Source organism: Burkholderia sp. E168m22, assembly GCF_001319805.1.
GTDB classification, from domain to species: Bacteria; Pseudomonadota; Gammaproteobacteria; order Burkholderiales; family Burkholderiaceae; genus Burkholderia; species Burkholderia orbicola.
The window spans coordinates 1-173,134 of the sequence record NZ_BBSK01000084.1 but is presented as its reverse complement, the minus strand read 5'-3'; the positions used below and the strand labels follow the sequence as shown (position 1 = coordinate 173,134).

Annotated in this window: 161 protein-coding genes; 73 read left to right on the top strand and 88 right to left on the bottom strand. The window is 67.1% G+C overall.

Annotated elements, in window-relative coordinates; translation table 11 throughout:
- From AP428_RS19270 to AP428_RS19255, 4 genes are all read left to right on the top strand, one after another.
- A partial coding sequence (locus tag AP428_RS19270; protein WP_054928347.1) for an ABC transporter ATP-binding protein occupies positions 1-711 on the top strand: 711 nt, incomplete at its 5' end.
- Positions 708-1,484, top strand: coding sequence for an ABC transporter ATP-binding protein (locus AP428_RS19265; RefSeq protein ID WP_011547523.1), 777 nt, complete (start codon positions 708-710; stop codon positions 1,482-1,484). The genes AP428_RS19270 and AP428_RS19265, both read left to right, overlap by 4 nt.
- 126 nt (positions 1,485-1,610) lie before the next feature.
- The gene (locus tag AP428_RS19260; protein WP_006478831.1) at positions 1,611-1,865 is read left to right on the top strand and encodes a GlsB/YeaQ/YmgE family stress response membrane protein; all 255 of its coding nucleotides are present in this window, start codon (positions 1,611-1,613) and stop codon (positions 1,863-1,865) included.
- 330 nt (positions 1,866-2,195) lie between these two features.
- Positions 2,196-2,525, top strand: a complete 330-nt coding sequence (locus tag AP428_RS19255; RefSeq protein WP_011547522.1) for a hypothetical protein — start codon at positions 2,196-2,198, stop codon at positions 2,523-2,525.
- Between the two features lie 21 nt (positions 2,526-2,546).
- On the opposite strand, the gene AP428_RS19250 is transcribed toward AP428_RS19255, so the two are convergent.
- The 3 genes from AP428_RS19250 to AP428_RS19240 form a co-directional block, all read right to left on the bottom strand.
- Positions 2,547-3,419 carry a LysR substrate-binding domain-containing protein gene (locus AP428_RS19250; protein ID WP_027813759.1) on the bottom strand — a complete coding sequence of 291 codons (873 nt, stop codon included), beginning with the start codon at positions 3,417-3,419 and terminating at the stop codon, positions 2,547-2,549.
- Positions 3,420-3,525: 106 nt separating this feature from the next.
- Positions 3,526-4,425 carry a class A beta-lactamase gene (gene bla, locus AP428_RS19245; protein WP_041489382.1) on the bottom strand — a complete coding sequence of 300 codons (900 nt, stop codon included), beginning with the start codon at positions 4,423-4,425 and terminating at the stop codon, positions 3,526-3,528.
- Between the two features lie 209 nt (positions 4,426-4,634).
- Positions 4,635-5,504 (bottom strand): peptidoglycan DD-metalloendopeptidase family protein, encoded by an 870-nt coding sequence (locus tag AP428_RS19240; protein ID WP_006478827.1) that lies wholly within the window; start codon positions 5,502-5,504, stop codon positions 4,635-4,637.
- 499 nt (positions 5,505-6,003) lie between these two features.
- On the opposite strand from AP428_RS19240, the gene AP428_RS19235 reads away from it, so the two are divergent.
- From AP428_RS19235 to AP428_RS19225, 3 genes are all read left to right on the top strand, one after another.
- Positions 6,004-6,900, top strand: a complete 897-nt coding sequence (locus AP428_RS19235) for a LysR family transcriptional regulator (RefSeq protein WP_011547520.1) — start codon at positions 6,004-6,006, stop codon at positions 6,898-6,900.
- 46 nt (positions 6,901-6,946) lie between these two features.
- Complete coding sequence (locus tag AP428_RS19230; RefSeq protein ID WP_011547519.1) at positions 6,947-7,333, top strand: ester cyclase; 387 nt, start codon at positions 6,947-6,949, stop codon at positions 7,331-7,333.
- Between the two features lie 506 nt (positions 7,334-7,839).
- Positions 7,840-10,011 carry a hypothetical protein gene (locus AP428_RS19225; RefSeq protein ID WP_011547518.1) on the top strand — a complete coding sequence of 724 codons (2,172 nt, stop codon included), beginning with the start codon at positions 7,840-7,842 and terminating at the stop codon, positions 10,009-10,011.
- Positions 10,012-10,094: 83 nt separating this feature from the next.
- Here the strand turns inward: AP428_RS19225 and AP428_RS19220 are convergent, their stop codons facing one another.
- Positions 10,095-10,835, bottom strand: coding sequence for a sulfite exporter TauE/SafE family protein (locus tag AP428_RS19220; protein ID WP_041489381.1), 741 nt, complete (start codon positions 10,833-10,835; stop codon positions 10,095-10,097).
- Positions 10,836-10,967: 132 nt separating this feature from the next.
- On the bottom strand, positions 10,968-11,969 hold the full coding sequence (locus tag AP428_RS19215) for an aldo/keto reductase (protein WP_011547516.1): 1,002 nt from the start codon (positions 11,967-11,969) through the stop codon (positions 10,968-10,970).
- A gap of 140 nt (positions 11,970-12,109) precedes the next feature.
- Here AP428_RS19215 and AP428_RS19210 point away from each other — a divergent pair, with 140 nt between their 5' ends.
- On the top strand, positions 12,110-13,021 hold the full coding sequence (locus AP428_RS19210; protein WP_011694772.1) for a LysR family transcriptional regulator: 912 nt from the start codon (positions 12,110-12,112) through the stop codon (positions 13,019-13,021).
- A gap of 43 nt (positions 13,022-13,064) precedes the next feature.
- Here AP428_RS19210 and AP428_RS19205 read toward each other — a convergent pair whose 3' ends face one another.
- Entirely contained in the window at positions 13,065-14,219 is a 1,155-nt protein-coding gene (locus AP428_RS19205; RefSeq protein ID WP_011547514.1) for a porin, read from the bottom strand.
- Between the two features lie 381 nt (positions 14,220-14,600).
- Between AP428_RS19205 and AP428_RS19200 the strand changes: the two genes are divergently transcribed.
- Both AP428_RS19200 and AP428_RS19195 read left to right on the top strand, forming a co-directional pair.
- Positions 14,601-15,698 carry an OpgC domain-containing protein gene (locus AP428_RS19200; protein ID WP_011547513.1) on the top strand — a complete coding sequence of 366 codons (1,098 nt, stop codon included), beginning with the start codon at positions 14,601-14,603 and terminating at the stop codon, positions 15,696-15,698.
- 61 nt (positions 15,699-15,759) lie between these two features.
- Positions 15,760-16,713, top strand: coding sequence for an esterase family protein (locus AP428_RS19195; protein ID WP_011547512.1), 954 nt, complete (start codon positions 15,760-15,762; stop codon positions 16,711-16,713).
- 65 nt (positions 16,714-16,778) lie between these two features.
- Here the strand turns inward: AP428_RS19195 and AP428_RS19190 are convergent, their stop codons facing one another.
- From AP428_RS19190 to AP428_RS19180, 3 genes are read right to left on the bottom strand one after another with little or no spacing between them, the layout of a single operon-like run.
- On the bottom strand, positions 16,779-18,380 hold the full coding sequence (locus tag AP428_RS19190) for a GMC family oxidoreductase (protein WP_011547511.1): 1,602 nt from the start codon (positions 18,378-18,380) through the stop codon (positions 16,779-16,781).
- Between the two features lie 26 nt (positions 18,381-18,406).
- Positions 18,407-18,940 carry a sugar dehydrogenase complex small subunit gene (locus AP428_RS19185; protein ID WP_011547510.1) on the bottom strand — a complete coding sequence of 178 codons (534 nt, stop codon included), beginning with the start codon at positions 18,938-18,940 and terminating at the stop codon, positions 18,407-18,409.
- A gap of 15 nt (positions 18,941-18,955) precedes the next feature.
- Positions 18,956-20,242, bottom strand: coding sequence for a cytochrome c (locus AP428_RS19180; RefSeq protein ID WP_011547509.1), 1,287 nt, complete (start codon positions 20,240-20,242; stop codon positions 18,956-18,958).
- Between the two features lie 312 nt (positions 20,243-20,554).
- Here AP428_RS19180 and AP428_RS19175 point away from each other — a divergent pair, with 312 nt between their 5' ends.
- Complete coding sequence (locus AP428_RS19175; RefSeq protein WP_011547508.1) at positions 20,555-21,313, top strand: SDR family oxidoreductase; 759 nt, start codon at positions 20,555-20,557, stop codon at positions 21,311-21,313.
- A gap of 110 nt (positions 21,314-21,423) precedes the next feature.
- On the opposite strand, the gene AP428_RS19170 is transcribed toward AP428_RS19175, so the two are convergent.
- Positions 21,424-21,798, bottom strand: a complete 375-nt coding sequence (locus AP428_RS19170) for a hypothetical protein (protein WP_011547507.1) — start codon at positions 21,796-21,798, stop codon at positions 21,424-21,426.
- Positions 21,799-22,112: 314 nt separating this feature from the next.
- Between AP428_RS19170 and AP428_RS19165 the strand changes: the two genes are divergently transcribed.
- The 5 genes from AP428_RS19165 (at position 22,113) to AP428_RS19145 (ending at position 29,795) form a co-directional block, all read left to right on the top strand.
- Positions 22,113-23,036, top strand: coding sequence for a LysR family transcriptional regulator (locus tag AP428_RS19165; protein ID WP_011547506.1), 924 nt, complete (start codon positions 22,113-22,115; stop codon positions 23,034-23,036).
- A 21-nt stretch (positions 23,037-23,057) separates the two neighbouring features.
- Positions 23,058-23,732 (top strand): response regulator transcription factor, encoded by a 675-nt coding sequence (locus AP428_RS19160; RefSeq protein ID WP_011547505.1) that lies wholly within the window; start codon positions 23,058-23,060, stop codon positions 23,730-23,732.
- 154 nt (positions 23,733-23,886) lie between these two features.
- On the top strand, positions 23,887-27,141 hold the full coding sequence (locus AP428_RS19155) for an efflux RND transporter permease subunit (protein ID WP_011547504.1): 3,255 nt from the start codon (positions 23,887-23,889) through the stop codon (positions 27,139-27,141).
- The gene (locus AP428_RS19150) at positions 27,131-28,336 is read left to right on the top strand and encodes an efflux RND transporter periplasmic adaptor subunit (RefSeq protein WP_011547503.1); all 1,206 of its coding nucleotides are present in this window, start codon (positions 27,131-27,133) and stop codon (positions 28,334-28,336) included. The genes AP428_RS19155 and AP428_RS19150 overlap by 11 nt, the downstream gene beginning before the upstream one ends.
- Positions 28,329-29,795: an efflux transporter outer membrane subunit gene (locus AP428_RS19145; protein ID WP_011547502.1), complete on the top strand. Its 1,467-nt coding sequence runs from the start codon at positions 28,329-28,331 to the stop codon at positions 29,793-29,795. The genes AP428_RS19150 and AP428_RS19145 overlap by 8 nt, the downstream gene beginning before the upstream one ends.
- Positions 29,796-29,879: 84 nt before the next feature.
- On the opposite strand, the gene AP428_RS19140 is transcribed toward AP428_RS19145, so the two are convergent.
- Positions 29,880-31,055 (bottom strand): porin, encoded by a 1,176-nt coding sequence (locus AP428_RS19140; RefSeq protein WP_054928346.1) that lies wholly within the window; start codon positions 31,053-31,055, stop codon positions 29,880-29,882.
- A gap of 330 nt (positions 31,056-31,385) precedes the next feature.
- Here AP428_RS19140 and AP428_RS19135 point away from each other — a divergent pair, with 330 nt between their 5' ends.
- A complete protein-coding gene (locus AP428_RS19135; RefSeq protein ID WP_011547500.1) occupies positions 31,386-31,658 on the top strand; it encodes a DUF4148 domain-containing protein in 273 nt (90 codons plus the stop codon).
- 81 nt (positions 31,659-31,739) lie between these two features.
- A complete protein-coding gene (locus AP428_RS37205) occupies positions 31,740-31,895 on the top strand; it encodes a hypothetical protein (RefSeq protein WP_166488165.1) in 156 nt (51 codons plus the stop codon).
- Between the two features lie 67 nt (positions 31,896-31,962).
- On the opposite strand, the gene AP428_RS19130 is transcribed toward AP428_RS37205, so the two are convergent.
- The 4 genes from AP428_RS19130 to AP428_RS19115 form a co-directional block, all read right to left on the bottom strand.
- A complete protein-coding gene (locus AP428_RS19130; RefSeq protein WP_011547498.1) occupies positions 31,963-32,646 on the bottom strand; it encodes a response regulator transcription factor in 684 nt (227 codons plus the stop codon).
- 57 nt (positions 32,647-32,703) lie between these two features.
- The gene (locus AP428_RS19125; protein WP_041489379.1) at positions 32,704-34,035 is read right to left on the bottom strand and encodes a HAMP domain-containing sensor histidine kinase; all 1,332 of its coding nucleotides are present in this window, start codon (positions 34,033-34,035) and stop codon (positions 32,704-32,706) included.
- 79 nt (positions 34,036-34,114) lie between these two features.
- Positions 34,115-34,861: a response regulator transcription factor gene (locus AP428_RS19120; protein ID WP_011547496.1), complete on the bottom strand. Its 747-nt coding sequence runs from the start codon at positions 34,859-34,861 to the stop codon at positions 34,115-34,117.
- 292 nt (positions 34,862-35,153) lie between these two features.
- A complete protein-coding gene (locus tag AP428_RS19115; protein ID WP_011547495.1) occupies positions 35,154-35,363 on the bottom strand; it encodes a hypothetical protein in 210 nt (69 codons plus the stop codon).
- Positions 35,364-35,640: 277 nt separating this feature from the next.
- Here AP428_RS19115 and AP428_RS19110 point away from each other — a divergent pair, with 277 nt between their 5' ends.
- On the top strand, positions 35,641-35,946 hold the full coding sequence (locus AP428_RS19110) for a DUF4148 domain-containing protein (RefSeq protein WP_006478802.1): 306 nt from the start codon (positions 35,641-35,643) through the stop codon (positions 35,944-35,946).
- 378 nt (positions 35,947-36,324) lie between these two features.
- Positions 36,325-37,494, top strand: coding sequence for a porin (locus AP428_RS19105; protein ID WP_011547494.1), 1,170 nt, complete (start codon positions 36,325-36,327; stop codon positions 37,492-37,494).
- Between the two features lie 121 nt (positions 37,495-37,615).
- On the opposite strand, the gene AP428_RS19100 is transcribed toward AP428_RS19105, so the two are convergent.
- From AP428_RS19100 to urtA, 8 genes are all read right to left on the bottom strand, one after another.
- On the bottom strand, positions 37,616-38,641 hold the full coding sequence (locus AP428_RS19100; RefSeq protein WP_011547493.1) for an aliphatic amidase: 1,026 nt from the start codon (positions 38,639-38,641) through the stop codon (positions 37,616-37,618).
- 84 nt (positions 38,642-38,725) lie between these two features.
- The gene (locus AP428_RS19095; RefSeq protein ID WP_011547492.1) at positions 38,726-39,061 is read right to left on the bottom strand and encodes an FmdB family zinc ribbon protein; all 336 of its coding nucleotides are present in this window, start codon (positions 39,059-39,061) and stop codon (positions 38,726-38,728) included.
- A gap of 37 nt (positions 39,062-39,098) precedes the next feature.
- On the bottom strand, positions 39,099-40,337 hold the full coding sequence (gene fmdA, locus AP428_RS19090) for a formamidase (RefSeq protein WP_006478798.1): 1,239 nt from the start codon (positions 40,335-40,337) through the stop codon (positions 39,099-39,101).
- A 62-nt stretch (positions 40,338-40,399) separates the two neighbouring features.
- The gene (gene urtE, locus AP428_RS19085; protein WP_006478797.1) at positions 40,400-41,089 is read right to left on the bottom strand and encodes an urea ABC transporter ATP-binding subunit UrtE; all 690 of its coding nucleotides are present in this window, start codon (positions 41,087-41,089) and stop codon (positions 40,400-40,402) included.
- 34 nt (positions 41,090-41,123) lie between these two features.
- Positions 41,124-41,867 carry an urea ABC transporter ATP-binding protein UrtD gene (gene urtD, locus AP428_RS19080; RefSeq protein ID WP_006478796.1) on the bottom strand — a complete coding sequence of 248 codons (744 nt, stop codon included), beginning with the start codon at positions 41,865-41,867 and terminating at the stop codon, positions 41,124-41,126.
- 3 nt (positions 41,868-41,870) lie between these two features.
- The gene (urtC, locus tag AP428_RS19075) at positions 41,871-43,040 is read right to left on the bottom strand and encodes an urea ABC transporter permease subunit UrtC (protein ID WP_011694773.1); all 1,170 of its coding nucleotides are present in this window, start codon (positions 43,038-43,040) and stop codon (positions 41,871-41,873) included.
- A 55-nt stretch (positions 43,041-43,095) separates the two neighbouring features.
- On the bottom strand, positions 43,096-44,013 hold the full coding sequence (gene urtB / locus AP428_RS19070) for an urea ABC transporter permease subunit UrtB (protein ID WP_011547490.1): 918 nt from the start codon (positions 44,011-44,013) through the stop codon (positions 43,096-43,098).
- 55 nt (positions 44,014-44,068) lie between these two features.
- Positions 44,069-45,343 (bottom strand): urea ABC transporter substrate-binding protein, encoded by a 1,275-nt coding sequence (gene urtA / locus AP428_RS19065; protein ID WP_011547489.1) that lies wholly within the window; start codon positions 45,341-45,343, stop codon positions 44,069-44,071.
- A gap of 224 nt (positions 45,344-45,567) precedes the next feature.
- Here urtA and AP428_RS19060 point away from each other — a divergent pair, with 224 nt between their 5' ends.
- The 5 genes from AP428_RS19060 to AP428_RS19040 all read left to right on the top strand — a co-directional run bounded on the left by AP428_RS19060 (position 45,568) and on the right by AP428_RS19040 (position 54,412).
- Positions 45,568-48,990, top strand: a complete 3,423-nt coding sequence (locus AP428_RS19060) for an ATP-binding protein (protein ID WP_011547488.1) — start codon at positions 45,568-45,570, stop codon at positions 48,988-48,990.
- A 67-nt stretch (positions 48,991-49,057) separates the two neighbouring features.
- A complete protein-coding gene (locus AP428_RS19055) occupies positions 49,058-49,996 on the top strand; it encodes a response regulator transcription factor (protein ID WP_011547487.1) in 939 nt (312 codons plus the stop codon).
- Between the two features lie 656 nt (positions 49,997-50,652).
- Entirely contained in the window at positions 50,653-52,068 is a 1,416-nt protein-coding gene (locus tag AP428_RS19050; protein ID WP_011547486.1) for a sugar porter family MFS transporter, read from the top strand.
- Positions 52,069-52,123: 55 nt separating this feature from the next.
- Positions 52,124-52,852 carry an HAD family phosphatase gene (locus AP428_RS19045; protein WP_011547485.1) on the top strand — a complete coding sequence of 243 codons (729 nt, stop codon included), beginning with the start codon at positions 52,124-52,126 and terminating at the stop codon, positions 52,850-52,852.
- A gap of 30 nt (positions 52,853-52,882) precedes the next feature.
- Positions 52,883-54,412, top strand: a complete 1,530-nt coding sequence (locus AP428_RS19040) for a mannitol dehydrogenase family protein (RefSeq protein WP_011547484.1) — start codon at positions 52,883-52,885, stop codon at positions 54,410-54,412.
- Here AP428_RS19040 and AP428_RS19035 read toward each other — a convergent pair.
- Both AP428_RS19035 and AP428_RS19030 read right to left on the bottom strand, forming a co-directional pair.
- A complete protein-coding gene (locus AP428_RS19035) occupies positions 54,401-56,353 on the bottom strand; it encodes an FUSC family protein (protein WP_227746117.1) in 1,953 nt (650 codons plus the stop codon). The two genes, AP428_RS19040 and AP428_RS19035, sit on opposite strands and share 12 nt — an antisense overlap.
- 101 nt (positions 56,354-56,454) lie before the next feature.
- On the bottom strand, positions 56,455-57,552 hold the full coding sequence (locus AP428_RS19030) for a branched-chain amino acid aminotransferase (protein WP_011547482.1): 1,098 nt from the start codon (positions 57,550-57,552) through the stop codon (positions 56,455-56,457).
- Between the two features lie 182 nt (positions 57,553-57,734).
- Between AP428_RS19030 and AP428_RS19025 the strand changes: the two genes are divergently transcribed.
- Positions 57,735-58,193 carry an Lrp/AsnC family transcriptional regulator gene (locus tag AP428_RS19025; protein WP_041489475.1) on the top strand — a complete coding sequence of 153 codons (459 nt, stop codon included), beginning with the start codon at positions 57,735-57,737 and terminating at the stop codon, positions 58,191-58,193.
- Between the two features lie 129 nt (positions 58,194-58,322).
- On the opposite strand, the gene AP428_RS19020 is transcribed toward AP428_RS19025, so the two are convergent.
- On the bottom strand, positions 58,323-59,312 hold the full coding sequence (locus AP428_RS19020; RefSeq protein ID WP_011547480.1) for a quinone oxidoreductase: 990 nt from the start codon (positions 59,310-59,312) through the stop codon (positions 58,323-58,325).
- 120 nt (positions 59,313-59,432) lie between these two features.
- On the bottom strand, positions 59,433-60,392 hold the full coding sequence (locus AP428_RS19015; RefSeq protein WP_011547479.1) for an aldo/keto reductase: 960 nt from the start codon (positions 60,390-60,392) through the stop codon (positions 59,433-59,435).
- A 170-nt stretch (positions 60,393-60,562) separates the two neighbouring features.
- Here AP428_RS19015 and AP428_RS19010 point away from each other — a divergent pair, with 170 nt between their 5' ends.
- The 5 genes from AP428_RS19010 (at position 60,563) to AP428_RS18990 (ending at position 66,017) form a co-directional block, all read left to right on the top strand.
- Complete coding sequence (locus AP428_RS19010) at positions 60,563-61,462, top strand: AraC family transcriptional regulator (RefSeq protein WP_011547478.1); 900 nt, start codon at positions 60,563-60,565, stop codon at positions 61,460-61,462.
- Positions 61,463-61,632: 170 nt separating this feature from the next.
- Complete coding sequence (locus tag AP428_RS19005; protein ID WP_011547477.1) at positions 61,633-62,550, top strand: LysR family transcriptional regulator; 918 nt, start codon at positions 61,633-61,635, stop codon at positions 62,548-62,550.
- Between the two features lie 220 nt (positions 62,551-62,770).
- On the top strand, positions 62,771-63,820 hold the full coding sequence (locus tag AP428_RS19000) for an Ldh family oxidoreductase (protein WP_011547476.1): 1,050 nt from the start codon (positions 62,771-62,773) through the stop codon (positions 63,818-63,820).
- A 140-nt stretch (positions 63,821-63,960) separates the two neighbouring features.
- Positions 63,961-65,241, top strand: a complete 1,281-nt coding sequence (locus AP428_RS18995) for an MFS transporter (protein WP_011547475.1) — start codon at positions 63,961-63,963, stop codon at positions 65,239-65,241.
- A gap of 44 nt (positions 65,242-65,285) precedes the next feature.
- Complete coding sequence (locus tag AP428_RS18990) at positions 65,286-66,017, top strand: ABC transporter substrate-binding protein (RefSeq protein ID WP_011547474.1); 732 nt, start codon at positions 65,286-65,288, stop codon at positions 66,015-66,017.
- A 42-nt stretch (positions 66,018-66,059) separates the two neighbouring features.
- Here AP428_RS18990 and AP428_RS18985 read toward each other — a convergent pair whose 3' ends face one another.
- From AP428_RS18985 to AP428_RS18965, 5 genes are all read right to left on the bottom strand, one after another.
- Positions 66,060-67,262: an MFS transporter gene (locus tag AP428_RS18985; protein WP_011547473.1), complete on the bottom strand. Its 1,203-nt coding sequence runs from the start codon at positions 67,260-67,262 to the stop codon at positions 66,060-66,062.
- 59 nt (positions 67,263-67,321) lie between these two features.
- The gene (locus tag AP428_RS18980; RefSeq protein ID WP_012339808.1) at positions 67,322-68,512 is read right to left on the bottom strand and encodes a M20 aminoacylase family protein; all 1,191 of its coding nucleotides are present in this window, start codon (positions 68,510-68,512) and stop codon (positions 67,322-67,324) included.
- 83 nt (positions 68,513-68,595) lie between these two features.
- Positions 68,596-69,930, bottom strand: a complete 1,335-nt coding sequence (locus tag AP428_RS18975; protein WP_011547471.1) for a DUF3100 domain-containing protein — start codon at positions 69,928-69,930, stop codon at positions 68,596-68,598.
- A 48-nt stretch (positions 69,931-69,978) separates the two neighbouring features.
- Positions 69,979-71,496, bottom strand: coding sequence for an aldehyde dehydrogenase (locus AP428_RS18970; RefSeq protein WP_011547470.1), 1,518 nt, complete (start codon positions 71,494-71,496; stop codon positions 69,979-69,981).
- Positions 71,497-71,550: 54 nt separating this feature from the next.
- Complete coding sequence (locus tag AP428_RS18965) at positions 71,551-72,438, bottom strand: NAD(P)-dependent oxidoreductase (RefSeq protein ID WP_226292069.1); 888 nt, start codon at positions 72,436-72,438, stop codon at positions 71,551-71,553.
- A gap of 128 nt (positions 72,439-72,566) precedes the next feature.
- On the opposite strand from AP428_RS18965, the gene AP428_RS18960 reads away from it, so the two are divergent.
- Entirely contained in the window at positions 72,567-73,475 is a 909-nt protein-coding gene (locus AP428_RS18960) for a LysR family transcriptional regulator (RefSeq protein WP_011547469.1), read from the top strand.
- Between the two features lie 192 nt (positions 73,476-73,667).
- On the opposite strand, the gene AP428_RS18955 is transcribed toward AP428_RS18960, so the two are convergent.
- The 5 genes from AP428_RS18955 to AP428_RS18935 all read right to left on the bottom strand — a co-directional run bounded on the left by AP428_RS18955 (position 73,668) and on the right by AP428_RS18935 (position 77,100).
- On the bottom strand, positions 73,668-74,762 hold the full coding sequence (locus AP428_RS18955) for a TrkA family potassium uptake protein (protein ID WP_011547468.1): 1,095 nt from the start codon (positions 74,760-74,762) through the stop codon (positions 73,668-73,670).
- Between the two features lie 60 nt (positions 74,763-74,822).
- Positions 74,823-76,157, bottom strand: a complete 1,335-nt coding sequence (locus tag AP428_RS18950; RefSeq protein ID WP_011547467.1) for an FAD-binding oxidoreductase — start codon at positions 76,155-76,157, stop codon at positions 74,823-74,825.
- Entirely contained in the window at positions 76,154-76,435 is a 282-nt protein-coding gene (locus AP428_RS18945; RefSeq protein WP_011547466.1) for a hypothetical protein, read from the bottom strand. The genes AP428_RS18950 and AP428_RS18945 overlap by 4 nt, the downstream gene beginning before the upstream one ends.
- Positions 76,436-76,441: 6 nt before the next feature.
- Complete coding sequence (locus tag AP428_RS18940; RefSeq protein WP_006478768.1) at positions 76,442-76,717, bottom strand: hypothetical protein; 276 nt, start codon at positions 76,715-76,717, stop codon at positions 76,442-76,444.
- Between the two features lie 173 nt (positions 76,718-76,890).
- Complete coding sequence (locus AP428_RS18935; protein WP_011547465.1) at positions 76,891-77,100, bottom strand: hypothetical protein; 210 nt, start codon at positions 77,098-77,100, stop codon at positions 76,891-76,893.
- A 475-nt stretch (positions 77,101-77,575) separates the two neighbouring features.
- On the opposite strand from AP428_RS18935, the gene AP428_RS18930 reads away from it, so the two are divergent.
- Both AP428_RS18930 and AP428_RS18925 read left to right on the top strand, forming a co-directional pair.
- Positions 77,576-78,430: a helix-turn-helix domain-containing protein gene (locus AP428_RS18930; RefSeq protein WP_011547464.1), complete on the top strand. Its 855-nt coding sequence runs from the start codon at positions 77,576-77,578 to the stop codon at positions 78,428-78,430.
- Positions 78,431-78,557: 127 nt separating this feature from the next.
- Positions 78,558-80,231, top strand: coding sequence for an ATP-dependent helicase (locus tag AP428_RS18925; RefSeq protein WP_054928345.1), 1,674 nt, complete (start codon positions 78,558-78,560; stop codon positions 80,229-80,231).
- A 51-nt stretch (positions 80,232-80,282) separates the two neighbouring features.
- Here AP428_RS18925 and AP428_RS18920 read toward each other — a convergent pair whose 3' ends face one another.
- Positions 80,283-81,842, bottom strand: coding sequence for a methyl-accepting chemotaxis protein (locus AP428_RS18920; protein ID WP_054928344.1), 1,560 nt, complete (start codon positions 81,840-81,842; stop codon positions 80,283-80,285).
- 230 nt (positions 81,843-82,072) lie between these two features.
- Between AP428_RS18920 and AP428_RS18915 the strand changes: the two genes are divergently transcribed.
- Positions 82,073-83,587 (top strand): MDR family MFS transporter, encoded by a 1,515-nt coding sequence (locus AP428_RS18915; protein WP_054928343.1) that lies wholly within the window; start codon positions 82,073-82,075, stop codon positions 83,585-83,587.
- A gap of 66 nt (positions 83,588-83,653) precedes the next feature.
- On the opposite strand, the gene AP428_RS18910 is transcribed toward AP428_RS18915, so the two are convergent.
- Positions 83,654-84,652, bottom strand: a complete 999-nt coding sequence (locus AP428_RS18910) for a quinone oxidoreductase (RefSeq protein ID WP_012339796.1) — start codon at positions 84,650-84,652, stop codon at positions 83,654-83,656.
- 140 nt (positions 84,653-84,792) lie between these two features.
- On the opposite strand from AP428_RS18910, the gene AP428_RS18905 reads away from it, so the two are divergent.
- The 4 genes from AP428_RS18905 to AP428_RS18890 all read left to right on the top strand — a co-directional run bounded on the left by AP428_RS18905 (position 84,793) and on the right by AP428_RS18890 (position 88,276).
- Entirely contained in the window at positions 84,793-85,665 is an 873-nt protein-coding gene (locus tag AP428_RS18905; RefSeq protein ID WP_043887355.1) for a LysR family transcriptional regulator, read from the top strand.
- An 88-nt stretch (positions 85,666-85,753) separates the two neighbouring features.
- Positions 85,754-86,314 carry a GNAT family N-acetyltransferase gene (locus AP428_RS18900; protein ID WP_012339794.1) on the top strand — a complete coding sequence of 187 codons (561 nt, stop codon included), beginning with the start codon at positions 85,754-85,756 and terminating at the stop codon, positions 86,312-86,314.
- A 9-nt stretch (positions 86,315-86,323) separates the two neighbouring features.
- Positions 86,324-87,172, top strand: coding sequence for a MerR family transcriptional regulator (locus AP428_RS18895; protein WP_006478759.1), 849 nt, complete (start codon positions 86,324-86,326; stop codon positions 87,170-87,172).
- 123 nt (positions 87,173-87,295) lie between these two features.
- The gene (locus AP428_RS18890; protein WP_011547457.1) at positions 87,296-88,276 is read left to right on the top strand and encodes a sulfonate ABC transporter substrate-binding protein; all 981 of its coding nucleotides are present in this window, start codon (positions 87,296-87,298) and stop codon (positions 88,274-88,276) included.
- 79 nt (positions 88,277-88,355) lie between these two features.
- On the opposite strand, the gene speB is transcribed toward AP428_RS18890, so the two are convergent.
- Positions 88,356-89,324 carry an agmatinase gene (speB, locus tag AP428_RS18885; protein WP_011547456.1) on the bottom strand — a complete coding sequence of 323 codons (969 nt, stop codon included), beginning with the start codon at positions 89,322-89,324 and terminating at the stop codon, positions 88,356-88,358.
- A 351-nt stretch (positions 89,325-89,675) separates the two neighbouring features.
- Between speB and AP428_RS18880 the strand changes: the two genes are divergently transcribed.
- From AP428_RS18880 to AP428_RS18860, 5 genes are all read left to right on the top strand, one after another.
- A complete protein-coding gene (locus AP428_RS18880) occupies positions 89,676-90,347 on the top strand; it encodes a lysoplasmalogenase (protein ID WP_041489474.1) in 672 nt (223 codons plus the stop codon).
- A gap of 246 nt (positions 90,348-90,593) precedes the next feature.
- Positions 90,594-92,174 carry an NAD(P)/FAD-dependent oxidoreductase gene (locus tag AP428_RS18875; RefSeq protein WP_011547454.1) on the top strand — a complete coding sequence of 527 codons (1,581 nt, stop codon included), beginning with the start codon at positions 90,594-90,596 and terminating at the stop codon, positions 92,172-92,174.
- Positions 92,175-92,194: 20 nt separating this feature from the next.
- Complete coding sequence (locus AP428_RS18870) at positions 92,195-93,124, top strand: SDR family oxidoreductase (RefSeq protein WP_011694774.1); 930 nt, start codon at positions 92,195-92,197, stop codon at positions 93,122-93,124.
- Positions 93,121-94,026 carry a metal-dependent hydrolase gene (locus AP428_RS18865; RefSeq protein WP_011547452.1) on the top strand — a complete coding sequence of 302 codons (906 nt, stop codon included), beginning with the start codon at positions 93,121-93,123 and terminating at the stop codon, positions 94,024-94,026. Before AP428_RS18870 ends, AP428_RS18865 begins: the two co-directional genes overlap by 4 nt.
- Before the next feature lie 4 nt (positions 94,027-94,030).
- Entirely contained in the window at positions 94,031-94,969 is a 939-nt protein-coding gene (locus AP428_RS18860; RefSeq protein ID WP_011547451.1) for an alpha/beta fold hydrolase, read from the top strand.
- Here the strand turns inward: AP428_RS18860 and AP428_RS18855 are convergent.
- Entirely contained in the window at positions 94,930-95,484 is a 555-nt protein-coding gene (locus tag AP428_RS18855) for a putative glycolipid-binding domain-containing protein (RefSeq protein ID WP_011547450.1), read from the bottom strand. The two genes, AP428_RS18860 and AP428_RS18855, sit on opposite strands and share 40 nt — an antisense overlap.
- A gap of 362 nt (positions 95,485-95,846) precedes the next feature.
- Here AP428_RS18855 and AP428_RS18850 point away from each other — a divergent pair, with 362 nt between their 5' ends.
- The 5 genes from AP428_RS18850 to AP428_RS18830 all read left to right on the top strand — a co-directional run bounded on the left by AP428_RS18850 (position 95,847) and on the right by AP428_RS18830 (position 103,398).
- Positions 95,847-96,737, top strand: a complete 891-nt coding sequence (locus tag AP428_RS18850) for an urea transporter (protein ID WP_011547449.1) — start codon at positions 95,847-95,849, stop codon at positions 96,735-96,737.
- Positions 96,715-97,488, top strand: coding sequence for a class II aldolase/adducin family protein (locus AP428_RS18845; protein ID WP_011547448.1), 774 nt, complete (start codon positions 96,715-96,717; stop codon positions 97,486-97,488). Before AP428_RS18850 ends, AP428_RS18845 begins: the two co-directional genes overlap by 23 nt.
- Before the next feature lie 70 nt (positions 97,489-97,558).
- On the top strand, positions 97,559-97,747 hold the full coding sequence (locus AP428_RS18840) for a 4-oxalocrotonate tautomerase (RefSeq protein WP_011547447.1): 189 nt from the start codon (positions 97,559-97,561) through the stop codon (positions 97,745-97,747).
- 447 nt (positions 97,748-98,194) lie between these two features.
- Complete coding sequence (locus tag AP428_RS18835) at positions 98,195-98,416, top strand: hypothetical protein (RefSeq protein ID WP_012339784.1); 222 nt, start codon at positions 98,195-98,197, stop codon at positions 98,414-98,416.
- Positions 98,417-98,556: 140 nt separating this feature from the next.
- Complete coding sequence (locus AP428_RS18830; protein ID WP_011547446.1) at positions 98,557-103,398, top strand: NAD-glutamate dehydrogenase; 4,842 nt, start codon at positions 98,557-98,559, stop codon at positions 103,396-103,398.
- Between the two features lie 22 nt (positions 103,399-103,420).
- On the opposite strand, the gene AP428_RS18825 is transcribed toward AP428_RS18830, so the two are convergent.
- The 6 genes from AP428_RS18825 to AP428_RS18800 all read right to left on the bottom strand — a co-directional run bounded on the left by AP428_RS18825 (position 103,421) and on the right by AP428_RS18800 (position 108,440).
- Entirely contained in the window at positions 103,421-104,284 is an 864-nt protein-coding gene (locus AP428_RS18825; protein ID WP_011547445.1) for a class I SAM-dependent methyltransferase, read from the bottom strand.
- A gap of 7 nt (positions 104,285-104,291) precedes the next feature.
- Positions 104,292-104,642 (bottom strand): glyoxalase/bleomycin resistance/extradiol dioxygenase family protein, encoded by a 351-nt coding sequence (locus tag AP428_RS18820; RefSeq protein ID WP_011547444.1) that lies wholly within the window; start codon positions 104,640-104,642, stop codon positions 104,292-104,294.
- A 2-nt stretch (positions 104,643-104,644) separates the two neighbouring features.
- Complete coding sequence (locus AP428_RS18815; protein ID WP_006478745.1) at positions 104,645-104,821, bottom strand: ribbon-helix-helix domain-containing protein; 177 nt, start codon at positions 104,819-104,821, stop codon at positions 104,645-104,647.
- 91 nt (positions 104,822-104,912) lie between these two features.
- Positions 104,913-105,743, bottom strand: coding sequence for an arylamine N-acetyltransferase (locus tag AP428_RS18810; protein WP_011547443.1), 831 nt, complete (start codon positions 105,741-105,743; stop codon positions 104,913-104,915).
- Between the two features lie 149 nt (positions 105,744-105,892).
- Positions 105,893-106,579 (bottom strand): hypothetical protein, encoded by a 687-nt coding sequence (locus AP428_RS18805; protein WP_011547442.1) that lies wholly within the window; start codon positions 106,577-106,579, stop codon positions 105,893-105,895.
- Positions 106,580-106,955: 376 nt separating this feature from the next.
- A complete protein-coding gene (locus tag AP428_RS18800; protein ID WP_011547441.1) occupies positions 106,956-108,440 on the bottom strand; it encodes an amidase in 1,485 nt (494 codons plus the stop codon).
- A gap of 364 nt (positions 108,441-108,804) precedes the next feature.
- Here AP428_RS18800 and AP428_RS18795 point away from each other — a divergent pair, with 364 nt between their 5' ends.
- The 3 genes from AP428_RS18795 to AP428_RS18785 all read left to right on the top strand — a co-directional run bounded on the left by AP428_RS18795 (position 108,805) and on the right by AP428_RS18785 (position 110,576).
- Complete coding sequence (locus AP428_RS18795; protein ID WP_011694775.1) at positions 108,805-109,239, top strand: universal stress protein; 435 nt, start codon at positions 108,805-108,807, stop codon at positions 109,237-109,239.
- A gap of 475 nt (positions 109,240-109,714) precedes the next feature.
- On the top strand, positions 109,715-109,963 hold the full coding sequence (locus AP428_RS18790) for a hypothetical protein (protein WP_006478739.1): 249 nt from the start codon (positions 109,715-109,717) through the stop codon (positions 109,961-109,963).
- A gap of 139 nt (positions 109,964-110,102) precedes the next feature.
- The gene (locus AP428_RS18785; RefSeq protein WP_011547438.1) at positions 110,103-110,576 is read left to right on the top strand and encodes a nuclear transport factor 2 family protein; all 474 of its coding nucleotides are present in this window, start codon (positions 110,103-110,105) and stop codon (positions 110,574-110,576) included.
- A 22-nt stretch (positions 110,577-110,598) separates the two neighbouring features.
- Here AP428_RS18785 and AP428_RS18780 read toward each other — a convergent pair whose 3' ends face one another.
- Entirely contained in the window at positions 110,599-111,558 is a 960-nt protein-coding gene (locus tag AP428_RS18780) for a BPL-N domain-containing protein (protein WP_227746102.1), read from the bottom strand.
- 211 nt (positions 111,559-111,769) lie between these two features.
- Between AP428_RS18780 and acnB the strand changes: the two genes are divergently transcribed.
- Positions 111,770-114,355 (top strand): bifunctional aconitate hydratase 2/2-methylisocitrate dehydratase, encoded by a 2,586-nt coding sequence (acnB, locus tag AP428_RS18775; RefSeq protein WP_011547436.1) that lies wholly within the window; start codon positions 111,770-111,772, stop codon positions 114,353-114,355.
- Between the two features lie 146 nt (positions 114,356-114,501).
- Here acnB and AP428_RS18770 read toward each other — a convergent pair whose 3' ends face one another.
- The 16 genes from AP428_RS18770 to AP428_RS18695 form a co-directional block, all read right to left on the bottom strand.
- Positions 114,502-114,903, bottom strand: coding sequence for a PPC domain-containing DNA-binding protein (locus tag AP428_RS18770; protein ID WP_011547435.1), 402 nt, complete (start codon positions 114,901-114,903; stop codon positions 114,502-114,504).
- Between the two features lie 75 nt (positions 114,904-114,978).
- The gene (locus AP428_RS18765) at positions 114,979-115,530 is read right to left on the bottom strand and encodes a GNAT family N-acetyltransferase (protein ID WP_011547434.1); all 552 of its coding nucleotides are present in this window, start codon (positions 115,528-115,530) and stop codon (positions 114,979-114,981) included.
- A gap of 171 nt (positions 115,531-115,701) precedes the next feature.
- Entirely contained in the window at positions 115,702-117,102 is a 1,401-nt protein-coding gene (locus tag AP428_RS18760) for an MFS transporter (protein WP_011547433.1), read from the bottom strand.
- A 38-nt stretch (positions 117,103-117,140) separates the two neighbouring features.
- Positions 117,141-118,385, bottom strand: coding sequence for an NAD(P)/FAD-dependent oxidoreductase (locus tag AP428_RS18755; RefSeq protein WP_011694776.1), 1,245 nt, complete (start codon positions 118,383-118,385; stop codon positions 117,141-117,143).
- Positions 118,382-119,344, bottom strand: a complete 963-nt coding sequence (locus AP428_RS18750; RefSeq protein ID WP_011547431.1) for a VOC family protein — start codon at positions 119,342-119,344, stop codon at positions 118,382-118,384. Before AP428_RS18750 ends, AP428_RS18755 begins: the two co-directional genes overlap by 4 nt.
- Before the next feature lie 18 nt (positions 119,345-119,362).
- Positions 119,363-120,853, bottom strand: a complete 1,491-nt coding sequence (locus AP428_RS18745) for an aldehyde dehydrogenase (protein ID WP_011547430.1) — start codon at positions 120,851-120,853, stop codon at positions 119,363-119,365.
- A gap of 72 nt (positions 120,854-120,925) precedes the next feature.
- Positions 120,926-121,753 carry an aspartate dehydrogenase gene (locus AP428_RS18740; protein WP_011547429.1) on the bottom strand — a complete coding sequence of 276 codons (828 nt, stop codon included), beginning with the start codon at positions 121,751-121,753 and terminating at the stop codon, positions 120,926-120,928.
- Complete coding sequence (locus AP428_RS18735; protein ID WP_011547428.1) at positions 121,746-123,413, bottom strand: thiamine pyrophosphate-binding protein; 1,668 nt, start codon at positions 123,411-123,413, stop codon at positions 121,746-121,748. The genes AP428_RS18740 and AP428_RS18735 overlap by 8 nt, the downstream gene beginning before the upstream one ends.
- Positions 123,406-124,203, bottom strand: coding sequence for an SDR family oxidoreductase (locus AP428_RS18730; RefSeq protein ID WP_011547427.1), 798 nt, complete (start codon positions 124,201-124,203; stop codon positions 123,406-123,408). Before AP428_RS18730 ends, AP428_RS18735 begins: the two co-directional genes overlap by 8 nt.
- Positions 124,200-125,057 (bottom strand): IclR family transcriptional regulator, encoded by an 858-nt coding sequence (locus tag AP428_RS18725; protein ID WP_011547426.1) that lies wholly within the window; start codon positions 125,055-125,057, stop codon positions 124,200-124,202. The genes AP428_RS18730 and AP428_RS18725 overlap by 4 nt, the downstream gene beginning before the upstream one ends.
- Positions 125,054-125,971, bottom strand: coding sequence for an alpha/beta fold hydrolase (locus AP428_RS18720; protein ID WP_011547425.1), 918 nt, complete (start codon positions 125,969-125,971; stop codon positions 125,054-125,056). Before AP428_RS18720 ends, AP428_RS18725 begins: the two co-directional genes overlap by 4 nt.
- A gap of 18 nt (positions 125,972-125,989) precedes the next feature.
- Positions 125,990-126,517: a cupin domain-containing protein gene (locus AP428_RS18715; RefSeq protein ID WP_011547424.1), complete on the bottom strand. Its 528-nt coding sequence runs from the start codon at positions 126,515-126,517 to the stop codon at positions 125,990-125,992.
- A gap of 34 nt (positions 126,518-126,551) precedes the next feature.
- A complete protein-coding gene (locus tag AP428_RS18710; RefSeq protein WP_011547423.1) occupies positions 126,552-127,322 on the bottom strand; it encodes an SDR family oxidoreductase in 771 nt (256 codons plus the stop codon).
- The gene (locus tag AP428_RS18705; RefSeq protein ID WP_011547422.1) at positions 127,315-128,385 is read right to left on the bottom strand and encodes an aromatic ring-hydroxylating dioxygenase subunit alpha; all 1,071 of its coding nucleotides are present in this window, start codon (positions 128,383-128,385) and stop codon (positions 127,315-127,317) included. Before AP428_RS18705 ends, AP428_RS18710 begins: the two co-directional genes overlap by 8 nt.
- Before the next feature lie 60 nt (positions 128,386-128,445).
- Positions 128,446-128,757 carry a recombinase-like helix-turn-helix domain-containing protein gene (locus AP428_RS18700; protein ID WP_011547421.1) on the bottom strand — a complete coding sequence of 104 codons (312 nt, stop codon included), beginning with the start codon at positions 128,755-128,757 and terminating at the stop codon, positions 128,446-128,448.
- 1 nt (position 128,758) lies between these two features.
- Complete coding sequence (locus AP428_RS18695; RefSeq protein WP_006478721.1) at positions 128,759-129,076, bottom strand: non-heme iron oxygenase ferredoxin subunit; 318 nt, start codon at positions 129,074-129,076, stop codon at positions 128,759-128,761.
- A 434-nt stretch (positions 129,077-129,510) separates the two neighbouring features.
- On the opposite strand from AP428_RS18695, the gene AP428_RS18690 reads away from it, so the two are divergent.
- Complete coding sequence (locus tag AP428_RS18690; RefSeq protein WP_011547420.1) at positions 129,511-130,590, top strand: porin; 1,080 nt, start codon at positions 129,511-129,513, stop codon at positions 130,588-130,590.
- 108 nt (positions 130,591-130,698) lie between these two features.
- On the opposite strand, the gene AP428_RS18685 is transcribed toward AP428_RS18690, so the two are convergent.
- The 5 genes from AP428_RS18685 to AP428_RS18665 all read right to left on the bottom strand — a co-directional run bounded on the left by AP428_RS18685 (position 130,699) and on the right by AP428_RS18665 (position 135,116).
- Entirely contained in the window at positions 130,699-131,595 is an 897-nt protein-coding gene (locus tag AP428_RS18685) for an IclR family transcriptional regulator (RefSeq protein WP_011547419.1), read from the bottom strand.
- A 289-nt stretch (positions 131,596-131,884) separates the two neighbouring features.
- Positions 131,885-132,364 carry a type 6 secretion system effector deamidase TecA gene (tecA, locus tag AP428_RS18680; protein ID WP_011547418.1) on the bottom strand — a complete coding sequence of 160 codons (480 nt, stop codon included), beginning with the start codon at positions 132,362-132,364 and terminating at the stop codon, positions 131,885-131,887.
- A gap of 323 nt (positions 132,365-132,687) precedes the next feature.
- Complete coding sequence (locus AP428_RS18675) at positions 132,688-132,894, bottom strand: hypothetical protein (protein ID WP_006478718.1); 207 nt, start codon at positions 132,892-132,894, stop codon at positions 132,688-132,690.
- 305 nt (positions 132,895-133,199) lie between these two features.
- Complete coding sequence (locus AP428_RS18670) at positions 133,200-133,799, bottom strand: alpha-ketoglutarate-dependent dioxygenase AlkB (protein ID WP_172593233.1); 600 nt, start codon at positions 133,797-133,799, stop codon at positions 133,200-133,202.
- 171 nt (positions 133,800-133,970) lie between these two features.
- A complete protein-coding gene (locus AP428_RS18665; RefSeq protein WP_011547415.1) occupies positions 133,971-135,116 on the bottom strand; it encodes a metallophosphoesterase in 1,146 nt (381 codons plus the stop codon).
- Between the two features lie 188 nt (positions 135,117-135,304).
- On the opposite strand from AP428_RS18665, the gene AP428_RS18660 reads away from it, so the two are divergent.
- The 6 genes from AP428_RS18660 (at position 135,305) to AP428_RS18635 (ending at position 142,510) form a co-directional block, all read left to right on the top strand.
- Entirely contained in the window at positions 135,305-136,207 is a 903-nt protein-coding gene (locus tag AP428_RS18660; protein ID WP_011547414.1) for a LysR substrate-binding domain-containing protein, read from the top strand.
- A 372-nt stretch (positions 136,208-136,579) separates the two neighbouring features.
- A complete protein-coding gene (locus AP428_RS18655; protein WP_011547413.1) occupies positions 136,580-136,873 on the top strand; it encodes a hypothetical protein in 294 nt (97 codons plus the stop codon).
- Positions 136,870-137,919 carry a multidrug transporter subunit MdtN gene (gene mdtN, locus AP428_RS18650; protein ID WP_011547412.1) on the top strand — a complete coding sequence of 350 codons (1,050 nt, stop codon included), beginning with the start codon at positions 136,870-136,872 and terminating at the stop codon, positions 137,917-137,919. The genes AP428_RS18655 and mdtN overlap by 4 nt, the downstream gene beginning before the upstream one ends.
- Positions 137,900-139,966, top strand: coding sequence for an FUSC family protein (locus tag AP428_RS18645; protein ID WP_011547411.1), 2,067 nt, complete (start codon positions 137,900-137,902; stop codon positions 139,964-139,966). Before mdtN ends, AP428_RS18645 begins: the two co-directional genes overlap by 20 nt.
- Positions 139,953-141,497, top strand: a complete 1,545-nt coding sequence (locus AP428_RS18640; RefSeq protein WP_011694777.1) for a TolC family protein — start codon at positions 139,953-139,955, stop codon at positions 141,495-141,497. The genes AP428_RS18645 and AP428_RS18640 overlap by 14 nt, the downstream gene beginning before the upstream one ends.
- 305 nt (positions 141,498-141,802) lie before the next feature.
- On the top strand, positions 141,803-142,510 hold the full coding sequence (locus tag AP428_RS18635; protein WP_006483946.1) for an MgtC/SapB family protein: 708 nt from the start codon (positions 141,803-141,805) through the stop codon (positions 142,508-142,510).
- 48 nt (positions 142,511-142,558) lie between these two features.
- Here AP428_RS18635 and AP428_RS18630 read toward each other — a convergent pair whose 3' ends face one another.
- The gene (locus tag AP428_RS18630; protein ID WP_011547409.1) at positions 142,559-143,278 is read right to left on the bottom strand and encodes an autoinducer binding domain-containing protein; all 720 of its coding nucleotides are present in this window, start codon (positions 143,276-143,278) and stop codon (positions 142,559-142,561) included.
- A 73-nt stretch (positions 143,279-143,351) separates the two neighbouring features.
- Between AP428_RS18630 and AP428_RS18625 the strand changes: the two genes are divergently transcribed.
- The 3 genes from AP428_RS18625 to AP428_RS18615 all read left to right on the top strand — a co-directional run bounded on the left by AP428_RS18625 (position 143,352) and on the right by AP428_RS18615 (position 145,429).
- The gene (locus AP428_RS18625; RefSeq protein ID WP_011547408.1) at positions 143,352-143,795 is read left to right on the top strand and encodes a DUF4902 domain-containing protein; all 444 of its coding nucleotides are present in this window, start codon (positions 143,352-143,354) and stop codon (positions 143,793-143,795) included.
- A gap of 210 nt (positions 143,796-144,005) precedes the next feature.
- Positions 144,006-144,614 carry an acyl-homoserine-lactone synthase gene (locus AP428_RS18620; RefSeq protein WP_011547407.1) on the top strand — a complete coding sequence of 203 codons (609 nt, stop codon included), beginning with the start codon at positions 144,006-144,008 and terminating at the stop codon, positions 144,612-144,614.
- A gap of 50 nt (positions 144,615-144,664) precedes the next feature.
- Complete coding sequence (locus AP428_RS18615; RefSeq protein ID WP_041489376.1) at positions 144,665-145,429, top strand: hypothetical protein; 765 nt, start codon at positions 144,665-144,667, stop codon at positions 145,427-145,429.
- 205 nt (positions 145,430-145,634) lie between these two features.
- On the opposite strand, the gene AP428_RS18610 is transcribed toward AP428_RS18615, so the two are convergent.
- Positions 145,635-145,925, bottom strand: a complete 291-nt coding sequence (locus tag AP428_RS18610; protein ID WP_011547405.1) for a hypothetical protein — start codon at positions 145,923-145,925, stop codon at positions 145,635-145,637.
- A gap of 299 nt (positions 145,926-146,224) precedes the next feature.
- On the opposite strand from AP428_RS18610, the gene AP428_RS18605 reads away from it, so the two are divergent.
- The gene (locus tag AP428_RS18605) at positions 146,225-146,611 is read left to right on the top strand and encodes a VOC family protein (RefSeq protein WP_041489375.1); all 387 of its coding nucleotides are present in this window, start codon (positions 146,225-146,227) and stop codon (positions 146,609-146,611) included.
- 21 nt (positions 146,612-146,632) lie between these two features.
- On the opposite strand, the gene AP428_RS18600 is transcribed toward AP428_RS18605, so the two are convergent.
- A complete protein-coding gene (locus AP428_RS18600) occupies positions 146,633-147,202 on the bottom strand; it encodes a GNAT family N-acetyltransferase (RefSeq protein ID WP_011547403.1) in 570 nt (189 codons plus the stop codon).
- A gap of 124 nt (positions 147,203-147,326) precedes the next feature.
- Entirely contained in the window at positions 147,327-147,977 is a 651-nt protein-coding gene (gene ribA / locus AP428_RS18595) for a GTP cyclohydrolase II (RefSeq protein WP_006480964.1), read from the bottom strand.
- Between the two features lie 176 nt (positions 147,978-148,153).
- Here ribA and AP428_RS18590 point away from each other — a divergent pair, with 176 nt between their 5' ends.
- Complete coding sequence (locus AP428_RS18590; protein ID WP_006480963.1) at positions 148,154-148,615, top strand: CBS domain-containing protein; 462 nt, start codon at positions 148,154-148,156, stop codon at positions 148,613-148,615.
- Between the two features lie 156 nt (positions 148,616-148,771).
- Here AP428_RS18590 and AP428_RS18585 read toward each other — a convergent pair whose 3' ends face one another.
- Complete coding sequence (locus tag AP428_RS18585) at positions 148,772-149,101, bottom strand: DUF4148 domain-containing protein (RefSeq protein WP_006480962.1); 330 nt, start codon at positions 149,099-149,101, stop codon at positions 148,772-148,774.
- A gap of 512 nt (positions 149,102-149,613) precedes the next feature.
- Here AP428_RS18585 and AP428_RS18580 point away from each other — a divergent pair.
- Positions 149,614-150,012 (top strand): GreA/GreB family elongation factor, encoded by a 399-nt coding sequence (locus AP428_RS18580; RefSeq protein WP_006486027.1) that lies wholly within the window; start codon positions 149,614-149,616, stop codon positions 150,010-150,012.
- Between the two features lie 177 nt (positions 150,013-150,189).
- Here the strand turns inward: AP428_RS18580 and AP428_RS18575 are convergent, their stop codons facing one another.
- On the bottom strand, positions 150,190-151,278 hold the full coding sequence (locus tag AP428_RS18575; RefSeq protein ID WP_006480960.1) for a porin: 1,089 nt from the start codon (positions 151,276-151,278) through the stop codon (positions 150,190-150,192).
- 586 nt (positions 151,279-151,864) lie between these two features.
- On the opposite strand from AP428_RS18575, the gene AP428_RS18570 reads away from it, so the two are divergent.
- Positions 151,865-152,236, top strand: coding sequence for a YXWGXW repeat-containing protein (locus tag AP428_RS18570; protein ID WP_011547402.1), 372 nt, complete (start codon positions 151,865-151,867; stop codon positions 152,234-152,236).
- 250 nt (positions 152,237-152,486) lie between these two features.
- On the opposite strand, the gene AP428_RS18565 is transcribed toward AP428_RS18570, so the two are convergent.
- Positions 152,487-152,873: a helix-turn-helix domain-containing protein gene (locus AP428_RS18565; protein ID WP_011547401.1), complete on the bottom strand. Its 387-nt coding sequence runs from the start codon at positions 152,871-152,873 to the stop codon at positions 152,487-152,489.
- A gap of 330 nt (positions 152,874-153,203) precedes the next feature.
- Here AP428_RS18565 and AP428_RS18560 point away from each other — a divergent pair, with 330 nt between their 5' ends.
- A complete protein-coding gene (locus AP428_RS18560) occupies positions 153,204-153,680 on the top strand; it encodes a nuclear transport factor 2 family protein (RefSeq protein ID WP_011547399.1) in 477 nt (158 codons plus the stop codon).
- Positions 153,681-153,741: 61 nt separating this feature from the next.
- On the opposite strand, the gene AP428_RS18555 is transcribed toward AP428_RS18560, so the two are convergent.
- The 7 genes from AP428_RS18555 to AP428_RS18525 form a co-directional block, all read right to left on the bottom strand.
- Positions 153,742-154,353, bottom strand: coding sequence for a cysteine hydrolase family protein (locus AP428_RS18555; protein ID WP_041489374.1), 612 nt, complete (start codon positions 154,351-154,353; stop codon positions 153,742-153,744).
- A 177-nt stretch (positions 154,354-154,530) separates the two neighbouring features.
- Positions 154,531-155,781 carry an MFS transporter gene (locus AP428_RS18550; RefSeq protein WP_041489373.1) on the bottom strand — a complete coding sequence of 417 codons (1,251 nt, stop codon included), beginning with the start codon at positions 155,779-155,781 and terminating at the stop codon, positions 154,531-154,533.
- Positions 155,782-156,075: 294 nt separating this feature from the next.
- Positions 156,076-156,723, bottom strand: coding sequence for a glutathione S-transferase family protein (locus tag AP428_RS18545; RefSeq protein WP_011547396.1), 648 nt, complete (start codon positions 156,721-156,723; stop codon positions 156,076-156,078).
- A 250-nt stretch (positions 156,724-156,973) separates the two neighbouring features.
- Positions 156,974-157,429 (bottom strand): MarR family winged helix-turn-helix transcriptional regulator, encoded by a 456-nt coding sequence (locus tag AP428_RS18540; protein ID WP_011547395.1) that lies wholly within the window; start codon positions 157,427-157,429, stop codon positions 156,974-156,976.
- A 132-nt stretch (positions 157,430-157,561) separates the two neighbouring features.
- Positions 157,562-159,073, bottom strand: a complete 1,512-nt coding sequence (locus AP428_RS18535; RefSeq protein WP_011547394.1) for an efflux transporter outer membrane subunit — start codon at positions 159,071-159,073, stop codon at positions 157,562-157,564.
- On the bottom strand, positions 159,070-162,243 hold the full coding sequence (locus AP428_RS18530) for an efflux RND transporter permease subunit (RefSeq protein WP_011694779.1): 3,174 nt from the start codon (positions 162,241-162,243) through the stop codon (positions 159,070-159,072). Before AP428_RS18530 ends, AP428_RS18535 begins: the two co-directional genes overlap by 4 nt.
- A gap of 13 nt (positions 162,244-162,256) precedes the next feature.
- Positions 162,257-163,459: an efflux RND transporter periplasmic adaptor subunit gene (locus AP428_RS18525; RefSeq protein WP_054928342.1), complete on the bottom strand. Its 1,203-nt coding sequence runs from the start codon at positions 163,457-163,459 to the stop codon at positions 162,257-162,259.
- A 79-nt stretch (positions 163,460-163,538) separates the two neighbouring features.
- Between AP428_RS18525 and soxR the strand changes: the two genes are divergently transcribed.
- On the top strand, positions 163,539-164,018 hold the full coding sequence (gene soxR / locus AP428_RS18520) for a redox-sensitive transcriptional activator SoxR (RefSeq protein ID WP_011547392.1): 480 nt from the start codon (positions 163,539-163,541) through the stop codon (positions 164,016-164,018).
- Between the two features lie 24 nt (positions 164,019-164,042).
- Here soxR and AP428_RS18515 read toward each other — a convergent pair whose 3' ends face one another.
- Positions 164,043-164,804, bottom strand: a complete 762-nt coding sequence (locus tag AP428_RS18515) for an SDR family NAD(P)-dependent oxidoreductase (RefSeq protein ID WP_011547391.1) — start codon at positions 164,802-164,804, stop codon at positions 164,043-164,045.
- Between the two features lie 108 nt (positions 164,805-164,912).
- On the opposite strand from AP428_RS18515, the gene AP428_RS18510 reads away from it, so the two are divergent.
- Positions 164,913-165,824 carry a LysR family transcriptional regulator gene (locus AP428_RS18510; protein ID WP_011547390.1) on the top strand — a complete coding sequence of 304 codons (912 nt, stop codon included), beginning with the start codon at positions 164,913-164,915 and terminating at the stop codon, positions 165,822-165,824.
- A 24-nt stretch (positions 165,825-165,848) separates the two neighbouring features.
- Here the strand turns inward: AP428_RS18510 and AP428_RS18505 are convergent, their stop codons facing one another.
- The gene (locus tag AP428_RS18505; RefSeq protein ID WP_011547389.1) at positions 165,849-166,508 is read right to left on the bottom strand and encodes a TetR/AcrR family transcriptional regulator; all 660 of its coding nucleotides are present in this window, start codon (positions 166,506-166,508) and stop codon (positions 165,849-165,851) included.
- Positions 166,509-166,654: 146 nt separating this feature from the next.
- Between AP428_RS18505 and AP428_RS18500 the strand changes: the two genes are divergently transcribed.
- Positions 166,655-167,947 carry an NAD(P)/FAD-dependent oxidoreductase gene (locus AP428_RS18500; protein ID WP_011547388.1) on the top strand — a complete coding sequence of 431 codons (1,293 nt, stop codon included), beginning with the start codon at positions 166,655-166,657 and terminating at the stop codon, positions 167,945-167,947.
- Between the two features lie 44 nt (positions 167,948-167,991).
- Positions 167,992-168,381 (top strand): DUF3331 domain-containing protein, encoded by a 390-nt coding sequence (locus tag AP428_RS18495; RefSeq protein WP_011547387.1) that lies wholly within the window; start codon positions 167,992-167,994, stop codon positions 168,379-168,381.
- Between the two features lie 3 nt (positions 168,382-168,384).
- Here AP428_RS18495 and AP428_RS18490 read toward each other — a convergent pair whose 3' ends face one another.
- Both AP428_RS18490 and ggt read right to left on the bottom strand, forming a co-directional pair.
- A complete protein-coding gene (locus tag AP428_RS18490) occupies positions 168,385-169,713 on the bottom strand; it encodes a dicarboxylate/amino acid:cation symporter (RefSeq protein ID WP_011547386.1) in 1,329 nt (442 codons plus the stop codon).
- 154 nt (positions 169,714-169,867) lie between these two features.
- On the bottom strand, positions 169,868-171,619 hold the full coding sequence (gene ggt, locus AP428_RS18485) for a gamma-glutamyltransferase (protein WP_011547385.1): 1,752 nt from the start codon (positions 171,617-171,619) through the stop codon (positions 169,868-169,870).
- 372 nt (positions 171,620-171,991) lie between these two features.
- On the opposite strand from ggt, the gene AP428_RS18480 reads away from it, so the two are divergent.
- Positions 171,992-172,870 carry a MurR/RpiR family transcriptional regulator gene (locus AP428_RS18480; protein WP_011547384.1) on the top strand — a complete coding sequence of 293 codons (879 nt, stop codon included), beginning with the start codon at positions 171,992-171,994 and terminating at the stop codon, positions 172,868-172,870.
- 27 nt (positions 172,871-172,897) lie between these two features.
- Here AP428_RS18480 and AP428_RS18475 read toward each other — a convergent pair.
- A partial coding sequence (locus tag AP428_RS18475; RefSeq protein WP_054928341.1) for an AAA-associated domain-containing protein occupies positions 172,898-173,134 on the bottom strand: 237 nt, incomplete at its 5' end.

Sequence of the window (173,134 nt, the reverse complement as noted above, 5' to 3'; positions counted from 1 at the left end):
GACGCCGCGCGCTGGTCGGCGCGTACGATGCGCTTCGCGGGCCAGGATCTGCTCGCGATGTCCGCGAGCGAACGCCGGCGCCTGTGCGGCAGCCAGATGGGGATGATCCTGCAGGACCCGAAGTATTCGCTGAACCCGGTGATGACCGTCGCGAAGCAGATGGGCGAAGCGTTCCGGCGGCACGAGCCGGGTTTGCGCGGCCGCGCGCTGCGCGAGCGGATCGTCGAGGCGCTCGCGGCCGTGCAGATCCGCGACCCGGCGCGCGTCGCCGATGCGTATCCGCACGAGCTGTCGGGCGGCATGGGCCAGCGCGTGATGATCGCGATGATGGTGTCGACCGGCCCGCGCCTCCTGATCGCCGACGAGCCGACCTCCGCGCTCGACGTCGCGGTGTCGATGCAGGTGCTCGCGGTGCTCGACGCGATGATCGCGCGGCACGACACGGGCCTGATGTTCATCAGCCACGACCTGCCGCTCGTGATGTCGTTCTGCGATCGCGTCGCGGTGATGTATGCGGGCCGCGTGGTCGAGACCTGCGCCGCGCGCGACTTGCGCGATGCGACGCATCCCTATACGCGCGGGCTGCTCGCGGCGAACCCGCCGCTCGCGAACCCGCCCGACGAACTGCCGGTGCTGCGGCGCGATCCGGCGTGGCTCGACGCCGCCGTGCCCACGCCGAGCTCACACGACCCGCAGGAGGCCGCACGATGATCGACGTCGATCACGTATCGATCCGTTTCCCGACCCGCACGGGTCACGTCGACGCCGTGCGCGACGCGAGCTTCGCGGTGCGCGACGGCGAAGTGTTCGGGCTGGTCGGCGAATCGGGCTCCGGCAAGTCGACGCTGCTGCGTGCGCTGACGGGCCTCGTGCCGCTCGCGTCCGGCAGCCTGTCGATCGATGGCCGTCCGGTCGGCGGCACGCCCGATCGCGCGTTCCGCCGTCACGTGCAGATGGTGTTCCAGGACCCGTACGCGTCGCTGCATCCGCGCTTCACGGTCGACCAGACGCTGCGCGAGCCGCTGTCGATCCATGCGATCGGCGACGCCGATGCGCGGATCGCCCGCGCGCTCGCCGAGGTCGGCCTCGGCCCCGCGTTCCGCTTCCGCTACCCGCACCAGTTGTCGGGCGGCCAGCGGCAGCGCGTGGCGATCGCGCGCGCGCTGATCGTCGAGCCGCGCGTGCTGCTGCTCGACGAGCCGACGTCCGCGCTCGACGTATCGGTGCAGGCCGAGATCCTGAACCTGCTGCGCCGCCTGCATCGCGAACGCAACCTGACGATGATCCTCGTCAGCCACAACCTCGCGGTGATCGGCTTCCTGTGCCAGCGCGTCGCGGTGATGCAGCACGGCGAGATCGTCGAGCAGTTGCGGATCGAGGACGTGCGGGCCGGGCAGGTCGCACGCGACTACACGCGTACGCTGCTGAACGCGACCGAAGGCTATCGCCGCCTCGACCCGGTTGCCGACGCGCCTGCCAAGTGACATCCGCCGGACGCGAACGCATGCGATACTGCGCACGCCACGCGCCGGCTTGCCGCCGCATGGAACCCTCGTGCATCGCACGGGTCAACTTCCTTTCGTCAACAGCACAGCTATAGGGAGGCATTCATGCTGCAATTCATCGAAACCCTGGTGGTCGGGCTCATCGTCGGCCTCCTCGCCCGCGCACTCAAGCCGGGCGACGACAAGATGGGCATCCTGATGACCGTCGTGCTCGGCGTCGTCGGCTCGCTGGTGGCCGGCTATGTCGGCCGCGCCGCCGGCTGGTATGCGCCGGGCCAGGGCGCCGGCTGGATCGCGTCGATCATCGGTGCGATCGTGCTGCTCGTCGTCGTGGGTGCGATCCGCAAGCGCGCGGGCTGAACCCCGCACGCCCCGCTTCACGGCAAAACGGCCGCTCACTCACGAGCGGCCGTTTTGTTTTCCGGACGATGCAAACCGTTGCCGGCACAACGATTACGGCGATCGTTCGTCATGCGATCTTATGCCACCCGGCGTTTCCCCGACTTGCGGATGCGCAGATCCGGCCTACATTGGTTGAAGCACCACGCGGTCATTTGCTTATTACCGATATTTTCGTTTTTTGATTCAAGAGGTCCGATGGTTTTGCCGTTTACGCAGATAGCATCGTAGCGTTGACGGACTGCCACCCGAGCGGCCCCGCTGCGACGCGCTTCCTCTCTGGAGCCTGTCATGAAGCATCGTGTGTTCGCCTCGTTCGCCCTGGCTGCCTCGCTTCTGGCCTCGTCCTCGTCGTTTGCCGCCGGCGCGTCCGGCATCATTTACTTCTCCGGCATGATCGTCGAGCCACCCTGCTCGTTCGCGCTCGACGCCAATGCGGCGCAGGCACACGTGCGCCCCGACTGCCCGCGCCCGGCCGCCGGCCAGATCGCGTTCGTCGACGCGGCGACGCAGCGTTCGCTGAAGACGGCGCTCTTCACGCAGGCCTCGCGCGCAATCGTTTTACCTGACCGTCCGGGCAACGACCATGCACCGATGATCGCCGTCGTGACCTACCAGTAAAGCCCGCCGCGGCGCCGCGCGTCAGTCGCGATGGCGCGCGATCCAGTCGCTGAACGCGCGGATCTTCTGCTGGCTGCCGAGGTTCTCGGGGTAGACGAAGAAGTAGCGTGCGCCGGTTTCGAGCACGATGTCGAACGGCCGTTCGAGTCGGCGCGCGCTGACGTCGTCGTCGACGAGCGTCACGTCGCCGATCGCGACGCCGAAGCCCTGCATCGCCGCGTTCGTCGCGAGATCGAGCGTGTCGAACGTCGGTCCGCGCGCGGGATCGACGCCGCGCTCGCCCGCATGGTCGAGCCATGCACGCCAGTCGCGGTGGTCGCGCGTCGGATGCAGCAACGTATGGCGCGCGAGATCGCCGACCGCGCCGAGCGGCAACGCCTGCCGCAACTCGGGTGCGCACACGGGTGTCAGCCGTTCGTCGAACAGCGGCAGCGCGACGACGCCGGGGCCCGGCGACGTCCCGTAGACGATCGCCGCATCGAACGGTTCGCTCGAGAAATCGACGACGTGCTGCCACGCGGTCGTGATCTGCACGTGGAGATCGGGATGTTCGCCCTGGAAGCGCATGATGCGCGGCAGCATCCAGCGCATCACGCAGGTCGGCACCTTCAGCGCGAGATCGGTGCGCTGCCGCGTGAGCTTCATCGAGATGTCCTCGATCCGCGCGAAGCTCTCGTCGACCACCGGCAACAGTTGCTCGCCTTCCGCCGTCAGCGTGAGGCCCTTCGCATGCCGCTTGAACAGCGGAAACCCGTAATGCGCCTCGAGCGTCTGGATCTGCCGGCTCACCGCGCCCTGCGTGAGGCACAGCTGCTCGGCCGCGCGCGTGAAGCTGCGGTGGCGAGCCACCGTCGAGAAGATCTGCAGCGCGTGCAGGGGCGGAAGTCGGCGCATGGCGAACGGGAAACGGAAAACGGCGCGGAAGGACCGCGCGCCGGCGTCGGCGCGCGCTGACCGACACGATAAGCCAAACGCCGGCTTTGCGCGAGACGCCGAAAATTCAGGTCGTCGCGGTGAGCGCGCCCGCCGCGATGCGCGCCGCCGACGCGACGACGTCCGCGCGCGCCGCGGCATCGGCCTGCGGCTGCGTGAACGACACGGCCATCACGATCGGCGCGCGCGACGGCGGCCACAGCACCGCGATGTCGGTCGTCGTGCCGTAGCCGCCGGTGCCGGCCTTGTCGGCGACGCGCCAGCCGGGCGGCACGCCCGCCGCGATGCCGGTCGCCGCGCGTGCGCCGCCCGCCATCCATTCCGTCAGTTGCGCGCGCTGCGGTTCGCGCAGCGTGTCGCCGAGCAGCAGCCGCTGCAGCGTGTCGACCATCGCGACCGGCGTCGACGTGTCGCGCTCGTCGCCGGGCGCGGCCTTGTTCAGCTCGGGTTCCCAGTGATCGAGGCGGAAGGTGGTGTCGCCGCTTTCGCGCGCGAACGCCGTGACGGCCTGCGGACCGCCGAGCACGCCCATCAGCAGGTTGCCCGCGCCCTTGTCGCCCGACTGCAGCATCGCCGCGCACAGCTGCGCGATCGTCATGCCGGTGTCGACGTGGCTTTCCGTAATCGGCGAGCCCGACACGATTTCATAGCGGCGGTACAGGATACGGCGCGGCAGCAGCGACGCGTCGAGCGAGCCGCGCGCGAGCATCGCGGCGGCGGCCATGACCGCATACGTGCCGCACAGCGGGAAGCGTTCGCGCGCATGGTGCGCGATGCGCACGCCGTTCGACGTATCGAGCGCGGCGACGCCGAGCCGCCCGTTCGAGGCTTTTTCGAGTGCGGCGAGTTCGGCCTGGGCAGTATGGGCGCGCCCCTGGTCGGCGACCGGCGCGGACGTGCACGCGGCAACGAACGGCGCAGCCACGGCGGCAAGCAACAGCGAGCGGCGAGTCGGAGAATGTTCCATGGATGAGATCTGTTCTGTCGGAAACGGTGGCGCGAAGCAACGCGGCCGCGCATCGGCGACGCGCGACCGTTCACGCCGACGGCCGGCCCGCGACGGCATTCGCCGCGCTTCCCCGAAAGACGCCCGTCGGCCCCGCGATAGCGGGATTCGCATGAACAAACCTTAGCGTAGCAGTGACCGCCGTCGCGTTCCAGCGAAACGGCCGCGCTTCACCCTTGCGACGAAGGCAGGTACGGCATCGGATTCACCGGCTTGCCGTCGCGTCGCACCTCGAACAGCAGCGCGACGCGCGAGTTGTCGAGGTCGCCCATCTCGGCGATCGCATCGCCCTGATGCACGATGTCGCCCGTCTTCACGAGCAGCTTGCGGTTGTGCGCATAGGCGGTCAGGAAGTCCGCGTTGTGCTGGACGATGATCAGGCTGCCGTAATCGTTCAGGCCGGTGCCTGCGTACATCACGCGGCCGTCGGCCGCGGCGCGCACCGGGTCGCCCGGCCGGCCGGCGATCTGGATGCCGCGGTTCTGTCCGGGCTTGAACCCGTCGACGATCTTGCCGGTTGCCGGCCACTTGAGCGCGACGCCGCCCGCATGGCGCTTCGTTTCCTTGACGACCTGGCGATCGCTCGCGGTCGATGCGCCGGCCTGCGAAGTGGCCTGCGCGGTGGTCTGCGAGTTGCCCTGACTACTCGCCGCGCCATTACTCGCGACAATCTGCGTGCCGGCCGCGCCCGCGGGCGGCAGCGGCTGCTGCTTGACGATGCGCAGTACCTGCCCCATGCGCAGCCTGCCGTTCGCGGCCAGCTTGTTCCAGGTGCGCAAGTCGGCCACGCTGCAATCGTTCGCGGAGGCGATGCCAGTCAGCGTGTCACCGCGTTTCACGACGTACTTTTGCGCGACGAGAATCGGTGCGGCCGGCATCGGCGCGGCCAACTGCGCGGCAGGCGGGCTCGTATCAGCGGGTTTTCCCGCCAGCGTGTCGCTCGGCGGAACGGACTGCGTACTTGCACAACCGGCCATGACGAGCACGGCGGCCAGGCCCGACAGCCACGCCGCCTTAGGGTGAATCTCGCGCGTTTTCATGGACGATCCGACTCCGGTTTGACAATCTTTCAAGCATCTCAAAAACGGAACGGCCGACGTGTAACCGGATGCAAACAATGATGACAAACGATCACGGACCGGATGCCGGCCGGCATTCGCTACCGGTAATACGGTCCGACCCGGAAAAACTTGATGGTCTTTTCGCTGAAGAACGGAAGAATTTTCGTCGTCAAAAACTATGGCCCGCTGATTTCAATAGGCGCGATCCGCGACATTCACCGCAACCATGCGACGATTTCGGCTGCGGCCCACGCGATGCCAATGCACAGGAACAGCAGATGCAACGCGATCTTGAACGACACGCCCCATGACGAATCGATCCGCATGACAGGCTCCCCGGTTGATGTGCGCCCATCATCGGCCGCCGATCGCACCCCGAAAATGCGGAAGCGACGAACCAGGCCTCAAGCTGCCCCTGAGACCGGCGCGGCGGTTCCTGCTAACTTATCGGCCATCCCCACCCATCGCTCCGCCCATCATGCGCTTCGACCTGACCGACCTGCGGCTCTTCCTGAACATCTGCGAAGCCGGCACGATCACGGGCGGCGCCGAACGCACGCACATCACGCTGCAGGCCGCGAGCGAACGCATTCGCGGGATGGAGGACGAACTCGGCGTGCCGCTGCTGCACCGGACCAAGTCTGGCGCGCAGGCCACCGATGCGGGCCGCGCGCTCGAACACCACGCGCGCACCGTGCTGCAGCAGATCGATCACATGCGTGGCGAACTGCAGCAATACGGCCAGGGGCTGCGCGGCCATATCCGGCTGCTGTGCAACACCGCGTCGCTCAGCGAATACCTGCCCGACGCCCTGGCCGATTACCTGCCGAGCCATCCGAAGCTGTCGATCAGCGTCGAGGAACGCTCGAGCCAGGAGATCGTGCATGCGATCCGCAACAAGACGGCCGAGGTCGGCATCGTCGCCGATTCGGTCGGGCTCGGCGGGCTCGAACAGCAGCCGTTCCGCGAAGACTGGCTGATCGTCGTCGTGCCGGCTGCGCATCCGCTCGCGTCGCACGACAAGGTCGCGTTCGACGACATCGCCGACGAAGACTTCATCGGCCTCACCGACGGCAGCGCGCTGCAGGTGCATCTCGCCGATCAGGCGCGTGCGATCGGCAAGCGGATTCGTTATCGCGTGCAGTTGAAGAGCTTCGACGCGATCTGCCGCGTGATCGCGAGCGGCGTGGGCATCGGCATCGTGTCGCGGCATGCGGCCGAGCGCGCGATGCTCACGATGGACGTGCGGCTCGTCGAGCTGTCCGATCCGTGGAGCCATCGGAAACTGACGCTCTGCGCGCGGTCGTTCGACGCGCTGCCGAAGTACACGCGCGAGTTCGTCGCGTTCCTGTCCGGCGGCGCACCGCCGCGCTGACGCGCGCCGCATTCGCGTCGCCCCATCGACATACGGAGGCATGACCATGACCGATACCGATCTCGCCACCCGCTATCGCGCGTATATCGACTGCCTGAACCGGCAGGACTGGACGGCGCTCGGCGAGTACGTGTCCGACGACGTGATCCACAACGACCGGCCGCTCGGCCTCGCCGGTTACCGCGCGATGCTGGAACAGGACTTCCGCGACATTCCCGATCTGCGCTTCGACATCCGGCTGCTCGTGTGCGAGCCGCCGCGTGTCGCGTGTCGCCTTCGCTTCGCGTGTTCGCCGAAGGGGACGTTCATGGGGCTCGCCGTCGACGGCCGCAAGGTCACGTTCGCCGAGAACGTGTTCTACGAATTTCACGAAGGCAAGATCCGCCAGGTGTGGTCGGTGATCGACAAGGCGGCGATCGAGAAGCAGCTTTGAACGTCGTCGAAACGGCGCGGCGTCGCGCGCGGCGGCCGGTGGTCAGGAATGCCTGAATGCACTTCGATTCTTATGGATAACGTTTTCTCTCATTACGTATCGAGAATCGGTTTCCAGGTCACGCTCCGGCCGCCGCTTCAAAGCGCGATTTCTCTCACCCGATGACCATTCGATCAGCAACGAAAATCCTGGCGATTTTCGCATAAGACCGATTTCCCCTCCCGCACTATCCGCTGCCCGCCATTCGGGTTTCTACCGGCGCATCCGATGTGAAAGTTCATTGACATCACGCGGATGGATGCCTAAATTTGGAAAACGTTTTCCAATGCTCGAGCGCGACGCCGGTCATGGCCCGCGCAGGGGGAACGCTTGCCTGCTCGATTTGCGATTCAGGCCGTCCGCCTTCAGGGATCAGGGTTTGCAAGGGCGGCAGCCGGGTACGGGCATCGAGCACGGCATCGGCCACACATGCCCGTGCTTCACCACTATTCAAAACTGGAGACACCATGCATCCGCGCAGCAGATTCGCGCTCGGCGCCGCGCTCAGCGCCCTTTCCGTCGTGTTCGTCAGCGCGTGCGGCGGCAACGACGTGACCGACACGCCGCCATCGCCCCCCTCGTCGACCACGCCCACCACGCCCACGCTCGCGTCGAACTCGTTGCAGGCGCTCGTCTATGGCGCGCCCGACACCAGCGTGCCGGCCGGCACGAACATCCCGGTCACGATGATGGGCCAGATGCGCGCGCTGTTCGACCTGATCCGGAAATCGCCCGATTTCACGCAGGTCGTGATGGATCTCGGCGACGGCACGCCCGTCCACGTGCTCGACACGAACACCGGCGACAAATTCCTGCCCGGCAAGCTCGCGCTCGGCCTGTCGTACATCCTGATCGACATGAAGTCGAAGAACGACCCGCAATACGCGAGCTACCTCGCGACGTACCAGACGATCACGACCGCGATGATGGCGCAGTCGGGCAGCAACTACACGTATGCGAACACGTCGTGGGGCGAGTACTACTACCTCGTCGCGCTGAACAACCTGAAGGCGCACGGGATGCTCAACGAAGTCTTCAGCGACGCGATGCTCGCGACGCTGCAGCAGCGGCTCACCTTCTGCGACATGTTCGGCCCGGATGCGAGCGGCAAGACCAGTACATGCCCGGCGGCCGGCACGCCGATCGACATCGCGTCGCTCAACACCGCTCAGAACTACTACGCGGTGTCCTACGGCATTGCCGGGCTGCGCCAGAAGCTCGGCTGGAGCAGCCCGTCGTTCGCATCGAAGACCGATCCGGCGGTCGCCGCGATGAGCGCGCGCGACGCGCTGCTGTACACGCTGACGAACCACATCCGCAACGACTCGTCGGGCGGGTTCTCCGACGAAGCATCGAACACGCACACGACCTATTACGACCAGGCGCGCTTCGACCGCTACAGCACGCTGCTGATCGGCGAAGTGGTCGAGCGCACGTTCGAGATGGGCAACGAAGCAAACCTCACGCCGGAGCTGAAGGGCTATCTGCGCAAGTCGGTCGACCTGATCCTGCCGCAGCTGAACGCCAACGGCCAGGGCTTCAACTACGGCCGCTCGATCGGCCCGTACGGCGATTCCGCGTTCATGGAGGTGCTGACGGCCGCGGCCAATGCCGGCGTGCTGACCGATCGCGAGAAACAGGTTGCGTATGCATTCATCTACCAGGCCGCGCGGCGCTTCGACACGTACTGGTACGACCCGTCGCTGCCGACGCCGTCGGTGAACATGTGGGTCAAGGGCCGCGGCACCGACACCTATCGCGGCAAGCCGCGCGTGATGGGCGAGAACTTCAGCCTGCTGCACCAGTACCTGTACGTGAACGCATGGTGGAACAAGCTCGGCTTCGGCGGCCAGGCGCCGATGGCCGATGCGGACTACCGCGCGTGGCTCGACGCGCTGCCGCGCTACACGCTCACCTGGTACAACCAGCCGGGCGACGCCGCGCATCCGTACAGCGCCGCGCTGCTCACCGTGCGCGACGGCCGGCGCGTGATCAACCTGAACCTCAGCCAGGCGCCCGACTACGACTCGTACACGCCGTATTACCCGGTGCCGTTCTCCGACAAGCTGATCTACGGCACGACCGACCTCGGCTATGCGCTGCTGGTGCCGCAGGTGACGTACAACGCGAAAACCTACATTCCGGTCACGTACTACAAGAACCTGAACGTGCAGCAGAGCAACGGCCAGGTGATCGTGTCGTTCGATACGACGAAGTTCCGCCTCGCGTCGAAGAACGCCGCGTACACGACGGATCTCGACCTGCAGGTGCACACGGTGCTGACCTTCGCGCACGGCACGGTGTCGCGCAGCGATACGCTGAGTTCGGGCACGCTCGCCGGCAACCTCGCGATCGAGACGGACTTCACGTCGTTCGCGGATTTCGCGTCGACGCAGGCCAACGGCGACGGCGTATCGGTGACGTACGCGAACAGCGCCGCGACCGGCTATGCGACGTCCGGGTTCGACAACTGCGCGCTGTCCGCCTTCGACACGGCGAACGGCGCGACGAATCCGCTGTCGACGACGCCGATCGGACAGTTGCATTCGAACTTCGCGTGCACGACGAAACCGTTCGCACTCGGCGCGGGCGCGACCCGCACGGTCGGGTGGACGCTGAAGTACGCCGATCCGGCGTGAACGGCGCGAACGTCATGCCGTGACCGTTCCCGAAGCCGGTTGCCGAAACCGGCTTCGGGATCATTCAGCGGCCGGAGGCACGTTCACCGCCACCCCGACCCCGCCATATACGCGCCGAGCGCGATCAGCCCGATGAAGAAGCAACGCTTGAACAGCTTCTCGCTCATCACGCGCCGCGCATATTGGCCGCCGGCCATCCCCGCCAGCGCGGGCACGAGCGCGAGCGCCGACACGCCGAGATCGACGGTCTGCAATACGCCCGTCACACGCAACTGAAGGCCGAGCACGATCGTCGACGCGGTAAACGACAGCCCGAGCGCCTGGATCAGATCGTCCTTCGACAGACGCAGCGCCTGCAGGTACGGCACCGCCGGTACGACGAACACGCCGGTCGCGGCCGTCACGACGCCCGTCAGGTAGCCGACCCCGGCCGACAACCATTTTTCATGGCGCCCCGGCGCGGGCAGCCGCGCCGCCGCCAGCCCCCACAGCCCGTAAAGCACCAGCACGACGCCGAGCGCCGCGTGCGTCCACGTGCTGCCGGCCGCGAGCGCCGGCAATCCGCCCGTCAACGTGCCGACCGTCAGGCCGGCGAGCAGCGGCCACAGCCGGCGCAGCAACGCGCCGAACGACGGACCGAGCCACAACTGCCACACGTTGGTGACGAGCGACGGCACGAGCAGCAGGCTCGCCGCGGCCGACGGCGGCATCGCGAGCGTCAGCAGCCCCATCGCGATCGTCGGCAGCCCGAGCCCGATCATCCCCTTCACCGCGCCGGCCAACAGGAAAACCAGCACGACGATCGTCAGCGTATGAATCTGCATGGCAGGCATTCCGTCGTTGAGTACGGCGCCGATGATGCCTGCCCGCCCTGCCGCCCGCCATCTGGCTTTGCCTGAGGCTGGCTCGGGCCGGTTGGCCGGGGCTGTCAGGCCCCGGCGATCCGGCCCCGTGGATCACCCCCGGCCCTGCTCGCTGTCGAGGTGCGCCATCTGCGCGGCCGGATAACGCTCGCCGGCCGCCGCCCCGGCGGGAACCGCCGCTTCGATGCGTTCGAGGTCATCGACCGTTAGTTGCAATTTAGTTGCCAGCAAACCGTCCTGCAGTTGGGTGCGCTTGCGCGCGCCGACCAGCGGCACGATGTCGGCGCCGCGCGACAGCACCCACGCGATCGCGACCTGCGCCGGATTGCTGCGCTTCTCGTCCGCGATCGCGCGCAGCGCATCGACCAGCGCGAGGTTGTGCGCGAGGTTCTCGCCCTGGAAACGCGGGCTGGCCGCGCGGAAATCGCGCTCGCCCTGCCGCGCCGCGCTCCAGCCGCCGCCGAGCAACCCGCGCGACAGCACGCCGTACGCCGTCACACCGATCCCGAGTTCGCGGCACGCGGGCAGGATGTCCGCCTCGATCCCGCGCGACAGCAGCGAGTATTCGATCTGCAGATCGACGATCGGCGCGACGGCGGCCGCGCGGCGGATCGTGTCCGCACCGACTTCCGACAGCCCGATATGACGCACGTACCCGGCCTTCACGAGATCGGCGATCGCGCCGACCGTTTCCTCGATCGGCACGGCCGGATCGACGCGTGCCGGCCGGTAGATGTCGAGGTAGTCGGTGCCGAGCCGCTTCAGCGAATACGCGACGAAGTTCCGGATCGCCGCGGGCCGCGCGTCGTAGCCGGCGAACCCGCCGGCCGGATCGCGCAGCGCGCCGAACTTCACGCTGATCAGCACCTGGTCGCGCGTGCGGCCGCGCAGCGCGTCGCGGATCAGCATCTCGTTGTCGCCCATCCCGTAGAAGTCGCCCGTATCGAGCAGCGTGATGCCGTGGTCGAGCGCCGCGTGCAGCGTCGCGATGCTTTCGTCGCGATCCGCCGGCCCGTAAAAGTCCGACATCCCCATGCAGCCGAGCCCGATCGCCGAAACCTGCGGGCCCGTGCGGCCCAGTCGATGCTTGTCCATATCCGTGTCCTTGCGGTGTTGACTGAATCAACCGGATTCTGAACGCATCGCGGCGCACGATAAACGCGAAACCCCCAACCAATTCATTCGACGATGATTAACAATGGAGCCTGTTCCAATCGCCACGCTCCCGCCCCCGCATGGACCATCTGCAAGCAATGCGCACCTTCGCGCGCGTCGCCCATCTGGGCAGCTTCACGAAAGCGGCCGAGCAACTCCAGTTGCCGCGCCCGACGGTCAGCAACGCCGTCCAGTATCTGGAAAAGCACCTGAAGATCCGCCTGCTGCAACGCACGACGCGGCGCGTCGCGCTGACCGCCGAGGGCGCGACCTACTACGAGCGCTGCGTGCGGTTGCTGGCCGATCTCGACGATGTGGAAACGCTGTTCGAGGATGCCGGCGCGTCGCCGCGCGGCGTGATCCGCGTCGACCTGCCCGAGCGTTTCGCGCTGAACCAGGTGATTCCGGCGCTGCCGGATTTCCACGCGCGCTACCCCGACCTGCGCGTCGTGATCAGCACGACCGACCGCTTCGTCGACCTCGTGGCCGACGGCATCGATTGCGCGGTGCGGGTCGGCGTGCTGTCCGACACGTCGCTCGTCGCGCGGCGCGTCGGCGAGATGGCCCAGATCAACTGCGCGTCGCCCGCCTATCTCGCGCGCCACGGCACGCCGCGCTCGCCGGACGAGCTGCCGGACCACGTCGCGGTCGGTTATTTCTCGAGCCGAACGGGCCGCGAGCTGGACTGGGAATATGCGGACATGGATTCGGGCGAGCTGCACGCGGTGAAGATGCACAGCGTCGTGTCGGTCAACAGCTCGCAGGCGTATCTCGCGTGCTGCCTCGCGGGCCTCGGGCTGATCCAGGCGCCGCGCGACGGGCTCGCGCCGCTGCTCGCCGACGGCTCGCTGGTCGAGGTGCTGCCGGAATGGAATGCGGCGCCGCTGCCCGTGTCGGTGGTGTTCCCGACCGGCCGGCATCTCGCGCCGCGCGTGCGGATCTTCGTCGACTGGCTCGCGGAAACGCTCGGCGGCATGCACCGGGCGGACTGACGGCGGCCGTGCCGGGGCGCTCGGCCCCGGCCCCGGCGCCCGGTCAGAACTTGTGGCGAATCGCGGCGCGCACCGAGAACTGGTTCGACGACGCCGACGGGCCGTCCGTCCCGACGACATAGCCGCCGTCGGCCGCCGTGCCCGTCTTGTCGCCGCCCACCTTCTGCCACGCGCCCTGCAGGTACACGTCGGTGCGCTTCGACAGGCTGTAGTCGGCCATCAGGCCGACCGTGTGGTACTTCGGCTTGAACGAACCGGCCGCCGCATCGTACTTGCCGTCCGTGTATACGTATTGCGCACCGAGATAGAAATCGGGCGTGAGCTGGTACTTGCCGTTGATTTCGAAGTTCTGGAACTTCGTCGCGGTCAGCCCGAGACCGGCGAACGTCGACGCCGGCAGGTAGACCGTCGATACCGGGTTCTTCACGTCGGTCTTCGTGTAGACGACGCCGACCGTCGCCGGGCCGAACGTGTAATTGACGCCGCCGCCGAAGATGCGCAGCCGGTCGGCGACGAAGTTCGCGTCGTCGGCCGCGATCGCGCCCGCGCTGCCGATGCCCGGGTTGTTCGCCTGCAGGTACGCGGCCGCGACCTGCAGCCCGGCCAGCGAATACTGCGCGCCGATGCTGTACTGGCGGTTGTTCGAGAAGCCCGTGCTGTTGCTGAAGCTGTACGTGCCGCCGAACGTCAGGCCGTTCCAGTCGGCGCTCGCGTACTTGACCGTGTTGTTGACGCGGAACGAGTTGTCCGTGTTGTCGTTGTCGAACGGGTGCGAGAACAGCGTGCCGCCCCAGTTGCCGTTCGCGGTCAGCGGCGCGAGATAGTCGACGACCGCATCGTACTGGCGGCCGAAGGTCAGCGTGCCGAAGCGCGACTCGGACAGCCCGACGAACGCCTGACGGCCGAACATGCGGCCGCCCTGGCCGAGCCGGCCGTTATTCACGTCGAAACCGTTTTCCAGCGTGAAGACCGCCTTCAGCCCGCCGCCGAGATCCTCGGTGCCCTTCAGGCCCCAGCGGCTGCCCTGCGCATAGCCGCTCGCGAGCTGGTAATTGGTCTTTCCGACCCCATTGACGTTGACGTTGTTCGTGTAATTGAAGCCTTCGTCGATCACGCCGTACAGCGTCACGCTGGTCTCGGCAAAGGCCGGCGCGGCGAAGGCAGCGAGCGCGGCGGCAAAAATGACGGGGTGCTTCATGACGGATCTCCGGAGCCGAGGGCCGGGCAGGCCGAACGCCCGGCGAATGTTTGAGCTGTTGTATGTGTGGCCCGCAGGGCGGACGACGCGGTGTGCGGCCGCGTGAGGACAAAATGGTGTCACGTCGTAAACCGTCCGTCCATCGGGTCCGGGGCGTCGCGTGCAAAGCGTTGCGCTCGTCCAACTGCCCGGTTGTGCCGACCGCCTGACCGGGCTTGTCGGCAGCGGCAGGCCGGCCCGCCATCCGCGTAAACCCGATGAGCATCGCATCGGTGGCACAATGCGCATCCGTTCGCCATTTCTTCACGAAGTCATGCTTCACCCCGACACCCGCGCGGCGCGTGCCGGCCGTGCCCGCGGCCCGCGCCGGAAGGCGTTCCGATGACCGCGCCGGCCCGGGCCGGCCGCTACGCCGAGCTCGATTTCTTCCGCGGCCTCGTGCTGCTCGTCATCGTCGTCGACCACATCGGCGGCAGCATCCTGTCGCGCGTCACGCTGCACGCGTACGCGCTGTGCGACGCGGCCGAGGTGTTCGTGTTCCTCGGCGGCTTCGCGACCGCCATCGCGTACAACTCGCTCGCCGAGCGGCACGACGAGGCCGCCGCGCGCCAGCGCTTCATCCGGCGGGCGTTCGAGATCTACCGGGCGTTCCTCGTGACGGCCGGCCTGATGCTGCTGATCACCGCCGCGCTGAACGCGTTCGCGATCGACGGCCCGAACATGCCGACCAACGACCTCGACGGGCTGCTGCACAAGCCGCTCGCCGCGCTGCGCGACATCCTGCTGTTCCGCCGCCAGCCGTACCTCGCGTCGGTGCTGCCGATGTACGCGTTCTTCGCGCTGCTCGTCCCGCTCGCGCTGCCGCTCGCCCGCACGCAGCCGTGGCTGATGCTCGCGTTCAGCGGATCGCTGTGGTACGCGGCGCCGCACGTCGCGCGCTTCTTGCCGACCGTCGAAGGCGCGCCGTGGGATTTCAACCCGTTCGCGTGGCAGTTCCTGTTCGTGCTCGGCGTGATCGCGCGCTGCCAGCCCGTCTACCAGACGCTCGCGCCCCGGCCGCAGGGCTGGCTGCTGACGGCCACGTCGCTCGCGATCGTCGCGGCCGGCGCGTACTATCGGCTGCGCATCGAACCGTTCCCGACCGATCCGTCGATCAAGCAGAACCTCGGCGCGCTGCGGCTCGTGAACTTCCTCGCGATCGCGTGGCTCGCCGCCAAGCTCGTGCACCTCGGCTGGATGAAGAAGGTCGCGCACGCGATGCCGTGGATCGGCACGATCGGCCGGCAGGGGCTGCTGTGCTTCGTCGCGGGCACCGGCATTTCGCTCGCGGTCGATTCGCTGCTCTACCAGGCGACCGAAGGCTATCTCGACGTGCCGCTCGGCCTGACCGCCGACGCCGTCGCGATCGGGCTGCTGTATCTCGTCGCCAAACTCTACGGGCCGCTCGTCGCGCGGCTGCCGTTCCGTTCGCGGCCATGACGCGCCGCGCCGTCACGCGCCGCTGCTACGATAGCCGGCGCCTCTCCTGAAACGATTCGCCATGCGCCGACTCGCCCTTCCGCTCACCCTCGCCCTCGCCCTGATCGCCGGCGCCATCGCCACCGCCCATGCCACGCCGCCGGCACAGGCGCCGGCTGCCGCGCCGGCGGCATCGCCCGCGCCGCCGGCCGTCCAGACGGCGACGACGCCGTCCGCCGCGCAGGAGCCGTCCGTCAATCCGGGCAGCAGCGTCGTGCTGCGCACGTTCCGCTCGGCGTCGCTGAAGCGCGACTGGTCGTACACGGTCTATCTGCCGCCCGGCTACAACCCCGAAGGCGCGCGCTACCCGGTGATGTACCTGCTGCACGGCAACGCGGGCAACGCGAACGACTGGGTCACGCAGGGCCGGCTGCAGGCCACCGCCGACACGCTGATCGAGCGCCACGACATCCCGCCCGTCGTGATCGTGATGCCGCAGGGCGGCACCGACTGGTACGTCGATCGCAAGGAGAAGATGCAGAGCGCGTTTCTCAACGACCTGCTGCCGGAAGTCGAAGCGCACTTCGCGGTGTCGAACCAGCGCGCGGGCCGCGCGATCGGCGGCGTGTCGATGGGCGGCTTCGGCGCGCTGCGCTTCTCGCTGCTCGAACCGGGGCTGTTCTGCGGCGCGATGCTGCTGAGCCCCGCGATCTATGCGAACGAACCGCCGCTCAATTCCGCCGCGCGCTACGTCGGCGTGTTCGGCGACCGGCAGTTCGATTCACGCGTGTGGCACGAACTCAATTACCCGGCGCTGCTGCGCGGCTATTTCGCGCGCAGCTGGCGCGTGCCGATGTTCATCGCGGCCGGCGACGACGACCTGACGATCCAGGCGGAATCGAGCGTGCTGTACACGCACCTGCGCCGCGCGCAGAACCCGGCCGAGCTGCGGATCGTCGACGGCGGGCATACGTGGGACGTGTGGCGCGGGTTGCTCGGGCAGGGGTTGAAGTATGCGCTGGAGTGTGTGAAGTGAAACGCGCCTGAGCGCGCCCGGCAAGGCGGCCGGCACGTATGCGCTGCCGGGCCGCCCCGCTTGCGTCAGACTTCCGCTCCAATCGTCTTCGCCATCCTGAGCGCCAGCGCATACCCGGTCAGCGTCGGATTGACCACCGACGAACTCGGGTGCACGGCCGTACTCGCGATGAACAGGTTCGGGTGATCGTGCGTTCGGCAATCGCGATCGACGACCGAATCGGCCGGATCGTTGCCCATGATCGTCGTGCCCATGATGTGAGAACTCGGCACCCACGCATGGATGTCGTTCACGATCTCGGTCGCACCGAACACCTGCTGGAAGTCGCGGTAATCGTCGAGCACTTGCGACGCCGCTCGCAACGAATAGTCGTACACGTCATAGTCGGTACGCGGCGTCGGCAGCCCGAGTGCATCCTTGCGATCGCTGAGCGTCACACGGTTACGCGGGTCGGGCAGGATCTCGACGTAGCTCGCGATCTTCAGGTAGCGCGCCGCGTCGTGGCGGATCCGCGCATCGAGCGCGTCGCCGACGACACCTTGCGCGATCAGCCGCCGCGTGACGATCTCGTTCGGCACGGTGTTGTCGAGGAAATGCCGGATCGCGCCGTGTTCGCGACGAAACGCGCCGTCGCGCCGCGTGTTGATGCTGCCCTGCTGGGTCGGGCCTCGCCCGGCCCACACCGGTTCGCGCGCGAGCATCGCGATCGCGCGGCCGGTGTGCCCCATCATGTTGCGGCCGACCTGGCCCGACGTGTTCGCAACGTCCGACATCAGCAGCAGCTTCGGAATCTCGACACCGTGCGCCGCGAGCACGAAGGTCCGCGCGGTCAGGCGCGTGCTTTTGCCATCCGGCGTCATGTAGTGGATCGCGGCGATCTTGCGCCCCTCGCCGCGCTCGATCTTGTAGACGACCGCATTCGTCAGCAGCCGCGCACCCTGCGCGACGGCGCGCAGCACCGGGCGATCGCCGGAGAATTGCGCGCCGATCGGGCAGATCGGCGCGCAGTTGTTGTTGCCGGCGCAGGTCGGCCGGCCCTCGTAGGGTCGCGTCGCGCGCGCGTTGGGTTCGTCGACGAAACGATGGCCGATCGTCGCGACCTTTTCCGCGACCCGCTGCGTCAGGTACGACCACGGCTGCTGCCGCATCGGGTACGGCTTCGAGCGCGGCGGGAACGGCGCCCCGCCTTGCCCGCTCTGGTCGTCGGTGTCCGAGCCCGACACGCCGATCTGCTCCTCCGCGAGCTGGTACCACGGCTCGAGCTCGTCATAACCGATCGGCCAGTCGCGCCCCTGCCCATACAGGCTGTGCAGCCGGAAATCGTTCGGCAGCATGCGCCACGTCGCGCCGCCCCAGTGCCAGGTCGTGCCGCCGACGAGCCGCAGGAACGACGGCTTCTGCAGCACCGGGCCGACGCTGTCGATGTAGCGATCGGAATAGCGGCCGGTGGACGACTTCGGCGCCCACGGCAGATCCGGGTACGGGCCGTTGTAATCCGACTTGTTGCCGTAATTGCGGAACGCGCGGACGAGCTCGGCCCGCTTCACCTCCGGCCCCGCCTCGATCACGATGACGGACTTGCGCTGCTGCGTCAGCGACTGCGCGACGGCGCCGCCCAGGATGCCCGCGCCGATGACGATGACGTCCGCGTCATAGGAACTGCTCATGATTTCGATCCTTGTTCGAAGGCTGCTCAACCGGCTTCGGCGGCCGGGCGCGCGGTCCAGTACTCGGGGCGCGCGCGGATGTAGGTCGGAATAACCGTGACGTCGCGGGTCGGCTCGAACATCAGCGCGGTTTCGTAGCCGACCATGCGCGCCTGCCCGCCGTGACCGACACTCCCGGTGTAGAAGGCCTCGATGATGGCCAGCGCCGCCGCGCGCAATTGCGGGGCGGCGACACCGAGCGTGCGCACGAACGTATCGAGCGGCTGCGTGCCCGAGTCGATCGCGACGGCAAGCGCGCGCAACCGCGCGGGGAATTCGCGATCCTGCTCGACGAGACCGTCGTAGACCGACTCCACATAGCGCGACGGAAGCGCCGAGCGACGCGTCAAGTACGCGGCCACACCGGCAAAGTCCCGCAGCGGCGCGGCCTGCGGTGCGGTCGCGGCGCGCGCGATCAGCATGCCGGCCGGCAACGCGACGGCAAGCGCCGCACCGGCCGACAGCTTCACGAGACGGCGACGCCGCGCATCCGGTTCGCCGGTCACATCGAAATCGTTCATCGCGTGCATCTCCTGTCAGTGGGCGGGCGCCGTGCGGATCTTCGCGACCTCCGCCGCGCTCACGCGAGCCCGGCCGTTGCCGAATCGTTCGCTCAGGTAGTTCACCAGCGTCACCACTTCGTCATCGTCGAGTTCGGTCTGGAACGCCGGCATGAAGTAGTGCGTGGTGCCGTTGTTCACGCTCGCGCCGTGCATGACGACCTGCAGCAGGTTCGACACGGTGGCGGTGCCGACCGCGCTGTTGGCGAACAGCGACGGGAAGAAACCGTCCGTCGTGCCGGCGCCCGTCATCCCGTGGCAGCTCGCGCAATGATCGAGGTAGAGCGACGCGCCGGCCGGCGTCCGGCCACCCGCCGCAGCCGCGGCGCGTATCGCGACGTAGTCGTCGGTCGGGCGCCCCTGGGTCGAACGCGGCGCGGTATCGGCGCCCGTCGCGGCGGCCACGGTCGACAGATACACGGCGATCGCGTTCAGGTCGCGTTCGCTCATCCGGCTGAAACTGTGCTCGACCGCCTCCGCCATCGGGCCGGCAGCCTGTGCCTTGCCCGGTACGTTGCCGGTGCGCAGGTACTGGACGATCTGCGCGGTCGTCCACGTGCCGATGCCCGCGTCGCGATCGTGCGTGATGTTGAACGCCTGCCAGCCGGCGAGCGGCGCGCCGGCGAGATAGCCGACGCCGGTTTCGTCGTAGGCCAGCTCCTGCATCCCGATGCCGCGCGGCGTATGGCAGGTACCGCAATGCGCGGCGCCCTGCACCAGGTAGGCGCCGCGATTCCATTCGGCGTCCCGCCCGGGTTTCGGCACGTACGCGCCTTCGCGCAGATACAGCGCATTCCAGATCTTCAGCGGCCAGCGCATGGTCAGCGGCCACGGGAAATCCGGCGCGCGATTCGGCTGACGCACCGGCGCGACGCCCTGCATGAAATACGCGTACAGGTTCGCAATGTCGTCGTCGCTGAACTTCGTGTACGACGGGTACGGCATCGCCGGGTACAGGTTGCCGCCGTCGCGCCGCAGCCCCTTGCGCAGCACGTTCGCGAAGTCCTGCTCCGAATAGTTGCCGATCCCCGTTTGCCGGTCCGGCGTGATGTTGGTCGAGTAGATGTCGCCCATCGGCAGCGGCATCGCGAGGCCGCCCGCGAACGGCTGGCCGCCCTGCACCGTATGGCACGCGACACAGTCCGCCGCGACGGCCAGCGCCTTGCCCGCGGCGATGCGATCGGCCGCCTGCCCGGCCGCCGACGCGGGGTCCGTCGCGATGAGGAAAAACACGACAAGCACGGAAAGGCCGGGCAAACGCATGGACATCGTTCCTGGAAGAATCCGGTGAGAAAAGCGGTTCTGCGCGCGCTTGCGATGCGGCCCTCTATTTGTACAGAGCAACCGGCTGCGTCGCGTGGCCGCACTATATCATCTTCTGTATCGATACACTAAATCGATACAGTTTCGCCGTTCGAGCAATAATCGATGAAGATCCGACGAGCGACGCGCGGTCCGTCATGCGATGCAATGCCGCAGGAACAGGCACGTCGCGCATTTCGACTACATTGCCGAAGTGGCGACGCCATCGGTCGTCGCCTGCCTCCCTACACCCAACCCGCAGGAAATCCAGCCATGTCTGTCTCGAAGAAATTCGCCGCCGTCACGGGCGCCGGCTCCGGCATCGGTCGCGCCGCGGCCATCGCGCTCGCCCGGGCCGGCTTCACCGTCGCGCTGCTCGGACGCACGGAGGCGTCGTTGAGCGAAACGCAGAACGCGATCCGCGCCGCCGGCGGCGACGCGCAGGTGTTTCCCGTCGACGTCACCGACGAAGCGTCGGTCGACCACGCGTTCGCGCAGATCGCGCAACGGTTCGGTCGGCTCGACGTCCTGTTCAACAACGCCGGTCGCAACGCCCCGGTCGTTGCCCTCGACGAATACGAACTCGACGTGTGGAACAGCGTCGTCGCGACGAACCTGACCGGCGTCTTTCTGTGCGCGCGGGCCGCATGGCGGCTGATGAAAACGCAGACGCCGCAGGGCGGCCGAATCATCAACAACGGCTCGATCTCGGCGCACGCGCCGCGCCCCGATACGATCGCGTACACGGCGACCAAGCATGCGGTGACCGGAATCACGAAGTCGCTGGCGCTCGACGGCCGCCGGTACAACATCGCGTGCGGCCAGATCGACATCGGCAACGCGGCCACCGCGCTCACGGAACGGATGACGCAAGGCGTCCCGCAAGCGGACGGCAGCCTGGCGCCCGAAGCGCGGATGGACGTCGCGCATGTCGCGAACGCAATCGTCCAGATGGCGAATCTGCCGCTCGACACCAACATCCTCACCATGACGATCATGGCGACCGCGATGCCGTTCGTCGGGCGCGGATAGCGCGCGCCGCGGCCCGGGGCCGGCCCACGCCCGACGGCAGCGTTCACGCCCGGGCCGCTATCGAACCGCCCCGTTGCGACGACGCTGAATGCCGGCGCGTGCAGGCAGCTTCAGTGAGGCAGGCTGATCGCCTGCCGTTCATCATCGAGCAGTTGCGTCAGCGAACCGTGCAACCGCTCAAGGCTGCGCGGCGGGAGGGCGAAGCTTGCCCAGCCGAGCCCGCTATGGCGCATCAACAGCACCACGCCGCCCTCCAGCGGATGGCGCTCGGCATACCAGCAAGGATCCATTTCCGTCACGAACTGCTGCGCATGCGGCGGACGTTCCGGCACCGCAGGCCGCATCGACGCGCGCAGCAAACTCAAGTACTGGATGACGGCATCCACATCTTCCGGATCGAGCACTGCCGCGCCCCGTTCGATCGACATCAGCACGACGAGCTTGCCGCGCTCCTCGATCATCTTGATGCTCAACGGTTGTGCCATTTCTGTCGTCCTTGCCGCGGTTACGTGATCCCATTATCGATCTCGGTACTCGTCTGCCGCCTGAAGATTTGTGATCCGCGCATGAATCTTTTTTTAGAAAATTTTCAGAAAACGCGCCGCGCCATCGCCTGTCGGGCTCCACTGCTTTCTAAACGAAATTTCATCCGGCCAGCGCTGTTTTTTTAGCGCCCCCCACCCGCGTGCCTTCCATAATGAATTCGCTGCCCGCCCCGGCAGGCGCGGCGCGATGCGTCGACGTAGCCGCTGAAGACGGACGCGCCCCCCATTTCCGGCAACTCCATTCCTCGCCGATCATGAACCAACTGCAAGCGATGCGTGTCTTCACGCGCGTGGTCGAGTTATCGAGCTTCAGCCTCGCCGCACGTCAGCTCGGCATGTCGGCCGCCGCGGTCACGCGCAGCGTCGGCATGCTCGAGGCCCATCTGAACATGCGCCTGTTGAACCGGACCACGCGCAGCCTGTCGCTCACCGAGACAGGCCGCGAATATCTCGACGGCTGCCGCACGATCATCGAGAAGCTCGACGAGATCGAATCGAATCTCGCGCAGGTCAATCGCGACCCGCACGGTACGCTGCGCATCGCCGCGTCGGCAACCTCGGTTGCGGCCGGGCTTGGCGCGCTGCTGTCCACGTATCGCATCGAGCATCCGCGCGTGCGCTTCGACGTGACGACCTTCGATATCCAGGTCGACATGGTGGAAGGCGGCTACGACGTGTGCTTCTGTGACGATCACCGCCTGGTCAACTCGACCTTCGTGTCGCGCACCTTGACGAGCGTGCGCGACGTGATCGTCGCCTCTCCCGGCTACCTCGCGCGCCACGGCACGCCGGTCGAGCCGGTCGAACTGAATACGCACTGCCTGCTGACGGTGTCGAACGGCGCCGCGCGCAACTGGGAGTTCTCGGATGTCGACGGTTCGTCGCGCATCTATACCGGCAATGCGCTGGCGTCGACCAGCAACACGATGGTGCGGATCGCGGCACTCAATCACATGGGCATCGCGCAATTGCCGCATCCGCTCGTGGCCGACGATCTCGCGAGCGGCACCCTGGTGCCGATTCTCGAACGCTACGACGTGAACGGCGGCCCGCGCCGCGTATCGATCCTCTACCCGAGCCGCAATTATCTGTCCACGAAAGTGCGCAGTTTCATCGACTACGTGGTCGATCACTATCGCACGCCCGAGCGCACCGCCATGCAGCTTGCCGCGGCCTGATTCCGCCGGATCGCGTACGCCATGGCCCACATCCTGACGATCGAAGACGATCCGCTGATCGCCGATCACATCGCGCACACGCTGCGTGCCGCGGGCCACCAGATCGACATCGCGCGCACCGGCCGCGACGGCATGGCCCGGGCGATGAGCGCGAACTACGACGTCGTCACGCTCGATCGCATGCTGCCCGACCTCGACGGGCTGACGATCCTCGCCACGATGCGCGGCGTCGGCCTCGATACGCCGGTCCTCGTGATGAGTGCGATGTCCGGGGTCGACCAGCGTATCGAGGGGCTGCGCGCCGGCGGCGACGACTACCTCGTCAAGCCGTTCTCGCTCGAAGAGATGTGCGCACGCATCGACGTGCTGATTCGCCGGCGGCCGCGCGGCGCGCGCGTCGAGACGGTGCTGCGCGCCGGCGAACTGGCGCTCGACCTCGTGCGGCGACGCGCCACGCTGGGCGCGCGCGAACTCACGCTGCTGCCGACCGAGTCCCGCGTGCTCGAATTCATGATGCGCAACGCCGGCCGCGTGCTCACGCGCACGATGATCTTCGAGGCCGTGTGGGGCTGCCGCTTCGATCCCGGCACGAACCTGATCGACGTGCACATCGGCCGCCTGCGCAAGAAGGTGAACCGGCCCGGCGCGGCGCCGCTGATCCGCACGATCCGCGGCTCGGGCTACATGCTCGGTTGAGTGCGCCCGCACCTTAAAACTTGTTTCATCTTTTTTGCGACCCGTTGTTAGGGGCTGCTCCGCAGAATGCGGTCAGCGGTTGCGCATCGGTGTTTTCCCGAAGATGCGCACATCCGGCTCTTCTTCACGACGCTTTTGAACGGAGCAGCACCTCATGCTGAAAATTGTCCGGCTCGCGCTCACGCGGCCCTATACGTTCGTCGTACTGGCGCTGCTGATCCTGATCGCGGGCCCGCTTGCTGCGGTCCGAACGCCCATCGACATCTTCCCGGACATCCGCATTCCGGTGATCAGCGTCGTGTGGAACTACGCCGGCCTGCAGCCGGACGACATGTCCGGACGCGTGATCACCTACTACGAGCGCACGCTCGGCACGACGGTCAACGACGTCCAGCACATCGAGTCGCAATCGTTCCGCGGCTACGGCATCGTGAAGATCTTCTTCCAGCCGACCGTCGATATCCGCACGGCGACCGCGCAGGTCACGTCGATCTCGCAGACCGTGCTCAAGCAGATGCCGCCCGGCACCACGCCGCCGCAGATCCTCAACTACAACGCGTCGACCGTGCCCGTGCTGCAGATCGCGCTGACCAGCAACACGCTCGACGAACAGAAGCTCGGGGATTACGCGGTCAACTTCATTCGGCCGCAGTTGCTGTCGGTGCCCGGCGTCGCGATTCCGACGCCGTACGGCGGCAAGACACGTGAGGTGCAGATCGACCTCGACCCGCAGGCGCTGCAGTCGAAAGGGCTGTCGGCGCAGGACGTCGCGCACGCGCTCGCGCAGCAGAACCAGATCATCCCGGCCGGCACGCAGAAGATCGGCCGCTTCGAATACAACATCAAGCTCAACAACAGCCCGCTCTCGCTCGACGCGTTGAACGACCTGCCGATCAAGTCGGTCGGCGGCACGACGATTTATATCCGTGACGTCGCCCATGTGCGCGACGGCTACCCGCCGCAGGGCAACATCGTGCGCGTGGACGGCCACCGCGCGGTGCTGATGAGTATCCTGAAGAACGGCTCGGCATCGACGCTCGACATCATCGCCGGCGTGAAGGCGAAGCTGCCGCTGGTCGAACAGACGCTGCCGCCGGGCCTGAAGCTCGTCACGATGGGCGACCAGTCGACCTTCGTGAACGGCGCCGTCAGCGGCGTGGCGCGCGAAGGCATCATCGCCGCCGCGCTGACCTCGCTGATGATCCTGCTGTTCCTCGGCTCGTGGCGCTCGACGCTGATCATCGCCGCGTCGATCCCGCTGGCCGTGCTCTCGGCGATCGCGCTGCTCGCGGCCACCGGCGAAACGCTCAACGTGATGACGCTCGGCGGCCTCGCGCTCGCGGTCGGGATTCTGGTCGACGATGCGACGGTGACGATCGAGAACGTGAACTGGCACCTCGAACAGGGCAAGGACACGCGCACCGCGATCGTCGACGGCGCGAAGCAGATCGTGATGCCGGCGCTGGTCTCGCTGCTGTGCATCTGCATCGTGTTCGTGCCGATGCTGATGCTCGACGGCATCTCGCGCTTCCTGTTCGTGCCGATGGCCAAGGCGGTGATCTTCTCGATGGTGTCGTCGTTCGTGCTGTCGCGCACCTTCGTGCCGATGCTCGCGCAATACCTGCTCAAGCCGCACGCATCGGCCGGTCACGCATCGGGCGAACTGGCCGCGGTAATGGACCCGCACGCGGGCCATGCCGGCGCACACGACGTCCCGCCGTCGCGCAATCCGCTGGTGCGCTTCCAGCGTGCATTCGAGCGCCGCTTCGAGTCCGTGCGCGCGTCGTACCGAATCCTGCTGGGCCTCGCGCTCACGCGCCGCAAGCCGTTCGTCGTCGCCTTCCTCTGCATCGTGGCCGCGTCCTTCCTGCTCGCACCGTCGCTCGGTCGCAACTTCTTCCCGACCATCGATTCCGGCGAGATCGCGCTGCACGTGCGTGCGCCGGTCGGCACACGGGTCGAGGAAACCGCCGCCGAGCTCGACCGCATCGAAAACACGATTCGCGGCGTGATTCCGCCCGCGCAGTTGCGCGAAGTGATCGACAACATCGGTTTGCCGAACAGCGGGATCAACCTGACCTACAACAACAGCGGCACGCTCGGACCGCAGGACGGCGACATCCTGATCTCGCTGTCGCGAGATCACGCGCCGACCGCCGACTACGTGCACACGCTGCGCGAACGCCTGCCGCGCGCCTATCCGGGCACCACGTTCTCATTCCTGCCCGCGGACATCGTCAGCCAGATCCTCAACTTCGGCGCACCGGCCCCGGTCGACCTGCAGGTGGCCGGCCCCAACCAGCAGGCCAACCTCGCTTATGCGCACGAGCTGTACCGCAAGCTGCGCCTGATCGCGGGCGTCGCCGACCCGCGCATCCAGCAGGCCAGCACCTATCCGCAGTTCACGGTGACGGTCGACCGCACGCGCGCCGACCAGCTCGGCATCACCGAGCAGGACGTGACGAACTCGGTGGTCGCGACGCTGGCCGGCACCAGCCAGGTCGACCCGACCTACTGGCTCAACCCGCGCAACGGCGTGTCCTATCCGATCGTCGCGCAAACGCCGCAGTACCGGATGACCACGCTGTCGGCGCTGCAGAACCTGCCGGTCACCGGCGCGAACGGTCAGTCCCAGTTGCTGGGCGGCCTGGCCACGATCACGCGCGGGGTCGGCAACGCGGTGGTGTCGCACTACAACATCGAGCCGCTGTTCGACATCTACGCGACCACCCAGGGGCGCGACCTCGGCGCGGTCGCGACCGACATCGACGATGTCGTCAAGGCCACCGCGAAGGATCTGCCCAAGGGCTCGACGGTCACGCTGCGCGGCCAGGTGCAGACCATGAACGGCGCGTTCGCCGGCCTGCTGCTCGGCCTGGTCGGCGCAATCGTGCTGATCTACCTGCTGATCGTCGTGAACTTCCACTCGTGGGCCGACGCATTCGTGATCGTCTCGGCACTGCCGGCGGCGCTGGCCGGTATCGTCTGGATGCTGTTCACCACGCATACGCCGCTGTCGGTGCCGGCGCTGACCGGCGCGATCCTGTGCATGGGCGTGGCCACCGCCAACTCGATCCTCGTCGTCAGTTTCGCGCGCGAGCGTTTGGCCGAAACCGGCAACGCGCTGGCCTCCGCGCTCGAAGCCGGTTTCACGCGGTTCCGCCCGGTGCTGATGACCGCGCTCGCGATGATCATCGGCATGGCGCCGATGGCGCTCGGCCTCGGCGACGGCGGCGAGCAGAACGCGCCGCTCGGCCGCGCCGTGATCGGCGGCCTCGCATGCGCGACGATCGCGACGCTGTTCTTCGTTCCTGTCGTATTCAGCCTCGTGCACCGGCGCGATGCGCTCAAGCACGACGCGTCCCGCGCTTCCTCCCCTTCCGCGTCCGGAGCTTCCCATGTCCACTGAGATCGATATTAAGTCGCCGAAACGGCTGCCCAACCTCAAGCTCGTCGCCACGATCACCGCGCTGATCGCGGTCGGCATCGTGGCGACCGGCATCGTCGGCCGCGCGCACGCGAAACAGGAAATGGCGACCTGGTCCGCCGAACAAGCGGTGCCGACCGTGGTCGCGTACACGCCGTCGACCGGCGGCGACGGCGCGACGCTCGTGCTGCCCGGCCACCTGTCCGCATTCGAGAGCGCGCCGATCCACGCGCAGGTGTCGGGCTACCTGCATGCGTGGTACACCGACATCGGCGCGCACGTGAAGTCGGGGCAACTGCTCGGGCTGATCGATACGCCCGAGCTCGACCAGCAACTGCAGCAGGCGCGCGCCGACCTGCAGAGCTCGCTCGCCAACGAGAAGCTCGCCGCGTCCACGGCCGCGCGCTGGACCCGGATGCTCGCGCAGGATTCGGTGTCGCAGCAGGAAACCGACGAGAAGACCAGCGACCTCGCGGCCAAGCAGGCGATCGTCGCGGCCAACGAGGCCAACGTGCGACGCCTCGACGCGCTCGAGGCGTTCAAGCGCATCGTCGCGCCGTTCGACGGCGTCGTCACCGCGCGCAAGACCGACATCGGCCAGTTGATCTCGGCCGGCGGCGGCGCCGGCCCGGAATTGTTTGCGGTGTCCGACGTCCACCGGATGCGCGTCTACGTGAGCGTGCCGCAGAACGAGGCCGCCGCGATCCGGCCCGGCATGACGGCCACGCTGACCGTGCCGGAGCATCCGGGCGAGACCTTCCGTGCGACGCTCGCCGACACCGACGACTCGATCGCCGACTCGACCGGCACGCTGCTCGTGCAGTTGATGGTCGACAACTCCGCAGGCAAGCTGATTCCCGGCGAATACACCGAGGTGCATTTCGCGCTGCCGGCCGGCAGCACCCACGCGCTGACGATTCCGGCCAGCTCGTTGATCTTCCGGCAGGCCGGCCTGCAGGTCGCCGTGGTCGGCAAGGACGATCGCGCGATCTTCAAGCCTGTGACGATCGCGACCGATCTCGGCACGCACGTACAGATCGCGACCGGCCTCGCGCCGGACGACCGCGTGATCGACAATCCGCCCGATTCGCTCGCCGATGGCGACCCGGTCAGGCTCGCGGCGCCGGCCCGCACCGTCGCATCGGTCGCGCGCGATACGGAGCGTGCGCATGGCTAACCGGCTTCGGCTCTGCGCGATGCTCGCCGGCGTCGCGTTCCTGTCCGCGTGCTCGTTCGCGCCCGCCTATCACGCGCCGCAAACGGCGCTGCCCGCCAGCTTCAAGGAAGCCGGCGGCTGGCAGGCCGCGAAGCCGGCCGACCACATCGCGCGCGACGGCTGGTGGAAAGCGTTCCGCGATCCCGTACTCGACCGGCTCGAAGCACGGGTGGCCGCGGCCAACCCCGACGTGGCCGCGGCCGTGGCCCGCCACGACGAAGCGGCCGCGCTGTTCGATCAGGCACGCTCGGGCCTCTTCCCGACCATCGGTCTCGGCGCGCAGATCTCGAGCAACCGCCAATCGGCCACGCGGCCGCTGCGCGGCTCGAACCAGCCGAACGTCTATGGCGACAACACGCTCGACGCTGGCTTCGACTACGACCTCGACCTGTGGGGAAAAGTCCGCAACGAAGTCGCGGCCGGGCGCGCCGATGCGCAGGCCAGCGCCGACGATCTCGCGTCGGTGCGGCTGAGCCTGCAGGCCAGCCTAGCCAGCGCGTACTTCAGCCTGCGCGGGCTCGACCAGCAGCAACAGTTGCTGGCCGACACGATCGACACGTATCAGCGCGCGCTGCGCCTGACGATGAGCCGGCACGCGGGCGGCATCGCGTCCGATCTCGACGTGTCGCGCGCGCGGACGCAGCTCGATTCGGCCCGCGCGTCGGCCGAGGACGTACGGGCGCGACGCGCGCTCTACGAGCATTCGATCGCGACGCTCACGGGCGTACCAGCGTCGTCGTTCGCGCTGACGCCGGACCTGAACGCGGCGTATCTACCGACGATCCCGGCCGGCATTCCCGCGACGCTGCTGCAGCGGCGCCCCGACGTCGCGGCGGCCGAGCGGCGCATGGCCGCCGCCAACGCGAAGATCGGCGTGGTGCGCGCGGCGTTCTTCCCCGACGTCACGCTCGGGCTGGTCGGCGGCTACCAGAGCTCGGGCCTCGGCCACTGGCTCCGCGCGCCGAACGAGATCTGGTCGATCGGGCCCAGCCTCGCGCTGACGCTGTTCGACGGCGGCCGGCGCCAGGCGCTTACCGACCAGGCGCGCGCGCAACTGGCCGAGAACGGCGCGAAATACCGCGCGGTGGTGCTCGACGCGTGCCAGCAGGTGGAAGACAACCTCGCGCTCACGCATCACCTCGGCGACGAAGCCGATCGCGAACAGGAAGCGCTCGACGCGGCCGAACGCACGTTGCAGTTGTCGATGTCGCGCTATCGGGACGGCGTCGTCAGCTATCTCGACGTCGTGACGGCGCAGACCACCGAGCTCAATACGAAGATCGCGATGCTGGAGCTGGACACGCGTCGACAACTCGCGGCGGTGGGCTTGATCGCCGCGCTGGGCGGCGGATGGTCGACCGATGAAGCCCCACCCGGTACGCAGGCACCGGCCGCGACGATGGCTAGTTCAGCGAACTGAATCCCTTGCGACATGACGAGGCGTGTCGCATTTCAAGGCACCCGTCGCGATGACGGGTGCCGTTTTTTACATCAGCCCGGCCGCTCAGAACTTGTGACGGATACCGGCCGCGACGACGGCCTGACGATCGTTGCCTGACGCGGCCAGGTTGAAGATCCCCGCGTGGCCGAGCACCGCAACGCCGTCCGCACCCGTCACGCGCTGATACACGCCTTCCAGATAGAGGTCGGTGCGACGCGACAGCGCATAGTCGGCCTGCAGCATGAACTGGTTCCACTTCGGCGCGATGCCGCGGCCCGCATCGTCGAAGCGCCCCTGCGTGAACGTATAGGCGCCGCCCAGCGAGAGGGCCGGCGTGAGGAAGTAGCGCCCGTTCAGTTCGTAGTTGCTGAAGGTCAGCAACTGGCCGTTCACGCGGCCGTACGCGCCGCCCTGCGACAGCTCGCGCGGGTCGTTCAGGATCGTTCTGGTGTAGACGAAGCCGATCGCGGCATGGTCGAACGCATAGTGCGCGCCGGCGCCGAACGTGCGCCAGCGGCCGCCGGTCAGCATCGCATCGCCATCGGCGCTGCTCAGCGACCCGCCGGTGTTCTGCGGCGCGTCGACGCCGCCCGGCTGGTTCGACTGCAGGTACGCGACGGCGAGGTCGACCGGGCCGTTCACGTACTGCGCACCGACGCTGTACGCGTTGTCGTTGCTGAATCCGCCGCCTTGATTGCTGAAGCCGTACGCACCGCCGAACGTGAAGCCGCCGTAGTTCGCACTGCGGAACTTCACCGCGTTGTTCATCCGCGTGTCGTTGGCGAGGTTGTCGTTGTCGTACGGATGATCGGCGAGGTTGCCGCCGAATCCCGACCCCGTCGCCGACAGCGGCGCGACGAAGTCGACCAGGAAATCGTACTGGCGGCCGAGCGTCACCGTACCCCACTGGCGGCTCGCGAGGCCCACCCACGCCTGGCGGCCGAATTCGTCGCCACCGTTGCCAAGCTTGCCGTTCGCGACGTTGAAGCCGTTCTCGAGGGTGAACACGGCGGCCAGCCCGCCGCCGAGATCCTCGTTGCCGCGCAGCCCCCAGCGCGACGTGCTGACGTTGCCGCTCTGGACACCGTAGACGGGCCCCGCGCCCGCGGCCGATTTCTGGTTGCTGATGTAGTCCAGGCCCGCGTCGATCGTGCCGTACAGCGTCACGCTGCTCTGCGCATGCGCCGCGCTCGCCAGCAGGCAGGCGACCGCCGCCGGAATTGCCAGATATTTCTTCATGATGGTTTCGTTGGAGTGGATCGGTCTGCTCGCATCGCCGGCCCGGGGCAACATGGCCGCTCGTGCGCGATGCGATGGCGCCCAATTTAGGCAGCGGGCGTGACAGCGCCGTTATCGAAACGGCCCGAAACATGAAACCCGCTTCATCCTAGCGACATACCGGTTTCACGTCCGCCGCGAATGCGCGCCGGTGCATGAATTTCTTTTCACGTTGCGTATGCCGATCCGCTAACGCCCCTCCTCTATGCTTGTCCTCAACCCGTGCACGACGCCGCTATCGACACGCCGCACCGGGGAGATGCCCATCCAATCATCATGAGGACTCCAGACATGAAAACCGCCAACATCGTCGCCGCCGCCATGCTTGCCGCAATCGGCACGCTGTCCGTTCCCGCGTTTGCGCTGACCGGCAGCCAGCCGATGCGGATGTCGCCCGCCGCCACCAAGGACGGCGCGCCCGGCACCCAGGCCGCCGGCCAGTGGGTGCCGCCCTACGGCCAGCCGATCCACGAAAAGACGCGCGCCGAGGTCCACGCCGAACTCGTGCAAGCCGAACAGGACGGGCAGCTCAAATACCTGAACTCCACGCTCTATTCGCATTGATGGGGGCGACCGTGCGGCCGGGCGCGATGCCCGGCTCGCGCCGCCAGCGGCGGCGCCTGTCCCCCGAATGGCTCGCCGTCCATGAAGCTGCTTCCGTTGCTCGCTCGTTCCGCCCGTCTCGCGCTCGTCGCGATTGCCGCCGGCGTCATGTTGTCCGCCTGTGCCGCCGCGCAGCCGGACGGCCCCGGCGACTGTGTCGGCCCGCCCGACTTCTGCATACCGTTCTTCGGCTCGTAAACGCATGACGGGCGCGCTGCCATCGGCAGTGCGCCCGTCAGTTCATTGCGCGGCCGAAACCGCGCGTTCATGCGTCCGGCAGCGTCACCTGGTAGCCATAGCGGCTCACCGTATCGATCCGGACGTCGGGCAGATGCCGCGCGAGCTTGCGGCGTAGCCGCGACACCACGAGATTGACGCTCGACGGATCGACATCCTCCTTGTCCTGCCAGACGTACCGGATCAATTGGTCGCGCGGCACTGGCGCGTTCGGATGGCGCATCAGGCATTCGAGCAACAGGAATTCCCGGCGCGTCACGGCGAGACGCAGTTTGCCGTCCGCGAGTTCGCGCGCCAGTGTCTCGACCGCGGACACCCCTGCGATCGAACGGCCCGCCTCGCGCGGCCCGGCCAGCCGCTGCAACGCCTGCAGGCGTTCGTGCAGCTCGATGAACGAATACGGTGCGCAGAAACACGCATCGGCGCCCGCGCGCAGCATATGGATGCGTTCGCGCGCCGACGCGTCGCCGATCAGCACCACGAGCGCGGCGCCGCCGCCGTCGGCCACGAAACGCGGCAGCATCGCCCTCAGCGCGACATCACCGCCGGGCTCGAACGCGGTCGCGACGATCGCGTCGAAAGCCTCCTGCGACGCAAGGAACAAGCCGTCGCGCAGATCGTCGGCGCGCGGCACGCTGTGCCCGCTTTCCTGCAGCGCCTTGTGCAGCCACGACGCTTCCGGATGCGGCGAAGTCACGAGCAGGATGCGCATCTCAATCGGCCTCGCGGCCGACATACGCCGACACGCGCAGCGTCGTCCGGCCGACCATCATCCCAGCGACCTCGGCCAGCATTCGATCGTCACGCGCGTGCCGGGCTCGGCATGGCCGATCCGCAGCGTGAAATCGTGCACGTTGACGACCGTCGACACGATGCTCAGGCCGAGGCCGGCACCCGCGAGATGCCCGGTACGGCGGCTGCGGTACCGGGACCGCAGCACCGCCTCGCGCTCGTCGGCTGCGATGCCCGGGCCATTGTCGATCACGTCGATGCGCGGGCCGGACGGCGTGTCATGCAGTTCCAGGCGCACCGTATCGCCCGACGTCGTGTACTTGAGCGCATTGTCGAGCAGGTTGCTCAGCGCCTCGAACAAGAGTGCGCGATCGCCGTGAATCCGCGCCACCGGCTCGACGGACTGCACGAAGTGGATCGCGCGGCTGTCCGCGAGCGGTTCGAACAACTGCCCGACGTCGATGACCAGATCCTCCAGCGACAGTTCCGCGAATCCGCCGCGCCGCTGCAAGGAACCGATTTCGGCGATACGCAGCATCGCCCGGAAACGATCGAGCAATACGTCGGTCTCGTGGCGTGCCCGCGAGACGAGACGCTCCAGCACGGCATCGTCGAGACGCTCCGCCCGCTGTGCCGCCTGCGCGAGCAGCGTGTGCACATGGGCGAGCGGTGTCCGCAAGTCATGCGCGATGCCGTCGCAGACCCCCTTTACCTCGTTCATCAGCCGCTCGATCTCCTCGAGCATATGGTTGACGAGATGGGACAACAGATCGATCTCGTCGTGTCCGCCGACCGGCAGCCGCTGGCCGAGGTCGCCCTGCGCAATACACTGCGTGATGCGCCGGACCTCCTTCAGACGCCGCATTTGCCGCACGCTGAGCATCAAACCGCCCACGACGCCGGTGCCAAGACAGAGCAGCCCGCCGCCCACCAGCGCCTGGATGATCGCCGCGCGGATGCGCAGGATGTGCGTGAGGTCGCGCCCGAGCACCAGCACGTCGCCGTTCGCACGCCGCTCCGCCATCGTGCGGACGACCGGCGGCACCTGGTCTCCCGCGATCGGCATCGTGTGATCGAGCGTCACGCCGCTGCGGTTCGGCCGCAGGCCGGCCGGCAACGCCAGCACATCGCCGGCGATATGCGTGCCGTTCGCGGTAAAGAGCCCGTAGTAGTTGGTATGCATCCGCTCGCGCTCGATCCGGTGCAGGATCGCGGCGGCAAGCTGGTCGTCCTGGATCGAATCGAAGTAGATCATCTGCCAATCGATCACCGTGTCGGTTTCCCGCTCCATGTCGTGCGTGATCACCGATGCGATGAAACCGAGCAGCAGCATCACCGACACGGAGAACGTCACGGTATAGACCGACACCAGCCGAAACGTACTCGAGTACCAGCGTCGCGCGGGTGCCGGCGGGACGTGATGCGCGGCCGACGCCGCGGTAGCCGGCTCAGCCAAGGCGATACCCCGCGCCGCGTACGGTCTGGATCATCTGCTTCGCATCGGATGGATCGATCTTCCTGCGCAACCGACCCATGTGCACTTCGATCAGGTTCGTGCCGGGATCGAAGTGATAGCCCCATACGGCCTCGAACAACATCGTCCGCGTAATGGTTTGCCCGGCATTGCGCATCATGTACTCGAGCACGCGGTACTCGGTCGGCAACAACACGATTTCCTCGCCGTCGCGAAACGCCTTGCGCGAGATCAGGTCGAGCTTGAGGGGGCCGACGACCAGCGTCGTGTCGAACGTGGCCGGCGCGGCCTGGCTCCGGCGCAGCAGCACCTCCAGGCGCGCGGCCATTTCCTCGGGATCGAACGGCTTGGTCAGGTAGTCGTCGCCCCCCGCACGCAGCCCGCGGACCCGTTCGTCGACATCGCCGAGCGCGCTCAGCATCAGCACGGGGGTGCGCACGCCGACGCTGCGCATCGTGGTCAGGATCGCGAGGCCGTCGACCACCGGCAGCATCCGGTCGAGCGTGATCACGTCGAACTCGTTGCCGAGCGCGCGGGCCATGCCATCGCGCCCGTTCGCCACCCATTCGACCGTAAAGCCGCGCCCCTCCAGCTCCGTGACTATTTCGTTCGCGGTGATTTCGTCGTCTTCGATCGTGAGGACGTGCGCGACGGCCGTGCCGTCCACGGCCGGCTTGTCAGGCGGGGCGGGCTCGTTGACCGGGGAAGCGGATGATGCCATGTACGATTCTCGTCTTCATCGAAGGGACGTATGCGCTTCGATACCCGACGGCCGAACGCGCTCGTGCAGAGCTTATGCGTGCACGCGTAAAAGATGCGCGCCGGCTTCGTGAAGAAAGTTTCATATCCGACAACATCACGTCCGTGTCGGCTTCGATCCTGGCTTATTTGACATTGCAACGGAGGCTGAAAACGACCCGGCATGCTCGCCTTTGCGACACGATTTCGTACCACGGCTCGCGACGCACGCGAGCCGCCGCGACCGGCTGCGAACGGTGCGCGGCAACGCGCGATCAGCGTGGGTGCGATCGTGTGCCGGTCGCGTCCGCACGATGCGACGCGAGATCACGTGCGGCATCGATCGCACGATCCCGCTGTTCGGCTTTCGCGTTCGCGAGCGTCACATCGGCGATCGCGAGCCCGGTTCCCTGCACCTTCGCGAACGCCGGCAGCGACGCACCCATCAACGCGACCAGCCCAGCCATGATGACCTTTGATTTCATTGCCTTACCCCCGTGTCCACCGCGCGGCGCGCGGCATCGATCGATCCATCGCTCGACGATACGCCGCCGCGCCTAACCATCCGGAAGCACGCGCATGAACGATTCTTTAACCTTCAATGCCTGCGGCAACCGGTGCATGGCCCGAGCCGGGCTTGCCTAAAACATGTTTCATCATCGCGCTGTCGTTTAGCTAGTCCGCCGTGCCTAATCTTCGCCTCGCGACCGACGCAGACACCCTGCCGTACGGCCTCTACTCAACGCTATCCAGGAGCCGAAGATGAATCATCCCGTCCGTTATCTCGTGTGCGCCGCCATGCTCGCATTGAGCGTCTCCGCGCATGCCGGGACGAAGCTCACGTCCGCGCAATGTCATGACTATCCGTTCGTGCATGCGAACGGCCCGGTCTCCCACCGGCAGCTCGTCAACGAACTGAACGAACTGGAGTCCGTCGGCTACAACCCGTCGTCCGGAGACGAGAGCAGCTATCCCGACGATATCGATTCGGCACAGGCGCGCCTGATGCAGAAGTACCAGCACGATTGTGCCGGGGCGGCCAATACCGTCGCGTCGAGCGGCAACTGAATCGTCCGCTGCACCCGTTCTCCGAGTTTGCGCGCGAGCCCTCGTGGCCGCGCGCGTTTTTTCGGGTAGCCTCGACATTCCGTGCCGATATGTCGACGCTTCACGCGAATAAATCTTCATGTCAATCGTCGAAAGATAGAAAACAACACATCGCAAGGCGTTCGATCGTCATGCGACTCCAAGGCATCCCACCTTTCCGCGTGAGATCCCTCGGCGCATGACACTTTCGAATACTGAAAAATAGTCTTTCCATGCACGTTGCGGCGACCGCTTTTCCTCTGCCTACACTGCCTCGTCCGCCGAGATCGCATTCCGGGACGACATCGAAGTCAGCGCCATCCAGCGCCGACTGCCCCACCCCACCGTCAGAGGAACTAAATGAAACGTCGATCGAAGAAACTGCCCTGGTACGTATTCGCGCCGGCACTCCTGCTCGCAGGCACGGCGCACGCCCAGCAGAGCATCACGCTATACGGGCTGATAGACGAAGGCCTCAACTTCACGAGCAATGCAGGCGGTCATCGCGCCTGGCAGATGTCGAGCGGAGACACATTCGGCAGCCGATGGGGCTTGAAAGGCAGTGAAGACCTTGGCGGCGGCGACAAGGCCATCTTCCAGCTCGAAAACGGCTTCAACGTGAACAGCGGCAAGCTCGGTCAGGATTCGAGCATGTTCGGCCGTCAAGCGTTCGTGGGCCTGTCGTCGTCACGGTATGGCACGCTCACGCTCGGACGCCAGTACGATACCAGCGTCGACGCGCTCGGCTTCGGCGGCATCACGGCGGCCGGCAACTGGGCCGGCGACATCGCGACCCACCCGTTCGACAACGACAATACGGACTGGGATTTCCGCGTCAACAATGCCGTCAAGTACGTGACCCCGACATACCGCGGACTCACCGCGGAAGCAATGTACGGCTTCAGCAACCAGCCCGGCGGATTCTCGAACAATCGCGTCTGGGGCGCCACGCTGAACTACCAGAGCGGCAACCTGACTGCGGCGGCGTCCTACCTGAAGCTCAACAATCCCGGGCTCGCGGCGGGTGGCGCGGTCAACAGTGGCGATCTCTTCAACGGCTCGTCGCAGCAGGACATCGGCGTAGCGGCTTCCTACCAGTTTACCCACGTACTCGTCGGCGCCGCGTGGTCCCATGTCGATGTCTACAACCCCGCCGGCAATGCGTGGATCGACAATACCGCCCTGCAAAACGGCGCGACGTGGAACGCTTGGAAATTCGACAACTTCGAACTCAATGCTCAGTATTACTTTACTCATGCCCTCTGGCTGGGAGCGTCCTACACGTTTACCATCGCGCATCTGTACACGTCCGACACGAAATATGTCCCCAAGTGGCACCAGATCGGCATGATGCTCGACTATGACCTGAGCAAGCGCACTTCGCTGTATCTGCAAGGCGCGTGGCAGCATGTCGTCAGCGCCCGTACCGGGACCAGCTTTGACGATGCCCAGATCGTGGACGCGTCGGCTGGCGCGTCGTCAGGGCCAAACCAGATGGTCTATCGCATGGGCATGGTGCATCGCTTCTAACCCGTCAGAGTCCCGCACCGGAACCCGCTCGGCGCGGCTTCGGTGCGGGCGCCGGTGAGTCGATCGAAACCGCTGCGAATTCCCTTCAGGAATTCGCCCGATTACACCCGGGCGCATGCACTCAGCCTTCGTGTGGAATACCTTCGATCGGGCACTCCGGCGTACCAGGCGTTGTGCGCGTGAGCGCTTCGACACGGCGACGCGTGGCGTCCGGATCCGTAATCCAGTCGCGATAGAACCCGAACGGGCACTCCGCGACGCCGTTCACGCCGTCGCCGGAGTTGATCGTGCCGGTGTACCCGCGATGCAGCAGCTTGTATAGATGATTCTGCGACTGCATGTTGCGCCGCGCGTCGCGAATCATGCCGAGCGACAGCTCCGCATACTGCACGCCCATTTCCTCCTCGCCGCATTCGCCGAGCGTGCGCCCGTCGAACCCGACGATCGCCGAATGGCCGAAGTACGAATACACGCCGTCCCAGCCGGTGGCGTTGGCCACTGCGACGTAGGTGTTGTTCATCCACGCCATCGCCTTCGCGACCATCACCTGCTGCTCTTTCGCCGGGTACATATAGCCCTGGCAGCGCACGATCAGCTCGGCGCCATTCATCGCGCAGTCGCGCCAGATCTCCGGATAATTGCCGTCATCGCAGATGATCAGGCTGATCTTGAGGCCCTTCGGGCCGTCCGTCACATAGGTGCGGTCGCCCGGATACCAGCCTTCGATCGGTGTCCACGGCATGATCTTGCGATACTTCTGCACGATCTCGCCGCGATTGTCGATCAGCACGAGCGTGTTGTACGGTACCTTGTGCGGATGCGCTTCGTGGCGCTCGCCCGTGATCGAAAACACCCCCCACACGTTGGCCTTGCGGCATGCCGCCGCGAAGATATCCGTCTCTTCGCCGGGGATCGTCGACGCCGTATCGAACATCTCCTGACGGTCGTACATGATGCCGTGGGTCGAATACTCGGGGAACACCACGAGATCCATGCCCGGCAAACCCTGCTTCATGCCGACCACCATGTCGGCGATACGGCGCGCGTTGTCGAGCACCTCCGCCTTCGTGTGCAGACGCGGCATCTTGTAGTTGACCACCGCGACACCCACACAATCGCGGCTACTCGAAATATCACCATGTCGCATGACGCTTTCCTCCTCGAACACGTACACGTTGACGCCGCGCGCGACGGCCGCTGCTTCCAGGCATCGACTCGCGCGCGGCACACCTTAGTGGCTGATCATCCACGGCCGTCCCGCCGGCCGCTTGAGGCCGTCCGACGCCGTGCCTGCAAGCTTCGCCGCGCCGCCCGAACAGCAACTGCAACCGGCCCGATGGCGCAGTGGCGGCCCGTCGCCGGACTGACGCGGCGCGTGCGCGGCACGCTCGTTGGTCGCGTGTGCGGCACGGCGTGCCCCGCCCATCAGCGCGAGCGAGGGCGCGCTGACGACACGGTCGCCTTGCGCGCCGCAGTCGGGGCAGCAGCTTGGTTGTTCGCGATCCGCGATGCGGCGCATGACGGAGAACGGCCCGCAGCTTGCGCATTCGAAGTCGTAGATTGGCATGACGGCCTCCTGTTCTTGCGTGATTTCAGTGTGTCGCTCACGCCTTCGCGAGATCCGGCGAACACGGCAGATCCACCCCGCCCTGGATGTACCGGATCGGGCCGTCGGCATTCGGGCGAATGTCGAAGTCGAAGATCTGCGTGGGCAGCCACAAGGTCGCGCATGCGTTCGGAATGTCCACCACGCCGCTGATATGCCCCTGCACCGGCGCGCAGCCCAGCAGTGAATACGCCTGCGCGCCCGAATAACCGAATTTCTTCAGATACTCGATGGCGTTCAGACACGCCTGGCGATACGCGGTGGTGACGTCGAGATAATGCTGGCCGCCCTGCTCGTCGACGGAAATGCCCTCGAAAATCAGGTAGTCGTTATAGGTCGGCGTGATCGGGCTGGGCTGAAAGACGGGGTTGCGGATACCGTATTTCGCCATGCCGCCCTTGATGAGATTCACGCGCATATGCACCCAGCCGGCCATTTCGATCGCGCCGCAGAACGTGATCTCGCCGTCGCCCTGGCTGAAGTGCAGGTCGCCGACCGACAGGCCCGCGCCATCCACGTACACCGGGAAAAACACCTTCGAGCCGCGCGACAGATCCTTGATGTCGCAATTGCCGCCATGCTCGCGCGGCGGCACCGTGCGCGCGCCTTGCGCGGCGGCCTGGTCGCGCGCGTCGCCCGCGAGCTTGCCCATGTGCGCGGTGGCCGCGAACGGCGGATTCGCGAGCGGCGGCACGCGCTCCGGCGCAGTGGCGATCAGGCCGGTTTCGCGCGCGTTCCAGGTTTCCAGCAGAGTCGGATCGGGCAGGCAGCCGATCAAGCCGGGGTGAATCAGGCCCGCGAAATTCACGCCCGGAATATGGCGCGAGCTCGTGTAGACACCATGAAAATCCCAGATCGATTTCTGCGCGCTGGGGAAATGATCGGTGAGAAAGCCGCCGCCGTTCGTCTTCGAAAAGAAGCCGTTGAAGCCCCATTGGCTATCGGCCTTCGCGCCGATGTCGAGCAGGTCGACCACCAGCAGGTCGCCGGGCTCCGCGCCGTGCACGCCCACCGGGCCGGACAGAAAGTGCACGATCGACAGGTCGATGTCGCGCACGTCGTCGGCGCTGTCGTCGTTCTTGATGAAGCCGCCGGTCCAGTCGTAGGTTTCGAGGATGAAATCGTCGCCGGGCTTGACCCAGCAGGCCATCGGAATGTCGGGGTGCCAGCGATTGTGCACCTGTTCGTTTTCGTAGGCCGACTGGTTCAGATCGACCTTGATGAGAGTCTCGGGCATGACGTTCGCTCCTTGGGTTCGCGGATTGACATACGGCGCGGCGCGCGAACGCCGCGCCGCGCTCAGACGGACAGGTACTCGCGGATGCGGTCGGTGTCGCCCGCATCGCGCGTACTTTGGTGCACGAAGCGCCCACCCTCGATCACGAACAGGCGGTCGGCCACGTCGAGCGCGAAGCTCAGCACCTGCTCCGACACGACGATGGCGATATTGCGGCTCGTGCGAATCTGGTTGAGCGCCTTGGCGATGTCCTTGATGACGGACGGCTGGATGCCTTCGGTCGGCTCATCGAGCAGCAGCACTTTCGGGTCGGTCGCGAGCGCACGCGCGATCGCGAGTTGCTGTTGCTGGCCGCCCGACAGATTGCCGCCCTTGCGCTTTCTCATGTCGAACAGCACCGGAAACAACGCGTAGAGCTCGTCGGGCACGCGTTGGCTCGGTGCGTTTTCGAGGCCCGTCTGGATGTTTTCCTCGACGGTCAGCGACGCGAAAATCTGCCGTCCTTGCGGCACGTAGCCGATGCCCTTCGACACGCGGCGGTAGCTCTCGTCCTTCGAGACGTCGGCGCCGGCCACGCGCACCGTGCCGCGATTGGCGGGCAGCATGCCGATCAGCGCCTTGAACAGCGTCGTCTTGCCCATGCCGTTGCGGCCCATCACGGCCACGCTTTCGCCTTGCGCGACGGCAAAGTCGATGCCGTGCAGCACCTCGCTCTGGCCGTAGCTGACGACGAGATCGTCGACTTCCAGCATGATGTGTTCTCCGTGTTGTCGTCCGGTGGCGGACTCAGTGGCCCAGGTAGACGTCGATCACGCGCGGGTCGGCCTGCACCTGCGCCATCGGGCCTTCCGCGAGAATCTTCCCCTGATGCATGACCGTGACCTTGTGCGCGATGCGCTCCACGAAAGCCATGTCGTGCTCGATCACGATCATCGAGCGATTGCGGCAGATGCGGTCGAGCAGTTCGGCCGTCAGTTCGCGCTCGCGCACGCTCATGCCCGCGATCGGTTCGTCGAGCATCAGCAGTTCGGGGTCCTGCATGAGCAGCATGCCGATTTCGAGCCACTGTTTCTGGCCGTGCGAAAGCAGCCCGGCTTCCATATCGAGTGTGGCGGAGAGGCCGATTTCATCGGCCACGTCGCGCACGCGATCGGCCACTTCGGTATCCTCGCGATAGGCGAGCGCGCCGAACACGCTGCGGCCGCGCGGAAACGACACTTCGAGGTTCTGCGCGACGCTCAGGTTTTCGTAGATCGACGGCGTCTGGAACTTGCGGCCGATCCCTTGACGCACGCGGCGGAATTCCGCAAGACGCGTGATTTCCTCGTTGCGGAACTTGATGCTGCCCGCCGTTTCCTTCGTCTTGCCGCAGATGAGATCGAGCAGCGTGGTCTTGCCCGCGCCGTTCGGGCCGATCACCACCCGCAGCTCGCCGCGTTCGAGATAGAGATTGAGCGAATCGATCGCCTTGAAGCCGTCGAACGACACGGTCAGGTCTTCGATCGCGAGCAGAAAGTCGGTATTGCTCATGCTTCACGCCTCCTTGTTCGCCACGCCGAGCAGCCGCCGCACGCGCGGGCGCACATGCTCGTCGTAGAGGCCCGCCAGCCCGTTCGGAAACACCATCACCACGCCGATGAACATCGCCGCCATCAGATAGAGCCAGAGGTTCGGAAAGCTCTCCGAGAACCAGCTCTTGCCGAGATTGACGAGGATCGCGCCGTACACCGCGCCGACCAGCGACATGCGCCCGCCGATGGCCGCGTAGATCACCATTTCGATCGACGGCACGATGCCGACGAACGACGGCGACATGAAACCCACCTGCAGCGTGAACATCGCGCCGCCGATGGCCGCGAGCATCGCCGCGAGACAGAACGCGAACACCTTGAACATCGCGACGTCGTAGCCCGAGAAGCGCACGCGGTCTTCCTTGTCGCGCATCGCGAGCAGCAGCGTGCCGAGCTTGCTGCGCTGAACCCAGCGGCCGACGAGCAGCGCACCGATCAACAGCGTGGCGTTCACGAAATACAGCACGAGCTTCGCGTGATCGGTGCGGATGTCCCAGCCGAGCAGCGTGCGCAGATCGGTGATGCCGTTCACGCCGCCCGTATAGCCTTGCTGGCCGATGATCAGCACCGAGAGGATCAGCGCGACCGCCTGCGTGATGATCGCGAAGTACACGCCGCCCACGCGCCGCTTGAACATCGCGTAGCCGATCACGAACGCGAGCGCCGTCGGCACGACGAGCACCGCGAGGATCGAGAACGGCAACGAGTGAAACGGCTTCCACCACGTGGGCAGCGCGGTGAGCTGGTTCCAGTCCATGAAGTCGGGAATGCCGGGCGTAGTCTGCGTGTGCGTGGCGGCCGGATCGGACGCCTCGAGCTTGAGAAACATCGCCATCGCGTAACCGCCGAGGCCGAAGAACACGCCCTGGCCTAGACTGAGCACCCCGCCGTAGCCCCACGCGATCACGAGGCCGATCGCCACGAACGCATAGGTCAGGTACTTGCCCATCAGGTTCAGGCGGAACGTGTCGAGCGCGAGCGGAAACACGACCACGATCAGCAGCGCGAGCAGCACGATGCCCGCGTAGCCCGACGCGTCGAGCCGCGCGACGCGAGCGCGCCAGCCGGCCGGCGGCGCGCCCGGGCGGGATCGCGGGGATACGGTGCCCGCCGCGGGTTGGATGGGTTCCATGTCCATCTCTCCAGTCGAATGAAGCTGTGAATGACGCGCGTTCATCGACGCACGCTTAAACGCGCCGCACCTTCGACGCGAACAGGCCCTGCGGGCGCAGCATGAGAATCACCACGACGGTGAGCAGCGTGAGCACGCGCGCTATCGATCCCGACAGGAAGAACTCGCTGATCGACTGCATCTGCGCGATGCCGAACGCCGACGCCACGGTACCGAGCAAGCTGGCCGCGCCGCCGAACGTCACGACGAGAAACGAATCGACGATATAGAGCGAGCCGCTCGTCGGTCCCGTCGAGCCGATGGCCGTGAAGGCCGCGCCCGCCACGCCCGCGATGCCGCAGCCGATCGCGAACGTCATGCGATCGGTGCGCCGCGTGTTGATGCCCGCCGCGTTCGCCATCGGCCGGTTCGCGACCGTGGCGCGCACGCGCAAGCCCCACCGCGAGCGATAGAGCGCGAGCAGCAGGCCGCCCGTCATCAGCAGCGCGAGGCCCATCACGAACATGCCGCTCACCGGAATGTCGAGGCCGGGCGTAGGTTCCCACGAACCCATCAGCCAGTCGGGCAGCGCCGGACTCACCTCCTTCGGCCCGAAGGTCGAGCGGAACACCTGCTGCATGCCGAGGCTCAGGCCCCAGGTGGCGAGCAGCGTGTCGAGCGGGCGCTTGTAGAGATGGCGGATCAGCGCCCATTCGGCGAGCCAGCCCGCCGCGAAGGCCAGCGCGAACGCCGCGACAATCGCGAAGAAGAAATACACGGGCGTGAGCGCGTGCCAGACGTTCTGCGAAAACCACGAAAACAGGTAGACCGTATAGGCGCCGATCGTCATGAATTCGCCGTGCGCCATGTTGATCACGCCCATCTGGCCGAAGATCACGGCGAGCCCGAGCCCCATCAGGAGCAGGACGCTGAAGAGGCTCAGACCGGCGAAGCCCTGCATCAGCGTGATGTTGAAAATATCGGTAGCGGACATCGAACGCTCCTCGCGCGGCGGCGTCATCGGCCGCCGCGCCGCTGCGGTTGACGGATTACATGTAGCCCTTGGGGAACGGATTCGGCTGGATCGGCTGCTCCGACTGCGCGACGACCTTGAACTGGCCGTCCGCCTGGCCCTGGCCGATCAGCGAGCGGCTCCACAGATGGTGGTTCGCATCGACCTTCGCGTAGCCTTGCGGCGCGTTCGCCACTTCGATGCCGGCCGAATGCGCGACCACCTTGTCCACGTCGAAGCTGCCCGCGCGCTCGCACGCAGCCTTCCAGATCCACGGGCCGAGATAGGCGGCCTGGGTCACGTCGCCGATCACCGACTTCTGGCCGTAGCGCGCCTTGAACGCCACGACGAACTTCTTGTTGTTGTCGTTATCGAGCGACTGGAAGTACTTCATCGACGAATAGAAGCCCGCGAAGTTGTCGCCGCCGATGCCGAGCACTTCGTCCTCGGTCACCGACAGCGTCAGCAGGAACTGCTTCTGCGGCGTGATGCCCGCGGCCTTGAGCTGCTTGTAGAACGCCACGTTCGAGCCGCCCACCACGGTCGCGAAGATGCAGTCCGGGCGCGCCAGCTTGATCTTGTTCATCAGCGACGCGAATTCGGTCGTGCCGAGCGGGTAATACTCCTCGCCCACCACCTTCGCGTGCAGATGCTGTTCGATATGACGGCGCGCGATCTTGTTGGACGTGCGCGGCCAGATGTAGTCGGAGCCGATCAGGAAGAAGGTCTTGGCCTTCTTCGTGTTCGAGGCCCAGTCGAGCGCCCAGACAATCTGCTGGGTCGCTTCCTGGCCCGTGTAGAACACGTTCTTCGACTGTTCGAGGCCTTCGTAGAAGGTCGGGTAATACAGCAGGCCGTTGTCCTTCTCGAACACCGGCAGCACCGCCTTGCGCGAGGCCGAGGTCCAGCAGCCGAACACGGCCGCGACGTGGTCGTTCTCCAGCAGCTTCTTCGACTTTTCGGCGAAGGTCGGCCAGTCGGACGCGCCGTCTTCCTGGATGATCTGGATCTTGCGGCCCAGCACGCCGCCCATCGCGTTGATCTGTTCGATGGCGAGGCGCTCGGCCTGGATCGAGCCGGTTTCGGAAATCGCCATCGTGCCCGTGGCCGAGTGCAGTTGGCCGACCGTCACCGTGGTGTCCGTGACCGCGAGGCGCGTGGTGTTGACCTTCGCCGTGGGCGGCGTCTGCGCATACGCGCCGCGCGGCAGGCCCAGCGCCATCAGCGGCGCGGCGGCGAGACCGCCGAGCATTTTCCGGCGCAGCGGCGAAGGCATCCGGGCATCGTCATCGAATCGATCGTCTGCTGACATCACGTTCTCCTTATCGGGTGCCCGGCGCGGGTCGCTGCGGGCTGGGTCGAGGTTGGACGCAATGTAGGAAGCCAATTTGAGGATCGGAATACGTCAATCGACGTATTCCCGGTGCGCGGGCTGGAATGTAATTTGCATTGCAGGGCGCTCCTGAGCGGCGTGGTCCGCCGTTGTGCCGTCCGCGCCCCGCTCGTGCCGCTTTCGCACCATTTCGGATCATCGTCATGTCCCAGAGTCACCCGTCAGTGGGCGCGCCCGGTACGCAACGCATCGTCAAGGTGCGCCGCGACTACAACGCCTGGGTCGGCGACGAAACCCTCGAGGACTATGCGCTGCGCTTCACGCCGCGCTCGTTCCGGCGCTGGTCGGAGCTGCGCGTGGCCAATACGGCGATCGGCGCGGTGTCGTTTCTGGTGCTGGAAGCGATCGGCGGCAGTCTCGTCGTCAATTACGGCTTCACGAACGCGGTCTGGGCCATTGCGGCCGTCTCCGTGCTGATCTGGCTCACCAGCTTGCCCATCAGCTATTACGCGGCGCGCTACGGCGTGGACATGGACCTGCTCACGCGCGGCGCGGGCTTCGGCTATATCGGCTCGACGGTCACGTCACTGCTGTATGCGGTGTTCACGTTCATTTTCTTCGCGCTCGAAGCGGCCATCATGTCGCTCGCGCTTCAGCTGTATTTCCATATTTCGCTGGCGATCGCCTACGTCGTGAGTTCGCTCGTGGTGATTCCGATCGTCATGTTCGGGATCACGCTGATCAACCGCCTGCAAAGCTGGACGCAGCCGCTGTGGCTCGTCCTGTTCGTGCTGCCCTACGCAGCCGTGCTGTGGCGCCATTCCGACCTGATCGCGCAATGGACCACCTTCGCGGGCTTCGCGCCGCAAGGCCGCGCTTTCAGCCTGATCGCGTTCGGTCAAGCGTCGACGGTCGTGTTCGCGCTGATCGTGCAGGTGGGTGAACAGGTGGACTATCTGCGCTTCCTGCCGCCGCTCACCGCGAAGAACCGCACGCGCTGGTGGTTCGCGTTGCTCTCGACGGGGCCGGGCTGGATCGTGCCCGGCGCGCTCAAGATGCTGGGCGGCGCATTGCTCGCCTTCATCGCGCTGCAGTACGAAGTCGATTCTGCCCACGCCACCCAGCCGACGCAGATGTACCTCGTCGCCTATCATCTGCTGCTCGATCCGTTGGGGCTCGCGAGCTGGGCGCTGCCCGCGATGACGCTGTTCGTGATCGTCTCGCAGTTGAAGATCAACGTGACCAATGCCTATGCGGGCTCGCTCGCGTGGTCCAATTTTTTCGCGCGGCTCACGCACAGCCATCCGGGCCGCGTGGTATGGCTCGTGTTCAACGTCATGATCGCGTTGCTGCTCGTCGAAATGGGCGTGTTCGATGCGATCGCCAAGGTGCTGTCGCTCTACGCGAACATCGCGATCGCGTGGATCGGCGCGTTGTTCGCCGATCTCGTCATCAACAAGCCGCTCGGCTATAGCCCGCGACATATCGAGTTCAAGCGCGCGCATCTCTACGACGTGAACCCCGTGGGCGTCGGTGCGATGCTGATCGCGGCCGCCGTCGCGATGCTCGCGCACAGCGGCCTGTTCGGCGTGCTCGCCCAGGCGATGTCGTCGTTCATCGCGTTCGGTGCGGCGTTCGCCTGCGCGCCGCTGCTCGCGGTACTCACCCGCGGCCGCTATTACATTGCCCGCGCCGCGCAACCGACCGGCGACGCCACTTCGCTGCGCTGCGCGATTTGCGAAAACACCTTCGAACCCGACGATACGGCGCATTGCCCGGCCTATGGCGGCACGATCTGCTCGCTGTGCTGCTCGCTCGATTCGCGCTGCCACGATCGCTGCAAGCCGCACGCACGCTTCGCGTCGCAGGCCGACCGCGCGCTGCATCGCGTGCTGCCGGGCGCGCGGCTCGGCCCCGCCGCGCTGCGCCTCGTTCACTATGCGAGCCTCGTGCTGGCCATGCTCGCGGTGCTGGGCAGCGTGCTCTATCTGATCTGGGCGCAGAGCGCGACTTCGATGCGCGCCGCCGGGCCATCGATCGCTCATGCGCTTTCGGGCAGCTTTCTGAATATCTTTCTCGCGCTCTCGCTGGTGGGCTGCATCGCGGCCTGGTGGTTCGTGCTGGAGCGCGAAAACCGCCGCGTCACGCAGGAAGAGTCGCAGCGGCAAAACGAATTGCTGATGCTCGAAATCGACGCGCATCAGAAAACCGACGCGGCGCTCAAGCGCGCGACCGCCGCCGCGGAATCGGCCAACCAGGCCAAGAGCCGTTACGTGTCCGGCTTGAGCCACGAGCTGCGCACGCCGCTGAACAGCATTCTCGGCTACGCACAGTTACTGCTGCAGGCGAAGGAAGAACTCACGCCCATGCGCTACAACGCCGTGCGCACGATCCATCGCAGCGGCGAGCATCTGCTCGCGCTCGTCGACGGCCTGCTCGACATCGCGCGCATCGAGGCGGGCAAGCTTCAGTTGAACGTCGCCAAGGTATCCCTCGCCGATTTCGTCGCGCACCTGACGTCGATGCTGCGTCCGCAGGCGCTCGAAAAGGCGCTCGCCTTCGACGTGCAGACAGTCGGTCGGCTGCCCGCCACCGTGCGCACCGACCAGAAGTGCATGAGCCAGATCCTCACCAACCTGATCGGCAATGCGATCCGCTTCACGTCGAGCGGCACGATCACGCTGCGCGTCAGCCACGTGCTCGATACGCTCAAATTCGAGGTGATCGATACCGGCCCCGGCATCCCGCCCGCCGAACTGGAGCGCCTGTTCCTGCCGTTCGAACGCGGCGAAGCGGCCCATGCGTACGATCACGGCGCCGGTCTCGGGCTCACGATCTGCCGCCTGCTCACGCAAGCGCTCGGCGGCAGCCTGGAAGTGGACAGCGAAGTCGGGCACGGCACGCGCTTCGTGGTGCGCCTGTTCGCCCCGGCCGTCGACGCGGCGGCCGAAACCCACGCCGAACTCGCGTCGATTCGCGGCTATACGGGCGCGCGCCGCACCATTCTCGTGGTGGACGACCTCGACGATCAGCGCGACATCGTCGTGCAATTGCTCACGCCGCTCGGCTTCGACGTCGCTGAAGCCGCCAGCGGCACCGATGCGCTGCGCTGGCTGGCGATGCACACGGCCGACGCGATCATCATGGATATTTCGATGCCGCTGATGGACGGTTACGAAACCAGCCGCCTGATCTCCGAGAATCAGTTGTCGAACGCGCCCATCGTGCTGCTCTCCGCGAACGCATTCGCCGACGACCGCGATCGGGCGAGCGCGACCGGATGCAAGGGCTATCTGGTGAAACCGCTGCAGGTGAATCTGCTGCTCGACAAGCTCGCGCAACTGCTGGCGCTCGACTGGATCGCATCGGACGCCGGCGCCAGCGCGCGACCGGCGGCGACACAGCCGCCCACGCCCGCCGTGTGGCCACGCGAGCTCATCGAACATCTGCATGCGCATCTCGAAGTCGGCTACGTACAGGGCGTGATCGAAGCGCTCGACGCTGCCCGCGAGGCCCGGCCCGGATTGCGGGATCAAATCGACGCGTTGCGCTCGTTGGCGGAACGTTTTCAGCTAAGGGAACTCGAGCATGAACTTGACCGACTCGCGCGCGGCGCGAACGCGTGACCCGCACACCACGATCGCGGCCTCCCCGATCGCCGGCGACCCGGCCGCGTGGCTGCGCGAAGGGCCCATGATCCTGATCGTCGACGACACGCCGGAGAACCTCGCCTTTCTTTCCGACACGCTGCAGGCGCACGGCTACGTGGTGATCGTCGCGCTGTCCGGCGAGGATGCGCTCAAACGCCTCGCGCGCGTGACACCCGACGTGGTGTTGCTCGACGCGATGATGCCCGACATGGACGGCTTCGAAACATGCGTGCGGATCAAGCAGGATGGACGCCACGAGCATCTGCCCGTCATCTTCATGACTGCGTTGACGGAGAGCGAACATGTCGTACGCGGCTTTCGTGTAGGCGGCATCGATTACGTGACCAAGCCGGTGCAGCCCGAGGAATTGTGCGCACGCATCGGCGCCCATGTACGGCGTTCACGTGCGCAGTTGTACGCGGAGGCGGCACTGTCGCTCGACACGCGCGCGGCGCTGATCGTCGGCGCGGACGGCACGATTCGGTGGCAGAGCCCGCAGGCTGCGCGTCATATCGCTGCATACACGACCGCGCATGACGCCCCCGCCGATGCCCGGCAACCCACGACCGCACGCGATACCGACGCGCCGACGCAGCTGCCCGCGCTACTGCGCACGTGGTTCGTCGACTGGCTCGCGCGCGGCGCCCCGGGCGACGCCGTGCACGAATTCAGCTCGGGCCCGATACGCCGCTCGGCCAGCGCGACGCGCGGCCCGGAACCGGGCGAATGGATCGTGATCCTCAAGGAAAGAGACGACACCGTGCATTGCAATGCACTCGCCGAACGCTTCGGCTTGACCATGCGGGAGGCCGAAGTGCTGCTCTGGGTGTCGCACGGCAAGACGAACCGCGATATCGGCGACATTCTGGGCATCGCCGCGCGCACGGTGAACAAGCATCTCGAACACCTGTTCCGCAAGCTCCATGTCGAGACCCGTGCGGGCGCGGCCGCCGCGGCGATCAAGATGCTCGAGCGCACGTGACAGGGCGGCATCGCCGGATCGTCAACTTGCCGCACCCTTATCGGGCCGCCCGCCGGGGCATAATTTCGTAAACTTGATCTTTTGCTCTGATTCTGGATAATTGTTCATGCCCCGGGCGACATGCGTCCTGTAGCGCGCGCCACGAGGCCATAGCCCGCCAGCCCCTCTCGGCTGGCCTCCCCTGTTTCGGCGCCTGACCTGTTGGTCCGCCGAAATACCGTCACGATTCCACCGGGCAACGGCGGAATCGTTCGCCTGCCACGCAGGCCGTGAAGCGCCAGAGGAGACACTGGCGCCTTGCTCCAAAGTGCGGCTCCAGATCGTGCTCAACCAGAGGAATCGTCGCGCCTTCGACCCAAACCGGTTTGGATGGGCCGTGAGCGATTTCCCTACTCGGTGACCGACATGACGAAGCAATCACCCCCCGTACAAACCGGAAGTCCCTCCTGTCGGCGCGTTCCATCTGCCCGACGCGGCGGCACGCCGCCCGGCCACATCCACGCGCTCGCCTGAGCGCCCGTTCGCGACTTCCCGCTCCGCGACTTCAGCGACGCATTGCCGCACGTGCGGCAACGCCTGTTACCGGAGTGGGCACATGCCGTCACGTTACGCGTTCGTTCGCCCGTGCGACGAGCCGCACCACAAGGAAAACCGTCATGGCTTCTGATTCCGCCCTTCCCGACACACCCGCGGCCCGCCCCCGGCCCACCCCGTCCGCCTACATGCGCACCGTCGCATCGATCGCGGCGATCGCCGGCGGGCTCTACGGATACGACACCGGCATCATTTCTGGCGCCCTGCCCCTCATCGCGCGAGACTTCGGCCTCGACTACCGCGCACAGGAGCTCGTCGCCGCGGCGATCCTGCTCGGCGCGGTGATCGGTGCGCTGGCCGGCACCCGCATGTCGGCCGCATTCGGACGCCGCAAGACCATTACGATCGTCTCGGCGATCTATGCGGCCGGCGTGCTGGCTGCCGCCCTCTCGCCCGACGCGTGGTCCCTTGCCGCTTCCCGGCTCGTGCTCGGATTCGCGGTCGGCGGCTCGACGCAGATCGTGCCGACCTACATCGCGGAACTCGCGGAGCCGGACAAGCGCGGCCGCCTGGTGACCTACTTCAACGTCTCGATCGGCATCGGCATCCTGCTCGCGGCCCTGATCGGCGTCGCGGGTAACGACCTGTTTTCCTGGCGCGCGATGATCGGTATCGCGGTCATCCCGTCGGTCATCCTGATGGTTGGCATGACCCGACTGCCGCGCAGCCCGCGCTGGCTCGTCGAGCAGGATCGCATCGCCGACGCGCATGGCGAGTTGTCGAAGGTGCGGGAATCCCAAGCGGCCGTCCGACACGAGATTGCCGATATTCGGGACGTGGTCGAGCGGCAGCAGGACGGCGCGACATCGGGGTGGCGCACGATGCGCGAGCCCTGGGTACGCCCCGCTCTCGTTGCCGGCCTCGGCGTCGCCGCGTTCACCCAGCTCAGCGGCATCGAGATGATGATCTATTACACGCCGACGTTCCTTCGCGACGCGGGGTTCGGCGCGTCGGCATCGCTCTGGGCCGCACTCGGCGTCGCCGTCACCTATCTCGTGATGACCTTCATCGGCAAGCTGACCGTCGACCATGTCGGCCGCCGCACGCTCAGCCTCGCGACGCTGCCCGTCGCGGCAGCCAGCCTCGTGCTGCTTGGCTGCCTGCTGCGGGGCGACTTCGTTTTGCCCATGCAGCAACTGTGGATCGTCATCTGCCTGATCGCGTTCATGGTGTTCAACGCCGGCGGTATCCAGGTCATCGGCTGGCTGACGGGCGCGGAAATCTACCCCGTCGCGATTCGCAACCAGGCCACCGGCGCGCACGCCGCAATGCTATGGGGCTCGAACCTCTTGCTGACCGGCACTGCACTGACCGTGACCAAATGGCTCGGTGTCGGCGGTGCGATGTGGGCGTACGCGTGTCTCAACGCACTCGCATGGGTATTTATCTATTCGATGGTGCCGGAAACGCGCGGTCGCAGCCTCGAGGACATCGAACGCGCATTGAAGCGCGGAACGTTCGGGCCGCGCCATTCATGATCGGACACGGTCAAGCCAGTCACGTCCATCCTGCTTTCTCATCACGGAAACCGACATGAACGAACTTACTGCCACACGTCGACTTTCGGATCATGCGCTGATCAGCGATTGCGACGGCGTGCTCGTCGATAGCGAAGCCGTCGCCGAACGCATCGTCGTGACTCGCCTCGAGCACCTCTGGGGGCTCGCCGGCCTTCGCGACGTCATACGTCCCCTGCTCGGCATGCGAGCCGAGCAATTGCTGCGCACGGTCGCGACCATCGTCGACCGGCCGCTCGACGACGACACGGTCGAGGCGATTCGCGCGGACATCCACGCAAACGCGGTGAATGCGCCGGCCATCGACGGCGTGCGCGACGCGTTCGCCGCCATCCCGCTCGTCAAGGCGTGCGCCAGCAACAGCGATCTTGCCTATGTGCGCAGCGTGGTCGACCGGATCGGTCTGGCCGACCTGTTCGGCGAACGCTTGTTCACGGCCGACCAGGTGCCCTCGCCGAAGCCCGCGCCCGACGTCTATCTGGCCGCCGCCCGTCGCATGCATGTGGCGCCCGAACGGTGCATCGTCGTCGAAGACAGCGCGACGGGTACGGCCGCCGCGATGGCCGCCGGCATGACCGTACTCGGCTTCGTGGGCGCCGCGCACGCGGCACGAACGCAGACGGACAAGCTGCACGCCGCAGGCGCGTCCGTCGTCTTCGACGACATGGCCGCGCTGCCGTCGCTCGTCGAGCGCTGGCTGCGACACATGCAGGACACGACGCCCGCTTGGCGCGTACGCGCCTGACCTTCCCCGAACGAGAAACACCTCGCGATCATGAACGACAACGCATCCCCTCCGGCGCGCGAAGACGACACGCGCCATCCGCTCGCCAATGCAACCCTCGGACGCGCGGCGCCGCACGTCGCCGTTCCTGCCTACGACCGCCATCGCCTGACGGCAGGCATCGCGCATATCGGCGTCGGCAACTTCCATCGCGCCCATCAGGCGCGCTACATCGATCATGTGCTGCATCTGCCCGGTCACGAAAAATGGGCAATATGCGGAATCGGACTGGGTAGCGGCCCGGCCTCGGTCGCCAAGGCCGACGCGCTTCGCGCGCAGGATTGCCTCTATACGCTGACGGAGTTCTCGAGCGACGGCACGACGGTCGTGCGCGTCATCGGTGCAATGATCGAGTATCTGCACGCACCGGCCGACCCGGAAGCCGTACTGACCCGGCTTGCCGATCCGGCGATCCGGATCGTATCGCTGACCATCACGGAAGGCGGTTACAACCTCGACGAGACGACCGGCGCATTCCGGTTCGATACGCCCGACGTCGCACACGATCTGCTGGGCGGACCGCCCCGTACCGCGTTCGGGTTCATCGTCGAAGCGCTCAGACGGCGTCGAGCCGCCAACGTACTGCCCTTCACCGTGATGTCCTGCGACAATCTGCGCGGTAACGGGGATACCGCGCGGCGCGCGGTGCTCGATTTCGCACGGGCGACCGACGTCGATCTCGCCGCCTGGATCGAGCGTTACGTCGCGTTCCCGAACAGCATGGTCGACCGGATCGCGCCGCAGGTGACGGACGCGATCCGCCTGCGCGCCAACCGGTTGTCAGGCTTCGACGACACGGCGCCCGTCGTTGCCGAAACGTTCTCGCAATGGGTGGTCGAGGACAGCTTCAGCGCCGGCCGCCCGGCATTCGACGCAGCGGGCGTCGAATTGCGTGACGACGTCCATGCGTACGAGTCCATGAAGGGGCGCATGCTGAACGCTTCCCACATGTTGCTCGCTTACCCGGCGATTCTGCTCGGACATCGCTTCGTCCATGACGCCATGGCCGATCGCGATCTCGCGGCGCTGCTCGACATCTTCCTTACCCGGGACGTCGGCTCGATCCTCACGCTACCGCATGGCGTGTCCGCACGCGCCTATGCCCGCGATACGCTCGCGCGCTTCCGCAACGCCGCACTGGGCGATCAGTTGCTGCGCGTCGCGCACGACGGCGCGTCGAAGATCCCGGTGTTTCATGAAAAGACCATCGGGGCATTGATCGCGCGTCACGGCGACATGCGCCGTGAAGCCCTGCTGCTGGCCTGCTTCCAGCATTACCTGAAGGGTGTCGACGATCTCGGCAACGCGTTCGCAGTCAGTGAGCCGCAATTCGAGGCAGCGGATCTCGAGCGCGTGCGAAGCGGCGCGCCACTCGCGATCCTCGATTCAAAGCCGTTCGCCCCGCTCGGGCTCGCTTCCAACCCGGGGTTCGTCGAGCTATTCCGCACGATGCAGGCAGCCGTGGCGACACGCAGGACGCGCGACGCCATCCGGCTGGCGCTCGATGCTTCAGATACCTGAACAACGTATCGCTTCCCGAACATCGGGGGCGAGAGCGCTGCCATCGGCGCGATGCGAGCGTTCCTCGCCCGTATTTTTTCCGAACAGCGCGTCCTCGAATGCGCGGTTGAGTTCGGTCAACTTCGCGTCGAGCCGCGCCAGATCCCGATGGGCCGGTAACGAAGGGTCGCCGGCTACCGCAAGCGTTCCGTGCCCGACGCTCGCAGCCGCATCGAGTCGCATCGACCGGCCGTGATCCAGATCGCTGATCAACGCATCGATTCGCGTGACGACAGCCGCGCGCGCCGGCCGCTCGAATGCGACATCCGGGCCACCGGCTTCGACCGGCAGGCGTGTCGCCACGATTCGGCCATACAGCCAGCAGGACAGCAACGTGTCCGACAACCGTCGGGCGTCGCCGGACGCACGGAGCATGCGCCACGCGGCCAACGGCCGGATCGCCATGCGCACGTCGTGAAAGCGGCGATCGGCCGCGCGCATCTGCGCCGCGCCCGGCCGCGTGCCGTCGTCGCGCTCGTGCACGAGTTCGCGCAGCGCCACCAACAGCCCGTGCGAGCGCGTCGCAATGTGGCGCGACGCCGCCAGCGGCATCACCAGCAGCGCCGCCGCGAGCGACACCGCGCAGCCGATCAACACCTCGCCGATACGCAGTTCCGCAAGCGCGCCGATCTCGAACCCCAGTTGCGCATAGACGAGGCCGATCAGCACCGTGAGAAAGAACACGCCGCGCCCATAGGCGTGCAGGATGTGGTACGCCCAGCCAAACACGCACACGCCCATGACGATGACCACGAGTGCATTCGCATGATGAGCCGCGCCGACGACGAGTACGCTCGCGAGCGCGCCGGCGAGCGTCCCGGCGACGCGTTGCGCGCCGCGATAGATCGTGTCCGCGCACGAGTACGTGCCGAAGAACACGACGAACGTGCTGAGCACCGCCCACATCCACCGCTCCGACGACAGCGTCTCGCCGATCAACATCGCGGCGCACGCAGCCGCCGCGGCGCGGATCGCCGGCAACCATGCAAGCGTGCGCCAGCCGGCGGTCCACGGCACCGCGCGCGCGGGCCGCGGCGTCGCGGGCGGCGGTGCGGCGGTCATGCGCGCCGCCAGGCCGTCGACGACGCTCTCGAAGCGGGCAATCGCGGCACGTAGCACCGCGGCGGCGGCATCGGTTCGATCGCGGCTCAGCACGCGTCGAGCCGACGCGATCTCCAATGCGACGAGCGCGATGTGCAACGCGCGCGTGTCGCCTTCATCGCGTGTCGACGCGTGATGCTCGAGCGCGATGGCGGCTTCGTTCAGCGCCAGTAAATGGGCCATCGCATCCAGCGCGCCGGCATCCGACACGTCGCTTCGTGCGATACACGCCGCGTGCAGCGATACCGAGCGCGCGATGAGCCGTGGCGTGGGCGCCGCGTGCACCGGCAACAGCACGCGGCAGACGAGCACGACGCTTGCCGGGCCGGCGATCGACATCGCCAGCATGTGGCCGGCCTGTAGCGCGGCCGGATGCAGATAAAGACCGAGGTAGTACATGGCGATCGCCAGGAACGCACAGCCGATCGTGCGCGGCCCGCGGGTCTGGCACAGCATCGAACAGAACAGGACGATCACGAACCCCGCCTTGCCGACGGCCGGCCACGCACTCACGCAGGCGGCCGCGGCAAAGCTTGCGCATGCGGTGCCGTACTGCCACGCAAGCGACTCATACCAGTCCAGCCGGTGAGCATCGCGCAGGAAGAGTGGCGCGATCATCGAGAACAGGATGCCCACCGCGCCGGTAGTGATCGCAAAACCGAGATGGAGCGCCGACGCAATGCCGAGCGCACCGGCCAGCAAGCTCGCCAGCGCGGCGCGCGCACCGCCCAGCAGACGATGAAGACCAGGGTCGACAATGAACAGGCGGTCAATCGCCCGTGACAACGAAACAGCTGACATGATCGAGGAATTCCAGGAGACAGCGCGGCGGCTTCCGGCCGGCATGCCGGCCACGGCTTTCATGACGGCCGTCGCGCGTCGCGAGGGCCGCCGTGCCGAACTCAGAACACGCGGTCTACCCAGCCGTGGCGATCGGCTTCGCGCCCGTTCTGGATATCGAGCAGCGCCGCCTTCAGGCGCTGCGTGACCGGCCCCGCGCCACCTTCGCCGATCGTGAAGTCGTACGCCCGGCCCTTCACCCGGCCGATCGCCGTCACGACCGCCGCCGTGCCGCATGCGAACGCCTCGACCAGTCGACCGCTGCGCGCATCCGCCTGCCATTGCTCGATCGTGTAGCCCTCCTCCCGCACCGTGTAATTCAGCTCCCGGGCCAGCGTGATCAACGACGCACGCGTGATGCCCGGCAGAATCGTCCCGTTCAGCGGCGGCGTCTGGATCGACCCGTCGTCGAATACGAAGAACACGTTCATCCCGCCCAGTTCCTCGATCCAGCGGCGTTCGACCGCATCGAGAAACACCACCTGCTCGCAGCCTTCGCGAATCGCCTCCGCCTGCGCCGCCAGGCTCGCCGCGTAGTTGCCGCCGCATTTCGCGTCGCCCGTGCCGCCCGGCGCCGCCCGCGTGTAGTGCTCCGACACCCACAACGTGACCCCGGCCGCGCCGCTCTTGAAGTACGCGCCGACCGGCGTCGCGATCACGCAGTACAGGTACTCCGGCGACGGCTTCACGCCGAGCACCGCCTGCGTCGCGATCATGAACGGGCGCAAATACAGCGCCGCACCGTCGAACGCCGGAATCCAGTCGCGATCGGCCCGCACCAGCGCACGGACCGATTCGACGAACATCGCCTCCGGCAACGGCGCCATCGAGAGCCGCTCGGCGGAGTGGCGAAAGCGCCGTGCATTCGCGTCGGGACGGAACAACGCCGCGCCGCCGCCAGGCAACCGGTAGGCTTTCAAGCCCTCGAAAATCTCCTGCGCGTAATGCAGCACGAGCGTGGCCGGATCGAATCGGAACGCTTCGCGCGGCCCGATTTTCGCGTCATGCCACCCTTGTTCCGCCGAGTACCGGATCGTCACCATGTGATCCGTGAAGACGCGGCCGAAACCGGGATCGTCGAGCAGCGCGGCGCGCTCGGCCGCCGGGACGGGATGGGGATTTTGTTCGAATGCGAAGTGCTGGACGGAACCGGTGCTCATTTTTGCCCCTTGATCGGCAGCGGGACCGCCCCGGCTGCTACGGGCCAAAATTTATCGTAGAAAAAATAATTTCAGGTTGCGTGTTCGACCTAAGATGGAAGCGTTTTGGCAATTCAATGCTTCAAAAAACGAACATTCCGGCACTGCATGCCTCAACCGAATAGGTCCGATTAATGACCGCGATCGAACTGGACGAAATGGACCGTCGCATTCTGAGAGCGCTCCAGGAAGATGGGCGCATCCAGAACGTGGAACTGGCGCAGAAAGTGGGCTTGTCGCCGTCACCGTGCCTGCGTCGGGTCAGGCAGCTGGAACAGGCCGGGGTCATCGAACGCTACACGGCGCTGCTCGACGCCTCGAAGATCGGCGCGGGGTTGACCGTGTTCGTCCGTATCTGGCTGACGAGCCAGGACGCGAAAACCGTCGACCGTTTCACCGAGGCGGTTCAACGGCTGCCACAGGTGCTCGAGTGCCACTTGATGGCGGGCGATTGCGATTGCCTGCTGCGGGTCGTGACCGCCGATATCGACGCCTATCGAAAACTCCAGATCGACCACTTGACCCGAATCGAAGGCGTGCAGAGCGTGAAGACCGAGATTCCGATGCAGAAGATCAAGCAGACTTCCGTGCTGCCGCTTTGAGCGTGCGCGGCGCTGCGGCAAGCCGTATGTGAAACGCCGTTCCCCTCGGACCGAGGAAGGAGTTGCGCCAGCGGTGACGCTTGCGCATCGCCGGCCCGGAGGCTGCGTCGCTTGAATGCCCGGTGGGGACTACCCGATGTCCATCACCGCCTTGCCCGACTGGCGGCGTTCCTCGAGAGCGGCGTGCGCGTCCTCGACGTTGTCCAGCGTGTAGCGTCCGTTGATTTCGACATGCAACGCCCCCTGCGCGATGGCGGCGAACACGTCGTCGGCGCGGCGCTGCACGGTGATTGCGTCGGCGAGATGATCGGCGAGCCGCGGGCGTGTCAGGAACAACGAGCCGGCTTCGCCGAGTTCGTACGGGTCGAGATCGCTGATCGGGCCGGTCACCGAGCCGTAGTTGACCACCAGCCCGCGCACCCGGGTCGCGCGGAAGCTGTCGCGCAAAGTGGTCTTGCCGACGGCATCGAACACCACGTCCACGCCGCGACCGTCGGTCAGTTCGCGGATGCGGTCCGCGAAGCCGCCGTGCTCGTAGAGCAGCACGTGATCCGCACCGCGCGCACGCGCGATCGCGGCCTTGTCGGCCGTGCTCGTGGTGGCGAACACTTCGACCCCGCGCCGCTTCGCCAACTGCACCAGCAATTGGCCGATACCGCCCGATGCCGCATGGACGAGGCAGGTCATGCCGGCTTCGAGCTTGCCGACGTCGTCGAGCAGATAATGCGCGGTCGAACCCTGAAAGATCGCTGCTGCGGCGAGATCGTACGCAATGTCGTCCGGGATGCGTGCAAGCCGTGCGGCGGGCACGACGGCATACTCGGCGTATGCACCCCAGACGATGCACCACGCGACGCGATCGCCGGCGCGCACGGACGTGACGCCCGCCCCCACCTCGACGACCTCCCCCGCGCCCTCCATGCCGAGCGTGCACGGAATCCGCACGGGATAGGTGCGCGAATCGCGGTACTTCCCCTGTCGCGTATGAACGTCCATGAAGTTGATGCCGGCCGCGACCACACGCACCAGCACTTCGCCCGCGCCCGGCTTCGGCACGTCGATATCCACTCGACGCAACACGTCGGGGCCGCCGTATTCATGAATCTGAATGGCTCGCATGAGCATGTTTCCTTCGTTTGATCACGTTTGAACGAAATGCGCGTCTGGTCGCGGCGCATCGACGAAACGGTGCGTCGACGCGGGACGGCACGACGTCGACGACGATCGCGAGCACGGCATTCAGCCTTGCATCTCGTGTTCCCACCAGCCGCGCGTGTTCACATCGGCAGCATCGGCGAGCGCTTCCAGTTCGGCGATTTCGTCGGCGGCAAGCGTGATGCGGCTGGCTCGAGCCAGGCCATCGACATGGTCGGGCCGGGTCACGCCGACGATCGGCGTCGTTCCCTTGGCGATGGCCCAGGCCGTCGCGACATCGGGCGCGGCTGCCCCGCGCTTCCGACCGATCGCGGCAAGTGCATCCGTCAGCGCTTTCAGCCGAGGCAGCATGCGATTGTAGGTCTGCGCCCTGTTGCTGCCTTCCGGCAAAGGATGCGCCGGACCATACTTGCCGCTCAGCGCGCCCTGCTCGAGCACCATATAGGCGAAGAACGGGATGCCGCGATCGCGGCAATAGTCGAGGATGCCGGCGCGCTCGGAATCGCGGTAAAGCAGACTGTAGTGGTTCTGGATCGCTTCGACCCGAAACCCGGCTTCGCGGAGAATCCGGTCGGCCTGTTCGATTTCGCCCAGGTTGTGATTCGAGACGCCGACGTGCTTGATCTTCCCGCTCTCGAGCAACGGAACCAGGTGCGGTGTCCACCGCGCCACATCGGCCGGATTGTGAATCCAGTAGAGGTCGACGTAATCCGTACCGAGGCGGGCCAGACTCTGCGCCAGCATGTCCGCCACCGGATCGGCGCCGGTTCCCGCGGCCTGCGGGGTGAATTTCGTGGAAAGCCGGTAGTCGCTGCGCGCGAAGCGCTTCAGCACTTCGCCGAGTACGGTTTCTGAACGGCCCATGCCGTACACCATGGCGGTGTCCCAGAGGCTGAATCCGGCCGCATGTGCCTTGTCGGCGACCGCTTCCAGGCCAGCCCGCGTGAGGCTGCTGCCGAAGTAGCCATTGCCCGCCTCGCCGCTGTCGCCCCAGGCCCACGTGCCCAGTGCAATCGTGGGGGGCTTCGGATTGTCGATTGTCATATGCGTTCCCTATTCGTTTCGCGGCCGGGTTTGCCGTGCCCCGGCTGCCGCTCACACTGTGATGCGCGGCGTCGCCGAACCGTTAGCCTGATATCCCGAAATAGCTGCACGATCCTCCAGAAACAGGTTCACATTGCCGCCCTTCCGTGCGGCATGCGATAGTCGGATGCATGGAAACCTTGACTGAAATCGCTTCCGTGATTGCCCGGCACGTGTCGATGGACGGCTTCCAGGCCACCCCGATCGAGCGGATGACGCTCGTTCGATCCTCCACGGTGACGATGCCGATGCCGAATGTTTACCGGCCGCAACTCTGTCTCGTCGCACAAGGACACAAGGAGGTCACGCTGGGCGACCGTGTCTTGAAATATGCGCCTGGGCGCTACGGAGTCGTGACCTACGATCTGCCGGCAACCGGCCGCGTGGTCGATGCGACGCCCGACAAACCCTACCTGTGCCTGTACCTCGATTTCGATCCGGTCATGCTGGCGGATCTGGCGCTGCGCGTGCCGCCGCCACCGGAAGCGCCCTCCCCGCCCGTCGGCAAGACGGTGTCCGACGCCGGCGCCGCGCTGCTCGATGCGGCGCTGCGCCTGCTGCGGCTGCTCGATAATCCGGCAGCGCTGCCCGTGCTCGGGCCGCTTGCCGAACAGGAAATCCTCTATCACCTGCTCGCCGGTCCCGACGGCGCCAGGATGCGCCACATTACCGCCAGCCAGGGCCGGGTGGCTCAGGTCGGTCGCGCCATCGCATGGCTCGGCAAGCATTTCCGGGAACGGTTCAGCATCGAGCGGCTTGCCGCGGAAGCGGGCATGAGCCCGTCGAGTCTGCACGAGCATTTTCGCGCGGTGACGGCGATGACGCCGCTGCAGTTCCAGAAGCAACTCAGGCTGCAGCAAGCGCGCAGCCTGATGCTGGTCCACGACATCGACGTCACGACCGCCGCCATCCGCGTGGGTTACGAGAGCCCGTCGCAGTTCAGTCGCGAATATCGCCGCCACTTTGGAGAATCGCCGGCACGCGACATCACTCGCTTGCGCGCTTCGGCGGATTCGGCAAGGATCACTTGAGCCGGCCGCCCGGCCGACCTCGCTGCGTACCCGGCACCGAGCAGTATGGGAGTGGCGCGCCGCAAGACAGGACGATCGCGCCGGCGAATTCGTGTGCCGTACGCATGAATTGACAGCCCCCATCGGCACGCCGAAACTGAGCATCCCTTTCCCTCGCTGTGGTCATCGGCATGAATTTCGAGATATCGGATTTGCGGGCCTTCGTGGCGACGGCCGACCTCGGCAGCTTTCGCGCGGCGGCCGACACGTTGCATCTGTCGGCGTCCGCGCTGTCGCGCCGGATAGAAAAACTCGAAGAGGTGCTGGGCGTCAGACTGTTCGAGCGAACCACACGGAAGATGGACCTGACGATCGTCGGCCGCGGGTTTCTCGAGCGCGCTCACCGCATCCTCAACGAGGTCGACAACTCGATGCTCGAATTCGACGACCTTGCCCGCAAGATGACCGGCGAACTCACGGTCGCGTGCGTGCCGTCGGCGGTGCGCTACTTCCTGCCGGAAACCATCGCGACCTATCATCAGCGCTACCCGGGCATTCGCCTGCGTCTCATCGACGAGCCGTCGTCGATGGTTTTTCTCGCCGTCGCGCGCGGGGAAGCCGATTTTGGCCTGACTTACGTCGGCACCGAAGAGCCGGACATCGAATTCACGCCGCTGCTCGACGACCCTTTCGTGCTCGCTTGCCCGCGCAGTCATCCGCTCGCAAAGCGCAAATCCGTCGCGTGGGCGGAGCTCGCCGGCCTCGAGTATTTGGCCATCGCACAAGGCAGCGGCAATCGCGCAGTCATAGACGAGGCGCTGGCAGGCGCGGCCGAGCGGCCCAAATGGTTCTGCGAGGTACGCCATGTGCCCGCGCTCGTGAGTCTGATCGAAGCGGGCCTGGGTGTCGGTGTCGTGCCTCGGCTCGCGATGCCCCGCGGCCCGCACAAGGCACTTGCGAGCGTCGCGCTCGTCGATCCGCCGATCCGGCGAACGCTGGGTGTCATCCAGCGGCGCGGCCGCGGGTTGTCCTCCGCGGGCCGCTTCTTCCTTCAGCTATTGACGGAGATGCGTGCACCCGGTGTGCCTCCCGCAAGCGCGGCCGCTTAGGCGAAGCACCGGCCCTCGGCTTCGGGCGGCACGGCAAGGCCTTCGCGGGCATCCGGTGATTGGGTTGGGTTCGATTCGTGCGCATGACGCACCAATCGAACGAAAATATGCGTTTGTTGCGTGAACCGCTCCTGCTCGATCATGTGCGAAACGCAAGCGGCGTGCTATTCGCAGCCGCTTGAACCGCACGGTTTTCAAATCGAAGGAGACAACGCGTTCCATGACCCAGCCCACTCCCACCCACGGCATCGTCAGCAAGGCACATCTGACCGAGCTGACCATCGAAGCACTCTGCGCGCTCGGCCTGACGCGCGCCGATGCGACCGACACCACCACGATCCTCGTGCTTGCCGATCTGTTCGGTCTGCGTACGCACGGCACGAGCCGTATCGAATCGTACGGCTCGCGCCTGCGCATCGGCGGCATCAATCCCGCACCGTCGATCACCACCGAACAGGTGGCGCCGGCCCTTTACCGCCTCGACGGCGACAACGGCATCGGCCCGCTCGTCGGCCATCGCGCACTCGATCTGGCGATGACGGCCGCACGCGAACAGGGCATTGCCTGTGTGTTCGTGCGCGGCAGCAATCACTTCGGTCCCGTCTCACCCTATTCGTACCTCGCGGCGATGCAGGGCTTCGCCAGCATCATCGGCAGTAACGCGACGACGACGATCGCGCCGTGGGGCGGCACCGACGCCCGCCTGGGCAACAGTCCCGTCGGCTTTGGCGTCCCGAACCCGAATGGTCGTCCGTTCATGCTCGACATGGCGATCAGCGTCGCGGCACGGGCGAAGATCCGCAACGCGCTCAAGCGGGGCGAGCCGATTCCCGGCGACTGGGCCACCGACGCTCACGGCAAACCGACCACCGATCCGAAAGCCGCGCTCGACGGCTTTCTGCTGCCGATCGGCGGCCACAAGGGCTACGGCCTCGCACTGGTGGTCGACCTGTTCGCGGGACTGCTTTCCGGAGCGGCGTATCTCACGCACGTCAAGTCGTGGGAGGACGACCCTGAACAACCGCAGAATCTCGGCCACTTCTTCATTCTCATCGATACGACCCGGCTCGGCAGCACCGGGTGGCTCGTCGCGCGCATGGCCGATTACGCGGCGATCCTGCACGGCTCCCAACCCGCCGATCCGGAGGCGCCCGTGATCGTGCCCGGCGAGATCGAACTCGGTCGCCTGGAACGCCAGATGGCGGAAGGCATCGATATCGGCGCGGCACAGCTCGCGATGCTGGAAGCGACCGCCCGTCCGCGGCGCTGAACGCCGCGTTCGCGAGCGTGGCCCGCCACGCTCGCGCCGTTCCAAACGCACGGCGCGGTAGCAAACCGACAAGCGACGGACCGGATAGCGCGTTCGAGCGCCCGGCCGTCAAGCACATAACAAGCTCCAGGGAGCGACAGGTGACAAACATTCGATGGCGCATCGTCCTGCTGCTGTTCATCGCAGGCTTCATCAATTATCTCGACCGTGCGGCGCTGTCCGTCGCCGCCCCCGCCGTCATGCGGGAACTGCATATGTCGCCGAGCAGCCTCGGGCTGTTGTTCTCGACATTCTTCATCGGCTACGCGGCATTCAATTTCATCGGCGGATGGGCGGCGGATCGCTGGGGCGGCAAGCGCGTCTTCTCCGGGGCAGTCCTGACGTGGTCGTTGCTATGCGGCGCGACCGGTCTTGCCGGCGGCTTCGGCTCGCTGCTGGCCGTCCGCACGCTGTTCGGCATGGCCGAAGGCCCGCTCGCGACGACGATCAACAAGATCGTGAACAACTGGTTTCCGCACAAGGAATCGGCGACCGCATTCGGCTTCGCGAATTGCGGCCTGCCGCTGGGCGGCGCGGTTGCAGGGCCGGTCGTCGGCCTGCTGACGGCCGCTTACGGCTGGCGCGTCGCATTCGCCGGCATCGCGTGTTTCGGCTTGCTCTGGCTGGTGTTCTGGATGTTCATGGCGACCGACAAGCCGCATCAGCATGCACGCGTATCCGATGACGAACGCCGGCTGATCGAATCCGACCGAAGCGTCCCGGAAAGCCCGTCGGACCTGCGGCCCCTCGGCTTCTACCTCAAGCAGCCCGCCATTCTCGCGGCGATGATTTCGTACTTCGGTTACAGCTACATCCTGTTTTTCTTTCTCACCTGGTTCCCGACCTTTCTGACGATGGACCGTCACCTGAGCCTGAAAAGCATGAGTCTCGCGACGGTGCTGCCCTGGCTGCTGGGGTTCATCGGCTACGGACTGAGCGGCGTGCTGTCCGATCTGATCTTTCGCCGCACGGGCAACGCACTGCTCGCGCGCAAGCGGGTATTGATCGCCTGTCTCGGCACGGCAGGCGTGTGCGTCACGCTGGCCGGCGCCGTGACCACGACGCTCGGTGCGCTGCTGTTGATGGCCGTTGCGGTGTTTGCCCTTTATCTGAGCGGCAGCGCCTATTGGGCACTGATTCAGGACACGATCCCCGGCCCGAAACTCGGCAGTGTCGGCGGCTGCGTACATGCGATCGCCAACTGCGCGGGCATCGTCGGCCCGGCTGCAACCGGCTTTCTCGTGCAGGAAAGCCATACGTTCTTCAGCGCGTTCTTTCTCGCGGGCGGTATTGCGCTCGCCAGCGTGCTGGCCGTCGCGATACTGCTGAGGCCCCGAGCGCTCGCGCAACGCGAGTCGAGCGATGCACGGGTCTGCGGCTGAAGGCCCGTGCCCACCCATGAATTTCTTTTCTTCACGCTATCGACATGAAACCCGACCCATCCGTCATTCGCGCACTCACACCCACCGGCAAGCTGCGGGCATCGATCAATCTCGGGAATCCCATTCTCGCGGGCAAGGACGCATCGGGCGAACCGGCCGGTGTGTCGGTCGACCTGGCGCGCGCCTTTGCCGCAACGCTCGGCGTGGCACTTGAACTCGTGGTGCTCGACGCAGCCGGCAAGTCCGTCCAGGCGGTCAGCGACGAGCGGGCAGACATCGGCTTCTTCGCCATCGATCCACGACGAGGAGAAACCATCGCGTTTACCGATCCGTACGTTTTGATCGAAGGCTATTACATGGTGCGCGATGAATCGTCGATTCGCGCCAACGACGATGTCGACCAGCCGTCGATCCGCGTGGCAGTTGGTGAGGGAAGCGCTTACGATTTGTTCCTGACGCGCGAGTTGAAGCATGCGCGGATCGTGCGGGCACCGACGTCTCCGACCGTCGTCCGGACGTTCCTCGACGAGGGCCTGGAAGTCGCCGCCGGCGTCAAGCAACAGCTCGAGGCGGACGCACGTCAAGCGCCTGGCCTGCGTTTGCTCGACGAACGATTCATGGTGATCCGTCAGGCGATGGGTTTGCCGAAAAGCCGCGGTGCGGCGGCAGCCGACACGTTGCGGGCCTTCGTCGAGGAAGCGAAGGCATCCGGGTTCGTCGCCGAGGCACTCGCGCGGCACAAGATTACCGGCGCGTCGGTCGCGCCCGCTGCGTAGGCCGATGCGGCCCATGCGTCGTCGGCTTCGGCGTCAGTCGCGTCAGTCCGAAACACGCGCGGCCGATCGCGTCCGCGCCGCGCCGAGGGCAACGATCGCGCCACCCAGTATCGCCATGCCGATCGACGTCAGCGTCACGACGAGCGCCACGCGCCCGCGGCCGGAGAAGAGCCCCACGAGCAGCCCGGCAAGCGGCTGCGTCGCGTTGTTCAGCAGGACGATGACGCCCGTCGTCTTGCCATAGTCCCGAGGGGGGATGATCGCCTGCCGTGCGCTGCGGATGTACACGTTGAACATCTTGTCGAAACCGATGACCATCAGGAAACCGGCAACGTACATCGCAATCGAACCCGACAGGCCCATCACGAGGCCGCCGGCCGCGATCGCGACGAATGCGACGATGCCGAGCCGCACGCGCGACACCTCGATACGCGCGACGAACAACAGGATCACGACCGTCGCGACGGCGCCCGCGACCTGCAGCCCCGCATAGAAACCGCCCGACTGCCGAAACGTACCGGTGACCATCGCAGCCGACGTCGCCAGTGTCGTCCCGATCACGAGGTTTTCCGCCGCCGCGAGCAGGACGAGCCGCGAGAGCCCCGGCAGCGTGAGGACATGCGTCAGCGCGACGCCGAACGGCGCATACCACGGCCCCACCGCGTGCTCGGGACGCGCGATGCGCGCCGTGCTGGTGCGTTGCCATACGAACGCCAACAGATCCGCCACGACGAACAGTAGCGCCGCGCAAGCGACGCCCCACTCCCAGGTACGGAAGCCCAGCAGCGCCGCCGCGACGATCGGCCCGAGCACGACGCCCGACTGATCGGCGAGCTGCGTATGGGCCAGCACTTTCTCGAAGCGCTGCAGCGGAAAAATCTGCGGCAGCAGCACCTCCCGGGCGACGAGACCCTGGCTCGTGAGTACGCCGCATACGGCGGACAGCGCGATCAGCCAGCCGATTCCGCTCCAGGCGACATAGCCGACGATGCCGATCAAACAGGCGACGGCCCGGCTGGCCTGGCTCGTTCGCAGCACGCGAATCGGCGACACGCGGTCGCTCAGTGCACCGCAGATCGGGAAGGCAATGAATCGCGGGAGCGTTTCGATGAAAAAAGCGAGCCCGGACCACGTCGCTTTCTGGGTGACCTGAAAGACGACGAGCGGTACCAGGAAGAGCAGCATCTGGTCTGCAAGACGCGCCAGAAAAAGAGAACCCAGAAAGGCCGGCTGATCGACGCGCATCACGCGTTTGCCCCTGCAAGATTGGTCGGAACGCGTCAGAGTATGCCAGCACCATCTCCCTACCGCGCCAGAACCCGCTCCACCAGCCTCACGAAATAACTCGCTCCCACCGGCAACAATGCATCGTTGAAGTCGTAACTGGCGTTATGCAGCAGGCAAGGCCCGCCGCCATGCCCGTGCACGCGATGATCGCCCACCCCATTCCCGAGGAACGCATAACAACCCGGCTTCTCGCGCAGCATGAACGAGAAATCCTCCGCCGCCATGGTCGGATCGACGGCCGCGTTCACATGCGCGTCGCCCACCAGCTCGCGCATCACCGCTACCGCCACTGCTGTCTGTTCGGCATCGTTCACGGTAGCCGGATACTGGCGCTGGAAATCCACCTCGCTCTCGCAATCGAAGGCCGCGGCCGTCGCGGCCACCACGGCGCGCATGCGCGTCTCGATCAGGTCGAGCGTCGCATCGGAGAAGGTCCGCACCGTGCCGCCGAGCCAGGCATCGGTCGGCACCACGTTCATCGCCTCGCCCGCATGCACCTGCGTGACCGACAGCACCGCGCCGTCGATCGGATTGCGGTTGCGCGTGACGATCCCCTGCAGGGCGCTCAGCACCTGCCCCGCCGCGAACACCGGATCGCGGCCCAGGTGCGGCATGGCCGCGTGGCAGCCGGCCCCGCGCAAGTCGATCCGGAACAGGCTGGTCGAGGCCATCAGCGGCCCCGGCCGCACCGCGAAATCGCCAGCCGCGATGCCGGGCCAGTTGTGCAGCCCGAACACGGCATCCACCGGGAAACGCTCGAACAGGCCGTCCTCGATCATCGCGCGCGCGCCGCCGCCCGCTTCCTCGGCCGGCTGGAAGAACAACTGCACGGTGCCGTCGAACTCGCCGTGCCGCGCCAGATGGCGCGCGGCCCCCAGCAGCATGGTGGTGTGCCCGTCGTGGCCGCACGCATGCATCGCGCCGGGCACCGTCGAACGATGCGCGAAGGTGTTGGCCTCCTGCACGGGCAGCGCATCCATGTCGGCGCGCAGGCCGATCGCACGCCCGCTGCCGCCGCGCTTCAAGGTGCCGACCACGCCGGTGCGGCCGACGCCGCGCGTGACGGCGTAACCCCATTGCTCGAGCCGCTCGGCGACGAGTTCGGCGGTGCGAAACACGTCGTAACCCACCTCGGGATGGGCATGGATATCGCGGCGGATCGCCGTCAGTTCGTCGGCGTGCGCGACGATGGAATCGATCAGTTTCATGCGGAGGGAAGTACTTTTGCGGTCGTCGCGGCGTGGCGTGGCGGTGGGCCGCTCCATGCCGCCCGCCGCCGCGCCGCGAGACGTCAGATATGGAACAGCTGCGCCACCAGGGTCGCGCCGATGAAGGTGCCGGCATTGGCCACGAAGGACACCAGCACGATGCGCCAGCCGAGCCGGCGGAAGGCCGGGATGTCCTTGGCGATCGACAACCCCGCGAACACCAGCATCGGCGTGGTCACGCCGAGGAAATCGTTGTGCGAGCTGAGCGCGGCGATCTGCGAAGCCCACGGGGACCACGGCGAGGTCAGGAACATCGCCACCACCGATACCCAGCAGACCGCCGGAATCCGCCGCCCCGTCACGCGCGCCAGCGCGTCGCCGACGATCGTCGCGCCCACCATGATCGCGATCCCCGGCAGTCCCGCCAGCGGCGTGGTGCCGTGGGCGATCCAGTCGCACACCAGCGCCATCGCGGCCGTCACGATCCAGGCCAGCAGCTTGCCGCCGTAGCCGAGCGCGGGCGCCTCGGTCCGCACCTCGCCCAGCGACGGGCTGGCCGCCTCGGGCTGCGCCGAAGCCTTGGTGGTGCGGCCGATCAACGGCTCCAGCACGCGATAGCCCCAGACTGCGAGCGGCAGCGAGATGAACAGCGTGAAGTAGGTACCGATGGTGGTGGTGATCAGGTTGCTGGCCGCGGCGAACGCGAGCACCGATTTCGCCGTCTCCGGGTCCTGCTGCGCGGCGATCGCGCCCGACGCGGCCGCCATCATGCTGCCCGAGCCGACGCCCGAGCCCATCGCCAGCGCGAGCGGATCGAAGATGCCAAGGCTGCTCACGAAACCCGCGAACACGGCGATGAACACCGCGCCGAACACGGTGCCGGTCAGGTACTCGGCCAGCACGCCGCGGCCCTCGGCCGAATCCATCCCGTACTTCTCGCCGATGATCGCCAGGCTCGGCTCGCGGCCCACCGAGAAGGTCGCGCCGATCGCCTCGCGCTTGATGCCGAGCAGCAACGCGAGCGGCAGGCCGAGCAGGATGGTGCCGACGAAGTGGCCGAATTCCTGGAAGGCCAGCGCCCAGCCCGCCGACGCCAGCTTGGGCAGCGCGCTGCCCACCATCAGCCCGAGCTTGGAGACGAACAGCAGCAGCGCCGGCTGCAGGATCGCGGCCGCGAAGAACTGGTCGGGCACGCTCAGGCGCGCGCTGCTGTTCCAGCGCGCGCTGGCCAGCCCCACCGCGGCGCCGAGCAGCAGCGCCCAGATCATCGGCAGCAGCACGACCTTGCCCGGTCCGAGCTTGAACGTGAACGAGCCGATCCATTCGGCGACCAGCAAAATGCCGGCCGCGTAAAGCAGGACCTTGGCGGTGGCCGCGCCGCCCAGCTCGCGGCGCTCGATACCCAGTGCGTGTTCCATGACGAATCTCCCCTTGAAGCCCGGCTGCCGTCGCATGCGGACCGGTGATTACAGATAACCGAACGCGGTGGGCGGCGCTTCCGCCGTCTCGACCCACACGCTCTTGGTCTGCGTGTATTCGTACAGCGCCTCGACCCCGCTCGAGCGGCCGTAGCCGCTCATGCCGTAGCCGCCGAACGGCGACGCCACGTTGATGGTCTTGTAGCCGTTGACCCAGAAGGTGCCGGCATTCACCTGCGCGGCCACGCGATGCGCGCGCGCCACGTCGGTGGTCCACGCCGCGCCGGCCAGGCCGAAGTCGGTGTCGTTGGCGATTGCGATCGCCTCCTCCTCGGTGTCGAACGGGATGGCGGCCACCACCGGCCCGAAGATCTCGGTGCGCGCCACCTCCATCGCGTTCGACACGCCGGCCAGCACGGTGGGCGCGACGAAGTAGCCGCCGCGGCCCGTCTCGACGCGCTCGGCCGAGCCGCTGGCGAGCGTGGCGCCCGCCGCCACGCCGTTCGCGATCATCGACATCACGTGGTCGTACTGCTTGCGATTGTTGATCGGGCCCACCTCGGTCGCCTCGTCGAGCGGCGCGCCGACACGGATCTTCTTCGCGCCCGCAGCCACCATCGCGACGAATTCGTCGTAGACGGCGCGCTGCACCAGCAGACGCGAGCCGGCCACGCAGCTCTGGCCCGCACCGGCGAAGATCGCCGCCTGCGCGGTCAGCGCGGCGCGCTTGAGGTCGGCATCGGCGAACACGATATTGGCCGACTTGCCGCCCAGCTCCAGCACGCAGGGCAGCACGCGGCGCGCGGCGGCCTCGGCGATGCGCGCGCCGGTGGCCGGCGAGCCGACGAACACCACCTTGCTCACCACGCGATGCGCGATCGCGGCCTGCCCGGCGGTGTGACCGAAGCCGGCCAGCACGTTGACCAGACCGCGCGGCAGCCCGGCCCGCTCGCCGAGCTTCGCGACCGCCAGCGACGTGAAGGGCGTGAGCTCCGACGGCTTGAGCAGCACGCCGTTGCCCATCGCCACCGCGGGCGCCACCTGCCAGCCGCAAGTGAACACCGGCGCGTTCCACGGCGTGATCTGCAGCACCACGCCGGCCGGCTCGCGGCGCGTGTAGTTGAGGTGCGAGGTCGGCACCGGGATCACGCTGCCGTAGAACTTGTCGGTCCAGCCCGCGTAGTACTCGAACATCTCGGCGACCTTCGCCACCTCGCCCCGGCAGTCGCGGATCGGCTTGCCCGAGCCCAGCGCCTCCAGCCGCGCGATCGCGTCGGCCTCGGCGCGGATCGCGCGCGCCACCTCCTGCATCACGCGGCCGCGCGCGGCATGCGTGAGCGCCCACCATTCGCGCTGCGCGCGGCGTGCGCTTTCGGCGGCATGGTCGATCACGGCTGCGCCGGCGTCGCGATAGGCGAGCGTGGCCTCGCCCGTCGCCGCATCGTAAAGCTGGATCGTGTCGCCCTGGCCGGCGACGAGTTCGCCGTCGATATACGAGCCGATCGTGGCGGCACCGGGGAAGAAGTGCGCGAAAGCGGCGAGCAACTGGTCTGCGTGCTGGGTCATGTCAGGTTTCCGTACAGGTAAGTCGAGCGGGATCGTGGCGCGGGCTGCCCCGCCTCAGGCCGGGTCGAGGAAGTCGACGATGCGGTTGAAGTCCTCGCCGTCGGCGACGGAACCCTCGCTGGCCGCCCACACGCGCGCCGCCTCGCGCGCCACCGGCGCGACGCTGTCGAACTGGTCGAGCAGGCCCAGCGCGAGCCGCACGTCCTTGCGCATCAGCTTCATCGTGAAACCGGAATCGAACTTGCCATTGAAGATCCAGGTCGGGTAGTTGGTCAGCGTCGCGCTGTTGCGGCCGGAGCCGCCGTTGAGCGCCTCGACCAGCTTTTCCGGATCGACGCCGGCCGCGCGCGCGGTGCGCACCGCCTCGCTGGCGACCAGCAGGTGCACGCCGGTCAGCAGATTGTTGAGCAGCTTGGTGACGTGGCCGGCGCCCACCGGCCCCACATGCACGCGCTTGGCGCTGATCGCCGCGAGGATCGGCTCGATGGCCGCGATATCGCTGTCCGAGCCGCCCAACACCATGGTCATCGTGGCGGTGGCCGCGCCCTTCGGGCCGCCGCTCACCGGGCCGTCGACGAAGCCGATGCCGCGTTCGGCCAGGGCCGCCGCCACGCGCCGCGTGCTGTCCGGATCGGCCGTGGTGGTGTCGATCACGATGGAGCCCGGTTTCGCGTTCTCGAGCACGCCGCCGGCGCCCAGCACCACCGCCTCGACCACCGCCGAGGTCGGCAGCGACAGCAGCAGCACGTCGGCGTCGCGCGCGATCCCGGCCACCGAATCGCGCGCCGACAGCACCGCCTGTTCGGCCAGCGCGAGCGCCACGCCCGGCGCCGCGTCGTAGCCGAGCACCGTGTAGTCGCCGCGCCGCAGCGAACCCGCCATGCCGCGCCCCATGTTGCCCAGACCGATCACGCCCACCGTTTTCATCCGACGACTCCTGATAGCTGTTGGTTCGAGGCCGGCGCGCCAGCTTGCGCCTGCCTTGCATGGCTACGATGTTCGGTCCGGCGATCCGTATAATCAATCAACGCCAATATTGATATTGTTCTCTTTTTTAGAACACCCGAATCATGAGCGATACCCTGACCGACAGCCGCATCGTCTATTTCTACGAGGCCGTGCGTTGCGGCACGATCCGCGCCGCGGCCGACTGGCTCGACGTGGCGCCCTCGGCCGTGAGCCGCCAGATCGGGCTGCTGGAGAAGGAGCTCGACGCCACCCTGGTGGAGCGCCACGCGCGCGGCGTGACGCCCACCGAGGCGGGACGTTGCGTGATCGAGTATTTCCGCGAGCAGCTCGCGCACCGCGACGACCTGATCTCGCGGCTGCAGGAGTTGCGCGGGCTCAAGACCGGCCAGGTCAGCCTGGTGCTCGGCGAAGGCTTCGTCTCGGATCTGCTGGCCGGGCCCATGCAGCAGTTCTGCCGGCAGTTCCCCGGCATCCGCGTCAACCTCGACGTGGGCAGCACCAACGACGTGATCCGCAAGATCTCGAACGACGAAGGCGAGATCGGCCTGGTGTACAACCCGCCCAGCGAACCCAAGCTGGTGTCGCGCGCGTCGAAGCGGCAGCCGATGATGGCGATCGTCGGCCCCGACTTTCCGCGCCGCAGCCACAAGGTGCTGACGGTGCAGCAGCTCGCCACCTACCCGCTGGCGGCCACTCACCCGTCCTACGGCACGCGGCAGATGATGGAGGCCGTGGAATACGCCGAGCGCGTACGGCTCGCGCCGATCATCACCACCAATTCCTTCGCGATCCTGAAGGAGTTCGTGAAATCCGGGCTCGGTATCTCGGTGATGCCGGCCTTCGCGGTGACGGCCGAGCTGCAGGCCAGGGAGCTGTTCGCGATCGACATCGCGCATCCGATCCTCGAGAACGCCGAAGCGCACATGGTCACGCGCGTGGGCCGCAAGCTCTCGGTGGCCGCCAACAAGATGCTGCAGATGATGACGGGGCAGATGCGGGCGTTTCGTTAGGGGGGCTGGCGTGGCCCGTACTCCTGCTCCTGAACGCGACGCGGGTTCGGGTTTGGAGACGGCTTCATGAAAACCGCTGATTCCGCTACAAAGTGTTCCAGCAGATCAAGCAGCAGCCGCGTTCGAGACAGGCTTCATGGACAACGCCAGGCGCCCGTGCCCTCATGGGCGCATCACCCAAGCCAAACGTCCTCACGCATCCGGATCGGGAATCCGCGCCGACTGAATCACCACCAGCGTATCGCCCGCCTCGATCCTGCACGGCGCATCCTCGTAAAACGAATAGATCTTCCCGCAGCGATCGAGCCCGACCACGATCGCGCCCGGCACGACGTTCGTCAGGCAGCCGATCTCATGCGGCAATGCCTCGCGCTCCAGCAGCGTCGCGCGCCCGCGCGTCGACAGCATGTCGTTCACGAACGGCACGATGTAGCGGCTGTGGACCGCATCCGCCAGCAACAACGCACCGATCTTCGTCGACGATACGATCACGTCCGCGCCGGCCTGCCGCAGTTGCCGCTGGTACAGGTTCTCCTGAATCCGCACGACGATCTTCGTATCGGGCGCGATGCTGCGCACCGACAGCGTCAGCAGGATCGCGGTCGGATCGTCGGTCACCGAAATGATCACGGCCTTCGCCGCGCGCACCTGCGCCTGCTGCAGCAGATCCTCATGGGCCGGATCGCCGAGCAACCCCGTCACGCCGAGCGACGTCGCCGCCTCGAGGGCCTGCTGCTGCGAATCGATCACGATGATCGTCGCCGGATCGACGCCGCTCTCCAGCAACTCGCGCACCGCGATCGATCCCGACAGGCCATAACCGCACACGACGATGTGATCGGACAGTTGCTTCTGCAGGCGTTTCATGCGGAATTCCTCGATGACGCGCTGGATCACGAACTGATACGCCGTGCCCAGGAAAATGAACCAGATGCCGATGCGGATCGGCACGATGAAGAACGCATCGAGCAGGCGCGCCCGCGCCGTGACGGGCACGATATCGCCGTAGCCGACCGTCGCGACCGTGACCATCGTGAAGTACACGAGATCGGCCACGGTCATCGGCGTGCTCTTGGTCGAATCGCGCAGGCCGTCGCGATCGAGATACAGCACGAGGAACGCCAGCGTGCACAACAGCACGACCGCGCCGAGACGGAACAGCAGCGTGCGCAGCGGCGACGTCGCGGGGCGCGTGAACAGCGTGCGCGCACGCGGCGCCTGCCACGGATTGCGGGCGCGACGCAGGCGCATGCGCAACGAGCGGCGCTGATCGGATGGCGTGGCCAACGGGGAATCTCCTGAAGGATGCGGGCTCGATTCTACGACGGGAACGCGTGTGCCCGGCCGTCACAGCATGCTGCGCGGCCGCACCATCGTCCCGTCGACGAACCGCCGCGCGCGAAACGCCGACAGGTCGAGCGACGGCGCGCCCGTGTCGATCCATTCGGCGAGCAGCCGGCCGACGATCGGCCCCATCGCGAAGCCGTGCCCGCAGAACCCTGTCGCAATCGCGAGCCCCGACGGCGTACCCGGCGCATCGATCACCGGGATGCCGTCGGGCAGCACGTCGATCAGGCCGGCCCACGCTTCGACGATCTGCGCATCCTTCAGCGCGGGAAAGATTGCCTTGAGCTTCGCGAGCGCGCGCGGCGCATGCGCCCGATTCGGCTGCGGCTGCGGATCGCGCGGCTCGATCGGCCCGGTCGCGCCGCCAATGCGTGCGAACACGTCGCGCCAGGCGGACGCATTCAGGTGCAGCCGGAATTTGTCGCGCTGCGACCAGAATTCCGGCCAGAAGAGGCTCAATCCGCGCAGGTGGCCGAGCGTCAGATCGACGTCGACCTGCATGTCGTCGGCGAGGTTGATCGCGCCGTTCTTGCGCTGCCGGATGCCGAGACCGTGCCCCCAGATCGTCGACGCGGACACGTCGGGCAGCACGTTGGTGCGCATGCAGGTGCCGCGCACGGCCTGCTGCGGCAGCCGGATGCCGACGCCGTCGAGCAGCCGGAAACTGGTCGCGCCGGCCGCGCAGATCACGCGCCGCGTGCGGATCGTGCCGCGTTCGGTCGCGACGCCGACGACCGCGCCGCCCGCCGTCTCGATCGCGGTCACGCCGCAGCCTTCGAAGAAACGCGCGCCGGCCTCGGTCGCGCGCGCCGCGAACGCGGCGGCCACGCGGCGCGGCTCGGCCTGGCCGTCGGTCGCCGTGTACAAGCCGCCGAGGGTACGCGCGTGCGTCGACAGGCCGTTCACGCGTTCGTCGATCTGTGCGCGCGTCAGCGTGCGCGTGTCGAGCCCGTGCTCGCGCGCCACGGTGAGCCACGCCTGGAACGAGGCCCAGTCGTCTTCGTTGTCCGCCAGGTAGAGGCAGCCGCCCTGCCGCCATTCGAGATCGAAACCGAGCGCCTGCTCCAGGCCTTCCCAGATCCGCATGCCGGCCATCATCAGCGGCACTTCGGCGGATTCACGCCCTTGCTGTCGCACGAAGCCCCACGCGCGCGTCGATTGCTGGCCGGCGATGCGCGATTTGTCGAGCACGACGGCTTTCAAGCCGCGCAAGCCGAGGTAGTACGCGGCCGCGCAGCCCATGATGCCGGCGCCGACGATCACGACGTCGGCTTCGGGTGGAAATGCCGTATCGGCGTGGCTCAATGCGTCGTGCAGCGGATAGGTGGTGGTCATTGTTTTCTGTCGGATGTCAGGGCACGGCAGGCGAAGCTTAGCGCGTCGATGCCGCGATCGCCGAAGCGGCCGCGGCTGGCAAGCAACTGTTCGCGCAGGATCAGCGCGAGCGGCTGCTGTCCGTCGAGCGGGAAAACGGCGAGCCGTTCCTGTATCTGCCGGCGTAGCGCGCACGCGCAATCGATGCGCGTCGCGCTCGACCACGCCACGTCGAATGCCCGATCACCGCGCAACCATTCAGTCAGGACTTCACGGCCTGCGCGGGGCGGCCGCTGCACAAGCGCTCAGTGCGAATAGCGCGTTTGCGTGCCAGCCGTACGATCGAACGGCTGCAGCCTCGCGAGCTGCTCGATCGACATCGTGACGACTTCGAGAACATGCCGCGCGATTTCGTCGTCGGCCATGCCGGCGTTGACGTACTGCTCGATGCTCATCGTGCGGGGCGGGTAGCTGCCGGTTTCGTCATCGACGATGTCGATCCTGGCTGTCCGCCTCTCGGGCGACAGCACGATCTGGACGGTCTTGCCGTGAACGACGGTCTGCATGCACAAGGTGGACATTCGCGGTCTCCAATTGCGTTGCCTTCGGACGATCGATACCCCACAACGGGAGTCGTCAATCTACAAATTTCCCGACGCATTCGCAATATTCAGGCAGCAATGCCGGCCGTTCGGCGCACTACCTCGCCGCTCGGCCCGAGGCCCGCATGGCACGGGCCGCGGCACCCGCCGCGCTACGCATAGCGGCTCAACCACTCTTCGGAGAATTGTCTGGCGTACGCGACCGCTTCGGCTTCGGTGTCGAATTCACCCAGCTTGCGGAACGCAGCCTCGCGGCTGAAACCCACCTTCGTGACCTCGACCTGCGCGGCGTATTTGCCGGTCTCCGTCACGCGCGGCTCGCAGTTCATTTCGTATCCGCGCATCAAGAATTTCTTCTGCATCGGTTCAACGCTTTTTTGAGACGGCGAAATCGTAGCATGCGGCTCGGCTGACGCCGAAAATGTAACTTCGTTGGTTTCACTAGAGGAAACCGTCCAGCGATCGTCCTACAAAAATGGCATGGCTACGTCGGTCCGGGCCAGTACGCGCCCTGCGCTGGTGCATCGCACGGCGATTACCTGCCGTCTCGTGCGCAATCGCATCCCGGTCCGTCGTCAATCCCATCCCGGTCCGTCGGAATGCGGACGTGAAGGCGTCGAACGCCCCGCCGCGCGCTCGCGCCGAGGCTGGTCGGACGTAACGTCATGACACACCTTTCACACAAACGCACCTTTCACAACACTGAATGACGACCATTTTGCGGTAAAGTTATCTTTTCCGTGCGTGGCCGGTCGGCTCGCCATTGGACGTCATGAAGACTGTCCGCCGAGACTGCCGCAAGGCGTCGTTCTGAACGTCACGATCCGTCCCCGTAGCATGACCACTGAAGCAATCACCACGGATTCCCTCGCGGTTGCCGAGCGCGTGCGCGAACTGATGACCCGCAACGGCATCGGCAAGCGCCAGCAGACCACCGAGCTGTGCCGCATCCTCGATCTGAGTTTCTCGCAAGGCCACCGCAAACTGCGCGGCAGCAGCCCCTGGACGCTCGCGCAGATCAAGAAAGTCGCCGAAGCGTACGGCGAACCCGCCGCCCAGTTGTTCGGCGCGCAAACGCTCGACCCCGGCATGGTCGGCGCCTATTCCCAGGAAGCCGTCCTGTATGCGGGCGTCGCCGAGATTCCGTGCACCGCCTGGATCGGCGCGCCGCTCGAAGCCGGCGCGCGCCCCGAGTTCGTCGCGTACGAACAGAACGGCCGCTGGCGCGTGCTGCGCCATACCGGCGTGCTGTACCAGAACGCGTACGACGTACACAAGATCGAGATCTATCCGCGCCGCGCGGAGAGCGACAAGCTCGTCGTCGCGGTGATCGACCCCGATCGCGTCAGCGCAACCGAGCTGTGCCGCTATCTCGAACGGCAGGGTTTCGCGACGGCCGCGTTCGACGGCCTCGCGGCGTTCGTCGACGCGCTGCAGGGTCAGGCCTTCGACGCGGTCCTGACCGAATGGCTGTTCGACGACGGGACGGCCGCCACCGCGATCAAGGCCGTGCGCACGTCCGACAACCCGGGCGCGCCGATTTTCGTGCTGACGGGCGACCTGCTCACCGGACGCGCGAGCGAGGCCGACATCAGCGAAGTGATCCGCGCGTTCGACGTGGTGTGCTACGAAAAACCCGCGCGCATGGCGATCCTCAGCGCCGATCTCGCGAAGCGGCTCACGCGCGGCTGACGTCCGCCGGGCCGGCCGCCCGAATCGCGAACGGCCAACCTCCGCGCGGCGCCGCGGGCATGAACGGGTTCCTCAGTACAATAGCCGCACCCGTTCACGCCCACGCCGGCATCCGCCGCCCGACGCCATGGCCCGCCTCATCCCCGACGACTGGAAAAGCCTCGCCGCGACCGGCGCGGCCGAACGCGAGCGCGAGACGCTCGCCGCGCTCGAACACGCGCTGCCCGACAGCTACACCGTGTATCACGGCGTCCACTGGACGCGCGCCGACCAGGCATTCTCGGTGTTCGGCGAAGCCGCGTTCGTCGTCGTGAGCCCGGCCGGGCGCGTGCTGCTGATCGAACAGAAGGCTGGCTTCCTGCGCGAGACCCCGAAAGGGCTCGTGAAGGTCTACCTGCAAAAGGAGCGCAATGTCCCGATCCAGCTCGCGCGCACGCAGGAGACGCTGCACCGGCGCCTGACGGCCGCGCTCGGCGCGGGCGTCTACGGCGTCGAGGCGCTGCTGTACTGCCCAGACTACTCGATCCGCGACGCGTCGATCGCCGGCGTCGCGCCCGACCGCATCGTCGATGCGTCGCGCAAGGCGCAGCTCGCGCAGGTGATCCAGCAGATCCTGCCCGAGGACGACGAGCACTTTCCGAACGCGCCGAAGCTCCACCATTTCCTCGCGGACGAACTCGCGCTCACGCCCGACACGAGCGCGCTCGTCGGGCAAGCCGGCACGCTCGTCACGCGGCTGTCGGGCGGGCTCGCCGCATGGGCGCGCCAGCTCGACTTCACGCCGTTCCGGCTGCGCGTGACCGGCACCGCGGGGTCGGGCAAGACCCAGCTCGCGGTGCAGGTGATGCGCGATGCCGTCGCGGCCGGCCAGCGCGTGCTCTACGTCTGCTTCAACCGGCCGCTCGCCGACTACATCGCGCGCATCGCACCGCCCGGCGCGAAGATCGCGAATTACCACCAGCTGTGCGACTGGGTCGCGCGTGACGGCGGCTATACGCCCGATTTCCAGGTGCCCGGCGAATTCGACCGGCTCGAGGCGCGCTTCGCGCAAGCGCCGATTCCCGAACGCTGGCGCTTCGACGTGCTGATCGTCGACGAAGGGCAGGATTTTCATGCGCCGTGGGCTGCCGCGCTGGAGCGGCTGCTGGCGCCGGACGGCGCATGGTGGTGGTTGGAAGATCCGTTGCAGAACCTGTACATGCGCGAACCCGTCGCGCTGCCCGGCTGGGTCACGTTGAAGGCGCTCACGAATTACCGCAGCCCGCGCGACCTGCTCGAATTCGTGCGCGACGTCGTCGGCCGGATCGAGCCGCTCGCGGCCGAACTGCGCTCGGGCAGCCCGTTCGACGGCTCCGATCTGTCGGTGTCGGCCTACGGGGAAGAAGGCGCGTCGGGCGACGCACTGGCGCAAGCCTGCATCGACGCGACCAAGCGTGCGATCACGCAGGCGCTGTCGCTCGGTTTCCGCAAGCAGGACATCGCGGTGCTGTCGTACCGCGGCCGCGAAGGCTCGGTGCTCGCGCCGCTCGACCAGCTCGGCCCGCACCGGATCAAGCGCTTCACCGGCAAGTACGATCTGTTCGGCAACCCCGAGTATCGCGAAGGCGACGTGCTGCTCGATTCGATCTACCGCTTCAAGGGCCAGGCGGCGCCGTGCGTGATCCTCACCGAGGTCGACTTCGACACGCTCGACGCGCGTGCCGCGCGCAAGCTGTTCGTCGGTGCGACGCGCGCGACGATGAAGCTGCTGATCGTCGCGTCGTCGCGCGCGGCCGCGCAACTGGCGGACGCAGCGGGTTGACGCAGCGGGCGGGCGAGCGCCTGCCCGTCACCGCGCCGCCGTCGTTTCGCTTCAGGCGACGCGGAACGCGCCCACCGCGCGACGCAGCCCGTCGGCCTGCTCCTCGAGCGACGCGGCGGCCGCGGCCGCCTGCTCGACGAGTGCCGCGTTCTGCTGCGACACCTGATCCATCTGCGACACCGCGCGGTTCACCTGCTCGATCCCGTCGCGCTGCTCGCTCGACGCGGCCGCGATCTCCGTCATGATGCCCGTCACGCGGCCGATCGCCTGCTGGATGTCCTGCATCGTCGTGCCGGCCATGCCGACGAGCCGCGAGCCGGTCGCGACCCGTTCGACCGATTCGCCGATCAGCGTGCGGATTTCCTTCGCCGCGGACGCCGAGCGCTGTGCCAGCGTGCGCACCTCGCCCGCGACCACCGCGAAACCGCGGCCCTGCTCGCCCGCGCGCGCGGCTTCCACCGCCGCATTCAGCGCGAGGATGTTGGTCTGGAACGCGATGCCTTCGATCGTGCCGATGATGTCGGCGACCTTCTGCGAGCTCTGGTCGATTTCGTTCATCGTGCCGATCACCTCGCCGACGACCGTCGCGCCGCGCGTCGCGATCTCGCTCGCGCTGTCCGCGCAGGCCTGCGCCTCGAGCGCGTGGTCCGCGTTCTGCTTCACGGTCGCCGTCAGTTGCTCCATGCTCGCGGCCGTCTCCTGCAGCGCCGACGCCTGTTCCTCGGTGCGCTGCGACAGGTCGGTGTTGCCGGCCGCGATCTGGTGCGTCGCCGTCGAAATCGCTTCGGAGCCCTGGCTCACCTGGCGCACCGTATCCGCGAGGCTACGCTGCATGCCGGTCACACCCTTGACCAGTTCGGCCATCTCGTCACGCGACGACCAGCGCACTTCCGACGTGAGGTCGCCGTCCGACAGCCGGCGGAAATGCGACAGCAGGCGATTCACCGGTTGCGTGATCGCGAAATGCAGGCCGATCGCGCAGCCGAGGCACGCGGCCAGCCCGAATGCGATGCCCGCGATCGCACCCATGCGCATCCAGCCGTAATAGGTCTGCGCGGTGTCGTACACATCCTTGCCGCGCGCGGCCTGGTACGCATCGAGCGCGTCGGTCGCCTGCGTGAGCGCGACCGACAGCGGCGGCGCGACGGTCATTAGCAAGCGGTCGGCTTCGTCGCGCCGCCCTTCGCGGATCGCATCGATCATCGGCTTCAGCGCCTGCCCGATCAGCGTCTGGCGCGCGGCATCGAGGCGGCTCGCGAGCGGGCCCTCGTCGCCGTCGTGCGGCATCGCCGCGTAGTTGCGCCATGCCGTGTCGGCCTTCGCGAGATAGCCCTCGGCCTTCTTCACGAGCTCGGGCACCTCCGGCGCTTCCGGATGCAGCAGCGCACGGTCGAGCGTGGTGCGCACGATCGTCAGGTTCAGGCTCGCCGCGGACAGCGCGGTCTTCGCCGCCAGTTGCCGCGTATAGGCCTCGTCGAGGGCGCGGTTGGAGCTCTGCATGCCGGCGAGGCCGATCAGCCCCGACACGACGAGCAGCACGGCGACGAGGCCGAGCGTGGAGAAGATCCGCGTACGGATGGAGAAACGGGAAAACAGGGCGTTCAGGTTCATGACGGCACGTGAGCGGTGAAAAGAGCCGCGGCAATCGGTCCGCGGCCCTCTCTATTACGGTTTGCCTGCAAAAAACTTGAGTCCGGCCCTGCCTTGCGGCTGATCGTGGTCAATTTTCCCGGCGGCAATCTCCCGTTACGACTGCAACATATCGAGGCTGGGCAGAAATTGACTAGTCAATCATTCATGGCTATATTTCGACCCAATTACCTGCCATGGCAGATATCTCGATGACCACCGATACCCTCCTCACTCCGCCGGCCGCCGACGCGGCCCGTCGCGACGCGCCGACCGGGCTGATCGTCGCCGCGCTGCTGCTCGTCATGCTGCTGTCCGCGCTCGACCAGACGATCGTGTCGACCGCGCTGCCGACGATCGTCGGCGAACTCGGCGGGCTCGACCAGTTGTCGTGGGTCGTCACCGCGTACCTGCTGTCGTCCACCGTCGTGCTGCCGCTGTACGGCAAGCTCGGCGACCTATACGGCCGCAAGATCGTGCTGCAGGCGGCGATCGTGCTGTTCCTCGCCGGCTCCGCGCTGTGCGGCGTCGCGCAGGACATGACGCAACTGATCGTGCTGCGCGCGCTGCAGGGGCTCGGCGGCGGCGGCCTGATGGTCGTCACGATGGCCGCGATCGGCGATCTGGTGCCGCCCGATCGCCGGGCGCGCTACCAGGGGATGTTCGGCGGCGTCTACGGCCTCGCGACGATCGTCGGGCCGCTGCTCGGCGGCTTCCTGGTCGAACACCTGTCGTGGCGCTGGATCTTCACGATCAACCTGCCGCTCGGCGTGCTCGCGCTCGCGGTGATCGGCATGGCGTTCCGGCCGCACACCGCGCACGTGAAGCACCGGATCGACTACATGGGCGCCGCGTTCCTCGCGACCGCCCTCACCTGCGTGATCCTGTTCACGAGCGAAGGCGGCTCGCTGCTGCCGTGGACGTCGCCGCAGCTATGGATGACGCTCGTGCTCGGCCTCGTCGCGATCGGCGGCTTCATTTACGAAGAACGCCTCGCGGCCGAACCGATCATGCCGCTCGAGCTGTTCCGCCACCGCACCTTCGTGCTGGTCAGCCTGATCGGTTTCGTGGTCGGCATCGCGCTGTTCGGCTCGGTCACGTTCATCCCGCTCTACCTGCAGGTCGTGAAGGGCTCGACGCCGTCGCAGGCCGGCATGCAGCTGCTGCCGATGATGGGCGGGATGCTCGTCACGTCGATCGTGAGCGGGCGGCTGATCTCGCGGCTCGGCTCGTACCGAATGTTCCCGATCGCGGGGACGCTGACCGGCGGCGTCGCGATGGCGCTGCTGTCGACGCTGACGCTCGACACGCCGCTGCACACGATGTACGCGTACATGGCGCTGCTCGGGATCGGCCTCGGGATGGTGATGCCGGTGCTGACGCTCGCCGTGCAGAACACGGTCGAATTCCGGCACATGGGGGTGGCGACGTCGGGCGCGACGCTGTTCCGCTCGATCGGCGGCTCGCTCGGCGTCGCCGCGTTCGGCGCGCTGTTCTCGCACGGGCTGCAGTCGCGGATGACGCATGCGCTGCCGGCCGGCACGGAATTGCCGCCCGCGCTCGGCCCGGCCGCCGTGCATCAGTTGCCGGATGCCGTGCGCGACGCGTATCTGCATGCGTTCGCCGGCTCGCTGCACGTCGTGTATCTGTCGGCCGCGACGGTCATCGCGATCGCGTTCGTGCTCGCGTGGTTCGTCGAGGATGCGCCGCTGCGCAAGCACCACTGACCAGCGGGTGGCTTGCGACGCGACCGTCGAGCCGCGTCGCGAGTCGCCCGCGCCCGCAACCTGCCGTCACGCCAGCAGCACGACACCGCCCGTCGTCGCGCGCGACTCCAGCAACCGGTGCGCGTCGGCCGCCTGTTCGAGCGGCAGCCGCGCGCCGATCTCGACGTGCATGCCGCCCGCCAGCCGGTCGAGCGTCGCACGCGCGGCGTCTCGATAGGCGCCGACGTCGCGCGCGATGAAACCGAGCACGCTCGGCCGCGCAAGCGCGATCGAACGGGCCGGGCCCAACTCGTCGAGATCGAACGTCTGCCGCGCGCCGATCGCCGCCACCTGCCCGATGCTCGCGACCATCCCGAACGGACGAACCGCCCCGAGCGTACGGGTCAGCACGTCGCCGCCGATTCCGTCGATCGCGTAATCGACGCCGGCCCCGCCGCCGAACGCACGCGCGGCTGCGACGAAATCCTCCTCGCGATAATCGACCACCGCTTCGGCGCCGTGCGCGCGCACGAGCGCGGCTTTCGCGGCCGATCCGACCGTGCCGATCACCCGCGCGCCGAGCGCATGCGCCCACTGCGTCGCGAGCAGCCCGACGCCGCCGGCCGCCGCGTGCACGAGCACCGTATCGCCGGCGCCGACCTGGCGCACGCGATGCAGCAGCATGTAGACGGTGATCCCCTTCAGCAGCCCGGCGGCGGCGGCTTCGTCGCTCAGCCCGTCGGGAATCGGCAGCACGCGCTCGGCCGGCATCGTGCGCAGGCTCGCATAGCTGCCGGTCGGCATGCCGGCATAGGCGACGCGCTGACCGGGCACGAACTCCGTCACGCCCGGCCCGACCGCGTCGATCACGCCGGCCGCCTCGACGCCGAGCGCGTCCGGCAGCGCGGGCAACGCGTGCGCGCCCGTCCTGAAATAGATGTCGACGAAATTCACGCCGATCGCGGTCTGGCGAATCCGCACTTCGCCGGCCCCGGGTAACCCGACGGGCGCATCGACGCGGCGCAGCACGCCGGCGTCGCCGTAACGGTCGATGCCGATCCGGATGGCGTTGGCACTTTGGGTCATGACGTTCCTCGCTATCGAATGAAGTGAATGAAGTGACACGATGATCCCATCGTGCATAATCGAACGGAATTCACGCTTAACGCCCATCTACTGTGCAAAATTCGACCGATCACGATTCTGCCGGCGCACCCGCGCTGCCGATGAGCTGGGACGACATCCGCTACTTTCTGGCGGTGATGCGCGGCGGCAGCCTGTCGGCCGCCGCGCGAGCGCTGCAGGTCCAGCATTCGACGGTCGCGCGGCGCATCGACGCGCTGGAGTCGGCGCTGGGAATCCGGCTGTTCGACCGGCTGCCGCGCGGCTGGCCGCCGACCGACGAAGGGCTGCACCTGGCCGAGCACGCCGCGCGCCTCGAAGCCGACGCGCATGCGTTCGCGCGCGCCGCGCAAGGGGCGGCCGCGCTCGACGGCGTGGTGCGCGTATCGGCGTCGCCGGTGTTCGCCAGCCATTTCCTCGCGCCGCGCCTGGCCCGTGCGCAGCGCGCATGGCCGGCGCTGCGGATCGACCTGATGGGCGAGATGCATGCGGCCAACCTGTATGCGCGCGAAGCCGATCTCGCGGTGCGGCTGTCGCGGCCGAGCGAACCGGGGCTCGCCGCGCGCCGGCTCGGCACGATGCGCTTCGCGCTGTGCGCGGCACCGGAATGGGCGGACGCGCCGCCCGACACCTGGCCGTTCGTCGGCTACGACGACGCGCTCGCGCAAACGCCGCAGCAGCAATGGCTCGAACGCGTCGCGGCCGGGCGCCGTTTTGCGTTCATCGCCAACGACCTCGCCGCGCAGCATCGCGCGTGCGCAGCCGGGGCCGGCGTCGCGCTGCTGCCGCGGTTTCTCGTCGACGATCCGGCCGCGCACGCCGGCGCACCGCTCGTCGAGCTGACGGCCGCGCCGCGTTGCGACATCGAGCGCGAAATCTGGCTCGTCGTTCATCCGGACGTGCGCCGGTCGCCGCGCGTGCAGCGCGTCGCCGACGCGATCGCCGATGCGGTTCATGCGGCGGACGGCCGGCTGTAAGCCGCCGCAACCGTCGAAACCGCAAACGGCTTTGCCACGCGCGTCGGCGGCCGGCATAGTAGCGTTTTGACTTCACCGCCCTGCCGCCATGTCCACCGCTCCCACCTGCGTCGTGCGCGACGCGACCGACGCCGACCTCGACGCGATCCACGCGATCTATGCACACCACGTTCACCACAGCGTCGCGTCGTTCGAGGAAACGCCGCCCGACGTCGCCGAACTGCGCGCCCGCCGCGACGCGGTGCTCAACCACGGGCTGCCGTATCTCGTCGCCGAATGCGACGGCCGCGTGGCCGGCTACGCGTACGCGACACCCTACCGCACGCGCAGCGCGTACCGCTTCGCGATCGAGGATTCGATCTACATCGACGACGCGCAGCGCGGCCGCGGAATCGGCCGCGCGCTGCTCGACGCGCTGATCGCGCGCTGCGAAGGCGGCCCGTGGCGGCAGATGATCGCGGTGATCGCCGACGGCGGCACCGGCGGCTCGACGTCGCTGCATCGCGCGTTCGGCTTCGAACCGGCCGGCCTGCTGAAAGCGGTCGGCTTCAAGCACGGCCGCTGGATCGACACGGCGCTGCTGCAGCGCCCGCTCGGCGACGGCGCGAACACGCGCCCCGCCTCGCCCGAGCCTGCCGCCGCGCGCTAGAATGGCCGCATGTCAAAACAGACTCATTCCACGCCCGACGAGGCCACGCCGGATTCCCGCAACGAGTACACGGTCGACGAACTCGCGCGCGTGTCCGACACCACCGTGCGCAACGTCCGCGCGTACCAGGACCGCGGGCTGCTGGCGCCGCCGGAGAAACGCGGGCGCGTCGGCATCTACGACGACACGCACGTCGCGCGCCTGAAGCTGATCAATCATCTGCTCGCGCGCGGCTACACGCTGTCGAACATCCAGGACCTGATCAAGGCGATCGACGAAGGCCACGACCTGCGCTCGATCCTCGGCCTCGAGAACGCGATCGGCGGCCGCTGGTCGCACGAGCTGCCGAAAACCTATTCGCTCGCGCAACTCGCGCAGATGTTCGGCCCGCAAGCGACCACGCAACTGTCGCGCGTGACCGAGCTCGGGCTGCTCGAACGGCGCGGCCTGTCGTTCGTCGCGAAAAGCCCCGCGCTGCTCGAGGCGGCGGCCGCGATGACGAAGGAAGGGATTCCGCCGCGCGAGCTGCTCGACGTGATCAGCCTCGCGCGGCCGCATTTCGACGCGATCGCGCGGCTGCTCGTCGATCTCGTCGTGAAGCGGCTCGACCGCTACGACGCCGGCACGCTGCCGCCGGCCACCGACGTGCCCGAACTGGTCGACGCGATCTGGCGGCTGCGTCCGCTCGCTGCCGTGTTCGTCGAAGGCGAGACGAACCGCGCGCTCGAAACCGCGGCCGGCGCGTATCTCGGCGGCCGGGTCGCGACGATCCTCGACAAGAAGCTCAGCGACGAAGCGGCGCGGCAGTCCGGCGCGCCGGATACGTCCGATCCGGCAGGCCACGACGACAAAGCATAGGGCCGACGCCGTCATATCCATATAGGCAATGCTTCGTTTGCGGGCACGATCGCCCATGCGACGATTCTTCCAACCGAGCGGCACCGGCCGCTCTCCGAAGATGCCTCGCATGGAGTTCATTCGATGATTCGTTTCACCCGCTGGATCACCCGCGCCGCCGCCGTCTCGCTGGTCGCCTTGTCCGCCGCGTCGGCGTTCGCGCAAGGCGGCGCCGACAAGATCGTGCGCATCGGTTATCAAAAGGCCGGCCTGTTGTCGATCGTCAAGGCGCAGGGCGCGCTCGAGGCGCGGCTCAAGCCGCTCGGCTATGGCGTCCAATGGTTCGAATTCCCGGCCGGCCCGCAACTGCTCGAAGCACTGAACGCAAACAGCATCGACTTCGGCTATACGGGCGCGCCGCCGCCCGTGTTCGCGCAGGCGGCCGGCGTGCAGTTCGTCTATGTCGGCGCGGAACCGCCGGCGCCGCACAACGAGGCAGTGTTCGTAAAGGCCGATTCGCCGATCCGGACGGTGGCCGGCCTGCGCGGCAAGAAGGTCGCGCTGCAGAAAGGCTCGAGCGCGAACTACCTGCTGCTCGAGGCGCTGAAGAAGGCCGGCGTGCGCTATGACGAAATCCAGCCGGTCTATCTCCCGCCGGCCGACGCGCGCGCCGCGTTCGAAAGCGGCAACGTCGACGCGTGGGCGGTTTGGGACCCGTACTACGCGGCCGCGCAGAGCGCGCTGAAGGTGCGCACGCTGTCCGACTACACGGGGCTCGCGGCGACCAACAATTTCTACGAGGCGACGCGGAGTTTCGCGCAACAGCATCCCGACGTGGTCGGCGCGATCCTGAAACAGGCGCGCGAAACGGGCCAGTGGGTCAACGGGCATCCGGCCGACACGGCCGCGCTGCTGGCGCCGAAGGTCGGGTTGCCGCAGGCGCTCGTCGAGACGTGGATCAAGCGCGTGCCGTTCGGTGCGGTGCCGCTCGACGAGCGCATCGTCGCCGCGCAGCAAGGTGTGGCCGATGCGTTCTACGCGGCGAAGCTGATTCCGCAGAAGCTGAGCGTGGCCGACAACGCCTGGGTCGACAAGAACGTCGCGAGTGCGCTGGCGGCGAAGTAATACGCGCGGCACCCTCCCTCAGCAGGCCGGCCGGGCGCGATGCCCCGCCGGCCGCTTTCGTGTCCCGCGTGGCACACGCTCAACGCAACGCGTTCGCCACCTTCTTCTGCCGCCATACACACAGCAGATCGCAAGCGACATGCGCGGCCGCGATCGCCGTGATGTCCGCATGATCGTACGCGGGCGCCACCTCCACCACATCCGCTCCGACCAGATTCACCGCCCCGAGCGAGCGCACGATCGCCAGCGCCTGCGCCGACGACAAGCCGCCCGCCACCGGCGTCCCGGTTCCCGGCGCGAACGCCGGATCGAGGCAATCGATGTCGAAGGTCAGATACGCAGGCCGCGCGCCGACGATCTCGACGATCCGCTCGACCGCCGCCCGCGCACCATGGTCATGCACCCACGCGGCATCGAGCCGCTCGATCCCGAGAAAGTCGTCGTTCCACGTGCGGATGCCGACCTGCACCGACGTCGCGGGATCGATCAGCCCTTCCTTCACGGCCTTGTAGAACATCGTCCCGTGATTGAGGCTGTCCGGATCGTCGTCGGCCCACGTATCGCAATGCGCGTCGAAGTGAATCAGCGACAGCGGCTTGCCATAGCGCTCCGCGTGCGCGACCAGCAGCGGATACGTGATGTAGTGATCGCCGCCGAGCGTCAGCATCTTCGCGCCCGAGCGCAGGATCGTGCGCGCATGCTCGACGATCGCCGGCTTGATCGACAGCGGATTGTGCGCGTCAAACCAGCAGTCGCCGTAGTCGACGGCCGCGAGATCGTCGAACGGATCGAAGCCCCACGGATACGGATGGAGCTCCGCGAGCTGCACGCTCGCCGCGCGGATCGCGGCCGGCCCGAGCCGCGCGCCGGAACGATAGGTCGTCGCGAGATCGAGCGGTACGCCGGAGATCGCGACGTCGACGCCGTCGAGCGCACGGGAGTAATTGCGGCGCATGAACGACAGCACGCCCGCATAGGTGTTTTCGATCGAGGAACCGTACGGCGTCGTGCGACGGATCGCGCCGTCGCCGTGGAGAAGTTCGGTCATGGTCGGACCTGTTTTCGTGGGGAGCCGGCGCCGCCCTTCGCATCAGCGCGCGGGCCGGGCACGGCATGGATTCATCGGCACGCCCCGGCTCGCGCATCCGGTCGCGCGGCCAGGCGGGGCATCGACAACGGCAATACCGCGGCGATCATAGCAAGCCGAATCGCAGCCGTTGCCCCGGTTCAGCCGGGGCAACGCGCGGAAAAACCAGCGGCGGCATCGCGGCTCGTCGCCGTCGTTTCCTAGAAGGATTCACCGGTTTTCGCGCCTTCGTTCTTCCGGATAATGGCCGGCAGCCGCGCCCTCGACGGCGCGCCGTCCGCTGCAGACGAAGACAAACCGGAGACACCCGCCTTGATCGCCACGCTTCCCGCCACCTATCGCCGGCTCTGGCCGCTCGCCATCGCCGCGGCGTTGCTGTACGGACTGTCGCTCGCCGCCGCACCCTATCCGGGCCAGGCCGCCGCGAAAGCCGCGATGGGCATCCTGCTGCTCGCGGCGGGCAGCACCTGCGGCGCGCCGCGCGAACGCGCGTGGCTGTGCGCGGCGCTCGCGACCGCCGTGCTCGGCGACGTACTGCTCGCGCTGCCCGACTGGCCGCTGTCGTTCGTCCTCGGCCTCGGCGCGTTCCTGCTCACGCACCTGTGTTATTGCGCGATCTTCTTCCGGTGGCGCGCGCGGCCGCACGGCTGGCGCATCGTTGCGCTCGTCGGGCTATGGATCGCCGCGCCGGCGTTCTACGCGGCGTTCTTCCCGCACCTCGGCGAGCTGCTGGCGCCGGTCGCCGTCTACATGCTCGTGCTGTGCGTGATGGCGAGCTTCGCGCTCGCCGCCCGCACGCGCGGCCCGCTGGTCGCCGTCGGCAGCCTGATCTTCGTCGGCTCCGACACGCTGATCGGCGTCGGCCGCTTCCTTGACGGCTTTCCGGGCATCGACTATCTGATCTGGGGCCTCTATGCGCTCGCGCAGGTCACGATCGTGGCCGGGGTTTTCCATGAGACGGCCGCCCGATCGATCCGTCCCTGATACCGTTTCAAACGGACCGTCGCGCGCCGGCGGTCCCGTTTCTTCCCCGTCTCGCCCTGCCGACGGCCTTTTCCGGCCATCCCGCATTGCGGAAACTGCTCCGTTCCAAACCCCGCTCAGCCTTTTCCCGCCTGGCTTCCGGCCCTTAGAGCGCCGCTTCTAGCCTCTTGCGGTTTCCGGGTTCACCCACTATCGTTACATCAAACAATGTAACATTCAAAAATGAGCCAAATCGGAGACACCCGGATGAATGCTCGCACGTTGCCTTTCGGTCCACCCGGCCATGACGGCCTGGACGAAACCATCGACATCGCCATCATCGGCACCGGCTTCGCCGGCCTCGGGATGGCGATCCGCCTGAAACAGACGGGCGTGACCGACTTCGTCGTCCTCGAGAAGGCCGCGTCGGTCGGCGGCACGTGGCGCGACAACCATTACCCCGGGTGTGCATGCGACGTGCAATCGCACGTCTATTCGTTCTCGTTCGCGCCGAACCCGCGCTGGACGCGCATGTTCGCGCCGCAGCCGGAGATCCGCGCGTATCTCGAAGACTGCGTGCAGCGCTTCGGCGTCGGCCCGCACCTGCGGCTGAATCACGAATTGCAGCGCGCCGAATACGACGAAGCCGCGCAACGCTGGCGCCTCACGTTCGCGAACGGCAAGCGGCTGTCCGCGCGCGTGCTGGTGTCGGGGATGGGCGGCCTGTCGCGCGCCGCGCTGCCGGCGATTCCCGGTGTCGAAAACTTCCAGGGCCGTGCGTTCCATTCACAGCAGTGGGATCACGACTACCCGCTCGAAGGCAAGCGCGTCGCGGTGATCGGCACTGGCGCGAGCGCGATCCAGTTCGTGCCGCAGATCGCGCCGCGCGTGAAGGAACTCGCACTGTTCCAGCGCACGCCGCCGTGGATCATGCCGAAGCCCGACCGTAACCTGAGCGGCTTCGAGAAATGGCTGTTCCGCACGCTGCCGTTCACGCAGAAGCTCGTGCGCAGCGGCATCTACTGGATGCTCGAATCGCGCGTGCTCGGCTTCGCGATCCATCCGTCGCTGATGAAGAACGTGCAGAAGCTCGCGCTGCGCCACATCCGCAAGCAGATTCCCGATCCGGAGCTGCGCAAGGTGGTCACGCCGAACTACACGCTCGGCTGCAAGCGCGTGCTGATCTCCAACGACTACTACCCGGCGCTGTCGCGCAAGAACGTCGACGTGATCACGACCGGCATCGACCATATCGAAGCCGACGCGGTCGTGACGACCGACGGTAAGCGCCATGAAGTCGACTGCCTGATCTACGGCACCGGCTTCCAGGTGGCCGACCCGTATCCGCGCGGCGCGATCATCGGCCGCGGCGGCCTCGATATCGTCGACGCGTGGCGCGACGGCGCGCACGCGTATCTCGGCACGACGCTGCCCGGCTACCCGAACTTCTTCATGATCGTCGGCCCGAACACGGGCCTCGGCCACAACTCGATGGTGTTCATGATCGAGTCGCAGATCGAATACATCCTCGGCGCGCTGCAGGCGATGCGCCGCGAGCGCGCGGAGGCGATCGAGGTGCGCCCGCTCGTCGAGGCGCAGTTCAACAGCGACCTGCAAGGCAAGCTGAAGAAGGCGATCTGGTCGACGGGCGGCTGCAAGAGCTGGTACCTCGACCCGCGCACCGGCAAGAACACGACGTTGTGGCCGGGCTTCACCTGGCGCTTCCGCCAGGCCACCGCGCACTTCTCGATCGCCGATTACCACGCGTATCGCGCACCGCACGACACGACCGCGCGGCCCGCCGCCGCGCCAGCCGCTTCCGCTTCCACGTCCGCCGAAGCGGCCTGAGTCAGACAAGGAGCCACGACATGAGAGATTTCGCCAACAAGGTCGCCGCGATCACGGGTGCCGGCTCGGGCATGGGCCGCGCGCTCGCGATCCAGCTCGCGCAGGCCGGCTGCCACGTGTCGCTCGCCGACAAGAACGGCGTCGGCCTCGCCGAAACCGAACGGATCGTCCGCGCGATCGCGCCGAACGTGCGCGTGTCGACGCGCGTCCTCGACGTCGGCGATCGCGACGCGATGTTCGCGTGGGCCGACGACACCGCGAAAGAGCACGGCAAGGTCAACCTGATCTTCAACAATGCGGGCGTCGCGCTGTCGAGCACGATCGAAGGCATGGAATACAGCGATCTCGAGTGGATCGTGAACATCAACTTCTGGGGCGTCGTGCACGGCACGAAGGCGTTCCTGCCGCACCTGAAGGCATCGGGCGACGGCCACGTGATCAACACGTCGAGCATCTTCGGGATCTTCGCGCAGCCGGGCATGAGCGGCTACAACGCGACCAAGTTCGCGGTGCGCGGCTTCACCGAATCGCTGCGCCAGGAACTCGACATGATGAAGTGCGGCGTGTCGGCCACCTGCGTGCATCCGGGCGGCATCCGCACGAACATCGCGCAGTCGAGCCGCGTCGCGAAGAACATGGTCGGCTTCATCGTCGAGAGCGAACAGCAAGGCAAGGACAGCTTCGAGAAGTTCTTCATCACGACCGCCGACGACGCCGCGCGCACGATCCTCGCCGGCGTGCGCAAGAACAAGCGCCGCGTGCTGATCGGCCGCGACGCGAAGGGCGCGGACTGGATGGCCCGCATCCTGCCGGCCGCCTACCAGGCGCTCGTCGTGCTCGCGACCCGCCGCGAGGCCGCGAAGGCCCGCCGTGCCGCACGCGGCACGCCGGCGCCGGCCCCGGTGCACGCCACCTACAACAATGCAGGCAATCAGGGAGAACAATCATGATGACACCGAACATGATGCCCGTGCGGCGCGACATCCGTTTCGCGCTGCCCCCCGAACGCGCGAAGGACTGGCACGTGCAGGGCGTGCCGGTCACGCACTTCATGAATGCGCTGTCGCTGCTGTTCCCGGCCGGCGAACGCTTCTTCATGGATTCGGTGCGCAACTACCGCGACCGGATCGAGGACCCCGAGCTGAAGAAGCAGGTGATCGGCTTCATCGGCCAGGAAGCGATGCACACGCGCGAGCACATCGAGTACAACGACCTGCTGCAGGCGTCCGGCCTGCCCGCGCACAAGCTCGACAAGCGCCTGTGGACGATCCTCGGCTGGTTCAAGAAGGTGCTGCCGCACTCGATGCAGCTGGCGATCACGATCGCGCTCGAGCACTACACGGCGATCCTCGCGAACCAGTTGCTGTCGGGCCACGAACACCGGATCGACGGCTCGGTCGAGGGCTACCAGCAGATGTGGATGTGGCATGCGATGGAGGAAACCGAGCACAAGGCGGTGTCCTACGACGTGTGGCGCACCGTGATGAAGCCGGGCCTCGGCAGCTACCTGCTGCGCACCGGCACGATGCTGACGACGACCGTATTCTTCTGGGCCATCGTGTTCGACTTCCACGTGCGGCTGATGCGCGCGCACCGTCGAGAACACGGCAAGTTCGGCGGCATGTGGCGCCTCGTGAAGTATCTGTACAGTCCGAAGAACGGCGTGTTCCCGAGCATCGCGCGCGAATGGCTCGACTACTTCCGTCCGGGCTTCCACCCGTGGGATCACGACAACCATCAATACCTGCAGGAGCTCGACACGCTGCTCGAGAACATCGACGCGACCAACGCGCGCTATGCGGCGCAAGCCGCCCCGCGCCGCGTGCCGCTGCATTCGGTCGCGCAGGCATGACGCGATGGCGCGCGCTCACGAGATGCTGACCGTCCAGTCCGGCGACGTGAAACTCGCCGTCTACGTAAGCGGGTCGCGCCGCGCGCCGCCGCTGATCCTCGTGCACGGCTATCCCGACTCGGCGGCCGTGTGGGCGCCGATCCGCGCGCGGCTCGCGAAGCGCTACCGCGTGATCGCGTACGACGTGCGCGGCGCCGGCGCATCCGATGCGCCGCGCCGCCGCGCCGACTACACGCTCGAGCGGCTCGCCGGCGACCTGAAGGCAGTCGCCGACGCGACCTGCGGCGGCCGGCCGTTCCATCTCGTCGGCCACGACTGGGGCTCGATCCAGTGCTGGGAGGCCGTGACCGACCCGGCGTTGCGCGGCCGCATCGCGTCGTACACGTCGATCTCGGGCCCGTGCCTCGATCACGTGTTCCGCGCGAAGCTGCGGCTCAAGCAGAGCCTGAAGTCGTGGTACATCGGGTTCTTCCATCTGCCGGTCGTGCCGTCGCTGGTATGGCGGCTCGGCGGGGCCGCGCTGTGGCCGCGCTGGCTCCAGCTCACCGAACGCGTGCGGGCCGAGCGCGATCCCGTGCAACTGAAGAACGCGTTGAACGGGATGCAGATGTACCGTGCGAACTTTCTCGCGCGGGCCCGCAAGCCGCGTGAACGGTACGCGCAGGCGCCGGTGCAGATCCTCGTCCCGGTACGCGACCGCTACGTGACCCCCGAGATGTCGGTCGACCTCGACCGCTGGCTCGGTGACCACGTGCGCGAGGAAATCGATGGCACGCACTGGATCGTGCTGCGCCATCCCGACCTGATCGCGTCGCGGATCGACCGGTTCGCGTCCGCGCATGAACGGCCCGCGGTCGCGGCAGTACCGGCGGCGGCGCCGGCCGCGCAAACGGGCGCCGCAGTTCAGCGCAGCGGCGGCAGGCGCTTGAACAGCGTTTCGTAGTCGATCACGAGCCCGTCGTTGTCGATGTCCATTTCCGCGGTGAAATTCCGGAAGATCCCTTCGTAGCGGTAGCGGCGGCCCGGTTCGATGCACGCATAAGCCTGCTTGACCGGCGTGACCGTCAGGTCGGGCGTCGAGATGTACGCGACGTCGATCGGCCGCCGCTCGCCGCGCGCGAGCTCGAGGCGGCCGATCGGCAGCGAATTCGTAAACGGCGTCGCCGCGATGTCGATGTCGATGCAGCCGGCGAGCTCGTACAGTTCGCGGCCTGAACCGTCGCGCCAGTGCCCGGCCCCGTCGCCGTGCAGCTCGAGCGTGCCGCCGCCCATCACCTTGAGCACCGCGTACTTCACCCGCCACTGCGAATCGCACTCGACGCGATACGCAAGCCCGTACGCGCGGCCGTACCGCTGGCCGACCACGGCGCTTTCGACGACGATCGCGCCGCCACTGCGGTCGAACGTCAGATGTTCGACCCCGTCGCCTTCGAGCGACGCCCACCGCACCTCACGCATCGTTCCACCTCCTTGGTATCCCGTGTCGGGGCATCGTCACATAAATCATCGCTATCCGGAATGTCACCGTCGATCGAGTCCAGCTCGGCGGCCCGGTCGCTAGAGCGTTGAAACTGACGCGCATTGGCCCCCCCTTGGCGGCAGCCCAGCGGGCACGCGAAAACAATAGCGATGGCGCAAGTTTGATATCGAATCGCCGGAATCTCGCGAAAATGCCAACAAAACACCTCCAAGTACGCGCCCCGCACCTCTCGACGCCCCGTTTCAGGGCATCGACCTCAAATCCTGACTATCCAGAATTCCCTATTCCGGTGCATCGCGGAGTGTCCTATGCTCGCGGCTCATCCTGTTCCGCTGCCATCATGCCTACCGCCCGCCCCGCCTCGCCGTCGATCGACCTGCGCATCCTGCTGCGCGGCATCGGGCAGGTCGTGCTACAGGCGAATGCGCTCACCGGCGCGCTGCTGCTCGTCGCGCTGGCACTGACCGACCTGCGGCTCGCGTGCGCGGCGCTGGTCGGCTCGGCCGCCGCCAGCATGACGGCCGTGCTGATGGGCGCCGAACGCCGCGACGTCGAACAGGGGCTGCACGGCTTCAACGGCGCGCTGGCCGCGCTGATCGCCGTGCTGTTCGCGCCCCATCCACTCGCCGCCGTCGCGCTGATACCCTTGGTCGCGATCGGCGCGGCGCTCGTGCAACGCGCGATGCGCAAGCCGCTCGCCCGCTGGCGTCAGTGCCCGTATTCGAGCCCGTGCCTGGCCGTCACCGCGCTGTGGCTGCCGTTTGTCGCATTGCAGCATGCGGACGGCGCGAGCGCCGACGCGCTGCTGACGTTCGATTCCGCTGCCGCCGCGCTGTTGTCGGGCGTCGCTCAAACCACCTTCGCGCACGGCGCGTGGGCCGGCGCGCTGGTCGTCGCCGGCCTCGCCGTCGCGTCGCGCCGCGCGGCCGTGTTCGCGCTTGGCGGCGCGCTCGTTTCGACCGTGCTGCTGGTCGCGCTCGGCGCGAGCGGCGGCGCATTCGCCGACGGCCTGCTCGGTTTCAACGGTGCGCTCGCCGCGCTCGCGCTGATGCCGCGCGGCCCGCGTGCGGCGCTCGCGGCCGCCGCCCTCGCCGCGCTGCTCCAGTGGCTCGCGATGTGTGCGGACATCCCCGTGTTCACGGCCCCGTTCGCGCTCGCGTCGTGGGCGACCGTAGCCGTCGCGCGCCGCTTCACCCTCGGAGAACCCGATGTCATTCGCATACCGTCCTGATGCCGTGAAGCCCGGCGGCCCGATCTCGGACGCCGAACGCAAGCTGCGGGTCGACCTCGCGGCCGCGTACCGGCTCGTCGCGCTGAACGGCTGGGACGACCTGATCTACACGCATTTGTCCGCGACCGTGCCGGGCGAACCCGGCCACTTCCTGATCAATCCGTTCGGCCTCACGTTCGACGAGGTTCGCGCGTCGAACCTCGTGAAGATCGACCTGGCCGGCAACCGGATCGGCGCCAGCGAGCACGCGGTCAACGTGACCGGCTTCGCACTGCATGCGGCCGTGCACGCCGCACGCGCCGACGCGGTCTGCGTGATGCACCTGCACAATACGGCCGGCATCGCCGTGTCGATCCAGCGCGACGGGCTGCTGCCGGCGTCGCAGCATGCGCTGCGCTTTCATGGCGACCTCGCGTACCACGACTACGAAGCGCTCGCGTTCTCGCCGGCCGAGGGCGCGCGGCTGACCGCGAGCCTCGGCGCGAAATCCGCGCTGCTGCTGCGCAACCACGGCACGCTGACGGTCGGCCGGACCGTCGCCGAAGCCTATGTGCTGATGGATACGCTGATCAAGGCGTGCGACATCCAGGTGCGCGCGCAGGCCGGCGGCGGACCGCTCGTGCTGCCGGCGCCGGCCATCGCCGAGCGCACCGCGGAACAACTGCTCGACGGCGGCGCAATCGAAGGCGAACTGGAATGGCCGGCGCTGCTGCGCCGGCTCGACCGGATCGATCCGTCGTATCGCGACTGACGTTGCCTCCGCACCCGACCGCATCGTTCACCGTCAATCGTTCAATCCATTCCAACCGGAGCCTCATGCCATGCCGACTTTCAATATCCAGCTATTCGAAGGCCGCACCGTCGAGCAGAAGCGCGCATTCGTCGAAGCAATCACACGCGTCACGTGCGAAACGCTCGGCTGCGCGCCGGGCTCGGTCGACATCATCCTCACCGACGTGAAGAAGGAAAACTGGGCGACCGCCGGCAAGCTGTGGAGCGACGAGGGCTGACAACACCCCGTAAAAGGCCTGCGTCCGCACCACGAGGACGCGGCACCTCGCTCTCAGGTGCTCACATTCGTTAGTTATCCCAATATATTGTCATTGACATCAACATCGACAACTACTATTTTTATCATCACACAGACAATTTCATCACTGCATTTTAATTAACAACTATTTTCAATTAGTTTAAAAATAATCGCATTTATCACAATAGCCAGCCACTCACCTTCATCGGTGTCATCGCCAGCAATGAACTCCGGCACGCAAATTCATGCCGATACGCAACTCATTACTGCAAGTAGACACCGTGAAAATCAGAACACTCAAAGGTTACTCCGCCGCCCTGCTTTTTTCGTTGATTTCCTTCGCGAATCCCGGCGCCTGCAAATCCGTATCCACGGAACTGCGTCAACAGTTGCAACGCACTAGCCGGATGCTAACAAGGTGAACCCCATGATCACGGACAAGCAAGTCGCGCACGCCCTGAACGATATGATCCTACAAATGGGGGCCGATCTCGATCGCTCTCTGCTGACAGTCAAGGCGTCGTGCCCGGATTCAGAATTCATCGCCTATCGCGACTTCGTTTCCTCGCTATTGAACACGATGCTACTCGACTTCATGAACCCGCTCTACATGCGACATCCCGACCTGAAGCCGCCGGAGTTGACTTGACCCACATCTGCAGCGTCCGGGCGCTGCAGATGCCCGCCTCACACCCACCGCCCTTGTGCACCCGCACATCGCTTTGTCACGCAATCGGCGCATAATGCCGGACAGACGCAGCAGCCAATGGCCACCCGACGGAGACCGCCATGGAAGCGAAGAACGAGGAAGTCGTCGCACACCTGCTCTCCGATGTCGTCGAATTCGCGCGCGCCCGCCTGCCCGAAGCCACGTTCCGGATCGTCGAACCCTTCCTGCGTCACTACTACGATTTCGTCGACGCCGACGATCTGCAGAATCGCAGCATCGCCGACCTGTACGGCGCCGCGATGGCGCACTGGCAGACCGCCCAGAAATTCGTGCCCGGCAGCGAACGCCTGCGCGTGTACAACCCGATCCTCGAACAGCACGGCTGGCATTCCGATCACACGGTGATCGAGATCGTCAACGACGACATGCCGTTCCTGGTCGACTCGGTGACGATGGCCGTCAACCGTCTCGGGCTCGCGCTGCATTCGGCGCTGCATCCGGTGTTCCGCATCTGGCGCGGCGCCGGCGGCGGCATCGAGCGGGTCGACGCGGGCGGCGCGACCTCGAGCGACGGCCAGTCGCAACTCGCGTCGTTCATCCATTTCGAAGTCGACCGCTGCGGCGACGCCGCGCTGCTCGACACGCTGCGCGAGGACATCGCACGCGTGCTCGGCGACGTGCGCGCGTCGGTGGAGGACTGGCCGAAGATCGTCGACATCGCCCGCGCGACGATCAAGGAGATGAAGGCGCGCGAAGCGACCGCGGAGGACATCGAGGCGCGCGCATTCCTCGAATGGATGGCCGCCGATCACTTCACGTTCCTCGGCCAGCGCGACTACGCGCTCGTGTCGGACGGCACGGGCTTCGGCCTGCGCGGCATCGAGGGCTCGGGCTTCGGCATCCTGCGCGAATCGCTGCGCACGTCCGACGCGCCCGACGTCACGCCGCTGCCGCAGGCCGCCGCCGACATCATCACCGGCGCGTGGCCGATCTTCCTGACCAAGGCGAATTCGCGCGCGACGGTGCACCGGCCCGGCTATCTCGACTACGTCGGCGTGAAACTCGTCGGCGCCGACGGCAAGGTCACCGGCGAGCGCCGCTTCATCGGGCTCTACACATCGACCGCATACATGGTGTCGAGCGCCGAGATCCCGATCGTGCGCCGCAAGTGCGCGAACATCGTGCGGCGCGCGGGCTTTTTGCCGAAGGGGCATCTCGGCAAGTCGCTCGTGACGGTGCTCGAAACCTATCCGCGCGACGAACTGTTCCAGGCCGACGAAGACCAGCTCTACGACATCGCGCTCGGCATCCTGCGCCTGCAGGAACACCAGCGCACGCGCCTGTTCGTGCGGCGCGACCGGTTCGACCGCTTCGTGTCGTGTCTCGTGTTCGTGCCGCGCGACAAGTACAACACCGACCTGCGCCGCCGCATCGCGAAGCTGCTGGTCGACGCGTACAACGGCGTGAACGTCGAATTCACGCCGCTGCTGTCGGAATCGGCGATCGCGCGGATTCATTTCGTCGTGCATGCGGAACCGGGCACGATGCCCGACGTCGACACGCGCGAACTCGAAACGCGGCTCGTGCAAGTCACGCGCCGCTGGCAGGACGATCTCGCCGACGCGCTGCTCGACGCATTCGGCGAAGAACAAGGCAACCGTCTGCTGCAACGCTATGCCGAGTCGTTCCCGGCCGGCTATCGCGACGACTATCCGGCGCGCACGGCCGTGCGCGACATCGAGCTGATCGAGCGCGTGAAGGACTCGGGCCAGCTCGCGATGAACCTGTACCGGCCGATCGAGGCCGGGCCGCGCGCGTTCCGCTTCAAGGTCTATCGCGCGGGCGACCCGATCGCGCTGTCGCGCAGCCTGCCGATGCTCGAACATCTCGGCGTGCGCGTCGACGAGGAGCGGCCATACCGGATCCAGACGCAGGATGGCGCGCATGCGTGGATACACGATTTCGGCCTCGAGCTCGCGGACGATACCGAGTTCGACATCGAGCGCGTGAAAGGCCTGTTCGAGGATGCATTCGACCGGATCTGGAGCGGCCGGATCGAGAACGACGACTTCAACCGCCTCGTGCTGCGCGCCCACCTGAGCGCACGCGAAGTGACGATCCTGCGCGCGTATGCGAAATACCTGCGGCAGGTCGGCTCGACCTTCAGCGACGCATATATCGAACGCGCGCTGACCGGCAATCCGGCGATCGCGCGCCAACTCGTCGAACTGTTCCTGCTGCGCTTCGACCCGCGCATCGGCGACACGCGCGACGTGCAGGCCGAACGGCTGCTGAAGGCGATCGAAGGCGCGCTCGACCAGGTGCCGAACCTCGACGAGGACCGCATCCTGCGCCAGTTCCTCGGCGTGATCAACGCGACCGAGCGCACGAACTACTTCCTCGCCGACGCGAACGGCGAGCCGAAACCGTACCTGTCGTTCAAGTTCAACCCGGCGAAGGTGCCCGGCCTGCCCGAACCGAAGCCGATGTTCGAGATCTGGGTGTACTCGCCGCGGGTCGAGGGCGTGCACCTGCGCGGCGGGCGCGTCGCACGCGGCGGCCTGCGCTGGTCGGATCGCCGCGAGGATTTCCGCACCGAGGTGCTCGGGCTGATGAAGGCGCAGATGGTGAAGAACGTCGTGATCGTGCCGGTCGGCTCGAAAGGCGGCTTCGTCGTGAAGAACCCGCCGCCGCAGAGCGATCGCGAAGCGTGGATGCGCGAAGGCATCGCGTGCTACCAGACGTTCCTGCGCGGGCTGCTCGACCTCACCGACAACCTCGCCGGCAACGCGATCGTGCCGCCGCCCGACGTGGTGCGCCACGACCCCGACGATCCGTATCTCGTCGTCGCCGCCGACAAGGGCACGGCCACCTTCTCCGACTACGCGAACGCGATCTCGCACGAATACGGCTTCTGGCTCGACGACGCGTTCGCGTCCGGCGGCTCGGTCGGCTACGACCACAAGAAGATGGCGATCACCGCGCGCGGTGCATGGGAATCGGTGAAGCGGCACTTCCGCGAAATGGGCATCGACACGCAGGCGACCGACTTCACCGTGGTCGGCGTCGGCGACATGTCGGGCGACGTGTTCGGCAACGGGATGCTGCTGTCGCCGCATATCCGGCTCGTCGCCGCGTTCGATCACCGGCACGTGTTCCTCGACCCGAACCCCGACCCGGCGACGAGCTTCGCGGAGCGCCAGCGCATGTTCGCGCTCGAACGCTCGAGCTGGGCCGACTACGATACGTCGGTGATCTCGGCGGGCGGCGGCGTGTATCCGCGCACCGCGAAGACGATCCCGCTGTCGCCGGCGGTACAGGCCGCGCTCGGCATCGACGCGCACGCGCTGCCGCCGACCGAGCTGATCCGCGCGATCCTGCAGGCGCCGGTCGACCTGCTGTACAACGGCGGCATCGGCACCTACGTGAAGGCGGCGCGCGAAACCCACGCGCAGGTCGGCGACCGCGCGAACGACGCGGTGCGCGTGAATGGCGCGGACCTGCGCTGCAAGGTCGTCGGCGAAGGCGGCAATCTCGGCTGCACGCAGTTCGGTCGCATCGAGTTCGCGCAGCGCGGCGGCCGCATCAATACCGATGCGATCGACAACTCGGCCGGCGTCGATTGTTCGGATCACGAAGTCAACATCAAGATCCTGCTCGGGCTTGTCGTCTCCGACGGCGAAATGACCGAGAAGCAGCGCAACGCGCTGCTCGCGGAAATGACCGACGAAGTCGGCTTGCTCGTGCTGCGCGACAACTACTACCAGACGCAGGCGCTGTCGATCGCGGGCCGCTATGCGGTCGAGCTGCTCGACGCCGAGGCGCGGCTGATGCGCTGGCTCGAACGCGCGGGCCGCCTGAACCGCGTGATCGAATTCCTGCCGACCGACGACGAAGTCGCCGAGCGGCAGGCCGCGAAGCTCGGCCTCACGTCGCCGGAGCGTGCGGTGCTGCTCGCGTACAGCAAGATGTGGCTCTACGATGCGCTGCTCGAATCCGACGTGCCCGAGGACCCGCTCGTCGCCGCGATGCTCGTCGACTACTTCCCGAAGCCGCTGCAACAGCGCTTCAGCGAGCCGATGCGCCGCCATCCGCTGCGCCGCGAGATTCTCGCGACGCACCTGACCAACGCGCTCGTGAACCGCGTCGGCTGCGCATTCGTGCACCGGCTGATGGAGGAAACCGACGCGAAGCCGGGCGACATCGTGCGCGCCTGCATCATGGCGCGCGACGTATTCGACCTCGATGCGGTGTGGCGCGATATCGATGCGCTCGACAACCGCGTCGCCGACGACGTGCAGGCGCGCATGTTCGTCGACGTCGCGCGGCTGCTGGAGCGCGCGGCGCTGTGGTTCCTGCGGCATCTGCAGTCGGGCGCGGTGGCCGACGGCGGCGTTGCCGGATTGATCGCGCGTTGCCGCGACGCGGTGCAGCGGATCGCGCCGCAACTGCCGTCGTTGCTGCCGGGCGACGATCTGGAAGCGCTGTCCGAGCGGCAGCGCGTGCTGGTCGACGCGGGCGTCGACAGCGCGCTCGCGGTACGCGTCGCGAGCGGCGACATCTCGGCCGCGCTGCTCGACATCGCCGAAGTGGCGGCGACCTGCAACCGCAGCCTCGAACTCGTCGCGGGCGTCTATTTCTCGCTCGGCACGCTGCTCAATTACGGCTGGATCGGCGAACGCGCGGCGAACCTGCCGACGCCGACGCACTGGGACATGCTCGCGCGCGCCGCCGCACTCGCGGAAGTCGCGCGGCTCAAGCGCACGCTCGCGACCAGCGCGCTCGCGGAATCGCCGGATTCGACCACGCCGGACACGATCGTCGGCGCATGGCGCGCGCGCCGCGAGGCCGCGCTCGCGCGCTACGAGCACCTGCTCGCGGATCTGCGCGCATCCGGCGGCGCGAGCCTCGCGGTGCTGCTCGTGGTCGTGCGGGAAATGGCCGTGCTCGAACGGGCGTGACGCGCGTGACGGATGCGACGGGTCAAACCGTCGCGACCAGCAACTCTTCCGCGCGGCTCGGCGGCCGCAGGCCGTCCGTGCGATCGGCGAAATAACGGCGCGTCAGCTCGGCGGCCGACACGTGTTCGGCCTTCGCAAAACCGGCCTCCCGAGCGAGCGCCTGAATCTGGTCCGGCATGAAGAAGCTGATGAACGGCGTGCCGCTCGCCCGCGCGCCCTTCGCGGCCATTTCCAGCCCCGGGCGCACGTCCAGCGCCGCGTTCTCGAGCGGCAGCAGGAACGTCATCGCGAACGTCGACCCCGGCGCGAGCGACGCCACTTCGCGCAGCGCGGCCGCATTCGCTTCGCGCGTCAGGTACATGCTGACGCCGGTGGACACCACGACCGCCGGCTGGCCGGCATCGAAGCCCGCACCGACGAGCGCGTCGCGCCACGACTGCTTCGCCTCGAAATCGACCGGCACGAAACGCAGCCAGTCGGGCACGCCGTAGCCGAGTTCGACCAGGCGGCGTTGTTTCCAGCGCTGCGGCGCCGGCTGGTCGACTTCGAACACGGTCACGCGCGATGCCATCTCCGGCCGGCGCTGCACGAAGCTGTCTAGCCCTGCGCCCAGGATCACGTACTGGCGCACGCCGCGCGCGGCGTGCTCGGTCACGAGATCCTCGATGAAGCGCGCCCGCGCGACGATCGACGCGCGAAACGGCCGAGTAAACTGCGGGTCCATGTCGCCGCGCTGCTGCCAGCCGGGTTCGGGTGCGAGCAATTGCAGCCCGATTTCGTCCGTGAGCACATGCGGTGGGGCGTCGAGCTCGACGTGCAACGCGCGCCACAGCGCGACGCGTGCGGCCGTGCTGTCGGGCGCATCGTCTTCGCGGTTATCCGTCATGTCGACCTCACGCGCCCTGCTTGCCCGGCGCCTGCAGGCGCCACACGCGGCCGTCCGGATCGCGCACGGTCATGTCGCGCGTGCCCCAGTGCGTGTCCTCGAACGGCGTGACGACGTCGACGATCGGCTGGGGCTGCACCGCCTGCTCGTCGGCTACCTTGAGCACGACCTGCATGTCGGGCGGTTCGCTCGGCGGCACTTCCGCGATGAACAGGAACGGACCGTCGCCGCTGCGCAACTGGCCCGAGTGGTGATCGGTTTCGAATTCCAGCTTGAAACCCAGTGCCTGAAAGAACTTCGCCGACTTGCCCCAGTTGTGCGTGGTCAAATACACGGCTTCGATTCGTTCGGATGACATGCTCACTCCTCCTGATTGGACGGTCCCGCGCCGGGCGGCGGCGCGGCCAGATACGCGCGCAACGCGTCGGCCACCAGCGCGGACAGCGATTGCTCCGTTTCGATGGCGCGATGCTTGACCTGCCGGATCAGGCCGAGCGGCAGGTACACGTTGAATTGCTTCACTTCTTCGTCGGTCATGGGTACTAGTATGCTAGCAATCTAGCAAAAGTCAATCGAGAACGATGGCGGCATGGGTACAGGGGCCGCCGTCGGAGGTCGTGCGTCCGCGTTACTTTGCGGCGTGCGCCGCGAGCCGCTCGAACAGCGCGTCGAGATCGAATCCCGCTGTATTGATGCCGATCGTGTCGCGCAGGCACGCGGCCCAGTCGGCTGCGTTGTCGAACGTGACCGTGCGCCCGGCCCCGGCCGCGTCGCGCAGCGTCAGCACGGTGTTGAGCAGCGCCGCGCGGCCGTCCGGCAGCACGCGGCACGCGATCAGGTCGTTCACGAAGATCGATTCGGGATACGTCGACGTGAACCAGTTCGCGGCGTCGTAATCGATCCATTCGGCCGGCTTCAGCGAGAAGCGGTAGGTCGTCTGCCAGCCGTCGGGAATCTCGAACTGCATGTCGAATTCGCCGTCGACCGGCGCGTCGATCACGCGAAACGCGCCGTGCGGCGTCAGTTGCCGCTCGCCCGGCACGAAGCGCAGCGGCGCGGTCAGCGTCGCGCTGCCGAAGCCGATGTCCGCGAGCCACGCCGCGCCGTCGAGGTCGATGCGCAGCAGCATGTGCGTCTGCGCGGTGACGATCTCGGGCGGCCGCATCCAGCGCACGCGCGCGATCAGCGGCGTCACGCGAAAGCCGATCGTCGTGAGCGCGGTGTAGAACAGCTTGTTGAGTTCGAAGCAATAGCCGCCGCGGCGGCGTTCGATCACCTTGTCGACGAGCGCGGGCAGGTCGAGCGCGACGCGCGCGCCGGTCAGCGGATTGAGGTTTTCGAACGGAATCGCCTGCGGGTGCAGCAGATGCAGCCGGCGCAGCACGTCGAGCGTCGGCTCGGCCGGGCCGTCGTAGCCGATGCGGGAGAAATAGCGCGAGAGATCGAACGAGTCAGTCATGAACCGGCACCGATAAGGGAACACGCCACGATAGCATCGCGCGAAATCCCCATGGTGTGCGGGACTATTGTGCGTAGCCGGCGCGCGCGATGCCGGCCGCGCATCGCGCTTGCACCGGCACCGGCACCGGCACCGGCACCGGCACTACGTTACGGCAGCAGCTTCAGCGCGGACGACGCTACCGGCGGCACCGAAATGCCCTGACTCGTCGCGAACTGTACGGCCTGGCCGAGCGTCGCGGCAAGCGACTGCAACTGGCCCGGCGCGCTTTGCGCGATATACGACGCGGCCTGCATGCTCTGCGGATTCAGGCCCGATTGCAGCAGCGACGCGGCGCTCGTCGAGCCGAGACTACCGAGCCCCGACTGCAGTTGCGAATACTGCGTGAGCCCCTGGCCGAGCGACGCGAGGCCGTTGCTGAACGCCTGCTTGTCGATCGGGCCGTGCGTGGCGCCGCCGCTCGCGAACGCCTGGCCGAGCGCCTGCGACACCGATTGCTGCGCGCCGCCCATCTGCGACAGCGTGGCCGGCGACAGCGCATCGCCGCCGGACAACTGGCTCGCGGCCTGTTGCGCCTGCCCGGCCGCCCCGGTCAGCCCCATCGCCGACGCGAGCGACGACTGGCCGTTCAGCACCTGCTGGTTCGCACCGACATAGGCCTGCAGCAACTGCGCGACACCGCCCTGCGCAGGCGCCGCCTGCTGCTGCCCGCCGCCGAGCAGCGACGCGCCGATCGACTGCAGGTCGAGCTGCGCGTGCGCGGCACCGCTCACCAGGAGGCCGAACGCGATGCCTGCCGAGGCCAGATGCCGGCCCGTCGCGCGAATGTGCTTCATGTGTTTCCCTCGTGCCCGAATTGTGTTGAGGCGATATTGTCGAAGCGCGTCGCGCGCCGCCGCAACGACTGAAACACATCGAAACGAAATCAGGCCGCGCCGCTGCTTGCAATTCGGCGACCGACGCACCCCGTCGCGCAGATTCGCGCACGTTTGCCGCGCGATGTCGGGCACGCATCGCGATTCTTTCTCGGGTTGCATCAATGGGCGCCGGCTGCGGCCCGCGCCCGCGACGCGATGAAACGCATCCGCCGGCGCGCTTCGCGTCGAGCGATGCAAAACGAAACGGGCAGCCGTCGCCGCCCGTTTCGTCGCCCGGCTGCCGGCTACCGACTACCGGCGGCTACCGTTTACCACCCGCCTGCCGGCCGCGCCATCACGCCGCCATCCACGCCGGCACGCGCCGCGCCACCCAGTCGGCCGCCTGCTCGTAACCGTGCGCGAGCTGCAGCACGGCGAGATCGGCGCGCGGGCGCCCGATCAGTTGCATCCCCATCGGCAACCCTGCGTCGTTGAAGCCGACCGGCACGTTGATCACCGGGCAGCCGGCCAGCGTCCACGGCACGACCGTTTCCATCCAGCGGTGGTACGTGTCCATCGCGCGGCCCGCGATCTCCTTCGGCCAGCGCTGCTCGACGTCGAACGGGAACACCTGCGCGGTCGGCGCCGCGATGAAGTCGTAGCGGTCGAAGAAGCTCAGCACCGCCTGATGCCATGCGGTCCGCTCGACGCTCGCATCGAACACCACCGCGCCCTGCAGCGCGAGCAGCCCTTCGACCTCGTAGATCGCCTCGGGCTTCAGCAACGCGCGGCGCGCCGGGTCGCGATAGTGCGCGAGCAGCCCGCCGCCCGACAGCAGGTGCCGGTGCGTGAGCCACAAACGCCAGATCCGGGCGGGCGCGAACGCCGGCAGCGCGGCATCGACGTCGCAGCCGATCTCGCGCAGCGTCGCCAGACCGTGCTCGCACTGCGCGAGCACGCCGGCCTCGGTCGCGAGATAGCCGTTCCAGTCGCCGACCCACGCGATGCGCTTGCCACGCAGCTCCGCGTCGAGCGGCTGCGCGAACACCGCCGGATCTTCCGCGAGCGACAGCGGATCGTTGCGGTCGTAGCCGGCCTGGATCGCGAGCAGTTGCGCGACGTCGCCGACGGTGCGGCCCATCGGCCCTTCGATGCCGAGCTGCTGCACGAACACGTCGACGCCCGGCCAGCGCGGCACGCGGCCCTGCGACGGACGGAAGCCGACGATGTTGCAGAACGCGGCCGGATTGCGCAGCGACCCGCCGAAATCGCTGCCGTCCGCCACCGGCAGCATCCGCGACGCGAGCGCCGCCGCCGTGCCGCCGCTGCTGCCGCCCGCGCTCTTCGTCAGGTCGTACGGGTTGCGCGTCGCGCCGTAGACCTCGTTGAACGTGTGCGAACCGAGCCCGAACTCGGGTGTATTGGTCTTGCCGATGAAGATCGCGCCGGCCGCGCGCATCCGCGCGACGCCGACGGAATCGGCCTGCGGCACGTTCTCGCGGAAGATCGGCGAGCCGTAGGTCGTGCGCAGCCCCTTCGTCATCGCCAGATCCTTCGGCGCCTGCGGCATCCCGTGCAGCCACCCGCGGTATTCGCCACGCGCCAGCTCCGCGTCCTTTTCCGCGGCTTCCGCCAGCAGCGCATCGCGGTCGCGCAGCGCGACGATCGCGTTGACCGCGCCGTTCACGCGCTCGATGTGATCGAGATACGCACGCATCGTCTCGACGCACGAAACCGCCTTGGTGCGGATCGCCGACGAGAGTTCGCCGGCCGACAGGCGCACGATCGGATCGACGGAAATGGAAGCGGGAGCGAGAAACTGCGGGGCGCCGTGCGGCATGCGGGGTCTCCTGGAGTCGGAATGGCGGGCCGCTTGACGGCGCTCGCTCCCCTGCCCGCCGGGAGGCCGCCGCGCCGCGGCCGATGCTCTACTCTACGTGACGCCGGATACTCGACCTCCGATATTTTCGGTCGCGATTCATTGAAGATCCGACTAAATCCGGGCGCCCCATGCCGAACTGCCCAGACCGTCACGCTGGATGAAATCGTTTATGCGCATAAACTTAAATTTCTTATATTTTTAATCGGCGCACCACGGGACCGCGCGTGTTGACGACATTTTTATGCGGCCAGCCGATCTCTTTAGATCGTTTCGCGCGGCCGCCCGCTACGCTGGAAGCACTTCGTTTCCGGGTTCATCGTCCATGCTCAAGCTGCTGGTTCCGGTCGGTCATTCGCCGCGCTCGCTTCAGGTGGTTCGCCATGCGACGTTTCTGTATCGCGAGCGCTGCGCGTCGGAGGTCGTGCTGATCAACGTACAGGCGCCGCTCGAATCGACGCGGCTCGAGGCCTGGCACCCGCTGTCGCGGTTGCGTGCGATCGAAGAAAAATTCGCGGCCGGTGATCTGGCGATGGCGGAGCGGATTCTGAAGGAGGCCGGCGTCCAATACACCGTCGTGATGAAGGTCGGCCCGGTGGCCGACATGATCGCGGCCGTGGCAACCGAAACCGGCTGCGACGAAATCGTGGTGGTCGCGCCGCGGCATGATCCGCTGCATACGTTGATGGCGGTGTTCCGGCGCAGCGTGATGGCCCGGCTGGTGCGGATTTCGAACGTACCGGTGACGGCGGTGCAATAACGGGAGCGGCGGGTCGTGCGTGCGCATGGTGCGCACGCTGTCGCGCGACGCTCAGTCGATGGCCTTGCGCCAGAACACGAAATAGGCGGCCGCCGAAGACGCCAGCAGCAGGATGGCCCACATCGGGGCAAGACTGATCAGCACGGAAGAGACGTTCAACATTTGGATTCCTCACTATTTCGACAGCGATATTCAACACCTGCGTGCTTGCCGGACCTGACGCATCGACCTCGCGTCGCGTTCCGTCAAATCATGCATTCATGCTATCGCCTTGAACGGTCGCGTGACCGCCGCCGCCTGCCCGCACCCTGACATTCGTCAAACTCCCGCGCATTGCCCGCCCGTCGAACGGCGAAGTAAAAACAGGACGGGATCGCCCTGCTCCGCCACCGCTTTCAGCAGACGTTTACCGGGGGAAGCCCCAAGTGCTTCGCCGAACGTGTCCGCGTACGCTTGGGCGACGAGGAGACGAACCATGAGACGAGCCGTCCATATCGCTGTTTTTGCCCTGCTGGCGTATCTCATCGGCGATCGCGCGATCCTGCACGCGCAGGGCCGCGACGCCAGCCCGCTCGCGTGCGAGCAAGGCGCCGCGCAGGTGAAGGCCGACGCGCTCGGTCGCGGCTTCGGCGAAGCCGCCGCCGGCAGCCAGAGCGAGGCCTTCATGTCGGGCTGTCTGGTGACGGGCCGCGGCAATCAGGACGTCGCGATGGCGGCGCGCTGACGCGTATCATCATCCGGCGGCGAGCCAGCCACGCCCGAAGTCACGGGTGCGGGCACCGGTTCGCGCTGCCCGCCGCCACTGCCCCGATCGACATTTCGACGGACGTCACCGTCCGCCCTCCCTGCCCGTTACGCCCAACATGCCCCATTCGAACACCGAGTTGATCCAGCGCTTCTACACGGCCTTCCAGCAGCGCGACATCGACGCGATGCTCGCGTGCTACGCCGACGACATCGTGTTCAGCGATCCCGCGTTCGGCGAGCTGCGCGGCGAACTCGCGCGCGACATGTGGCGAATGCTGGTCGCGCGGGCCCAGGAGTTCTCGCTGACGTTCGGCGAAGTCGCCGCGGACGACCAGGCCGGGCGCGCGAAGTGGAGCGCGCAATACCGGTTCGCCGCGACCGGACGAAGGGTGGTCAACCGGATCGACGCCCGCTTCCGGTTTCGCGACGGACGCATCGTCGAGCATCGCGACCATTTCGACCTGTGGCGCTGGGCGCGTCAGGCGCTCGGGATGAAAGGCGCGCTGCTCGGCTGGACGCCCTTCATGCAGCGCGCGATCCGCGCGCAGGCACGGAAAAACCTCGACGCATACCGAGCCAAACGAAAATAAGCCGCGCGCCACGGCCGCTTCGCTACGGCTTCATCGTCGCGTTGATCAGGTCGTAGGCCATGTCCGGCGCCACGCCGTCCGGGTTCTTGAGCCCATTCTCGCGATACCAGCTTTCATCGGCTTCGGGATGCGGGCCGGCAAGGCCGACACGCCCTTTGCCATAGCGGTACGTGGCGGCCGCGATGTCCTTGTTCGGGTAGATCGCCAGCACGATCCCGCCGGAGCCGAGCGGCGCGACCGGCAGCCTCGCGCCGTCCTGGTAGTAGATCCAACGCTTTTTCCCGCGCCAGACGACCGGCGTCACCGTGTCGGCGATGCCGTGCAGCGTCGAACCCGGCCGGTCGACCTCGGAGTCGATATCGCCGGCAACCAGCCCGAAACCCTGCGCGCCGGCCAGGTACGCGCCCATGCAGAGCCCCAGGTATCGGCCGCCGTTCGCGACGTACTGGCGCACGGCCCTGATTGCATGTCGGCCGATGCTGGCTGCCGCGCCTGGAATGTCCTGGCCGCCGCCCGGCTGCACATAGAGCGCCGCACCGGCCAGCGCCGCGGGCGTGATCTTGAGCGGTTCCGCCGGCCCCACGTAGATCACCCGGAACCGGTAGTCCGACTCCCGCAGGCGGGCAGCGATGGTTTCGGGGCACCCGTCGCACGCGGCCGGACCGCGATAGACCAGCGCGACCGGCCGGCTGGCCGCGTCGCGCGCTGCGTCGCCGGTCGTGGCCGCGTGAACGGCCACTGACGCGACGAGCGCCACCATCAGGAAAATCGCGTCTCTGGAGCGCATGTCGTGAATCGCCGAAGTCAAGGGAATCGCCGCCACTCGGGCCGGATCGGCAGGCGCGCGCGTGCCCCCGCCCCCCGTTCCGAAACCCGATTGCAAGCTGCGTGCAGGCAGCGTAGCCGTCCGAATGCGCGCCGTGTGTACCGTTTCCTGCAGGCTTGTACAGATATGTGCGACACCGACGACCTGAACCGCCACCCCGCATCCGCCCGCAGGACCCCGCCCGACAAGGCCGACTCCGCCATGCAGCCGCGCCTCCCGTCTTTCGCACCGCCAAGTCTTATATAAGACATAAGACATTTGACGTTCCACCTCATTGAGATTAGAATCCCGCTCAAAGCAGTGCCTGGAATAGCCCCGGAGTGCCGGCAAGGCCTTCCCCTCCAACGCAATATCAGCAGGTCTCCCCATGCTTGAAAACTTTCGTGCTCACGTGGCCGCCCGCGCCGCGCTCGGTATTCCTCCCCTGCCGCTGACGGCTCAGCAAACCGCCGAACTGGTCGAATTGCTGACGAACCCGCCCGCCGGCGAAGAGCAGACGCTGCTCGACCTGATCACCCATCGCGTGCCCGCCGGCGTCGACGAAGCCGCCCGCGTGAAGGCCGGCTTCCTGGCCGCCGTCGCGAAAGGCGAGACGGCCTGCCCGCTGATCTCGCGCGAACGCGCGACCGAACTCCTCGGCACGATGCTCGGCGGCTACAACATCCAGCCGCTGATCGAGCTGCTGTCCGACGAAGCCGTCGCGGCCGTCGCCGCCGACGCGCTGAAGAAAACCCTGCTGATGTTCGACCAGTTCCATGACGTGAAGGAACTCGCCGACAAGGGCAACGCGCACGCGAAGGCCGTGCTGCAGAGCTGGGCCGATGCCGAATGGTTCACGAGCCGTCCGGAAGTGCCGGAAAGCCTGACCATCACCGTGTTCAAGGTCACCGGCGAAACCAACACCGACGACCTGTCGCCGGCACCGGACGCCACCACGCGCCCCGACATCCCGATGCACGCGCTGGCGATGCTGAAGAACGCGCGCCCGGGCATCACGCCGGAAGAAGACGGCAAGCGCGGCCCGGTCAAGTTCATCGAATCGCTGAAGGAAAAGGGTCACCTGGTCGCCTACGTCGGCGACGTGGTCGGCACCGGCTCCTCGCGCAAGTCGGCCACCAACTCGGTGCTGTGGTTCACCGGCGAAGACATCCCGTTCGTCCCGAACAAGCGCTTCGGCGGCGTGTGCCTCGGCGGCAAGATCGCCCCGATCTTCTACAACACGATGGAAGACGCCGGCGCGCTGCCGATCGAGCTCGACGTGTCGCAGATGAACATGGGCGACGTGGTCGAACTGCGCCCGTACGAAGGCAAGGCGCTGAAGGACGGCAAGGTCATCGCCGAATTCCAGGTGAAGTCCGACGTGCTGTTCGACGAAGTGCGCGCCGGCGGCCGCATTCCGCTGATCATCGGCCGCGGCCTGACCGCGAAGGCGCGTGAAGCGCTCGGCCTCGCGCCGTCGACGCTGTTCCGCCTGCCGCACCAGCCGGCCGACAGCGGCAAGGGCTTCTCGCTCGCGCAGAAGATGGTCGGCCGCGCGTGCGGCCTGCCGGAAGGCCAGGGCGTGCGCCCGGGCACGTACTGCGAACCGAAGATGACCTCGGTCGGCTCGCAGGACACCACGGGCCCGATGACCCGCGACGAACTGAAGGATCTCGCGTGCCTCGGCTTCTCGGCCGACCTCGTGATGCAGTCGTTCTGCCACACCGCCGCGTATCCGAAACCGGTCGACGTGAAGACGCACCAGACGCTGCCGAACTTCATCAGCACGCGTGGCGGCATCGCGCTGCGCCCGGGCGACGGCGTGATCCACTCGTGGCTGAACCGCATGCTGCTGCCCGACACCGTCGGCACCGGCGGCGATTCGCACACGCGCTTCCCGATCGGCATCAGCTTCCCGGCAGGTTCGGGCCTGGTCGCGTTCGCGGCCGCCACCGGCACGATGCCGCTGGACATGCCTGAGTCGGTGCTGGTCCGCTTCAAGGGCAAGATGCAGCCGGGCGTCACGCTGCGTGACCTCGTCAACGCGATTCCGCTGTACGCGATCAAGCAAGGCATGCTGACGGTCGCCAAGCAAGGCAAGAAGAACATCTTCTCCGGCCGCATCCTCGAAATCGAAGGCCTGCCGGACCTGAAGGTCGAGCAAGCGTTCGAGCTGTCGGATGCGTCCGCCGAGCGTTCGGCTGCCGGTTGCACGGTGCACCTGAACAAGGAACCGATCATCGAGTACCTGAACAGCAACGTCACGCTGCTCAAGTGGATGATCGCGCAGGGCTACCAGGACCCGCGCAGCCTGCAACGCCGCATCGCGGCGATGGAACAGTGGCTGGCCGACCCGCAACTGCTGTCGCCGGATGCCGACGCCGAATACGCGGCCGTCATCGAGATCGACCTCGCCGACATCCACGAGCCGATCGTCGCCTGCCCGAACGACCCGGACGACGTGAAGACGCTGTCCGACGTCGCCGGTGCGAAGATCGACGAAGTGTTCATCGGCTCGTGCATGACCAACATCGGTCACTTCCGTGCCGCGTCGAAGCTGCTCGAAGGCAAGCGCGACATTCCGGTCAAGCTGTGGGTCGCGCCGCCGACCAAGATGGACCAGAAGCAACTGACGGAAGAAGGCCACTACGGCGTGTTCGGCACGGCCGGCGCACGGACCGAAATGCCGGGCTGCTCGCTGTGCATGGGCAACCAGGCACAGGTGCGCGAAGGCGCGACGGTCATGTCGACGTCGACCCGCAACTTCCCGAACCGTCTCGGCAAGAACACGAACGTGTACCTCGGCTCCGCTGAACTGGCGGCGATCTGCTCGCGTCTGGGCAAGATCCCGACCAAGGAAGAGTACATGGCCGACATGGGCGTGCTCACCGCGAACGGCGACAAGATCTACCAGTACATGAACTTCGACCAGATCGAAGACTTCAAGGAAGTGGCCGATACCGTGCAGGTATAAGTACGCAGTCGGGCTGCGGCGGGTGGTCGACGTCGCAGCGCACCGAAAGGCGCCGCGGGCCGAATGGCCGCGGCGCTTTTTTATGCGGGATGGAAACGACGGCGCGACCGCCGCTGCACGACACGCATGCGGCGTCGCCGCCCGGCTCACGAAGGATCGCGCCGGATCACCAGTTCGTTGAAGCCGGTGCCCGCATCGGGCTCGCGCGAGAAACGATGCGCGGACAGCAGCGCAAGCAGGATCTCGGCCGTCGTGCGCACCACGCAGCCGCGCGCGACATGGCCGCCCGTCACGCGGCCGTCCGCATCCGAGATCGACATATGCAGATGCGCGCCGTCCGGCGACACCGAGCCGGCCAGCGTCAGGATTTCGAGGTCGCCGCGCAGTTCGGTCGGCTGGTCGACGCCGGCGAAGCGCAACTGCGCGACGCTCAGGCTGCCGATCCCCTGGATCACGAAGGCCGCGTGCGCTTCGTGCCGATGTAGCGCTGCCTCGATGGCGCCGCGCAGATCGTCGCCGGGGGAAAGACGCAGAGGATGGGCTTGCATGGTCGAGAACCTGTTGGTCGATCGTGGGGTCGACCAAGCGTACGTTCGCCCGGGGAATCCGGCAAGTCGGCCCGCTTACATGCCGCGATCGCTCGCCAGCAACCCGTACAGCGCGCTGTCCGACACTTCGTCGCCGACGATCCAGCGTTCGCGCAGCAGCCCTTCCCGCACGAAGCCGAGCCGCTCGAGCAGCCCCGCCGACGCAGCGTTGCGCGGATCGATATCGGCCTCGAGCCGGTTCAGCCGCAGCGTGCCGAAGGCATGGTCGATCAACGCCGACGCCGCTTCGCGCATGTATCCGCCGCGCCAGAACGCGCGCCGCAGGCTGAAGCCGATCTCGGCGCGCCGGCACTGCTCGTTCGCGTGGAACAGCACGCATTCGCCGAGCGCTTCGCCGGTTTCCCGCAGTTCCAGCACGCAGGTCAGGCTCTCCCCGCTCGCGGACGTCTGCACGTTGCGCGCGACGCGCGCCTCGGCTTGCTCGATCTGCGTCATCGGCGAGAACGAGAAGTAGCGCATCGCTTCCGCATCGGACCAGATCTCGAAGAAGGCCGGCGCGTCGGCGTCGCGAAGCGGCCGCAGGACAAGGCGGGAGGTAGTCAGCGTGACGGGTTCGAACAGGGGCATGGCTTTCGTCTGACGAAATCGGGACCGTGAATTAGAACACGCGAGCCGCGCGCCAACAATCGCGCGTACGCTCGGCGCCGCACACCACTGCGGGAGCGCCGCGAAACAAAAAGGCCCGGGGAACATCGCCCGAGCCTTTCGGTTCACGCCATCCGCCGCTGCGGAATACGCTTACGCTTCGAGCGCTTCCAGCACCTTCCCCTTCGTCTCGATTCCGACGAAATGCACGGTCACCGCCGCGATCAGCGGCACGACGCCGATCAGGTAGAACGCCGGCGCGAGGTTCCCGCCGATGATCGCGTGCGGCACGATCATCGGCGCGGCGAACGACGCGATCTTCAGCCACGCGCTGCCGAGCCCGCAGCCCGACGCGCGAATGCTCGTCGGATACTGTTCCGGCGTATAGACGTACGCGGTAATGAAGCCCGACGCCATCAGCCCGAGCGACAGCGAGCAGAACACCGCGACCACGTACACCGACGACGCGTGATAGATACCCGCGAGCGCCAGCGACAGCGCGCACAGCACGAACGACCACACGATCACCGGCTTGCGGCCGAGCTTGTCGACCAGCAGCGCGGAAGCGAGCGACCCGAGCACGCCCATCACCGAACCGATCACCGCGAGGTTCAGCGCGAGCTGCAGCGGCGCGTGATAGAAGTTCTTGTAGATCGTCGGCAGCCACGTCGACAGCCCGTACTGGATGAACCCGCAGGTCGCCCACAACGTCGCCACCGCGAGCGTGCGCTTGCGATACGCGGCGCTGAACAGGTCGCTCATCCTGCGCTTCGGATGCTGGCGCACCATCTCGTCGAACGCGGCCACCTGCGTGACCGGCGGCAGCTCGCCGCGCACCGATCCTTCGAACACGCCGACCGCACGCCCGGCTTCCGCGAGCCGCCCGCGCGACGCGAGCCAGCGCGGCGATTCCGGCACGAGGTGGATGAGCACGAGCGACAGGATCAGCGGCAGCCCGCCGACGAAGTACATGATCTCCCAGCCGAAACGCGGCACGAGCCACGCGCCGAGCGCCATCGACACGAGCAGGCCGATCGGGAACACGATCTCGTACAGCAGCACGAAGCGGCCGCGGCCATGTGCGCGCGTGATCTCGTTGATGTACGTCGCGGCGACCGGCAACTCGCCGCCGAGCCCGAGCCCCTGCAGGATTCGCAGCAGCACGAAGATCTCGAAGGTCGGCGCGAAGCCGCACGCGATGCTCGTGATGCCGATCACGGCCGAGCTCCACGCGATCGCCTTCACGCGGCCGTGCTTTTCGGCGAGCGCGGGAAACAGGAATGCGCCGATCAGCTGGCCGATCGCGCCGGACGCGATCAGCATGCCGATCTGCGTCGGCGACAGCCCCCATTTGTGAATCAGCAGCGGCAACGTCGCCGCGATCGTGATCACGTCGAAGCCGTCGAAGAACGTCGCGGTGCCGATCAGCACGCGTGCGCGGATCTGCATCGCGTTGGCCGGAAGCCGCTCGAGCCGCGCGATGATCGCGCCGGGCGTGGAGGCGGCAGCTTCCGTCGCGGCCCTGCCGGCCACGACATTGTCGAAAGTGCTCATGCGGGGGATCTCCTGGATCTCTTTCCGGGTTGGGCCGGTCAGGCAAGCGCTTGGGTCGTGTCTGCCAGGGCTTCCGTATTCACCGCCCGGCCCTGGTTCATCCACTTGCGCGCGAGCTTCAACTCACGCGCGTTGTTCACGGCGATGACACCTCTCACATGCCCGTCGCCGACAAAAAACAGCGTCGCACGACGCGCGGCGAGATCGCCGCGCACGACGAGCTGCGCATCGGCCGGCAGATCACCGAGGATCTGCAGGTTCACGTCGTACTGATCGGACCAGAACCACGGAATCTCCGCGTACGGTGCACGCACGCCGAGCACGGCCTTCGCCGCCGCGATCGCCTGGTTCTGCGCGTTGGCCCACGATTCGAGCCGCACGCGCCGCTTCAGCCAGCCGTTGTGATGGTTCGCGACGTCGCCGCACGCGAAGATCGCCGGGTCGCTGGTCGCGCCGTATTCGTCGACGACGATGCCGTCGTCGATCGCGAGCCCCGCGTCGCTCGCGAGCGATGCATTGAGCGCGAGGCCGATGCCGGCCACCGCGAAATCGGCGTCGATCGTCGTGCCGTCGGCGAGCGTCGCCCGCACCTTCGACGCGTCGTCCGGTTGCGCATCGAGCGATTCGAGTGCCACGCCAAGTCGCACGTCGACACCGTTCGAACGATGCAGGTCGAGCAGGAAGTCGGACACGATCTGCGGCACCGAGCGGCCGCACAAGCGCGGCGCGCCTTCGACCACGATTGCATCCACGCCGAGCTTGCGCGCGGTCGCCGCGACTTCGAGGCCGATCCAGCCGCCGCCGATCACGAGCACGCGCCGGCTCGCGCGCAGCTTCTCGCCAAGCGCGGCCGCTTCGTCGAGCGTACGCAGGTAATGCAGGTGCGGCGTCTTGACGAGCGCATCGGGCAAGCGGCGCGACGTGCCGCCGGTCGCGATCACGAGCCGGTCGTATTCGATCTCGCGGCCGCTTTCGGTTTTCACCACGCGGCGCGTGCGATCGATCGACGCCGCGCGTTCCGGCTGCCACGCTTCGACATTCAGCGCGTCGAATTCGTCGGGGCGCACGACGCGCACCGTTTCGATGTCCGCGTCGCCGGCCAGCACGGCCTTCGACAACGGCGGGCGCTCGTACGGCAGATGCGGCTCGTCGGCGATCATCACGAGACGGCCCGCGAAGCCTTCGGCGCGCAGCGTCTTCAGCACCCAGCCGGCCGCCTGGCCGCCGCCGATCACGACGACCGTGCCCGGCGCGGGCTGCTCCTGTGTGTTTGCTTCGCTCACGATTTGCGCTCCGTCATGAACTTGCCTTCCGGCGCCTTCGCGTTCTTCTGCCGGCGCGTGTTGCCGTCGAGGCCGCCGTCGACCGCCCATTCGGCGAACACCGTCGGGCCCGGTTCGAATTCGCGTGGCTGCCATTCGGGCGTCAGCACGTCTTCGTCCGCGTAGTACTCGATCAGCGCGCCAGCCGGATTCTGGAAGTACCAGAAGTACGCGGACGACACCGGATGACGCCCCGGGCCGAGCTGCGTTTCCCAGCCGCAGCGGTCGATGTGCATGCCGCCGCCGAACACTTCGTGGATGTCGCGCACGGTGAACGCGACGTGGTTCAGGCCGCGCTTGCCATTCGGCAGCGCGAGCAGGAACAGGTCGTGATGGCCACCGTGCGGCGCGCAGCGCATGAATGCGCCGCGGCCCGGATAACGGTCCGACGTCTCGAAGCCGAGCAGCTCGTGATAGAACGTTTCCTGTGCGTCGAGGCAGTTCGTGAAGAACACCACGTGCCCGACTTCGACCGGCTCCGCACGCGCATAGATCGGGCTCGGCTGGTCGACGCGCAGCGTCTGGCCCCACACATTCGACGGCGAGCCGGTGATGTCGAGCGCGCGCTTGCGCGTCACTTCGATACGGATCGCCATCCCGTTCGGATCGATGCAGCCGACCGCATCGTCCTGCGCGTAATAGCCGGGCTGGCCGGCCAGCTTCGTGCGCAGTGCGTCGAGTTCGCGCGGCGTCGCGACGCCCCACGTGACTTCACGCAGCGTCGGGCCGGCCTCGAACGCGGGCGGCAACGACGGATCGTCGGCTTTCACGACCAGCACGGTACAGCCGTTCAGCGTCTCGAAACGCGCACGCGTGTCGTCGTGCGCGATTTCCTTCAAGCCCCAGTCGGCGAAAAAGCGTCGGCACGTCGCGAGGTCGTCGACACCGTACGTGATCTGCTCGATTCCCAAGATGCTCATTGCGTCATTCCCCTTCGCTCAGTTCGCCCACGGCAGCGGCGCGTCGTTCAAGCCCCAGTAGAGGCTCTTCTGCTGCATGTATTCGCGGATGCCGAGACGCCCCTTCTCGCGGCCCATCCCGCTCTCCTTCCAGCCCGAGAACGGCGTGGAGATCGAAAACAGCTTGTACGTGTTGATCCAGACGGTGCCCGTCTCCAGCGCACGCGCGATGCGCCATGCACGCTTGTAGTCGCGCGTCCAGATGCCGGCCGCGAGGCCGAACACGCTGTCGTTCGCCTGCGCGATCAGCGACACCTCGTCGTCGAACGGCATCGCGACCAGCACCGGCCCGAAGATTTCCTCCTGGCAGATGCGCGCGCTGTTCGGCAAGCCTTCTAGAATCGTCGGCTGATAGAAGAAGCCGTGCTCGCGCCCGTCGCCCGACGGCCGCTCGCCGCCGCACAGCAGGCGGCCGCCCTCTTCCAGCCCGAGCGCGACGTAGCGTTCCACCGATTCGCGATGCTTCGCGGTGATCAGCGGGCCCATCTGCGTGTCGGGCCGCGTCGGGTCGCCCACGCGCAGCTTGCGTGCGCCGGCCACCAGCCGCTGCATGAATGCGTCGTACACCGCGCGCTGCACGAACAGCCGCGAACCGGCGATGCAGGCTTCGCCAGACGAGCTGAAGATGCCGTACAGCACGCCGTTGACCGCGTGATCGAGATCGGCGTCGTCGCAGACGATCGTCGGCGATTTGCCGCCGAGTTCGAGCGATACCGGCATCAGCTTCTCGGCCGCGATGCGCGCGATGCCGCGGCCCACTTCGGTGCCGCCGGTGAACGACACCTTCTTCACCAGCGGATGACGCACGAGCACGTCGCCGATCACCGAGCCCTTGCCCGGCAGCACGCTCAGCACGCCCTTCGGCACGCCGGCTTCCTCGCAGATGCGCGCCAGCGCGAGCGACACGAGCGGCGTGACTTCGGCCGGCTTGAGCACCACCGCGTTGCCGCCGGCGAGCGCCGGCGCGAGTTTCTGCGCGTCGGATGCGATCGGCGAATTCCACGGCGTGATCGCCGCGATCACGCCGATCGGCTCGTACACGCTCATCGTCAGGTAGTCGCCGCGCGACGGCGTCAGCTCTTCGTCGAGCGTTTCGAGGCAGGCCGCGAAGTAGCGGAACGTGTTCGCGGCGCTGGCCACCAGCACGCGCGTCTCGCCGATCGGCTTGCCGTTGTCGCGGCGCTGCAGGTTCGCGAGCGCTTCCTGGCGCTGCATGATCAGGTCGGCGATGCGGTACAGCACGTGCGTGCGCTGGTGCGGCTTCAGGCCGGCCCAGTCGGCGCGACGCCATGCGGCGTCGGCCGCCACGACGGCGTCGGCCGCGTCTTCCGCGTTCGCCGTCGACACTTCCATGTTCACCGACTGGTCGGCCGGATAGATGCTCGTGTAAGGCGCGCCACGGCCGCGCCGCCACTCGCCGCCGATCAGGATGTTGCCGTCGGGTACGAGGCGCGTATCGAAAGGAGTCATGTCACAAGTCCCACAAATCTGTCTCTGCACATCCGCCCTCGCCGTGGCGCGGGCGGATGCTCGATGGTCCGGTCAGATCACGCAGCAGGCCGCGCGGTTGCGCAGCGCGCGAATCGCGCTGTACGCCGTCAGCGCGGACGTCTTCGGGTTGTCGGGCAGCGGCTTGCCGCTCATCTCCAGCGACATCTCGCCGAATGCGCCGCGCGCGGTGATGCGGTGCACGTTGCGCTCGACGGCCGGATCGGCGATCAGGCGTACGTGCGTCGCGTCGAGGCCGAGGCCCGCGAGCGCCACCGTCGCCGCGACATTCGCGTTCTTCGGATACAGCCGCGCGGCGTCGCGCGCGCTGCCTTCGAAGATCACCTTTTCCTCGGTCATCGCGCGCAGGTCGCACAATTCCTCGGCCGGCGTGCCGAGCCAGCCGAGCGGCGGCTTGCGGCCGACGTACCGCACTTCGTCGAGCCCGCCCTCCTTCGCGGACGCCAGCGCGTCGATGCCGCCGATCGCGCCGGACAGCAGCGTCACCGTCGTGCCGCCTTCGTCGGCGGCCCGCGACAGCACGTCGAGCAGCGCGAGATCGGACAGCGCGCCGATCGACGCGACCGCGCAGTCGGTACCGGCCTTCAGCAGCGGCACGACGTGATCGACGAGCGCGCCGTGGCCCGCGCATTCGAGCGCGAACTCGGGGCGGCGGGCCAGCGCGTCGACCGACGACACGACCTCCACCGCGCCGCCGAGTTCGCGCTGCACCGCCGCGCGCTGGTGTTCCGGCACGATCACGTGCGCGACGCGCAACGACGCATCGTGCTCGACCGCGCGGTACACGGCCGCGCCGATCGCGCCGAAGCCGATCATCGCGACGTCGACGGGGGCGCGCGCCCGCTTTTGCCCGTTATGCATACTGGCGCTCCGTCGGCGCTTCCTTCTTCACCGGCGGCCCCGCGAAGTTCGACGCGAACGAGCCGACCGACAGCATGTCGACCTCGACCATCACCGGCCCTTCCTTCGCGATCCCTTCGCGCACGATCGCTTCGGCCTGGTCGAGCGACGTGATCCGGTAGTGCGTGAGGCCGAAGCTCGCGCAGAACTGCGCGAAATCGGGCTGGTGCAGCTGCACGAAGCAGCGGCGGCCGCCGTAATGCGCATCCTGGATGTTGCGGATCACGCCGTAGCACTGGTCGTTCATCAGCACGATCATCACGTTCGCGTTTTCCTGCACGGCCGTGACGAGCTCGCCGACGTTGACCATCAGGCCGCCGTCACCGACGAGGCAGACCGTCTTCGCCGCCGCGCCCGCGAGCGCCGCGCCGATGCCCATCTGGATGCCCTGGCCGATGCCGCCGCCGAGCGCATGCACGCCGGAGCGCGGCTCGAAGATCTTCAGCAGACGGTTGCCCCATGTGCTGTTCGAGATCGTCACGTCGCGCACCCAGTTGTAGTCGCGGCCCACCGCGCCCTGCAGCGTGTCGACGAGCTTCTTGTACGGCCCGAGGCCCTTCGCCACGTCGGCCACGGCCTCCTCGCGGGCTGCCGCCAGATCGGCCGCGAATTGCGGATCGACCGACAGGCGGCCTTCGAGGCGATCGGCCAGCTCGGCCAGCACGCGCTTCGAATCGCCATGTACGAACAGCTCGTTGCGATAGCCGCGGTTGTCGGCAAGCGCATCGGCATCGACGCGGAACAGCGGTTGCGGCAGCGCGAGCTTGTACTTCAGCGTTTCGTTGCCGCGCAGCCGCGAGCCGACCACGACGAGCGCGTCGCAGGTCTTGTAGAACGCCTCGACGGACGCATGCACGTTGAATGCGCCGAGCGTCGCCGGGTGATCTTCCGGCAGCACGCCGCGACCCTGCACACTCGTCACGACGCCGAAGCCGAGCTTCACGAGGCGTTCGACTTCCTCGCGTGCATGGCGCGCGCCGCCGCCGAGCCACAGCAGCGGGCGGCGCTTGGCCGCGAGCGCGTCGGCAAGCTTCGCGACGCGGGCGCTGTCGTGCTCGCGCACCGCGACGTGCGCCGGCGCGAGGTCTTCCGGCCATTCGATTTCGGCTGCCTGGATGTCGATCGGAATCTCGACGGACACGGGGCCCGTCGGTGCCGTCTGCGCGATGCGCACGGCTTCGCGGATCGTCGGCAGCACGGTTTCGACGGTACGCACGCGGAACGCGGCCTTCGAGATCGAGTCGAGCATCGACAACTGGTCGGGCGCTTCGTGGATATATGCAAGATCCTGGTCGAGATACGGCGTCTCGATCTGCCCGGTGACGTGCAGCAGCGCGGTACCGGCCGTCAGTGCCTCGACCATCGCACCGGCCGCATTGCCGGCCGCCGTGCCCGTGCTCGTGAACGCGACGCCGAGGCCGCCCGACACGCGGGCCAGCCCGTCGGCCATGTTCAGCGCACCCGCTTCCCCGCGCGCACCGACATACCGGATGTTGCCGCGCGAGTTGATCGCGTCGAGGATCGGCATGTTGTGGATCGAGATGACACCGAATGCGGTCTTCACGCCGCACTGCTCGAGAAAGGCGGCAATCAGCTCGCCAACCGTGGTTTTTTCAGACATGGCGTGCAAAGCCTCCAGAAACGTCGATATGGCTGCCCGTCGTGTAGGACGACAGATGCGTTGCGAGATAAAAAAGTGCCCAGGCGGCCTCGTCAGGCTTGCCGAAGCGATTCAGCGGAATGTGCTTCTTGCGGGCGAGCGCGCCCGTCCAGTCTTCCCAGCTTTCGCCGGGCTGCGCCTGCGTGTCGTAACGGCGGCGCCACTGTCCCGACTCGACGATGCCGATCAGGATCGAGTTCACGCGGATGCGCTGCGGCGCGAGTTCGGTCGCGAGCGACTTCACGAGGCTCAGCACGCCCGCGCGCGCCGACGAGGTCGCGACCATGTGCGGCTCAGGCTGCAGCGCGAGCAGCGAGTTCACACAGGTGATCGTCGGCGCGGCCGCGTCGCGCAGCAGCGGCAGGAATGCGCGCGTCGGGCGGATGATGCTGAAGTACTTCAGTTCGAGTTCTTCGCGCCAGGCGTCGTCGGTCGTATCGGCAAAGGTCGACACGCGGCCCTGGCCGGCGTTGTTGACCAGCATGTCGGCGCGGCCGAAACGCGTGGACACCGCTTGCGCGAAGGCGGTCACGTCGGCTTCGTCGAGCACGTCGCAGCGCACGGCCAGCAGTTGTGCGCCTGCGTACTTGTCGCGCAGCATCGCTTCGGCGCGTGCGAGGCGTTCGTCGTCTCGGCCGCAGATGGCGACCGATGCGCCGGCCTGCAGGAACCGCTCGGCCGTCGCGAGGCCGATGCCGGACGAGCCGCCCGTCACCACCGCCACTTGCCCGGTCAGATCGATCTGGATCATCGGAGTCCTAAAGCTTTGAGAAACGTGTGCTCGTCATCCGAGCGGTAATTGAGCCGCCGCGACAATTCCGCCGCCGCGCGCTGCACCTTGTCGATCAGCCCGTCCGCGATCAGCGCCGCGTCGATCTCCGGACGCGGCACCGTCACCGTGATGCACGCGACGATCTTCTGCGTCTCGTTGCGCACCGGCGCCGTGACGACCGAGATCCCGCGCTCGAACGACGAATTGCTGACGCCGTAGCCGCGCAGCGCATCCTCGCGGATCACGTCGTACAGCGCGTCAACCGTCTCCGGCGTCGCGCTCGTCATCCGGTTCAGCGCGCCTTCCGGATACAGCGCGTGCAGTTCCTTCAGCGACAGGTCGCCCATCAGCACGTGGCCGTGCGTCGTCGCGTGCGCGGGCAGCCGGGTGCCGACGTTCACGCGGATCGAGCTGAACACCGGCGACTGGCTCTGCGCCTTCGCGACGAACACCACGTCGCGGCCGTCGCGAATCACGATGTGCGTCGTGAAGCCGGTCGCGTCGCGCAGGCTCTCGATCACCGGCAGGCCGAGATCGGTCAGCTCCAGCGAGCTCAGGTATTCGAAGCCGAGCCGCAGCACGGCGATGCCGAGCTTGTAGTTGCGATCCTTGTCCGCGCGTTCGAGAAAACCGAGCGATTCGAGCGTCTGCAGCAGACGGAACACCGTCGTGCGCGGAATGCCGAGCCGTTTCGACAGTTCGGGCGCGCCGAGCACGGGCTCGCGCGGCGAGAATTCGGCGAGAATCCGCAGCCCGCGTTCGAGGCCCGGCACGACGTAGCTGGCTTCGGCCTTCGCGTTGTCGGATTCGTTTTGTTGCAGCGGTTCGCTCATGCCGGCCCCCGCTGTGGGTCGCACTGACGACAGAACGTGTCGATCAGCGCGGAATAAACGGCCGGCGCTTCCACGTAGCCGGCATGCCCCGCCTGCGGAATCACCTGCAGCCCGACGTGCGCGGCCGCGGCGATCCGCTCGCACGCGGCGGGCGGCGTGATCGCGTCGTTCGCGCCGACGGCCACGGCCGTGCGGCCGCGAAAGCCGGCGAGATCGGCCGCGAGATCGGCGTTCGCGAGCAGATGCGTGGCCTGCGCGTAGCCGGCCGGCACGATGCGCGCCATGTTCCAGCGCACCCATGCCTTTGCCTCCTCGTTCGCGAAACCGGACAGCATGTTGCCGCTGCGCTGCTCGGCGAGCCCGGCCGGGCCGAGTTCCGCGAGCATCGCGAGCCGCGCGTCGCGGCGCGATTCGCGGGTCTCGGCCGGTGCGCTGCCGTAGCCGCCCGCGGGCGAAATCAGCAGCAGGCCGGCGATCCGCGCGGGCATCACGCGGACGAGGCCGCCCGCGATGATCGCGCCGAGCGAATGACCGACCAGCACGCAGCGTTCGATGCCGAGTGCCTCGAGCCACGCGTTCAGCGATGCCGCGTAATCGGCGGCGGCCGGCGACGCGCCGTGCACGGGCGTCGACACGCCGTAACCGGGCGCATCCCACGCGAGTACGCGCCGCGATGCACCCAGCGTGTCGAGCTGGCGGACCCACGATGCGGCGCCCGAGCCGATCCCGTGCAGCAGCACGACGGGCAGCGCACGGCCCGCATGCTGCGCGCCGGCCTCGCCTGCACCCGCCTCACGGTAGCCGATCGCGCCCGCCGCGCCGGCCGCGCAACGCTGCTCGGGAAACTGCCCGAGCAGCGCGGCGAACGCCGCGGTGCGGTCGCGTTCACGTTCGCGTTTGTCGATGACACTCATTGCTTCATCCGCCCCGTCTCAGCGCTTGATCTTCGCGAGCGGCGAATCGGGCGGATACGTCGGCGTGATCGGCTTCGACGAACCGAGCATCACGCACATCAGCGCATCTTCCTCGCCGATGTTGATTTCCGTGCGATACACGCCCGGCGGCACCGAGATCAGGTCGCGCTCGCCGAGGATCGCTTCCCAGGTCTCGCCGTCGCGCTCGCAGATCACCTTCATCTTGCCGCGCAGCACGAAGAAGATTTCCTCGACGTCGATGTGGATGTGGCTCGGGCCGATGTTGCCGGCCGGGATCACCATCGTCGAAAACGTGAAGTTGCCGGCCGGCACCGTGTTGACGTCCTTCGCGACGCCCGTGCCGCCCGTGCCGACATAGCGCATCTGCGCACGGCGGTACTTCGGGTCGTAATCGGCCTGGAACTTCAGCGCGTCCCAGTCGTAGCGCCGCGTTTCGTAGCGCGCGACGCGCCCTTCCATCCAGTCGTTGAAGCTTGCGCCTTCCGGCTGGTCCCACGACTTGCGTTCGAGATCGGCGTCCGCCATCGTCCTCTCCTTCATTCCGAGTGAAAACTTCAAATCAGTTCATTACGAAGCCGCCGTTCACCGGCAGCAGCTGACCCGTCACGAAGCGCGCGCCGTCCGACAGCAGGAACAGCACCGGGCCCGTCACGTCCTCAGGCAGTTGCGTGCGCGTCAATGCGCGGCCCTGCAGGTAGAACGCGTGACGCTCGGCCGGTACGTACGCGGTCGCCTCGACTTCGGTCAGCCCCGGCGCAATCGCGTTGACCGTCACGCCGTGCGCGCCGAACTCGCGTGCCTGCGCATGCGTCATCGCGATCACCGCGCCCTTGCTGGCGACGTACGCGAGCAGCTTCGGCGCGCCCCATAACGCGGTGTCCGACGCGAGGTTCACGATCGCGCCGCGACCCGACCGCGCGAGGTGCGGCAGCGCCGCATTGCTGACGAGCCACACGCCGCGCACGTTCACGTTCATCACGGCGTCCCACGTCGACACGTCGAGCTCCGTCGACAGCTTGCCGCCCGAGTTCGTGATCGCCGCGTTGTTGATCAGCGCGTCGAGGCCGCCGAGCACCGCCGCGCCCTGCGCGACGAAGGCGTCGATGCTCGCCGGATCGGCGAGATCGAGTGCGAAGAAATGCGCGGTGTGGCCGGCTTGCGTGAGCCGCGCGGCCAGCGCGCGGCCCTCTTCCGCGAGCACGTCGCCGAACGCGACTTGCGCGCCCGCTTCGACCAGCGCCGTCACGAACGCAGCGCCGAGGCCGCGCGCACCGCCCGTGACGAGCACCCGGCGGCCGGGCAGCGCGACGACCGGAGTGGACTCAGCCATTCGCGGGCTCCGCGGCGGCGTGCGCCGCACGATGCGCGTCGAGCGCGGACAGATGCTCCTGCGCACGCTGGCGCAGCATCCGGCGCACGCGCGTGATGCCGACGTCGTGCTGGTACAGGTATTCGTGATCGCGTGCATGCGGCGCGAGGCTTTCGAGGACGTAGCGATCCTGCTCGAGCACGTCCCAGTGCAGGCCTTCGAGGCGGTTGCGGTACATGAAGCGCCACACGTCGCGCTGCCAGCCGCCGACCTTGCGGGTACGCCAGAAATAGACCTGGCAGTGGTCGCCGTCGACCGGCGTCGCGAAGCCGATGATCCCGAAGTTGCCGCCCGGGCCGAACTTCTGCTTGTACGGAATCGCGAGGCGCATCCACAGGCAGCCGGTTTCGCCGAGCTCGACCCAGTCGAAGTTCACGTCGCGCTGGCCGATCTTTTCGAACATCAGGCCCGTGTCCGTCTTGCGCACGCGCATGTCGGCCTGCTTGTCGCCTTCGGCCATCGAGTGCGACGTCGCGTGCAGATACGCGCCGTGCATCGGGTCCATCACGTTGTCGATCGCGTACTGGTAATTGCACTTCCAGTTCGACACGCACAGGAAGTGCGCATACTCGTCGGCGACCAGTTCTTCCGGCAGGTTCAGCGGCGCCGGCTCGCCGTGCGCTTCGTCGCCGAACCACAGGAAGATCGCGCCGGCCTTCTCCTCGACCGGATACGACTTCACGCACTTCGTGCCTTCGAGCGGACAGTTCGACACGGCCGGTACGCGGTTGACCGTGCCGCCGCCGTCGACTTCGATGCCGTGATACCAGCACGCGATGTTGCCGCCGAGGTTCCAGCCGAGCGACAGACGCGCGCCGCGGTGCGGGCAACGATCTTCCAGTGCGTGGACCTTGCCGTCGTGATCGCGCCACAGCACGATCTGCTCGGACAGGCGCGTGAGGCCGACGGGCGCGTTCGACACCTGCCAGCTCGGCGCGACGGGATACCAGTAGTTCTTGATGCCGCGGTCGAGATAGTCACGGACCGGGTCGTGTTGGGCTTCGTGTTGGTCGGGGGACGTCATCAGTGTGCTCCGGATGCGGTTGTCGGGTCGGCGCTCAGGCGCGCGGCGCGGTCAGTGCGTTCATTCCGCCAGCGAGGCCATTTCGGCGCGGAAACGCTCAGGTGTCCAAACCGTGCCGTCCGGCGCGCGGAAGCCGATGCGGTTCAGCCCCGCGACGACATCGTCCACCTCGGTCGCGCCGCTCTCGAACACGCGTTCGAGCGCATCGCCGAGGTCGTTCTCGTACTGGGTCGGTGCGGCCTTGCGGTTCTGCCAGATCTGGTTCTCGACCTGACCGGGGATCTCGATCTGCCCCTTGCCCGCGACGTTGTTCGGCTGCGGCGCCACCCACGGCTTCAGGAAGGGATTGAAGTTGACGGTCGCTTCTTTCATGTCATTCCACCTTGATCTGGATTTCTTCACCGGCGAGGCGCACCGCGTACTGCTTCAGCGCGCGTCCGCCCGGACCCTTCAGGCATGCGCCCGTCTTGATGTCGAACACGGCCTCGTGCAGCGGGCACTCGACCGTGCCTTCGTCGACGAACCCCTGCGTCAACAACGCGTACGCATGCGGGCATACGTTCTCGAGCGCATACACGTCGTCGCCGACGCGGTAGATCCCGATTTCCACGCCGTCGGTCCGCTTGAACTCGATCGGCGTGTCTTCCGACAGCGCGCCGGCATGACCGGCGCAAATCCATTGTTCAGACATCTCACACCCTTCCTTCTGATCGACTCTCGGTTTGTTCCATATCCGGAACGTCAGTTTATGGATGGTGATTATAGGAGCGACTTTCCGCGAGCAAAATAAAAAGCTGCATGTCCTAGGGAAAACACCGACACTTAGCTCGGCCGCTCCCTTCGTCTACCCTGTCGAATGTAATTTTTTGTTATGCGACGGGGATTTATCGGCTTTTTCAAGACATCACGCGGGATTGCCGGGCGTCTGCCCGCCACTCATCCGTCCCGAAAAATTTATTTTTGATCGGGCGCGCACCCCCTCTATACTCCATTCCATTAAAGGCACATTGTTCCTTATATGGAACACAAGAATGCCCGTTCGGCGATGAACATGCGCGACGGCCGGCCGTCCCCGCGCAGGCCGTCACAACACGTATTCATCAGGTTGGAGAGTCAGGAGATCAAATGGTCAAGCATGCGGTAGTAGCAGCAGTCATCGGGATGGGCGTCGCGTCGGGCGCGTGGGCGCAGAGCAGCGTGGTGCTGTACGGCAGCATGGATGCGGGCGTCGCATACGTGAACAACGTCGGCGGCCACGCGAAGTGGGCGATGATCCAGGGCAATACGCAGCCCGACCGGTGGGGCCTGAAGGGCAAGGAAGATCTCGGCGACGGACTGTCGGCGATCTTCCAGCTGGAAAACGGCTTCTATACGAACAACGGCCAGTTCGCGACGGCGAACACGATCTGGAACCGCGCGGCGTTCGTCGGCCTCAGCGCCGAGCGCTACGGCACACTGACGCTCGGCCGCCAGACGCCGCTGTCGTTCGACTATCTCGATCCGCTCAGCACCGCGTATCTCGCGCTGAGCTGGTATGCGTTCCATCCCGGCAACATCGACGGGCTCGCCGCGACCGGCAACGTGCCGTACAACAATTCGATCAAGTACCGTTCGCCGACCTTCGCGGGTTTCTCGGCCGCGGCGACGCTCGCGCTCGGCAACACGACGAACTTCTCGACCGGCAAATCGGTCGGCGTCGCGCTGAACTATGCGAACGGGCCGTTCAAGGCGTCGGCCGTCTACTCGAACGAGCACGACCGCTCGATCCTGATCAGCCAGACGGGCATCACGTCGTTCCAGGGGCAAAACACCGCGAATGGTTATCTCGCCAGCAAGGTCGAGAACATCGGCGCGGGTGCGTCGTACCAGATCGGCGACTTCCTCGTGCATGGCCTCTACACGCGCGTGAAGATGCAGTCGAACGGGTTTTCCGACACGTTCCAGAGCTACGACGCGGGCGTGAACTACCGCAGCAGCGCGTTCAACACGATCGCGGGCGGTGCGGCGACCACGACGCTGGCCGGCCGCCGCTGGACGCAGGTCGAACTCGGCGACATCTACGCGTTGTCGAAGCGCACGCAGCTGTATGCGAACGTGCTTTATGAACACGGCTCGGGCGGCGCGAAGGCCGCGTTCTTCACGGCCGGCGTGTCGAGCACCGCGAACCAGGTGATCGTGCTGACCGGCATTCATCACTCGTTCTGAGCGAACTCGGGCACCGCGCCTGCGGTACCCGAAAACGACAAGAGCGGCCCGCGGGCCGCTCTCTTCGTTCGCAATGCCGCGCGCCGCGGCCGGCTCGATGCGCGAGCGTCAGAACATCGCGACCTTGTGGCGCGCATGCGCGAACGTCGGGTCGCTTTCGAGCGGACGATAGTTCAGCCGTTGCGACAGGTCGACCGCCGCGCCGCACACCGCTTCGACGAGCCGCTCCTTCTCGCCGGCCTCGCCGATCTCCGAGCGCGGCACCGTCGCGGTGATCGCCGCGACGATCGAGCCCGAATGATCGCGCACGGGCGCCGTCACCGCGGAAATGCCGCTCTCGAACGCCGCCTCACTGACCGCGTAGCCGAGCCGCGCGTAATGACGCACGCGTTCGTACAACTCGTCGACGGTGCCGGGCGTGCGCTCGGTGAACTGTTCGAGTTTCTTCTCCGGATAGAGCTGTCGCAGCGCATCGCGCGTCAGGTCGCCCATCAGCACGTGGCCGTGCACGGTCGCATGCGCGGGCAGGCGCGTGCCGACGTGCACCTTCACCGAACCGAACATCGACGCATTGCTTTGCGCCTTCGCGACGAACACCACGTCACGCTGGTCGCGGATCAGCAGGTGCGTCGACAGGCCGGTCGAATCGCGCAGCCGTTCGAGCACGGGCGTGCCGAGATCGGTCAGTTCGAGCGAATTCAGGTATTCGAAGCCGAGCCGCAACACGCCGACGCCGAGCCGGAAATAGCGGTCGCCGTTCACGCGTTCGAGAAAGCCGAGCGCCTCGAGCGTCTGCAGCAGGCGGAACGTGGTCGTGCGCGGAATGCCGATGCGCTTCGACAGCTCGGGTGCGCCGAGCACGGGCTCGCGCGCGGAGAATTCGGCGAGGATCCGCAGCCCGCGTTCGAGCCCCGGCACCAGATAGGACGAAGCGCCGCCGCCCGACGACTCGTCGTCGCCAGGCGCCGCCGGCTCAGGTGCATCGCTCATCGTTGTCTTGACCATGTGGACATGGACGGAAGGAAATCAGTCACGAAACAGGTCATGGATCGCCGTGGAGATTCAGTCATGCTACCTCAGTGCGCGCGTGGGCTCGCACCGCTGCGCGGCGCCGCGATGCAGCACGCGCATCCACGCACAATGACGCGTCATTCAAGGTCGAGAGGATAGCAGCGTTGGACGGCGCGACGCCATGCGGAAATCGCCGGACGGCGGGAAGGCGGCCGCGCGGCGCTGGCGCGCGGCACGCGGTCGGGCGACGGTGGCCGAAGCGTGAGCGTCGACGCCAGGCAGCCTACAGACGCGACAGATAGACGCGAATGGTCGTGCGGTCGTACGCAAAGCCGCCGGCCGGGTCCGGCTGCAGCACGCGTGCGAGATCGACCGGATGCAGCCATCCGGCGCCCAGCAGGCCGCCGTTGATCCCGCGAATCCGGGTGCCGCCGACGGCGATCGCGGCGTGAAAGACATTGGTGCCCCGCGCGAAGCCGACCGCGGTGCCCGCCGGAATGCTCGCGCGCCCGTCCCACTGATTGCCGGTCTCGAAGTTGAAGCGCGTCTTCCACAGCTGGCCGATCGTGTCGAGCAACGTACCGGGCGCGATCATCGCGTCGGCGCGCAGCAGATAGCGGACATAAGCAGCGGCGTCGTAGCAGACGCCGCCGGACACGTACTCGTCGATGTTCGCCATCCCGAACATCAGCGCCTGCGCGTGTTTTTGCCGTTCGGCGATGCCGGATTGGGCGACATGCCCGCCTAACTGGGTGAGTTGCACGGATAGCTCCTTTCAGGAATGCGGGACGTCATCGTCCTGCGGATGCGATAACGTCATATCTTATTACGATATGGCTCGGCATTTTCCAGGCGCGCTTCCGCCATACGGGGTTCGCGCTTTGCCCGGGAGGTCGCAAACCCGCGCACAGGCTTCCGCTACGCGTGTCGGAGTCGGCGCGATGCTTCAACATCGAACCGCACGAACCAATTGGCGCGGCAAAACCGCCAACGAAAAACCAGAAATGAGAAACAGTCGGGGACACACCGTCCGGCAACGGACGGCACGGAGGAAGACGATCCTCGGGCGGGATCGCCGCGACGGCGTCAGGCCGTCACGGCGTGGTCATATTCGGCGCGGGCAAGCTGGCCGGCGGCGTATGCCTCGGCTTCGCCGCGAAAGCCTTCGCGGCTGAACGCCACGACTTTCACGCCGACGCCGGTCGCCCGCTTCACCGTCAGCGCCCATTGCCATCCGCCGTCTTGCTCGAAGACGTGTAGCGAGGGTTCGAAGGAAGGGTCGAGTACGGTCACGCGTTGTGCTCCTGCCCCGTTGCGCGCTACGTCGGCAACGCATGGAGGCATGTCGAAAGGATCGCGCCGGCCTGCCGACGCGTTTGTGCCATTCCTCAGTGTAGTCAATAATTGTTGCGACGCACCATCAGAGGTTTCACTCACCTATCGAAACCGGGCGGTCGATCGAATCTACCTGAAAGCCTTGCGGGACGGGCCTGAGCGCCCGGCCGGACACGCTGCATTGAATTCGTGCGGCAACGTGCCGCACGCGCAACCGATTGCTTGCATTGGCCTTTCGTGAATCACCGAAACGGGGGCGCGATCTATCCGGCCGCGATCGATACGCGTCGGAAGGTGAGGTTGACGCGTTCGCCCTGCACGCCCGGCGCCTTCGGCACGCGGTGCTGCCATTCGGCCTGTGTGCGCCCGCGCATCACGAGCAGGCTGCCATGCACGAGGCGGTACGCATGCGTGACGCCGGTCTCGCGATGGCGAAGATCGAACACGCGCATCGCGCCGAGACTCACCGACGCGATCACCGGCGCGTCGCCGAGTTCGGGTTCGTTGTCCGCGTGCCAGCCGAGGCTGTCCAGCCCGTTGCGGTAGCGATTGAGCAGCACGCTGTTGAAACCCACGCCGCACGTCGCCTCGACCGCGTGCTTCAGCCCGAGCACGGCCGGCGTCCAGGGTTCGGGCACGTTGCGGATCCCCGAGTACACGTACACGGCATCAGGCTCGCCCTGCCACGCGGTGAGCCGCGGCAACGGAATGCGCCCGCGCGGCGTGCGGATCGTGTCCTGTCGCCACGCGACCTCGTCGATCAGCGCGGCCAGCGCGTGGTCCGCGGCGGGTGGCGCAAGCCAGTCCGGGTACCAGTCCACGTCGGGCGCGGGCGTATCAGCGAAGAGATCGGGCGTCGACATGTCGGCAGGAACGGGCAAGGAACGAAGCAAACGAGGCATGTCTGCATACTAGCCAACGGCGCCGCGCGCCGCCATGCGCTGCCATTCCCTGCTGAAAGAAAGCCGCCGAAAAACCTGCCGTGCACCGCGATACGCGTTCGTATTGCGTGACGGACGCCTCCCGGCCATCCGCTAGCCGCGCGTCAGCCGGATCAGCGTGATCTCGGACGGCACGCCGAAGCGGTTCGGCGGCCCCCAGTAGCCGGTACCGCGGCTCGTATACAGCCACATGTCGCCGAAGCGGTTCAGCCCGCCGACCACCGGCTGCTGCAACCGCACGAACGGCGGCCACGGCAGGAACTGGCCGCCATGCGTGTGCCCCGACAACTGCACGGTAAAGCCCGCGCGGCTCGCCGCTTCCGCGCTGCGCGGCTGGTGCGCGAGCAGGATCTTCGTGCCGACGTCGCGCGGCGCACCGGCCAGCGCCTGCGCGGGGTCGCTGCGATGCGCGGGATCGAAGCCGCCCGCCGTGAAGTCGGTCACGCCCGCGAGCACCGCCCGCGCGCCGCCGCGCTCGATCAACACGTGCTCGTTCAGCAGCACCGTCAGCCCGATACGACGAAACTCGTCGATCCATGCATGCGCACCCGCGTAGTACTCGTGGTTGCCCGTCACGAGGAAGGTACCGTGCCGCGAGCGCATCTGGCCGAGCGGCGCGGTGTGTTCGCGCAGGCGCTTGACCGAGCCGTCCACCACATCGCCCGTCACGACCACCAGGTCGGCGTCGAGCGCATTGACCGCGCGCACGATCCGCTCGATGTAGGGCCGCTTGATCGTCGGCCCGACGTGGATATCGGACAGTTGCACGATCGTCAGCCCGTCGAGTGCGGCCGGCAGCCCGGCGACCGGAATCGACACGCGCTTGACCGCCGCCGTACGGCGCGCGCCGACGAACCCGATCGCGGTCACGAGCACCGCGGCCGCCAGCACGCCGAGCGCCGTGTCGGGCGCGGCGCCGGGCCATGCGCCGTCATGGCCGAGATGCCGCCACACGAGCACGCCGAGCAGCACGAAGTCGCGCAGGAGCGTCAGCACCAGCAGCGACGAGAAGAAGCCCATCACGAGCGCGCCGGCCCAGCCGACCAGCGTCGCCGCCCAGCCTTCGTCGAAGCGGCGCGAGAACATGCCGACCGGAATCAAGACGACGAAACTCGCCAGCACGAGCGCCGCGATCGTACGCGCGAGCGGCGACGCGAACGCATCGGGAATGATCCGCATCCCGACGTACAGATGGAACAGCACGCCGATTGCAATGAACCGGACAAAGAAACTTCGCATGAAACGTTCACCTTCGTTGCACGACCGCATCCGCGGCACGCGGCGCACGGGCCGTAATGCCCAGGTGCCGCGTGTCGCGCCCTACGCACGATGGTACACAGATCCCGGTCGCGACGACGGGTCGCCGCCGACGGTGCAGCGCCGTGCGGCTTCGCGCGATAATCGGCCATCCTCCCGCCGCCACGTCCATGCGCTTCGATATCGTCGACCTCAAACTTTTCACGCACATCGCGGAAGCGAACAGCCTGACACGCGGCGCCGAACGCGCGCATCTGTCGGTGCCGGCCGCCAGCACCCGCATCAAGCACCTCGAGGAGCAGGTCGGCGTGAAGCTGCTGAGCCGCACGAGCCAGGGCGTCACGCTGACCGCGCCGGGCGACACGCTGCTCGCGCATGCGCGCCGCGTGCTGCGCCAGCTCGAGCAACTGACCGGCGACCTGCAGGAATATGCGTCGGGCGTGAAAGGCCACGTGCGCGTGTTCGCGAACACCACGGCGATGAGCGAGTTCCTGCCGGGCGTACTGCGTCACTATCTCGTCAACCATCCGGACGTGACGATCGACATGCAGGAGCGGCTGAGCCCCGACATCGTGCGCGCGGTGCAGGACGGCATGATCGACATCGGCATCGTCGCCGGCGACGTGTGCACCGACGGGCTGCAGGCGATGCCGTACCGGCGCGACCGTCTCGTGCTCGCGACCGCGCTCGGGCATCCGCTCGCCAGCCTGGCGTCGACGCCGTTCGTCGCGACGCTCGACCACGACTTCATCGGCCTGCCCGAGGCGAGCGCGATCCACACCTTCCTGAAGCGCGCGGCCGCCGACGTGCAGCGCACGCTGCGCTGGCGCATCCAGGTCAGCAACTTCGAAACCGCATGCCGGATGATCGAGGCGAACGTCGGCGTCGGCGTGCTGCCCGAAGGCACCGCGCGCCGCCATGCGAGGACGATGGCGCTGCGCCTCGTCGCGCTCGAGGACGACTGGGCCGAGCGCCAGTTGCAGATCTGCGTCGCCGATCTCGATGCGTTGCCGCGCTTCGCGCGCGATCTCGTCGACCTGCTCGTCGAGGATGCGCGCGAGCGACCGGACTGACCGGATTCGCATGCGTTCGAGCGGCAATCGGCGGTTTGCGCGCCGATTCCGCTGCGTCGGCATGGCAAATTCCACTGCGCGCTTTTCGTCTGACGATCCTTTACAGTCCGTTAGCAACCCTACGCGAGCGGGTGCTGGCAGAATCGCGGCGGCCCGATCATCGCTGCCGACACGCACCGCCGGACCGTCCGGCATGAGCGACGGCGCGGCCCCGGCACGGCCACGACCCGTGCCGTAATCGTATGCCGGATCGCTGGCGATCCGCATCGCGCTGATTTATGATCGGCTCCGTATCCTGGAATCGTCGTCGCGGCGACGATTCGCATTGCGCCGCGCCCGGCATCCACCCCCAAACGTCGAGCTCGTCACACCATGAGAAAAACAACGCCGCGCGCGCCGCTGCGCGTCGCCGCCGTGCTGGCGCCCGCCCTGCCGCTCGCGGGCTGCGCATCGCGCGGCGCACCGTCCTACGTGCTGTTCGGCGCGTACTTCCCGCTGTGGCTCGTCAGCGCGATCGTCGGCGTCGTCGGCGCGATCGTCGCGCATCGCGTGTTCGTCGCGACCGGCTGGGCCGCGACGGTGCCCTACCAGCTCGCCGTCTGCACCGCGATCGGGCTCGTGGTCGCCGTGATCGTGTGGCTCACCGGCACGGGGCCGTTCGCATGAAGGCCGCCGGCATCGCCCGCCCCTCCGTCAAAGGCCGCGTGATCGCGCTCGCGATCGTCGCGCTCGGCATCGCGGCGCTCGCGTACGCGTACCACCGCACGACCGCCTACCCGTCCACCGACGACGCGTCGATCGACGCGGACGTCGTGCACGTCGCGTCGCCGGTCGGCGGTCGCATCGTGCAGCTCGCCGTGCATGAAAACCAGCGCGTCGCGAAAGGCGACCTGCTGTACGTGATCGATCCCGTGCCGTACCGGCTGACCGTCGCGCAGGCGCAGGCCGACCTCGAACTCGCGCGCGCGTCGCTCGACACGCGCCGCCGTTCGCTGATCGGCGAGCGCTCGAATGCGTCCGTCGCCGCCGAGCAGGTCAAGCGCGCGACGCAGAACTACGATCTCGCGACGCGCGACGTGAACCGGCTCGCGCCGCTCGCCGCGCAGGGTTACGTCAGCGCGCAGCAGTTCGACCAGGCGAAGGTGCGCCAGCGCGACGCGTCCGTGTCGCTCGCGCAGGCGCAGGAGCAGCAGCGCGCGTCCGCACAGACGATCGGCGACGACGCGGACGCGATCGCGACGCTGCATGCGCGCGAAGCCGCGCTGGCCCGCGCGCAGCATGCGCTCGACGATACGGTCGTGCGCGCGCCGCACGACGGGCTCGTGACCGGCCTGAGCGTGCTGCCCGGCGAAACCCTCGCGCCGAACCAGTCGATCTTCACGCTGATCGATGCGAGCGAATGGTTCGCGGTCGGCAATTTCCGCGAGACGTCGCTCAATCGCATCGCGGTCGGCGACTGCGCGACCGTCTACTCGATGATCGACCGCAGCCGCCCGCTGACGGGCAAGGTCGTCGGCATTGGCGCCGGCATCGCGGACAGCGCGCGCATCAACCTGCCGCGCTCGCTGCCGATCGTGCAGAACTCGGTGAACTGGGTGCACGTCGCGCAGCGCTTCCCCGTGCGCGTGAAGCTCGACGAACCCGACGGCAAGCTCGTGCGTGTCGGCGCGAGCGCGATCGTCGAGGTCCGGCATGGCTCAGCCTGCCGCTGAGGTTCGCGCGCCGGGCCCGCGCGAAGTCCTGCGGCTGCTCGCGCCGTTTCCGGGGCGCGCGGCGATCGCCGTGCGCGTCGCGCTGATCTGCGCGCTGACCGCGTTCGTGACGGCCGCGTACGGCACGCCCGAAGCCGCATTGTCCGCGTACGTCGTGTTCTTCATGATCCGTGCCGACCGCGTGACGAGCGTGGTGCTCGCGGCCGCGCTGCTGCTGATCGTCACGATCGTGATCGGACTCGTGCTCGGCATCGCGATCTTCAGCATCGACTATTCGATCCTGCGGGTCGCGTGCATGGCCGTGCTGTCGGTCGCCCTCCTGTATCTGACTTCCGCCAGCAAGCTGCGCCCGGTGGGCGCGATCCTCGCGATGATCGTCGGCTTCGGGCTCGACCAGCTCGGCCTCGCGCCGTTCGGTGAAGCCGCCACCCGCGCGCTGCTGTATATCTGGCTGACGATCGCGATCCCCGTCGGCGTGGCGATCGTCGTCAACCTGCTGATCGCGCCGTCGCCGCGCAAGCTTGCGCACGCGCAGCTCGCGAAGCGGCTGCGGCTCGCCGCACGGCGCCTGCGCGGCGACGACGACGCACGTGCCGCGTTCGACGCGAGCCTGCGCGAAGGCGACAAGCAGTTGCTCACGTGGCTCAAGCTGTCGAAGCTCGAAGGCTCGTCGAGCGCCGCCGACTTCGCGGCGCTGCGGCAGGCCATCGCGTCGAGCACCGCGCTGATGGTCGGCGTCGCGCTGGCCGATCGCGAGCCGGACGCGCGGCTGCCCGATGCGTTCGCCACACCCCTCGCCGCGACGCTCGACGACATGGCCGCCATTCTCGAACGCGGCGGCTACCCGGTCGACGTGACGCTCGCGCTGCCGCCGGCCGACGCGCTGCCGCCGCTCGCACGCATCGCCGCGACCGATCTCCAGGATGCGATCACGCATTTCGCGGAGCCGGGCGCGACAGCGCCTACGGTCGATGCAACGGCGGAGGCTTCGGCCAACGCAACGCCCGCCGCCGCTGCCGCCACGCCCGAAGCACCCGCCGCCGCGCCGGCACCGGCACCACACGGCGGCTTCTTCCTGCCCGACGCACGCACCAATCCCGACCACATCCGCTATGCGCTGAAGACGACTGCCGCGGCGATCTTCTGCTATCTGCTGTACTCGCAGCTCGACTGGTCGGGCATTCATACCTGCGTCGTCACCTGCTACATCGTGTCGCTCGGCTCGACGGCCGAAACGGTCGAGAAGCTCACGCTGCGGATCTTCGGCTGCATCATCGGCGCATTGCTCGGCACCGCCGCGCTCGTGTTCGTCGTGCCGGCGCTGTCGTCGGTCGGCCACCTGATGGCGCTGGTGTTCGCCGGCGCGTGGCTGTCCGCGTGGATCGCCTTCGGATCGCCGCGCATCGCGTACGCGGGCTTCCAGGTCGCCTTCGCGTTTTTCCTGTGCGTGATCCAGGGCGCCGGCCCCGGCTTCGACCTGACGATCGCGCGCGACCGCACGATCGGCATCCTGCTCGGCAACGTCGTCGTGTATCTGGTGTTCACACGCATCTGGCCGGTCAGCATCGGCAAGCAGATCGACGTCGCGTTCGCCGCGCTGCTCGACCAGTGGCGACGCATCGCGCAGATCGCGCAGCCGGCCGAGCGGCGCGCGCTCGCGGCCGAAGCGTTCGCCCGACACGGCGCGATCTCGCAGGAGCTTGGCCTGGTCCATTACGAGCCGTCGTGGGTGCGGCCGGCCGCGACGTGGCTCGCCACCCGGCGGCGCGCGCTCGCGGAACTCGGCGCGATCGAAGGTCCGCTGTTCCTGCTCGCCGAACGCAAGCCGGGCGACGCGGCAATCGACGCGCAACTCGCGCGCGTGACCGAACCGGGCAATGGCGACACCGTGCCCCGCACGCCCGCTCCGACACCACCGTCGAGCGCCGCCCCCACCGACCCCGCGCGCGATGCGCTGCTGAACCTCATCGACACGCGGCTCGCGCAGATCGCCGACGCCGCCCGTCAAGCCACACCGAAGGAGCCTGCCCCTCATGCGCCTACCTGAACCGCCGGCCGCCGCGATCGCCGCCACCGTGCTCGCGACCGCCGTCGCGCTGGCCGGCTGCGCGACGTCGTCGATCGATCTGGCGCCGGAGGCGTCCGACCGCCCGTGGCAGCCGCAAACGTCCGCCGCGGGCGACATCGTGGCGGCGCCGCCGCGCGCATCCGCGCAAGGTGCGCATGACTACACGCTGCCTGCCTCGCCGGCACTCGCGTCGGTTTCGGCGCCGGCCGCGCTCGATGCCGCACATGCGTACACGCTGCCCGAGCTGATCGATCTGGCCGAATCGGCCAATCCGCTGACCCGCATCGCATGGAACGACGCGCGCAACGCGGCGCTCGCGGTGGGCCTCGCCAAGTCCGCCTATCTCCCGCGCCTGTCGGCGACGGCGATGGGTGCGTACCAGGCGAACCACGGCTCGACGTCGACGATCCTCGGTGATTCATCGAGCAACACCACCGCGCACGGCACGATTTCGGCGCTGTCGCTGCAATGGCTGCTGTTCGATTTCGGCGGCCGCGCGGCGCGCGTCGAAGCGGCCGAACAGGCATCGATCGCGTCGAACGTCGCGTTCACGGCCGTGCACCAGCAGGTGATCCACGACGTGACGGTCTCGTACTACCGCTACGAAGCCGCCCGCTCGCACGCGCTCAGCGCGCAACAGGGCCTCACGAACGCCGATGCGATCCTCGCGGCGTCCCGCGCACGGCTCAAGCACGGCGTCGGCACGGTCGTCGAACTCGCGCAGGCGACGCAGAACCGCGCGCAGGCGAACCTCGCGCTCGTGCAGGCGAACGGCGCCGAGAGCGACAGTTACCTCGCCCTCGTCTCCGCGCTCGGCATCTCGCCGCTGTCGAAGCCGACCATCGCCGCGCTGCCGAAGCGGCCGCTGCCGCCCGCGCTCGGTTCGTCGGTCGACACGATCGTGTCGGACGCGATCGCGCGCCGCCCCGACCTGCAGGGCGCGTTCGCGGTCGAAAAGGCCAACCGCGCGAAGATCAAGGCGGCTCAAGCCGCGTTCATGCCGAAGATCTTCCTGTCCGCGTCGACGTCGTATGCGAGCGGCGGTACGTCCATCTCCGCGCTGCCGGCGATCGGCGACCAGGCGCCGACCGTCAACCTGAACGGCAGCCGCTACGGCGGCGGCGTATTCCTCGGCGTGACGATCCCGCTGTACGACGGCGGCCTGCGCTCGGCCGTGCTGATGCAGGCACGCAACGACGCGGAAAGCGCATCCGCCCGCCTCACGCGGACCAAGGAGGAAGCGGTACGCCAGGTCGTCGCCGCGCAGAACGCGGTGCAGACGAGCCTGGCGTCGCACGACGCCGCGAAGGCGCTCGTCGATGCCGCGCAAACGAGCTACGACGCGGCGCTGACCGCGTACCGGAACGGCGTCGGCTCGGTCACCGACGCGACGATCGCGCAAAGCCAGTTGCTCGCCGCGCGCAACGCGGAGGTCGACAGCTATGCCGGCGCATTGTCAGCCGCGGCCGCGCTCGCACTCGCGACCGGGACGATCGGCTCGGCGCAGTAGCGCCGGCCGCAACGCGGTTGACGCCAGCGCGCGCCGCCCACTAGAATGCCGCCCATTCTTCCTTCAGGAACCATCGTGGACAGTTGCAGCACTCCGTTGCGTGCGCCGCTTGCCGCCTGAACGCCTGTCCGCTGCAGTTCTCCTGCCACGGCTCGCGTTCCGCGAGCCGCACGCTCCCCCGTTTCACACTGAATGACGCATTCGCGCGGTACAGTACCGCGCGATGAGGGCTCGCGCCGCGTCGCCTTCGGCCTTGCGCCGCGGCGGCGCGTGCCGGCATGCGCTTCTTGCACGGCAGGACAACCATGACTTTCGATTTCGCACTTCGCCTTTTCACCGCGTTCGCCTGCGGCGTCGCCATCGGCCTCGAGCGCCAGATGCGCCAGCGCACGGCCGGCCTGCGCACCATCACGCTCGTCGCGAGCGGCGCGTGCCTGTTCGTCACGCTCGGCGTGCTGACCGGCAACGGCGTCGCGGGCGTCACGCAGATCGCCGCGTATGTCGTGTCGGGCGTCGGCTTTCTCGGCGGCGGCGTGATCATGCGCGACAAGGGCTCGATTCAGGGCATCAACACGGCCGCCACGCTGTGGTGCTCGGCCGCCGTCGGCGTACTGGCCGGCTCCGGCCACTACGTGCCCGCGCTCGCCGGCACCGGCGTCGTGCTGCTTACCAATACGGTGCTGCGCGGCGTCAGCCAGGCCATCAACGCGACGCCCGTCTCCAATGCCGATCTCGTGCGCGAATACCAGATCACCGTGATCTGCCTTGCCGCCGACGAAGTGCACATCCGCACGCTGCTGTCGAACGCGATGTATGCGAAGCCGCTGTCGTTCCAGAGCCTCACGAGCGAGGACGTGCCCGACCAGCCGGACCGGCTGAAGGTCACCGCGACGTTGAAGCTGCATCCGAAGGATCAGCAGAAGCTCGAGCAGATCGCGAGCCGGATGAGCATGGAGAAAAGCATTTCCAGCGTGAGCTGGACCGCGAAGGAAGCGGAGCCGATGATGGAGTGAGCCAAGTGGCGGCCGCCGCCTCCGGCGCCGCCGTCGCGTCACGTCACGTCAAGGTGTTTCGATGAGCCCCGCCGAGATCGCCTTGACGACCGCCTGGACCTTGTTGGTCGCGCCGAGCTTCTCGAGGATGTTGTTCACGTGGAAGTTGACCGTGCGCTCCGAGATGCTGAGGATCTGACCGATTTCGCACGCGGTCTTGCCCTCGGCCGTCCAGCACAGCACCTCGCGCTCGCGCGCGGTCAGCGTGACGCCCGCCGCCGGCGACAGCTTCGGCACCATGAAGCGGCTCATCAGCGAATGCGACAGGTTCGCGAGCCAGTTGGTCTGTAGCGTCAGCATGTTGATCTCGGCCGGCGTCAGCCGGTCGGCATGGCGGGCGATGCTCAACAGGCCGAATGCGCCGCGCGCCGCCCAGCTCGATTGCGCGACGCCCACCGACAGCCCGAAATCGCGCGCGTCCTGCCACAGCGGGCACGGGTCGATCCGGTCGACGTCCGGCCAGACGATCATGTTGGTGCTGAGCGCGCCGTCGCGAACCGTCGAGTCGATCTCGATGTAGTTCTGCGCCTGGTAGTGCGCCATCCAGCCGTCCGGATAGGTATTGAAGATCGCGACCGCGGGCTTCGAAACGGGCAGCGGTACGCGAATGCCGTAACAGCAGTATTCGAATCCGAGCCGCTTGGAATAGGCGGCGATCCGCTGGAAGAGCTGCTGCTCGTCTTCCGCGGCGCTGAATTGTTGGTAGGCATCCTGCCAGCGCAGTTCCATTCGTTCTCCGACAACGTCACGCTGTCATACTTGTCAGGTTCCAGCACCCGTTCGAGGCTGATACATTCCGCGCATGACTTCACCCTTGCTGCACCCTGTCCCCGGCCCGTCCCCGGACGGCTACGTACGCCTGTCAGAAGGCGCACTGGCCGCACTCGCGCTCGACCATGTCGCGAGCGGCCTCGACCCGTCGCTGCTGGCCGAACTGCGCGACAACGCGATCGACGCCCGCCTCGCCGGCTATACCGAATGGCATCGCCCGGCCGGTGCCGGCGTCGCCTACGTGACGGTCGGCTGGGACTGGTACCTCGAACGCGCAACGGGCACGTTCGTGATCGCGGGCGGCGACGTCCGCAGCAACGTGATGGCCATCGACGCCAGGGGCGCCGACATCGGCATGTTCCGCACGGCCGCCGCGCTCACCGCGCGGCTCGCCGCGATCGACTGGCCTGCCGCGGTCGCGTCGGCCCTGCTCGGGCGCGACGACGCCTATCATGCCGGCCCCACGCTCCAGTGACAACCGGCCGCGCATTCTTCCGACGATTTTGCCAGACTGGCGCTCTTTATAAATAAAAGCCGCCCGGTTTTCAATCCCGTCGATCAAGAAACCGCTACCACGTCCCGAATGGCGTCTTTACGTCGCCACCCTGTAAGAGTTACCAGTTACAGGCTCCTCGTGCCGCGCGCTGTAATGCACGCATATAAAAGCACAGATCCGAGGACATCCATGCAGACCTTCGTTCACGAGGAAGGGCGGTTGCCACACGAACTCGCGGCGGATCTCGGGCGCTATCGGCGCCGTGTGTTCGTCGAACAGCTCGGTTGGGCGCTCCCGTCGGCGAACGAAAGTTTCGAGCGTGACCAGTTCGATCGCGACGATACCGTGTACGTGTTCGCGCGAAACGCCGACGGTGACATGTGCGGATGTGCGCGCCTGCTGCCGACGACGCGCCCGTATCTGCTGAAGTCGCTGTTCGCCGACCTGGTCGCCGAGGACATGCCGCTGCCGCAATCGGCCGCCGTCTGGGAGTTGTCCCGATTCGCGGCGACCGACGACGAAGGCGGCTCCGGCAACGCGGAGTGGGCCGTGCGTCCGATGCTCGCGGCCGTCGTCGAGTGCGCGGCGCAGCTCGGCGCGCGGCAGCTGATCGGCGTGACGTTCGCGAGCATGGAGCGGCTGTTCCGCCGGATCGGCATACACGCGCACCGCGCAGGCCCGCCGAAGCAGGTAGACGGGCGTCTGGTGGTCGCGTGCTGGATCGACATCGATCCGCAAACGTTTGCTGCGCTAGGAATAGAGCCGGGGCAGACTACCCGGCAAGCTATCGCCGCCTGAGTTGGAACGCGCGTTCCACTCGGGCGGCATCGTAACGAAGGAGAACCAACGTGGATCAGTCTCAGGTCTTTCGCGCGATGATGCCCGGGTTGACGAGCGCCGGCGGCGCCCGCATCGCGGTCGCCTATCCGTCGTTTCCCAGGCCGTTGCCGCTCGTGCGGCTTGATCGTCGCGGGCTCGTGTTTCGTGCCGTCGGCGCCGCGCCGCTCGTGTGCGGGCTGCCGCGCCCGGCAACGCTGCTGGTCGCGGACGAGCCGCTGTGCTCGCTGCGCCTCGTGATCCGCGACATCGCCCCGGCCGGCGACGGCCGCCACGACCTGACGATGCAGCCGTCCGGCGCCGCCGGCGACGAATTGCTATGGCACGCATTGCGCGATCGCGAGCCGTACCGGCAGATTCGGCACCCGCTCGCGCCGGTCGCCCTGCCCGTCGCCACCGGCGGCGAACCGCAAGCGGCGGCCGCCGAAACCGCTGCGCGCCCGTCGCGCAGCGCGGCCTTCCGCCTGCCCAGCCATAGCGACGCGCTGTTCTTCGCGGACTGGCTCGAATATCACTTCGACGAACTGCGCGCGCTGTCGCAACAGCACGGGCCGCAACTGCAGCTCAATCAGCTCGAACGACAGGTCGACGATGATGAAGTCGGCGTGCGTTTCGTCTACGACATCGACGGGCACGCGACGCGGCACGCATTGACCGACTGCGCGCGCGAGGCATGTGCGTGGATCGAGACGGAGATGCGCAGCAAATACGCGCTGCCGGTCGCGCAAGAGCGGTTTGGCGCGTTTGCGGCGCATGCACGGGCCGGCGGCATGTGAATGCGGCCGTGCCGCGCGCCGCCACAAGGCTGGCCACGCGGCGGCAAGTTGTGCGGATGCAACGAGGGCTTGCAAACGTCCGGGTTTTCCCTTAAATTTACGTCTGTCTCCTCCATGTCTCCAAACATGGATTCAGCCCGCTCACAGCAGCGGGCTTTTTTATTGCCTAAATGATTTACGGGGCCACATCACCCTCCCCATCTGGCTAGCCTGCTGGACGCATACCAGTCGGTCGCAGCCAGTAGTGGTGTATCGCAAATATCAGCGCGACCGCGACGACAAGCGCCAGCAGCAGGTACAGCCGGCCCTTCCTGGTCGTCGGCAGGTCCGTCAGGGCACCGACGTCGCCCGTGAGCGCCGCCAACGCGACCATCGCCAGGCCGGCCAGCACCAACGTCCCCTTTGCCACCCATCCGAACGCGGCCTCCAGCCCGGCTGCCCATCGCGACTGGCGATAGGGTCCGGCAACTGGCCGGCGCAGATCAGGCTTACCCATTCGTCAACTCCCTACCGGCATGCGCGTGTCCGCGCATCGTGCGGCAAGCGCTGCCGGACGCATGAATTCGAATGTCTTGCTGACGAGTAGCCGCTGCGATGCGGAGTGCACACAGGATCGAAATGCGTCATGTTTTTCTTTCGCGAGACGAGGCTCGACACAATTCGATTCGCTTGGCCGGGCCGAATCGATATCGTTCGATACGGCCAGTATCGCCCGAAAGACGATCCGTTCGCCTCGCCCAATCGCGATCAGCCGGCTTATCATTGATCGGCCCGCCACTTCCCGTCGAGGTCATCTTGCACGCCCATCTGCGCATTGCTCGCCCGGTCAACAACCTCGCCCGCACCGAACGCATGTATCGCGACGGCCTCGATCTGTCGGTACTGGCGCGCTTCGAAGATCACGACGGCTTCTCCGGCGTGATGCTCGGACGCGAAGGCCTCGACTATCACTTCGAGTTCACACACTGCCCCGACCATCCGATCGCGCCGTCGCCGACGCCCGAGGACCTGATCGTGTTCTACCTGCCCGATCGTCCGGAATGGGAGGCCGCGTGCGAGCGCGTGACCGCACACGGCTTCATGCCGGTGACGTCGTTCAATCCGTATTGGGAAATTTCCGGCCAGACCTTCGAGGATGCCGACGGTTACCGGATCGTATTGCAGAACGGTACGTGGCGTTGACGGGCTGACACGCGTGAGCGGTTACACGGCGGCGTGGCTGCCGCAGCGGGCGACGTAAACGACGTGCCGTCGCAGTGCGTGCCCTTCCGGCAACGCGGGATGGTCGAAATCGCGCGCGGGCTGGCGCAGCATGCCGAGTCGCTGCATCACTTGTTGCGATCGCAGGTTGGTGTCGGCCGTCCACGCGAAGATCTCGCCGAGCCCGATCCGGTCGAACCCGTCGGCCAATGCGGCAACGGCCGCTTCGCCAATGTAGCCATGCCCCCACGCGTGGCGCGCCTGTCGCCACATGATCTCGACGCATGGCGCCATCGGATGCGTTGTGCGGGCCTCATACGACAGGCCGCAAACGCCGACCAGCAATGCATCGGCGCGACGCTCGACCGCCCATACACCGAAGCCGTGTGCATCGACATGCGCGTTGAAGCGCGCAATGACGTCACCCGCCTCGTCGATCGACATCGGACCGCACGCGAGCCACGCGGTCACGTCCGGATCCGCATGCATCGCTGATAACGCTTCCGCATCCGCAGGTCGCCAGCGGCGCAGCGTCAGGCGTTCGGTTTCGATTCTGGATGGCGTGATCGTCATGGAAATGCGAAACGGATAGACGGCGCGTGCAACGCAGATGACGTCACGAACGAAGGGAAAAGATCGCGATCGTCGCGTGTACCGGCAACGATCGGAACAACGGATGACGAGAAATGGGCTCGGGTTACTCGTTTTCCTCGAAGTAATGCCCGAACTTCGTCTGCTTCGTGCGGATATAACGCTCGTTTTCCTCACGCACGGGCACCGCAAGCGCCACGCGCTCGCAGACAGGAATGCCATGCTTCACGAGCGTATCGAACTTCTTCGGATTATTGCTCATCAGCCGCACCGACGTCACGCCGAGGATGCGCAGGATCGCAGCGGCCGAGTCGTATTCGCGAGCGTCGTCGGGGAGGCCGAGATCGAGGTTCGCCTCGACAGTGTCACGCCCCTGCTCCTGCAGCGCGTACGCGCGGATCTTGTTGCTCAGGCCGATGCCGCGGCCTTCATGGCCGCGCAGATACAGCAGCACGCCGCGGTCTTCGGCCGCGATGTAACGCAACGCGAGATCGAGTTGCTCGCCGCAATCGCAGCGGTACGAGCCGAACACGTCACCGGTCAGGCATTCGGAATGCAGCCGGGTCAGCACGGACTGCTCGCCCGTGACGTCGCCCATCACGAGCGCGAGATGTTCGGCATCGCTGCCCGATACGCGAAACGCGTATGACGTGAACGTACCGTAGCGCGTGGGCAGCGACGCCGTGGCGACGAGCGTCACGCACTCGTCGGCCTGGCCATTGCCCGGCGTGGGCGATTGGGGACGCGAAGACATCATGAATTCAATCGAAACTTCAGGAATGTAGGAGTTGTGTGGATGGTGCGTGACGGGAGTTTACCGCTAATCTGGAAACGTCACGCGACTGCCGCCGCCCGCCCGGCTATACTGGGCTCACCGGGTGACGCGCAGCACGCCCCGCCTGCCCTGCATCGACCTGCACACGGAGAAAGCGAATGAGTACGACTGTCGCGCAGATTCTCAAGGCCAAGCCGGATTCGGGCCGCACCATCTACACCGTCACGAAGTCCGATCTCGTCTACGACGCCATCAAGCTGATGGCGGAAAAGGGCATCGGTGCACTGCTGGTCGTGGACGGCGACGACATCGCGGGCATCGTCACCGAACGCGACTACGCGCGCAAGATCGTCCTGCAGGACCGCTCGTCGAAAGCCACCCGCGTCGAGGAAATCATGACGGCGAAGGTGCGCTACGTCGAACCGTCGCAATCCACCGACGAGTGCATGGCGCTGATGACCGAGCACCGGATGCGCCACTTGCCCGTGCTCGACGGCGGCAAGCTGGTCGGTCTCATCTCGATCGGCGACCTCGTGAAGAGCGTGATTGCCGATCAGCAGTTCACGATCAGCCAGCTCGAACACTATATCCACGGCACGCCTACCGTCACGTCCGCCTGATCCGCGCAGCAAAAAAGGCCCAAACGCGTGAGCGTCTGGGCGGAAAGCCGCCGGCATGCGGCGACGGAGGTTCTGCTCCTGCGGACGGACGACGCGCGCAGTTCGCGCGTCTCGTCAATTCAGCGGTGCGCTCGGGCAGACCGGGGGGATGTTCAATCAGTTACCGAAGTACACCGAATTCACGGGATTCGGCGCGTCCCGCGTCACGCGGCGGCCGCCTTGCGCGGCACCCGTCGCCACGGCACCGTAGCCGCTCGTATCGGCTTGCGCGAGCATCGGCTGATTGGGCTGGATGCGCTGCTCGGCAGCCTGGATGTCGCTCGGATATTGCGAATCGCTCGCCAGCGGCTTGTACCCGTTCTGCTCGAGCTGCACGAGTTCGGCCTTGACCTGAGCGCGGGTCAACCCCTGCTCGGACTGTGCGAACGATGCAATCGGAGTGGCAAGGACGGATGCGGCGATGGCTGCGTAGATGATCGACTTCATGATTTACCTCCGGAATATGTTCTCTTTTGACGTCGCCTCGGCAGGAACTGTCTGAAGCGAATGAATTTAGTGTAGTGCGCGCCACTCCAAGGGGAAACCCTTAGTTTGAACATACAGCGTTGCATTTTTGGAAAAAATCGCCCACTGTTTCCGGACAGGGTCGTCGCGACTTGCTTCATCTACACAACAATCGCTGACGAAACGCCAACAACCCGATCACATGTCTGGAAGGTTGTGTTGTAGAATCGTAAGGTTTTATTCGCCAGTCGATATTCCGTCCACCATGTACGCGCTCACGCCCCTTTCGGTTTCGCCGTCCGGCCCGGCCGCCGTGCGCGTGCGCGCCGGCCAGCCGGCGCATTCCCTCGCTCGACGCACGGCCCAGGCGCCGCTCGCCCCTGCCCGGCGCCTGATCTGACCGCTCGGTCTCCACCCGGAGCCAGGTTAGACAGGCTCCGGGCGATCCTCATAGGCACGCCACGCCTGCCCCGCCGATCATTTGGAGAACCACCATGAAACAACGCCTTTACCAGCTGACCGAACTCGATGTCGCTCGCCTCGAAAAACACGCCGAGCACAACCCGCGCTTCCAGACGATGCTCGACACGCTGCTCGAACGCGCCGATATCGTCCAGCCCGACGCCATCAAGGCGAACGTCGTCACGATGAACTCGCAGATCACGCTGCTCGACGAAGCGACCCAGGAACAAGCCACGTGGACGATCGTTTATCCGGACGCCGCCAACCTCGAACTCGGTCGCCTGAACGTCTTTTCGCCGGTCGGCATGGCGTTGCTCGGCACTCAACGCGGCCAGATGGTCAAGGTGATGCAGCCGAGCGGCGCCGAAAAACTGATGAAGGTTGCCGCGATCGTGTTCCAGCCGGAAGCCAACGGCGAATACACGCGTTGAGCCGCCGGTCGACCCGCGCCGCGCCATACGCGCGCAGAACGAAAAAAGCGAGGCACCGGCCTCGCTTTTTTGCATCCGGACGATCCGGATTGCCGGCATCGCACTCGGCAGACGAAAAAAAGGCGCCCGAAGGCGCCTTTTTTGATGCTGCGAAGCGGGTTACCCCGCCCGTCACGCTTAGAAGCGGTGACGCAGACCAACCGTTGCTGCGGTTTGGTTGACCGACGAGCTCGATGCCGTCGTGTTGTCGCCGTTGTAGATGCCCGTGCCAACGATGTTGTTGCCCTTCGCGCCACGCTGGTACACAGCTTGTGCGTACACGTCGGTGCGCTTCGACAGCGCGTAGTCAGCTTGCACGCCGAACTGGTTCCAGTGCGAGCTGCCGTTGTTGACCTTCGCGTTCGTGTACGTGTAAGCAGCACCCAGGCCGAGAGCCGGCGTCAGGTTGTACTTTGCGTTGACTTCGTAGTTGTCAGCGCGCAGCGTCGGAACGCCAGCAGCTTGGTTGTCGATACGCGATTGCGTCCATGCAGCGCCGACTTGTGCCGGGCCGAATGCGTAACCAGCAGCAGCACCGTACGTACGGACACGGCCTTGGCCACCCAGCGTCGATGCGCCGTTCGTGTTGGTACCGTCACCCAGGTTTGCTTGCGAGTATGCTGCACCCAGCTTCAGACCTTGGAACTGGTACGACAGACCGCCGCTGTATGCGCGGTTGTTGCCGAAGTTCGTGTTGTTCGAGAACGAGTACGTACCGCCGAATTGCAGGCCAGCGTAGTTAGCGCTCGTGTACTTGATCGAGTTGTTCAGCGCGACGTCGCCGTTCGTGCTCAGACGGTCGTTGTTCAGCGGGTGCGCGAAGTACGTGCCGCCCCACGAGCCCGTTGCCGTCAGCGGCGCCAGGTAGTCTTGCGTTGCGTCATACTGCTTACCCAGCGTGACCGTGCCGTACTGGCTCGACAGGCCGACGAAAGCTTGGCGGTTGAACATGCCGCCGTTGCCGTTTGCGAAGCGGCCGTTACCGATGTTGAAGCCGCTTTCCAACGTGAAGATTGCCTTCAGGCCGCCACCGAGGTCTTCCGAACCACGCAGACCGAAACGGCTTTGGTCGATGCCCGAGCCCATCGACCACAGCGACTTGCCGCCGACGTTGCTTTGGTAGGTGATGCCTGCGTCCAGCACGCCGTACAGCGTGACGCTGCTTTGCGCGTGAGCGACGGTAGCAAACGATGCTGCAGCTGCTGCAACGATCAGAGTCTTGTTCATTCGTGGAGCTCCCTTCTAAAAAGAGGCAGGTCTCGCGACCTTGTTCATAAACGGTCTGCAACCGCCCGGGAGCGCCATCGGTCCTGCTGGCGGCGCCCGGATAGTTGCCCGTTTGGGAACCGTGAGTTTAGGGGTGTACCCTAGGGGAGCGATCCGCAAATAAAGAAATAAGCTTTTCCAGAACTAGAAATAATGAAAGTGGGGCCGCGTCATAAGTATTTGTTTTAACGCTTGTTTTTGACTTCTTGACGAGGGCTTTTTGGAGGCTTTCATCGCACCATTCTTTCATGTCATCGTCTTGACGGTTGCATAGAAACAACAAGCGGATTCGGTTCAGCACCCCGAAATCGGAAATTATTACCCGATTCAATCTCAAATATTGGCCATCCCGCATCTAAAACGTCGCCCTCGACCGGTAAACAGGAGCGACGCCTGCGCCACGGCGAGATCCCGTCAGCCGTCAGAAAGGGAAAAGGCGGCTCGCGCCTGCCGTGACACGCGGTAACAGCCTTAACCGCCCGCGTAACCCGGTAAGCGTACCGGCAGGCTAATGTAAGGCAGCCTCGAATACAGAACAGGAACCGCCATGAATCGACGCTCGTTGCTGCGCGCCATCGGATTGACCGCCGCCTTCGTCGGCACCGGCTGGCTGCGCGCCGCCGCGGCCCAGCCCGCCCCGCCCGGGTACCGGCCCGCCGGCCCGAACCATGCCCCCGGCCGGCCGCCCTATGCGGATCGGCCGCGCTTCGCGCCGCCGGCGGCACGCCACGACCGTCGCCCGCCACCACCACGGCCGCACGGCTATATATGGACGGACGGCTACTGGCGCTGGCAGCGCGGCCGCTATATATGGGTGTCCGGTCGCTGGGTCGCGCGGCGCCCCGGGCGCCGCTGGGTGCCCGGCTACTGGCGCCGCCAGGGGTCGGTCTGGATCTACGTCGACGGTTCGTGGCGGTAAGCGGCGGCTCGGCTTCGGCCAATGAAGCGTCCGAGCGGAACGGCGCGCGAGAACCGCCGCCGTCCGCGGCACGGAATCATGCGCTACGGCAGGGGTGCCCGGTCAACCTGTCGTCGGGCCGCCCATTTCGACGACATCCTTCGGATAACGAAGTCACGCGATGGCGATGCGAATGCATCCGGCCATGCTTCGACCCATCGCGCTCATCTGCCGCACATCGTCAGTCAGCGAACCGATGCGTGCGCCGCGCTCAGTGTCCGCCCTCTTCCAGCTCACGCGCCCGACGGCGCGCCGCGCAGATCGCGCGATGATGTTCGTCGGCCCACCGGATCATCGCCTGCATCGGCGTCAGGAACGAACGGCCGAGGTCGGTCAACGCATATTCGACACGCGGCGGCACCTCGGCGAACAGCGTGCGACTGACGAAGCCGTCCTGTTCGAGCCGCTTCAGCGTGCGCGACAGCATCTGGTTCGACACATCGCCGATCGCGCGACCGAGTTCGTTGAAGCGCATCGTTCCGCCCGCCAGCGCCTCGAGCACGAGCAGGCTCCACTGGTCGCCGATGCGGTCGAGCACATCGCGGATCGGGCACGGCTGATCGAGTTCGACGGATTCGTCGGCGGACGGAAGCGGCATGACGGGAGTCTCTTTCACGGGCGATGCACGGTCACCGCGGCGTGACCTGTTCACACCGCGGTGACTTCTTGTGACGGGTTCGCGGCAACTGTACCATTCGATCGGCCCGACAGCCGCTCCGGATTCGCCAGTTCAACGAAGCATGACGATGCCGCGCGGCCTCGCCATCCCGGCACCTGCAACCTCATGGTCCGGTCGGCGAAACCTTCGTGCCGATACGACATGCATCCCGCGGCCAAGCCGTCATCGCCCGCGGGTCGTCGCGACTCGCGCAACACCCGGTAGCGCTCGCGCATCCGCCCACGAATCGTCAACCAAGGAAAACGCTACATGCCTTCGTTCCGCTCCCCCGTTCGCGCCGTTGCCGCGTTCGTCTTGCTGGCCGCATCGACGGCCGCGCTGGCCACCGGCCCGGCCACGCGCGACCTCGCCGCCGAGGAAGCCAACCGCCAGCTCGTGCTGACGTTCTACGACCGCTTCTTCAACCGGCACGAAGCGGTCGAGGCCGCCGCCGTCGTCGCGGACGACTACAAGCAGCACAACCCGCACGTGCCGGACGGCAAGCAGCCGTTCGTGTCGTACTTCGTCGGCGCGTTCCAGAAGAGCCCGGCATCACGCGCGCGCATCGTCCGCAGCGCGGCCGACGGCGACCTCGTCTACCTGCACGTGCATGCGACCGAGCGTCCGGGCGATCGCGGCGAAGCGGTGGTCGACATCTTCCGCGTGAAGGACGGCAAGATCGTCGAACACTGGGACGTGATCCAGCCGGTACCCGAAACGTCCGCGAACCGGAACACGATGTTCTGAAGCACGGAGCCCGCGCATCGGGCGGCCGCCGGACTGGGCCGACCGACGCGCGAACCCGGCGTCACACGACGCCGAGCGCCAGCACCTGCTCGGTCGTCAGCACGTCGCCGAACGTGTCCGACAGCGCGGCCAGCGTCGCACGATGGAGGTCGCGGTGCGGCACCGTACCGCCGTCCGCGACGTCGAGGTCGCGCGTGGCGCATGCATCGTCGACGACGATCACCGCATAGCCGAGCGGCACCGCATCGCGTGCCGCGCCGGCCACGCACGCATGCGTCATCAGGCCGGTGACGATCAGCGTGTCGATGCCGGCCGCCTTCAGCCGCGCATCGAGGTCCGTCGTCGGGAATACGCTCACCGACGTTTTCTTCACGACTGCGTGATGCGGTGCCGGCTGCAGGTCCGAGTGAAAGCGGAAGCCGTCGCTGCCGTCGGCGAAGATCGGGCTGTCGGCCGTACCGACGTGCTGGACGTGAAACACCGGAATGCCCGCGCGGTCGGCGAACGCGATCACGCGCCGCGCATTGCCCAGTGCACGAGGCCCGTCCGGAATCGGCAGCCGGCCGCTGAAGTATTCGTTCTGGAAATCGATCACCAGCAGCGCGGTGCGGGCGGCGGCGATCGACGTCGGCGCGCTCGCGCCGGCCAGGGTACGGATGGTCGGATGTTGCATGGCATGCTCTCTCGGTTGGCACATTGATGGAACGGCACGCCGGGCCAGCCGGCGCCGCCGCACGCAGCCCGGAACCTCTCCGGCCGCGACGCGCCAGTGTCGGGCCGCGCGGCATGATGCGACAGCGGCGCGCGGGACAACGTCCGACAGGATCGGGCCAACGTGCGTGTGAGCCGCCTACGACAACACGGCCGTTCGCGCGCCCGGCCGCGTGCGGCCGTACGCAGCCATCATCGCGAAACTGAGCAGGAAACCCGCGCCGCCGATCAGCAGCAAGCCGGTCTCGCCGAATACGGGCAGCAGGTTCGTCAACGCGCCCGTCACGACCCACGCGACCGCCATCACCGATCCCGCGACGCCGAGCGCCCAGCCCTGCCGATCGTCGCTGACGGCATCGGAAAACGCCGTATACATCGTCGTGTACGCCACCATGTCGAAGCAGCCGACGACCATCGCGAGCGCCCACAGCACCGGTTCGTGCGGAAACAGCGCGGACAGGATCTGGCCAAGGCCGGCCACCAGCAGGCCCGTCTTCGCGATATCGATCACGCGCCACACGCGCAGCATCAGCCGTACGACGCACAGCAGGCCGAACACGAAGCAGAGGCCGATCACGCCGCTGAACAATCCGAGCCGCGCGCTCGTATAGCCGAATTTCGCCTGCAACAGCAGCATGATGGTCTGCAGGTAAAGCCCGTAGCCGACCTGCATCAGGAAGAACACCACCGACAGGAACGCGACGTCGCGCTGACGCGCGGCCTCCACGATGATCCGCAGCGGCAGCAGCGGATCGATACGCGTATCGCCGCGCGGCGCGGCGGAATCGCGATACGCCGCCCAGGTCCAGCACGCGCAGATCAGCGACAACGCGGCGACCAGCATGAACGGCGTGCCGTAGTCGAACAGCGGCGAGATCGTCCGGTCGGACGTGACGCCGCCGAGTACCGGGCCGACGATCACACCCGCGCTGAACGCGAGCGACATGATGCTCATGTTGTACGCCTTCGTGTCGGACGTGCTGAGATCGGTGATGGCCGCCTGCGCGATGCCCTGGCAACCGGCCATCAGGCCGGTGAGCCCGCGGCCGGCCAGCAGCAGCGCGACGCTGGCATGCCACGCGCCGGCCGCCATCATCGCGTAGCCGGCCGCGAGGCCGAGCACGCACAGCAGCAGGACCCGGCGGCGGCCGTAGCGATCGGACAGCTCGCCCATCAGCGACGAACCGAAGAACATGCACAGCGGGTAGATCCCGTAGCCGAGGCCGAGATAGAAATTGCGCGCGTGCACGCCGGCGTCGGCCGGCAGGATGCCCGCGTGCGGGTCGCTGAAAATAGCGGACATCATCGGATAGACGAGCCCGAACCCCATCGCGTCGAGCGCGATGGCGAGCAGGCAGGGGCCGAGCAGCTTGTAGTCGAGCCGGGACATGGCGACCTTCCGGACAGAGTGGATGATCGCCCAAGCGTAATGATCGGGCCGCTGCCGCGGTAGGCCGGCGGCCGCGATGCTAAGCATCGGCTCTCCAGCTAGTCATGCGTCTGTACGGCCCGGGGTGGCGGCCATACGCCATATCGTCATCGATTCACGGCCACGCTACACCGATCGAGCTGCGCAAATATCACGCATTCGAGACGCTTACGACGAAGGAGAACGATGTTTCCCGGCCGGCGGGCAGCGGGCGGCAGGCGCCCGCACCGTCCATGCGGCGCGGGCAATGCGATCTCAATGCGCCGCCTCGGCCACTGGCGCGCGGCAGGCGATCAGGCCTCGTTGCACGGCCGGCCGCGCGGCGATCTCGGCAAGCCAGCGCTCGACGTGCGGGAAGCCGGCAACGTCGAGATCGAGCTCGCCCGCTGTGCGCAGCCACGGAAACGCGGCGATGTCGGCGATCGAATACCGCGACGACGCGAGATACGCCGATTCCGACAAGCGAGCGTTCACGACGCCGTAGAGACGCAGCGCCTCCTTCCGGTAGCGGTCGATCGCTTCCGCGTTGCCCGTCTTCGATGCATGCAGGAACCACCACAACTGGCCGAGCATCGGCCCGATCCCGCCGATCTGGAAATGCAGCCATTGCTGGACCGCCGTGCGCTCGGCGAGCGTGTCAGGCTGCAGGCAGCCCGTCTTCTCGGCGAGATAGCCGAGGATCGCGCCGGATTCGAATACGGCCAGTCCCGTATCGTGGTCGACGATGGCCGGGATCTTGCCGTTCGGATTGATCGCGAGATACGCCGGACTGCGCTGCTCGCCGGCGGACAGATTCACCCGCACGCGATCGTGTGCGAGCCCGGCCTCTTCCAGGTAGATCGCGATCTTGTGCCCGTTCGGCGTGTCGGCCGTATAGAACGTGAGGGAGTGCGTCGAGGTCATGTCGGTCCTTGTCGTCGGGTTGTCGTTGCAACTACAATCGTTGCAATTGCAATCCTATGCCGGAATCGATGTCGCCGGCGACATGCCAGTACTCGAAGGAGGGACATGCAGACGGCGCGACCCGGTCCGCCCGTGCGGACACCCGATACCCGCCGCGCCGCGTCAGCCTGCCTCGAACGGCTGACGACGCGGCGGCTCGCGCCGCCGGGCGCGGCGGTGTCAGCGTTCGGCGCGCCGTGTGCCGGATACGTTACTTCGCGTCGGCCGCCGCGTCGCGCGCGGCAGCGGTCGCACGGTCAAGCGCGGTGATCATCACCGTCCGGTCCTTGCTGGTGAACTGGTCGAGAAATAGCTCGGCGACCGTCGACTGATACACCTTCCACATCTTCTTGCGCAGCGCCCGCCCCTTGTCGGTGATGCTCGCGAACGCGGCGCGGCCGTCGTCCGCCGAGCGCGTGCGCGTAACGAGCCCCTCCTGTTCGAGCCGGTCGACGAGCCGCGTCAGGTTGTAGCGCTCGATCGCGAGCACGTCGGCCAGTTCGTGCATGCGGCGCGTGCCGTCGGGGCCGCTTTCGAGCCCCCACAGGGCGTCGTACCACGCGTACGCGGGCAAGCCAGCCGCCGCGAGGCGACGCTCGATCTCGCGAATCATCGTCCGATGCGCGCGGACGAACGAGAACCACAGATCGGGTTCGGTTGCGTTCATGTCGGGGCGTTCCTCTCGCTTGATTGCAGTTGCAATCAAATTTTACCGCGAGAACGATAGCCCTCTCGTGCGATCGCCATCGTCGCCTTCCCCGCCGCCCGCCGAGCGTGTCGTCGCGCCGCGCCACTCACGCTACTGCCCCGACCGAGCGAGCGGACCTGGCGTGCCCCGCTCCGTGCCCGACGGCCAGCCGCCCGCGAGCGCCTTGTACAGCGCGACCGTCGATGCGGCGCTGCGCATCCGCCCGTCGGCCGCCGCATCCTGTGCCTGCAGCAGCGTCCGCTGCGCGTCGAGCACTTCGTAGTAGTCGATCGCGCCGGCCGAGAAACGCGCCTGCGCGAGCTGCGCCGCGCGTGCGCTGTCGTCGGCCGCACGCACGAGGTGCGCGGTCTCGTCACGCGTGCGGGCGACACGCAGCAACGCGTTCTCGGTTTCCTCCAGCGCGCCGAGCACGGTCTGCCGATACTGTGCAAGCTGGCCGGCCGCTTCCGCGTCGCTCGCGGCGATCCGCGCACGCACGCGGCCGACATCGAGGAACGACCAGTCGATGCCGAGCGCGATCAGGTTGGTATCACTGCCGGCGCGGAAAAACCCGTAGCTGCTCGTCGCGCTACCGAGCAGCCCCGACAGCGTGAAGCGCGGGAACAGGTCGGCGGTCGCGACGCCGACGCGCGCGGTCGCCGCGTGCAGCCGCGCCTCGGCGGCCGCGACATCGGGGCGGCGGCGCAGCAGGTCGCCCGGCGTGCCGGGATCGATGTCGGCCGCGAGCGCCGGCAGCGGCACCGGCGTGCCTGTCGGCGTGCCCGTCTTCGGTAAGTCGAACCGGCCGATCAGCGCATCCGGCGTCTGTCCGGTCAGCACCGCGAGCCGATGCTCGTCGACGCCGATCGCGGCTTCGTACACGGCGATCCGCGACGTCGTCGATTCGTACTGCGCTCGCGCTCGCGCCGCATCCAGTTCGGAGCCTCGCCCCGCGCCGACGCGCGCATTGATCAGCGCGAGCGTCTGCTTCTGGTTGTCGGCGTTCTCGCGGGCGATCCGCAACCGCTCCTGCGAGCCGCGCAGATCGACGTACGTGCTGGCGACCTCCCCCGCGATCGCGACGCGCACCGCACGCACGTCGGCCGCGCTGGCCGCCGTTTCCGCACGCTGCGACTCGATCGAGCGGCGCACGCGGCCAAACAGGTCGAGCTCCCACGCGGCATTGATCCCGACATTGGACGTCGGCGTATCGCGCTGGCTGCGCGGCGCGCCGAACGCCTGGTCCTTGCTCATCAGCTGATGGCCGATCTGGCCGCTCGCGGTGATCGTCGGATAGCGGTCGAACGTGGCCTGCGACAGCAGCGCATTCGACGCGTCGTAGCGCGATACGGCGACCTGCAAGTCCTGGTTCGCGGCGAGCGCCGCATCGATCAACCGTGTCAGCGTCGGATCGCCGAACCCGCGCCAGAAGGCGGCATCGGCGTCGGGCGACGTGTCGGTTCGTGTATCGGCCGGCGCCGCGTCACGCTGCGTGGCCGGACGAACATCGCGCGCGAACCGGGCGGCCGTGGCGGTATCGGGCCGTTTGAAATCGGGGCCCACCGCGCATGCGGCGAGCGTCACCGACATCGCGAGCGCGGAAAGACGGAAAGCGGCGCTCATCGGTTTTCTCCTTCGAGGGTGCCGTGCTGTTCGCTCCAGACGGCCGGCGTGCCGCCCGCAAGCTTGCGGATCGCCACATAGAACACGGGCGTCAGGAACAGCCCGAACAGCGTGACGCCCAGCATCCCCGCGAACACGGTGACGCCGGTGGCCGCCCGCACCTCGCTGCCCGCGCCGCTGCCGATCAGCAGCGGCACCGAGCCCGCGATGAACGCGACCGACGTCATCACGATCGGACGCAGCCGCAGCTTGCACGCTTCGAGCGCCGCTTCGACCACGCCCTTGCCCTGGATCTCGAGCTCCCGCGCGAATTCGACGATCAGGATCGCGTTCTTGCATGCGAGCCCCATCAGCACGACGAGACCGACCTGCACGAACACGTTGTTGTCGCCGCCGGACAGCCACACGCCGAACAGCGCCGCGCACATGCACACGGGCACGATCAGGATCACCGCGAGCGGCAGCGTCCAGCTCTCGTACAGCGACGCGAGCACCAGGAACACCAGCATCACCGCGAGCGGAAACACGACGATCGCCGCGTTGCTCTGCGTGACCTGCTGATAGCTGAGATCGGTCCATTCGAGCGTGATGCCCGGCGGCAGCACGTCCTTCGCGATCTGCTGCAGCTTCGCGATCGCCTGCGACGACGACATCGCCTTCGGATCGGCGTCGCCGATCAGGTCGGCGGCCGGATAGCCGTTGTAGCGCACGACCGGATCGGGGCCGTACGCGGGCCCGACCGTCACCATCGAGCCGATCGGCACCATCTCGCCCTTCGCGTTGCGCGTGCGCAGGTTCGCGATGTCGGCGGCCGTCTGCCGGTGGCCGGCATCCGCCTGCGCCATCACGCGATACACGCGGCCGAACACGTTGAAGTCGTTCACGTACATCGAGCCGAGATACACCTGCAACGTGTTGAACAGATCGGTCAGCGCGACGCCCTGCGCCTTCGCCTTCAGCCGGTCGACCTTCACCTCGAGCTGCGGGATGTTCGCCTGGTACGAGCTGACGGGATAGCTCATCCCCGGCGTCTTCGCGACCGCAGCCTGGAACGCCGTGAGCGCCTTCTGCAATTCGCCGTAGCCGAGCCCGCCGCGATCCTCCAGGTACAGCGAGTAGCCGGAGCCGTTGCCGAGGCCCTGGATCGGCGGCGGCATCAGCGCATAGGTGATGCCGCCATCGATCGCCGCGAAGCGCGCGTTCAGGTCCGCGTTGATCTGCGCGGCAGTGCGGTGACGCTGGTCGAACGGCTTCAGGATCACGTACGAGTTCGTGATGTTCGGCGTGTTCACGCCCTGCAGCGCATTCAGCCCGGCGAACGCCGGCACCATTTCGACGCCGTCGGTGCCGAGCGCGATCTTCGTCATCTGCTCGGTCACCGCGCTGGTGCGCGCGAGCGATGCGCCTTCCGGCAGCTTCGCGCCCGCGAACAGGTACAGCTTGTCCTGCACCGGGATGAAGCCGCCCGGTACCGCGTTGAACAGCAGCGCGGTCGCCGCGAGCAGCGCCGCATAGACGGCGAACACCACGCCGCGCCGCTTCAGCGTGCGCCCGACGACGCCGTGGTAGCGATCGGAACTGCGCTCGAAGAAGCGGTTGAACGGATGGAACAGCCAGCCGAATGCGCGGTCGAGCGCGCGCGTCAACGCATCCTTCGGCGCGCCGTGCGGACGCAGCAGCTTCGCGGCGAGCGCGGGCGACAGCGTCAGCGAATTGATCGCGGAGATCACCGTCGAGATCGCGATCGTCACCGCGAACTGCTTGTAGAACTGGCCGGTGACGCCCGACATGAACGCCATCGGCACGAACACCGCGCACAGCACCAGCGCGATCGCGACGATCGGCCCGGACACCTCGCGCATCGCCTGGTGGGCGGCATCGCGCGGGCTCAACCCCTGTGCGATGTTGCGCTCGACGTTTTCGACCACGACGATCGCATCATCGACGACGATCCCGATCGCGAGCACGAGCCCGAACAGCGTCAGCGTGTTGATCGAATAGCCGAGCAGGTAGAGCCACGCGAACGTGCCGACCACCGACACCGGCACCGCGACGAGCGGAATGATCGACGCGCGCCACGTCTGCAGGAACAGGATCACGACGAGCACGACCAGCACCACGGCCTCGATCAGCGTGTGCTGCACCGCGCGGATCGATTCGCGCACGAACACCGTCGGGTCCCACACGGGGCGGTACGCGACGCCGGGCGGGAAGCGCTTCGACAATTCGTCGAGCTTCGCATACACGGCCTTCGCGACGTCGAGCGCGTTCGCGCCCGGCGACAGGAAGATGCCGACCACGGCCGAATGCCTGTCGTTGAAATACGAGCGCAGCGTGTAGTCGCCCGCGCCGAGCTCGATGCGCGCGACGTCGGACAGCTTCACGACCTGGCCGTCGTCGCCGTTGCGCAGCACGATGTCGCTGAATTCCTGCACCGTGCGCAGACGGCCGCGCACGTTGATCGACACGAGGAAGTCGTTTTTCTTCGGCGACGGCTCCGCGCCGAGCTGGCCGGCCGACACCTGCACGTTCTGCTCGCGCACGGCCGCGATCACGTCGCTCGCGGTCAGCCCGCGCGACGCGAGCCGGTTCGGGTCGAGCCACAGCCGCATCGCGTAGTCGCCGGAGCCGTACACGCCGACGTCGCCGATGCCGGTGAGCCGCGACAGTTCGTCCTTCACGTGCAGCGTCAGGTAGTTGCGCAGGTACAGCGAATCGCGGCTGTTGTCCGGCGAATAGAGGCTCACGTACATCAGCGGCGTGGGCGACTGCTTCTGCGTGGTCACGCCGTACTGGCGCACCTCGTCGGGCAGGCGCGACAGCGCCTGGCTCACGCGGTTCTGCACGCGCACGGCGGCCGTATCGGGATCGACGCCCTGCAGGAACGTGACGACGACCTGCAGGCTGCCGTCCGACCCGGCAACCGACTTCATGTACATGATGCCTTCGACGCCGTTGATCGCCTCTTCCAGCGGTTCGGCCACCGACTCGGCGATTTCCTTCGGATTCGCGCCCGGGTACGTCGCGCGCACGACGACGCTCGGCGGCACGACTTCCGGATATTCGCCGGCCGGCAGCATCGGAATCGAGATCAGGCCGAGCGCGAAGATGACGATCGACAGCACGACCGCGAAGATCGGCCGGTCGATGAAGAAGCGGGAGAAATCCATCGTCTCGCTCCCGTCAGTGCGCGGCAGGCGCGCCGGCATCGGCCACGGCCTGCGTGCCGGCGCCGGGGTCCGCCGCGGCGCGTGCGGGCAGCGCCTTCGGCTTCACCTGCGCGCCCGGATAGTAGATGCGCTGCACGCCGTCCACCACCACGCGGTCGCCCGACTGCAACCCCTTCTCGACGATCCGCTCGCCGTCGAGTTCGCGGCCGATCGTCACGTCGCGGCGCAGCGCCTTGTCGCCCGGGCCGATCACGTATACGTACTTGCGGTCCTGGTCGGTCAGCACCGCCTTGTCGTCGACCAGCAAAGCGTCCTGGTCGCGGCCGCTGACGAGCTGCACGCGCGCATAGAGGCCCGGCGTGAACGTATGGTCCGCATTCGGCAGCCGCACGCGGGCGCGGATCGTGCCGGTTTGCGGATCGAGCCGGTTGTCGAGGAAATCGACGGTGCCCGCATGCGGGAAGCCCGTCTCGTTCGCGAGGCCGACGCGCACCGGATCGGCGCCGATCGCGCGATGCGTCGGATCGGCGCGCCGCGCGTTGTAGCGCAGGTAGCTTTGCTCGTCGCAATCGAAATACACGTAGACGGGGTCCTGCGACACGACGGTCGTCAGCAGCGTGTCGTCCGCCCGCGCGAGGTTGCCGACGGTCGCGACCGCACGGCCGACCCGGCCCGCGATCGGCGCGCGCACTTCGGTGAAGCCGAGATTGAGCTTCGCGTCGGCCACGGCCGCATCGGCCGCCTGCAGATCGGCACGCGCCTGCTCCGCGGTGGCGCGCGCGTTGTCGAGTTCTTCCTGCGACGTCGCATGCGCGTCGATCAGCGTCTGCACGCGCTTCAACTGCACGTTCGCGAGGCTCGCGGCCGCGCGGGCGCGCTGCTGCTGCGCATTCGCCCGGTCGAGCGCGATCCGGTACGGGCGCGGATCGATCTCGAACAGCAACGCGCCCTGCGCGACCACGTCGCCCTCCTTGTACGCGACACGCTGCAGGTAGCCGCTCACGCGCGGCCGCAGTTCGACGGCGTCCACCGCTTCGACGCGCCCGTTGAATTCGTCCGCGAGGCGGATGGTACGCGGCGCGACGGTGGCGACGCCCACTTCGGGAAGCGGCTGGGCCGACGATGTGCCTTTGCCGTCGTGACAGCCCGACAACGCCAGCAACAGGGCGCAGGCCGCGCCCAATGGCGAGGTTCTGCGTAGGGAAAGGGAGAGCATGATGCCTCGCGACGGGTTAAACTGCCGCGTAGCATAAAAGTTGAAGTTAACTTCAAGTCAAGCTTTCCCGGAGGGCGTCATGGGTATCCAGGAAACCCCGCAATGGCCGCTGATGTCGATCCGCGAAGTGGCCGCGCGCAGCGGCGTGCCGGCGTCGACGCTGCGTTTCTACGAGATGCGCGGGTTGATCAAGTCGCACCGCAACGGCTCGAGCCATCGCCACTATTCGCGTGCGGTGCTGCGGCTGATCGCATTCATCGTGTTCGCGCAGAAGATCGGCTATTCGCTCGACGAAATCGCCGAACAGCTCGTCAGCCTGCCCGAGGACGCCGCGCCCAGCAACAAGGACTGGCAGCGGCTGTCGCGCGGCTGGAAGCAGCGCGTCGCGAGCCGGATCGAGGAGCTGCAGCGGCTCTACATCAACCTCGACGAATGCATCGGTTGCGGCTGCCTGTCGCTGAAACGGTGCAAGCTGACCAACCCGGAAGACCGCGCCGGCCGCAACGGGCCCGGCGCGCGGCGCTGGCTCGGCGACAAGCCGCCGACCGATGCCGAGTGACGCGCCGGCCGTACGCGCGCTGCGTCACCCGACGCGCCAGCCGCCGTTCACCGCGATCGTCGCGCCGGTGACGAACGACGCGCGCGGCCCGGCGAGCCACGCGACCGCGTCCGCGACGTCGTCCGGTTGTCCGGCGCGGCCAACCGGCGTCTGCACGCGGATCATTGCCGCGACGGCCGGCGCGACCCCGCTGTCGCCAAAGAAACGCGTGCCGGCGATATAGCCGGGCGCGACCGTATTGACCGTCGCGCCGCGCGGCCCGAGTTCGCGTGCCAGCGCGACGGTGAAGCCTTCGACGCCGGCCTTCGCGGCCGCATACGCGAGGCCGCCCGGCAACAGGCTGCCGGCGCGCGCCGCGATCGAACCGATGTTGACGATCCGCGCGGCGCGATCGGCCACGTGCGGCAGCACGGCCATCGTCGTCAGGAACAGGCTTTTCAGGTTCGCATGGAGCACCGCGTCCCACACGGCCTCCGCTTCGCCCGCCTTCGTATCCGCGCCGACGCGACCGGTCAATCCCGCGTTGTTGACGAGGACGTCGATACGCGGCCACCTTGCAACGATCGCGGCGACCACCGCTTCCGCGTCATGCCGCACGCTCAGATCGCCCACCTGCCCGATCGCCGCACCGCCGAGCCGCGCGACGGCCGCCTCCAGCCGCGCCGCATCGCGCCCGACGATCGCGACGCGATACCCGTCCTGCACCAGCCGGCTCGCGATTGCGAAGCCGATTCCGCTCGACCCGCCCGTGACGATGGCCGTTCGCTGCTGTTCATTGCCCGTCATGATCTGTCCTCCTGAGTATCGACGATTGACGACAGGGACATTCTGGGCAGCCCGGCGTGATAGGTAAAATACGAATTCGATGATCTACTGATACATGGACGGTATCGCATGATCGATCTGCGCCAGTTCCGGCAATTCATCGCGGTCGCCGAAACGCTCAGCTTCCGGCGCGCGGCCGAGCGACTGCACATGGCCCAGCCGCCGCTCAGCACGGCGATCCGCAAGCTCGAGGATGAATTGGGCGTCGCCTTGCTCGAACGCGACAACCGCGGCTCGCGGCTCACGCCGGCCGGCGAGGCCTTCCTGCTCGAAGCACGGCGCGCGCTCGAACAGGCCGAGCGCGCGGTGGCCGTGGCGCGCCGCGCGGGCGCCGGCCTCGGCGGCACGCTGCGGCTGCGCTTCGTCGACAGCACCGTGAACGCGCTGTTGCCGTTGATCCTCCGCGCGTTTCAGGAGCGGCATCCCAACGTCGATTTCCAGCTCGAGGAAGGCACGACCGCCGACCAGGTGCTCGCGCTGCGGCAGGACCGCACCGACGCCGGCCTCGTCGTGCTGCCGGTGGCCGATGCCGGCGACGTGCATGTCGAGCCGCTGCTGCGCGACCGGATGGTGGCCGCGCTGCCCGACGGCCACCGGCTCGCGCACCGCCGCCGCATCGCGCTGGCCGAGCTGGCGGACGAACCGTGGGTCATGTTTGCCGCGCACCACGGGCCGGGCATGCATGCGCTGATCGTGACGGCGTGCGCGCAGGCGGGCTTCGCGCCGCGGGTGGTCCAGCAGCCGCGCCAGATGCAGACGACGGCCGGGCTCGTCGCGGGCGGCATCGGCGTCGCGCTGATGCCGCGCCTGTTCGTGCCGATGCATCCGCAAGGCATTACGTTCTGCGAACTGAAGGATGCGGGCAGCCCGCTCGCGTACGAACTGGCGCTGGCGTACCGCACGCCATCGCCGCTCGTCGATGCGCTGCGCGAGAGCGCGCGGAACGCGGTGCGCGAACTGGGGCTGGTTGCCGCGACCTGACCGCGCGCATCGCGCGCGCGGCGCTCAGGCCCGGTCGCCGAGGAAGTTGAACACGACGCCGAGCACGGCCTCGCGGAACGCCTCCGGCCGCGTCGGCAGCGACGTGTACTCCAGCATCATGTGGCTGTACGACACCGTCGTGCCGATCGCGCTCGCGATCATGAAGAACAGCACGTTCGGATCGACCGGACGGATCGCGCCGGCCTCGACCGCGTCCGCCAGCAGCGGAAACATCGCGTCGTGATACGGACGCACGATCCGCTCCTGCAGCCGGTCGAGCCGCCCACCCTCCTCGGTCGCCGCAGTCGAGAAGAACATGCCGATATCGGGCTCCGCGAATTCGTGATCGACGCACAGCTCGAGCGCGCGCCGCACGCGGTCGCGATGCGGCAGCGACGACGCGCGCAACGCACGCAGCGCGTCGAACATCGGTTCGGCCAGCTCGACGATCTGCTCGACGACCGCCAGCCACAACGTTTCCTTGGTACCGAAGTGATGGGCGATCAGCGCCGCGTCGATGCCCAGCTCGCGTGCGACTTCGCGCACGCTCGTCGCGTCATAGCCGCGCTTCGCGAACGTGCGGCGCGCGGCCCGCAATATCACGTCCGGGCCGACGGACGCATCCGCCAGCGGCCGTCCGCGCGTACGCCGCTTCGACGGCGCGCGCTCAGTGACTTCTGCCACGTTTTTCCTGCTCCTTGAACGATTCGAATGCCCGTGTTCGGTCCCCGGTTTCACGTACCGGAAGCGGGCGGCCTGCCCCGCTCCGTTGACACGCGGAGCCGGGAAGCGCTAGGATCATACCTTATTCATCACTTGATGATTTATCCATGACAACCCCTACACGCATCGTCATCGTCGGCGGCGGGATCGCCGGGCTGCAGCTCGCGACCCGCCTGGGCGAGCGTCTCGGCCGGTCCGGACGCGCGCAGATCACGGTCGTCGATCGCAGTCCGACGCACATCTGGAAGCCGATGCTGCACACGATCGCGGCCGGCACGCGCGACGTCCAGCAGCAACAGGTGATCTTCCTCGCCCATGCCCGCGACCACGGCTACACATACCAGCCCGGCGAACTGAAGGGGCTCGATCGCACGCGCCGCCGCGTGCAGCTCGGCGAGATCCGCTCGCAGGACGGCGACGTGGTGATCGACGCACGCGAACTCGAATACGACGTGCTGATCCTCGCGCTCGGCAGCCAGGCCAACGATTTCGGCGTGCCCGGCGTGCGCGAGCACTGCTACTTCATCGACAGCCAGCAGCAGGCGGAGACCTTCAACGAAGCGTTGCGGATGCGGGTGTTCCGCAGCATCGCGCGCGACGAGCCGTTTCGCGTGGCGATCGTCGGCGCGGGGGCTACGGGCGTGGAACTCGCGGCGGAGCTGAGCCGCTTGCTCGAAGTGGCGCAGGCGTACGGCGACGACACGGTGCGCGAGCGATTGCAACTCACGTTGCTCGAAAGCGGCCCGCGCATCCTCAACGCGTTTCCGCCGAGGATTTCCGCATCGGCCCAGCGGCGGCTCGAACAGATCGGCTTTCGCGTGCTGACGTCGACGCGCGTCACGTCAGCCGACGCGAACGGTTTCCATTACGGCGACGGTTCGTTCGCCGAAGCCGACCTGATGGTGTGGGCGGCCGGCGTGAAGGCGCCCGATTTCATGCAGGCGCTGGGCGGGCTCGATACGAACCGCGCGAACCAGATCGTGGTCGGCCCCACGCTGCAGGCGACCGGCGACGAGCACGTGTTCGCGATCGGCGATTGCGGCAGCCTGCTGCCCGACGGCCAGGAGCGGCCGCTGCCGCCCACCGCGCAGGTCGCGACGCAGCAGGCCGAGCATCTCGCGAAGCATCTGCCCGCCTGGCTCGACGGCACGCCGATTCCGCCGTTCGCGTTCCACGATTTCGGCGCGCTGGTGTCGATCAGCGATTACGACGCGTTCGGCACGCTCGGGCAATTCGGTTTCTTCCGCGGCGGCTTCATCCAGGGGCGCTTCGCGCAGTTCAGCCACCTGATGCTCTACCGGCGGCACCAGCAGGCGCTGCACGGTTTCTCCAAGGCGACCTTGCTGTGGATCGCCGAACGGATCAACGGCTGGGTGCAGCCGCGCATCCGCCTGTCGTGATGCCGCGCGTCGCGGCACCGCGTAACGTTTCGAGGAACAGAGACATGAACAATCGTGTAGCGCCCTGGCTCATGACCGTCGCCGCAATCGGCAGCTTCGACATGCCGTCCGTTTCGTGGGGCGGGCCGCGACGGCGCAGCGTCACGCGCGACCGGCTGCCGTCGTGGGACGCGACGAGCAAGCCGACCATCAGCGTGCTCGAACGGCCCACGGCCGACACCGCGATGATTTCGTGGTGCGACGCCTGCACCGGGCACTACGGCTACCAGAAGTGGCGCCTGTTCACGACGCGCAAGCGCGGCGTGTGCGCGCTGTCGGGGCGACCGATCGAGATCGGCGACAGCGTCTATGCACCGCAACTGCTCGGCTCGACGCCCGGCAACGCCGCCGCGATGGTGCTCGCGGCGTGCATCGACGAAGCGCTCGCGGCCTGACCGTCAGGTCGACGTGGGCTGACCGGCGCCATAGGCCGGCGCGTTGTTCTGCCGTTCGAGTTCCGCATCGAGATGCGCGGCATGCGCGCTCGCTTCGGACTCCGACATCAGCTCGCCTTCCCACTTCGCGACCACCGCGCTGGCGATCGAGTTGCCCACCGCGTTCGTGGCCGAGCGACCCATGTCGAGGAACGTGTCGACACCGAGAATCAGCAGCAGCCCGGCTTCAGGGATGTTGAACTGGTGCAGCGTGGCCGCGATCACGACGAGCGAGGCGCGCGGCACACCCGCCATCCCCTTCGACGTCAGCATCAGGATCAGCAGCATCGTGATTTGCGTGCCGAGCGACAGGTGGATGTCGTAGGCTTGTGCGATGAACAGCGTCGCGAACGTGCAGTACATCATCGAGCCGTCGAGGTTGAACGAATAGCCCATCGGCATCACGAAGCTCGAGATCTTGCGCCGTACGCCGAAGCGGTCGAGCGCGTCGAGGATCTTCGGATACGCGGCTTCCGAGCTCGCGGTTGCGAACGACAGCATGAACGCTTCCTTGATCAGCGCGAGCAGCCTGAACACGCGGCGGCCGAGGAACAACAGCCCGGCCGCGACCAGCGTGGCCCACAGCAGCACGAGGCTCGCGTAGAAATCGCCCATGAACACCGCGAACTTCAGCAGGATCGACAACCCGTTGACCGCCACGGTCGACGCCATCGCGGCCATCACCGCGAGCGGCGCGAGCTTCATCACGTAGCCGGTGATCTTCAGCATCACGTGCGCGAGCTGGTCGATCGCCGCGACGAGGATCTTGCCGCGCTCGCCGAGGGCGGCAAGCGCCACGCCGAAGAACATCGAGAACACGACGATCTGCAGGATTTCGTTGTTCGCCATCGCCTCGGCGATCGACTTCGGCACCATGTGACCGACGAAATCCTTCAGCGTGAACTTGGACGTCGCGAGATGCGCGGACGCACCGATGTCCGGCAGCGGCAGGCCGAGGTTCTCGCCGGGCCGCAGCAGGTTCGCCATCAGCAGGCCGAGCAACAGCGAGATCAGCGACGCAGTGACGAACCAGCCGAGTGCCTTCACGAACACGCGCCCGACCGACGACGCATCGCCCATGTGCGCAATGCCGACGACCAGCGTCGAAAACACGAGCGGGCCGATCACCATCTTGATCAGCCGCAGGAACACGTCGGACACGAGCGAGATGTAGCCGGCGACTTCCGTGGCCGCCTGCTTGTCGGGAAGCTGCGTGTAGATCAGGTAGCCGACCAGGATGCCGGCTGCCATCGCGAGCAGGATCCAGCCTGCCGCGGACATTCGTTTGTTCATGACGGAATTCGCCGGGTGGCGATGGAGTTGACGGAAGGAAGGCGCGCGTGCCGCTCAGGCTGGCGGATGCCCGCTGACGGACGCGCTTGCCGCCGCACCGGCATTCGCGGCAACGCGAACGCCGGCGGCAGCGATTCGACTTGAAACGATCGCGTCAGTAGCCGATCGCCGAGCCGGCCGGGCGGCGCGGGTCGTTGTAGCCGTAGATGAAGCCGACACGCACGTTGCCGGACACCGACGAATCGTTCCCGGAACTCTGGCGGCTCGCCGCTTCGGTGCCCGGCAGGCCGACCATGATCAGCTCGGCGGCGCCCCACGGCGTCTGCTCGACCATCTTGTAGCCCATGTTGCGCAGGATCGCGAGCGTGTCGGGCGACAGGCCGTAGGTTTCGTAATAGACCGCGTCGGGCAGCCACTGATGATGGATGCGCGGCGCGGCCACCGCGTCCTGCGGCGTCATCCCGTAGTCGATCACGTTCAGCACGGTCTGCAGCGTGATCGTGATGATGCGCGAGCCGCCCGGCGAGCCAACCACCATGAACACCTTGCCGTCCTTCTTCACGATGGTCGGCGCCATCGACGAGAGCGGACGCTTGCCCGGCGCGATCGAGTTGCGCGTGCCCTGCACGAGGCCGAACAGGTTCTGCGCGCCGACCTTCACGGTGAAGTCGTCCATCTCGTCATTCAGGAAGAAGCCCGTGCCCGGCGCGATGACCACCGCACCGAAGCGGCCGTTGACCGTATAGGTCGTCGACACCGCATTGCCGTCGTGGTCGACGATCGAGTAATGCGTCGTTTCCGGCTTCTCGTGCACGCCGACACCGGGCTGCACGTCGATCGACGGCGTCGCCGTGTCGGCATGGATGCTCTTGCGGATCTGCGCCGCGTATTCCTTGCTCGTCAGCTTCGCGACCGGGTTGTCGATGAAGTCCGGATCGCCGAGCAGCGTGTTGCGGTCTTCGTACGCATGGCGCATCGCTTCGGTCATGTAGTGGACCGCCGCGGCCGAGTGATAGCCGAGCTTGCGCAGGTCATACCCTTCGAGGATGTTCAGCGTCTCGCACATCGTCACGCCGCCCGAGCTCGGCGGCGGCGCCGACACGAACTCGTAGCCGCGGTACGTGCACGTCAGCGGCGCCATGTCCTGCGCGCGATAGGACGCGAAATCGGCCGCCGTGATCACGCCGCCGCCGCGCTTGGCCGCCGCTTCCACGATCTTCGGGATCTCGCCGTGATAGAACGCGTCGGGCCCCTGCTCCGCGATGCGCTCGAGCGTGCGGGCCAGATCCTTCTGCACCAGGCGGTCGCCCGGCTGCAGCGCCGTGCCGTCCGGGCGCAGGAAGATGCGCGCGGCTTCCGGGTCCTTCCTGAAGCGCTCGACCGTCGTGTCGAGGATGTCGGTATCGCCGCGCGTCAGCACGAAGCCGTCGCGTGCGAGCCGGATCGCCGGCGCCATCACCTGCTGGCGCGTCAGCTTCCCGTACTTGCGCTGCGCGAGATCGAGGCCGGCCACCGTGCCCGGCACGCCGACCGCGCGATAGCCGTACAGGCTCTGGTCCGGAATCACGTTGCCCGCCGCATCGAGATACATGTTCGCGGACGACGCGGCCGGCGCGGTCTCGCGGAAATTGATGAAGCGGTCGCGACCGTCGGCCAGGTGGATCGTCATGAAACCGCCGCCGCCGATGTTGCCGCAGCACGAATTGGTCACGGCTTGCGCATAGCCGACGGCCACTGCCGCGTCCACCGCATTGCCGCCTGCCTTCAGGATGTCGACGCCGATCTGCGACGCGAAATGCTGCGACGACACCACCATGCCGTTCTTCGCTTCGACCGCCGGGTCCGACGCGGCGAACGCGCACACGCTCATCGCCGACAACAGGGTGAGTACTACGAGCCGCCTCATGACGGAATCCTCCAGACGAATAAACCGGGCCATGCCGGGATGCGTCGACGCGCGACTGGTTGTCGACGCTGCCGATTCGACATGTAATAAACAATACATTTCAGCGAGGCCGCGATCATATCATTCGCTTTTTTGTACCAAAACCTAGGGTAACCACTGAATTTAAAGCGAATCGTCCGGGACGGATCGGATGGCGTATGTTTGATTTATTACACACATGAACATGTCGTCTGACCGGGTGATGCGTCCCTCTAATTTGGAACCGCACGCAGCCTGCCGCACGTCGATCGGCTAACATGCGTGCAGTTGCCGGCAGACGCCCGTCTGCCGTTTCATTGGGTCATTCAATTCAGATAGAGAGCCGGAGTGCCGATGGGGACGAGCATCAGGGCGTTGCTGTTATCCCAGATGGATAGCTTCACGCCGTCGGAACAGAAGGTCGCGCAGGCGTTGCTGGATCGCTATCCCAGTCTGGGGCTGGGCCCCATCGCGCAGGTTGCGAAGCAGGCGGAAGTCAGCGATCCGACCGTGTTCCGCTTCGTCGTCCGGATCGGTTTTCCGAACTACTCGTCGTTCCAGCAGGCGCTGCACGACGAGATCGACACCGCGATGAATTCGCCGCTCGCGCGGATGGATGCGTTCCACTCGGAAACGGGCATGCGCGATAGTCACGCGGCGATTTTCCAGCGGCTGTCCGAATCGCTCGCGACGACGATCGACGGGCTCGACGCGGCCGCGTTCGACGCAGCCGTGGCGGTGCTGGCCGATCCGGACGTGCGCGTCTTCTGCGGCGGCGGGCGCTATACGGCGCCGCTCGCGTCGCTGTTCTCGTTCATGCTCGCCTATACGCGGCCGCACGTGCAGTACGTCGAGCCGAACGTGAATCTCGCGTCCGTCGCGCTGGCCGACATGGGACGCACCGACGTGCTCGTGATCTTCGATTTTCGCCGTTACCAGAAGGACAGCATCCGCTTCGCGCAGGCCGCGCACCAGCTCGGCGCGCGCATCCTGCTGATCACCGACGAATGGCGCTCGCCGATCGGCGAGTTCGCGGAGATCGTGCTGCGCATCCAGGGCCGCCCTTTCGCGATGCTGCAGACCAACGTGCCCGCGCTGGCGCTCGCCGAAGCGCTGGTGATCGGCGTGACGAACCGGCTGCCGGAACTGGCGCGGCAGCGGATGGAGAAGATCGAGCAGCTCAATGCGGGCGGGATCGAGTGGGACGTGAGTCGGCGGGATTTGCCGGAGTGATGGCGTGTCGCCATCCACCGGCAGGCATCAGCTCTCGACATCCTCCAGACTGAACACTTCCGTCTTGTCGTTGTACGAAAAGACCTCCCCGTACCGCCCCCAGTCGATCACCGCATCGAGCGTTTCCTCCGCCGCCTCGTCGGACAGAAAATCCTCCAGCTCCTGCTCGAAGCGCACGCGCGGCGCGCGATGGCCCGGACGCTCGTTCAGCACCTTCCTGATCCGCGCGGCAAGCGGCACGTGCTTCAACAGGTGATCGGCAAA

Bases quoted from the DNA above. Each gene is read 5' to 3' on its own strand.
- AP428_RS19020 (WP_011547480.1), bottom strand. From the start codon at position 59,312: ATGCGAGCCATTCAGATTCATGAATACGGCGGCCCCGACGTGTTGCGT.
- AP428_RS18820 (WP_011547444.1), bottom strand. From the start codon at position 104,642: ATGTCATCCGAACGAATCGAAGCCGTGTATTTGACCACGCACAACTGG.
- AP428_RS18940 (WP_006478768.1), bottom strand. From the start codon at position 76,717: ATGTCCACCTTGTGCATGCAGACCGTCGTTCACGGCAAGACCGTCCAG.
- AP428_RS18835 (WP_012339784.1), top strand. From the start codon at position 98,195: ATGATCACGGACAAGCAAGTCGCGCACGCCCTGAACGATATGATCCTA.
- AP428_RS18495 (WP_011547387.1), top strand. From the start codon at position 167,992: ATGAACAATCGTGTAGCGCCCTGGCTCATGACCGTCGCCGCAATCGGC.
- AP428_RS19035 (WP_227746117.1), bottom strand. From the start codon at position 56,353: ATGTCAGCTGTTTCGTTGTCACGGGCGATTGACCGCCTGTTCATTGTC.
- AP428_RS18620 (WP_011547407.1), top strand. From the start codon at position 144,006: ATGCAGACCTTCGTTCACGAGGAAGGGCGGTTGCCACACGAACTCGCG.
- soxR (WP_011547392.1), top strand. From the start codon at position 163,539: ATGGGTATCCAGGAAACCCCGCAATGGCCGCTGATGTCGATCCGCGAA.
- AP428_RS18900 (WP_012339794.1), top strand. From the start codon at position 85,754: ATGTCCACCGCTCCCACCTGCGTCGTGCGCGACGCGACCGACGCCGAC.
- AP428_RS18790 (WP_006478739.1), top strand. From the start codon at position 109,715: ATGAGACGAGCCGTCCATATCGCTGTTTTTGCCCTGCTGGCGTATCTC.
- AP428_RS18875 (WP_011547454.1), top strand. From the start codon at position 90,594: ATGAATGCTCGCACGTTGCCTTTCGGTCCACCCGGCCATGACGGCCTG.
- AP428_RS19030 (WP_011547482.1), bottom strand. From the start codon at position 57,552: ATGAGCACCGGTTCCGTCCAGCACTTCGCATTCGAACAAAATCCCCAT.
- AP428_RS18925 (WP_054928345.1), top strand. From the start codon at position 78,558: ATGGCCCGCCTCATCCCCGACGACTGGAAAAGCCTCGCCGCGACCGGC.
- AP428_RS18810 (WP_011547443.1), bottom strand. From the start codon at position 105,743: ATGACTGACTCGTTCGATCTCTCGCGCTATTTCTCCCGCATCGGCTAC.
- AP428_RS19115 (WP_011547495.1), bottom strand. From the start codon at position 35,363: ATGAAATCAAAGGTCATCATGGCTGGGCTGGTCGCGTTGATGGGTGCG.
- AP428_RS19215 (WP_011547516.1), bottom strand. From the start codon at position 11,969: ATGGACAAGCATCGACTGGGCCGCACGGGCCCGCAGGTTTCGGCGATC.
- AP428_RS18840 (WP_011547447.1), top strand. From the start codon at position 97,559: ATGCCGACTTTCAATATCCAGCTATTCGAAGGCCGCACCGTCGAGCAG.
- AP428_RS19170 (WP_011547507.1), bottom strand. From the start codon at position 21,798: ATGGCACAACCGTTGAGCATCAAGATGATCGAGGAGCGCGGCAAGCTC.
- AP428_RS18890 (WP_011547457.1), top strand. From the start codon at position 87,296: ATGATTCGTTTCACCCGCTGGATCACCCGCGCCGCCGCCGTCTCGCTG.
- AP428_RS18670 (WP_172593233.1), bottom strand. From the start codon at position 133,799: ATGTCGACGCCCGATCTCTTCGCTGATACGCCCGCGCCCGACGTGGAC.
- AP428_RS18555 (WP_041489374.1), bottom strand. From the start codon at position 154,353: ATGCAACATCCGACCATCCGTACCCTGGCCGGCGCGAGCGCGCCGACG.
- AP428_RS19045 (WP_011547485.1), top strand. From the start codon at position 52,124: ATGAACGAACTTACTGCCACACGTCGACTTTCGGATCATGCGCTGATC.
- AP428_RS18515 (WP_011547391.1), bottom strand. From the start codon at position 164,804: ATGACGGGCAATGAACAGCAGCGAACGGCCATCGTCACGGGCGGGTCG.
- AP428_RS18685 (WP_011547419.1), bottom strand. From the start codon at position 131,595: ATGGTCAAGACAACGATGAGCGATGCACCTGAGCCGGCGGCGCCTGGC.
- AP428_RS37205 (WP_166488165.1), top strand. From the start codon at position 31,740: ATGAAGCTGCTTCCGTTGCTCGCTCGTTCCGCCCGTCTCGCGCTCGTC.
- AP428_RS19255 (WP_011547522.1), top strand. From the start codon at position 2,196: ATGAAGCATCGTGTGTTCGCCTCGTTCGCCCTGGCTGCCTCGCTTCTG.
- AP428_RS18920 (WP_054928344.1), bottom strand. From the start codon at position 81,842: ATGAACCTGAACGCCCTGTTTTCCCGTTTCTCCATCCGTACGCGGATC.
- AP428_RS19145 (WP_011547502.1), top strand. From the start codon at position 28,329: ATGGCTAACCGGCTTCGGCTCTGCGCGATGCTCGCCGGCGTCGCGTTC.
- AP428_RS18855 (WP_011547450.1), bottom strand. From the start codon at position 95,484: ATGCGTGAGGTGCGGTGGGCGTCGCTCGAAGGCGACGGGGTCGAACAT.
- AP428_RS19260 (WP_006478831.1), top strand. From the start codon at position 1,611: ATGCTGCAATTCATCGAAACCCTGGTGGTCGGGCTCATCGTCGGCCTC.
- speB (WP_011547456.1), bottom strand. From the start codon at position 89,324: ATGACCGAACTTCTCCACGGCGACGGCGCGATCCGTCGCACGACGCCG.
- AP428_RS19230 (WP_011547519.1), top strand. From the start codon at position 6,947: ATGACCGATACCGATCTCGCCACCCGCTATCGCGCGTATATCGACTGC.
- AP428_RS18980 (WP_012339808.1), bottom strand. From the start codon at position 68,512: ATGAAACTGATCGATTCCATCGTCGCGCACGCCGACGAACTGACGGCG.
- acnB (WP_011547436.1), top strand. From the start codon at position 111,770: ATGCTTGAAAACTTTCGTGCTCACGTGGCCGCCCGCGCCGCGCTCGGT.
- AP428_RS18660 (WP_011547414.1), top strand. From the start codon at position 135,305: ATGCGCTTCGATATCGTCGACCTCAAACTTTTCACGCACATCGCGGAA.
- urtD (WP_006478796.1), bottom strand. From the start codon at position 41,867: ATGAGCAATACCGACTTTCTGCTCGCGATCGAAGACCTGACCGTGTCG.
- AP428_RS19250 (WP_027813759.1), bottom strand. From the start codon at position 3,419: ATGCGCCGACTTCCGCCCCTGCACGCGCTGCAGATCTTCTCGACGGTG.
- AP428_RS18550 (WP_041489373.1), bottom strand. From the start codon at position 155,781: ATGTCCCGGCTCGACTACAAGCTGCTCGGCCCCTGCCTGCTCGCCATC.
- mdtN (WP_011547412.1), top strand. From the start codon at position 136,870: ATGAAGGCCGCCGGCATCGCCCGCCCCTCCGTCAAAGGCCGCGTGATC.
- AP428_RS19210 (WP_011694772.1), top strand. From the start codon at position 12,110: ATGGACCATCTGCAAGCAATGCGCACCTTCGCGCGCGTCGCCCATCTG.
- AP428_RS18690 (WP_011547420.1), top strand. From the start codon at position 129,511: ATGGTCAAGCATGCGGTAGTAGCAGCAGTCATCGGGATGGGCGTCGCG.
- AP428_RS19095 (WP_011547492.1), bottom strand. From the start codon at position 39,061: ATGCCAATCTACGACTTCGAATGCGCAAGCTGCGGGCCGTTCTCCGTC.
- AP428_RS19190 (WP_011547511.1), bottom strand. From the start codon at position 18,380: ATGAGCAGTTCCTATGACGCGGACGTCATCGTCATCGGCGCGGGCATC.
- AP428_RS18915 (WP_054928343.1), top strand. From the start codon at position 82,073: ATGACCACCGATACCCTCCTCACTCCGCCGGCCGCCGACGCGGCCCGT.
- AP428_RS19150 (WP_011547503.1), top strand. From the start codon at position 27,131: ATGTCCACTGAGATCGATATTAAGTCGCCGAAACGGCTGCCCAACCTC.
- AP428_RS18540 (WP_011547395.1), bottom strand. From the start codon at position 157,429: ATGAACGCAACCGAACCCGATCTGTGGTTCTCGTTCGTCCGCGCGCAT.
- AP428_RS18935 (WP_011547465.1), bottom strand. From the start codon at position 77,100: ATGCAGAAGAAATTCTTGATGCGCGGATACGAAATGAACTGCGAGCCG.
- urtE (WP_006478797.1), bottom strand. From the start codon at position 41,089: ATGCTGGAAGTCGACGATCTCGTCGTCAGCTACGGCCAGAGCGAGGTG.
- AP428_RS18710 (WP_011547423.1), bottom strand. From the start codon at position 127,322: ATGGCTGAGTCCACTCCGGTCGTCGCGCTGCCCGGCCGCCGGGTGCTC.
- AP428_RS18785 (WP_011547438.1), top strand. From the start codon at position 110,103: ATGCCCCATTCGAACACCGAGTTGATCCAGCGCTTCTACACGGCCTTC.
- AP428_RS19240 (WP_006478827.1), bottom strand. From the start codon at position 5,504: ATGAAAACGCGCGAGATTCACCCTAAGGCGGCGTGGCTGTCGGGCCTG.
- AP428_RS18770 (WP_011547435.1), bottom strand. From the start codon at position 114,903: ATGCAAGCCCATCCTCTGCGTCTTTCCCCCGGCGACGATCTGCGCGGC.
- AP428_RS18500 (WP_011547388.1), top strand. From the start codon at position 166,655: ATGACAACCCCTACACGCATCGTCATCGTCGGCGGCGGGATCGCCGGG.
- AP428_RS18490 (WP_011547386.1), bottom strand. From the start codon at position 169,713: ATGAACAAACGAATGTCCGCGGCAGGCTGGATCCTGCTCGCGATGGCA.
- urtC (WP_011694773.1), bottom strand. From the start codon at position 43,040: ATGGAACCCATCCAACCCGCGGCGGGCACCGTATCCCCGCGATCCCGC.
- AP428_RS19010 (WP_011547478.1), top strand. From the start codon at position 60,563: ATGGAAACCTTGACTGAAATCGCTTCCGTGATTGCCCGGCACGTGTCG.
- AP428_RS18895 (WP_006478759.1), top strand. From the start codon at position 86,324: ATGTCAAAACAGACTCATTCCACGCCCGACGAGGCCACGCCGGATTCC.
- AP428_RS18930 (WP_011547464.1), top strand. From the start codon at position 77,576: ATGACCACTGAAGCAATCACCACGGATTCCCTCGCGGTTGCCGAGCGC.
- AP428_RS19195 (WP_011547512.1), top strand. From the start codon at position 15,760: ATGCGCCGACTCGCCCTTCCGCTCACCCTCGCCCTCGCCCTGATCGCC.
- AP428_RS19165 (WP_011547506.1), top strand. From the start codon at position 22,113: ATGAACCAACTGCAAGCGATGCGTGTCTTCACGCGCGTGGTCGAGTTA.
- AP428_RS18700 (WP_011547421.1), bottom strand. From the start codon at position 128,757: ATGAAAGAAGCGACCGTCAACTTCAATCCCTTCCTGAAGCCGTGGGTG.
- bla (WP_041489382.1), bottom strand. From the start codon at position 4,425: ATGGAACATTCTCCGACTCGCCGCTCGCTGTTGCTTGCCGCCGTGGCT.
- AP428_RS18630 (WP_011547409.1), bottom strand. From the start codon at position 143,278: ATGGAACTGCGCTGGCAGGATGCCTACCAACAATTCAGCGCCGCGGAA.
- AP428_RS19105 (WP_011547494.1), top strand. From the start codon at position 36,325: ATGAAACGTCGATCGAAGAAACTGCCCTGGTACGTATTCGCGCCGGCA.
- AP428_RS18545 (WP_011547396.1), bottom strand. From the start codon at position 156,723: ATGACCTCGACGCACTCCCTCACGTTCTATACGGCCGACACGCCGAAC.
- AP428_RS18910 (WP_012339796.1), bottom strand. From the start codon at position 84,652: ATGACCCAAAGTGCCAACGCCATCCGGATCGGCATCGACCGTTACGGC.
- AP428_RS18740 (WP_011547429.1), bottom strand. From the start codon at position 121,753: ATGCATAACGGGCAAAAGCGGGCGCGCGCCCCCGTCGACGTCGCGATG.
- AP428_RS19000 (WP_011547476.1), top strand. From the start codon at position 62,771: ATGACCCAGCCCACTCCCACCCACGGCATCGTCAGCAAGGCACATCTG.
- ribA (WP_006480964.1), bottom strand. From the start codon at position 147,977: ATGATGTCTTCGCGTCCCCAATCGCCCACGCCGGGCAATGGCCAGGCC.
- AP428_RS19110 (WP_006478802.1), top strand. From the start codon at position 35,641: ATGAATCATCCCGTCCGTTATCTCGTGTGCGCCGCCATGCTCGCATTG.
- AP428_RS18575 (WP_006480960.1), bottom strand. From the start codon at position 151,278: ATGAACAAGACTCTGATCGTTGCAGCAGCTGCAGCATCGTTTGCTACC.
- AP428_RS19175 (WP_011547508.1), top strand. From the start codon at position 20,555: ATGTCTGTCTCGAAGAAATTCGCCGCCGTCACGGGCGCCGGCTCCGGC.
- AP428_RS18795 (WP_011694775.1), top strand. From the start codon at position 108,805: ATGCTCAAGCTGCTGGTTCCGGTCGGTCATTCGCCGCGCTCGCTTCAG.
- AP428_RS19225 (WP_011547518.1), top strand. From the start codon at position 7,840: ATGCATCCGCGCAGCAGATTCGCGCTCGGCGCCGCGCTCAGCGCCCTT.
- AP428_RS19040 (WP_011547484.1), top strand. From the start codon at position 52,883: ATGAACGACAACGCATCCCCTCCGGCGCGCGAAGACGACACGCGCCAT.
- AP428_RS19155 (WP_011547504.1), top strand. From the start codon at position 23,887: ATGCTGAAAATTGTCCGGCTCGCGCTCACGCGGCCCTATACGTTCGTC.
- AP428_RS18635 (WP_006483946.1), top strand. From the start codon at position 141,803: ATGACTTTCGATTTCGCACTTCGCCTTTTCACCGCGTTCGCCTGCGGC.
- urtA (WP_011547489.1), bottom strand. From the start codon at position 45,343: ATGTCAGCAGACGATCGATTCGATGACGATGCCCGGATGCCTTCGCCG.
- AP428_RS18560 (WP_011547399.1), top strand. From the start codon at position 153,204: ATGCCTTCGTTCCGCTCCCCCGTTCGCGCCGTTGCCGCGTTCGTCTTG.
- AP428_RS19050 (WP_011547486.1), top strand. From the start codon at position 50,653: ATGGCTTCTGATTCCGCCCTTCCCGACACACCCGCGGCCCGCCCCCGG.
- AP428_RS19180 (WP_011547509.1), bottom strand. From the start codon at position 20,242: ATGCGTTTGCCCGGCCTTTCCGTGCTTGTCGTGTTTTTCCTCATCGCG.
- AP428_RS18585 (WP_006480962.1), bottom strand. From the start codon at position 149,101: ATGAAGTCGATCATCTACGCAGCCATCGCCGCATCCGTCCTTGCCACT.
- AP428_RS18830 (WP_011547446.1), top strand. From the start codon at position 98,557: ATGGAAGCGAAGAACGAGGAAGTCGTCGCACACCTGCTCTCCGATGTC.
- AP428_RS19205 (WP_011547514.1), bottom strand. From the start codon at position 14,219: ATGAAGCACCCCGTCATTTTTGCCGCCGCGCTCGCTGCCTTCGCCGCG.
- AP428_RS19220 (WP_041489381.1), bottom strand. From the start codon at position 10,835: ATGCAGATTCATACGCTGACGATCGTCGTGCTGGTTTTCCTGTTGGCC.
- AP428_RS19265 (WP_011547523.1), top strand. From the start codon at position 708: ATGATCGACGTCGATCACGTATCGATCCGTTTCCCGACCCGCACGGGT.
- AP428_RS18960 (WP_011547469.1), top strand. From the start codon at position 72,567: ATGAGCGATACCCTGACCGACAGCCGCATCGTCTATTTCTACGAGGCC.
- AP428_RS18750 (WP_011547431.1), bottom strand. From the start codon at position 119,344: ATGAGCATCTTGGGAATCGAGCAGATCACGTACGGTGTCGACGACCTC.
- AP428_RS19120 (WP_011547496.1), bottom strand. From the start codon at position 34,861: ATGGCATCATCCGCTTCCCCGGTCAACGAGCCCGCCCCGCCTGACAAG.
- AP428_RS18600 (WP_011547403.1), bottom strand. From the start codon at position 147,202: ATGACGATCACGCCATCCAGAATCGAAACCGAACGCCTGACGCTGCGC.
- AP428_RS19160 (WP_011547505.1), top strand. From the start codon at position 23,058: ATGGCCCACATCCTGACGATCGAAGACGATCCGCTGATCGCCGATCAC.
- ggt (WP_011547385.1), bottom strand. From the start codon at position 171,619: ATGAGGCGGCTCGTAGTACTCACCCTGTTGTCGGCGATGAGCGTGTGC.
- AP428_RS18850 (WP_011547449.1), top strand. From the start codon at position 95,847: ATGCCTACCGCCCGCCCCGCCTCGCCGTCGATCGACCTGCGCATCCTG.
- AP428_RS18665 (WP_011547415.1), bottom strand. From the start codon at position 135,116: ATGCGAAGTTTCTTTGTCCGGTTCATTGCAATCGGCGTGCTGTTCCAT.
- AP428_RS18950 (WP_011547467.1), bottom strand. From the start codon at position 76,157: ATGACCACCACCTATCCGCTGCACGACGCATTGAGCCACGCCGATACG.
- AP428_RS18990 (WP_011547474.1), top strand. From the start codon at position 65,286: ATGAAACCCGACCCATCCGTCATTCGCGCACTCACACCCACCGGCAAG.
- fmdA (WP_006478798.1), bottom strand. From the start codon at position 40,337: ATGCCCGAGACTCTCATCAAGGTCGATCTGAACCAGTCGGCCTACGAA.
- AP428_RS18815 (WP_006478745.1), bottom strand. From the start codon at position 104,821: ATGACCGACGAAGAAGTGAAGCAATTCAACGTGTACCTGCCGCTCGGC.
- AP428_RS18695 (WP_006478721.1), bottom strand. From the start codon at position 129,076: ATGTCTGAACAATGGATTTGCGCCGGTCATGCCGGCGCGCTGTCGGAA.
- AP428_RS18805 (WP_011547442.1), bottom strand. From the start codon at position 106,579: ATGAAGCACATTCGCGCGACGGGCCGGCATCTGGCCTCGGCAGGCATC.
- AP428_RS18570 (WP_011547402.1), top strand. From the start codon at position 151,865: ATGAATCGACGCTCGTTGCTGCGCGCCATCGGATTGACCGCCGCCTTC.
- AP428_RS18530 (WP_011694779.1), bottom strand. From the start codon at position 162,243: ATGGATTTCTCCCGCTTCTTCATCGACCGGCCGATCTTCGCGGTCGTG.
- AP428_RS19100 (WP_011547493.1), bottom strand. From the start codon at position 38,641: ATGCGACATGGTGATATTTCGAGTAGCCGCGATTGTGTGGGTGTCGCG.
- AP428_RS18565 (WP_011547401.1), bottom strand. From the start codon at position 152,873: ATGCCGCTTCCGTCCGCCGACGAATCCGTCGAACTCGATCAGCCGTGC.
- AP428_RS18645 (WP_011547411.1), top strand. From the start codon at position 137,900: ATGGCTCAGCCTGCCGCTGAGGTTCGCGCGCCGGGCCCGCGCGAAGTC.
- AP428_RS18745 (WP_011547430.1), bottom strand. From the start codon at position 120,853: ATGACTCCTTTCGATACGCGCCTCGTACCCGACGGCAACATCCTGATC.
- AP428_RS19005 (WP_011547477.1), top strand. From the start codon at position 61,633: ATGAATTTCGAGATATCGGATTTGCGGGCCTTCGTGGCGACGGCCGAC.
- AP428_RS18610 (WP_011547405.1), bottom strand. From the start codon at position 145,925: ATGGGTAAGCCTGATCTGCGCCGGCCAGTTGCCGGACCCTATCGCCAG.
- AP428_RS18735 (WP_011547428.1), bottom strand. From the start codon at position 123,413: ATGTCTGAAAAAACCACGGTTGGCGAGCTGATTGCCGCCTTTCTCGAG.
- AP428_RS19130 (WP_011547498.1), bottom strand. From the start codon at position 32,646: ATGCGCATCCTGCTCGTGACTTCGCCGCATCCGGAAGCGTCGTGGCTG.
- urtB (WP_011547490.1), bottom strand. From the start codon at position 44,013: ATGTCCGCTACCGATATTTTCAACATCACGCTGATGCAGGGCTTCGCC.
- AP428_RS18480 (WP_011547384.1), top strand. From the start codon at position 171,992: ATGGGGACGAGCATCAGGGCGTTGCTGTTATCCCAGATGGATAGCTTC.
- AP428_RS18510 (WP_011547390.1), top strand. From the start codon at position 164,913: ATGATCGATCTGCGCCAGTTCCGGCAATTCATCGCGGTCGCCGAAACG.
- AP428_RS18985 (WP_011547473.1), bottom strand. From the start codon at position 67,262: ATGCGCGTCGATCAGCCGGCCTTTCTGGGTTCTCTTTTTCTGGCGCGT.
- AP428_RS18765 (WP_011547434.1), bottom strand. From the start codon at position 115,530: ATGCCCCTGTTCGAACCCGTCACGCTGACTACCTCCCGCCTTGTCCTG.
- AP428_RS18905 (WP_043887355.1), top strand. From the start codon at position 84,793: ATGAGCTGGGACGACATCCGCTACTTTCTGGCGGTGATGCGCGGCGGC.
- AP428_RS18870 (WP_011694774.1), top strand. From the start codon at position 92,195: ATGAGAGATTTCGCCAACAAGGTCGCCGCGATCACGGGTGCCGGCTCG.
- AP428_RS19135 (WP_011547500.1), top strand. From the start codon at position 31,386: ATGAAAACCGCCAACATCGTCGCCGCCGCCATGCTTGCCGCAATCGGC.
- AP428_RS18845 (WP_011547448.1), top strand. From the start codon at position 96,715: ATGTCATTCGCATACCGTCCTGATGCCGTGAAGCCCGGCGGCCCGATC.
- AP428_RS18800 (WP_011547441.1), bottom strand. From the start codon at position 108,440: ATGCCGCACGGCGCCCCGCAGTTTCTCGCTCCCGCTTCCATTTCCGTC.
- AP428_RS18625 (WP_011547408.1), top strand. From the start codon at position 143,352: ATGACTTCACCCTTGCTGCACCCTGTCCCCGGCCCGTCCCCGGACGGC.
- AP428_RS18705 (WP_011547422.1), bottom strand. From the start codon at position 128,385: ATGACGTCCCCCGACCAACACGAAGCCCAACACGACCCGGTCCGTGAC.
- AP428_RS19235 (WP_011547520.1), top strand. From the start codon at position 6,004: ATGCGCTTCGACCTGACCGACCTGCGGCTCTTCCTGAACATCTGCGAA.
- AP428_RS19185 (WP_011547510.1), bottom strand. From the start codon at position 18,940: ATGAACGATTTCGATGTGACCGGCGAACCGGATGCGCGGCGTCGCCGT.
- AP428_RS18655 (WP_011547413.1), top strand. From the start codon at position 136,580: ATGAGAAAAACAACGCCGCGCGCGCCGCTGCGCGTCGCCGCCGTGCTG.
- AP428_RS19200 (WP_011547513.1), top strand. From the start codon at position 14,601: ATGACCGCGCCGGCCCGGGCCGGCCGCTACGCCGAGCTCGATTTCTTC.
- AP428_RS18970 (WP_011547470.1), bottom strand. From the start codon at position 71,496: ATGACCCAGCACGCAGACCAGTTGCTCGCCGCTTTCGCGCACTTCTTC.
- AP428_RS18730 (WP_011547427.1), bottom strand. From the start codon at position 124,203: ATGATCCAGATCGATCTGACCGGGCAAGTGGCGGTGGTGACGGGCGGC.
- AP428_RS18640 (WP_011694777.1), top strand. From the start codon at position 139,953: ATGCGCCTACCTGAACCGCCGGCCGCCGCGATCGCCGCCACCGTGCTC.
- AP428_RS19060 (WP_011547488.1), top strand. From the start codon at position 45,568: ATGTCCCAGAGTCACCCGTCAGTGGGCGCGCCCGGTACGCAACGCATC.
- AP428_RS18760 (WP_011547433.1), bottom strand. From the start codon at position 117,102: ATGAGCACTTTCGACAATGTCGTGGCCGGCAGGGCCGCGACGGAAGCT.
- AP428_RS18720 (WP_011547425.1), bottom strand. From the start codon at position 125,971: ATGAGTGTCATCGACAAACGCGAACGTGAACGCGACCGCACCGCGGCG.
- AP428_RS18525 (WP_054928342.1), bottom strand. From the start codon at position 163,459: ATGCTCTCCCTTTCCCTACGCAGAACCTCGCCATTGGGCGCGGCCTGC.
- AP428_RS18975 (WP_011547471.1), bottom strand. From the start codon at position 69,930: ATGGAACACGCACTGGGTATCGAGCGCCGCGAGCTGGGCGGCGCGGCC.
- AP428_RS18725 (WP_011547426.1), bottom strand. From the start codon at position 125,057: ATGAGCGAACCGCTGCAACAAAACGAATCCGACAACGCGAAGGCCGAA.
- AP428_RS19015 (WP_011547479.1), bottom strand. From the start codon at position 60,392: ATGACAATCGACAATCCGAAGCCCCCCACGATTGCACTGGGCACGTGG.
- AP428_RS18590 (WP_006480963.1), top strand. From the start codon at position 148,154: ATGAGTACGACTGTCGCGCAGATTCTCAAGGCCAAGCCGGATTCGGGC.
- AP428_RS18580 (WP_006486027.1), top strand. From the start codon at position 149,614: ATGAAACAACGCCTTTACCAGCTGACCGAACTCGATGTCGCTCGCCTC.
- AP428_RS19140 (WP_054928346.1), bottom strand. From the start codon at position 31,055: ATGAAGAAATATCTGGCAATTCCGGCGGCGGTCGCCTGCCTGCTGGCG.
- AP428_RS18865 (WP_011547452.1), top strand. From the start codon at position 93,121: ATGATGACACCGAACATGATGCCCGTGCGGCGCGACATCCGTTTCGCG.
- AP428_RS18715 (WP_011547424.1), bottom strand. From the start codon at position 126,517: ATGGCGGACGCCGATCTCGAACGCAAGTCGTGGGACCAGCCGGAAGGC.
- AP428_RS19055 (WP_011547487.1), top strand. From the start codon at position 49,058: ATGATCCTGATCGTCGACGACACGCCGGAGAACCTCGCCTTTCTTTCC.
- AP428_RS18860 (WP_011547451.1), top strand. From the start codon at position 94,031: ATGGCGCGCGCTCACGAGATGCTGACCGTCCAGTCCGGCGACGTGAAA.
- AP428_RS18535 (WP_011547394.1), bottom strand. From the start codon at position 159,073: ATGAGCGCCGCTTTCCGTCTTTCCGCGCTCGCGATGTCGGTGACGCTC.
- AP428_RS18825 (WP_011547445.1), bottom strand. From the start codon at position 104,284: ATGACGGATAACCGCGAAGACGATGCGCCCGACAGCACGGCCGCACGC.